The organism is Pseudomonas sp. UME65 (assembly GCF_014170225.1).
In the GTDB taxonomy this organism is placed as follows: Bacteria; Pseudomonadota; Gammaproteobacteria; order Pseudomonadales; family Pseudomonadaceae; genus Aquipseudomonas; species Aquipseudomonas protegens.
The window spans coordinates 1-228,704 of the sequence record NZ_LZZQ01000016.1; the positions used below are offsets into that span (position 1 = coordinate 1).

Annotated in this window: 191 protein-coding genes, 1 tRNA gene and 3 pseudogenes (1 of these 195 running past the window's edge); 107 read left to right on the forward strand and 88 right to left on the reverse strand. The window is 64.3% G+C overall.

All coding sequences use genetic code 11. The features are described 5' to 3' along the window. Positions 1-93: 93 nt before the first annotated feature. Genes A9971_RS25340 through dctM form a run of 3 tightly spaced genes read left to right on the forward strand, consistent with a single transcriptional unit; the run spans position 94 to position 3,065 of the window. Positions 94-1,095 (forward strand): TRAP transporter substrate-binding protein, encoded by a 1,002-nt coding sequence (locus A9971_RS25340; RefSeq protein ID WP_182999840.1) that lies wholly within the window; start codon positions 94-96, stop codon positions 1,093-1,095. Positions 1,096-1,152: 57 nt separating this feature from the next. Continuing rightward, entirely contained in the window at positions 1,153-1,785 is a 633-nt protein-coding gene (locus A9971_RS25345; RefSeq protein ID WP_053158031.1) for a TRAP transporter small permease, read from the forward strand. Continuing rightward, entirely contained in the window at positions 1,785-3,065 is a 1,281-nt protein-coding gene (gene dctM, locus A9971_RS25350) for a C4-dicarboxylate TRAP transporter large permease protein DctM (protein ID WP_182999841.1), read from the forward strand. The genes A9971_RS25345 and dctM overlap by 1 nt, the downstream gene beginning before the upstream one ends. Positions 3,066-3,297: 232 nt before the next feature. Here dctM and A9971_RS25355 read toward each other — a convergent pair whose 3' ends face one another. The 5 genes and pseudogenes from A9971_RS25355 to A9971_RS25375 form a co-directional block, all read right to left on the reverse strand. Further along, entirely contained in the window at positions 3,298-3,909 is a 612-nt protein-coding gene (locus A9971_RS25355) for a DNA-3-methyladenine glycosylase (protein ID WP_125063922.1), read from the reverse strand. A gap of 117 nt (positions 3,910-4,026) precedes the next feature. After that, on the reverse strand, positions 4,027-4,929 hold the full coding sequence (locus A9971_RS25360) for an alpha/beta hydrolase (protein ID WP_182999842.1): 903 nt from the start codon (positions 4,927-4,929) through the stop codon (positions 4,027-4,029). 44 nt (positions 4,930-4,973) lie between these two features. Beyond that, positions 4,974-7,208, reverse strand: a pseudogene (locus tag A9971_RS25365) (TonB-dependent siderophore receptor). Positions 7,209-7,355: 147 nt separating this feature from the next. Further along, the gene (locus A9971_RS25370; protein ID WP_182999843.1) at positions 7,356-8,693 is read right to left on the reverse strand and encodes a sensor histidine kinase; all 1,338 of its coding nucleotides are present in this window, start codon (positions 8,691-8,693) and stop codon (positions 7,356-7,358) included. Further along, the gene (locus A9971_RS25375; RefSeq protein WP_053158037.1) at positions 8,693-9,385 is read right to left on the reverse strand and encodes a response regulator transcription factor; all 693 of its coding nucleotides are present in this window, start codon (positions 9,383-9,385) and stop codon (positions 8,693-8,695) included. Before A9971_RS25375 ends, A9971_RS25370 begins: the two co-directional genes overlap by 1 nt. 182 nt (positions 9,386-9,567) lie before the next feature. On the opposite strand from A9971_RS25375, the gene A9971_RS25380 reads away from it, so the two are divergent. The 8 genes from A9971_RS25380 (at position 9,568) to A9971_RS25415 (ending at position 14,430) form a co-directional block, all read left to right on the forward strand. Beyond that, positions 9,568-10,263: a transcriptional regulator gene (locus A9971_RS25380; protein WP_053158040.1), complete on the forward strand. Its 696-nt coding sequence runs from the start codon at positions 9,568-9,570 to the stop codon at positions 10,261-10,263. A gap of 5 nt (positions 10,264-10,268) precedes the next feature. Continuing rightward, a complete protein-coding gene (locus A9971_RS25385) occupies positions 10,269-11,054 on the forward strand; it encodes a PhzF family phenazine biosynthesis protein (protein ID WP_077935010.1) in 786 nt (261 codons plus the stop codon). 115 nt (positions 11,055-11,169) lie between these two features. Then, the gene (locus A9971_RS25390) at positions 11,170-11,817 is read left to right on the forward strand and encodes a hypothetical protein (RefSeq protein ID WP_182999844.1); all 648 of its coding nucleotides are present in this window, start codon (positions 11,170-11,172) and stop codon (positions 11,815-11,817) included. Beyond that, complete coding sequence (locus A9971_RS25395) at positions 11,814-12,290, forward strand: surface-adhesin E family protein (RefSeq protein WP_041117818.1); 477 nt, start codon at positions 11,814-11,816, stop codon at positions 12,288-12,290. Before A9971_RS25390 ends, A9971_RS25395 begins: the two co-directional genes overlap by 4 nt. Before the next feature lie 135 nt (positions 12,291-12,425). Then, positions 12,426-12,719 carry a hypothetical protein gene (locus A9971_RS25400; protein WP_011060967.1) on the forward strand — a complete coding sequence of 98 codons (294 nt, stop codon included), beginning with the start codon at positions 12,426-12,428 and terminating at the stop codon, positions 12,717-12,719. A gap of 40 nt (positions 12,720-12,759) precedes the next feature. After that, positions 12,760-13,110: a hypothetical protein gene (locus tag A9971_RS25405; RefSeq protein ID WP_182999845.1), complete on the forward strand. Its 351-nt coding sequence runs from the start codon at positions 12,760-12,762 to the stop codon at positions 13,108-13,110. Positions 13,111-13,217: 107 nt separating this feature from the next. Further along, a complete protein-coding gene (locus tag A9971_RS25410; protein WP_041752195.1) occupies positions 13,218-13,826 on the forward strand; it encodes a hypothetical protein in 609 nt (202 codons plus the stop codon). A gap of 16 nt (positions 13,827-13,842) precedes the next feature. Further along, entirely contained in the window at positions 13,843-14,430 is a 588-nt protein-coding gene (locus A9971_RS25415) for a hypothetical protein (protein ID WP_174395533.1), read from the forward strand. Positions 14,431-14,514: 84 nt separating this feature from the next. Here A9971_RS25415 and A9971_RS25420 read toward each other — a convergent pair whose 3' ends face one another. From A9971_RS25420 to A9971_RS25435, 4 genes are all read right to left on the reverse strand, one after another. After that, on the reverse strand, positions 14,515-15,069 hold the full coding sequence (locus A9971_RS25420) for a UPF0149 family protein (RefSeq protein ID WP_015635374.1): 555 nt from the start codon (positions 15,067-15,069) through the stop codon (positions 14,515-14,517). A 95-nt stretch (positions 15,070-15,164) separates the two neighbouring features. Further along, the gene (locus tag A9971_RS25425; RefSeq protein ID WP_015635375.1) at positions 15,165-15,566 is read right to left on the reverse strand and encodes a hypothetical protein; all 402 of its coding nucleotides are present in this window, start codon (positions 15,564-15,566) and stop codon (positions 15,165-15,167) included. A gap of 578 nt (positions 15,567-16,144) precedes the next feature. After that, a complete protein-coding gene (locus A9971_RS25430) occupies positions 16,145-16,555 on the reverse strand; it encodes a MaoC family dehydratase (protein ID WP_259652271.1) in 411 nt (136 codons plus the stop codon). A 9-nt stretch (positions 16,556-16,564) separates the two neighbouring features. Next, positions 16,565-17,182: a LysE family translocator gene (locus A9971_RS25435; RefSeq protein WP_011060975.1), complete on the reverse strand. Its 618-nt coding sequence runs from the start codon at positions 17,180-17,182 to the stop codon at positions 16,565-16,567. A 242-nt stretch (positions 17,183-17,424) separates the two neighbouring features. Between A9971_RS25435 and A9971_RS25440 the strand changes: the two genes are divergently transcribed. The 4 genes from A9971_RS25440 to A9971_RS25455 all read left to right on the forward strand — a co-directional run bounded on the left by A9971_RS25440 (position 17,425) and on the right by A9971_RS25455 (position 19,583). Beyond that, positions 17,425-17,877, forward strand: coding sequence for an Lrp/AsnC family transcriptional regulator (locus A9971_RS25440; protein WP_011060976.1), 453 nt, complete (start codon positions 17,425-17,427; stop codon positions 17,875-17,877). Positions 17,878-17,948: 71 nt separating this feature from the next. After that, entirely contained in the window at positions 17,949-18,179 is a 231-nt protein-coding gene (locus tag A9971_RS25445) for a DUF3079 domain-containing protein (protein WP_072442137.1), read from the forward strand. A gap of 45 nt (positions 18,180-18,224) precedes the next feature. Then, positions 18,225-18,875 carry a DUF2239 family protein gene (locus tag A9971_RS25450; protein ID WP_182999846.1) on the forward strand — a complete coding sequence of 217 codons (651 nt, stop codon included), beginning with the start codon at positions 18,225-18,227 and terminating at the stop codon, positions 18,873-18,875. 87 nt (positions 18,876-18,962) lie between these two features. After that, entirely contained in the window at positions 18,963-19,583 is a 621-nt protein-coding gene (locus tag A9971_RS25455) for a LysE family translocator (RefSeq protein ID WP_072442132.1), read from the forward strand. 45 nt (positions 19,584-19,628) lie between these two features. Here the strand turns inward: A9971_RS25455 and A9971_RS25460 are convergent, their stop codons facing one another. Next, positions 19,629-20,216, reverse strand: coding sequence for an AidA/PixA family protein (locus A9971_RS25460; protein WP_011060980.1), 588 nt, complete (start codon positions 20,214-20,216; stop codon positions 19,629-19,631). A 459-nt stretch (positions 20,217-20,675) separates the two neighbouring features. Between A9971_RS25460 and A9971_RS25465 the strand changes: the two genes are divergently transcribed. Next, on the forward strand, positions 20,676-21,863 hold the full coding sequence (locus A9971_RS25465) for a PrpF domain-containing protein (RefSeq protein WP_182999847.1): 1,188 nt from the start codon (positions 20,676-20,678) through the stop codon (positions 21,861-21,863). 178 nt (positions 21,864-22,041) lie between these two features. Here the strand turns inward: A9971_RS25465 and A9971_RS25470 are convergent, their stop codons facing one another. Both A9971_RS25470 and A9971_RS25475 read right to left on the reverse strand, forming a co-directional pair. Next, positions 22,042-22,488 (reverse strand): hypothetical protein, encoded by a 447-nt coding sequence (locus A9971_RS25470; RefSeq protein ID WP_246881499.1) that lies wholly within the window; start codon positions 22,486-22,488, stop codon positions 22,042-22,044. Position 22,489: 1 nt separating this feature from the next. Then, on the reverse strand, positions 22,490-22,831 hold the full coding sequence (locus A9971_RS25475; protein WP_182999848.1) for a low molecular weight protein tyrosine phosphatase family protein: 342 nt from the start codon (positions 22,829-22,831) through the stop codon (positions 22,490-22,492). A 189-nt stretch (positions 22,832-23,020) separates the two neighbouring features. Here A9971_RS25475 and A9971_RS25480 point away from each other — a divergent pair, with 189 nt between their 5' ends. From A9971_RS25480 to katG, 3 genes are all read left to right on the forward strand, one after another. Beyond that, the gene (locus A9971_RS25480; protein WP_053151521.1) at positions 23,021-23,578 is read left to right on the forward strand and encodes a helix-turn-helix transcriptional regulator; all 558 of its coding nucleotides are present in this window, start codon (positions 23,021-23,023) and stop codon (positions 23,576-23,578) included. Between the two features lie 118 nt (positions 23,579-23,696). Next, positions 23,697-24,296, forward strand: coding sequence for an HD domain-containing protein (locus A9971_RS25485; protein WP_182999849.1), 600 nt, complete (start codon positions 23,697-23,699; stop codon positions 24,294-24,296). A 213-nt stretch (positions 24,297-24,509) separates the two neighbouring features. Further along, entirely contained in the window at positions 24,510-26,690 is a 2,181-nt protein-coding gene (katG, locus tag A9971_RS25490; RefSeq protein ID WP_182999850.1) for a catalase/peroxidase HPI, read from the forward strand. Positions 26,691-26,751: 61 nt separating this feature from the next. On the opposite strand, the gene A9971_RS25495 is transcribed toward katG, so the two are convergent. The 3 genes from A9971_RS25495 to A9971_RS25505 form a co-directional block, all read right to left on the reverse strand. Then, on the reverse strand, positions 26,752-27,420 hold the full coding sequence (locus A9971_RS25495) for a hypothetical protein (RefSeq protein WP_259652272.1): 669 nt from the start codon (positions 27,418-27,420) through the stop codon (positions 26,752-26,754). Next, complete coding sequence (locus A9971_RS25500) at positions 27,398-28,018, reverse strand: hypothetical protein (RefSeq protein WP_011060988.1); 621 nt, start codon at positions 28,016-28,018, stop codon at positions 27,398-27,400. The genes A9971_RS25495 and A9971_RS25500 overlap by 23 nt, the downstream gene beginning before the upstream one ends. A 66-nt stretch (positions 28,019-28,084) precedes the next feature. Continuing rightward, positions 28,085-28,513: a hypothetical protein gene (locus tag A9971_RS25505; RefSeq protein WP_041117846.1), complete on the reverse strand. Its 429-nt coding sequence runs from the start codon at positions 28,511-28,513 to the stop codon at positions 28,085-28,087. Positions 28,514-28,691: 178 nt separating this feature from the next. Here A9971_RS25505 and A9971_RS25510 point away from each other — a divergent pair, with 178 nt between their 5' ends. The 3 genes from A9971_RS25510 (at position 28,692) to A9971_RS25520 (ending at position 30,630) form a co-directional block, all read left to right on the forward strand. Next, positions 28,692-29,636, forward strand: a complete 945-nt coding sequence (locus A9971_RS25510) for an AraC family transcriptional regulator (RefSeq protein ID WP_182999852.1) — start codon at positions 28,692-28,694, stop codon at positions 29,634-29,636. Positions 29,637-29,672: 36 nt separating this feature from the next. Then, positions 29,673-29,936: a hypothetical protein gene (locus A9971_RS25515; RefSeq protein ID WP_182999853.1), complete on the forward strand. Its 264-nt coding sequence runs from the start codon at positions 29,673-29,675 to the stop codon at positions 29,934-29,936. A gap of 217 nt (positions 29,937-30,153) precedes the next feature. Further along, positions 30,154-30,630 carry a hypothetical protein gene (locus tag A9971_RS25520; protein WP_310889333.1) on the forward strand — a complete coding sequence of 159 codons (477 nt, stop codon included), beginning with the start codon at positions 30,154-30,156 and terminating at the stop codon, positions 30,628-30,630. A gap of 133 nt (positions 30,631-30,763) precedes the next feature. Here A9971_RS25520 and A9971_RS25525 read toward each other — a convergent pair whose 3' ends face one another. Further along, positions 30,764-31,192, reverse strand: a complete 429-nt coding sequence (locus A9971_RS25525; protein WP_011060992.1) for a hypothetical protein — start codon at positions 31,190-31,192, stop codon at positions 30,764-30,766. Positions 31,193-31,389: 197 nt separating this feature from the next. Between A9971_RS25525 and A9971_RS25530 the strand changes: the two genes are divergently transcribed. Both A9971_RS25530 and tnpB read left to right on the forward strand, forming a co-directional pair. Continuing rightward, the gene (locus tag A9971_RS25530) at positions 31,390-32,304 is read left to right on the forward strand and encodes an SGNH/GDSL hydrolase family protein (RefSeq protein ID WP_182999854.1); all 915 of its coding nucleotides are present in this window, start codon (positions 31,390-31,392) and stop codon (positions 32,302-32,304) included. A gap of 49 nt (positions 32,305-32,353) precedes the next feature. Continuing rightward, positions 32,354-32,608 (forward strand): annotated as a pseudogene (tnpB, locus tag A9971_RS32965) (IS66 family insertion sequence element accessory protein TnpB); the annotation flags it as partial. 41 nt (positions 32,609-32,649) lie between these two features. Here tnpB and A9971_RS32790 read toward each other — a convergent pair. Further along, positions 32,650-33,315, reverse strand: a complete 666-nt coding sequence (locus tag A9971_RS32790; RefSeq protein WP_220802788.1) for a hypothetical protein — start codon at positions 33,313-33,315, stop codon at positions 32,650-32,652. A 419-nt stretch (positions 33,316-33,734) separates the two neighbouring features. Here A9971_RS32790 and A9971_RS25540 point away from each other — a divergent pair, with 419 nt between their 5' ends. Both A9971_RS25540 and A9971_RS25545 read left to right on the forward strand, forming a co-directional pair. Further along, positions 33,735-33,998, forward strand: coding sequence for a hypothetical protein (locus tag A9971_RS25540; protein WP_182999855.1), 264 nt, complete (start codon positions 33,735-33,737; stop codon positions 33,996-33,998). A 2-nt stretch (positions 33,999-34,000) separates the two neighbouring features. Continuing rightward, positions 34,001-34,189: a DUF6360 family protein gene (locus tag A9971_RS25545; protein ID WP_259652273.1), complete on the forward strand. Its 189-nt coding sequence runs from the start codon at positions 34,001-34,003 to the stop codon at positions 34,187-34,189. Between the two features lie 46 nt (positions 34,190-34,235). Here A9971_RS25545 and A9971_RS25550 read toward each other — a convergent pair whose 3' ends face one another. Beyond that, on the reverse strand, positions 34,236-34,904 hold the full coding sequence (locus tag A9971_RS25550; RefSeq protein ID WP_182999857.1) for a phytanoyl-CoA dioxygenase family protein: 669 nt from the start codon (positions 34,902-34,904) through the stop codon (positions 34,236-34,238). Between the two features lie 290 nt (positions 34,905-35,194). Here A9971_RS25550 and A9971_RS25555 point away from each other — a divergent pair, with 290 nt between their 5' ends. After that, positions 35,195-35,488 (forward strand): DUF3077 domain-containing protein, encoded by a 294-nt coding sequence (locus A9971_RS25555; protein ID WP_182999858.1) that lies wholly within the window; start codon positions 35,195-35,197, stop codon positions 35,486-35,488. A gap of 154 nt (positions 35,489-35,642) precedes the next feature. Here the strand turns inward: A9971_RS25555 and A9971_RS25560 are convergent, their stop codons facing one another. From A9971_RS25560 to A9971_RS25570, 4 genes are all read right to left on the reverse strand, one after another. Continuing rightward, a complete protein-coding gene (locus tag A9971_RS25560; RefSeq protein ID WP_182999859.1) occupies positions 35,643-36,017 on the reverse strand; it encodes a hypothetical protein in 375 nt (124 codons plus the stop codon). 159 nt (positions 36,018-36,176) lie between these two features. Then, the gene (locus A9971_RS25565; RefSeq protein WP_182999860.1) at positions 36,177-37,796 is read right to left on the reverse strand and encodes a DUF2326 domain-containing protein; all 1,620 of its coding nucleotides are present in this window, start codon (positions 37,794-37,796) and stop codon (positions 36,177-36,179) included. Continuing rightward, positions 37,786-38,010 (reverse strand): ABC-three component system middle component 7, encoded by a 225-nt coding sequence (locus A9971_RS33345; protein ID WP_404944725.1) that lies wholly within the window; start codon positions 38,008-38,010, stop codon positions 37,786-37,788. Before A9971_RS33345 ends, A9971_RS25565 begins: the two co-directional genes overlap by 11 nt. Further along, positions 37,994-38,773, reverse strand: a complete 780-nt coding sequence (locus tag A9971_RS25570; RefSeq protein WP_182999861.1) for an ABC-three component system protein — start codon at positions 38,771-38,773, stop codon at positions 37,994-37,996. Before A9971_RS25570 ends, A9971_RS33345 begins: the two co-directional genes overlap by 17 nt. A gap of 813 nt (positions 38,774-39,586) precedes the next feature. Between A9971_RS25570 and A9971_RS25575 the strand changes: the two genes are divergently transcribed. Next, positions 39,587-40,513, forward strand: coding sequence for an FRG domain-containing protein (locus tag A9971_RS25575; protein WP_259652274.1), 927 nt, complete (start codon positions 39,587-39,589; stop codon positions 40,511-40,513). A gap of 298 nt (positions 40,514-40,811) precedes the next feature. On the opposite strand, the gene A9971_RS25580 is transcribed toward A9971_RS25575, so the two are convergent. Beyond that, positions 40,812-41,408 carry a hypothetical protein gene (locus A9971_RS25580; RefSeq protein WP_220802776.1) on the reverse strand — a complete coding sequence of 199 codons (597 nt, stop codon included), beginning with the start codon at positions 41,406-41,408 and terminating at the stop codon, positions 40,812-40,814. A gap of 351 nt (positions 41,409-41,759) precedes the next feature. Here A9971_RS25580 and A9971_RS25585 point away from each other — a divergent pair, with 351 nt between their 5' ends. Then, entirely contained in the window at positions 41,760-42,041 is a 282-nt protein-coding gene (locus tag A9971_RS25585; protein ID WP_182999907.1) for a hypothetical protein, read from the forward strand. A 50-nt stretch (positions 42,042-42,091) separates the two neighbouring features. On the opposite strand, the gene A9971_RS25590 is transcribed toward A9971_RS25585, so the two are convergent. Then, positions 42,092-42,703 carry a cupin domain-containing protein gene (locus A9971_RS25590; protein ID WP_060838987.1) on the reverse strand — a complete coding sequence of 204 codons (612 nt, stop codon included), beginning with the start codon at positions 42,701-42,703 and terminating at the stop codon, positions 42,092-42,094. A gap of 73 nt (positions 42,704-42,776) precedes the next feature. Continuing rightward, positions 42,777-44,729 (reverse strand): FAD-dependent oxidoreductase, encoded by a 1,953-nt coding sequence (locus A9971_RS25595; RefSeq protein ID WP_182999862.1) that lies wholly within the window; start codon positions 44,727-44,729, stop codon positions 42,777-42,779. Positions 44,730-44,944: 215 nt separating this feature from the next. Between A9971_RS25595 and A9971_RS25600 the strand changes: the two genes are divergently transcribed. From A9971_RS25600 to A9971_RS25660, 13 genes are all read left to right on the forward strand, one after another. Beyond that, entirely contained in the window at positions 44,945-46,018 is a 1,074-nt protein-coding gene (locus tag A9971_RS25600) for an ABC transporter substrate-binding protein (RefSeq protein WP_161466926.1), read from the forward strand. Between the two features lie 99 nt (positions 46,019-46,117). After that, positions 46,118-46,912, forward strand: a complete 795-nt coding sequence (locus tag A9971_RS25605) for a class II aldolase/adducin family protein (protein WP_182999863.1) — start codon at positions 46,118-46,120, stop codon at positions 46,910-46,912. 263 nt (positions 46,913-47,175) lie between these two features. Beyond that, complete coding sequence (locus A9971_RS25610) at positions 47,176-47,814, forward strand: TetR family transcriptional regulator C-terminal domain-containing protein (protein WP_053158118.1); 639 nt, start codon at positions 47,176-47,178, stop codon at positions 47,812-47,814. Positions 47,815-47,897: 83 nt separating this feature from the next. Further along, complete coding sequence (locus A9971_RS25615) at positions 47,898-48,614, forward strand: response regulator (RefSeq protein WP_182999864.1); 717 nt, start codon at positions 47,898-47,900, stop codon at positions 48,612-48,614. A 1-nt stretch (position 48,615) separates the two neighbouring features. Then, positions 48,616-49,413: an ABC transporter substrate-binding protein gene (locus A9971_RS25620; protein ID WP_182999865.1), complete on the forward strand. Its 798-nt coding sequence runs from the start codon at positions 48,616-48,618 to the stop codon at positions 49,411-49,413. Continuing rightward, a complete protein-coding gene (locus A9971_RS25625; RefSeq protein WP_182999866.1) occupies positions 49,410-51,665 on the forward strand; it encodes an ATP-binding protein in 2,256 nt (751 codons plus the stop codon). Before A9971_RS25620 ends, A9971_RS25625 begins: the two co-directional genes overlap by 4 nt. A gap of 208 nt (positions 51,666-51,873) precedes the next feature. Next, positions 51,874-53,277: an amino acid permease gene (locus tag A9971_RS25630; protein WP_182999867.1), complete on the forward strand. Its 1,404-nt coding sequence runs from the start codon at positions 51,874-51,876 to the stop codon at positions 53,275-53,277. 1,212 nt (positions 53,278-54,489) lie between these two features. Further along, complete coding sequence (locus tag A9971_RS25635) at positions 54,490-55,281, forward strand: enoyl-CoA hydratase/isomerase family protein (protein WP_182999868.1); 792 nt, start codon at positions 54,490-54,492, stop codon at positions 55,279-55,281. Positions 55,282-55,500: 219 nt separating this feature from the next. Next, positions 55,501-56,661, forward strand: a complete 1,161-nt coding sequence (locus A9971_RS25640; protein ID WP_011061007.1) for an acyl-CoA dehydrogenase family protein — start codon at positions 55,501-55,503, stop codon at positions 56,659-56,661. Between the two features lie 21 nt (positions 56,662-56,682). Next, on the forward strand, positions 56,683-58,782 hold the full coding sequence (locus tag A9971_RS25645) for an acetate--CoA ligase family protein (protein ID WP_182999869.1): 2,100 nt from the start codon (positions 56,683-56,685) through the stop codon (positions 58,780-58,782). A gap of 10 nt (positions 58,783-58,792) precedes the next feature. Then, positions 58,793-60,400, forward strand: a complete 1,608-nt coding sequence (locus A9971_RS25650; RefSeq protein ID WP_182999870.1) for a 5-guanidino-2-oxopentanoate decarboxylase — start codon at positions 58,793-58,795, stop codon at positions 60,398-60,400. Between the two features lie 26 nt (positions 60,401-60,426). Next, positions 60,427-61,635, forward strand: coding sequence for a pyridoxal phosphate-dependent aminotransferase (locus A9971_RS25655; protein ID WP_019093507.1), 1,209 nt, complete (start codon positions 60,427-60,429; stop codon positions 61,633-61,635). Between the two features lie 9 nt (positions 61,636-61,644). Next, positions 61,645-62,349 carry an NAD(P)H-dependent oxidoreductase gene (locus tag A9971_RS25660; protein ID WP_011061010.1) on the forward strand — a complete coding sequence of 235 codons (705 nt, stop codon included), beginning with the start codon at positions 61,645-61,647 and terminating at the stop codon, positions 62,347-62,349. A 387-nt stretch (positions 62,350-62,736) separates the two neighbouring features. Here the strand turns inward: A9971_RS25660 and A9971_RS25665 are convergent, their stop codons facing one another. The 24 genes from A9971_RS25665 to A9971_RS25780 all read right to left on the reverse strand — a co-directional run bounded on the left by A9971_RS25665 (position 62,737) and on the right by A9971_RS25780 (position 93,200). After that, positions 62,737-63,723: a D-glycerate dehydrogenase gene (locus A9971_RS25665; RefSeq protein WP_015635406.1), complete on the reverse strand. Its 987-nt coding sequence runs from the start codon at positions 63,721-63,723 to the stop codon at positions 62,737-62,739. A gap of 18 nt (positions 63,724-63,741) precedes the next feature. Further along, entirely contained in the window at positions 63,742-65,037 is a 1,296-nt protein-coding gene (locus tag A9971_RS25670; RefSeq protein WP_123430881.1) for an MFS transporter, read from the reverse strand. 137 nt (positions 65,038-65,174) lie between these two features. After that, positions 65,175-66,137, reverse strand: coding sequence for a sugar kinase (locus tag A9971_RS25675; RefSeq protein ID WP_072442076.1), 963 nt, complete (start codon positions 66,135-66,137; stop codon positions 65,175-65,177). Then, a complete protein-coding gene (locus A9971_RS25680; RefSeq protein ID WP_182999871.1) occupies positions 66,130-66,912 on the reverse strand; it encodes a sugar phosphate isomerase/epimerase in 783 nt (260 codons plus the stop codon). Before A9971_RS25680 ends, A9971_RS25675 begins: the two co-directional genes overlap by 8 nt. A gap of 66 nt (positions 66,913-66,978) precedes the next feature. Further along, entirely contained in the window at positions 66,979-67,995 is a 1,017-nt protein-coding gene (locus A9971_RS25685; RefSeq protein WP_047336608.1) for a LacI family DNA-binding transcriptional regulator, read from the reverse strand. Between the two features lie 142 nt (positions 67,996-68,137). Next, entirely contained in the window at positions 68,138-69,070 is a 933-nt protein-coding gene (locus A9971_RS25690; RefSeq protein WP_053158156.1) for an alpha/beta hydrolase, read from the reverse strand. A 19-nt stretch (positions 69,071-69,089) separates the two neighbouring features. Further along, positions 69,090-70,031: a choline ABC transporter substrate-binding protein gene (locus A9971_RS25695; protein WP_065363901.1), complete on the reverse strand. Its 942-nt coding sequence runs from the start codon at positions 70,029-70,031 to the stop codon at positions 69,090-69,092. Between the two features lie 65 nt (positions 70,032-70,096). Next, positions 70,097-70,645 carry a LysE family translocator gene (locus tag A9971_RS25700; RefSeq protein ID WP_259652275.1) on the reverse strand — a complete coding sequence of 183 codons (549 nt, stop codon included), beginning with the start codon at positions 70,643-70,645 and terminating at the stop codon, positions 70,097-70,099. Between the two features lie 50 nt (positions 70,646-70,695). Next, positions 70,696-71,535 (reverse strand): AraC family transcriptional regulator, encoded by an 840-nt coding sequence (locus A9971_RS25705; RefSeq protein ID WP_015635414.1) that lies wholly within the window; start codon positions 71,533-71,535, stop codon positions 70,696-70,698. Between the two features lie 80 nt (positions 71,536-71,615). Continuing rightward, on the reverse strand, positions 71,616-72,257 hold the full coding sequence (locus A9971_RS25710) for a DUF1345 domain-containing protein (protein ID WP_041752210.1): 642 nt from the start codon (positions 72,255-72,257) through the stop codon (positions 71,616-71,618). A gap of 128 nt (positions 72,258-72,385) precedes the next feature. After that, on the reverse strand, positions 72,386-74,344 hold the full coding sequence (locus A9971_RS25715; RefSeq protein ID WP_253278694.1) for an HAF repeat-containing protein: 1,959 nt from the start codon (positions 74,342-74,344) through the stop codon (positions 72,386-72,388). 355 nt (positions 74,345-74,699) lie between these two features. Beyond that, the gene (locus A9971_RS25720) at positions 74,700-75,320 is read right to left on the reverse strand and encodes a glutathione S-transferase (RefSeq protein ID WP_072450555.1); all 621 of its coding nucleotides are present in this window, start codon (positions 75,318-75,320) and stop codon (positions 74,700-74,702) included. Further along, on the reverse strand, positions 75,317-78,961 hold the full coding sequence (locus tag A9971_RS25725) for an AAA family ATPase (RefSeq protein ID WP_182999872.1): 3,645 nt from the start codon (positions 78,959-78,961) through the stop codon (positions 75,317-75,319). Before A9971_RS25725 ends, A9971_RS25720 begins: the two co-directional genes overlap by 4 nt. Next, positions 78,958-80,202: an exonuclease SbcCD subunit D C-terminal domain-containing protein gene (locus tag A9971_RS25730; protein WP_182999873.1), complete on the reverse strand. Its 1,245-nt coding sequence runs from the start codon at positions 80,200-80,202 to the stop codon at positions 78,958-78,960. Before A9971_RS25730 ends, A9971_RS25725 begins: the two co-directional genes overlap by 4 nt. Positions 80,203-80,336: 134 nt before the next feature. Next, positions 80,337-81,308, reverse strand: coding sequence for a helix-turn-helix domain-containing protein (locus A9971_RS25735; protein ID WP_019095707.1), 972 nt, complete (start codon positions 81,306-81,308; stop codon positions 80,337-80,339). Positions 81,309-81,399: 91 nt separating this feature from the next. Continuing rightward, the gene (locus A9971_RS25740) at positions 81,400-83,487 is read right to left on the reverse strand and encodes a hydantoinase/oxoprolinase family protein (RefSeq protein ID WP_182999874.1); all 2,088 of its coding nucleotides are present in this window, start codon (positions 83,485-83,487) and stop codon (positions 81,400-81,402) included. Positions 83,488-83,506: 19 nt separating this feature from the next. Further along, complete coding sequence (locus tag A9971_RS25745) at positions 83,507-85,252, reverse strand: hydantoinase B/oxoprolinase family protein (RefSeq protein WP_053151234.1); 1,746 nt, start codon at positions 85,250-85,252, stop codon at positions 83,507-83,509. Positions 85,253-85,547: 295 nt separating this feature from the next. Continuing rightward, positions 85,548-87,182, reverse strand: coding sequence for a BatD family protein (locus A9971_RS25750; RefSeq protein WP_053151237.1), 1,635 nt, complete (start codon positions 87,180-87,182; stop codon positions 85,548-85,550). Continuing rightward, positions 87,179-88,924, reverse strand: coding sequence for a tetratricopeptide repeat protein (locus A9971_RS25755; protein WP_053151240.1), 1,746 nt, complete (start codon positions 88,922-88,924; stop codon positions 87,179-87,181). The genes A9971_RS25750 and A9971_RS25755 overlap by 4 nt, the downstream gene beginning before the upstream one ends. Then, positions 88,921-89,997: a VWA domain-containing protein gene (locus A9971_RS25760; RefSeq protein ID WP_011061030.1), complete on the reverse strand. Its 1,077-nt coding sequence runs from the start codon at positions 89,995-89,997 to the stop codon at positions 88,921-88,923. The genes A9971_RS25755 and A9971_RS25760 overlap by 4 nt, the downstream gene beginning before the upstream one ends. Beyond that, the gene (locus tag A9971_RS25765; RefSeq protein WP_011061031.1) at positions 89,990-90,484 is read right to left on the reverse strand and encodes a DUF4381 domain-containing protein; all 495 of its coding nucleotides are present in this window, start codon (positions 90,482-90,484) and stop codon (positions 89,990-89,992) included. Before A9971_RS25765 ends, A9971_RS25760 begins: the two co-directional genes overlap by 8 nt. Beyond that, entirely contained in the window at positions 90,481-91,422 is a 942-nt protein-coding gene (locus A9971_RS25770; protein WP_011061032.1) for a DUF58 domain-containing protein, read from the reverse strand. Before A9971_RS25770 ends, A9971_RS25765 begins: the two co-directional genes overlap by 4 nt. Positions 91,423-91,427: 5 nt before the next feature. Continuing rightward, on the reverse strand, positions 91,428-92,387 hold the full coding sequence (locus A9971_RS25775; protein ID WP_003218556.1) for a MoxR family ATPase: 960 nt from the start codon (positions 92,385-92,387) through the stop codon (positions 91,428-91,430). Between the two features lie 456 nt (positions 92,388-92,843). Continuing rightward, positions 92,844-93,200, reverse strand: coding sequence for a hypothetical protein (locus A9971_RS25780; RefSeq protein ID WP_019094865.1), 357 nt, complete (start codon positions 93,198-93,200; stop codon positions 92,844-92,846). 547 nt (positions 93,201-93,747) lie between these two features. Here A9971_RS25780 and A9971_RS25785 point away from each other — a divergent pair. Continuing rightward, entirely contained in the window at positions 93,748-98,607 is a 4,860-nt protein-coding gene (locus A9971_RS25785) for an NAD-glutamate dehydrogenase (protein ID WP_011061034.1), read from the forward strand. A 97-nt stretch (positions 98,608-98,704) separates the two neighbouring features. Here A9971_RS25785 and A9971_RS25790 read toward each other — a convergent pair whose 3' ends face one another. The 3 genes from A9971_RS25790 to A9971_RS25800 form a co-directional block, all read right to left on the reverse strand. Beyond that, positions 98,705-99,427: an META and DUF4377 domain-containing protein gene (locus tag A9971_RS25790; protein ID WP_232512109.1), complete on the reverse strand. Its 723-nt coding sequence runs from the start codon at positions 99,425-99,427 to the stop codon at positions 98,705-98,707. 366 nt (positions 99,428-99,793) lie between these two features. Next, on the reverse strand, positions 99,794-101,158 hold the full coding sequence (locus tag A9971_RS25795) for a glycosyltransferase family 39 protein (protein ID WP_015635426.1): 1,365 nt from the start codon (positions 101,156-101,158) through the stop codon (positions 99,794-99,796). Positions 101,159-101,443: 285 nt separating this feature from the next. Next, positions 101,444-101,758, reverse strand: coding sequence for a hypothetical protein (locus tag A9971_RS25800; protein WP_011061037.1), 315 nt, complete (start codon positions 101,756-101,758; stop codon positions 101,444-101,446). A 244-nt stretch (positions 101,759-102,002) separates the two neighbouring features. Here A9971_RS25800 and A9971_RS25805 point away from each other — a divergent pair, with 244 nt between their 5' ends. Genes A9971_RS25805 through A9971_RS25815 form a run of 3 tightly spaced genes read left to right on the forward strand, consistent with a single transcriptional unit; the run spans position 102,003 to position 104,189 of the window. After that, positions 102,003-102,659 (forward strand): STN domain-containing protein, encoded by a 657-nt coding sequence (locus A9971_RS25805; RefSeq protein WP_077935012.1) that lies wholly within the window; start codon positions 102,003-102,005, stop codon positions 102,657-102,659. Beyond that, positions 102,656-103,201, forward strand: a complete 546-nt coding sequence (locus A9971_RS25810) for an RNA polymerase sigma factor (RefSeq protein ID WP_011061039.1) — start codon at positions 102,656-102,658, stop codon at positions 103,199-103,201. Before A9971_RS25805 ends, A9971_RS25810 begins: the two co-directional genes overlap by 4 nt. A 37-nt stretch (positions 103,202-103,238) precedes the next feature. After that, the gene (locus tag A9971_RS25815; protein WP_182999875.1) at positions 103,239-104,189 is read left to right on the forward strand and encodes a FecR domain-containing protein; all 951 of its coding nucleotides are present in this window, start codon (positions 103,239-103,241) and stop codon (positions 104,187-104,189) included. A gap of 126 nt (positions 104,190-104,315) precedes the next feature. Here A9971_RS25815 and gspJ read toward each other — a convergent pair whose 3' ends face one another. Both gspJ and A9971_RS25825 read right to left on the reverse strand, forming a co-directional pair. Next, positions 104,316-104,927, reverse strand: coding sequence for a type II secretion system minor pseudopilin GspJ (gene gspJ / locus A9971_RS25820; RefSeq protein WP_041117921.1), 612 nt, complete (start codon positions 104,925-104,927; stop codon positions 104,316-104,318). Further along, a complete protein-coding gene (locus A9971_RS25825) occupies positions 104,924-105,385 on the reverse strand; it encodes a GspH/FimT family pseudopilin (RefSeq protein ID WP_011061042.1) in 462 nt (153 codons plus the stop codon). The genes gspJ and A9971_RS25825 overlap by 4 nt, the downstream gene beginning before the upstream one ends. A gap of 130 nt (positions 105,386-105,515) precedes the next feature. Here A9971_RS25825 and A9971_RS25830 point away from each other — a divergent pair, with 130 nt between their 5' ends. After that, the gene (locus A9971_RS25830) at positions 105,516-105,944 is read left to right on the forward strand and encodes a type II secretion system protein N (RefSeq protein ID WP_011061043.1); all 429 of its coding nucleotides are present in this window, start codon (positions 105,516-105,518) and stop codon (positions 105,942-105,944) included. Between the two features lie 3 nt (positions 105,945-105,947). Here A9971_RS25830 and gspI read toward each other — a convergent pair whose 3' ends face one another. Further along, positions 105,948-106,334, reverse strand: coding sequence for a type II secretion system minor pseudopilin GspI (gspI, locus tag A9971_RS25835; protein ID WP_011061044.1), 387 nt, complete (start codon positions 106,332-106,334; stop codon positions 105,948-105,950). Between the two features lie 148 nt (positions 106,335-106,482). On the opposite strand from gspI, the gene gspG reads away from it, so the two are divergent. The 11 genes from gspG to A9971_RS25890 all read left to right on the forward strand — a co-directional run bounded on the left by gspG (position 106,483) and on the right by A9971_RS25890 (position 131,599). Beyond that, positions 106,483-106,932 carry a type II secretion system major pseudopilin GspG gene (gene gspG / locus A9971_RS25840; RefSeq protein ID WP_011061045.1) on the forward strand — a complete coding sequence of 150 codons (450 nt, stop codon included), beginning with the start codon at positions 106,483-106,485 and terminating at the stop codon, positions 106,930-106,932. Positions 106,933-106,940: 8 nt separating this feature from the next. Further along, complete coding sequence (gspK, locus tag A9971_RS25845; protein WP_182999876.1) at positions 106,941-107,921, forward strand: type II secretion system minor pseudopilin GspK; 981 nt, start codon at positions 106,941-106,943, stop codon at positions 107,919-107,921. Next, positions 107,918-109,132, forward strand: a complete 1,215-nt coding sequence (gene gspL, locus A9971_RS25850) for a type II secretion system protein GspL (RefSeq protein WP_182999877.1) — start codon at positions 107,918-107,920, stop codon at positions 109,130-109,132. Before gspK ends, gspL begins: the two co-directional genes overlap by 4 nt. Further along, positions 109,125-109,691 (forward strand): type II secretion system protein GspM, encoded by a 567-nt coding sequence (gene gspM / locus A9971_RS25855; protein ID WP_015635434.1) that lies wholly within the window; start codon positions 109,125-109,127, stop codon positions 109,689-109,691. The genes gspL and gspM overlap by 8 nt, the downstream gene beginning before the upstream one ends. Next, complete coding sequence (gene gspD / locus A9971_RS25860; protein ID WP_065363918.1) at positions 109,688-112,072, forward strand: type II secretion system secretin GspD; 2,385 nt, start codon at positions 109,688-109,690, stop codon at positions 112,070-112,072. The genes gspM and gspD overlap by 4 nt, the downstream gene beginning before the upstream one ends. 220 nt (positions 112,073-112,292) lie before the next feature. Beyond that, on the forward strand, positions 112,293-113,714 hold the full coding sequence (gene gspE, locus A9971_RS25865; protein ID WP_015635436.1) for a type II secretion system ATPase GspE: 1,422 nt from the start codon (positions 112,293-112,295) through the stop codon (positions 113,712-113,714). Further along, positions 113,714-114,925: a type II secretion system inner membrane protein GspF gene (gspF, locus tag A9971_RS25870; RefSeq protein WP_011061051.1), complete on the forward strand. Its 1,212-nt coding sequence runs from the start codon at positions 113,714-113,716 to the stop codon at positions 114,923-114,925. The genes gspE and gspF overlap by 1 nt, the downstream gene beginning before the upstream one ends. Positions 114,926-115,467: 542 nt before the next feature. Beyond that, positions 115,468-116,646, forward strand: a complete 1,179-nt coding sequence (locus A9971_RS25875) for a substrate-binding domain-containing protein (protein WP_041117934.1) — start codon at positions 115,468-115,470, stop codon at positions 116,644-116,646. Between the two features lie 125 nt (positions 116,647-116,771). Then, entirely contained in the window at positions 116,772-117,950 is a 1,179-nt protein-coding gene (locus A9971_RS25880; protein ID WP_103291126.1) for a substrate-binding domain-containing protein, read from the forward strand. A 200-nt stretch (positions 117,951-118,150) separates the two neighbouring features. After that, the gene (locus A9971_RS25885; RefSeq protein ID WP_182999878.1) at positions 118,151-130,714 is read left to right on the forward strand and encodes a filamentous haemagglutinin family protein; all 12,564 of its coding nucleotides are present in this window, start codon (positions 118,151-118,153) and stop codon (positions 130,712-130,714) included. Positions 130,715-130,882: 168 nt separating this feature from the next. Further along, entirely contained in the window at positions 130,883-131,599 is a 717-nt protein-coding gene (locus A9971_RS25890; protein ID WP_182999879.1) for a class I SAM-dependent methyltransferase, read from the forward strand. Between the two features lie 209 nt (positions 131,600-131,808). On the opposite strand, the gene A9971_RS25895 is transcribed toward A9971_RS25890, so the two are convergent. Beyond that, entirely contained in the window at positions 131,809-133,014 is a 1,206-nt protein-coding gene (locus A9971_RS25895; protein ID WP_182999880.1) for an MFS transporter, read from the reverse strand. 124 nt (positions 133,015-133,138) lie between these two features. Here A9971_RS25895 and A9971_RS25900 point away from each other — a divergent pair, with 124 nt between their 5' ends. Continuing rightward, positions 133,139-134,047, forward strand: a complete 909-nt coding sequence (locus A9971_RS25900; RefSeq protein WP_011061057.1) for a LysR family transcriptional regulator — start codon at positions 133,139-133,141, stop codon at positions 134,045-134,047. Between the two features lie 13 nt (positions 134,048-134,060). Here A9971_RS25900 and A9971_RS25905 read toward each other — a convergent pair. After that, positions 134,061-134,135 (reverse strand) — tRNA-Gln (locus tag A9971_RS25905). A 169-nt stretch (positions 134,136-134,304) separates the two neighbouring features. Further along, complete coding sequence (locus A9971_RS25910) at positions 134,305-135,009, reverse strand: hypothetical protein (protein WP_182999881.1); 705 nt, start codon at positions 135,007-135,009, stop codon at positions 134,305-134,307. Positions 135,010-135,188: 179 nt separating this feature from the next. On the opposite strand from A9971_RS25910, the gene A9971_RS25915 reads away from it, so the two are divergent. From A9971_RS25915 to A9971_RS25940, 6 genes are all read left to right on the forward strand, one after another. After that, the gene (locus A9971_RS25915; RefSeq protein WP_011061059.1) at positions 135,189-136,793 is read left to right on the forward strand and encodes an FAD-binding oxidoreductase; all 1,605 of its coding nucleotides are present in this window, start codon (positions 135,189-135,191) and stop codon (positions 136,791-136,793) included. Then, complete coding sequence (locus A9971_RS25920) at positions 136,790-138,379, forward strand: glycerol-3-phosphate dehydrogenase/oxidase (RefSeq protein WP_182999882.1); 1,590 nt, start codon at positions 136,790-136,792, stop codon at positions 138,377-138,379. Before A9971_RS25915 ends, A9971_RS25920 begins: the two co-directional genes overlap by 4 nt. A 23-nt stretch (positions 138,380-138,402) precedes the next feature. Further along, on the forward strand, positions 138,403-139,977 hold the full coding sequence (locus A9971_RS25925; RefSeq protein WP_011061061.1) for an FGGY-family carbohydrate kinase: 1,575 nt from the start codon (positions 138,403-138,405) through the stop codon (positions 139,975-139,977). Between the two features lie 130 nt (positions 139,978-140,107). Continuing rightward, positions 140,108-140,611, forward strand: coding sequence for a hypothetical protein (locus tag A9971_RS25930; RefSeq protein WP_011061062.1), 504 nt, complete (start codon positions 140,108-140,110; stop codon positions 140,609-140,611). Beyond that, positions 140,608-140,820 (forward strand): DUF4287 domain-containing protein, encoded by a 213-nt coding sequence (locus tag A9971_RS25935; protein WP_053151294.1) that lies wholly within the window; start codon positions 140,608-140,610, stop codon positions 140,818-140,820. The genes A9971_RS25930 and A9971_RS25935 overlap by 4 nt, the downstream gene beginning before the upstream one ends. 148 nt (positions 140,821-140,968) lie before the next feature. Continuing rightward, the gene (locus A9971_RS25940) at positions 140,969-143,095 is read left to right on the forward strand and encodes a TonB-dependent receptor domain-containing protein (RefSeq protein ID WP_123430863.1); all 2,127 of its coding nucleotides are present in this window, start codon (positions 140,969-140,971) and stop codon (positions 143,093-143,095) included. 98 nt (positions 143,096-143,193) lie between these two features. Here the strand turns inward: A9971_RS25940 and A9971_RS25945 are convergent, their stop codons facing one another. From A9971_RS25945 to A9971_RS25955, 3 genes are all read right to left on the reverse strand, one after another. Then, positions 143,194-143,343: a hypothetical protein gene (locus tag A9971_RS25945; protein WP_015635448.1), complete on the reverse strand. Its 150-nt coding sequence runs from the start codon at positions 143,341-143,343 to the stop codon at positions 143,194-143,196. 150 nt (positions 143,344-143,493) lie between these two features. After that, positions 143,494-143,991, reverse strand: a complete 498-nt coding sequence (locus tag A9971_RS25950; protein ID WP_182999883.1) for a hypothetical protein — start codon at positions 143,989-143,991, stop codon at positions 143,494-143,496. Positions 143,992-144,131: 140 nt separating this feature from the next. Next, positions 144,132-145,031 (reverse strand): serine hydrolase, encoded by a 900-nt coding sequence (locus A9971_RS25955; protein WP_227454073.1) that lies wholly within the window; start codon positions 145,029-145,031, stop codon positions 144,132-144,134. A 136-nt stretch (positions 145,032-145,167) separates the two neighbouring features. On the opposite strand from A9971_RS25955, the gene A9971_RS25960 reads away from it, so the two are divergent. Then, on the forward strand, positions 145,168-145,698 hold the full coding sequence (locus A9971_RS25960; RefSeq protein WP_041752216.1) for a hypothetical protein: 531 nt from the start codon (positions 145,168-145,170) through the stop codon (positions 145,696-145,698). A 235-nt stretch (positions 145,699-145,933) separates the two neighbouring features. Here A9971_RS25960 and A9971_RS25965 read toward each other — a convergent pair whose 3' ends face one another. The 4 genes from A9971_RS25965 to A9971_RS25980 all read right to left on the reverse strand — a co-directional run bounded on the left by A9971_RS25965 (position 145,934) and on the right by A9971_RS25980 (position 149,845). Continuing rightward, positions 145,934-147,646, reverse strand: a complete 1,713-nt coding sequence (locus A9971_RS25965) for an amidase (protein ID WP_182999884.1) — start codon at positions 147,644-147,646, stop codon at positions 145,934-145,936. A gap of 214 nt (positions 147,647-147,860) precedes the next feature. Further along, entirely contained in the window at positions 147,861-148,481 is a 621-nt protein-coding gene (locus A9971_RS25970) for a GIY-YIG nuclease family protein (protein WP_015635452.1), read from the reverse strand. Positions 148,482-148,535: 54 nt separating this feature from the next. Beyond that, positions 148,536-148,976, reverse strand: coding sequence for a hypothetical protein (locus A9971_RS25975; protein WP_182999885.1), 441 nt, complete (start codon positions 148,974-148,976; stop codon positions 148,536-148,538). 20 nt (positions 148,977-148,996) lie between these two features. Then, the gene (locus A9971_RS25980; protein WP_182999886.1) at positions 148,997-149,845 is read right to left on the reverse strand and encodes a suppressor of fused domain protein; all 849 of its coding nucleotides are present in this window, start codon (positions 149,843-149,845) and stop codon (positions 148,997-148,999) included. Between the two features lie 184 nt (positions 149,846-150,029). Between A9971_RS25980 and A9971_RS25985 the strand changes: the two genes are divergently transcribed. Both A9971_RS25985 and A9971_RS25990 read left to right on the forward strand, forming a co-directional pair. After that, positions 150,030-150,389, forward strand: coding sequence for a hypothetical protein (locus tag A9971_RS25985; RefSeq protein WP_015635455.1), 360 nt, complete (start codon positions 150,030-150,032; stop codon positions 150,387-150,389). 74 nt (positions 150,390-150,463) lie between these two features. Next, positions 150,464-150,901, forward strand: a complete 438-nt coding sequence (locus tag A9971_RS25990) for an HIT family protein (protein WP_011061074.1) — start codon at positions 150,464-150,466, stop codon at positions 150,899-150,901. A gap of 248 nt (positions 150,902-151,149) precedes the next feature. Here A9971_RS25990 and A9971_RS25995 read toward each other — a convergent pair whose 3' ends face one another. From A9971_RS25995 to A9971_RS26005, 3 genes are all read right to left on the reverse strand, one after another. After that, positions 151,150-153,369 (reverse strand): OsmC domain/YcaO domain-containing protein, encoded by a 2,220-nt coding sequence (locus A9971_RS25995; protein ID WP_182999887.1) that lies wholly within the window; start codon positions 153,367-153,369, stop codon positions 151,150-151,152. 150 nt (positions 153,370-153,519) lie between these two features. Further along, positions 153,520-155,028, reverse strand: coding sequence for an NAD(P)/FAD-dependent oxidoreductase (locus tag A9971_RS26000; RefSeq protein ID WP_077934029.1), 1,509 nt, complete (start codon positions 155,026-155,028; stop codon positions 153,520-153,522). After that, positions 155,025-156,056, reverse strand: a complete 1,032-nt coding sequence (locus A9971_RS26005) for a LysR family transcriptional regulator (RefSeq protein WP_011061077.1) — start codon at positions 156,054-156,056, stop codon at positions 155,025-155,027. Before A9971_RS26005 ends, A9971_RS26000 begins: the two co-directional genes overlap by 4 nt. Before the next feature lie 485 nt (positions 156,057-156,541). Here A9971_RS26005 and A9971_RS26010 point away from each other — a divergent pair, with 485 nt between their 5' ends. The 8 genes from A9971_RS26010 to A9971_RS26045 are packed head-to-tail and all read left to right on the forward strand — an operon-like array spanning position 156,542 to position 176,061. After that, a complete protein-coding gene (locus A9971_RS26010) occupies positions 156,542-156,808 on the forward strand; it encodes a phosphopantetheine-binding protein (protein WP_011061078.1) in 267 nt (88 codons plus the stop codon). A gap of 13 nt (positions 156,809-156,821) precedes the next feature. Next, positions 156,822-158,171 carry an NAD(P)/FAD-dependent oxidoreductase gene (locus tag A9971_RS26015; RefSeq protein WP_011061079.1) on the forward strand — a complete coding sequence of 450 codons (1,350 nt, stop codon included), beginning with the start codon at positions 156,822-156,824 and terminating at the stop codon, positions 158,169-158,171. A gap of 32 nt (positions 158,172-158,203) precedes the next feature. Further along, positions 158,204-165,580, forward strand: coding sequence for a type I polyketide synthase (locus A9971_RS26020; RefSeq protein WP_123473305.1), 7,377 nt, complete (start codon positions 158,204-158,206; stop codon positions 165,578-165,580). A 48-nt stretch (positions 165,581-165,628) separates the two neighbouring features. Continuing rightward, complete coding sequence (locus tag A9971_RS26025) at positions 165,629-170,953, forward strand: type I polyketide synthase (protein WP_182999888.1); 5,325 nt, start codon at positions 165,629-165,631, stop codon at positions 170,951-170,953. Positions 170,954-171,003: 50 nt separating this feature from the next. Then, positions 171,004-172,638, forward strand: coding sequence for an NAD(P)/FAD-dependent oxidoreductase (locus tag A9971_RS26030; protein WP_182999889.1), 1,635 nt, complete (start codon positions 171,004-171,006; stop codon positions 172,636-172,638). A 1-nt stretch (position 172,639) separates the two neighbouring features. Then, complete coding sequence (pltE, locus tag A9971_RS26035; RefSeq protein WP_011061083.1) at positions 172,640-173,782, forward strand: L-prolyl-[peptidyl-carrier protein] dehydrogenase; 1,143 nt, start codon at positions 172,640-172,642, stop codon at positions 173,780-173,782. After that, on the forward strand, positions 173,779-175,275 hold the full coding sequence (pltF, locus tag A9971_RS26040; protein ID WP_182999890.1) for an L-proline--[L-prolyl-carrier protein] ligase: 1,497 nt from the start codon (positions 173,779-173,781) through the stop codon (positions 175,273-175,275). The genes pltE and pltF overlap by 4 nt, the downstream gene beginning before the upstream one ends. A 3-nt stretch (positions 175,276-175,278) precedes the next feature. Beyond that, positions 175,279-176,061, forward strand: a complete 783-nt coding sequence (locus A9971_RS26045; RefSeq protein WP_011061085.1) for a thioesterase II family protein — start codon at positions 175,279-175,281, stop codon at positions 176,059-176,061. Positions 176,062-176,066: 5 nt separating this feature from the next. Here A9971_RS26045 and A9971_RS26050 read toward each other — a convergent pair whose 3' ends face one another. Continuing rightward, positions 176,067-176,702: a TetR/AcrR family transcriptional regulator gene (locus A9971_RS26050; protein ID WP_182999891.1), complete on the reverse strand. Its 636-nt coding sequence runs from the start codon at positions 176,700-176,702 to the stop codon at positions 176,067-176,069. 111 nt (positions 176,703-176,813) lie between these two features. Between A9971_RS26050 and A9971_RS26055 the strand changes: the two genes are divergently transcribed. The 6 genes from A9971_RS26055 (at position 176,814) to A9971_RS26080 (ending at position 184,047) form a co-directional block, all read left to right on the forward strand. Further along, the gene (locus A9971_RS26055; RefSeq protein ID WP_182999892.1) at positions 176,814-177,827 is read left to right on the forward strand and encodes an HlyD family efflux transporter periplasmic adaptor subunit; all 1,014 of its coding nucleotides are present in this window, start codon (positions 176,814-176,816) and stop codon (positions 177,825-177,827) included. Then, positions 177,824-179,593, forward strand: a complete 1,770-nt coding sequence (locus tag A9971_RS26060; RefSeq protein ID WP_041117996.1) for an ATP-binding cassette domain-containing protein — start codon at positions 177,824-177,826, stop codon at positions 179,591-179,593. The genes A9971_RS26055 and A9971_RS26060 overlap by 4 nt, the downstream gene beginning before the upstream one ends. Positions 179,594-179,596: 3 nt before the next feature. Continuing rightward, a complete protein-coding gene (locus A9971_RS26065) occupies positions 179,597-180,745 on the forward strand; it encodes an ABC transporter permease (RefSeq protein ID WP_019093651.1) in 1,149 nt (382 codons plus the stop codon). Positions 180,746-180,749: 4 nt separating this feature from the next. Beyond that, positions 180,750-181,868, forward strand: a complete 1,119-nt coding sequence (locus A9971_RS26070; RefSeq protein WP_015635464.1) for an ABC transporter permease — start codon at positions 180,750-180,752, stop codon at positions 181,866-181,868. 11 nt (positions 181,869-181,879) lie between these two features. Further along, positions 181,880-183,376: an efflux transporter outer membrane subunit gene (locus tag A9971_RS26075; protein WP_182999893.1), complete on the forward strand. Its 1,497-nt coding sequence runs from the start codon at positions 181,880-181,882 to the stop codon at positions 183,374-183,376. A gap of 71 nt (positions 183,377-183,447) precedes the next feature. Next, positions 183,448-184,047 (forward strand): LysE family translocator, encoded by a 600-nt coding sequence (locus A9971_RS26080; RefSeq protein ID WP_169891728.1) that lies wholly within the window; start codon positions 183,448-183,450, stop codon positions 184,045-184,047. A gap of 116 nt (positions 184,048-184,163) precedes the next feature. Here the strand turns inward: A9971_RS26080 and A9971_RS33350 are convergent. Further along, positions 184,164-184,349, reverse strand: a pseudogene (locus A9971_RS33350) (hypothetical protein); the annotation flags it as partial. 151 nt (positions 184,350-184,500) lie between these two features. Between A9971_RS33350 and A9971_RS26085 the strand changes: the two are divergent. After that, positions 184,501-184,890 (forward strand): hypothetical protein, encoded by a 390-nt coding sequence (locus A9971_RS26085; RefSeq protein ID WP_259652276.1) that lies wholly within the window; start codon positions 184,501-184,503, stop codon positions 184,888-184,890. Between the two features lie 205 nt (positions 184,891-185,095). Here A9971_RS26085 and A9971_RS26090 read toward each other — a convergent pair whose 3' ends face one another. The 4 genes from A9971_RS26090 to A9971_RS26105 form a co-directional block, all read right to left on the reverse strand. Next, entirely contained in the window at positions 185,096-186,094 is a 999-nt protein-coding gene (locus tag A9971_RS26090) for an NADP-dependent oxidoreductase (protein ID WP_161466859.1), read from the reverse strand. A 58-nt stretch (positions 186,095-186,152) separates the two neighbouring features. Then, positions 186,153-187,031: an alpha/beta fold hydrolase gene (locus tag A9971_RS26095; protein WP_182999894.1), complete on the reverse strand. Its 879-nt coding sequence runs from the start codon at positions 187,029-187,031 to the stop codon at positions 186,153-186,155. Between the two features lie 75 nt (positions 187,032-187,106). Then, entirely contained in the window at positions 187,107-187,895 is a 789-nt protein-coding gene (locus A9971_RS26100) for an SDR family oxidoreductase (RefSeq protein WP_015635469.1), read from the reverse strand. A 54-nt stretch (positions 187,896-187,949) separates the two neighbouring features. Next, positions 187,950-189,050 carry an alkene reductase gene (locus tag A9971_RS26105; RefSeq protein ID WP_182999895.1) on the reverse strand — a complete coding sequence of 367 codons (1,101 nt, stop codon included), beginning with the start codon at positions 189,048-189,050 and terminating at the stop codon, positions 187,950-187,952. A 149-nt stretch (positions 189,051-189,199) separates the two neighbouring features. On the opposite strand from A9971_RS26105, the gene A9971_RS26110 reads away from it, so the two are divergent. Next, entirely contained in the window at positions 189,200-189,787 is a 588-nt protein-coding gene (locus tag A9971_RS26110; RefSeq protein WP_182999896.1) for a TetR/AcrR family transcriptional regulator, read from the forward strand. Positions 189,788-190,089: 302 nt separating this feature from the next. Here the strand turns inward: A9971_RS26110 and A9971_RS26115 are convergent, their stop codons facing one another. Then, positions 190,090-190,872 (reverse strand): hypothetical protein, encoded by a 783-nt coding sequence (locus A9971_RS26115; RefSeq protein ID WP_053151358.1) that lies wholly within the window; start codon positions 190,870-190,872, stop codon positions 190,090-190,092. Positions 190,873-190,995: 123 nt separating this feature from the next. Next, on the reverse strand, positions 190,996-191,787 hold the full coding sequence (locus A9971_RS26120; RefSeq protein WP_011061102.1) for a response regulator transcription factor: 792 nt from the start codon (positions 191,785-191,787) through the stop codon (positions 190,996-190,998). 139 nt (positions 191,788-191,926) lie between these two features. Here A9971_RS26120 and A9971_RS26125 point away from each other — a divergent pair, with 139 nt between their 5' ends. Next, a complete protein-coding gene (locus A9971_RS26125) occupies positions 191,927-193,030 on the forward strand; it encodes an extracellular solute-binding protein (protein ID WP_015635473.1) in 1,104 nt (367 codons plus the stop codon). Positions 193,031-193,194: 164 nt separating this feature from the next. Beyond that, on the forward strand, positions 193,195-194,379 hold the full coding sequence (locus tag A9971_RS26130; RefSeq protein WP_182999906.1) for a contractile injection system protein, VgrG/Pvc8 family: 1,185 nt from the start codon (positions 193,195-193,197) through the stop codon (positions 194,377-194,379). 123 nt (positions 194,380-194,502) lie between these two features. Here A9971_RS26130 and A9971_RS26135 read toward each other — a convergent pair whose 3' ends face one another. Next, positions 194,503-194,934, reverse strand: coding sequence for a hypothetical protein (locus A9971_RS26135; RefSeq protein WP_182999897.1), 432 nt, complete (start codon positions 194,932-194,934; stop codon positions 194,503-194,505). After that, on the reverse strand, positions 194,931-195,401 hold the full coding sequence (locus tag A9971_RS26140; protein WP_015635476.1) for a DUF6896 domain-containing protein: 471 nt from the start codon (positions 195,399-195,401) through the stop codon (positions 194,931-194,933). Before A9971_RS26140 ends, A9971_RS26135 begins: the two co-directional genes overlap by 4 nt. On the opposite strand from A9971_RS26140, the gene A9971_RS26145 reads away from it, so the two are divergent. Further along, positions 195,400-195,678, forward strand: a complete 279-nt coding sequence (locus A9971_RS26145; protein ID WP_011061106.1) for a hypothetical protein — start codon at positions 195,400-195,402, stop codon at positions 195,676-195,678. The two genes, A9971_RS26140 and A9971_RS26145, sit on opposite strands and share 2 nt — an antisense overlap. Positions 195,679-195,741: 63 nt before the next feature. Next, a complete protein-coding gene (locus A9971_RS26150) occupies positions 195,742-196,338 on the forward strand; it encodes a hypothetical protein (protein WP_182999898.1) in 597 nt (198 codons plus the stop codon). A 49-nt stretch (positions 196,339-196,387) separates the two neighbouring features. Here A9971_RS26150 and A9971_RS26155 read toward each other — a convergent pair whose 3' ends face one another. Both A9971_RS26155 and A9971_RS26160 read right to left on the reverse strand, forming a co-directional pair. Next, positions 196,388-197,026 (reverse strand): type II toxin-antitoxin system HigA family antitoxin, encoded by a 639-nt coding sequence (locus A9971_RS26155; protein WP_182999899.1) that lies wholly within the window; start codon positions 197,024-197,026, stop codon positions 196,388-196,390. Further along, positions 197,023-197,355 (reverse strand): type II toxin-antitoxin system HigB family toxin, encoded by a 333-nt coding sequence (locus A9971_RS26160; RefSeq protein ID WP_019095970.1) that lies wholly within the window; start codon positions 197,353-197,355, stop codon positions 197,023-197,025. The genes A9971_RS26155 and A9971_RS26160 overlap by 4 nt, the downstream gene beginning before the upstream one ends. A gap of 345 nt (positions 197,356-197,700) precedes the next feature. Between A9971_RS26160 and A9971_RS26165 the strand changes: the two genes are divergently transcribed. Further along, entirely contained in the window at positions 197,701-197,970 is a 270-nt protein-coding gene (locus A9971_RS26165) for a hypothetical protein (protein ID WP_138641047.1), read from the forward strand. A gap of 203 nt (positions 197,971-198,173) precedes the next feature. On the opposite strand, the gene A9971_RS26170 is transcribed toward A9971_RS26165, so the two are convergent. Both A9971_RS26170 and A9971_RS26175 read right to left on the reverse strand, forming a co-directional pair. Then, on the reverse strand, positions 198,174-198,512 hold the full coding sequence (locus tag A9971_RS26170; protein ID WP_041774233.1) for a hypothetical protein: 339 nt from the start codon (positions 198,510-198,512) through the stop codon (positions 198,174-198,176). Between the two features lie 91 nt (positions 198,513-198,603). After that, positions 198,604-199,083, reverse strand: coding sequence for a hypothetical protein (locus tag A9971_RS26175; RefSeq protein ID WP_041774235.1), 480 nt, complete (start codon positions 199,081-199,083; stop codon positions 198,604-198,606). Between the two features lie 424 nt (positions 199,084-199,507). Here A9971_RS26175 and A9971_RS26180 point away from each other — a divergent pair, with 424 nt between their 5' ends. Both A9971_RS26180 and A9971_RS26185 read left to right on the forward strand, forming a co-directional pair. Then, on the forward strand, positions 199,508-203,701 hold the full coding sequence (locus A9971_RS26180) for an NACHT domain-containing NTPase (RefSeq protein ID WP_138641049.1): 4,194 nt from the start codon (positions 199,508-199,510) through the stop codon (positions 203,699-203,701). A gap of 210 nt (positions 203,702-203,911) precedes the next feature. After that, positions 203,912-205,021 (forward strand): HNH endonuclease, encoded by a 1,110-nt coding sequence (locus A9971_RS26185; protein ID WP_041774238.1) that lies wholly within the window; start codon positions 203,912-203,914, stop codon positions 205,019-205,021. A gap of 363 nt (positions 205,022-205,384) precedes the next feature. On the opposite strand, the gene A9971_RS26190 is transcribed toward A9971_RS26185, so the two are convergent. Continuing rightward, complete coding sequence (locus A9971_RS26190) at positions 205,385-205,648, reverse strand: short-chain dehydrogenase (RefSeq protein ID WP_182999900.1); 264 nt, start codon at positions 205,646-205,648, stop codon at positions 205,385-205,387. 1,015 nt (positions 205,649-206,663) lie between these two features. Here A9971_RS26190 and A9971_RS26195 point away from each other — a divergent pair. From A9971_RS26195 to A9971_RS26245, 11 genes are all read left to right on the forward strand, one after another. Beyond that, positions 206,664-207,266, forward strand: coding sequence for a transposase (locus A9971_RS26195; protein WP_011061110.1), 603 nt, complete (start codon positions 206,664-206,666; stop codon positions 207,264-207,266). A 74-nt stretch (positions 207,267-207,340) separates the two neighbouring features. Continuing rightward, positions 207,341-208,975 carry a ShlB/FhaC/HecB family hemolysin secretion/activation protein gene (locus tag A9971_RS26200; RefSeq protein ID WP_404944726.1) on the forward strand — a complete coding sequence of 545 codons (1,635 nt, stop codon included), beginning with the start codon at positions 207,341-207,343 and terminating at the stop codon, positions 208,973-208,975. A gap of 19 nt (positions 208,976-208,994) precedes the next feature. Further along, positions 208,995-210,812 (forward strand): DUF2341 domain-containing protein, encoded by a 1,818-nt coding sequence (locus A9971_RS26205; RefSeq protein WP_053151379.1) that lies wholly within the window; start codon positions 208,995-208,997, stop codon positions 210,810-210,812. Between the two features lie 11 nt (positions 210,813-210,823). Continuing rightward, on the forward strand, positions 210,824-211,249 hold the full coding sequence (locus A9971_RS26210; protein WP_011061113.1) for a biopolymer transporter ExbD: 426 nt from the start codon (positions 210,824-210,826) through the stop codon (positions 211,247-211,249). 3 nt (positions 211,250-211,252) lie between these two features. Beyond that, positions 211,253-211,969: an energy transducer TonB gene (locus A9971_RS26215; protein ID WP_183001983.1), complete on the forward strand. Its 717-nt coding sequence runs from the start codon at positions 211,253-211,255 to the stop codon at positions 211,967-211,969. 40 nt (positions 211,970-212,009) lie between these two features. Then, positions 212,010-213,704: a putative porin gene (locus A9971_RS26220; protein ID WP_183000135.1), complete on the forward strand. Its 1,695-nt coding sequence runs from the start codon at positions 212,010-212,012 to the stop codon at positions 213,702-213,704. A gap of 17 nt (positions 213,705-213,721) precedes the next feature. Further along, complete coding sequence (locus A9971_RS26225) at positions 213,722-214,369, forward strand: DNA repair protein (protein WP_065363956.1); 648 nt, start codon at positions 213,722-213,724, stop codon at positions 214,367-214,369. A 20-nt stretch (positions 214,370-214,389) separates the two neighbouring features. After that, positions 214,390-214,875 carry a YbjN domain-containing protein gene (locus A9971_RS26230; protein ID WP_011061117.1) on the forward strand — a complete coding sequence of 162 codons (486 nt, stop codon included), beginning with the start codon at positions 214,390-214,392 and terminating at the stop codon, positions 214,873-214,875. Continuing rightward, positions 214,872-215,828 carry a peptidylprolyl isomerase gene (locus tag A9971_RS26235; protein WP_011061118.1) on the forward strand — a complete coding sequence of 319 codons (957 nt, stop codon included), beginning with the start codon at positions 214,872-214,874 and terminating at the stop codon, positions 215,826-215,828. The genes A9971_RS26230 and A9971_RS26235 overlap by 4 nt, the downstream gene beginning before the upstream one ends. A gap of 174 nt (positions 215,829-216,002) precedes the next feature. After that, entirely contained in the window at positions 216,003-216,980 is a 978-nt protein-coding gene (locus A9971_RS26240) for a LysR family transcriptional regulator (protein WP_041118052.1), read from the forward strand. Positions 216,981-217,454: 474 nt separating this feature from the next. Further along, entirely contained in the window at positions 217,455-217,967 is a 513-nt protein-coding gene (locus tag A9971_RS26245; RefSeq protein ID WP_183000136.1) for a GNAT family N-acetyltransferase, read from the forward strand. Positions 217,968-218,080: 113 nt separating this feature from the next. On the opposite strand, the gene A9971_RS26250 is transcribed toward A9971_RS26245, so the two are convergent. Beyond that, positions 218,081-218,773: an aspartate/glutamate racemase family protein gene (locus A9971_RS26250; protein WP_011061121.1), complete on the reverse strand. Its 693-nt coding sequence runs from the start codon at positions 218,771-218,773 to the stop codon at positions 218,081-218,083. Between the two features lie 78 nt (positions 218,774-218,851). Here A9971_RS26250 and A9971_RS26255 point away from each other — a divergent pair, with 78 nt between their 5' ends. Both A9971_RS26255 and A9971_RS26260 read left to right on the forward strand, forming a co-directional pair. Further along, on the forward strand, positions 218,852-219,640 hold the full coding sequence (locus A9971_RS26255; protein WP_183000137.1) for a helix-turn-helix domain-containing protein: 789 nt from the start codon (positions 218,852-218,854) through the stop codon (positions 219,638-219,640). A 183-nt stretch (positions 219,641-219,823) separates the two neighbouring features. Further along, on the forward strand, positions 219,824-220,315 hold the full coding sequence (locus A9971_RS26260) for a hypothetical protein (protein ID WP_015635490.1): 492 nt from the start codon (positions 219,824-219,826) through the stop codon (positions 220,313-220,315). 126 nt (positions 220,316-220,441) lie between these two features. On the opposite strand, the gene A9971_RS26265 is transcribed toward A9971_RS26260, so the two are convergent. Continuing rightward, positions 220,442-220,660, reverse strand: a complete 219-nt coding sequence (locus A9971_RS26265; protein WP_011061124.1) for a hypothetical protein — start codon at positions 220,658-220,660, stop codon at positions 220,442-220,444. A 62-nt stretch (positions 220,661-220,722) separates the two neighbouring features. Then, complete coding sequence (ccoN, locus tag A9971_RS26270) at positions 220,723-222,150, reverse strand: cytochrome-c oxidase, cbb3-type subunit I (RefSeq protein ID WP_011061125.1); 1,428 nt, start codon at positions 222,148-222,150, stop codon at positions 220,723-220,725. A 267-nt stretch (positions 222,151-222,417) separates the two neighbouring features. On the opposite strand from ccoN, the gene A9971_RS26275 reads away from it, so the two are divergent. Together A9971_RS26275 and A9971_RS26280 are read left to right on the forward strand one after the other, a co-directional pair. Then, positions 222,418-224,091, forward strand: a complete 1,674-nt coding sequence (locus tag A9971_RS26275; protein WP_183000138.1) for a nitrite/sulfite reductase — start codon at positions 222,418-222,420, stop codon at positions 224,089-224,091. Continuing rightward, a complete protein-coding gene (locus A9971_RS26280) occupies positions 224,088-224,582 on the forward strand; it encodes a DUF934 domain-containing protein (RefSeq protein ID WP_011061127.1) in 495 nt (164 codons plus the stop codon). Before A9971_RS26275 ends, A9971_RS26280 begins: the two co-directional genes overlap by 4 nt. Positions 224,583-224,721: 139 nt before the next feature. Here the strand turns inward: A9971_RS26280 and A9971_RS26285 are convergent, their stop codons facing one another. Beyond that, positions 224,722-227,067 (reverse strand): tetratricopeptide repeat protein, encoded by a 2,346-nt coding sequence (locus tag A9971_RS26285; protein ID WP_183000139.1) that lies wholly within the window; start codon positions 227,065-227,067, stop codon positions 224,722-224,724. 212 nt (positions 227,068-227,279) lie between these two features. Between A9971_RS26285 and A9971_RS26290 the strand changes: the two genes are divergently transcribed. Beyond that, a complete protein-coding gene (locus A9971_RS26290) occupies positions 227,280-227,951 on the forward strand; it encodes a DUF3313 domain-containing protein (protein ID WP_183000140.1) in 672 nt (223 codons plus the stop codon). A gap of 53 nt (positions 227,952-228,004) precedes the next feature. On the opposite strand, the gene A9971_RS26295 is transcribed toward A9971_RS26290, so the two are convergent. Next, on the reverse strand, positions 228,005-228,704 hold the 3' portion of the coding sequence (locus A9971_RS26295) for a DUF3829 domain-containing protein (RefSeq protein WP_103291175.1). Its footprint extends 278 nt past the window's final position; only the last 700 of its 978 coding nucleotides appear in the window; the start codon falls outside the window, past its right edge; the stop codon is at positions 228,005-228,007.

The window sequence follows — 228,704 nt, forward strand, 5'->3', positions numbered from 1 at the left end:
GGGGGTGAACGCGGGTATCAAAAATTCGAAATTCTCTATACGCCATGCCTTAGGCACTCTTCCCTCAATCACAACAATAAAAAGGTGAAGTCCATGTTCAAGCTCTCAAGAGCGCTGTTCTGTGCCGCCGCATTGCTCGCTGCCGGGGTGGCCCAGGCCGCCGAATCCACCGGCAACCCGATCGTCATCAAGTTCGCCCACGTAGTGGCCGAGAACACCCCCAAGGGCCAGGGCGCGCTGCTGTTCAAGAAGCTCGCCGAGGAGCGCCTGCCGGGGCGGGTCAAGGTCGAGGTCTACCCCAACTCGTCGCTGTTCGGCGATGGCAAGGAAATGGAGGCGCTGCTGCTGGGGGATGTGCAGATGCTGGCGCCGTCGCTGGCCAAATTCGAGCAGTACACGAAAAAGATCCAGATCTACGACCTGCCGTTCCTGTTCGACGACCTGGCGGCGGTGGACCGCTTCCAGGCCGCCGAGGGCAAGCAGTTGCTGACCTCGATGCAGGGCAAGGGCATTCTCGGCCTGGCCTACTGGCACAACGGCCTGAAGCAGTTGTCGGCCAACAAGCCCCTGCACGAACCCAAGGACGCCCGTGGCCTGAAGTTTCGCGTGCAGGCCTCCAGCGTGCTCGAAGAGCAGTTCAAGGCGATGCGCGCCAACCCGCGCAAGATGAGTTTCGCCGAGGTCTACCAGGGCCTGCAGACCGGCACCGTCAACGGCACCGAGAACACCTGGTCGAACTATGAAAGCCAGAAGGTCAACGAGGTGCAGAAGTACTTCACCGAGTCCAACCACGGCCTGATCGACTACATGGTGATCACCAACGCGAGCTTCTGGAACGGCCTGCCGGCGGACGTGCGCGGCGAGCTGGAAACCATCATGGCCGAGGTCTCGGTAGAGGTGAACAAACAGGCCGAGGCCCTGAACCAGAGCGCCAGGCAGAAGATCGTCGAGGCCAGGACCAGCGAAATCATCGAACTGACCCCCGAGCAGCGCCAGGCCTGGCGCGACACCATGCGCCCGGTGTGGAGCAAGTTCGAGGACGAGATCGGCGCCGACCTGATCAAGGCCGCCGACGCCGCCAACCAGCGCCACTGATACGCCCTCCCGGCCGTCCGCGGCGGACGGCCACTGCCCGTTTCGCGAGGTATCTCTATGCAGTCCCTGAGACGTATCTGGGAGCACCTGGAGGAGGGCCTGATTGCCCTGCTGCTGGCGACCATGACCCTGGTGACCTTCGTCTACGTGATGCTCAACAACATCTACACCCTGTTCTTCGCCCTGGCCGACAAATGGGCCGCCAGCAGCGCCTTCTTCAACGCTCTGGGCGACGCCACCATGGGCCTGGCCCAGGACATGACCTGGAGCGTGGCCCTGACCAAGGCGATGTTCGGCTGGCTGATCTTCTTCGGCATCTCCTATGGCGTGCGCACCGCCGGGCACCTGGGGGTGGACGCCCTGGTGCGCCTGACCCCGCGCCCGGTGCAGCGCTACCTGGCGCTGCTCGCCTGCCTGTGCTGCCTGGTGTACGCCGGGCTGTTCATGGTCGCCAGCTTCAAGTGGCTGAGCGCGATCATGGCCGCCCATATCGGTGCCGAAGACCTGGACCGCTTCGGCGTCCGGGTCAGCCATATCGTGGTGATCGTGCCCATCGGCTTCGCCCTGGTGCTGATCCGCTACCTGGAAATCTTCTACCGCATCTTCACCCGACGGCAGTTCGGCCTGGGCCTGGCCGACGAGGCGGGCGAGGCCAGCAAGCTGGCGGGCAGCCATGAGGAGCGTCACTGATGGCCGTGCTCTGTCTGTTTCTGCTGCTGTTCGTGTTCATGTTCCTCGGCGTGCCCATCGCCATTGCCCTGGGCCTGTCGGGGGCGGCGTCGATCCTGATGTTCAGCCAGGACTCCCTGAGCTCCCTGGCGATCAAGCTGTTCGAGACCTCCGACGCCTACACCTTCCTGGCGATTCCGTTCTTCCTCTTGTCCGGGGCCTTCATGACCACCGGCGGCGTGGCCCAGCGCCTGATCGACTTCGCCAATGCCTGCGTCGGCCACATCCGTGGCGGCCTGGCAATTGCCGCGGTGCTGGCCTGCATGCTGTTCGCCGCGCTGTCCGGTTCCTCGCCGGCCACCGTGGCGGCGGTAGGCTCGATTGCCGTGGCGGGCATGGTGCGCTCCGGCTATCCCAAGGAGTTCGGCGCCGGGATCATCTGCAACGCCGGGACCCTGGGCATCCTGATTCCGCCGTCGATCGTCATGGTGGTGTACTCGGCGGCCACCGAGACTTCGGTGGGCAAGCTGTTCATGGCCGGCGTGGTGCCCGGCTTGCTGCTGGGCCTGCTGCTGATGGTGGCGATCTACATCGTGGCCCGGGTGAAAAAGCTGCCGGCCCAGCCACGGGCCACCTTTGGCCAGTGGCTGAGTGCTGCGCGTCGGGCGTTCTGGGGCCTGTTGTTGCTGGTGATCATTCTTGGCGGCATCTACAGCGGCATGTTCACGCCCACTGAGGCGGCGGCGGTGGCGGCGGTGTACTCGGCCTTCGTCGCCCTGTTCGTGTACCGCGACATGAAGCTGCGGGACTGCCCCAAGGTGCTGCTGGAGTCGGGCCGGCTGTCGATCATGCTGATGTTCATCATCGCCAACGCCATGCTCTTCGCCCATGTGCTGACCACCGAACAGATCCCCCAGGAAATCACCGCCTGGGTGATTTCCGAAGGCCTGACGCCGATCGGTTTCCTGCTGATGGTCAACGTGGTGCTGCTGGTGGCGGGCAGCTTCATGGAGCCCTCGGCGATCGTGCTGATCCTGGCGCCGATCTTCTTCCCGATTGCCATGAAGCTGGGGATCGACCCGATTCACCTGGGCATCGTCATGGTGGTCAACATGGAGATCGGCCTGGTGCACCCGCCGGTGGGCCTGAACCTGTTCGTGACCTCGGCGGTGACCGGCCTGACCCTGGGCCAGACCATCCGCGCGGCGATGCCGTGGCTGATGATCCTGCTGCTGTTCCTGATCCTGGTGACCTACGTGCCGCTGATCTCCCTGGCCTTGCCCAACTGGCTGGGCATGTAGCGCCCCCATCGCTGGCAAGCCAGCTCCTACAGGCGGGCATAACCCCGTAGGAGCCGGCCTGCCGGCGAACCGCGCAGCGGCCATTGGGCGCGGTTGATGGCGAGGGAATGGGGCGATCTTGCGGGCGCTTTCGCTGGCAAGCCAGCTCCTACAGGTGGGTATAACCCCGTAGGAGCCGGCTTGCCGGCGAACCGCGCAGCGGCCAGTCCGCACCGGGTCAAGTGCGCGGTGTTCAGGCCGTCGGCACGCGCCACAGGTACCAGGCAGCAGTGGTGCGCCAGGGGCTCCAGGCCTGGCCGATCTGGCGCAGCTGCCGGGGGCTGGGCGGTTGTTCCAGGCCCTTGAGGCGGCGATAACCTTCGCGCACGCCAAAGTCATCCACGGGCAGTATGTCCTCGCGCTCAAGGCTGTAGATCAGCAGCATCTCCACGGTCCAGCGGCCAATGCCAGGCAGCTGGATCAGGCGCTCTATCAACTGTTCGTCATCCAGGCCACGGGCGCTGGCGGCATCGGGGACGCGGCCGTCCAGGGTGGCCTGGGCGATGCCCTGCAGGGTCGCTACCTTGCGTGCGGAAAAGCCGCAGCCGCGCAGGCTCTCCAGGCTGGCATCGGCCAGTTGCCCGGGCGTAGGGAAGTCCTGCCCGGGAAACAAAGCGCGCAGGCGGCCGAGTATCGCGTCGCCCGCGCGGGCATGCAGTTGCTGGTAGGCCACCGCGCGCACCAGCGCCTGATAAGGCTCGCGCTCCGGGCGGGGCTGGTGCAGGCAGGGGCCGACGGCGGCGATCAGCGCGGCCCAGTCGGCATCCAGTGCGGCAAGAAAACGAGTGGCGGGGCAGGTGGGCATTGGCGATCCGGAACAAGTGGCGGGGCGAGCGGCAGATTAGCCCGCCGCCCCAAGGCTTGCACCCTGTCTCTTGTGCTGGAACTCGCGGCCCGGGCCTTGCACCCGGGCGCAGGGTTTTCAGTCCTTGGCCGCCGATAGGTAGAGCCGCTCCAGCACGTAGTGCAACGAGGCCGCCAGGGTTTGGCCATGGCTGAGTGTTTCAAAACTGTGGTAGTCCAGGGCCAACCCCGGCACCTGGGCCAGTTGCGCCTGCAACTGTCGGGCGCGCTGGTCGGCCTCGGGCCCTGCTGGCTGGCGCGGGTTGCCCGGCTCGGCGCCGCCACGCATCAGCAGCAATTGCGAATGATGGCCCTGCAGGCGCTCGGCCAGGCCATGGGCCTGGGGCAGGATCAGGCCGTCGCCCCACCACAGCGAAGGGCTCGCGGCAGCGTAGTGGCGAAACGCCTGGGGCTGGCTGAACAGCGCCTGCAGCACCAGCAGGCCGCCATAGGAGTGGCCCCACAGGGTCTGTTGCGCGGTATCTATCGGTGCCTGGGCCGCCACGGCCGGGCGCATGCGCTCGCGCAGCAGTTGCAGGAAGGCTTGCGCGCCGCCGCTGGGTTGCCCGGTCAGCGGGTCTTGCTGCTGCGCCTGGCCCGGTTGCTGCGGGGTGTAGTCATAGGTGCGGGCGTTGCGCTCGATACGCAGTGGGGTCTGGTAACCCACTGCCACCAGCAGCGGCGCCTGGCCCTGGTCCAGGCGCTTGAGCTGCTCGGGGTCGAGGGCGCCGATGGCGGCGTTGCCATCGAGCATCCACAGCACCGGGTAGCCCTGTGGCGGCGGCGCCTGCAACGGCTTGCCGATCCACAGTTGGTAGTGCCGCTGGCCGTCGGCGGAATCCAGTTGCAGGCTAGTGAAGCGGTAGGGCAGGTCCTGGCGTTGCAGCAGGCTGCGGTCCATGGGCTGGTCCGGGGCGGGGGCGGCCAGGGCCGCTCCCGCAAGGCCCCAGGCCAGGGCCAGGGGCAGGAAAAAAGTTCTCATCAGGCGTTCTCGGCAGACTCTTGGTGATGGCTCTTGCTAATGGCTCAGAACGAAGCGGTCAGGCTGGTGTACAGGGTGCGCCCGGGTTCGTTGTAGGTGGCGGCGCCGGCCCCGGCGATGTTGTTCACGCCCTGGGCATTGCCTTCACGGAACAGGCGTTTGTCAAACAGGTTGTCGACCCCGGCGGTCAGGCTCAGGTTGCGGGTCAGGGCGTAGGTGCCGCTGACCCCGGCAATGGCGTACGGCGCCAGTTGCTGGGTGGCGCTGCCGGTGACGCGGTCGCCGTGGTAGTCGTACTTCTTCGGCGTCTGCTGGCCGTACCAGGCCACGGTCGCCTGCAGCGACAGGTCCTGGGTGGCCTGCCAGTCGAGCATCGAGTTGAGGGTGTAGCGCGGGGTCACCGAGAGGTAGTCGCCGGTTTCCTTGTTCTTCGATTGCAGCATGTAGGTGAAGTTGTTGTTCCAGGTCAGCTGGCTGGCCAACGGAATGGTCAGGGTGCCTTCCAGGCCTTCCACCAGGGCCTTGGGCACGTTTTCCCACTGGTAGATCGCCGAGTTGCGGTAAGCGCCGCTGCCGCCGCTGGCATGGCTCACCGGGGCCAGGCCGGATTCCACCTTGTTCTTGTAGTCGTTGCGGAAATAGGTCAGCCCGGCCACCCAGCCGTCGGCCTTGTATTCCAGGCCCAGTTCCTTGTTGACGCTGGTTTGGGCCTTGAGCTTGTCGTTGCCCTGCAAGTAGCAGCTGGTGCTCTGGCCGTAGCAGCCCTGGCCGCGGCTGTAGAGCAGGTAGTCGGAGTTGAGCTGGTACAGGTTCGGCGCCTTGTAGGCCCGGGCGATGCCGGCCTTGAGGGTCAGGGTGTCGCTCAGGGCGTGGGACAGATTGAGGGACGGGCTCCAGTTGTCGCCGACGATGCTGTGGTGGTCCAGGCGCAGGCCCGGGGTGAGCATGGTGCCCGGCTGCAGTTCGATGTTGTCTTCGGCGAACAGCGAGAAGATCTGCGCGCTGGACTGGGTGCTGCGGTTGCTGCTGCTCAGGCCGCCCACGGCGCCGCCTTCGCTGGTGCTCTGGGTGTTGGCGCTGGGGTCGTCGAGCTTTTGCTGGGACCATTCGCTGCCCAGGGTCAGGGTCTGCTCGAAGCCGGCGCGCAGGGGCAGGTTGACCTCGCCATGGGCGGTCAGGTCGCGCAGCACCGCGGTGTAGAACTCGCTGTTGCTGAAGATGCCTTCGGTGCCGCCGGCCAGGCCTTCGTTGATCCGCGTGTTGCGGGTCTTTTCGTATTGCAGGTAGGCCATGGAACTGCCGAAGTCCCATTCGCCACGATGGGTCACCGAATAGGTCTCGCGGTAGCTGCGGTTGGTCTCGTGGCCCAGCAGGTTTTTCACCGTGCTGTTGCTGTTGGTGTTCTGGGTATCGCCGGTGTAGATGTTGCCCTGGCGGCTGAAGCCGGCTTCGAAGTCCAGGCTCTGGTCCGGGGTCAGGTGCCAGCTCAAGAGGCCGTTGAGGTCCTTGTTGCGTACCCCTTCGCGGCCGGCGGGCAGGGTGCCGACCTGGTTGCCGGTGCGCAGGGATTCATGGCCGGCGTTGATGTCGGCGTCGTCGGAAGACCCACGGCAATGCCACGATCTACAGCTCGTTCCCGACCCACAAGGACGAAGGCGCCACCCAACGCATGAGCTTCGGCCTCAACGGCCCGCTGACCGACAGCTTGAGCTACCGGGTCTACGGCAACGTGGCCAAGACGTCTGGCTGCCGGCCTGCTTGGTGATGATGTTGATCACCCCGCCAGCGGCACCGTTGCCGTAGCGGGCCGCCGCCGGGCCGCGGATCACTTCGATGCGTTCGACCTGGTCGGCCGGTACCCAGTTGGTGTCGCCGCGGCTGTCACGCTCGCCGCGCCAGCCGTAGCGCACCGAGTTGCGGCTGCCCACAGGCTTGCCGTCCACCAGGATCAGGGTGTTTTCCGGGCCCATGCCGCGGATGTCGATCTGCCGGTTATTGCCGCGCTGGCCGCTGGTGGAGTTACCGGTGAGATTGACCCCGGGCATGGTGCGGATGATCTGCGACAGGTCGTTGGCCGGCGGGCGCTTCTGGATGTCCTCGGAGGTGATCACAGAGACCCCCGGTGCCTGCTTGGTTTCTTCCTTGGCGGTGGCGATGACGCTCTGGGGTTCCAGCTCCAGGACCGGCTGGGTCGAGCCTTCATTGGCAGCCTGCACGGCCTGGCTGAGCAGGCAGCAGGTGGACAGCAGGAAGGGGGCGAAAGGACGCATCGAGCGCATGGACATCGGTGATCTCCGGGACAGAGGCAGAAACAGAAGATCACGAATGATAATGACTGCTATTTGCGAGTAAAGCGCATTAACTTTCTAAACACTTCCAGGTCGGTACGAGGTTCTGTCAGGGAGCCGGGCGCGCTTGTGCCGGGCCTAGGCGGCGGGCAGCAGCAGGTGCATGCACAGCCCGGGGTGGCCGTTGCTGGCCCAGATCCGCCCCTGGTGCAGCTCCACGGCGCGCCGGGCGATGGCCAGGCCCAGGCCGAAGCCGTCGCCCTGGGCCGAGTCCAGGCGCTGGTAGGGCTGGAAGATGCGTTGCAGGTCCTGTTCGGCGACCCCTGGTCCCTGGTCTTCCAGGCACAGGTGCCAATAGGCGCCTTCGCGCCAGCCGCGCAGGCTCACCCGGCCGCCGGCGGGGGAGTAGCGGATCGCGTTGCGCAGCAGGTTCTCCAGGGCCTGGGCGATGCTGTCCAGGTGCACCTGGACCCGGCACTCGGCGTCCAGCAGGCAGGGCAGGCGCTCGGCGTCCCAGGCGCTTTCGAAGCAGGCGTCCTGGCGCAGGGCTTCCCAGATCGACAGCACCTGCACCGCTTCGGTAGGCAGTTGCGGGCGCTCGGTGTCGAGCCAGGCCAGGTCCAGGGTGTCTTCCAGCAGGCGCTGCATGTCGGCGATTTCCCGGTCCAGGCGCTGGCGCAACTGCTCCGGCGGCAACCGGCTGTCATGGGCGATGCGCAACCGCGCCAGGGGCGTGCGCAGCTCATGGGACAGCGTGCGCAGCAGCAGGCGCTGCTGGGCCAGGCTCTGGCGCAGGCGCTCGGCCATGTGCTCGAAGGCCAGGGCCAGTTCCCCCAGTTCGTCGTGGCGGTTCACCAGGGGCGTGCCCAGGCCCTGGCTTTCCAGGTCGTCGGCGCGCAAGGCATCGGCGCGGTCGCGCAGGCGGTTCAACGGCAGCACCAGGTGGCGGTAGAGCAACAGGCCGAGCAGGGCGGCCAGCAGGGTCGGCACCACGCCATGGCTGAGCAGGTGGGTCCAGGGCGTCAGGCCGCTGGGCAGCAGGCGTTCGGGTAGTTGCAGCACCAGCCGGCCTTGCTCCGGGTGCTCGGGGAATTCGATGCTGACGTAGGGCAACTCGTCCTGCAGGCGCCGGCTCATGGGCCAGTCGAGCTTGCGCATGAAGGTCAGGTGGCTGGCTTCCTCGGCGGTCAGCGGCGTGCTGCCCAGGCTCTGCAGGCGATCGCCGATCACCGCGACCCAGGTGTCTTCCCGGGTTGCCAGTTGTCGCTGGAACTCATCGACCCCGGCCACGCCGCCCTGGCGCCAGGCGTGCTCGGCCTGCTGGGCGTAGCTGGCCAGGTACTGGCGGTCGGCGGGGTCGAGAAAATAGGTGCTGCGCTCGGCCGACAGGCCCCAGGTCCAGATGATCCAGGTCAGCAGCAGGCAGAAGCCGATCTGCAACAGCGCCAGTTTCCACAGCAGGGGGTGACGGCGCATCAGTGGCGTTCCGCTTCCACCAGGATGTAGCCCGCGCCGCGCACCGCCTGGATCTGCAGGTGCTGCACCCCAAGGTCGGCGAGTTTGCGCCGCAGGTTGCACACGTGCACATCCAGGCCGCGATCGAGCCTCGTGTAGATGCGGTGCAGTACGTGCTGATAGAGAAACGGCTTGCTCAGGGTTTCCCCGGGGTGCTCGCGCAGGGTCACCAGCAACCGGTATTCGGAACCGGTCAGGCCCGCTGCGCGGCCCTGGTGCAGTACGTCCTGGGCCTGTTCGTCGAAGCTGAGGATCGGGTCCTGGCGCGTGGCCTGCAGCTGTTGCACCCGGGCCATGCGCCGCAGCAGGGCGTCGGCGCGGGCGTCCAGTTCGGCCAGGCTGAAGGGCTTGGGCAGGTAGTCGTCGGCGCCTCGGGTAAAGCCGGTGATGCGGTCCTGCTCGGCGCCCAGGGCCGACATCAGCATCACTGGCGTGCCCTGTTCCTGGCGCAGGGTTTCCAGCAGGGCCAGGCCGTCCATGCCCGGCAGCATGATGTCCAGCAGCACCAGGTCGAAGTGACCGGCGCGCACCGCGGCCAGCCCCTGGCGGCCGTCGGTGCAGGTGGTGACGGTAAAGCCGCGCTGGCGGAAATGCAGGTCCAGGTCGTCGCGCAGTCGGGCGTCGTCTTCCACGAGGAGCAGGTTGGGGGTCATGGGGCAGAGCACTTGAATGGGGATATTTAATGAGAATGTTTTACATTTGCGAATATTGCAGCAATGCCCTTGGCTATGCAATTGCCATGATGGGCGGGCATGACCGGGATCAACTGAACAAGAAGTTGAATATTCAACAAAGTGTTGATATTTTTCCTGGCCGTTCACCTTGGTAGTCACCCATGAACCGATCTTGCGCTTCCCTGCTTGCCGAACGTCAGCTGGTGCTGCAGGTGCTGCACAGCACTTTGCAGATGCTGGGCAGCGTGGTCGGCCGGCACGTGGAGATTGTCCTGCATGACCTTGACCGTCCCGAGTGCTCGATCGTCGCCATCGCCAATGGTCATGTCACCGGGCGCCGGGTAGGCGACTCGGTGCTGGTCGGGCCGCGCCAGGACCTGGGTTTTGCCGCGGTGCGACGTGCCCTGCAAGACCGCTCCGCGGCGACCCCGCTGGTGCTGGAGAACTACCCGACCCTGGCCCCCGACGGCCGCGAGCTGCGCAGTTCCACGGTGATCTTTCGCGACAGCAGCGGGCAGCCCTTCGCCAGCCTGTGCAGCAACAGCGACCTGAGTGGTATCGCCGCCGCTCATGCCTGCCTGGGGCAATTGCTGGGCCTGGGCAGCGCGCCTGCGCCGCGCCGCGACGAAGCCCCCGACATGGAACAGTTGCTGGCCCAGATCATCCAGGGCGCCTGCCCGGGAAACGGGGCGCGCATGAGCAAGCAACACAAGCTCGACGCCGTGCGCCAGATGCAGGAGCGCGGGGTGTTCATCGTCAAGGGCGGGATCGAAAAGGCCGCCGCGGCCCTGGGGGTGACCCGCTACACCATCTACAACTACCTGGAACAGATCCGCGCCCAAGGCGCCGAGGAATGACCGCGATGCAGCTCGATATCTTTCAAGTGGATGCCTTTACCTCCCACGTCTTCGGTGGCAACCCGGCGGCGGTGTGCCCCCTGGATGCCTGGTTGCCGGACGAGGTCCTGCAGCGCATCGCCCTGGAGAACAACCTGTCGGAAACCGCCTATTTCGTGCCCCGGGGCGAAGTCTTCGAACTGCGCTGGTTCACCCCCACGGTGGAGGTCGACCTGTGCGGGCACGCCACCCTGGCGGCGGCCTGGGTGCTGTTCGAGCAGTTGGGCGAGCGCCGCGACGTGCTGCGCTTTGCCACCCGCAGCGGCGAGTTGCGGGTGAGCCGCGAGGGCGGCCTGCTGTCCATGGACTTTCCCGCCAAGCAGCCCGAGGCCGTGGCGATTCCCCCGGCCCTGCTGCAAGCCCTGGGGTTGCCGGCGGCCGAGGCCCTGTACCGCACCGACGATTACCTGCTGGTGGTGGACGACGAATCTCTGGTGGAGGCGCTCAAGCCCGATTTCGCCGCACTGGCCGCCTTCGATGTGCGCGGCATCGCCGTGACGGCGCCGTCCCGGGCATTCGATTTCGTCTCGCGCTGGTTCGGCCCGCGGGTCGGGGTCAATGAAGACCCGGTCACCGGTTCTGCCCATACCTCCCTGGCGCCTTACTGGGCCGCGCGCCTGGGCAAGCGTCAGCTGCGGGCGCAGCAGGGCGGGGCGCGCAAGGGCCAGCTGGAGTGTCAGGTGCTGGACAACGGGCGGGTGATCATCAGCGGCTACGGCGCCTTGTACCTCAAGGGCCGTATTTTCCTCTGAACCGGCTGCGGCGCCGCTCTGCCATGCAGGCCTGGTGCCTGCAGGCGGATTTGTCTCGGCGGTGCCGGCGGGAGTAGAGTCGCGTTTTTTTCGCCTGCTCAGGATGCTCCAGACCATGCAACGGACGCGCACCTTGCCCCGCCTTTCCACCTCACCGCTGTTGGCCTTGCTCCTGGGCTTGAGCGCCGGCGCTGCCCAGGCAGCGAGCCTCAGCCAGAGCCTGCTGGAGTGCCAGCCGAGCTTTTTCAAGGCCCTGTATCAGCAGCGCGCCGAGCTCGGGCAGGTGGTGAAACTGGCGGAGAATCAGCGCCAGGGCATCGCCTGGATTCCGGTGGCGGAGCGCCGCGACAGCGCCTCCGCGCTAATGGCGTTTTCCCGGCCGCTGCTGGATCAGGGCCTGCCCCTGACCGCCTACTACGACCGTCAGTTCGACCTGGGCGAGCAGGGCACCTTTCACTTCTGGGGCTTTGAAATCGATGCCAGCCGCGAGGCCGTCATGGCCGCGCTGCCCCAGGCCGGTTGGCAGGAGACTGGCGAATACTTCGTCTCCCGGCCGCAGATCAAACTCAACGCCGCGACCCCCTGGCAGGACAACCCGGCCGCCGCTTCGGGCATCGCCCCGGCGCCGGGCTCCGCGGAAAAGATCCTCATGCTCAGCCAGGAAGACGGCAAGACCCGTTTGCTCTGCTCGCTGCAGGGCACTGTCGATCAGCCATTGCTGGAGCAGGAGCGGCCGGACCTGGCCCAGGGAGCGGGCCGATGAACAAGCTGTTGAGCTTGAGCGCGGCGCTTTTGCTCGCCGGTTGCGCGCATTCGGGTACCCCCGGGGAGGCCCCGGCGCCGCAGCGTCCGGACGGCATGTTCAAGGTGCTGGAAAGCCCGGAACTGGCCACCTACTTTGCCGCCAACTCGCTGGCCCTCTACCAGAACAACCCGAACCTGCGGCAGTTCTATCTGGTCAACAACTACGCCAAGCCTGCTGCGCTGGGCGGTGGCAAGCCGCCGATCTACAGCTCCCGCGCGACCCGGGTGATCAACTGCGAGAAGGATGAGTCGGCGCAGTTCGGCCGGGTGTACTTCTCCGAGCCCTTCGCCCAGGGCGTGGAGGTCATGCGCAAGGAAGATCTTGCGCAATGGGCCGCCTTTCCCCGTCAATCGTTGATCGGGGAGCTGCGCAACATGGCCTGCGCGGTCGATCCGACCCGGCTCAAGCTGGCTCCGGCACCGAGTCGGTGAGCGGTGTCAGCCGGGCCTGTTGTTCAGCCCGGCCAGGCCATGATCAGCATGGGCGGTGGCCTGCCTGATTGAAGCGCGCGCCGCACGCCGCCCAGGCGGCGTTCTGTCCAACTGTTGAGCACCAAGGAAGTTTCGATGCTGGAAAGCAACCGCACCATCACCCTCTCTGGCGAGCAGGCGCTGCAGGCCCTGGCGGAGCTGGAGTTCGTCTTGATCTCGTTGCACAAGATGGGCGCCTACTACATGGATAAACCCGTGGCCGACTACCAGCGCGCCACCACCGATTTCATCGATAACCAGCAGGTCACCCAGCGCCTGGCCCAGGTGCGCAGGATTCTCAGCGAACCCTTCGACCGTACCCTGGGGGAGGACGACATGGACGACATCGAGCGCCATGTGGAGGGGCTCGAACTGTGGCGCCCCGAGTAGCAGGGCGAGGGCTGCCCGCCGATTTATCAAGGAACCTGCCATGTCCAGAATAAGCATCGCCGCCGCGACTCCCACCACTGACCTGGCGCTGGTCAAGTTTCTCCATCAACGCCTGGGCCTGTCCCTGCGCATTGCCCAGGGCTATCTGCGCCGTGGCGCCGAGGGTTTCTTCTACAGCGCCAAGCTGTTTCACAACGACCATGTAGAGCGCGAGCAGGAACTGCGCGACATCCTCGCCTTCTGCAACAACGCCCAGGTGCCGCTACTGATTGTCGAAAGCGACCCCGATGAGCAATGGAACGGTGTTGCGCCCGAAGCGTTGGAGGACTGCGCGATGCCCCAGGAGCACTTGTTCAATCTGCTCCAGGCCTATGAAGAGGACTATCAATAAGGCCCGGGAGCGGGCCTGTAGCGCCCAACCGAATGCGAGGTTTTCCTAAAGTTCTGGGCGCCGGGGTCGAGACGTTGGTGCTGTCCGTCCCTCAATAAGGATATTTCGTGTTCAGAACCCTCCTCAGGGCCACCGCCCTTGTCGCCACCCTTGCGCTGACCGGCTGTGTGTCCTACAACGTCACCGGCCCCCTGGGCGCACCGCTGCATCCCGCGCCTGCCAGCAGCCCGCGCACCGCGCAAATCGCCGATGTGCAGGTTTCCGCCGCCGGTATCGACGAAGCCACCCGTACCGCCATCAGCCGCTCCCTGACCGCCCAGCTGACGCCCTACGTCAAGAGCGCCGGCTACTTCCAGCAACTCAGCGAATTTCCTACCCGCCTGGGGGAAAACGACGTGGTGCTGAAGTTCAACATGACCTCCCTCAAGGGCCATCGCGGGCCGCACCCGGGCTATGTACCGGGGGCTCTGCTGACCCTGACGCTGTGGATCTGGGTCAATGGCCCGATCTACGTCGACAGCTTCGACCTGGCCGGTGATCTGTCGATCGTCGATCGCGACGGCAAGGAACTGGCCAGCGCCAGGGAGCAGCTCAAGTTCGAGCGCAATGTCGGTCTCTATGGGCGCGAATACTGGGCCCCGACCCAGGGCGCCAAGCAGCTCAACGAGCTGGTTGCCAAATTGCTCGACAACGCCACCGCCCGGTTGGCGCACTAGGATCAAGGAGCGTCACATGTTCGGTTCCATCAAGCACGTACTGGTGCTGGCCGCGGTACTGCTGAGCGGCTGCGTGTCCTATTCGCAACACGAACTGGCACCGGTCACGGCCTGGCCACCCACCGCCCAGGCGGAGCAACACAAACCCACGGCCTTCGTGCGCACCACCGCGATGAACCAGGTCAATGGCGGCCCGGCCAATGCTGCCGCCGGCGCCCCGGCCGCCGCCTGGGAAGCGGCGGTGGCCGATACCTACCGCCAGTCCGGGCGCTTTGCCCGGGTCAGCACCGACAAGGTCGAGTCGGACCTGTACGCCGAAGCCACCCTGTACAACAACGAGCAGTTCAGCATGGCCTCGGCCATCATCACCGGCGCCACCTTCTTCATCATCCCGTCCACGGCGAAGAACACCTTCACCCTGGAGACGGTGTTCAAGGACAAGGACGGCAAGGAACTGGGGCGGATTCGCAAGAGCGAGTCGGTGCGCACCTGGATGCAACTGCTGCTGATCGTGGCGATTCCTTTCCAGGCGGATACCCGCGACGTGGTCCAGCAACTGGCCCGCAGCACCCTGGATGAAGCGGTGCAACGCAAACTGCTGTAAGCCTCGCGCTGCTGGCAGGACGCAGACAAAAACGCCGCGGGCCCTGATTGGAGCCCGCGGCGTTTTTTTTGGATGCGGTTTACTTCAGCGCTGCGCCGCCCAGTAGGCATGCAGCGCCCGAGCGGCCGGTTCGATGGCCGCTACCTGCTGGCGATGCTGGTCCAGGTCGAGGTCGGCCGGCAGTTCGAAGTTGTCCTGTTCGGCACAGTCGATGATCGTCTGCAACAGGCCGGTCTGTAGTGTCGGCATCTGCGGCCAGTTGCCCACGGCCACGCCACGCAGGTAGCCAAAGCACCATTCTTCGGCCAGCAACAGGTCCTGGCCCTGGTGTTCGGTGGTTTCGAAACGTGCATGGAAACCCTGGGCATCACTGGCCAGTTGTTCGGCCAGGGTGTTGATGTGGCGCACGCACAGGTCGATGAACTGCCGGCACTCTTGCGGGGTTTCCCAATTGGGGTTCTCGCCGCCCCAGATCGCCGGGAACCATTCGGCGATATCCACCTGGGTCGGGCCCGACACCAGCGCGGTGAAATAACCGTCCAGCTCGCAGGGGTTGAGTACCGAGTGGTCGTCGCCGTACTTGAGCAGGGTGTCTTCGAGGGTTTCGAAGTCGGCGGCGTTCAATGGGGTGTTTTGCATGAGAGAAGTCCTGGAAAAAGCAGCGGCAAGTTTCCGGGTTCAGGCCCCGGGCTGCAAGCCTTGAACGGTATGGGCGGCGCTTGAGTGCGCGGCCCTCAGGTGCCGCGCAACAGGTCCTGGGAGTCCAGCAGGCGGTAGGCGATTTCCGGGCGCTGCTCCATGGCCCGGCGGATGGCGGCCGGGATCGATTGCCGGGTCTTGCGGCACAGGCCGGGCAACTCGCCCAGGGAAATGGCGATGCCGCGCATGCTGCGGACCACGTTGTCACTGGGGCTGATCTGGACGCGGATGCCCAGTTGTTCGTACATCCGCCGCTGCATGTGTTCCAGGTCCGCCAGGTCCTTGAGGTTTTCCAGGCGTTCGAGCAGGCGCTTTTCCTCCTGGCGCGTGAGATTGAGGATGCGCAGGTCGGCTCCGGGGGTGTCCAGCAACTGCTCGCGCTCGCAGATGCAGGCGCCGGGCGGACAGGGTTGGCGGATCGCGGGGCTGGGGTTCATGGTGATCCATCATAGCGATCCCGTAGCCGCTGTCAGAGAAAATTCTGTGCCCGGCCAGCCCCAACGAGATGGCGTGGTGGCGGGGCTTTGCGTAGGCGCTGGCTTGCCAGCGAAGGCGTCTTCGGGTTCGCCGCAGGGCTTGAGGGCCTCTTCGCCGGCAAGCCGGCTCCTACGAGATGGCGTGGTGGTGGGGCTTTGCGTAGGCGCTGGCTTGCCAGCGAAGGCGTCTTCGGGGGCGCGGCAGGTCTTGAGGGCCTCTTCGCCGGCAAGCCGGCTCCTACGAGATGGCTTGGTGGCGGGGCTTTGCGTAGGAGCTGGCTTGCCAGCGAAGGCGTCTTTGGGTGCGCCGCAGGGCCTGAGGGCCTCTTCGCCGGCAAGCCGGCTCCTACGAGATGGCGTGGTGGCGGGGCTTTGTGTAGGCGCTGGCTTGCCAGCGAAGGCGTCTTCGGGTGCGCCGCATGGCCTGAGGGCCTCTTCGCCGGCAAGCCGGCTCCTACGAGATGGCGTGGTGGCGGGGCTTTGTGTAGGCGCTGGCTTGCCAGCGAAGGCGTCTTCGGGTGCGCCGCAGGGCGTGAGGCCTACCGAGCCACGGGGTTGCCCGGGTCGCCTTCGAGCACGATCACGCCATCTTCGTTGCTCAGGGTGATGATCGCCGTGGCCCGGCCCCGGGCATCCACCTCGGTGATCAGCCAGCGGCAGGTCACGGTATCCCCCGCATAGACCGGGCGGCGGAACTGGAAGCGCATCGCCGAGGCCAGCCAGCCGATCTGCCCGCCGATCTCGGTCACCAGGCTGGCGGTCAGCAGGCCATGGGCCACCGGTTCGCGAAACCCTCGGGCCTCGGCGAAGGGCGGGTGGTAGTGCACCGGGTTGTAGTCCCGGGAAATCTCGGCAAAGCGCTGGATGTCCTGGGGAGTGAAGCATCGCGACAGGCTGAAGCTGTCACCGCTTTGCAGCCCGTGAGCCGCCCGTTGTCTGAAGCTGTGCATGGGTCTTCCTCAAGCCAGGAGTTGTTCCGCCAGCAACACTAGCGCAATCAGGACCATCAACCCGCCCGACAGGCGACTGACCCACAGCGCCGCCACCGGCCGCGCCTGCAGAACAGTGCGCGAGCCGAAGCCCACCAACAGGTAGATCACCGCGCAACTGAAGGCATGCAGCAGCCCCAGGGCGAGGATCTGCAGCGACACCGGCCAGGCGGCCGCGGGGCTGGTGAACTGTGGCAGCAGGGCCAGGAACAGCAGGAATACCTTGGGATTGAGGCCGCTGACACACAGGCCCTTGAACGACCAGCGCGCCCAGGAAGCATCGGCCTGGCCTGCGCCGGCCTGGGGCGTGGACGGGTGGCGCAGCAGGCCGACGCCCAGCCACAGCAGGTAGCCGGCACCGGCCACGGTCAGGCCCGCAAGGGCCAGGGGGTAACGCGCCACCAGCCCGCCGACCCCGGCGGCCACCACCAGGGTCGCCAGCAGGTGCCCGCTCAGCAGCCCGGATACCGCGGGAATCACCACCCGGCCGTTGAGCCCGGCAGAGATGGCATAGGCCCAGTCGGCGCCGGGGGTGATCACGAACAGCAGCGACACTGCCCAGAACGCGGCCAACATGCTCGGTTCCATGTTGGCTTACCTCGGCTGGCTGCAGGTAGCGTGGGCGGGGCAGGCAGTCGCGTTAGGCAGCGCAGGGTGCGGCTTGGCAAGGGGGTAGGGCATGGGGCTTTCTCACGGGCATCAGGGGCTCGACCGCCGCACAGCTGCGGTGAGCAGGGGCTTCAAGGTGTGAAGAAAGAATAGTGAAGATCGAGGGGGATTTTTTCTCTAATATTCCAAGTACAAACCTTCGAATGGGGAGAATTATTCAAATGGATCGGATTGATCAGAAGATTCTTGCCGAGCTGCAAGCCGACGGCCGCCTGTCGGTCACCGACCTGGCCGAGCGGGTCGGTCTCAGCCTGTCCCCTTGCCATCGCCGGGTACGGGCGCTGGAGCAGTCCGGGGTGATCCTGGGCTATCGCGCACAATTGGCGCCCAGCGCCCTGGGGCTGAATTTCTCGGCCATGGTGTTCGTCACCCTGCGCGAGGGCGATCACCAGGCCGTGGCGGCCTTCGAAACTGCCTTGCAGGGCATTGTCCAGATCGTCGAGGCGCAGCGGCTGTTTGGCGAACCCGATTACCTGCTGCAGGTGATCACCCGCGACCTGCCGGCGTTCCAGCGGTTGTATGACGAACGCCTGTCGACCTTGCCCAACGTCCAGCGCCTGACCTCGACCCTGGTGATGAAGCAGGTGATCCAGGACCGCACTCTGCCATTGTGATCGGGATCAAGGCTCGAAGGCCCCGCAGGTTCTAAGGTGCAGGCTCCTTCATCCAGGTTCCGGGAGCCGCCATGGCCAAGCCCTTTCCCCTGCGCCCCAAACACCCCGAGCGGATCTGCTGGGGCTGCGACCGCTACTGCGCGGCCAATGCCCTGGCCTGCGGCAATGGTTCCGATCGCACCATGCACCCGGCGGAAATGCTCGGGGAGGACTGGTACCTGGACGGCGACTGGGGCATCGAGATGCCCGCCGACAGCGAGCCGGCCCCACAGCGGCAGTCACGAGGGCCGACCGCCGTTTAAATATTACCCGGGTATTATTGATTGTCTTATTAATACCCGGGTAATATGCAGCCTCGTTTCCTTGAGGCCATAACCATGTCCGACTCACTTGCCCAACCCGTCACTGCGTTTCAGGCCCAGCAGGTGCTGGCGGCCGGCCCGTTGCTGGAGGTCGCGCTGGCGGTCAAGCGTGCCAGCGAAGAGGCGGCGCCGCAGCCGTTGCTGGTGTTCGACGATGCCAGCGGCCGGGTCATCGACCTCGACCTGCGGGGCACCCCGGACGAAGTGCGCCAGCGCCTGGCCGCCACGCCGGCGCCGGGCAACGGGCGCTATCGCCCGCGCCAGCCTGCTGCTGCGCCGGTCGAGGGCGAAGAGGCTGCGCCCCGGGGGCGGGGGCGACCCAAGCTGGGGGTCATCGCCCGGGAAGTGACCCTGTTGCCGCGCCAGTGGGACTGGCTGGCCGAGCAGCCCGGTGGCGCCTCGGCGGTGCTGCGCCGGCTGGTGGACGAAGCCCGGCGACATGGCGCCGAACCGCAGCGCCAGCGGGCCGCGCAAGAGGCGGCCTACCAGTTCATGCTGGCCATGGGCGGCGATCTTCCCGGTTATGAAGAAGCCACCCGGGCGCTGTTCGTCGCGGACCTGGCGCGCCTGCAGCAGTGCATCGAGGACTGGCCGCAGGACATCCGTGCCTATGCCTTGCGCCTGGCCGGGGCGTAATCGCCGGGGCTGGCTTGTGTCCCGGGGCCCAGGCGTTTTATGTTCCCTGCCGGTCAACAACGACGCCTTGCCGATTCTGGAGTGCCTATGAACCTCGCCACCCTGGCGCTATTTCTCCCGGCCTGTTTCGCCCTGAACATGGCCCCCGGGCCGAACAACCTGCTGTCGGTGCGCAATGCCAGCACCTACGGTTTTCGCACCTCGTGCCTGGCGGGCATCGGCCGCCTGGCAGCGTTCGCCCTGATGATCGCCCTGGCCGCCGCCGGCCTGGCGGTGGTGCTGCAAGCCTCGGAGCTGTTGTTCTACGGGATCAAGATTCTCGGCGCGGGCTACCTGCTGTACCTGGCCTATCAGCTGTGGACCGCGGCCCCCCAGGTGCAGAGTGCGGAGCGCAGCCGGGTGTCCGGGCTGCTGGCCCTCAGCCGGCAGGAATTTCTGGTGGCCATCGGCAATCCCAAGGCGATCCTGATCTTCACCGCGTTTCTGCCGCAGTTCGTCGAGCCCGGGGCGCCAGTGGGTTCGCAGTTCCTGGTGCTGGGGCTGTTGTTCCTGCTGCTGGAGTGGATCGCCATCAGCGCTTATGCGCTGATGGGCCTGCACATGCGCCGCTGGTTCAGCGAGCCTGCGGGCAAGCGCCTGTTCAATCGCTGCTGCGCGGCGTTGCTGTCGGCGGCGGCCTCGGTGCTGTTGCTGGCCCGGCGCGCCTGAAGCCTGGAGCAAGCCTCTCCCCGCAACGGGGAGAGGCCATGGCCATCAGTGGATGGAGAAGTACGGGTCCCAGGAGCAGTAGGCGATCACCTTGTTGTTGCTGTCCAGGATCATGAAGGCCCAGGTGTAGGTAATGCGCGAGCCGACCCGGGTGGCGTTGGCCTGCCAGTAGTAGTTCTGCACGCTTTGCGCGATGGGCTGCCCGGCCGGGTTGTCCTTGTCGATGATGGGCAGCGGCGTGCTGTCCAGGACGATTGGTGTGACGTCGGTCAGATAGGGCGGATTGCCGGCACTCGGTACCGGGTTGGTCTGGGTGTACTGGTACAGCAGCACCGCGTTGTACATGCCCTTGGACAGGCTGGTGGCGCGCCAGCGGACAATGTCCCCCTGACGCAGGTTGACCGCCAGTTCGGAGCCGCCGTCCGGCCCGTCGGTGTTGTCGCGGCGGGCCACCATGTAGACCACCTGGTCGGACAGGCGCTGGCCGTTGCTGTAGTAGTTGTAGAGCTGGGTGGGGGTGGCGCTGTGCTGGCTCAAGGTCAGCGTGTTGCCGCCGTCGAAGGTCTTGCCGTTGCTTTCCAGAATGGTGTCCACGTCAATGGTGACAAGGATATCCACGATGTTTTCGTTCATGTCCGGCTCCCTGTTGTCGCGCTATGGGCCTGGCGATCCAGGCCCGGGTGTCATCGGCTGTGCAGCGTGCGGCCACCGAGCATCCGGGCGCGGCGCAACAGCTGTCGGGCACCGGGCGAAATGCACTTCCATGAGGTCGCCAGTGGAATCTAGAAGCTCAAGACTGTTAGTCAAATGGGCCGGTCAAAAAAGCGCCGCGAGGGCGTCCCGGCCGCTTCGGGCTACAGGCCTGTAGCACCCGTGCCAAGGCCCAGGTGCTGATCGGCCCATAGCGCCGCCTGGGCGGCATGGCTCAGGCCCAGGTCGTGATCGGCCCCGGGCACGATGCGCAATCGGGCGACCCCGGATCGCCAAGCGGCAGGCCCCGGGATCGGCCGCGACGGTTTATCATGCTGCGCTGCCGCCCGTTGCCCGTGCGACAAGGGGCTGCTCCATTCGCCCACCCTGGAGGCGCCCGCCATGCCTGATCTGCCCAAGCCTGCTGCCATCCCTGAATTCCCCGTGTGCCACGCCCGTGGCGGCACCTCCACCGGGCTGATCCTGGCCCGCGAAGCGCTGCCCCGGGACGAAGCCCTGGTGGAAGAGTTGCTGCGCCACCTGATGGGCGTGCCGCTGCATGGCGAGTGGCCGGGCAACAGCCAGATCACCGGCCTGGGGCGCGGCGGGCCCACCAGCAACAAGGTGTTCATCGTCGAGCGCCGCCCCGGCGAGACGCGCATGGTCAGCACCCTGGCGCAACTGGCGGCGGGCAAGAGCGCCATCGACTGGAGCGTCAACTGCGGCAACATGTCCGCGGCGTTGCCGCTGTATGCCCTGCAGCGCGGCTGGCTGGAGCCCGGGGAGGGCGGTGGGCAGATCGAGATCTACAACAGCAACACCCAGACCACGATGTATGCGCGCCTGGGCTTCGCCAATGGCCGGCTGCTGAGCGACACGCGGATTCCCGGGGTCAACGGGGTGTTTCCCGGGGTCGACCTGTTTCTCGACAAGCCGGTGGGGGCCAAGACCGGCGCGCTGTTCCCCACCGGCAAACGGGTGGACCTGCTGGACGGCATCGCCGCCACCTGCATCGACGTGGCGGTGCCCATGGTCATCCTGCGTGCGGCGGACCTGGGCAAGACCGGCGAGGAAACCCCGGCCCAGCTGGACGCCGACCCGCAATTCAAGGCGCGCCTGCTGGAACTGATGGTGCTGGGCGGGTTGCGCATGGGCCTGCGCAAGCGCGACGGCAGCCTGATGAGCGCCGACGAGCTGCGGCGCAGCGAAACCATCCCGAAGATCTGCATCGTCAGCCCGGCGCGGGAGGGTGGGGATATTGCCACCCGCTACTTCACCCCGCAGAACGCCCACCCGTCCCTGGCGGTGTCCGGCGGTTGCTGCCTGGCGGCGGCCTGCCTGGCCGAGGGCACCGTGGCCCATGCCTTGTTGGCGCGGGCGCCGGTGCTAGGCGAGGAGCCGGGCGAGTACCCGCTGGCAATTGAAAACCCCGCCGGGGTGCTGGAGACCCTGATCAACGCCCGGCTGGCCGGTGGAGAGCTGCTGATCGATGGCGCTGCCTACCGGCGCAGCGCGCAGATCCTGCTGCAGGGCAGTACACCGCTGTACAACGCCTCCCCAGCGTTGATCGCCGCCCTCGGCTCCGTCTAACCACCACCGAGGCTCCTTCGCGGCCACACAGAGTCCAACCCTGCGCGTGCCCCGCTTCTTGTAGCCGCTGCCGAAGGCTGCGCACGAGCCGCAGGCTCGCTGGCGATCCCCCTGGCGCCTAGGCCCCTTCGGTGCCTATCGCAGCCTGCGGCAGCGGCTACAGACGGGCGGCTGAGGTTCAGCGCTGGGGGAAATCCCGGCGCAGGGCATCCACCCCTGCCAGCAGCCGAGGCACGGCATTGCAGGCCAGGGGCAGCGTCACTTGGCAGCCGTCCAGCCGTTGCTCCGGGTTCAGCCAGGGCGGTGCGGCTTCAAGGCAAAAGTGGATCTGGATCTGCGGCTCGGGGCCGCCCAGGTAGTGAAACGCCAGGCAAGGCTCGGTGAACCAGCAGGGCCGGGGAGGGCCTTCGGGCTGATCCAGGGCCTGTAGCCATTGGGCCAACTGATCGAGCTCATGAGTCCTCAGGCAGGCATCCTTGAAACGCCAGTCGCCCTGGGGATGCTCGATGCGGCCCTGCACCATCAGCCAGTTGGCGTCCAGGTGATCGTGGCTGCCGGGGAACTGGTAGCCAAGGATGTCCAGCTCCACCCGCAGCTCAGGTGGGGCCCTGAATATCAGGGGCATATCAGCGAGCCTCGCCGCCATCGGGAAGAAACTGCGGCACCTTCTGCCGCAGCAACTGGATCAGTTCCGGGTCCATGAACTCGTAATCATCGGGAATGTTCAGGCAGACAATCTGCTGCTCGCGCAGCTGCGCCTTGAAGCGCTTGCGCAGTTTTTCCCGGTGCCGGGCTTCCATCACCACAATCAGCTCGGCCCATTGCACCAGCTCCGGGCCCAGGGGCACTTCGGCATCGTGGTTGAGGCCCGCCGAAGCGGTTTCGATCCCCGGCCAGTCGGCGAACAGCTGCTCGGCGGTGGGGCTGCGCAGCTTGTTCTGGCTGCAGACAAACAGGACATTGAGCATTGGGCCGAACTCCTTGGCACAGACGCCCGGCCCGTAGAGGGCAGGGCAAAGACGCTGATTTTTCGGGGCTTTTACTGCACTGTCCAGCAACTTGTGGCGGGCCGGACCAATTGCATTGGTCGGCGCCAGTTGCCCGCCAAGCGCCGAGGCTGCGAAACTGCCGGCCCCTTTACTCGCATCGCCCAGGCCATGTCCGTAGCTCTGTTCACCTCACCCCATCTGGGCCTGGCCCTCAGGCGCTGGCGCTTGTTGCACCGGGTCAAGCAGCAGCACGCCGCCGAGCTGTTCGGTGTGGCGCAGTCGAGCATTTCCCGTTGGGAAAACGGCCGGCAGACCATGGAGCCGGCCGAGCGTGTGCGCCTGGAACAACTGCTGGCGGCCAACCTCAGCGCCGCCGCCGATCAGGCCCTGGCGCGGCTGGTGAACGACAGCCCGCGCGCCGTGCACCTGGTGTGCGACCTGACCCACCGCCTGCTGGCCTGTTCAGCGACCCGCGCCGGGCAGTTCGGCGTGCCCTTGAGCGAGCTGCTGGGGCAATCCCTGTGGGGCTTCTGCACCGAGGAAATCGTGCGCAAGGAAGCCGCCCTGGATGACCTGGGCTGGCGCGAAGTACTGGCGCCGCCGTCCCTGGAATTCTTCAGCGGCCACAACGATTCGGCCATCGTGCCCATCGCCCCCAGCCAGTGCCGCTGGACCCGCCTCAACCTCTCTGACGGCAACGCCGTGCGGCTGGTGGAAACCCTCTGAAACGGCGCCACGGATATTTTATCCGTGGCCCCGGCAGCACCCCTTGGCTAGTCTGGTTAGCCATCGCTCGCCGCCTTTCAGTGCCGGCTGTGTTTTGCCCACCCGCGCAGGTCTTTCCATGAACAGTGAACTTCTCAGTGGCCGCCTCGACTTTCTCCGTGAAGCGGAAAAACTCAAGGACGTGCTGCGCAGCGCCCACACCTCCAGCGGCCGCCAGGAAAGCACGGCCGAGCACAGCTGGCGCCTGTGCCTGATGGCGCTGCTGTTCGAAGACCAACTGGGGGACCTGGACCTGCTGCGGGTGCTGAAGCTGTGCATCGTCCACGACCTGGGGGAGGCCATTCACGGCGACATCCCGGCGGTGGTCCAGGCCGCCCACCCGGACAAGAGCCAGCAGGAGCGCGCGGACCTGCAACTGCTGGCCCGAGCCCTGGACGCCCCGGCCCGCGAGCACCTGCTGGAGCTGTGGGACGAATACGAAGGCGCCGCCAGCAACGAGGCGCGCGCGGTCAAGGCCCTGGACAAGCTGGAAACCCTGCTGCAACACACCCAGGGCCAGAACCCGGCGGGTTTCGACTACCGCTTCAACCTCGGCTACGGCCGCCGCTACACCGACGCCAGCCCACTGTTCCAGGCCCTGCGCCAGCAGATCGACGTCGATACCCAGCGCCGCCTGGACGCCCAGGCTCAGGCCGCGGTTCAGCATCGGCTGCGCTAAACAAGCCCGGGCGCCGCTCACCAGATCCAGGGAGGTTCCCAGGGGGCAGGGCGCCCCGCGCAGAAACCTTGCAGGCGTCATGGTTTTTTTCTGCCAGGGTCATCAAGCGGGTCTATTTTTACCTTCGCTTGCCGTTCACTACGCTTTTCATACGCACGTCCAGCCTCGGGCCCATATCGAGCAGCCGGGTAGGGATGACCGAAGGAGAGTCCCATGTCCAACGAATCCAAGTGTCCGTTCAAACACACCGCCGGCGAAGGCACCAGCAACCGTGACTGGTGGCCCGGCCAACTGAACCTGAAGATCCTCCACCAGCACTCGCACCTGTCCGACCCGATGGCCGAGGGCTTCGACTACGCCGCCGAATTCAACAGCCTGGACCTGGCCGCGGTGAAGCGCGACCTGCTGGCCTTGATGACCGACTCCCAACCCTGGTGGCCGGCGGATTTTGGCCACTACGGCCCGCTGTTCATCCGCATGGCCTGGCACAGCGCCGGCACCTACCGCATCGCCGATGGCCGTGGCGGCGCCGGGGGCGGACAGCAGCGCTTCGCCCCACTCAACAGCTGGCCGGACAACGTCAGCCTGGACAAGGCGCGGCGGCTGATCTGGCCGATCAAGCAGAAATACGGGCGCAAGATTTCCTGGGCCGACCTGATCATCCTCACCGGCAACGTCGCCCTGGAATCCATGGGTTTTAAAACCTTCGGCTTTGCCGGTGGCCGCCAGGACGTCTGGGAGCCGGAAGACAACGTCTACTGGGGCAGCGAAACCACCTGGCTCGACGACCAGCGCTACAGCGGCGACCGCGAGCTGGAGAACCCCCTGGGGGCGGTGCAGATGGGCCTGATCTACGTCAACCCGGAAGGCCCCAACGGCAACCCCGACCCGCTGGCGGCGGCCCGGGACATCCGCGAAACCTTCGCCCGCATGGCCATGGACGACGAAGAAACCGTGGCCCTGATCGCCGGCGGCCACACCTTCGGCAAGACCCACGGCGCCGGCCCCGCAACCCACGTCGGCCCGGAACCGGAAGCCGCCGGTTTGGAAGAACAGGGCCTGGGCTGGAAAAGCAGCTTCGGCACAGGCGTTGGTGGCGACGCCATCACCAGCGGCCTGGAAGTGATCTGGACCACCACCCCGACTCGCTGGAGCAACGACTTCTTCGACCATCTGTTCGGCTTCGAATGGGAGCTGACCACCAGCCCCGCCGGCGCCCACCAATGGCAACCCAAGGGCGGTGCCGGCGCCGGTAGCGTGCCCGACCCCCACGACCCGAACAAACGCCGCACGCCGTCGATGCTCACCACCGACCTGTCGCTGCGCTTCGACCCGGCCTACGAGGCCATCTCCCGGCGCTTCCATGAGCACCCCGAGCAACTGGCCGAAGCCTTCTCCCGCGCCTGGTTCAAACTCACCCATCGTGACATGGGCCCGCGCGCCCGCTACCTGGGCCCGGAAGTGCCGGCCGAGGAACTGATCTGGCAAGACCCGATTCCGGCCGTGAACCACCCGCTGATCGACGCCCAGGACATCCAGCAGCTCAAGGGCCAGCTCCTCAATTCCGGCCTGTCCGTGGCGCAACTGGTGTCCACCACCTGGGCTTCGGCCTCGACCTTCCGCGGCTCGGACAAGCGCGGCGGCGCCAACGGCGCGCGGATTCGCCTGGCCCCGCAGAAGGACTGGGAGGTCAACCAACCGCAGCAACTGGCCCAGGTGCTGCGCGCCCTGGAAGGGGTACAGAGCGCCTTCAACAGCTCGCAGACGGGTGGCAAGCGCGTATCCCTGGCGGACCTGATCGTCCTCGGCGGTTGCGCGGCGGTGGAACTGGCGGCGAAAAATGCCGGCTACAGCATCAGCGTGCCCTTCGCCCCGGGGCGCATGGACGCCAGCCAGGAACAGACCGACGTCGAATCCTTCGCCGTCCTTGAACCCGTGGCCGACGGCTTCCGTAACTACCTCAAGCCGGTTTCCGGCGTCACCGCCGAAGCCCTGCTGGTGGACAGAGCACAACTGCTGACCCTGACCGCCCCGCAACTGACCGTGCTGCTGGGCGGCCTGCGAGTGCTGGGGGCCAACGTCGGGCAATCGCCCCACGGCGTATTCACCGCGCGCCCGGGCACCCTGAGCAACGACTTCTTCGTCAACCTGCTGGACATGGGCACCCAATGGAAACCCCAGTCCGAGGCCCGCGACCTGTACGAAGGCAGCGACCGCGCCACGGGCCAGTACAAATGGAGCGGTACTCGGGTCGACCTGCTGCTGGGCTCCAACTCGCAACTGCGGGCCCTGGCCGAGGTGTATGCAGCGGCGGATGCGGGTGAGAAGTTCGTGCGCGACTTTGTCGCGGCCTGGGACAAGGTGATGAACCTGGATCGGTTCGATCTGCGCTAAAAGAGGAGCAAACCGGGTAATACGACAACGCCTCCCTAGGGAGGCGTTTTTCATGGCCCGGCTACTGCCCGGCACCCACCCGTTGCACCTCCGGGAACAGCTGGCCCAGGGTGCTGCGGGCCTGGGCCGCATTCAGGTAGGCGTAGAGCAGGTCGGTCAGGGCTTGGAAATCCAGGCGCTGGCCATCGAGCATCGGGTTGAACAGCCACAAGCGCACGCGCATGCCGGCGGCCACCGGCCAGGCGTGGGGCGCGGCCAGGGATTTGAAGCAGGCCGGCGCCAGGGTCGGTGCACGGCTGCCGGCCATCACCGAGAACACCAGCCCCAGGCTCAGGTGGCGCTGCTCCAGTTCGAAACCATCGAAACATACCCAGGGAGTGGGTTCGGGCGCATTGGCGAACTGCAGGGTGTCGGGGGTCAGCGCCAGCACCTGCTGGCCATGCCGCCGACGCAGGGCTTCGGCCGCCGCCAGGCCCACAAGCCCGGCGCCCAGCATCAGCGCCCCGGGCAGCCAGAACCACAGCTGGGCAGAGCGCAACTGCCAGGCCGAAGGCAGGCTGGCCAGCCAGCCGCCCAACAGCACCAGTAGCAGCGAGAGCAGGGCCAGCATGACCGCTTGCCCAAGGGCGCGCTCACGAATCTCGCAGCGGTGCCGGGGGCCGTCGGCATCGGCCTGCAGTTGCAGCAACAAGGCTTCTTTTTCGGCGTTATCCACGGCCTTGCAACTCATCCAGCTGTTGCTGTGCATTGGCCGCCTGGCAGTAGGCGTCCAACAGCGCGGCGATGTCATCGATGGCCAGTTTGCGCCCCCCGCTCATCAACCCGGCGGAATGAATGCGAATGTGAGGTTCGGGGCTCTTGAGCGCCATGGCCTGGTTGCCGAACACCTGGCGCACGGGCCTGTGGGTCGGCAGCGGGCTGCCCGGGCGCAGGGTTAGCTGCTGCAGGGTCAGCAGCCCCTCATCCTTGACATGGACATCCACCACGTCCGTCAGGTTGACCGGGGCACTCAGGGAATCCACGAACAGCTGGCGCCGGGTCAAACGCATGAAGGCATGCTGGCCGGCGTGGCGATGCTGCCAGGTCACCAGGGCGAACAACGCGGACAGAAACAGCCCGCAGAGCAACATGCCGGTCTTGCCCTGCTGGATACCCCAGGCCAGCATGCCCAGCGAAATCAGTGTGAACAGCGGCCCCAGCAGTTGATAGCGGCGCGTGTTGGTGAATTCGCTCTGCTCGGGCACACGCTGGATCACCTGCTGGAGCTGGGCGATCACCTGTTCGCGCTGAGCGTCGCGGGATGCATCGGGTTGCAGCGATGAAGTCATAAACAAGTCCTTGATTCACAGAAAACAAAGCGGTCGAGCGCCTGGGTGCCGGCGCTCCCCCAGGGCTTACCGGGCCTTGAGGTAGTCGGTAAGGAACGCCTGGGCATCGCCCTGGCTCGACAGGTTCTCGTCATAGCGCACCCGCACTGGCGCGGCTTCACCCGGCAGGTACAGCTCGCCCCAACCCTCCTGGAGCACCAGCACCACGAATTTCTGCCCGTCGACGGTCGTGGCGTAGCGGGTATCCTTTGCGGTCTTTTCCACGGCCATTTTCTGGATGCGCAGGTTCCAGTCGTGATCCACGTCCGCCACCTGCACCAGGGCCTGATGCTCACTGCGCTCACCGATGCGCAAGGTCCAGACCTTCACCCCCTGCTGGCCGACATAGGCCGCCAGTTTATCCGCCACCGGGGGCCGTTCATCGGCTTGGGCCAGGCCGGTTCCCAAGGCCAGCGCCATGGCCCACACGGCCGCCCATCTGCAATAAAGCTGCATTGTTCACACTCCTGACATCTGAAAAAGCCGTTCATTGAAGTCGGCACCTGCGGCCCTGCCAAGCGCGTTGGCCGTCATTCACAAGAAAAATTCCGACGCTCACAACCACCGCTGCGCAAAGTGTGAGTGAGTTACCATTGGCCGCCGTAGCAACCCCACCCATGGACCCGCTTTGCCGATGGAATGCTGGAACCCCTACCTCGATACACAATTCTGCTTCGACCGGCCGGTTGGCCTGGCCCGCGCCGGGGTGTTCGACCCCAGTGCCCGGCGGGTGATGGGCAGCGCCGTCGGCCACTACCGCGCCCGTACCGTGCGCCCGCACTTGCAGTACTTCGACTGCAACCTGCAATTCCCCGATCCGCTGCACATCCACAAGGTGTTGCCCGACAGCCTGTGCATCGTCCAGGTGCTGGCCGGGAAATGGCAGCACCGGATCGACGGCCAGCTCCACCACTACACCCCCGGCGCGCCTCAGGCCCTGGGCCTGAGCGAGACCATGGAAGCGCTGGACCAGATGCCCGCCGGCAGCCACGCCCGCATGGCCGGCCTGCGCATCGCCGGCAGCTATTTGCGGGAACTGGCCGAGGAAGACCCGACGCTGCAACCCTTGTTTGGCCTGCTGGACGACGGCATCCGCTTTCGCCAGTTTCAACGCTGCCGGGCGCTGGGCAGCTTGCTGGAGCGGCTCTACCAAGCGCCGTACCAGGGCGCCCTGCAACGCCTGCACCAGGAAAGCCTGAGCCTGGCGGTGCTGGTGGAACTGGCGGTGCACCTCCAGGGCCAGCGCCCTGCGGCGCCCACGGTGCGCGGGCAACTGGACCTGGCGCACGAAGCCCGCCGCCAGCTCGATGCCCACCTGCTGGACCCGCCCGGCAGCCAGGCGTTGGCCCAGCAACTGGGGGTAGGGGAGACCACCCTGCGCCGCGCCTTTGCCCAGGTATTCGGCCAGTCGATGCTGCAGTATGTGCGGCGCCAACGCATGGAGCTGGCGCGCACCCTGTTGCGCCAGCGCAAATGGCAGGTGGCGCAGATCGCCTACCGCCTGGGCTACGCCAACCCGGCCAATTTCAACCACGCCTACAAGGCCCACTTTGGCCATCCGCCCGGCGCGGAAGGCTAGCGCAGGCGCACCCCAGCCCTTTGAGGAACAACCCCCATGAGCCAATTGACAGCACTGATTGCCCAAGCCAAAGCCGGGCTATCGGTCCAGCAAGACATTCCCCAGGAACGCTGGGAGGCCATTGCCACCCAGTGCGGCGCCGAGGAAATCGCCGAGATCAAAACCCGCATCGCCTCACTCAAGGCCGCCCGCGAAGCGGTGGAAGACTGGGACGACGACACCCGGGATGACCTGTACTTCTCCATCGCTAATTTTACCCGCCTGCTGGAACTGGCCACCGCCCACGCACAAGGTGAATGAACCTGCTGGCTGAGCGCACAACGGATTATGTCGAGAGCAGCGAGGGCGCCGTGCGCCCACGCAACCATCTGGGCAACGGCACACCTGAGAGGAACAGCCCCTGTTTAACGAACTAGTGTTTTTGCCCGAAGGCCCCGACCAGGGCTCCGCCTACCTCGGCGGCAACCCCTACCTGCCTGAGTCCATCCCGTGGCCCACCGACTCGATGGGCGCCCCCTTGCTGCACCTTGCCAGCCTGCCGGCCAGCTTTATCAATCGATACCTTGCCGGCATGCAATTGAATGAAGAGCTGGTGGTTTCGCTGTTTACGCCTTACTCAAGCGTCAGCGATGCCTACATAGAGCAGGCCATGCAAGAGGGCGGCAAGGTGCTGGCCTACAGGCCCGCGGCGCGACAGGTGGATGGTTACGGACAGCCCATCACCCCGGCGCGGCGAATCGAAGTGGTTGAGAATCCGCGGCAGGACAGCGACGAAAACGGCCTGGCCAAGATCGCCGGAATACCCGCCTGGATTCAGGGTCAAGAGACACGCCCAGGCTTGAACTATGTGCTGCAGATCAACAACTCCCGGCTGAACAGGGCCGCTCCAGGGCACAAGGGCATTCTGGTCGGCGGAGCCGGCTATCTGCTATTGAAGCAAGGCATTGATGACGAAGACCTGATGGCCGGGGCCCTGATCATCCAGAGTTCATAAGAAAGGGGGGCGGGTCCTCAGCGTCATGAGCCTGGACCAGTTTGATCTGCGTTGAGAGGGGGGCACACCGAGTAAAACGACAACGCCTCCCTAGGGAGGCGTTGTTGCAGAGCGGTCGCGGCCGCCAGACGCTTTACTTGGCCTTGAGGTACTCATTAAGAAACGCCTGGGCATCGCCATAGCTGGACAGGTTGCTGTCATAACCCACCTTCAGCGGCTTGGCCTCACCCGGCAGATGCAACTCGCCATAGCCTTCCTGAAGCAGCAGCACCACGAACTTCTGCCCGTCCACCTGAGTGAAGTAACGGGTGTCGCGATCGGTTTGCTCCACGTTCATTTTCTGAATGCGCATGTTCCAGTCGTGGTCGGCGTCTTCCACCTGCACCAGCGCCTGGTTGGCGCTGCGCTCACCGATGCGCAGGGTCCAGACCTTCACCCCGTGCGGCCCGGTGTAGGCCAGGATCTTGTCCGCCACCTGTGGCCGTTCCTCGGCCTGGGCCAGCCCGGTTCCCAGTACCCACGCCATGACCCATGCGGCCGCCCAACGGTAATAAAGCTGCATCCTTCTAGCTCCTGAACATAAAAAGGGGCGCTCATTGAAGCCGACCCGTGCGGCGCTGCCAAGCACCCAAGGCAACAGGCGGGATAAAAAAAGCCTGCGTGCACACTCTTTGCGCCCCCGGCTAAGTACAGGTCGCAACCGTGGCAAGGCAAAACCTCGCCAGCGGTAGTCTAGGACCACTACCTGGGAGACTTTCGATGATTCGACGCGCGTGCTTGGTCGCTTTAATGACAATGACGGCATCAACCGCCTTTGGCGGCCCTGGCTACGATCATCTCTATGCTTTCGGTGACAGCTACTCCGACAACGGTGCGGGTGAAACCTTCACCCGAACCATGGCCGCGCAGAAGGTCAAAGATGCACAGGCGCTACCCGGTTCGTTGTATTGGCAGGGACGCTGGAGCAATGGCCCCACCGCCGTCGAGCACTTGGCGCAGGCCTTGAAAATCCCCTTGACCGACTACGCCATTGGCGGCGCCAAAAGCGGCAACGGCAACTACTACGCCTGGATGCAGCCCTCTCGCGACACTGGGGTTTTCGGGCAAATTGCCGATCACCTGAAAGCCGCTAAAACACACAAGGCGGATCCGGATGCGCTGTATTTCATTTTCATCTCAGCCAACGACTTTTTTGAATGGGCCGACTTCTCGCACCCAGAAACGATCGACGTGCTTGGCCAGAACAGCGTGGCGAACATACAGAAGAGCACCGAGACGCTGATCGCCGCAGGGGCGAAGCACCTGATGGTGGTGGGAACCACGGATTTGAGCCATGTGCCGGCTGTGGTGCAGGGCAATCAAGTCAAGAACGCAACGCACTACCAGCAGATACTCGAACAAAAACTGCCCGCCGTGCTGGCAACACTGGCTAACGCCCATCACGTGAGCATTGGCTACTTCGACCACCTGGCCTTCAGCAACAAGCTTCGTGCGGCACCCGAGGTGGCGGGCCTGAAGGATCTGGATACCCCGTGCCAAGCCACCTACCCGGACGTCAAACCCGTGTGTGCGGATCCGGATAGCCATTACTACTGGGATGAATGGCACCCGACCCGCAAAGTCCACAGCCTGGCCGCCGAGGCGATGCTTGAAACGCTGAAAGCGAGCCGTTGAGGTTTTCTATCCGCCCATAGCCGTTCAGCACTGCCCGGCTATCGAGCCCATGGACATGCGCGCCGGAACTGAAACTGCGCTGGCCCGGGTAGTTGCCGTGTTCGGTGCGGCGCAACCGCACTGTGCTTATCTGTTTGCTAACCGCCGCGCCAATCGCATGAAAGTGCTGGTGCATGATGGGTTTGGCATCTGGCTGGCTGCTCGCCGATTGAACCAAGGCAAGTTCCACTGGCCAGGCATTCGCCAAGGCCCTGAACTCGAGTTGAATACCGAGCAACTTCAGGCCGTGGTGTTGGGTTTACCCTGGCAACGCATGGGCAGTGGCGGTGCGCGTTCATCGACTTCTTACGGATCAACTCCGGGAAGCCAGGCAAGCGGCCAGTGTGTCGTTATTTGCAGCGGCAACGAAAGAGCGATGAATTGTGTCTCAATCCGCACGCGCCCCTGTGAGTCGGTGCGTTCCCCTAGAATCACCGGCAGCCTCCTGCAACGCGCGAGAGCATCAGCCACACTTATGTGCAGCAATTGAGCGATGACGCGCGCAGCATCTCGGATGCGATCAGCCGGACACGTACCCAGCTGAAGATCGTATTCGGGAAAAAAGTCGCGTGAAATGCCTGGCAACGGCTGTTGATCCACGCACCGACCACTGTAGAACTCGCCCCGATCTAGAAAGGCGTCTCGCTCGACGTAGTGTTCAAGCGCAGCGGCATAGTCCTCAAGTTGTGAGAGCGGCTGCTGACGCTTCTGTACGCTCAGTACATCTACAAAGTCGGCAGCTTCAAGGCAATACGAAAGGCCGTGCGCTACGGCAAAGGCCGGCATTTCCTCACCGTTCTCGCCGGGTACGCTATTCGATTCTTCCTCGGGCGAAGAAAGGTAAAAGCGAGCTTCGATCAGCGGTGCTCCGTCCTTGACATAGACCCATGAATAGCGGCTCCAGACATCGTTATTGCTATCACAGGTCGCCAGGGCTTCGATAACGTCACGAAGACTTAAAAGTAAAAGCATGTTAAAAATTCCCCCCACCCAATGCACCATATTCTACAGAGCCAATTGAGGTGTCCCACAGCTCTCTGAAGGTTGTTCATGCCTTGACAATGCCATCAGGATGGGACGGCCAGACGCATACTGTGCTTCTGCGCGACGCTGGCAATCGAAGCGCCGGGCTGGGCGCATTTGAAGGATTTGGAATAGGAACGGCGTTGTGGCTGCATGGAAAGACCCGCTTAAAAGGCTAGAGAGGGTGTCCACTTAAATTGAGGTGTACACCATCGCCTTTGGCGTCGGGGTCAGGAAGGTGTGTTGCCCAGACGCTTACCGATAAAGTGACCCGCCTCAAAGCGCCTGACGCACAAGCTGCGCCTCTGCACATTCCAGCCCGCGATCGCGCCCCGATTCAAAGGCTGCATTTTCAGGACGAATACCCCATGAGCCAACTCACCACGCTGATCGCCCAAGCCAAAGCCGGGCTTTCGGTCCAGCAAAACATTCCCCAGGAACGCTGGGAGGCCATCGCCACCCAGTGCGGCGCGGCGGAAATCGCCGAGATCAAAACCCGCATCGCCTCACTCAAGGCCGCCAGGGAAGCCGTCGAAGACTGGGACGGCGACACCCGCGATGACCTGTATTTCGCCATCGCCCACTTCACTCGGCTGCTGGAACTGGCCACCGCCCACGCACAAGGTCAATGAACATGTCGGTTGACAGCACAACGGATTATTTCGAGAGCAGCGAGGGCGCCGTGCGCCTATGGATAGAGCAGGGCAGTGCCATTCATCTCAAGGCCATCAGCCCGCACAACGACCCCGTGGAACTGACGGCAGAACAGGCCCTGGAACTGGCCCAGGCACTGCAACGTTTGGCCCGCCGCCTGGCCGACTGAATGAGCGCCACGCTGCGGCTGACGCACCCCTGGCGCCCGAGCCCACTCAGACAAAATCCGCGGGTTCGAAGCGCTCGCTGGTGTCCATGCGGATAGCACGCAGGCCCAGCGTCTGCAGATGGGACTCATACAGCCCCAGGGCGCAGTAACTGATCAGCAAGCTGCGACGGCGTGCACCGCTGGGGTTCAGACTGGCCCCATGCACCAGATCGGCATCGAACAGCAGCACGTCCCCAGCCTTACCCGCCAACTGCACCACCCGGGATTCATCACTGAAATCAAAGGGCGCCAACCGCTCCCCGGGGCGATGACTGCCGGGCACGATGCGCGTCGCGCCATTGGCCGGCCCATAGTCATCGAGATAGACCAGCGCCGTGACCCGGTCACCGAGGCGCTGATCCGACAGATCCCGGTGCAACACCTGATGACCGCCCCCCGCCAACGGCTCGCGGCTCTCCACCTGCGCCAGAAAAAAGCCTTCCCCGATCAACTCCCCGGCCACCGCCAACACCGCCGGCAAGCGACACACCGCCTGCACCCGTGCATCCAGATCCACCAGCGCATGCCGCCAGTCCGGCCCCCGAGGCACCGGCCATTGCTCGGGCCCAATCACCCCCGCCTCGAACGTGGCCCGCAGCTCATCCAGCCAGTCGGCGGGCACCGCCTGACGCAGCAACTGGTAACCGTTTTGATGGAGTTGTTCGCGGTCGATCATGAGGGGGCAGATGTCCTTATCCGGGGTGGGGGAGAGCATAACGGCTCGCTAATCCGAGCGACATAACCGGCTACGGTTTAGCGGTTGCCCCAGCGTGAGAAGACCGCCTAGTCTGCTGCGGTCGCTGCAAAATCAGCGACCGGGCCTGAGAACCCGATCAGATGCAGGCACATTGTTGATCAGGGAGTTTCAATCATGTCTGCCGGTAATCTGTCTGAAGTTTGCTGCTGTTCCTTTCCGCTTTCTTCGCTCAATAGCCTCTGCTGCCAGACCCTGGCGGGAGGTGCACGATGAGCCATTCAAACTCAATCAAAACCCAAGGTTTTGTCACCTTTGGCCAATGTGCCGATCCTGAACTAACGTTGTTTCGCGTCAATGCGGATGTGCCTTTGCAGCAGGCGTTGGAGCAGGCTTCGACGTTGTTGTACTACGCCAAGAAGTTAGCGTTGGATGCGGCTATGGAAGAGCAGGGGGAGCGGTATGCGTGGGCTGCGTACTTTTTGGCTGAGATGGGGAAGGCGGTGATAGATGATGTGTGTTTGGGGTTGTGGGATATAGAGAGTGCGGGAGTAATTCTGAGTTAGTGCCGCATTGTAGAGAGTAGATAGATACGCCGCTTGGTGGTGGCTGATAAGCGGCATAGGATTTGAAGGGGTTGCTATCGACTTTAAAGTTACCGGCCGCGACAGGGGGAAATAAACCCTTTACTGACGATCAACCCCGTTTACAAAACTTAGTCTATTGCTCTGACCATTGGCGATTTTTAACATATGTCCAACCCTCGCCCCCGCGTGCGAGGGTGAAGCCTCGAGCCCCAATCTCGATTAATAGACGCCTACATTTTTCAGGCTCAGCACCTGAGACTCTAGAGAGAGTCTCAAGTGAGCGCCCTTCGGGGAACTTGGAGTTGTCAAGCATTTGTCGTAATAAGGTTTTTCTTAGGTTATCCAAGGAGTTGGCTCTGCGATTCTGGTACCAATGGAATATAAGATTTCCTATTATTGACAGGGCAGAACCAAATAATACGCCAAAAAATCCAATTACTGCCGCCCAAAACTGCGCGTCACTTGCTATTTTTAGTGCAACTTCTTGTGTGATTTGTTGGTCTGGCATGCGCACTGATCCTTATGTTTTTGGCATAGATATGACTGAGGTTGGCGAAAGACACATCGTGTCATCGATGTATTGGGTGCCCAAGCATAATCTTCGCATCTTTAAGTATTTGGTGGTGGAGGATATGGCCATTCGACGTAGACATCTTACCGCTATTCACTATTGCTGTTCCCTCCAGTCTTTGTTGTATAGAAGGTCGTTATGGCTTAGCTTGAGAACAGTATGACTGCGCAGCAATTGCTCTGCTGTGGTGCCGAATTTAGCTGCTTCGTCAAAGGCAAGAAAAATTTGTTTGCGTTTAACGGCAGCCAGGATTCTAAGGATATTTCTCGTCGCAGGCACCTCAATGTTTTTGTAGATCACCGAGTCATGAATAATGAATGGAAGGTGCGTCAGGGAGAGTAAGGCAAGATCAAAACCAACCAAGCCAGCATAGGATTTTCCGGTTCCAGTATCTTTAGGGGAAATGAAATTATACGAGTTTGCGCTCTCGATTCTAAGTTGCGAAGCGTTTCGATTCGGGCCATATACAACTTTGTTGAAGCGTTTCAGTTTTAAGTTTAGCGCAGTTTCAATGTCTAAGAAGACTCCAGTGTAAATAGTCTCCAAGCGTTTTTTTGATAGCGAAGCTTCTGTTTCAATAGCCGCTTTTTGATCATAGAACCGATTCTCTTCAGCGGCTTTGTCAGTGATCTCTTTGAGTTCAAAAACTCGTGCAAATAAATCGTCAGGTGTTCCCTTGGCTGCTAAGCTTGCGTGTATTTTGCTATCCAGATCATTTAACTCAATACCGAGTTTTTTTTCGAGTTCTGAATATATTTCGAGGTCTTTCTTAAGCTCTTTGTTAACAACTTTTCCTATTTTCTGATGAAAGGCTTCGACCTGCTCAAGCCGTTCAATGTTGACATCAGGGAAAAACTCCGTAATGAGAGCGATATTAGCTGTCAGCCTTGGTGTCACTCCTGAGAGGTCGTGTTTAATTCGATCTATTTTTGTCAGTAGTTCGTTCTTTGTGGCAATCAAATCGTTTTTCTGGTGATGCAGTGCTCGCAAGCCTTCATCAAAGAGGGCTTCGTAAGCACTGAGAGCACCAGTAAAACCCTGTTTCAAGCCCTCAATTACAATCGAGTTATCAGAAATTGTCTTCTGGTTCGTTTTGTATTGTGTTTTGTTAATCTTGGGAATGATTTCTGCACTCATTGATTTTGTTATGAGCTTTCTTCTGTCGTTGTGAGCGTCTAGAACAGCTTTCTCTTCCGCAATGTCGTCAGTACGCTCGAAAAGGTCAATAAGTCGTCCAATTGCGATTCCTGCAGACTCTCTGGTGTCGCCTGTAAAAGGCTGATCCGGATCAAGGCCACCCTTGTTCCAGATTCGACTAAATGGACTGACAATAGAGCGGAAACTATTGTTCAAGTGAGCTAGGCCATAGAGGGTCTTGAGCTTGGCTCGGTACTCTTCAATACTGATTTCGTTTGTTGTTACATAGTCATTATTGCAAACTTGAACAACATCAGATATGGCCGTGGAACGTTTGAAAAAGTAGGGAAGATTATCAAATACGAACTCGATATTATAAGTGTGGTGTCCAAGGGATTTGATGGCGCCAGCCTTATCTTCCAGTAGAGACTTTCCGCCCATGACGAAGTCGATCACCATTAGGGCCGATGATTTTCCGATGGAGTTCTTGGCGTCGTCATCCCCAAGAATTATGTTCAAGCCTAGATGAAATGAAATTTCACCATGGTTAAACAGTGGGCAGGCGATTTTACTTAGCATATTCGATCACTCCAGTCGATGTTTCGACATTAAGTACCCCTAGGACATAGAGTATGTCTATCGCGTGCAGAAATTCTGATACATCTTGAAAGCTATCTTTGGTTCTGGCTAGCAAGTCCAAGATAGTCTCACTGTCTTGCTTATCTTCCAAGATTGCGCGCATTTTGAAGATAGTGGACTCTTCGAGTGTCGTGAATTTAGTTGGAACCAGCATCGAAGACCTCACAGTTTTGAACAAAAAATGAGGTAAGAATTTTAGAAGCCATGATGGATTTTCCGGTTCTTAAGCTTATCCATTTTGCGATATGATTAAAAACTATGTCTTTATTTTCAGGATTCTGCTTATCCATGAGCAGGTAGTAGCTATTGATCTGGTTTTGCAGAATTCTTATCGCTGCTTGGTCCCGCTGCTCGATTAGGCGGATCTGGTTCCTGATTGGCACAAAAAAGTCTATGGCATCCGAGCGGATTTCCCTCTTCTGTAGCGGGCTTATACCAGTCTTGAGTTTCTTGTCCAGCGAACTAACATCTAGTTTTGTCGACGTCAGTTCACCATTGTCACCATTGTTATTAACGATAAAGTCTAAAATTTCGTGAACCTCTTCCTGAAGCGTATGCTGAGACGCAGTAAGTTTTGCACTTGTTTCGCTGAGATAGGCCTTCTTAATCGCTAGTAGGTTCAGATATTCTTTAATTTTAAAATCTTTGTCGTATTTGGTGTGACAAGAGGGGCATAGGAGAATTACATTTTCAAGAGCGTTTAAATCACATGGGGTTGCATGCCCTTTCAGAGCTTCTTCTTGCGAAGTATTTGGATTTAGCGGGTAGATATGAGCAATTTCATAACCTATGGTTGGATGTTTCGAACTCGCTTTCTGGAACATCATGGGGAGCGCGCAGAGAGGGCAAGCGCCTCCGGTTTCGGCGTAGAGAATGCTGTGCTGATTAGCATGGTACTTGTTTCGTTTATTTGCCATTTAGCTAAACTCGTCCGATTCTTTTTGATACGCAGCGCTAAATTTTCTGAGACAAGAAGGCGTATCGTGATTGTTAAAACGATTGGGAGATCAGCAGCGTCACCACGGGACTTCTGGGAGAACACTAGGCACTGCGCCAACCAAGTGACTTGGGGAACAAGCTAAGAGCCTTTCAATGCCTATACGAGATTTTTGGGGCGGGCCGGGGATGTTGGTCCATCCGAAGCGATAGTGTGTGGCGACGACTCGTCTTTCGGAAAATGGCTTCACGAGCACTCCTATCCTCCCTAATCATCCAGCCGCCTCGCCAGGCTGCTCCAGAAAAGTCCTAGCCATTAGTTCTTATGGCCTTGCGTACGCTACGAGGGGCGTAGCAGAGTTGGCTAACCATTTAGTACGAATTTATTAATTTGTTACTGGCCGAATAATAGCTCAGCGGCCGGTTTTTGGAACGATTGCTTTCGAGTCTTTTAGGGTGAACCAGAAGCTCTTCAGAGAAGGCCGTGAATGATCAAGCCAGACTTCACGATCGGCAGCTTCCGACCCATTGCGGCCACTCGGCATCGGCAAACATCGGCCAATAGCGGACCGTTCAGCAATGGCCTAGCAGCAGTTCTTCGTCGAGGCTTGTAGGTTTATTCTGTCCGTAGCGCATAAAAGGGCTGCAATCGACTTTGAGCGGATAGGCATACGTGCTTTACCGCTGTTAAGGTCCGTTCTAGGGCGGCCTTAGGCCTGAGTGAGCTACAAAAGCCTGCTCGTCAAAAGGTCATTAGACTGCAAATCGTCAAACGGAAGCGGAGTCAAGGAACGATGGCAAATCCAACGGAGATAACTTTCCACACTGCACGCCAACTGATAGACCACTTGTCCCCTCTAAATCCTATTTGGGATGTTGGAAGATTTATCTTTAGAGGTCAGCCAAGTGATGAGTACAAGCTGACGCCATCTGTGTGCAGGCGTGGAGCAGGTTCATTCGCCTATGGCTCGCCAAGGAGGATATTTGATGCCTCAACGGCTGGGCAAGTGGCCTTCGAGCTGGAAATATTGAGGAGATTTCTGACTGGCTGTGATCGCTCAGGGCTAAATGTTCCGGGTTACACCGAGCAGTTGAGCGGAACACTTGCCGATGGCTGGGGTTTACTCCAAAGTCCGCATATCCCCTGGCCGGCCACTGAACTATACGAAATCATGGCGGTAGCTCAACACTACGATGTACCCACTCGCCTCCTAGACTGGACTGAGAGAAGCTTTGTCGCCTGTTACTTCGCTGCATCATCAGCAAACTTTGAGATTGATAGCAGGAGGATGCCGAGGCTAGCTATCTGGGCTTTGGACACCACTTATGCGATGCATTGGAAGACAGTGAAGGTGATTAGGACGCCAGGGGGAACGAGTAAGAATCAGGCGGCTCAGTCTGGTTTATTCACCACGCATGAGGTTAAAGGATATAATCCCGATGACTTGTATCAGGTAGAGGCGCTAGAGGATGTTGAAGAGATTTACAGCGTGACAGGGAGCCAGACGCCACTTGTCAAAATGACCTTGCCGATCGAGGAGGCCCCCGCTTTACTAGAACTTTGCTCAAGACTTGGTGTTGATGGTTCTACACTTTTTCCCGGCTTTCATGGTGTGGCGAAAAGCGTAAAAGATTGGGCTAACGTTGAGGTTGGTGTGAGGCCCTCTCAGTCACTCATTCAGGAATACAATGAAGACAGCTACGACCCAGACTTCGATTAAATAGCAGTCGCCTGCGGGGCATTCGAAGTAAAAAACTGGATCGCCCCTGATTCCTTGGACGTCTTCGACTGGATCCTTTTGGCCGTTAACTCCTCTTTACTAAAGGCAGCTTTGGGTTGATTGCAGTCGGGACACAGAATAGACCTTCATTACGGCCTGCTAGCTGCCACTAGCAGTCTTTCGCGTTAGATCGCAGCTTGTAGGAGTCGAGCAGATCCGGTTGGCCCCGTGTATTTGCAGGACTTTAAAGTTAAAAAACCGTCCAGCCAACAGCTCTGCCGCTGCGCTATGGCTTGATTCAAAGTTCATCGTCTCGGTGCATAGTCATACCACTCGCTGCATCGATATAATAGCCATCACCGAGATCAATCTCATAAACTTCTTGATTTCCTGTAAAGTAACTTCCCTTTCCCAGTGACAGAGGTTGCAGTGTCAGTGGTTGTGACTTTGGATCATTTAAAGTCTGGAAGTGCTGATAAATTATATCATCACAACGATAGCGACTCATCTCTCCATGAAGACTATTCTCATAAGTGACACACGACCAGAAGTTCTTGTTAATAAACTGCTCGACAAGCCAAGTCATATTGTCTGGATTCAGCCTAAAACACTCACTATCGTTACTGGTGCTCATGTGAGGCAGTCTCTGAAGGCTACACTCACTCTCAAGATGCTTTAGTAGTTTTTTCTCAATGTCATGAACATCGCCACGAATGATTTCAAAGGCAGTGTAAATGCAATAGTCTGGATTCTGAGAAGATCTATGTCGAGTATGCAGTCCTTCGGTAGTTTTGCCAACTTTCGACCAGTTTAACTTGTTTACATCACAACCAATGTATATCCAACTCTTGCCGGAAACAATCTCTAAATCGTCGTCTTCATCATAGTATCTCAACTTTAAATACCTCAACGGGATAGAGTAAAATCGTCAACCTTCCCAGCTCGACTGCCTGGACCTAATAAACGACGCACCGCTCAAGGGCAGAGCATCCTCAATGCCAGATGATTTTATAAGCAGATCGAGTAGTGCGCCAGAAGCAAAAAAAGCTTGAGAGAGAATACAAACGGCATCGACGAGGTTTGGGCAGCCCTTATCAAGGTGCCCAGCGTCCGTTCTTGGCCGTAAGCAGACGCTGGTACTGCATACGACTAGGCTAGTCCTAGGTGAAGTGACAACATAAGAACAGATATTCTCTGAATCAATCCAAAGGCTGCTTATCCAAACGCTCTGTTTAAGGGCCCAGACATGACCGTCGAAATCACCGAATTCAAAAAATTGCTAGAAGCCGGGCGGCGCTATCTGGACGGTGCTGCCACGCTCGCTGAACTGAACGGTCGAGTCAGCGCAACATTGGAGGCCGGACATTTCTGGGGAGCTTCAGCGCCACTAATGGAAGTAACTCAAGACTGGGAACACATGATTAACCGCGCCTGGAATGAAATGGGCGAGCAACCCGCTCCGCTGACCGAGGCCCAGTTCAGTGAATGGTTGCGGCAACAGTTCTACTTCCCAACCCGTGACTGCTAGTTTTCAGTAAACGAAAGAGCGGTGCATTGCGCTTCCGCTCAGTAGCTCGCTCAAAACGTCGGCGGCGTAATCACCCACAACACCACCGCATCCTCCTCCCCAGGATTCCCATACTTATGCGGCTCCTGGCTGGAAAAACTAAAGCTATCCCCCTCACTCAACTGGAAATACCGTTCCCCCACCCACAGCTCAAAGCTCCCCGACAGCACATACCCGGCTTCCTCGCCCTCATGGCTGTAACTCTCCTTGCTGTACGTCCCCGGCGGAAACCGCGAGTGCAAAAACTCCAGCTGCCGGGTCGGTTGTGGGGTCAACAGCTGATCGATAATCCCGTTCTCGTAATTCACTTGCAGCCGCTGTTTCTTGCGCACTACATAGCCCTGATCTTCGGGCGCGGTCTGGGTTTCGCTGGCGAAGAACCATTGGATGGTCACGCCCAGGCTGCGGGCGATGTTGAACAGGGCGGGGATGGAGGGGTAGGCGAGGTTGCGTTCCAGTTGGCTGATGTAGCCGGCGGTGAGTTCGCTCTGTTGCGCCAGTTCGCTCAGGGTCAGGCCGCGACGTTTGCGCAGGCCGCGGATGCGGGTGCCAAGAAACTGTGGGCCGCCGGGGGCTTGGTTGTCGCTGCCGGGCTCGGGCGGCGTCTTGCTGCTTTGATTCATGGCGGGCTCCAGGCCTGGAAGGCGGGCGCGTCCGGGCACCCGTCCTGCAAAAGCCCTGGAGTATAAAGCAGCCTCAAAGCGCCCAGGCGACTTTCAAGCCTTCATGGATGGCTTCTTCCACGGTGCGCGGTGCCAGGCAGTCGCCGATGCGTTGGAAGGGCACCAGGCCTTTGAGTTGTTGGCCGAGGTCGTCCACGGATTGGTGGCCTTGGCACAGCACCAGGCTGTCGACGTTTTCCAGGAGCATGGGTTCGCCGCTGGCGGTGTGTTGCAGGTACACGGTGCTGTCGTCGCAGCCGTAGAGGCGGGCGTAGGGGATGATCGGGATCGCCAGTTTGTGCAGTTCGCCGGCCATCTGGTCGCGCACGTACAGCGGCAGGCTTTCGCCGCAGTGGGTGCCGTTGACCGCCAGTTGCACTTGGTGCCCGGCGCGTACCAGGCGCTCGGCGATGCCGGGGCCGATCCAGTCGCAGCGCCAGTCGGCCACCACGACGCTGCGGCCCAGTTGCACTTCGTCCCGCAGTACTTGCCAGGCGTCCACCACTTGCAGGTCGCCGCCGCGTTCGAAGTTCGGCCAGTAGGGTTGGGCGCCGGTGGCGATGATTACGTGGTCGGGGTTTTCGCGCTCGATCAGGGCGCGGTCGACTCGGGTGTTGCGCACCACTTCGACGCCGGCCAGTTGCATTTCCCGTTGCAGGTTGGTGCTGGCGCCGCCGAATTCGCTGCGCCGGGGCAGCAGTTGCGCCAGTTGGATCTGGCCACCCAGTTGCGCGCTGGCTTCGTAGAGGGTGACGTGGTGGCCGCGTTGCGCGGCGACGGCGGCGGCTTTCATCCCGGCCGGGCCGCCGCCCACCACCAGGATGCGTTTGCCGCGGGCGCTGGGCTTGGGCTGGCCGTAGAGTAGTTCGCGGCCGGTTTCCGGGTGCTGGATGCAGGAGATCGGCAGGCCCTTGTGGAAGTGGCCGATGCACGCCTGGTTGCAGGCGATGCAGGCGCGCACGTCTTCGGCATGGCCGCTGTCGCTCTTGTTGGGCATCTGCGGGTCGCAGATCAGCGCGCGGGTCATGCCGCACACGTCGGCCTGGCCCTTGGCGATGATCGCCTCGGCTTCCTGGGGCTGGTTGATGCGCCCGGTGACGAACAGCGGGATCGACAGCCGGGCCTTGAAGGTACCGGCTTCCCGGGCCAGATAAGCCGCTTCCACCGCCATGGGCGGGACTATGTGCACGGCGCCGCCGAGGGAGGCGGAGGTGCCGGCGACGATGTGCACGTAGTCCAGTTGCCCTTGCAGCAATTGCACGGCGGCCAGGGATTCGTCTTCGGTGAGGCCTTCGGGGTCGCGTTCGTCGGCGGAAATCCGCAGGCCGATGATGAACTCGGCATCGGTGCTGGCGCGCATGGCACCGAGGATTTCCCGGATAAAGCGCAGGCGTTGTTCCAGCTCGCCGTTGTAGCCGTCGCTGCGGCGGTTGACCCGCGGGTTGATGAACTGCGCCGGCAGGTAGCCGTGGCTGGCCACCAGTTCCACGCCGTCCAGCCCGGCCTGATGCAGGCGTCGGGCGGCGTCGGCGTAGCCCTGGATGATCTCGTCGATCATGTCCTGATCCAGGGCCCGGGGCATGACCCGGAAGCGTTCGTTGGGCACCGCCGAAGGGGCGTAGGCCACGGCCAGCAGGCCGTCGGCGGACTCCATGATTTCCCGCCCCGGGTGGAAGATCTGCGACAGCACCACCGTGCCGTGGGCGTGGCAGGTTTCCGCCAGACGCCGGTAGCCGTCGATGCAGGCGTCGTCGGTGGCCATCAGCACGTGGCTGGTGTAGCGCGCGCTGTCGTGGACCCCGGCCACCTGCAGCACGATCAGGCCGACGCCGCCTTCGGCCCGGGCGCGGTGGTAGGCGATCAGCTGTTCGTTGACCAGGTTGTCGGTGGGCATCGAGGTGTCGTGGCCGCTGGACATGATGCGGTTCTTCAGGCGTTTGCCACGGATCTGCAAGGGTGCGAACAGGTGCGGGAAGGCGCTGGTCATTGCGGTGACTCCAGGCGGGCCAAGGGCAGGGGAGCGCAGCCTTGGCGTTGTTATTGTGGGCCTATCAAAATTTACCGCCAGTAAAAAATCAACTTGTTTTTTTACTAAGGCTTGCCGTAGCTTTGGCCTGCGCCCGCTTTTGGCGCGAACCTCACAACAATAAAAAAGGGCCGTGCCGGCGCCTGCCGGTGTGGCACCGCGACGAGGATTCACAGATGAAAGCGCTCACCCGCAAGCACGGTTGTTCTTTCCTGGCCCTGAGCCTCGCCCTGGGTCTGACCCTGGGCCAGCCGCTGATTCAGAACAAGGCCCAGGCAGCCCCCGACATGGTGGTCGTGGCGTACGGCGGAGCCGGACAAAAAGCCCAGGATGTGGCGTTGTTCCAACCCTTCAGCAAGGCCGATGGCAGCAAGCTGATCCAGAGCGAATACAACGGCGAAATGGCCCGCATCAAGGTCATGGTCGACACCGGCAACGTCGACTGGGACGTGGTGCAGATCGAAGGCCCGGACCTGATGCGCGGCTGCGACGAAGGCATGTACGAGCCCCTGGACTGGAAGGCCCTGGGCCGTGCCGAGCAGCTGATTCCCGATGCCGCCCAGCCCTGCGGCTCGGCGGTGCTGGTGTGGAGCGTGGCCATTGCCTACGACCGCAACAAGCTGGCCAAGGCCCCGACATCCTGGGCGGATTTCTGGGACGTCAAGCAGTTCCCCGGCAAGCGCGGCCTGCGCAAGCGCGCGGTGTACAACCTGGAATTCGCCCTGATGGCCGACGGGGTCAAGGTCGAGGACGTGTACAAGGTCCTGGCCACGCCCGAGGGAGTGGACCGGGCCTTTGCCAAGCTCAGCGAACTCAAGCCCTACATCCAGTGGTGGGAGGCCGGGGCCCAGCCGGGGCAGTGGCTGGCCGCCGGTGATGTGGTAATGACTTCCACCTACAGCGGCCGCATCGCCGTGGCCGCCCAGGCCGGCGCGCCGCTGGCGGTGGTGTGGCCCGGCAGCCTGTACGGCATGGACTACTGGGCGATCATCAAGGGCTCGAAACACGTGGATCAGGCCAAGCGTTTCATCGCGTTTGCCAACACCCCTGAAGCCCAGGTCAACTACGTCAAGCAGATCCCCTATGGCCCCACCAACACCCTGGCCGCAGCCAAGCTCGACCCGGCGCTGGCGCAGTGGGTGCCGACCTCGGAACAGAACCTCAAGGGTGCACTGGCGATGGACGTCGGGTTCTGGGTTGATCATGGCGAAGAGCTGGAAGAGCGCTTCAACGCCTGGGCCAGCAAGTAAGCGCAACGGGCTGGACGCCTGCGGGCGTCCGGTCCTATTGTTTGCGGGCTCTTTTTACCGGCCCCGTTTGCCCGCCCACCTGCCTGGAGGACTCCAACAATGAACAATATCGCTCCCAGCCCCCACTCCCTGACCGAGCGCAGCGCCACCGAACAGCGCCTGCGCGAAGAGCTGGCGGCCTGCTACCGCCTGATCGCGCACTTTCGCATGACCGACCTGATCTTCACCCATATCTCGGTGCGCCTGCCCGGGCCCGAGCATCATTTTCTGATCAACCCCTACGGCCTGATGTTCGATGAAATCACCGCCTCCAACCTGGTAAAGATCGACCTCAATGGCGAAGCCGTGGAGCCGTCGCCGTACCCGGTGAACCCGGCGGGGTTCGTGATCCACAGCGCCATTCACGGCGCCCGGGAAGACGCCCAGTGCGTGCTGCACACCCACACCAAGGCCGGTTGCGCGGTGGCGGCGCTCAAATGCGGCTTGCTGCCGGTGAACCAGATTTCCATGGAGTTCTATGGCCGCGTGGCCTACCACGACTACGAAGGCGTGGCCCTGGACCTGAGCGAGCAGCAACGTCTGGTGGCCGACCTGGGCGACAAGAGCGTGCTGATGCTGCGCAACCATGGCCTGCTCACCGTGGGCGAAACCGTGAGCCAGGCGTTTCTGCGCATGTACTACCTGGAGAAGGCCTGCGAGATCCAGCTGGCGGCCCAGGCAGCAGGGGAGATCGTGCTACCGCCGGACGCGGTCTGCGCCCACACCGAACGCCAGTTCAACGACCCGGGGCGGCCGCTGCAGGAAGGTGAGCTCAACGACCCGGACGCCATGCAGCTGGCTTGGGCGGCGCTGTTGCGCTTGCTGGAGCGCATCGCCCCCGACTACCGCGCCTGACCACATGTAGCCGCTGCCGAGCCATGGCGAGGCTGCGAAAAGGCCCGCAGGGCCTTGCTTGACGATCTGCCGCCGAACCTGTGTCGCCTTGAAGATCGTTGCGTCCCTGCGACGGAATGCCGCCCAGACCGTTCGCAGCCTGCGGCAGCGGCTACAGGACTCGGTGCGGCTTGGGCGGCCACACAAACGCTGGATAGCCACGGAAGGCCTGTTGTACAGTCGTTCAGTTTCAATTTCCCGCCACCGCCCAAGGAACCCGCCCCATGAGCCAGGAAGCGCGCTTTTCCCGCCTGGAACCCGACCTGCGCAAGGCCGAGCTGATCGAGGCGACGCTGACCTGCCTCAAGCTCCACGGTTTCCAGGGCGCGTCGATCCGCAAGATCTCCGCCGAGGCCGGGGTTTCGGTGGGGCTGATCAGCCATCACTACTCCGGCAAGGACGAGCTGGTGGCCGAGGCCTATCGCGCCATCACCGGGCGGGTCATGACCCTGCTGCGCGAGGCCATGGAGCAGGCCGCGCCCGACCCCCGGCAGCGGCTGTCGGCGTTCTTTCGCGCCTCGTTCTGCGCCGAACTGCTGGACCCGCGGCTGCTGGATGCCTGGCTGGCCTTCTGGGGCGCGGTGAAGACCGCCGACGCGATCAACCTGGCCCACGAACATTCCTATGGTGAATACCGTAACGAGCTGGCCGGCCTGCTGGGCCAGTTGGCCGGCCTTCAGGGCTGGAAAGGCTTCGACGCCGATCTGGCGGCCATCAGCCTCAGCGCCTTGCTCGACGGCCTGTGGCTGGAATCCGGGCTCAACCCGGGGACCTTCAGCCCGCAGCAGGGCGTGCAGATCTGCGAGGCCTGGGTCGAGGGGCTGCTGGCCAGCGGCGGGCGAGGTTTCGCTGTGCCGACATAGGGCTGTTGATCGGTTGTTCAGTAATGGCTAGGCTGCTGCGCTGTAGGTGGTTTCTCTAATAAAAATAATCAGGAACACAGGCGATGACTCCTCGGGTATTGATCGTCGACGACGATCCGCTGATTCGCGAGCTGCTTCAGGCTTATCTCTCTCAGGAAGGCTACGACGTGCATTGCGCCGCCACCGCGGAGCAGGCGGAGAGCTTTCTCGGCCAGCACACGGTGGACCTGCTGATGCTGGATATCCGCCTGCCGGGCAAGGACGGCCTGACCCTGACCCGGGAGCTGCGGGTGCGCTCGGAAGTGGGGATCATCCTGATCACCGGGCGCAACGATGACATCGACCGCATCGTCGGCCTGGAATGCGGCGCCGACGACTACGTGATCAAACCCCTCAACCCCCGCGAGCTGGTGTCCCGGGCCAAGAACCTGATCCGTCGGGTGCGCCAGGCCTGCCCGCCCCAGGTCCCGGCCAACAGCCCGAGCCCGGTCAAGCAGTTCGCCGACTGGGCCCTGGACACCGACCGCCGCCGGCTGATCGACCCGCGGGGCGCTGAAACCTTGCTGACCCACGGCGAATACCAATTACTCAGCGTGTTCCTGCGCAACAGCGGCCATACCCTGAGCCGCGACCAGTTGATGGACCAGATCCGCAACCGCGAATGGGTGCCCAGCGACCGTTCCATCGACGTGCTGGTGGGCCGCCTGCGGCGTAAGCTGCACGACGATCCGGCCGAGCCGGAGCTGATCATCACCATCCACGGTGCCGGTTACCTGTTCACCGCCAGCGTGGCCGCCTGAATTGCTGCGCCGCGCACTGGGCCTGTGCCTGAGCCTGTGCTTGATCCTGCTGGCCGGCCCGACGTTCGCTGAACCCCGGCCCGTGCTGCGTTATTGCGACTACCCGGTGTACCCGCCGATTTCCTGGAGCGACGGCCAGCAAGTGCGCGGGCTGGCGCCGACCCTGGTGCGTCAGGTGCTGGGGGACCTGGGTTATCAGGTGCAGGTGGTGGTGCTGGGCAACTGGAAGCGCTGCCTGCTGGACGCCGCTGCGGGCCGGGTGGATGTGGTGCTGGCCTACAGCACCAGCCAGCGCCAGCAGGACCTGCTGTTTTCCCAGGTGCCGGTGCTGCGCGAAGAAGTCGCGCTGTTCGTCAACCGCCGCAGCCTGCCGCGCTTTGCGCACTTGCAGGACTTGCGGGCCTATCGCGGCGGCCTGCTGTTCGGCGAGAGCTACGGCCAGGATTTCGACCGCGAAGTGGTGCAGCACGGCAACATCGAATGGGTCTCCAGCAGCCAGCAGAACTTCGGCAAGCTGATCCGCCAGCGCATCGATTTCATCCCCCATGAACGCCGCACCGGGCAGCTGTTTATCGAGCAGCTACCGGGGGCCGAGGACATCATCGCCTTGCCCCAGGCGGTGAGCGTCGACTACCTGCGCCTGGCGGTGTCGCGCCACTCGCCCGTGGCGCCGCGCATGGCCGAGATCGACGCGCAGTTGCAGCGCCAGGTGGACAGCGGCGCGGTGCAGCGCTGGCTTTGGCAAAGCCAGGACGACTACCGCGCCATGCTCAAGGCGCAACGGGAGACGGCGCCATGATCCCCCTGCGTTCCGGCGGCCTGTTGCGCCGCCTGCTGCTGTTTATCCTGCTGTTCAGCCTGTGCTTCACCGTGCTCGCCAGCAGCGTGCAGCTGTACTTCGAATACCGCCGGGAAATGCGCGAGATCGACAGCCGCATGGAGCTGATTCGCGCCGGTTACCTGGGCAGCCTGGAACGCAACCTGTGGGACCTCAACCAGGAGCAACTGACCGTGCAGTTGCAGGGGCTGGTGGACTTTTCCGATGTGGCCCGGGTGCACTTGATCAGCAACGATTTCGACTTGCAGCAGGGCAGCGCCGAGCTGATCGGGCCGCTGCGGGTGGAGCGTTTTCCCTTGAGCTATCAACCGCCGTCCGGGCCCTTGCGCCAGTTGGGCGAGTTGCAGGTCAGCACCGATCTGGGGGCGGTGTATCGGCGCCTGTACGCCACCGGGCTGGCCAGCCTGTTGTGGATGAGCGTGTTTCTCTGCGGGTTGGCGGTGGCCTTGTCCGGGCTGTTCTACCGCCTGGTGACCCGGCACCTGCAAGTGATGGCCGATTTTGCCCGGCGCGTGGCGGCCGGCGAGCTGCACGAGCCCCTGCACCTGGACAAGCGCCAGCGCCCGGATGGCGACGAGATCGACACCGTAGCCCGGGCCCTGGACGACATGCGCCGGGCGGTGCTCGATGATGTGCAGCGCCGCGAAGCCGACCGCCTGGCCCTGCAGGACAAGCGCGATGAATTGCAGAAAATGGTCCAGCGCCGCACCGCCAGCCTGATGCACGCCAAGGACGAGGCCGAAGCCGCGAACCTCGCCAAGTCGCGCTTTCTGGCGACCATGAGCCATGAACTGCGCACCCCCTTGAACGGCATCCTCGGCATGGCCGAACTGCTGCGTTCGGCGCCCCTGGGCAGCCAGGATCGCCAGCGCTTGCAGGCCTTGCATCAAGCCGGGGAGGGCCTACTGAGCATCCTCAACGAAGTGCTGTCCTTTGCCCGGTTGGAGGAGGGCGAAAGCCGCCCGGAAGTGCGGGACTTCTCCCTGCGTCAGTTGCTGGAAGAAGTCACCACCTTGTTGCAGCCCCGGGCCGAGGCCAACCGCACCCGCCTGGAATTGCACATCGACGAACAACTGGCACCGCGCCAGCAGGGCGCCGAGCAGTACCTGCGCCAGGTGCTGAGCAACCTGCTGGCCAACGCCATTCGTTTTACCGAAGACGGCTGGGTGCGGGTCGAGGTGCAGGTGCTGCACAGCGCCGCCGAGGGCCAGCGCCTGCGCTGCTGCGTGCGCGACAACGGCATCGGCATTGCTGCGTCGATGCGCGAAAAGATCTTCGAGCGTTTCGTCCAGGCCAGTGATGAAGTCAGCCGCCGCTATGGCGGCACTGGCCTGGGATTGGCCATCTGCAAGCACCTGCTGCAGCAACTGGACGGACGCATCGGCGTCGACAGTGAGCTGGGGCAGGGCAGTTGTTTCTGGTTCGAGCTGGCGTTGGGCATCGGCCAGGAGCCCTTGTCGGTGCCCGCGCTTGAGTTGCCGACGCAGGCTTTGAAGATCCTGGTGGTCGAAGACGTGGCCCTGAACCGCGAAGTGGCCAGCGGCCTGCTGCAGCGTGACGGCCATCAAGTGTGGCTGGCTGAAGACGGCGAGTCGGCTCTGGCCTTGTGTCAGCAGCAAGCCTTCGACCTGTTGCTGCTGGATGTGCACTTGCCGGGCATCAGCGGGGTCGAACTGTGCCGCGAGATCCGCCAGCGTCCCGGGCCCAACCGTCAGGTGCGCATTGTCGCTCTCACCGCCAGCGTCCAGCCGTCCGTGGTGCGTGGTTATCTGCAGGCCGGGATGCAGGGCATTCTTGGCAAGCCGTTGCAGCTGGAGAGCCTGCGTCAGGTGCTGGCCAGGCAGGTGCAGATGCCGCAGGCCGACACTGAGGAGGGTTTGCTCGACCAGGGCTTGCTGGACACTCATCGCAGTCTGTTGGGCGAGCAGAAGTTGCAGGACCTGCTCCGGATCCTGGCCGATGCCCTGGATCAGCAACAACCACTGTTGGCCGACGCCCTGGCCGCCGAAGACTGCACCGAGGTCCTGCACCTGGCCCATCGGCTGGCGGGCAGTGCCGACTCCCTGGGGTTTTGCGCGCTGGCCCGGGTGCTGCGGGAGTTGGAGGAGGCGGCGCAGCAGGCGGATCGCCCGGCTCTGGCGTCCCTGGCGGCGAGGCTGCAGAGGCCCTGGCAAGAGTCTCGGGCCTTGCTGCAGCGCTTGCTGGCGGCCTGACGTACAAAATCCTTACGACTTTTTACATCTTCGATCTTTTGCTTCAACCCGAACTTACATGGCTTTCCAATAATCGCTTGAGCCGCGCCCGCCGCGGCCTTCGAAGCTTATTGGAGATAATAATAATGAACTGCCTGCAAGCTGCTTGTACCCCACGCCCCGTCCCATCGCCCCGCGCCCTGCGCCTCACCGACTGCTGAGGTGCACCATGACGACCAGTACTGAACGCAAAGGCATCCAACTGACGCGCTCGCTGAAGAGCCGGCACATTTTCATGCTGTCCCTGGGCGGCGTGATCGGCACCGGGCTGTTCATGGGCTCCGGGGTCACCATCAACCAGGGCGGGCCCTGGGGGGCGATCCTCTCCTACCTGGTGGCCGGCTTCCTGATGTACCTGGTAATGGTCTGCCTGGGCGAGCTGTCGGTGCAGATGCCGGTGTCCGGCTCGTTCCAGGCCCACGCCACCAAGTACATCGGCCCGGCCACCGGCTTCATGATCGGCTGGGTCTACTGGATGAGCTGGGCCACCACCGTGGGCCTGGAGTTCACCGCCGCCGGCATGTTGATGCAGCGCTGGTTTCCCGGGGTGCCGATCTGGTACTGGTCGGCGCTGTTCGTGGCCTTGCTGTTCGGCATCAACGCCCTGGCCACCCGGGCCTTTGGCGAGGCCGAATACTGGTTCGCCGGGATCAAGGTGCTGGCGATCCTGAGCTTTATCGTGGTGGGCGCGCTGGTGATCTTCGGCGTCATCGACCTGCCCAGCGGCGCCCCGGCGCCGATGTTCGACAACCTCAAGGGTGACTCCCTGTTCCCCAACGGCCTGCCGGCGGTGTTCGCGGTGATGATGACCGTGGTCTACGCCTTCCAGGGCTGCGAGATCATGGGCGTGGCCGCCGGTGAAACCGACCAGCCGGAAAAAAGCATCCCCCGCGCCGTGCGCAACGTGGTGTTTCGCGTGCTGATCTTCTACGTGCTGGCGGTGATGGTGCTGGCGGCGATCATTCCCTGGCAGCAGGCCGGGCTGGTGGAAAGCCCCTTCGTCCAGGTGTTCGACATGGTGGGCATTCCCTACGCCGCCGACCTGATGAACTTCGTGATCCTCACGGCGATTCTTTCGGTGGGCAACTCCGGGCTGTATGCCTCCACGCGCATCCTCTGGGCCATGTCCAAATCCGGCATGGCGCCCAAGGCCCTGTCGCCCCTGAGCAAACAGGGCGTGCCCCTGCGGGCTTTGGCCATCACCCTGTGCTTTGCCCTGATCTCGCTGATGACCAGCTTCATCGCTGCCGACACCCTGTTCATGGTGCTGATGGCCGTGAGCGGCATGGCCGGCACCGTGACCTGGATCGTCATTGCCCTGGCCCAGTACCGCTTCCGCCGCCAGTTCCTGCGCGAAGGCGGGCAACTGGAGCAGCTCAAGTACCGCGCGCCCTGGTTCCCTCTGGTGCCGCTGATGTGCATCGTCCTGTGCAGTTCGCTGTTCGTGTTCCTGGCCCTGGATGAAACCCAGCGTCCGTCGCTGTACTGGGGCTCGGGCTTTATCGCCCTGTGCTACGGCGCCTACTACCTGATGCAGCGCAAACGCCAACTGCAACCTGCAGCCGCTGTGTAGGAGCCGGCTTGCCGGCGAAGGGGCCCGGGAGAGATGCAGCGCCTGGGCGGATGTCTTCGCTGACTTTGCTGCCTTTGCGGCTAGAGGGGGTACATATCCATTTCTGCGGGGGCGGCTACTTATGGTTTCGCCCTTACGGCGAGTCCCTTTTTACAAACGCCTAAAAAGGAACCAAAAACGCTTGCCCCTCCATGGGCCCCTCGCTAAGGCTCGGGGTTCCCTCACTCCGGCATTGCTCCGGGGGCCGCCGCCAACCGGCCATCCATGGCCGGGTGGCGGCTAGCTCGGCATCCCTGCCGAGCTGCCCCCTACGCAACGCCTACGCTCGGCCGGCTGGGAAGGGGCTTGAAGATCAAGATCAAGAGCAAGATCAAAAGCCAAAGCCAAGGTGCGCAGGCTGGCTCTTTGTAGCCGCTGCCGAAGGCTGCGAAACCAGGCGACGCAATATGTCAGGAATATCGGGGAGGCAGGTTTAGCGTCTCCTGCGACGGAGTGCCGCCCAGAGCGTTCGCAGCCTTCGGCAGCGGCTACATGTAACGCGAACGGCAATGAAACAGGCCGGCCGGCAGGCCGCCGTCAGATTTTGATCTTGCTCTGGCTTTTGATCTTGATCTGAACGCCCCGTTAACCACGATGGCCGAACGCAGGCATTGATCCGTGGGTAACCCGGCAGGGATGCCGGGTTAGCCGCCACCCGGCCATGGATGGCCGGTGGCGGCGGCCCACGGATCAATGCCGGAGTGAGGGCATGCCGAGCCTAGGCGAGGCACCGAGTGGAGGGGCAGAAGCGTTTTGCTTACTTTTGCGCTTTTCAAAAGTGAGCCGCTGTAAGAGCGGAACCGTAAGCGGCCGCACCTGCAGGAACGGATATGTACCCAACCCCCGCTGTAAAAGCGGAACCATAAGCCGCCGCACCCGCAGCAACGGATATGCCCACCAATCAGACCGCCCCCTCATGTTTTACGACCGCCGCGCGCCCTGGCCACAAAAAACTCCCCCACCCGCACTTTTGTCGAGGCTTGTTCGAAGTTGTAACAACCCCCACGCAACAACTCCCAATGCCCAGATTTTTACCCAATAAAAACAAAGGGATATCTCAAAAAGTCGACCAAAACTCCCCCCAATCCCCCCAATTGCCGCCTTGTTGAACACTCGTTTAGTATCACCCTCAAGCCACCCCCTCACGCCAACCACAATAATTCGAGGACGCCCATGACCCTTTCATCGTCGCTGCTCAGCCGGATCGAAGCCGGCGTAGCCTGGATCACCCTCAACCGCCCGGCGCAACGCAACGCCCTGGACATCCCGACCCTCAAAGCGCTGCACAGCCTGCTGGACACCTGCAACAGCGACCCCAGCGTCCGAGCCGTGGTACTCACTGGTAGCGGCCGCAGTTTCTGCGCCGGTGCCGACCTGGCGGAGTGGGCCGAAGCCGAAGCCCGGGGCGCTCTGGAAAGCTACGGCTGGACCGAAACCGCCCACGCCTTGATGACCCGGCTGCAGAGCCTGGACAAACCCACCATCGCCGCCATCAACGGCACCGCCGTGGGCGCGGGCATGGACCTGACTCTGTGCTGCGACCTGCGGGTGGCGGCGCAGTCGGCGCGGTTCAAGGCCGGCTACACCAGCATGGCTTACTCGCCGGATGCCGGCGCCAGCTGGCACCTGCCGCGCTTGATTGGCAGCGAACAGGCCAAGCGCCTGCTGTTTCTCGACGAATTGTGGAGCGCCGAACGGGCCCTGGCCGCCGGCTTGGTGGGCGAGGTGTGCGCCGACGATCAGTTGATCGCCAGCGTCAGTGAGCTGGCCGCGCGCTTGGCAGCGGGCCCGACCTTCGCCTTTGCCCAGACCAAGAAGCTGATCCGCCAGGGTGCCGAGCGCAGTTTGCCGCAGCAGTTGGCGGCCGAGCTGGCCGCCGGCCTGCTGTGCGGGCGCAGCGCCGACGGCGCCGAAGCCCTGCGCGCCGCCACGGAAAAACGCCCCCCACGTTTCCAAGGGTTGTAGGAGCGGTCGGGCAGCGCTCGGTTTGCCGGCGAAAGAGCCCCTGGGCCATGCGCCCATTTTGTAGGAGCCGGCTTGCCGGCGAAGGCGCCCGCAAGAACAGCGCCTTATTCAAGGGCCTCTTCGCCAGCAAGCTGGCTCCTACGGGACGGTGTTTTTCGCCAGATCGTCCTGCCAGATCACTCGTTTTTTTTGCACCGTCAATCACTCACAGGTAGCGCCATGAATTTCCAACTCAGCCAAGAACAAGAAATGTTGGTGGACGCGGTTCGCAGTTTTGTCAGCAAGGAGTTGCTGCCCCACGAAGAGGCGGTGGACCGCGCCGATGAGGTCAGCGCCGACCTCGCCGGGGAGATCCGCAGCAAGGCCATCGCCGCTGGCTTCTATGCCTTCAACATGCCGGAAGAAGTGGGTGGTGGCGGCCTGGACTACCTGTCCCAGGCGCTGATCGAGCGCGAGCTGGCCAAGTGTTCCTGGGCCCTGCATGTGTTCGTTGCCCGGCCGTCGAAAATCCTCATGGCCTGCACCGGCTCGCAGATCGGCGACTACCTGCTGCCCTGCGTGCAGGGGCGCAAGGTCGACTGCTTCGCCCTGACCGAACCCGGGGCCGGCTCCGACGCCAATGCGATCAAGACCCGCGCCGTGCGCGACGGCGGCGACTTCGTGCTCAACGGCAGCAAGCACTTCATCAGCCACGCCGGGCATGCGGATTTCGCCATTGTCTTTGCGGTCACCGGCACCTATGAGCACAACGGCCGCCAGCGCAACGCGGTGACTTCGTTCCTGGTGGATCGCGACACCCCGGGCCTGACCATCCGCCGTGGCCCCAAGTGCGTGAGCAACCGCGGCTACCACACCTTCGAGATGTTCTTCGATGACTGCCGGGTACCGGCTTCCAAGGTGCTGGGGGAGGTGGGCAAGGGCTGGGAAGTGGCCAACGCCTGGCTCACCGCCGGGCGGGTGATGGTCGCCGCCAACTGCGTGGGGCAGGCCCAGCGCGCCCTGGATGCCTCCTTGCAATGGGCCGCGGACCGCAAGCAGTTCGGCCAGGCCATCGGCAGTTACCAGGGGGTGTCGTTCAAGCTGGCGGACATGGCCACGCAGATCCGCGCCGCCGAGCTGTTGACCCTGCATACCGCCTGGAAGATGGACCAGGGCAGCATGACCGATGGCGAGGCCGGCATGGCCAAGCTGTTCGCCAGTGAAGTGCTGGGCCGGGTGGCCGACGAGGCGGTGCAGATCTACGGCGGCATGGGCCTGATGGACGAAGGCCCGGTGGAGCGCATCTGGCGCAACGCGCGGATCGAGCGGATCTGGGAAGGCACTTCGGAGATCCAGCGCCACATTATTTCCCGTGAACTGCTGCGGCCGCTGATGCGCTGAGCGCCCTGGAGAATTGCCGTCATGTCCCAGACTTTGCGTGACAATCTCAAGCGCCTGCTGGCCCCGCGGCACCTGGCTTTCGTGGGCGGGCGTAGCATGGCCCGGGCCCTCAGGCGCTGCGCCGAAGGCGGGTTTGCCGGGCCCATGTGGTTGGTCAACCCGCAGCATGCCGAGCTCGATGGCGTGCCGTGCGTGGCCAGCATCGAACAGCTGCCCTGCGGCCCGGATGCGGTGTTCGTCGCCACCAACCGCGAGCTGACCCTGACCTGCGTCGCGGCGCTGGCGGCCAAGGGCGCCGGCGGGGCGATCTGTTACGCCTCGGGCTTTGCCGAAACCGGCGCCGAGGGCCAGGCCCTGCAACAGCAACTGCTGCAGGCCGCCGGCGACATGGCGCTGTTGGGCCCCAACTGCTACGGCCTGCTGGACTACCTGCACAGCGCCGCGCTGTGGCCGGTGGCCCATGGCGGCCAGCCCGTGGAACGCGGGGTGGCAGTGCTGACCCAGAGCGGCAACTTTGCCTACAACCTGTCCATGAGCGATCGCTCGCTGCCGGTGGCCTACATGGCGTCGGTGGGCAATCAGGCGCAGCTGGGCATTGCCGAGCTGATGGACGTGCTGCTGGACGAACCACGGGTGACCGCCATCGGCCTGCACCTGGAAGGCCTGAAGAACGTGCCGGGTTTTGCCCGGGCGGCGCACAAGGCCCTGGAGAAGGGCATACCCATCATCGCCCTGAAGACCGGGGTGTCGCAGATCGGCGCCGAGCTGGCCTTGAGTCACACCAGTTCGCTGTCGGGATCGGACGCGCTGTACGACGCGCTGTTCCAGCGCCTGGGGGTGATCCGGGTCAGCGGCCCGGTGAGTTTTGTCGAAACTTTGAAAGCCGCCTCCTGCGGGCAGTTGCCAGCTGGCCCGCAGCTGATGGCCCTGGCCTGTTCCGGGGGCGATGCCGGGCTGATCGCCGACTACGCCGAGCGCAACGGCCTGCAGCTGCCCAAGCTGGATGCCGGGCAATGCGCCGAGCTGGCCCAGGTGCTGCCGGGCTACGCCAACCTGGTGAACCCGCTGGATTTCACCACCGCCATCTGGGGCGACGCTACGGCCCTGCAAGCCATGCTCGACACGGCCCTGCGTACCGAGGCCGACAGCGCCATGCTGGTGCTGGATTACCCGGCCGAATTTACCGGCGAGCGCAAGGAATGCGACCTGCTGCTGGAGCTGTTCTGCGCCGCGTTGCAGCGCCATGGCAAGCGCGGTTTTGTCACTTCGGCCTTTCCCGAGCTGCTGCCGGCCAGTGCCCGCGAGCGTTTGCACGGCCACGGCATTCCCGCCTTGCAAGGGGTGGAGGACGGCCTGGCGGCCTGGGGCCGGATCGTCGCCTATCAACAGCGGCGCCAGGTGTTGCTGGCCCTGGGGGAGTCGGCCCTGGTGCCGCTGTGCCCGCAGGCTCTGGACGGTAGCGCTGTGCTGCTGGACGAGTGGCAGTCCAAGCAGGCCTTGCGCGCCTTTGGCCTTTGTACCCCCGATGGTGTGTTGACCACCCCCGGGCAGGCCCTGAGCGCGGCGGCGGGCATTGGCTACCCGCTGGTGCTCAAGGCGGTGAGCGCCGAGCTGCCGCACAAGACCGAGGCCGGGGCGGTGGCCCTCAATCTCAAGGACCCTGAAGCCCTGAGCGCCGCATTGCGGCTGATGCGCACGCGGATTGCCGAGCATGCGCCGGGGCTGGCCTTTGAACAGATCCTGCTGGAGCCCATGGCCGCGGCGCCCCTGGCGGAGCTGATTGTCGGCATCAAGCGTGAGAACGACTTCGCTCTGGCCCTGGTGATCGGTGCCGGCGGGGTGCTGGTGGAACTGCTCAAGGACAGCCGCAGCCTGCTGCTGCCGACCACCGAAGGGGCGATCCGCCAGGCCTTGCTCAGCCTGCGCAGCGCTACCTTGCTGCAAGGCTTTCGCGGGCGCCCCGAGGCCGATCTTGAGGCCCTGGTGGCGGCCATCGGCGCGGTGGCGGACTACGCCTGCGAACATGCCGGGCAACTGCTGGAACTGGATGTGAACCCATTGTTGGTCGGTGCCCAAGGCACCGTCGCGGTCGATGCGTTGATTCGCCTTGGCCAGGCTTGAGGAGAGAGACATGCACGATCAGACCTTGACCGGTGGCCAGGCCCTGGTGCGCCTGCTGGCCGGCTACGGCGTCGACACGGTGTTCGGCATTCCCGGGGTGCACACCCTGGAGCTGTACCGCGGGCTGCCCGGCAGCGGCATCCGCCATGTGCTGACCCGCCACGAGCAGGGCGCGGGCTTCATGGCCGACGGTTACGCCCGGGTCAGCGGCAAGCCCGGGGTGTGTTTTGTCATCAGCGGCCCGGGGGTGACCAACGTCGCCACGCCGATTGGCCAGGCTTATGCCGACTCGATCCCGCTGCTGGTGATTTCCAGCGTCAACCACAGCGCCAGCCTGGGCAAGGGCTGCGGCTCGCTGCACGAAACCCAGGACCAGCGGGCGATTACCGCGCCCATCACTGCTTTCTCGGCCCTGGCCCTGAGCCCGGAAGACCTGCCGGAACTGGTGGCCCGGGCCTTTGCCGTGTTCGACAGCGAGCGCCCGCGCCCGGTGCACATCAGCGTGCCCCTGGATGTGCTGGCGGCCAAGGTCGCCCGGGACTGGACCGGTGAAGTGCGGCGGCGCCCGGCTCGCGGCCCGGCTGCGGCGGCGGATATCCAGCTAGCGGCGGACACACTGCGCAACGCCAAGCGGCCGATGATCATTGCCGGTGGTGGCGCGCTGCACGCCGCCGAGCAGTTGCGGGCCTTGAGCACCCGGTTGGGCGCGGTGTTTTTCAGCAGCGTGGCGGGCAAGGGCCTGCTGCCGGACGAGGCGCCACTGAACGCCGGGGCGACCTTGTGTGTCGAGCCCGGCTGGCAGTTGATCAGTCAGGCCGACGTGGTGCTGGCGGTGGGCACCGAGATGGCCGACACCGACTATTGGCGCGAGCGCCTGCCGCTGAACGGCGAGCTGCTGCGCCTGGATATCGACCCACGCAAGTTCAATGACTTTTACCCGTGTGCGGTGGCTTTGCACGGCGATGCCCGCGCCACCCTGGACGCCTTGCTCCAGGCCTTGCCACCCACACCGGCCGAAGCGGGGGCGGCGATTCACGCGGTGGCCGATCTGCGCCAGGCGGTGCAGAACGGGCAGGGGCCCTTGCAGCAGATTCACCGCTCGATCCTGCAACGTATTGCCGCCGAGTTGCCAGAGCAGGGCTTTATCGCCAGCGACATGACCCAGCTGGCTTACAGCGGCAACTACCTGTACCCGAGCCGGGCGACCCGCAGTTGGCTGCATCCCACCGGCTACGGCACCCTGGGCTACGGCTTGCCGGCGGGCATCGGCGCCAAGCTCGGTGCCCCCGAGCGCCCGGGGCTGGTGCTGGTGGGCGACGGCGGTTTTCTCTACACGGTGCAGGAGCTGGCCACGGCGGTGGAGGAACTGCGCAGCCCGCTGGTGGTGCTGCTGTGGAACAACGATGCCCTGGGGCAGATCCGCGATGACATGCTGGACCTGAACATCGAACCCATTGGCGTGCTGCCGCGCAATCCGGATTTTGCCGCCCTGGCCCGGGCCTTTGGTTGCAGCGTCAGCCAGCCCGCCAGCCTCGATGAGTTGCAACAGGCACTGCGCGAGGGCTTTGCCCGCAACGGCGTGACCCTGATCGAACTCAAGCACGCCTGCGCGCGCTGACCATCCCTTTTCCCTGGAGCTTGTGCATGCGCTTTTCTCGACTGACCCAACGTATTGCCGGAGACGGCGCCGCCGCCTGGGACATTCATTACCGGGCCCTGGCCAAGCGCGAACGTGGCGAGGAAGTCTGGTTGCTGTCGGTGGGCGACCCGGATTTCGACACCCCGCAACCCATCGTCCAGGCGGCCATCGACAGCCTGCAGGCCGGCCACACCCATTACGCCGATGTGCGCGGCAAGCGCGCCTTGCGCGAGGCCATCGCCCGCCGCCATCAGCAGCGCAGCGGGCAAGTGGTGGATGCCGAGCAGGTGGTGGTGCTGGCCGGTGCCCAGTGCGCCCTGTACAGCGTGGCCCAGTGCCTGCTGGACCCGGGGGACGAAGTGATAGTGGCCGAGCCGATGTACGTCACCTATGAAGCAGTGTTCGGTGCCTGCAACGCCCGGGTGGTGCCGCTGCCGGTGCGGGCCGAAGACGGCTTTCGGGTGCAGCCCGAGGCGGTGGCCGCGCGCATCACCGGCAAGACCCGGGCCCTGGTGCTCAACAGCCCGCACAACCCCACCGGCGCGAGCATTCCCCGAGCCACCTGGGAGGCCCTGGCGGCGCTGTGCATCGAACATGACCTGTGGCTGATCTGCGACGAGGTCTACAGCGAACTGCTGTACGAGGGCGAGCATGTCAGCCCGGCCAGCCTGCCGGGCATGGCCGAGCGCACCGCGACCCTCAACAGCCTGTCCAAGTCCCATGCCATGACCGGCTGGCGCCTGGGCTGGGTGGTGGCACCGACGGCCCTGGCCGCGCACCTGGAAAATCTAGCCCTGTGCATGCTCTACGGCTCACCGGAATTCATTCAGGACGCCGCCGTGGTGGCCCTGGAACAGCCCTTGCCGCAACTGCAAGAGATGGCCCAGGCCTATCGCCAGCGGCGGGACCTGGTGTGCGACTGCCTGGCCGATTGCCCCGGTGCCCGGCCGTTGAAACCCGATGGCGGCATGTTCGTCATGGTCGATATCCGCGCCACCGGGCTCAGCGCCCAGGCCTTCAGCGAGCGCCTGCTGGATGAGCAGGGCGTCTCGGTGCTGGCTGGCGAAGCCTTCGGCCCCAGCGCCGCCGGGCATATCCGCCTGGGGCTGGTGCTGCAAGCGGATGACCTGCGCGAAGCCTGCCGGCGCATCGCCTTGTGCGCCCGGCAGTGCCTGGCCGAACGCGATGCCCCTGTTACTGTGCAACCTGTCTGAGGAAGCTTCATGAATGTGTTGATCGTCCACGCCCACCCCGAACCGCAGTCCTTCACCGCCGCCTTGCGTGACCAGGCCCGCAGCACCCTGGAGGCCCAGGGGCACCAGGTACAGGTCAGCGACCTGTACGCGATGAACTGGAACCCGGTGGCCAGCGCCGCGGATTTTGCCTCCCGGGACAACCCGGACTACCTGGTGTATGCCCTGGAACAGCGCCTGGGGGTGAAGAACCAGAGCATTGCCGCGGATATCCAGGCCGAACTGGACAAGCTGCTGTGGGCCGACCTGTTGATCCTCAACTTCCCGGTGTTCTGGTTCTCGGTGCCGGCCATGCTCAAGGGCTGGATCGACCGGGTGCTGGTGTCGGGGGTGTGTTATGGCGGCAAGCGTTTCTATGACCAGGGCGGGCTGGCGGGCAAGAAAGCCCTGGTGACCCTGACCCTGGGCGGGCGCGAGCACATGTTCGGCGAAGGCGCGATTCACGGCCCGCTGCAGGACATGCTGCGCCCGCTGCTGCGCGGCACTTTGGCCTATGTCGGCTATGACGTGCTGGAACCCTTCGTGGCCTGGCACGTGCCCTACATCAGCCAGGAGGCTCGTGAAGCCTTCCTGCACAGCTACCGCCAGCGCCTGCAGCACCTGGCGGACGACCAGCCCCTGGTCTTCCCGCGCCTGGACCAGTTCGATGAAGCCCTGTACCCCTTGCCGGTCTGAAATCCCCACCGCCGATACGCCTTCCTCCGTAGGAGCCGGCTTGCCGGCGAAGAGGCCCTTGAGCCTTGTGCTGCTCTTGCGGCCGCCTTCGCTGGCAAGCCAGCTCCTACACGAGCACCCGCGGCGATACGCCTTCCTCCGTAGGAGCCGGCTTGCCGGCGAAGAGGCCCTTGAGCCTTGTGCTGCTCTTGCGGCCGCCTTCGCTGGCAAGCCAGCTCCTACACGAGCGTCCGCGGCGATACGTCTTCCTCCGTAGGAGCCGGCTTGCCGGCGAACAGGCCCTTGAGCCTTGCGCTGCTCTTGCGGCCGCCTTCGCTGGCAAGCCAGCTCCTACATGAGCATTCCCGGCGATAGGGAGTTCTTCGGGGGCGCTGCGCGGGCTGGCCGTTAGGGGCGCGGGCCGGTCCACGCCGCGGGGTTGACCAGGTTCGGTGGGCGCTGGCCGGCCAGGGCCGCCAGCAGGTTGTCCACCGCGCAGCGGGCCATGGCTTCGCGGGTTTCGTGGGTGGCCGAGCCGATGTGCGGGGTGGCCACGACGTTGGGCAGTTGCAGCAGCGGGGAGTCGTGGTCCAGCGGCTCGCGTTCGAAGACGTCCAGCCCGGCGCCGCGAATCCGCCGTTGTTGCAGGGCTTCTATCAGCGCCGCTTCATCCACCACCTTGCCCCGGGAAATATTGATGAAGATGCTTTCGGGGCGCATCAGGGCGAACTCCCGGGCGCCGATCAGGCCCTGGGTGCGTTCGGTCAGGGGCAGGGTCAGGCAGATGAAGTCGGCTTCCTCAAGCAGTTGCTCCAGGCTCCGGTACTGGGCATTGAAGCGTTGCTCCACCGCGGGCTTGGGCCGGGTGCTGTGGTAGATCAGCGGCATGCCGAAGCCGAAATGCCCGCGCTGGGCCAAGGCTTCGCCGATGCGCCCCATGCCGATGATGCCCAGGGTCTTGCCGTGGACATCCGTGCCAAAGTGCGCCGGCCCGATGTTGCGCTGCCATTGCCCGGCGCGCACCAGGTTGGCCAGTTCCACCACCCGCCGGGCGGTCGCCAGGATCAGCGCGAAGCCGGTGTCGGCGGTGGTCTCGGTGAGCACGTCGGGGGTGTTGCTGAGCAGGATGCGGCGCTGGGTCAGGTAGTCGATGTCATAGTTGTCGACCCCCACCGAAACGCTGGCCACCGCCCGCAACCGGGGCGCCAGGTCCAGCAGTTCGGCGTCCAGGCGCAGGCTGGCACCCAGCAGCCCATCGGCGCTCGGCAGCGCCTGGCGCAGGGCATTCAGCCCCGCCGCGTCGAGGGTTTCGATCAGGGTCACCTGCGCCTGCTCCTGCAGGCGGGCCATCAGCGTTGGGGAGAGTTTCTTGTACAGCACCAGGTGTTTTTTCATGGGGTTCTCTAGACCGTTTCAAGGGTGGGCCAGGCGCCGGCGCAGGGGCAGGGCCTTGGCCTGCGGCTGGTCGGCACCGGGTTTGAGCAACAGGGTCAGCAGTACCGAGAGCAGCAGCGCGCCGCTCATCAGCAGGTAGGAGGCGCCGGGGGAGCCGGTGGCGCTGTTCAGGTAGCCCACCAGGTAGGAGCCGCCGAAGGAGCCCAGGGCGCCCATGCTGTTGATCAGGGCCATGGCGCCACCGGCGACGTTGGCCGGAAGGATCTCCGGGACGATGGCGAAGAATGGCCCGTAGGGCGCGTACATGCAGGCGCCAGCGATCACCAGCAGGCTGTAGGACCACCAGAAGTGCTCGGCCCCCAGCAGGTAGGAACCGTAGAAAGCGATGGCCGCCACCAGCAGCGGCGGCCAGACGAAGCGCTTGCGCTTCTGGGTGCGGTCCGAGCCCCAGGACACCACCAGCATGGCGATCACCGCCGCCAGGTAAGGCAGGGCCGAGAGCCAGCCGGCTTCCACCATGTCCATCTGCGCGCCGTGCTTGAGGATCGACGGCAGCCACAGGACAAAGCCGTAGACCCCGATGCTCCAGCAGAAGAATTGCAGGGCGAGGATGATCACCTTGGGCGAGCGGAACGCCTCGGCGTAGTTCTTCACCGCCTTGATCCCTTGCTGTTCGGCGGCCAGGGCACTTTCCAGGTCACGTTTTTCGTCCTGGCTCAGCCACTGCGCCTGGCTGGGCCGGTCATCGGCCAGGCGCCACCAGATAAAGGCCCAGATCACCGCCGGCAGGCCTTCGATGATGAACATCCAGCGCCAGCTGAAGTGCTGCACCAGGTAGCCGGAGACCACCGACATCCAGAGCATGGTCACCGGGTTGCCGAGGATCAGGAAGGTGTTGGCCCGGGAGCGTTCGGCGCGGGTGAACCAGTGGCACAGGTACACCAGCATCGCCGGCATCACCGCGGCCTCTACCACCCCCAGCAGGAAGCGGATGCCGATCAGCATGTAGGCGTTGGCGACTATCCCGGTGAGGGTGGCCAGGCCGCCCCAGAGGATCAGGCTAACGAAGATCAGCTTCTTCACGCTGCGCTTTTGCGCGTAGATCGCCCCGGGCACCTGGAAGAAGAAATAGCCGAGGAAGAACAGCGCCCCCAGCAGCGAGGACAGGCCGGGGGTGATCTGCAGGTCGTCGGCCATGCCCGAGGCCGCGGCGAAACCGTAGTTGGCGCGGTCCAGGTAGGCCAGGCTGTAGGTGATGAAGACGATGGGCATGATGTACCACCAGCGGCGGGTGGCGAGTTTGAGCGTGTCCATGAAAGTTCTCCTGAGCTTGTTGTTTTTGTCGCAGCAGGTGGTTCGTGGTGTTCGGTCACTGCAGGAGCCGGCTGGCCGGCGAAGGGGCCCTCGGGGCATGTGTCGCCGGGCGGGCGTCTTCGCTGGCAAGCCAGCGCCTACAGGGCGCTGGCGGTTTTCAGGCTGGGTGTGTGCTCCGGTAGTTCGTGGCGCAGGGGCAGGCCTTCCATGTCGCCACGGCTCTGCACCGCGCGGCTGCCGATCCAGTTGGCCCGCTGCACCGCTTCGAGGATGCCGCGGCTTTCCAGCAGGGCGCTGATCAGGCCCACGGCAAAGCCGTCGCCGGCGCCTACGGTGTCCACCACCTGGGCCACCGGCACGCCCTCGACGAAGCCGGCATCCAGCTGGGTGCGGTAGTAGGCGCCGTGGGCGCCGAGCTTGATCACCACGGCTTCGGCGCCCTGGTCCAGGTAGAAGGCGGCGATGTCCGCCGGGTCGTCACGGCCGGTGAGCAGGCGGCCTTCGGCGAGCCCCGGCAGTACCCAATGGGCCAGCGCCGCCAGGCGGTTGATCTCGCGGATCATCAGCGCTTCGCTGGGCCACAGGGCGGGGCGCAGGTTGGGGTCGAACGACACGCTGTGCCCGGCGCTGCGCTGGGTGTGCATCAGGTGGCCGGACAGCTCTCGGGCCGAGTCCGAGAGCGCCGGGGGAATGCCGGTGGCGTGCAAGTGGCGGGCCCGCAGCAGGGCCGGGTCGAGGTCGCCGATGGCCAGGTGGCTGGCCGCCGAACCGCGGCGGAAATACTCGACCCGCGGGTCGTCGCCGCCGTCTTCCCGGGACTTGAGCTGAAAGCCGGTGGGATGGATTGGGTCGCAGCGCACGAAACGGCAGTCCAGGCCTTCGGCGCGCAGGGTGTCGAGCACGAAGCGCCCCAGGGAGTCGTTGCCTACCCGGCTCAGCCAGGCCACCTTGAAGCCCAGGCGTGCCAGGCCGATGGCCACGTTGCTGTCGGCCCCGGCGATGCGCTTGTGGAAGTGCTGGACCTGGGCCAGGTCGCCGCCGTGTTCGGCAACGAACATCGCCATGGTTTCGCCGAACGAGAGGATATCGATATCAGGCATCTGCATTCTCCAGGCGCGATTGGCCAAGGTGGGCCAGCAGGCTGACCTGCTCGGTGGTCACTTGCAGCAGGTCGGTGCCTTGCAAGGGGTATTCCACGGCCCGGGTAATACCTTGAGTCATGTGCCGCAGCAGTTGTTCCCATTGATGCAGCTCCGGGGCGCCGGGCGGTATGGCCACCCGCTTGCCGTCGACCCGCAGGCGCACCGCCTTGCAGTGCACGTAGGCCACGTGCCGGCCCAGCAGGCGCGCGGCGTTGAGCGCCGATTGCTCCTGCCATTGCCAGTTGCCGATGTCGAAGGTCATGCGCAGCGGCAGGTTCAGCGCCTCTACCGCGCTGAAAAAGCGCTGGAACGGCTCGATGCGCCCGCCGTGGACGGTCTGGTCGTTCTCCACCAGCAGGGCCAGGGGCTGGCGAAACAGCAGGCTGGCCAGGCTGCGCAGGTCGTGGTGTTCGCGAAAGTGCCCGAGGGACACCTTGAGCCGCTTGGCGCCGAACTCTCGGGCCCGTTGCAAGGTGGCGCTCAGTTGCGGGTTGGGCTCGCTGCGCTCGGCCTGCCACAGCTCCAGGGGCGAGGAAAACACGCTTTCCAGGCCGTGCTCCGCAGCGCTGCGGGCCAGCTCGGCGGGCTGCTCATGGGTCAGCAGTTCTTCGCGCCATTCGATGCAGGACGCGCCGGCGGCGGCCACCAGGGGAATGAAATGCGCCTGACCTTGTGCGCGCACAAGGTCTGCGCCGTAGCTGGACAAACTGATGGAGACGGGGGATTGCTGCATGTTCCTGACCTCTGAAACCGGTTTCATTTTTGTTCGAGAAAAAAGTGGTGGGTCTTGCCCCCACTGTTACAACCGGGTGGAGCCGCGCACGATCAACTGCGCCGGAAAATCCACCACCCGCGCCGGGGCATCGTCGCCCCGCAGGCGCTTGAGCAGGCATTCGAAGGCACTGGTGCCTATGGCTTCGGTGGGCTGGGCCAGGGCCGTGATGCCATTGCCCACCAGGGGGTACCAGTCCAGGTCGTCGAGGGCGATCAGGCCCACGCCTTCGAACAGCGGGCACTCCAGCTCACGCAGGGCGCGGGTGGCTGCCAGGGTCGCCACGCCGTTGGCGCAGAACAGCGCCTTGGGCCCGGGGCCGGGGGCGGCGAGAAAGGCTTGCAGCTGGCTGGTCAGGTGGCTGCCGGTTTCCAGCAGTTGGCCGCGCAAGGCCGGACGGCGCTCGATCTCGGCCTGGAAACTGGCGCTGCGCTCCAGCCGCGAGCTGGTGCCGTCATGGGGTTCGCTGACCAGCAGCAGGTCGCGATAGCCCTGCTGCTGCAGGTGGTCGAGGGCGCTGCGCACCGCCGCCGGGTTGTCCAGGCCCACCAGGTCGGCCTGCAACTGCGAGAGCTTGCGGTCCACCAGGACCATGGGCATCTCTTCCTGCAATTGCTGCAACTGTTCCAGGTGGTGGCCCAGGGTGTTCACGATCAGGCCTTCGATGTTGTAGGCCCGCAGGTTGGCCAGGTGCCTGGCTTCCTGTTCGTCGTCGCGGTCGGTGTTGCACACCACCAGACTGTAGCCGTGCTGGCGGCAGGCGGTTTCCACGCCATGCATCACGGCAATCGAATAGGGGTTGCGGATATCGGCCACCAGCATGCCGATCAGGCGGGTGCGCCCGCGCTTGAGGCCGCGGGCCATCTGGTTCGGGCGGTAGCCCAGTTCGCTGATGGCCTGATCGATGCGCAGGGCAATGGCATCGGAGAGCAGGGCCCGGTCCTCGCCGATAAAGCGCGACACGCTGGCCTTGGAGACCCCGGCGCGGCGGGCGACATCGAGCATGGTGACGCGGCTGCGCTGGGCGGCGGAAAACTGATTCACGGGCGACGACCTTGTTTTTGGAATTATGGGTTCCAGTTGCGCTGAAACCGGTTTCAGGAAACCGCAAAAGCGCTTCGGCCGTCAATAGTGCAGAGGCAGGAAATAGCATCCACGCAGGTCGGTGGCTGACCAACGGTCGCGTTCAGGGGCGGCCCAGGTGCTGTTCCAGGTAGGCCAGCAGGGCGTTGTACAGGGCATCCACTTCAGGGGCCAGGCCTCTGGCACGCAGGCAGCCGTGCACCAGCCCCAGGCCCGGGTACAGCTGGCTTTGCCCACCGGCTGCGAGCAAGTGCTGGTGATAACGCTCGCCGTCATCGCGCAGCGGGTCGAACTGTGCCAGGGCGATAAAGGCCGCGGGCAAGCCGGCGAACTGTTGCGCCAGTAGCGGCCGGGCATAGGCCGAGCGCTGCTGCGGGCCGGGCAGGTACAGGGCCTGGAAACAGTCCAGGTCGCTGCTGCTGAGCAAGGGCGCGTCGGCGCACTGGCTGCGCGAGGGCAGGTTGGCGGCGCCACCCAGGCCGGGGTAGACCAGCACCTGGGCCGCCGGCCCGGGTTCGCCGGCATCGCGCAGGGCCAGGCACAGCGCCGCCGCCAGGTTGCCGCCGGCGCTGTCGCCCATCAGCACCCGGCGCTGCGGGTCCAGTGGCAGGGGCAGCAGCCCTTGTTCCAGGGCCCGCCAGACCCCCAGGCAATCGTCGAAGGCGGCGGGGAACGGGTGCTCCGGGGCCAGCCGGTAGTCCACGGCGATCACCAGTATTCCCAGCTCGCTGGCCAAGCGGGCGGTGATGAACTCGTGGGAGTCCAGGCCCCCCAGCACCCAGCCGCCGCCGTGCAGGTACAACAGCCAGGGCCAGCCCGAAGGCGCAGCGGGGCGCTCGGGGTGATACAGGCGCAGTGGCACCCCGGAAAGTTGCAGCTCCTGTACCGCCAGCCCGGCCGGGCGAGGCGGGGTGAAGGCCCGGCACATGCGCTCGTAGCTGTCGCGCAGGCCCTGGAAGCTGCTGTCGGCGCTGGTGTAGCTCAGGGTTCGCTGGACAAAGGCCGCCAGCTCGGCAGAAAGCGGGTAATGGTTCATGGACAGTCCTGGAGGGTGGCTACAGGCTCGCTTTGACCGCTGCCACGCCATCGCGGCCGTCGAAGGTGGTCACCCCCGCCAGCCAGCGCTGCAGGTCCTCGGGATGCTCGCGCAACCATTGCCGGGCCACCTCCTGGGGCGATTGGCGCTGCATGATGGGCACCATCAGCTGGCTTTCCTGGGCTGCGGTGAAGCTCAGGTTCTTCAGCAGCCGGTCGACGTTGGGGCAGCGCTCGGCATAGTCCGGGGCGGTCACCGTGGACACCGTGGCCGCGCCTTCGTTGGGCCCGTACACGTCCTCGCTGCCGGTGAGGTAGGTGATGGCCAGGTTGATGTTCATCGGGTGCGGGGTCCAGCCGACGAACACCACGAACTCCTTGCGGTTGATCGCCCGCTGCACCGCCGCCAGCATCCCGGCCTCGCCGGACTCGATCAGCTTGAAGCCCTTGAGGCCGAAATGGTCGGTGTCGATCATGGTCTTGATCGTGGTATTGGCGCCGCTGCCGGGTTCGATGCCATAGATCTTGCCCCCCAGCTGCTCCTTGAAGCGGGCGATGTCGGCGAAGGTCTTCAGGCCCGCTTGCGCCACGTAGTCCGGCACTGCCAGGGTCGCCTGGGCATCGGCCAGGCTGGGCTGGGCCATGACCCTGACCTGCCCGGCGGCCAGGAAGGGCGCGATGTTCTGGTCCATGGCCGGTTTCCAGTAGCCGAGGAAGATGTCCAGGCGCCGGTCGCGAATGCCGGCGAAGATGATCTGCTGCACCGCGCTGGTCTGCTTGCTGTCGTAGCCCAGGCCGCCGAGCAGCACGTCGGCCATGGCGCTGGTGGCAATCACGTCGGTCCAGTTGACCACGCCCATGCGCACGGTCTTGCAGGCGGCGGGCTCGGCGGCCCAGGTCGGGGCACTCAGCAGGGCGCTGGCGCAACAGGCCAGGAAACAACGCTTGAACGGTGTTTTCATCGGAGGCTCTCGTGGGGCAGTGGTTTTTGTTCGGGGCGGCGTCTTGTTGCGCCGTGTGCGCCACCCTACAGCGCCCGCGGCGAGCGCAGCCAGTGCGCCGAACCGGCCCCCAGCAGTGCCCAGGCGCCCAGGCACGGCAGGGCGATGAGGAAAAACACCAGGGACAGCCACAGCGCCCGCCACTGTCGGTCGGCCTCGGTACCGGCGAACACGCTGACCACCGCCAGGGCCATCATCCAGGTCTTGGGGTTCACCAGTTGCAACGCGGCGGCGCCGGCCAGCCCGAGGCGGCGCGGCTGCCCGGCACTGGCATCCAGGGCGCTGGCCGGGGCCTGCCAGATCTGCCAGGCCAGGTAGCTGAGCCACAGCAGCCCGAGCCACTGCATGGCCTGCTGCACCTTGGGCCTGCCGGCGAGCCAGTCGCCCAGGCCGGCGCCCACCAGCAGCACGATCCCGGCCGCAGCCAGCGCCGCGCCGAGGATGATCGGCGGCGCCGCCCGCAGGCCATGGCGGGCGCTGTTGTTCAGCACCAGGATATTGGTCGGCCCCGGGGTGATGGAGGCGACGAAGGCAAACAGCACAAAGGGCAACAGGGTCGAGAGAGACAGGGGCATGGCGGGCAACTTTGGGAAGTGATCGGCAGTTGATCCTGGCCCAGGTGCTTTCAGGCGTCTGGAAGCTTTGTGCAGCGCTTGCGATACAGGGCCGGGCTCAGCCCGTAGGCACGCATGAACCAGCGCCCCAGGTGGCTCTGGTCGGCAAAGCCCAGGGCCGTGGCGACCTCGGCCGGCGCCGCGCCGCCGGCCAGCAGGCGGCGTGCCCGGCTCAGGCGCAGTTGCACCAGGTAGGCATGGGGTGGCAGGCCGAAGGCGGCCTTGAAGGCGCGGCTGAGGCGAAAGCGGTCGACCCCGCAGGCCTGGCTCAGGGCTTCCAGGCTCAGGTCCTGGGCCAGGTGTGCATGCAGGTAGTCCCGGGCCCGTTGCGCCACCAGCGGCAGGCGCGGGTCCTGGGCGTAGCGCCGGCGCCAGTGCAAGTGCCCGGTCAGTTGTTCCAGCAACTGGTCCAGGGCGCTCTGGCGGACGATGCGCAACTCGCCATGGTGCAGGCTGTGAAAGGCCGCGCTGGTGGCCCGGGCCAGGCGCGGATCGCTGGCCAGGGTACTGCCGAATGCCAGTTGGGCATTGGCCGGCGCCTCGGCGAACAGCGCCCCCAGTTCGCGCTCCAGCCACTGCGGGTCGAGGTACAGCATGCGGTAGGTAAAGCCGCCCTCGGTGGGGGCCTCGCCGTCGTGGATCTCCCCCGGTTCCAGCAGGAACACCTTGCCCGGTGTGCTCTGGTGCCGGGCCCGGCGGCAGTTGAACTGCTGCACCCCTTGCTCGGTGACGCCCACCAGGTAGCTGTCGTGCCAGTGCGGGTCATAGGCGTGGCCGGTGAAGTGGGCCCGCAGGGTCTCAATGCCGGTGTCGGCATCCTGGGCCAGGTCGATCCAGTTGGGCGTGGTCATGGGGCGGTCCGTGGGGCGTGGCGGCAACCCTGGCAGTTAACGCCGGTGCCAGGGCTGGGGTCTAGAAGTTTTGTGCAGCCTCAACTGAACAGCCCGGCGGCGATATTGATCGAGAAACCGAGGATTGCGGTGTTGAACAGAAAACCGATCAGCGACTGGGCGAGGACGATCTTGCGCAGCTCGCGGGTGGCCACGCCGACGTCCGAGGTTTGCACCGCCACGCCGATGGTGAAGGAGAAATACAGGAAGTCCCAGTAGTCCGGGTTGGTCGGGCCTTCGGCAAAGCGCAGCGCCGGTTCCTTGCCGTCCCAGGTGTAGTACAGGCGCGCGTAGTGCAGGCTGAAGATCACCCCCACCAGCAGCCACGAGCCGATCACCGTCAGCCCGGTGAAGCCGTAGTGGACCAGGCGCTGGGTGCTGTCCAGGTCCTTGCTGCCCACCAGCTCCAGGGTGATCGCCACCAGGCTGGCAATGGCCGCCACACAGACGATCAACAGCACCAGGCCGGCGTTTTCATCCTCGGCTTCGGCGATACGCCTGACCTCATCGGCGCGAGCCCGAACGGTGAGCCAGAACATCAGTGCCAGGTAGCTCCAGACAGCGGCGTTCCAGCCAATGAGGATCTTGCCGGTCAGGGTCTGGGCAGGAGCGAGCAGACCAATGGCGCAGCCGATCAGGACGCCGATGGTCAAGCGGGGGTGGGTGCGGATGACGACGGACATGGGCATTTTCGCGAGAGTGGAAGTGGCCAAACCTTAGCATGGCGCCTGGCTCCCGGGGCCGCCCAATGGCGAACGTGCACCCGCATCCCCGGCCGGCCTCGAACTCAGGCCGGCGGGGCAGGCTGCTATCAGAACTGGTAAGTGAAGGCTGTCTGAATACCGGTCACATCACTGCCACCTGGCTGCTGCGCCCAGAACACGCCCGTATGCACGGCGCTGTGTTCGTTCAGGGCATAGCTCACTCCCGTGCCGGCCCCCAGGCGAGCGTCGTGCTGTTTTCCGGCCTGGTAGGTGTAGCGCCCCAGGTACTCCATTTGGGCTTGAAAGGCATCGCGCTTGTTGCGCAGGTCCTGGGTCAGCTCCAGGTTGGCACTGAGTTCCAGCTGCCGGGTGAGCTTTTTGGCGCCCCGTACACCGAGGTTCAGGCTGGTGGTCGTGCGGCCCATTTTCGCGTAGCTGGCCGCAAACACCGCGCCGCTGTTTTCACGATAGCCCTGGCGGCTGACCTGAGTCTGGCTGAGGCCCAGATACGGCGTCAGGGTCATTGCATTGAGCATCACGCCGTAGGCGCCTTCGATGCTCAAGGACTTGCCGCGCAGGCTCGAACGTCCTTGGCCGGCCTCGGTGTAAGCCAGTTGTTCGCGTGTAATGTCGACCTTGGAAGACACATAGGCTGCGGCCACACGGCCCTGCCAACCCAGCCCGTGGCCTGTTTCATCAACGGCGGCGAAGAGGGCGACCGCCGGTGCTGCCGACCCTGCCTTGGCGTAGTTGTCCGGCAGTTGCCGATCGAGGTCCTGATCCAGGGTGACGCCAAGGCGCAGATGCTCGGTGGGACGAACCCCCAGGGTCAGGCTCATGCTGGTCTGCCTGGCCACGCCGTTGCGGCTGTAGCTTGGGCCCACACCGATACAGAACGAGCCACTGTCGATTTGGCATTCCTGGCTCATCAATCGAGCCAGTTGTTCGCTGCGCAAATCGAGCATCCCCCAGACCCGATTGGCGTTCTTGGCCATGGCGGTGCGGGTGTTGTCCAGGTCGACAAGGTGGGAACCTGTTTCGGTGATTTTCCATAGCGCGGCGTGCATGGCTCCTTCACCCGTAAGGCTGAGGCCCACGACAACATTGCCGTCAGCGGAGACGCCGGTCGCCGCTGACGTTTCACCGCCCAGGGTGCCCAGGTCGACCATGCCGCTGGCATCGGTGTGCCGGAATGCATGGACATAGCCAGTGGCCGTCGCGGCTACACCTACGATGACGCTACCGTCGGAGGAAGTGCCATAAGCGAAGGAATCGCCACCCCAGGAGTCCAGGCCGACCATGCCGGCAGTGTCAGTGTGCTTGAACGCTTGAGTGCCGCCTGTAGCTGTCTGGGCCATTCCCACGACAACATGGCCGTCAGCGGAGATGCCGAATGCCTGTGAGGTCTGCCCTCCCAGGGTGCCCAGATCGATCATGCCGTTCGCGTCGGTGTGCTTGAAGGCGTGTTGCGTGTCTGTGCTGGCATCGATATCAGCGTATCCCACGACGATGCTGCCGTCCGCGGACACGGCGGTGGCAAAGGAGTAGCCGCTGTTGCCCGCATCCAGGGTGCCCAGATCGATCATGCCCATCGCATCGGTGTGCTTGAACGCACGATAGTCGCCATTGGTGGTAGTCGAATCGCCTACGACAACGGAGCCGTCAGCGGACACGCCCGTGGCCTGTGAGGTAAGTCCTCCCAAGGTGCCCAGGTCGATCATGCCGGTGGCGTCGGTGTGCTTGAAGGCGTGAGCGTTGTTACTGGAGACGCCGGCGAACCCCACGACCACCTTGCCATCAGCGGATGCGGCCTTGGCATAGGATTGAACGCCACCCAGTGTGCCCAGATTGACCATGCCGGTCGCATCGCTGTACTTGAACGCATATTGATTGCCGTTCGCGAACGCAGTGCCGACGATGAAATGGCCGTCAGCCGATACGCCATAGGCTACCGAGCCATCAGCGCCCAAAGAACTCAGGTCGATAGTAGTGTCGGCACAGGACTGTGCTGAATAAATCATTCCATAGATCAGTGTTAGTGCGGCTGTTGCAAAAGGCGATTTCAATGTAATGAACCTGGCGAAAAAGGAAATGATTACAGCGGCCTGAGTAATGGAAGTTTTTTATGGGCGAGCAGGCTACTGCCGAGGTAAAGGCTTGGTTTACGCAGTGATGAGGGCGTGAAGCCCGGATGGCTTGGGGTTTGGGGCCGGGCGGGGCGCGATGGCGTGAGTCGAAGTTGTCTTGCTTACATGCGGGTAGTAACTGGGTGTTTAACTAATCGTTGTGTTGGATATGAACTTTGTGTGTCGAATTAGTTTAGTTATTAGTTGCGGATGAAGTCTTTAGGAAAATTCTGAAAGCCGGTTATTTCGGCAGCTCAATCTATTTGAGGCTGCCGATGCGCGCATCTTGTGAAAGTTATTGTTTGGCCATGACTGCCAGGAACAACTCTGATTCGAGTTGCTCCTGCAACCACTCCTGCAAGGAGCGATAAGGCGTCTGGGCAAACCACTCCCGGTCCACATGGGCAAACTGGCGAACAAACGGCAGCAGCGCCATGTCCGCCAGGCTCGGATGCGCCGCCAGCAGATAGCGGCGCTGCTGCAACAGGCTATCGAGGCGCGCCAGAAACGCCTCGCCCTGGGCCCGGTAGTGCTCCATGGGCGCCTCGGGGTAGCGCTCGGCGTACTTGTAGCGATTGAGGTGCACCTTGAACACCTGGTCATTCTCGGCAATCAGTGCCGCCATCTGCGCCTGGGCCGTCGGGTCCGCCGTGAGCCGCCAATCCTCGGGGTCATGCTGGGCCAGGGCCCAGTGCATGATCTCCAGGCTTTCATCGATCACCCGATCCTCCAGTGCCAGCACCGGCACCGTGCCCTTGGCCGACAGCGCGAGCATCTCGGCCGGCTTGGCCTTGAGGCTGACTTCGACAATCCGCATTGGCACCCCGGCATAGCGCAGGGCCAGCCGCGCACGCATGGCGTAGGGGCAGCGGCGGAAGGAGTAGAGGGTCGCCCCCGGCGTTTGCAGCGTGCTCATTTCACCTCCAGGGTGCTCAGGCCATTGCCCTGGCGGCTGACCTTGATCTGTACCGGAATCCGTTCGTGCATTTCCTGTACGTGGGAGATCACCGCCACCTTGCGGCCCTGGGCCTGCAGGCCGTCGAGGGCATCCATGGCCAGTTGCAGGGACTCGGGGTCGAGGCTGCCGAAGCCTTCGTCGATGAACAGCGATTCGATCTTCAGGGTGCTGGAAGCCATGGAGGCCAGCCCCAGGGCCAGGGCCAGGGACACCAGGAAGGTTTCGCCGCCGGACAGCGAGTGCACCGAGCGCAGTTCGTCGCCCATTTCGGTGTCCAGCACCAGCAGGCCGAGCATGCTGCCACCGCGCTTGAGGCGGTAGCGGCGCACCAGTTGGCGCAGTTGGGCATTGGCGTGGTGCACCAGCAGGTCGAGGTTGTAAGCCTGGGCGATCTTGCGGAACTTGTCGCCTTCGGCCGAGCCGATCAGGGCGCTGAGCCGGGCCCAGCGCTGCCACTGGGCGTAGGCCTGTTCAAGGCGTTGGTTGAGGGCCTGGTTGGCGGCCTGGCGGCGCTGGTCCTCGCTTTGCCGTGCACGCAGGTCCGCCACCTGTTGTTCGCTGGCCTGGGCCTGTTGCTGCAGCTGTTCCAGGGCCTGGGCCAGTTGCTCGGTCTCCAGGTTGCCGTTGTGCTGGGCCTGATGCTGTTCCAGGCGCTGCTGGCGTTCCTGCAGCAGGACCTTGGCCTGCTCGATGGCCTTGTCGTTGTCTTGCAGGCGCTGGCGCAGTTGCTGCACCTGTTCTTCGTCCAGCTCCAGCAGCTGTTGCAGGCCGGCGTCATCCAGTTCCGGGTGCCCGGCGCGCCACTGCTCGATGCTGGCGGCCAGCTGCTGCTGCTCGTTTTCCAGGGCTTGCAGGCGTTCTTCCCGGGCCTTGAGCTCGGCGCCCAACTCGATCGCTTGCTGGTGCAGTGCCTGCTGCTGTTGCTGGGCCAGGGCCTGGGCGCTGCGGGCCTGGTCCACGGCTTGCTCCAGGTGCTGCTGCCAGTGCTCGGCGCTGGGCTGCTGGCCCAGCAGTTCGGCGAGCCTGTGCTGGCAGGCCTGTTGCTGCTGGTGCAGGGTGTCGAACTGCTGTTGGGCCTCGGCCAGTTGTTGCTGGCGGGTCAGTTGGCGGTCCTGTTCCTTTTCCAGGGTCAGCTGGCGTTGTTGCTGTTCTTCGGCCTCTTCCTGCTGCTCGCGCAGTTGCTCGATGCGTTGCAGCACCTGCTGGTCGAGCTGCATGAAGGTGCTGGCCGGGTCGCGACGCAGGCCGTCGAGGACCTCTGCCGGCAGCAGGTGGCTGAAGCTGGCCAGTTCCTCGTCCAGGCGCTGGCGGTCGGCGCTCAGTTGCTGCTGTTGCTTGTCCAGGTGCTGGGCGGCCTGCTGGCTGGCGTCGATTGCTGCCTGCAGCTGGTTTTGCAGGCGCGCGGCATCTTTTTGCAGGGTCAGCAGGGCGCCCTGGCGGTTTTCGTCCTGGGTGATGCTCTGCTGCAGCTGGTCGAGTTGCTGTTGCAGCCAGGCATCGCGCTTGGGCGGGTCCTGGTCCAGGAGGCTGGCGCTCAAGGGGTGGGCTTGCAGGCTCGGGGCCAGGGCCTGCTGCTGGCTCGCCAGCTGTTCCTGCTGCTGGAGGAATTCCTTCTGCTGGGCGATCAGCCCCTGGACCTGGGCCCGCAGTTCGTTGAGCTGTTCCTTGAGGCTGTCCACCGTCTTGCGGGCGCTGGCTTCCTCGTTCTCGTCGTGGCGCCCGAGGCTCTGCAGCAAGGCTTCAGGCTGGTGGTAGGGGTGCTCGACGCTGCCGCACACCGGGCACGGCTGGTCGCTCTGCAATTGCCCGCGCAATTCCTCGACGCTGGCGCTGCGGGCCAGCCGCTGGCGCTCCAGCAGGGCCTGGGTGACGCTCAGGGTCTGCTCGGCCACCACCAGCTCGGCCTTGGCCTGCAGGCCGACCTTGTTCAGTTCCTCGCGCTGGGCGGCCACCGCCTGCTGCCTGTCCTGCAGGGCCTGGCCGCGCTGGTCCAGTTCGCGTTGCTGGGCCCAGAGCCGGGCCAGCTCTTCGACGGCGCGCTGCTGCTTGCGGTTGTCCTGGAGCAGGGTGCCGAGCAACTGGATCTGCTCGGCCACCGCCTGGGGCTCGGCCCCGGCTTCGCTGTAGAGCAGTTCGAGCTGCGTGCGTTGCTCGCTCAGTTGCTGGGCGGCGCTGCTGGCGCGCTGTTCCAGGGCCGGCAGTTCGGCCTGGCCCTGGTGCAGGCGATTGCCGATCAGCATCAGCTGTTGCAGGCGTTCGCGGTAGGCGTTCCAGGCGTCGCTCAAGGGGGCGAGGGCGACGCTGTGGGCCAGTTGCCCGGCGATCCGCTCCAGGCGTTCGCCCACCAGGCGCTGTTTTTCCAGCAGTTGCTGGATGCCTTGCTGGCCCTCGGTGCTGGCCTGCTCGGCGCGGCTGCGTTGGGCCTCGGCCTGGGCCAGGCTCTGCCCCAGGCGCTCCAGGTTGGCCTGTTCGGCAAAGGCTTCGCGCAGCAACGGGGCGCTGGTGCTGTGCTGTTCCTGGGCCTGGGACAGGGCCGTGCCGGCGTCCTGCAGTTGCTGTTGCAGGCGTTCCTGCTGTTGTTGCAGGGCGCCTTGCTGTTCGACCTGCTGTTGGATCTGCTGGCGCAACGGCAGCAGGCTGGCGCCCAGCTCTGCCTGGCGCAGGAACTGGTGCCGCTGCGGCGCCAGTTGCTCCAGGCGTTGCAGGCGCAGGCGCTCCGGGGCCAGGGCCTGGGCGTCCTGTTCGGCCGCTTGCAGTTGTTCGGCGGCGCTCTGCCGGGCTTCCTGCCATTGGCGCAGTTCCTTGAGCCAGACGTGCTGGGCTTCCAACTGCCTGAGCTGGGCCTGTTGCTCCTTGAGCTGTTGCTGGGCCTGGCTCAACTGCTGTTCAAGCTCGGCCCGGGCCTCGGGCTCCAGCGGGCTGATGCCGCTGGCCTGGGCCTTGAGCTCCTTGTGGGCGTCTTCGGCCTCCTTGCTCTTGCTGTAGGCGCGGCGCCCCAACTGGCTGTAGACCGCAGTGTTGGTGAGCTTTTCCAGCAGCTCGCTGCGTTCCTTGTCGTCGGCCTTGAGAAAGGCGCTGAACTCGCTCTGGGCCAGCATCACCGCCCGGGTGAACTGTTCGAAGTTGAGCCCCAGGCGGGCCTCGATCAGTTGCTTGTATTCGCTCTTGCTCTGGTTGCTCAGCAGCTGTTCGCTGTCAAGGTCAGTGAGGTTCTGCCGGCTGCCTTGCAGCTTGCCGGTGGCTTTGTCGCGGGCGCGGTTGGTTTCCCAGCGGGCGCGGTAGCGACGGCCGTCGATGCCGACAAAATCCACCTCGGCATAGCCGCTGCCGGTACCGCGGCGCAGCAGGGTGCGCGGGTCGCTGGTGAGGATCTCGCTGTCGACCTCGGGGACCTTGGTCTCGCGGCCGATGTTGTTCAGCCGCGGCACCGCGCCGAACAGCGCCAGGCACAGGGCATCCAGCAGGGTGCTCTTGCCGGCGCCGGTGGGCCCGGTAATGGCGAACAGCCCGGCGCTGGCCAGGGGCTCGGCGGTGAAGTCGATCTCGAAGGGGCCGGCCAGGGAGGCCAGGTTCTTCAGGCGGATGGCCAGGATCTTCATGGCTGTTCACCTTCTTGCTGGACGTCCTGCAACAGCAGGGCGAAATCCTTGAGGGTGGCTTCGTCCACCTCGTTGGCGTAAGCGTCGCGCCAGGCGCGGCGGAACAGCTCTTCGGGGGTCAGCTGGTCCAGCTCGATCAGCTCGGCACTGGCCTCTTCACCGTCACCTGCGCCCTTGCCGGCGTATTCGGCGGCGATCCGCACCAGGCGCACGGCCTTGCCTTGCAGGGCGCTTTCCACTTGCTGGCGCAGGTCCGGCTGGGGCTCGTCCAGGCGCACCCGCACTTCCAGCCAGGGCTGGCGCTGCTCCTCGGCCAATAGGTCGATGTCCGGCAGCTCGCCGAGCTGGGTCAGGAGTTCCCCCAGGGGCGCCGGGCCCAGGCGTTGCAGGTTCACCGCGCGGGGAATCAGCCGCGGTTCGACGCTGACCAGGGTCTCGCCGTCCAGGCGCACGTCGAGGACCTGGTGCTGATAGCCGATCTCGGAAAACGACAGCGGGATCGGCGAGCCGCTGTAGCGGATGCGCTCCTCGCCGTTGACCTTCTGCGGCTTGTGCAGGTGGCCCAGGGCCACGTAGCTGATGTCCGGGCCGAACAGGCTGGCGGGCAGGGCCTCGGCGTTGCCGATGATCAGGCTGCGTTCGGAATCTTCCGAGACCGAACCGCCGGCCATGTGCGCATGGCTGACGGCGACCAGGGCCTGGCCCGGCTGGCGCTTGGCGTTGGCCGCGGCGATCAGCCATTCGTGGACCTGGGCAATGCCCTTGAGGTAGTCGTCGCCCAGCTGGCGGCCGGTGACTTCCGCCGGCCGCAGGAACGGCAGGGCCAGGCACCAGGCGGCGACCTGGCCGCTGGCGTCGGGCAGCGGCAGCAGCAGGCGCTCGGCGTCCAGCTGGCCGTCGTCCAGCCACAGCACCCGGCCCAGGGCGTGGGTGCGCAGGCGGCGCATCAAGGGCGCCGGCAGCTCGATGCGCGAGCCGGAGTCGTGGTTGCCGGCGATCATCACGACGGTCAGGGCCGGCTGCTGCTCGTGGGCGCTGACGATGAAGTCGTAGAGCCGCTCCTGGGCGCTGACCGGCGGGTTGACGGTGTCGAAGATATCGCCGGCGATCAGCAGCACATCGGGCTGTTCGTGCTTGAGCTGGCGCAGCAGCCACTCCAGGAAACAGGCGTGTTCGAAGTCGCGTTCCTGGCCGTGGAGGTTCTGGCCCAGGTGCCAGTCGGAGGTGTGAAACAGACGCAAGGCAGGCTCCGCATGCAAAAGGCTTGGCCGCACATAAGGGTGACCGCGGCGAAAGGGCAGAGAGTTTACTGGCAAATGCGTGTTCATGCCCGAGCCGTGGCAAATGCCCCGGCGCCGCCAAGTGGGGCCGGCGTTCAGTGACGCGGTACGGCAGTGCCCTGGCCGGCGCGCACTTCGCTGGCGGTGCAGCCGAACCGCTGGCGAAAGTGCCGGGCGAACTGGGCCTGGTCGGCAAACCCCCAGCGCGCGGCCAGCTCGCCGATCGACAGGCGGCAGTGGGCGTCGCGCAGTTGGCGGTGCACGGCGCAAAGGCGCTGCTGACGAATCCATTCGCCCAGGCTGAAGGGGCTGTCGGCAAAGAGCTTGTGCAGGTAGCGCAGGGAAATGCCACAGGCGCTGGCGATCTGCCTGGGGTTGAGCTCCGCCGAGCCCAGGTGCTGCTCCACGTAGCTTTCGATGCGTTGCAGGTGCAGGGCGGCGAGGCTGGAGCTTTCACTGCTGAGCACCCGTTCGTCCTGGCGCAGGGTCAGCAGCAGGGTCGCCAGGGCCTGTTCCAGCAGCATATGCCGCGCCGCCGGGGCGCATTCGTCGAAGCGCGCGGCGCACATGGCCAACTGGTCGGCGAAGATCCGCCCCAGGCCGCGCCGGGCATCGAAACAGAAACGGGTGTAGCGCTCGGCGCCGCGCAACTGGCCGTGCAGGGCCTGCTCCGGCAGCTTGAACACCCAGAGGTCGTTGTCGCTGGCGTAGCGGAAGCGGTAGGGCGCATCGCCCCGTTCGAAGATGAAGCTGCCGGGGCGGCAATGCAGCTCGCGGCCGTCCTGTTCGAACAGCACCTCGTGGCGCCGGGGGATGGTCACCAGGTAGCAGGCCTGGGTGTCGTTGCTGACCTGGGCCTTGCTCCGGGAATAGCCCAGGCGGCTGGAACGCAGGCGCGACAGGGCCAGGGCACTGCTGGGGGTTTCCCAGATCCGCAGGTTGCCCTGGAAGGGGCGGTCGCTGCTGAATTCAAGGGACAGGGGAAAGTAGGCGTTGCCAATGGCTTCGGCCCAGCGGGGCTGGCATTGGTGCTCGGGCCAGTAACGGGTGGAAAGCTGCTGAACCATCATCACTCCTGCTTTCTTGTGTTTTTTAGTCAGGACAGCACCGGGTGGTCAGCCACGGTGCCGGTGATCTTTGGGCAAAAGCGCGGGTCGGTCAATCGGCAGGCGTCAGTCGGTAGCAGGCCGAGGGCGCGAGCGTCGCCTGCCAGCCCGGCGGCACCACGATGTTGGTGGTGGCTTCCTCGATCACGCAGGGGCCGGTGAGGGTCTGCCCGGCCTGCAGCTGTTCGCCCTGGTAGACCGGCGTCGGTTGCCAGCCGCCGGCTTCGTCGAACAGCATCGAGCGCTGTTTCCGAGGCGTTGCCGGCACCTGCTGCTCGGGGATCGGCAACTCCGGCATCGGTGGGTGCTGCAGCCTGGCGATCACCGAGCATTCAAGGTTCACCAGCTCGATCGGGCTCTGCGGCTCGCTGTAGGAGAACAGCGCCTTGTGCCGGCTGTGGAAGGCCTCGCGCAGGGCGCCGAGGCCGGCCGGGTCCAGCTCGTTGCTGGCCAGCTCGACGCTGAATTCGTGGATCTGCCCCAGGTAGCGGATTTCCAGGTGGTACTGGGTATCGACCCGGTTGCCGTTGCTGAAGCCGTCCTGGCGCAGGTTCTCCAGGCCCTGTTCGCGCAGCCGGGCCAGGGTCCGGTTGAGCAGCGCCAGGTCCACGTGCTGGTCGTCCAGGCGCATAGGTAGGGTGGTCAGCTGGTCGTAGCGGATGTCCGAGAGGATCTGCCCGAAGGCGCACAGCCCCGAGGCCACCTTGGGAATCAGCACCACCTGGCTGCCGATTTCCTCGGCCAGGCGGATCACGTGCATGCCCGCCGCGCCGCCGGCGCCGATCAGGGCGAACTGGCGCGGATCGTAGCCGCGCTCCACCGATACCCGGCGGATGCCGCTGACCATGTTCAGGTTGACCAGGGTGATGATTCCCAGCGCCGCGCGCTCGATGCTGATGCCCAGGGGCTCGGCGATCCGGCTGGCGATGGCCTGCAGCGCCGCCTGGCGTGACAGGCGGATGCTGCCGCCGAGCAAGGCGCCGTCCGCCAGGTAGCCCAGTGCCAGGTTGGCGTCGGTCACCGTTGGCTCGCTGCCGCCCTTGCCGTAGCACACCGGCCCGGGGTTGGCTCCGGCGCTGCGCGGGCCGACCTGGAGCATGCCGAAGGGGTCCAGGTGGGCGATGGAGCCACCACCGGCGCCGAGGGTTTCCACCTGGATCATCGGCACGCCGATGCGGTAGCGCAGAAAGTCGCTGTCCTTGCTGAAGTTGGTGCGCCCACCCTGGCTCAGGGTGATGTCGAAGGAGGTGCCGCCCATGTCCACGGTGATCACGTTGTCGATACCGAATGGCCGGGCCACGCACAGCCCGGCCTGGGGCGCCGAGGCCGGGCCGGAATTGATCGCATTGACAGCCCGGGTGCTCATGATCGCGCCGGGGGCCAGGCCGCCGTTGGACTGGAAGTAGCGGGTCGGCTGCTGTGCGCCCAGTTCTTCGAACAGGCTGTCGATGCGCTCCACGTAGCGTTGCATCACCGGGCTCAGGTAGGCGTTGACCACGGTGCTGGAGGTACGGGTGTATTCGCGGATCTGCGGGAACACTTCATTGCCGGTGCAGACGAAGACCCCGGGCAGGGCCGCGCGCACCAGCTGTGCGGCGCGCTGCTCGTGGGCCGGGTTGCGCACCGACCAGACAAAGGAGATGGCCACCGCCTGCACCTCCTGCTCGCGAAAGTACTCGATGGCCCGCAGGATCGCCGTTTCGTCCAGGGGCGCGTGCTCCTGGCCGTCGCTGCGCATGCGCCCGCCGATGGGCCGGCGCAGGTGGCGCGGCACCAGCATGTGGGCCTGGGGGTAGCTGGCGTCGTAGCGGTGGCCGTCTTCCTTGTGCCCCAGGCGGATTTCCAGGCTGTCTTCGTGGCCGTCGGTACACAGCAGGCCGACCTTGGCCCCGGTCTTCTCGATCAGGGCGTTGAGGGCCACGGTGGTGCCGTTGATGCACAGGTCGCAGTCGCCGATGATCTGCGCCGGGCTGCGCCCCAGGGCGTCGGCCATCTGTGCCAGGCCGTTGCGGATGGCCAGGGTGCCGTCCTGCGGTGTCGAGGGGGCCTTGAACAGCTGCACGTTGCCGAGCTGGTCGGCGAGGATGAAATCGGTGAAGGTGCCGCCGGCGTCGATGCCCAGGCGATAGTGTTTGCTCATGGGGGGATGCTCCGTGGGTTCAGGGGCGGGCGCGCAGGGCGCGGGTGGCGTCGTGGTCCAGGCGCTGCTCGGCGTCGAACACCACGCCGTAGTCCAGGCGCGCGCCTTCGAGGGAGACCAGGCCATTGCGCAGGTCTTCGGCCACTCGCTCCAGGGGCCGCAGGAAGGGGTCGCCATAGCCGCCACCGCCGGGGTTGAGGTTGATCACCCGCTCTCCGGGTTGTGCGGTCAACTGGGCGTTGTGCTGGTAGGTGTGTTCCTGGCCGTCGGCACGGCGATGGGTCAGGCGCCCGAGCTTGGGCGCCAGCAGGCCGTTGTGCGCCCCAGCGGCGCCGGCGGTGGGCAGTTGCCGGCCCTCGCCGAAACCCACCACGGTCATCGGGTGCTGCAAGGGTTCGATCTCGATGCAGGTGCCCGAGCCGCCGCGAAACTGCCCGGCGCCGCCGCTGTCGGTGATCAGGCTGTAGCGGTGGATGAGGATCGGGTAGGCGTATTCCAGCAGTTCGATGTCGCCGGACATCAGCGCGCCGAAGCAGCACAACGGGCCGCAGGCCGGCCAGCCGTCCATGGCCTGGTTGGCCCCGGCCCCGGAGATGATCGAGGCCAGGACCATGGTCACGTATTCGGCGTTGTCGTTGCGCGGGTCGTGGCCGGCGATGTTGATCCCGCTGGCATGGCCCCAGGACGCGGTGACCCGTTCCGGCGCGGCCTGCTCCAGGGCCTGGCGCACCGCGTCGGCGAGGGTTTCCATGGGGGTGGTGGTGCTGTTGACGTGGGGCGCGGGTTCGCTGGCGTTGCACAGGGTTCCGGGCTCCCCCAGGTCGACGCTGATGCAGCGGTACAGGCCCTCGTTATAGGGCGGCGGCACCTGGGCGAACATCATCAGCCCCAGGTACACCCCGGACACCGAGTTGCCGGCGTAGGAATTGATGAAGTAGGGCACCTGGGGCGGGCTGTCGATGCGCACCCGGGCCTGATCGCCGCTGATCTGCACCTGGGCGGTGATGGTCAGCTGGCCCAGGCCGTGGCCCGAATCCTCCAGCACCGCGCTGCCGTGGTAGAGGCCATCCGGCACCTCGCGCAGCAGGGCGCGCATGTGCCGGTCAGCCATGTCCTTGAGCTCGCCGATGCAGGCGCGCACCTGTTCCACGCCGTAGCGCTCCAGGAGTTGCAGCAGGTGCCGCTCGCCGACGCTGCAGGCGCCGTACTGGGCATTCAGGTCGCCTTCCTGGTAGACCCGGGCGCGCATGTTGGTCAGCAGCAGGTTGATCACATCCTCGCGGCGCTGGCCCCGGGACCAGAGCTTGACCGGCGGAATCCGCAGGCCCTCGGCATAGATCTCCCTGGCGTCCGGGTTGTAGCCGGCGGGCACCGGGCCGCCGATGTCGGTGAGGTGGCCCTTGCACACCGCCCAGAACACCAGCTCGCCCCGGTAGAACACCGGTTTGTACATGCAGCAGTCGAGGATATGGCTGCCCTGGTAGGCCGGGTCGTTGTGGTAGATCACGTCCCCTTCATGGATGTCGTCGCCGAAGAATCCGGCCACGCATTTCATCGCCGGGATCAGCGAGCCGAGGTGGATCGGGATGTCCTGGCCCTGGAGGACCATTTCCGGGAGGTGGTCGAACAAGGCATTGGAGTAGTCGTGGGCCAGGTTGAAGACGCTGGAGCGGCCGGTTTTCTCCAGGGTCAGGGTCATTTCACGCTGGGCGGTTTCCAGCGCCCCTCGCACCACGGCGAGGGTGATCGGATCTACTGTGCTCATGGCTCACCTGAGTTCTTGTTGTTCTCGGGGTGGGGCGCGACGGCTGTTGCGCCCACGGCCTTAAGCTACGCGCAGCCAGGCGCACCTGGCTTGTCGTCGGGTGCAGGGCTTTTTGCGTTCTGGTGCACTGTTGCCACTGCTGAATGTGGGGGGCACGCGCTGCAGGAGCTGGCTCCCCAGCGAACAGGCCCGCCCAGGCGCGGCATGGCTTACGGGGCTTTTCGCCGGCAAGCCGGCTCCTGCGCGGGAGGTCGCCGGCAAGCCGGCTCCTACGGGGGGCTGCGCGAAGCGCCGGCTACTTGGGGTACAGCGGCGGCAGGCTGGTGGTGTCCGCCACCGGGTCCTGGACCCGTTCGTCGATCGGGATGGCGCGTATCGCTCGCCACAATTCCTCGCCCTGCCAGTACTGGCCGGTCTCGCTGTAGAGCGCGCCGTTGAGGCCGTCCAGGGCGTCGGACAGCGGCACGAAGCGCGCGGCCATTTCGGCCAGGGTTTCGGGCTGTTGCCGGGCCCAGGCGTCCAGGGCCTGGCGGGTGGCCTGGGGGTCGTTGGCCTGGCAGGCACGCTTGAGGTCGTCCAGCAGCGAGCGCGGGCTGGGGCCGGTCTGGGTGGCGCGCAGCACCGCCGGCTGCCAGCGGGCGCGCCACCACAGGCCGAAGCCCAGCAGGGTGGTGCAAGCCAGCAGCAGGGTGCTCAGTTGCCACAGCCACAGGTTGCCGCTGTCGGGCCCGGCCGGGGCGTTGCCTGCCGGGGTGTCCACCACCAGGCTCGGGTTGTTCGCCACCTGCAGGGCCCGCGCCGGCAGGCTGGTGCTTTCCAGGCGGTCTTCGACGGTGTTCCACCAGGTCACTTCAATGGCGGGCAGTTCGACGTTGCCGGGGCGGGTGGGCACCAGCGCCTGGCGGTCTTCGCGAATGCCCAGAAGGCCCTGTTCAACGTGCTGGTTGCTCAACTGCGGCTGGTCCGGGTAGCTGCGCAGGCCATTGACGTCGGCCAGGGGCAGCGGCGGCAACTGGGCGCTGGACAGGCCTTCGGCGCGCAGGGTCAGGCTGCGGGTCAGGGAGTCTCCGACCTGAGGGTGCTCGGGCTCCGGGTTCCAGCTTTCGCTCAGGCTCAGGCTGCGGGCCGGCAGCCAGGGCGCGTCGGCCGGGTAGGTGGCGGGCTTGGCCTTGACCTGCAGGCTGATGTCACTGGAGCTGACGTGGATCAGCTTGCCGGCCCGGGGCGTCTGCGAGCTGGTTTCCTGACCCGGGTCCGGGTTGGCCAGGGTGGCGCTGAAGGTCAGCGCGGGAATCTGCAACGGCCCGCTGCGCTGGGGATAGAGCGCGTAGCGCATCTCGATCACCCCGTGGCGAACGCCATTGATGAGCTTTTCGTAGGTGCGCGGCTCGCCCAGCTGTTCCACCCGGGTGTCGCTCAGCAGCAGCGGGCTCAGGCTGCTGTCGTCGAACAGCGGCACCGAGTGGTAGATGTGCAGGGTCAGCAGGGCCTGGGCCTGGACATAGACGCTGGGCTGGTCGAGCTCGGCTTCGATGAACACCGGTTCCAGGCGGGCGTTCTGGTCCTGGGCCGGGCTGGTGTTGACCTGCAGGCTCAGGGGCTGGCTCTGCAGGCTGCCCAGTTGCAGCGGGGCGATTTCCAGGGTGCCGGTATGGCGCGGCAGCAGGGTGACGATCCAGCGGGTACTGGCGTGGTTGTCCCCCAGGCCGTTGAGCTGGTTGACCTGGCGTGTGCCGCGCACCTCGAACTGGGCCTCCAGGGGCGCCAGGTCCGGCTTGCCGAACTGGGTGACATCGGTGGACTCCAGGGTCAGCTCGACGGTTTCCCCGGAATTGACCTGGCTGCGGTCCAGGCTGGCGAGCAGGCCGGCAGCCTGGGACTGGCCAGTGCAGAACGCGAGGGCAAGCAGTAGGGCGGTGCAGCGGGTCATCGAGTTTTTCCCTGATCCTGATGTTGTTGCTGTTCGTACCAGAATTTGCGCCTGAGCAATTCACCCGGGTCGTCGGGGATCTTGCGCAGCCATTGTTCCAGCGCCTGCTGGTGTTCAGCGTCCAGGCTGTCCTCCACCGGGCGCAGCGGGGTGGTGGTGTGCTGGTCGTCCAGCTCGCTGCCGGGCACTTCACTGTGGCCGGCGGTTTGTGGATCCGGCGGCGGCGTGTCGCCTTCGTTGGCCGGCGCCTGTGCCGGGTCCTGCGGGCCATCGCTGCCCGGTGGTGGCTGGGTGGCCGCGCCGCTGGGGCCCGGGCGGGTGTCGTCGCCTTCGGGGGTGTCCGGCTTCTTCGCCGGTGGCGGTGTTTGCGCCTGGGCCTGTTGCTGTTGCAGCAGGCTTTCCACCAGGGCCTTGTTCTGCAACGCCGGTTGCAGGTCCGGCTGGCGTTCCAGGGCCTGCTCGTAGGCGTCGATGGCGGCTTCCAGCTCGCCGCTGCGGGCCAGGGCGTTACCGCGATTGTAGTGGGCGCGGGCGTCGTTGCCCTCGGCGAAACGCTCGGCGGCGGCAGTGTAGTTGCCGGCTTCGTACAAGGCCACGCCTTGCCATTGCGGGTCCTGGAAATGCCGCGCGGCCTCCGCCGGGCGCTGCTGTTGCAGAAGCCGCTGGCCCTGCTGGTCGGGGCGCAGCCACAGGTCATTGAAGTCGAAGGCGTAGCTCGGTTGCGGCACGGCGAACAGCAGCAGGGGCAGGCAGAACAGCCAGCCCCGGCGCCCGGCGCAGGCGGCCAGCAGCAACAGCGGCAGCAGCAGCCAGTAGCCCTGGTCGGCCCAGGTATCCAGGCGCAGGGTCTGGCCGTCGCTGCGCAGGCCTTGCGGGCCGCCGAGCAGGCCCAGGCCGCGCAGGTCGCTGTCGTCCAGGCGCGCCTGGCGGTAGCGCCCGCCCACGTCGCCGATGAAGTGCTTGAGGTCCGGGCTGTCCAGGCGCGATACCAGGATCGCGCCCTGGTCGTCCTTGAGGTAGCTGCCGTCTTCCAGGGCCACCGGGGCGCCGTCGCGGCTGCCGAAGCCGAGCATCAGCAACTGCGGGGCGTCGCCCTTGAGCGCCTGGCGGATGCCCTGGCGTTCCTCTTCGTTGAGGGAGGAGGCCATCAGTAGCACCCGGCCCTGGCCCAGGGCCCCCTGGTCCAGCAGCTTCAGGGCCTTGAGCAGGGCCAGGTCGGCGCGCTGGCCGGCCTGGGGCATGATCGACGGCTTGAGGGCGTCCAGCAGGTTGCGGCTGGTGGCCAGGTCATCGGACAGCGGCACCAGGGTGTGGGCGCTGCCGGCGTAGACCACGATGGCGGTCTGCGCGTCGCTGCGCAGTTGCAACAGGTCCAGCAGCTTGTGCCGGGCCTGCTCCAGGCGATCGGGCGGCACGTCGTTGGCGAGCATCTGCGGGGTCAGCTCCAGCAGCACCACCAGCGGGTCGGCGGGTTTCTGGCTGGTCTGTTCCACCCGCTGCCAGCTGGGGCCCAGCAGGGCCAGCACCGCCAGCAGCCAGGCCAGGCCCAGGGCCACCCAGGGCAGCTTGCTTTCGCGGCCATTGCCGCCGCTGAGCAGGGCGGCGTGAAAGGCCGGGGGCAGGATCATCTGCCAGCGCCCGGCGCGTTTCTGCCGGTGCCAGAGCTTCCACAGCAGCAGCGCCAGCAGGGGCAGTACCAGCAACCAGCCGGGGCGGAACCAATGGGGCCAGAGGCTGATCATCGACGCCTCCGCAAGCGCAGGCGCTTGAGCCGCTGGCGCCAGTCATGGGCAGGCAGCAGGAAGTTCGACTGGGTGAAGAAGCGTTGCAGCGGGTTCTGCGGCCAGCGCTCGCGCAGCACCAGCAGCACGCTGAGCAGCAACGCCGTGGCCAGGGGCCAGTGGTACAGGGCCTGGGCCGGGCGTGCCTGGGTCGGTTGCTGGGCCACCGGTTCCAGTTGGTCGAGGGTTTGCTTGATCGCTTGCAGCTCCTGGCCGTCCCGGGCGCGGAAATAGCGCCCGCCAGTGACTTGCGCCAGCTCCTTGAGGGCCGGTTCGTCCAGGTCCAGGCTCGGGTTGATGCCCAGCACGCCGAGGGTGGCGCTCTGTTCCGGGTCGGCGCCGATGCCGATGGGGTAGATCTTCACCCCTTCCTCGGCGGCCAGCCGGGCGGCGGTGATGGGGGCGATCTCGCCGCCGTTGTTGGCGCCGTCGGTGACCAGGATCAGCACCCGGCTCTGGGCCGGGCGCTGGCGCAGGCGCTTGAGGGCCAGGCCGATGGCATCGCCGATGGCGGTGTTCTTGCCGGCGATGCCGATCTTCGCTTCATCCAGCCAGACCCGCACCGTGTGCCGGTCGAAGGTCAGGGGCGCCTGCAGGTAGGCCTTGCTGCCGAACAGGATCAGGCCCACCCGATCGCCTTCGCGGTGTTCGAGAAAGTCCCCCAGCAGGTGCTTGACCAGGTTCAGGCGGCTGACGTCCTCGTCCTGCCATTGCATGTCGGGGAAATCCATGGAGCCGGAAACGTCCACCGCCACCAGCAGGTCGCGGCCGCTGGCGGCCACCGGCAAGGGGTCGCCCAGCCATTGCGGGCGCGCGGCGGCCAACAGCAGCAGGAGCCAGAGCAGGATGAAACGCACCTGCTGGCGCCAGGCCGGGAGGTGGGCGCGGGCCCGGCGCTTGGACAGGCCTTCCAGGTCACTGAGAAAACTCACTTTCAGCGCCGGCTCGCCGCTGTCGGCCACCGGCAGCACCAGGCGCAGCAGCCAGGGCAGCGGCAGCAGGACGAAGACCCAGGGCCAGGCGAACTCAAACATGCTTGCGAATCCAGGTGTCCACCGCCTGGGTCAGGCCGGCGATGGCTTTGTCGTCGAGCTTGCATTCGGGCTTGTAGGCGCCTTCCACCAGCACCATCCAGCGGGTCAGGCCGGCGGCCGGGCAACGGTTGTCGAGGAACGCCAGCCATTTGCGCCCGTTCAGGGTGTGGCTCTGGCTGTAGGGGTAATGGTTGCGGCACAGGCGCTTGAGCAGGGCATTCAAGGCCTGCAGCCAGGCGCCGGCGGGGGCACCGTCATAGGGCTTGGGCAGCAGCGCCAGTTCTGCCAGGGCGGCCAGGCGCACCGGGTCCAGGGGCTGCTCGCTGCGGGCGCGCACGGCCTTGCGCGGCCACAGGTGGCGCCAGTGCCAGAGGGCCAGGCCCAGCAGCGGCAGCAGGATCGCCAGCAGCCACCAGCCCGGGGCCGGCGGCCACAGGCTGACCGCGGGCGGCGGCAGCAGCGGTTGCAGTTGTTCCAGGCTGCTCATCGGCCGGCTCCGGGGCGCTGCGGGTTGAGGTACTCGCGCAGCTGCTCGACCATCTCGCTCTGGGTGCTCAGGGGCATCAGCAGCACCCGCAGCTTTTGCGCCAGGCGTTCCCAGCGGGCGATGCGCGCTTCGCTCATGGCGCGGTAGGCCTGGCGCAGGTCGTAGTTCAGGGTGTCCAGCTCCAGCTGGGCGCCGCGTTCGGCAAAGCGCAGCAGGCCGGCGGCGGGCAGGGCGTGGTCCAGAGGGTCGGAAAGGGGCATCAACAGCAGGTCGCAATGGCGCGACAGCAGGCTCAGTTGCTGCTCGGCGGCGTCGCTCAGGGCGCGTTCGTCGCAGATCACGATCACCAGGCTGCCGGGGCGCAGGACTTCGCGCCCGCGCAGCAGCGCGGTGCCCAGGGCGTCGCGCTGGGGCCGGGCTTCGCTGTGCAGCGACTGGTTGACCCGCACCAGGCGGTTGAGCAACTGCAACAGGCTCTGCTTGCTGCGCCGCGGCTTGATCTCGTAGTGCTCGTCGTCGCCGTAGACCAGCCCGCCGACCCGGTCGTTATGGCCCAGGGCGGCCCAGCCGATCAGGCTCGCGGCCTGGGCGGCGAGCACCGACTTGAACATCAGCCCCGAGCCGAAGAACAGCTGGCGGCTCTGTTCCACCATGATGAAGATCGGCCGCTCGCGCTCTTCGTGGAACAGCTTGGTGTGCGGTTCCTGGGTGCGCGCGGTAACCCGCCAGTCGATGGTGCGCACGTCGTCGCCGGCCTGGTAGACCCGCACCTGGTCGAAGTCCACGCCGCGCCCGCGCAGCTTGGAGTGGTGCAGGCCGATCAGCGGGCTGCGCTGGCTGGGGGTGGAGAACAGCTGCACCTCGCGCACGCGATGGCGCATCTCGATCAGCTCGCCGAGGGTGATGCGAATGCCGGGTTCGGCAACGGGCTGGGTCATGGGCTTCAGGCGACGGCAACGACGTCGAGGATGCGCTGTACCACACGGTCCTGGTCGATACCGGCCGCTTCAGCCTCGAAGGACAGGATGATGCGGTGGCGCAGTACGTCGAACAGCACGGCCTGGATGTCTTCGGGGCTGACGAAGTCGCGGCCGGCGAGCCAGGCGTGGGCCCGGGCGCAGCGGTCCAGGGCGATGGAGCCGCGGGGGCTGGCGCCGTAGGCGATCCACTCGGCCATCTCCGGGTCGAACTTGGCCGGGGTGCGGGTGGCCATCACCAGTTGCACCAGGTATTCCTCCACCGCATCGGCCATGTACAGGCCGAGGATTTCCTTGCGTGCGGCGAAGATCGCCTGCTGGCTGACCCGGCGCTCGGGCTTGGTCTCGCCGTTCAGGGCTTCGCCGCGGGCCTGCTGGAGGATCCGCCGCTCCACGGCGGCGTCCGGGAAGCCGATCTTGACGTGCATCAGGAAGCGGTCGAGCTGGGCTTCGGGCAGCGGGTAGGTGCCTTCCTGCTCGATGGGGTTCTGGGTCGCCATCACCAGGAACAGCGGCGATAGTTCATAGGTGCTGCGCCCGACGCTGACCTGGCGCTCGGCCATGGCTTCGAGCAGGGCCGACTGGACCTTGGCCGGAGCGCGGTTGATTTCGTCCGCAAGCACCAGGTTGTGGAAGATCGGGCCTTGCTGGAACACGAAGCTGCCGGTTTCCGGGCGATAAATCTCGGTGCCGGTGATGTCGGCGGGCAGCAGGTCGGGGGTGAACTGGATCCGATGGAATTGCGCTTCAATGCCTTCGGCCAACTCCTTGATGGCCTTGGTCTTGGCCAGCCCCGGAGCGCCCTCGACCAGCATGTGGCCGTCGGCGAGCAGGGCGATGAGCAAGCGCTCGATGAGTTTTTCCTGGCCGAGAATCTGCGTTGAAAGAAAGGTTCGCAGCGCCAAAAGCGCTTCACGATGTTCCATCGGTGACTGTTCCTGGAGAGGGTGCGCCCCGGGCGTTGAGGGAACGTCGGGGCTGGGGGCGATACTTTAATCCATAGCGGGGGTCGGCGACTAACGGGGAAAACCTGATTTGGCGAATTAGTCGAAAAAAATCCGTGTTTTATTCAGCACCACGCGCACCCCCGGTAGAGGCCGGCAAGGTTTGCGGTGGCGCCGAAGACGCCTTCGCTGGCAAGCCAGCTCCTACGCTCGGGCGCGGTGTTGGGGCTCTGGTAGGAGCCGGCTTGCCGGCGAAGAGGCCGGCAAGGTTTGCGGAGGGGCCGAAGACGCCTTCGCTGGCAAGCCAGCTCCTACGCTCGGGCGCGGTGCTGGGGTTCTGGTAGGAGCCGGCTTGCCGGCGAAGAGGCCGGCAAGGTTTGCGGCGGAGCCGAAGACGCCTTCGCTGGCAAGCCAGCTCCTACCGGGAAGGGCGGCGGGTCAGGACAACTGGCTGATGTAGGTGCCGGTGCCCTTGAGGATGTTCTGCAGGGTTTCCTCCACTTCGGCCAGGTCCGAGGCAGCGGTGCTGTGGCGGATCTCCAGGTGGTCGGCGCCGTTCAGGGCGTCGGCGTCGGCCGCGGCGATTTCGATCAGCAGGGTGGTGGGGCTCAGGGTCACCTTGACGCCATCGAGGGTCGAGGGCTCGCCGTCGAGGGTGATCTCCAGTTCGTCTTCGTCCGGGTAGCGGCTCATCAGGAACATCTCGCCCTGGGTGCTGTGGCAGCAGAGCATGGCCATGTTGTCTTCTTCGTCGTCGCAGGGGTTGGCGATCAGGTGGGCGGTGGTCATGTGCATGGGGGCATTCCTGAGAGAGTGGCCGGGCGGGCAGAAAGGAAACAATTCTGCCAGCCCGATGGAATTTCTGCTGGCTTGTCTGTCAGAGAACAGGTCGTGAACACAATCGCTGCGGCAGTCACTTTTGGTACGCAAGTACCGTGAATCCGGGGAAAAAAACCGGTTTTTCCACCGCGGCTGCTAGTGTTGCTCAAAGCGTGAGCGTTCTGCTGCGTGCCGTTGACCGAATATGTCGCAGCATCGCAAGCAGCTGTCACATCGCACTCGTTAAGCTGCGCAGCGGACAATTTGTTCTTAGTGCAATAGGTTGCGTCTGATTTGTGATGGTCACCTGTAAAGGCATTGCGCTCGGTTTCCCGGCTAGCGTCAGTCGTTTTTGCAGATGCCCATCCCCGGAAGGTGAATGTGACCTGTGCGTCTCGTCCAGCTTCACCCACCTGTCATCCTGCTACCTCTGCCCGAGACCAGGAGCAGGATGCAGCACCGCCCCGCGAGGGGTTTGCACGCGACGCTTCCATCAATAACAAGCCCAAGCGGAGTACCACAGATGGCGTTCTTCACCGCAGCCAGCAAAGCCGACTTCCAGCACCAACTGCAAGCGGCACTGGCGCAGCACATCAGTGAACAGGCACTGCCACAAGTGGCGCTGTTCGCTGAACAATTCTTCGGCATCATTTCCCTGGACGAACTCACCCAGCGTCGCATGTCCGACCTGGCGGGCTGCACCCTTTCTGCCTGGCGCCTGCTTGAGCGCTTCGACCACGGGCAACCGCAGGTCCGCGTCTACAACCCCGATTACGAACGCCATGGCTGGCAGTCGACCCACACCGCTGTGGAAGTCCTGCACCACGACCTGCCGTTTTTGGTGGACTCGGTACGCACCGAGCTCAACCGTCGCGGCTACAGCATCCACACCCTGCAGACCACCGTGCTCAGCGTACGTCGTGGCAGCAAGGGCGAGCTGCTGGAAATCCTGCCCAAGGGCACCCAGGGCGAAGGCATCCAGCAAGAGTCGCTGATGTACCTGGAGATCGACCGTTGCGCCAACGCCGCCGAACTCAGCGTGCTGGGCAAGGAACTGGAACAGGTACTGGGCGAAGTGCGGGTCGCCGTGGCCGACTTCGAGCCGATGAAGGCCAAGGTCCAGGAACTGATCCAGAGCATCGACAACAGCCAGTTCCCGATCGCCGCCGAAGAAAAGACCGAGATCAAGAGCTTCCTCGAATGGCTGGTGGGCAACCACTTCACCTTCCTCGGCTATGAAGAATTCGTGGTCGGCGCCGACCAGGACGGCGGGCATATCGAATATGACCCGAACTCCTTCCTCGGCCTGGCCAAGCTGCTGCGCGCCGGCCTGACCAGCGATGACCTGCGCATCGAAGACTACGCCGTCAACTACCTGCGCGAACCGACGCCGCTGTCCTTCGCCAAGGCTGCGCACCCGAGCCGCGTGCACCGTCCGGCCTACCCGGATTTCGTCTCGATCCGCCAGATCGATGCCGACGGCAAGGTCATCAAGGAATGCCGCTTCATGGGCCTGTACACCTCTTCGGTGTACGGCGAAAGCGTGCGGGTGATCCCTTACATCCGCCGCAAGGTCGAAGCCATCGAGCAGCGCTCGGGCTTCCAGGCCAAGGCGCACCTGGGCAAGGAACTGGCCCAGGTCCTGGAAGTGCTGCCCCGCGATGATCTGTTCCAGACCCCGGTGGACGAGCTGTTCAGCACCGTGATGTCCATCGTGCAGATCCAGGAACGCAACAAGATCCGCGTGTTCCTGCGCAAAGACCCCTACGGTCGTTTCTGCTACTGCCTGGCCTACGTGCCGCGCGACATCTATTCCACCGAAGTGCGGCAGAAGATCCAGCAAGTGCTGATGGATCGCCTGCAAGCCACCGACTGCGAGTTCTGGACCTTCTTCTCCGAGTCGGTGCTGGCCCGTGTGCAGTTGATCCTGCGGGTGGACCCGAAACAGCGCATCGACATCGACCCGCTGCTGCTGGAAAAAGAAGTGGTGCAGGCCTGCCGCAGCTGGCAGGACGACTACGCCAGCCTGGTGGTGGAAAGCTTCGGCGAAGCCCACGGCACCAATGTGCTGGCGGACTTCCCCAAAGGCTTCCCGGCCGGCTACCGCGAGCGTTTCGCTGCCCATTCGGCGGTGGTGGACATGCAGCACCTGCTGAGCCTCACCGAAGCCAACCCGCTGGTAATGAGCTTCTACCAGCCCCTGGGCCAGGTCTCCGGCCAGCGTGAGCTGCACTGCAAGCTGTACCACGCCGACACCCCGCTGGCGCTGTCCGACGTGCTGCCGATCCTGGAAAACCTCGGCCTGCGCGTGCTGGGCGAATTCCCGTACCGCCTGCGTCACAACAATGGCCGTGAGTTCTGGATCCACGACTTCGCCTTCACCGCCGCCGAAGGCCTGGACCTGGACATCCAGCAGCTCAACGACACGCTGCAGGACGCCTTCGTCCACATCGTCCGTGGCGATGCCGAGAACGATGCCTTCAACCGCCTGGTGCTGACCGCCGGCCTGCCATGGCGCGACGTGGCGCTGCTGCGTGCCTACGCCCGCTACCTGAAGCAGATCCGCCTGGGCTTCGACCTGGGCTACATCGCCAGCACCCTGAACAACCACACCGACATCGCCCGCGAGTTGACCCGGTTGTTCAAGACCCGCTTCTACCTGGCGCGCAAGCTCACCAGCGACGACCTGGAAGACAAGCAGCAGCGTCTGGAGCAGGCGATCCTCACCGCCCTGGACGACGTCCAGGTGCTCAACGAAGACCGCATCCTGCGGCGCTACCTGGACCTGATCAAGGCCACCCTGCGCACCAACTTCTACCAGACCGACGCCAACGGCCAGAACAAGTCCTACTTCAGCTTCAAGTTCAACCCGCACCTGATCCCCGAGCTGCCCAAGCCGGTGCCCAAGTTCGAAATCTTCGTCTACTCGCCGCGTGTCGAAGGCGTGCACCTGCGCTTCGGCAACGTTGCCCGTGGCGGCCTGCGCTGGTCCGACCGTGAAGAAGACTTCCGCACCGAAGTCCTGGGCCTGGTCAAAGCCCAGCAAGTGAAGAACTCGGTGATCGTGCCAGTCGGTGCGAAGGGCGGCTTCCTGCCGCGTCGCCTGCCACTGGGCGGCAGCCGGGACGAGATCGCGGCCGAGGGCATCGCCTGCTACCGCATCTTCATCTCCGGCCTGCTGGACATCACCGACAACCTGAAGGACGGCGCCCTGGTGCCGCCGGCCAACGTCGTGCGCCATGACGACGATGACCCCTACCTGGTGGTCGCGGCGGACAAGGGCACTGCGACCTTCTCCGACATCGCCAACGGCATTGCCATCGACTACGGCTTCTGGCTGGGTGATGCATTCGCCTCCGGTGGTTCGGCCGGTTACGACCATAAGAAGATGGGCATCACCGCCAAGGGCGCGTGGGTTGGCGTACAGCGCCACTTCCGCGAGCGCGGCATCAATGTCCAGGAAGACAGCATCACCGTGGTCGGTGTCGGCGACATGGCCGGCGACGTGTTCGGCAACGGCTTGCTGATGTCCGACAAGCTGCAACTGGTGGCGGCGTTCAACCACCTGCACATCTTCATCGACCCGAACCCGGATCCGGCCACCAGCTTCGTCGAGCGCCAGCGCATGTTCGCGCTGCCGCGTTCGGCCTGGAGCGACTACGACACCAGCATCATGTCCGAAGGCGGCGGTATCTTCTCGCGTAGCGCCAAGAGCATCGCCATCTCGCCGCAGATGAAAGAGCGCTTCGACATCCAGGCCGACAAGCTGACCCCGACCGAGCTGCTCAACGCCTTGCTCAAGGCGCCGGTGGACCTGTTGTGGAACGGCGGTATCGGCACCTACGTCAAGGCCAGCACCGAGAGCCACGCCGACGTCGGCGACAAGGCCAACGACGCTCTGCGGGTCAACGGCAACGAGCTGCGCTGCAAAGTGGTGGGCGAGGGCGGCAACCTGGGCATGACCCAGCTGGGTCGTGTGGAGTTCGGCCTCAATGGCGGCGGTTCCAACACCGACTTCATCGACAACGCCGGTGGCGTGGACTGCTCCGACCACGAAGTGAACATCAAGATCCTGCTCAACGAAGTGGTGCAGGCCGGTGACATGACCGACAAGCAGCGCAACCAGCTGCTGGCGAGCATGACCGACGAAGTCGGTGGCCTGGTGTTGGGCAACAACTACAAGCAGACCCAGGCCCTGTCCTTGGCTGCGCGCCGTGCCTACGAGCGTGCCGCCGAGTACAAGCGCCTGATGAGCGACCTGGAAGGCCGTGGCAAGCTGGACCGCGCCATCGAGTACCTGCCGACCGAGGAGCAGCTCACCGAGCGCGCCGCCACCGGCAAGGGCCTGACCCGTCCGGAACTGTCGGTGCTGATTTCCTACAGCAAGATCGACCTCAAGGAAGCCCTGCTCAAGTCCCTGGTACCGGATGACGACTACCTGACCCGCGACATGGAGACCGCGTTCCCGCCAAGCCTGGTGGCCAAGTTCTCCGAGGCCATGCGTCGCCATCGTCTCAAGCGCGAGATCGTCAGCACCCAGATCGCCAACGACCTGGTCAACCACATGGGCATCACCTTCGTGCAGCGCCTGAAGGAGTCCACCGGCATGAGCCCGGCGAACGTCGCCGGTGCCTATGTGATCGTGCGGGACATCTTCCACCTCCCGCACTGGTTCCGTCAGATCGAAGCCCTGGACCACCAGGTTTCGGCTGAAGTGCAACTGGCGTTGATGGACGAGCTGATGCGCCTGGGCCGTCGTGCCACCCGCTGGTTCCTGCGCAGCCGGCGCAACGAGCAGGATGCGGCGCGTGACGTTGCGCACTTTGGTCCGCACCTGGCGGCGCTGGGCCTTAAGCTCGACGAGCTGCTCGAAGGCCCGACCCGCGAGGGCTGGCAAGCCCGTTACACCGCCTATGTCGAAGCCGGTGTGCCGGAGTTGCTGGCGCGCATGGTTGCAGGCACTACCCACCTGTACACCCTGCTGCCGATCATCGAGGCCGCTGATGTGACCGGCCACGATGCGGCGGAAGTGGCCAAGGCCTACTTCGCCGTGGGCAGTGCCCTCGACCTGCCGTGGTACCTGCAGCAGATCAGCGATCTGCCGGTGGCCAACAACTGGCAGGCGGCGGCGCGCGAAGCCTTCCGCGATGACGTGGACTGGCAGCAGCGGGCGATCACCATCAAGGTCCTGCAGATGGCCGATGCGCCGGATGACATGGAGGCCCGCGTGGCTCTGTGGCTGGAGCAGAACGCGAGCATGGCCGATCGCTGGCGCGCCATGATGGTGGAAATCCGTGCCGCCAGCGGCACCGACTACGCCATGTATGCGGTGGCCAACCGCGAGTTGCTGGACCTGGCCATGAGCGGTCAGTCGGTGCTGTAACGGCCTGACCCCGCCCAGAACCAAAAAAGCCCCGTATCTTGCGATACGGGGCTTTTTTATTGCCTGCCGGTTTGTGTCGGCTGGCGGGTGGCTCGGCTCAGTGGGCCGCCGAGGCGTCCTGCTCGACCACCATGTCCAGCACATAGACGCTGGACGGGGCATCGGCGGGTGCATTCTTCCACTCGTACTGCTTGACCCGCAGCACATTGCGCACGCCGTCCTGGTGCTCGTAGCCCTCGATGGACTGGTACAGCGGGTGCCAGGTGTCCTGGGTCGGCAGTTGCAGGCCGGCGTCGTCGTAGCGGCGCTCACGCACTTGCAGGCACTGGAAGTCGGGGATCAGCGGGTGGCTGCACTTGACGGTCTTGGCCGCCACTTCCAGGAAGCGGGTCTGGCCCTGGCTGCCGTAGCGGGTTTGCGGGGTGGGCTGGCCTTCGAACGTGAGCAGGGTGCCGTCCTGGGTGGCCAGTTGCAGGGTCGGGGTCGACTGGTCGCCGCCGAAGGTGGTGCGCAGGTCGCCCTTGAGCAGGTTGGCGATTTGTGCGTCCAGGGCCATCAGTTTCGGCTCGCAGGCCATCAGGGTGGCGGCCAGTGGCTGTACCTTGAGCACGCCATTTTCATGCTGGAAGCCGCCGAACTGGCGGTTGCAGCCGCCGCTGATGCTCAGGTTCTGCCCGGCGAAGGTCAGGCGCAGCTGGCGCTCGATGCCCTTGTCCAGGGCGGCGACGGGCTTGCCCGCCGCATCGCGGGCCGCAACCAGCTGCCAGTAGTAGGCGGACAGCGCAGGCTGGGCGCTGACGGAGGCAGTGCTGGCGGGCATGGAAGAAGATCCTTCAGGGGTGGTGGAAGCCGGGGTGCAGGCCTGGAGCAGGGCGGCACAGACGGATACGAGGAGGATGTTTTGCTTCATGGTTCGCTCTTTCAGCCTTGATGGAGTATGGCCTGCCGCATGGGGGGCAGGCCCAGGCCGGTAACCTGTGGCAGTGAGGTCGTCGGGCCAGTGCTGCGTGGGCCGCAAGCCGCCGCAGGGCGACCTCCGCCGTTACCGATTGCGATGTGACAGCACTGTGCCAGTTCGGTTTCATCGCCGGGGGTGCCCGGGAGTGTTACCAAATCTTGCACACTGCCGGTGAGCGCCGTTGCCTGCTTCCGGCCGGGCGCTGCGGGCCAGGTGTGGACGCCCGCCTTACCAGAACCAGTAAGGCAGGAATTTGGGAGTGGGTTCTTTGGCCAGTTCCAGATGATAGGTGATGGCGTTGAAGAAGAACCCATCCAGCAAGAGAAAGGCCGCCACGCCGAATGCCAGGACGATGACCTCGTAATGCCGGTGCCCGGTGTACTGCCGGCCGATCCAGTAGCGCACGCCGCTGAGCAGGGCAAAGCTTGAAAACACCCCGGCGAAGTCGGGCTGCAGGGGGCGGGCGGCAAAGCTGTTGTAGCCCAGCACCAGCAGCGCCAGGAACGCGCCGATGGCCGGCAGGTTCAGGCACAGGCGCAGCAGGCGTCTGCGGGTGGCGCTGAACAGGCCGTTGGGGTCGATGAAGATGTAGGCCGCCAGCAGGGAAATGGCCGGGGTGATGGACAGCACGTAACGCGCCTTCTTCGAGTTGGGGATGGTGAAGAACACAATCAGCACCACGAACCAGGCGCCCAGGTGCAGCAGCAGGCGCGGCGCCGACAGCGATGGGGCGCCGAGCCACTGGCGGCCGCTCCTGGCCATCACGCAGAGGGCGTAGAACGCCGTGAAGCTGTAGGTGATCAGCCCGGCGCTGAAGTAGAAGTAGTAGCGCGGCGAGTGATCGCTGGCGATCCGGCCCAGGCCCTGCATCTCCAGCACTTGCTGCATGAAGGCATCGCCGCCCTGCACGTGGGCGGCCCAGGCCAGTAGCGCGACCCCGGCGGCGAACAGCAGGCCGCTCACCAGCGAGAACCCGACCAGGGTTCGCCACTGCCGGCTCAGCAGGTAATAGCTGCCGACCACCAGTGCCGGGCCGATCATGCCGATCGGCCCGCGCAGGGCAAAGCCCAGGATCAGGCCGAGGAACACCAGCGCCAGGCGTCCGCGCTGCTGCTTGAGGTCGGCGGAGTAGGCCAGGTAGAAGCAGCCCGCGGTGATCAGGGCGGGGTAGATGTCCAGGGCCAGGGAGTTGACGCTATCCACGAAGGCCCAGGTGAACAGCGCAAAGAGCACGCCGCACAGGCCCCATTTGCGCTCATGCAGGGCCCCCAGCTTGTAGATGAACACCAGCATCAGCGACGCAGCGATGCAGAAGGGCAGGCCCATCGACAGCACGGACAGCTGGCCGAAGGGCAGCGACGCCAGATAGACCAGCACCGTGTTGGCAATGGTGTAGTCGGGGTAGGGCTGCAGATCGTCGGCAATGGGGAACAGCGTCATGCCGTGCTGCAGCATGTAGTCGGCAAAGTCGACGAAGCGCGTGGTGTAGTTGAGGACTGCCGGTTTGTACTGCAGCGCCATGAACAGCGCGAGGGCAATCAGGAAAATGCTTTGGCAGGGGCGCTGCAGGATCAGCTTTTTATAGTCTTCCATGCGTCCAACACGCAAAAAAACACCAATGATAGGGTGGCCGGCAGGCGAACGCCATCCACGCGCCGTGTTCGGGGCCGTTGCCGGCACCGGGGTTCAAGGCTCGGCAATCTAGCGCGCCCGGGGTTAACGCCCGGTATACGGGCAGGGCTGATCAAGGGGGCGCGGCGCAGTGCGCGATTGGCCACGGGGCGACCGTCGCCCGCTGCCTTCGCCGCTGTCCAGGCGGGCCCTGGGACGGGCCCGGTGGCGGGTAGCGGCCCGGCAATCGGCCGCCCGCGGCGCCGTTCAGGGCCGTTGCGGCTTGACCGAGGTGCCGAAGGTGTTGCCCATGCGCACGCCGGTGGCCGCCGGCGTCGAGAGCCCGACCTGATTCGGTGGGCGCTTGTTCACCGGGTCCTCCAGGGCCTGCTGGTTGGCCTGGGCCGCCTTCACTGCGTCCGGGTTGTTGCCCATCTGTTTGCTCAGGCAGTTGTAGTCGGGGGCCTTGTAGCCGCCGACGCTGACTTCCACGCAGCCCTCGCTGGCTTCTTCGGCATGCAGCGTCCAGGGCAGGGCGCTGAGCAGCCACAGGGCTGCGCTGTATCGGCTTAATCGTTTCATCCTGGCCTCCTGGCTGGCCCGGGGAATCGGGCTTCGATGCCGGCCGAGTGTAGTGCAAAGCCCGGCCTGAAAAAGTGATGGTTTTTTTGCCGTGGCCGTAACACCAGATTCATAAACTGGCCTCAGGATGACGCTTTTCAGGGATTGGACCGCAGTGCAGCGACGCAGAGCGCAGGTCGGGCGATGGACTTCATTGCACGGGGGCTTGGCGACCTGTGTGGTGGCGCTCGGGCTGCTGCTGTGGATGCCGGCGGGCTGGGCCCAGGGCCCTCCCGGCGGGCCGCCGCGGGTGGATTCACAGGCCCTGCTGGCACTGGATATACCGGCGCAGAACCTGGCGGATGCCCTGGAGCTGTTCAGCCGCGCCACCGGGATGGCGGTGCTGGTGGACCGGGAGCTGACCCGGGGCCGGCGCTCGGTGGGGATCAACGGTCACTACAGCGCCCGGGAAGGCCTGAGCCGGTTGTTGGCCGGCAGTGGCCTGATGGCCCGCTACGCCCGCAGCGATGCTTTCACCCTGCAGGTGCCGCAGGCCACACAGCCGGCCGTGCAGCCCGGCGCGGCGGGCAGTCGTGCGGCGCGGCTCAACAGCAGCTACGCCAGCGCCCTGCAACGGGCGGTGGAACGCAGCCTGTGCGGCTCGGCGCTGACTCGGCCGGGGAGCTTTCGCGCCTTGCTGCAACTGTGGATCGGCGGCGACGGAGCGGTGCAACACAGCCGCCTGGTGAGTTCCACCGGCGACCTGCAACGGGATGAGGCGCTGGTGCAGCGCCTGGCCCAGACCCGGGTCGAGCGCCAGGCACCGAGCTCGTTGCGCCAGCCGCTGACCTTACTCTTGATACCGGACACGACAGGGAAACGCATGGACTGCAAGGAATGGGAAGGAGCTTCCGGGGTATGAAAAATACCGGACACAGTGCGATGGTCAGGCTGTTCCTGACGTCCTACGAGGATTTTCGGGTGCGCTTGCGCAGGCGCCTGGGGTCCGAGGACCTGGCCAACGACGTCCTGCACGAAACCTACCTGCGGGTCGACCGCATGGAAGAGCCGCCGAACCTGGCGCAACCCAATGCCTACCTGTACCGCATGGCGCTGAACATTGCCGCCGACCGGCGCCAGTCCGATGCCCGCCTGCTCACCGGCGATGAGGTCGAGGAGCTGTTGCAGATCGCCGACGAAGCCCAGGACCCCTCGCGGGTGGTGGGTGGCCAGAAGGAAATCCAGACCCTGCTCAAGGCCCTCTACGAACTCCCGGCGCGGCGCCGCAAGATCTTCATTGCCGCGCGCCTGGAAGAGGCGCCGCACCTGGAAATTTCCCAGCGCTTCGGCATTTCCACACGGATGGTGGAGAAGGAACTCAAGGCGGCCCTCGGCCATTGCGCCCTGCGCCTGGAAAGAAAAGTCATTCAGCGGTTCGGTCCCGGGGCCGGAAAACCGTCCTAGACAAAGAGCCCTGATCAATCCGTGAGTACCTGCGCGCTTGAACATTTTTAGCATCTCCACACCCCAGGCCTCGGCGGACCAGCAGTTGCTGAGCGAAGCCCGGGACTGGCTGGTCCTTCTGACGTCGGGGCGGGCCACCGCCGCCGATGCCTGGGCGCTGCGCCAATGGTGCGGGCAAAGCCCGCAGCACGCGGCCGCCTTCGAGCAGACCAAGGCCCTGTGGCATTGCCTGCAACCGGCCGCGGCGCTGCTGGAACAGCAAGCGCGGCCGCGGCACTTTGGCCGTCGGGCCTTTCTTGGCGGCGCGCTGGCGGCCTCGGCGGCGCTGTTCATGGTGCGGCTCACGGTGCCGGGCGGCTTTGCCGGATTGACCGCCGACTTTGCCACCGAAGTCGGCGAACAGCGCCGGGTGGATCTGGCCGAGGGCGTGAGCCTGGAGCTCAACACCCAGACCCGCATCAGCCGGCGTGACCTGGGCGCGGGCGAGCAGGGCATCGAACTGCTGGAAGGCGAAGTGGAAGTCTTCAGCCAGCGCCTGCAGCCGCTCAAGGTCCAGGCCGGCGAGGGCTGGCTCAGCGCGCGCCAGGCGCGCTTCAACCTGCGCAACACCGACCACCAGGTGTGCGTCACCTGCATCGAAGGCAGCCTGCAAGTGGACGTGGCCGGGCGCAGCATTGGCCTGGACAGCGGCCGCCAGCTGACCTACGACCCGCGCAGCATCGGCGAACCCCAGGTGGTGGACATCCACAGCGTGATCGCCTGGCGCGAGCAGGTCCTGGTGTTCGACAACGCCAGCCTCAACACGGTGATCAGCGAGATCAACCGCTACCGCCCGGGAATGCTGGTGCTGCTCAATGCCGAACTGGGCAAGCGCAAGGTCCAGGCGCGTTTCAACCTCAACCAGCTGGCTGGCGTGGCCTTGCTGATCCGCGACGCCTACGGCGCCAAGTGCACCGAACTGCCTGGCGGCGTGGTGCTCCTGAGCTGATCCGCGAAACACCAACAGCCCCCTGTAGGAGCTGGCTTGCCAGCGAAGGGGCCGGCGCTATTTGCCGAATTCTCAGGGCCTGGCCGCTACGCGGTTCGCCGGCAAGCCGGCTCCTACGGGAGAGGGTTATTGCAACGGCCCCAGCACTTGCCGGTAGCGCTCTTCGCCCTGGGGCGTCTGGCGCACCAGGCGGATCTCCAGGCCCAGGGGGCTGTCCTGGCGGTTGCCGCTGAGCTGGCGCCAGCCTTTGTCGGCATCCCAGACCCGTACTTGCAGGTCGCTGACCCGGTTCAGCACCGCCACGCCGTCGCGCGGCGCGGGCAAAGGGTAGCGGTCGCGGGGCTCGGCCACGGCGCGGTACAGGGTGTCGCCCTTGAGCCACCAGCGCACCCGTTGCAAGCCTTCCCCCGGGGTGGCGGCGCTGCGTATCACCTCCAGGCGAAAGCCCTTGCTGTCGGAGCTGCGCACGCTCAGTGGGGCCGGGCTGTCGGGCTCGGCTTCTTCGCTGTCGCCCAGGGCCGGCTCGCGCAGCTGGGTGCCGGCACGCAGGGCCACGTCACGTTCCAGCTGGTTGAGGGTGCGCAGCAGTTCTTCGGTCTGTTCGGTGCTGGCCTTGAGATGGCTGTCGGCCCGGGTGACGCTGTCCAGGCCGCGCCAGGCAATCAGGCTGACCACCGCCATCAGCATGATCGCCACCATCACTTCGATCAGGGTGAACCCCTGCTGCCGACGCTTCATGGCTGGGTCACCACCCGCAGTTGGCCGGCGGCGCTGCGTTCCAGGCTCAGGCTGTGCTGGCCGTCGGACAACACCAGGCGCAGCGGCGGGTTGATCCATTCGGCGTTCAATACCAGGCGCTGCCTGGGTTCGATGCGCACTTGCAGCGCCGGGGTTTCCCAGGCCCGGGGGCGCAGTTGGGGGTCGCCACGCAAGTCATCGATGCCGCCTCCGGATTCGCTGTGGCGGCTGAAGGCAAAGCCCTTGGCCGTGGCTCGCCAGGTGATCGGCCGACCATCGGCGCGGGCTTCGGCCTGGGCCACTTGCAGCAGTTGCGCCAGGCGCTCGGCGTCCTTGCGCAGCAGTTGCAGCGGGTCGGGCTTGATGCTCAGGCCCACGGCCGCGCTGGCAATGCCGATGATCACCAGCACCACCATCAGCTCGATCAGGGTGAAGCCTTGTTGCTTGCCTGCCTGCATCGGATTGCACTCCTTGGCCCTCGGACCAGCCTGCCAGACGCAGATGATCGTCCGGTGAAATAAAACCGTGAGAATTGAGCGGTAGGCTGGGGGCACGGACAAACAGGAGGTCCCCCCGATGCTACGTGCCATGTCATTCGCCCCGCGCCTTGATGCCCCTCGACTGCTGCAGTACGCGGCCTTGCTGGCGGCCCTGGGTGGGGTCGCCACCTGGTCGTCGCTGCTGCTGACCCCGGCCGAATCCCAGACCCCGGCGGTGGCGCCCCAGGTGCTGGCCGCGCGTTCCGACAACCCGGCCCTGCAGTGGTTTGCCAACCAGCCGGCCCAGGTGCAGATCAAGGTGTCCGGGGTCATGGCCGGGGCCCGTGGCGCAGTGGCGATCCTGCATCTGAACGATGGCCCGCCGCGCAGCTTCCTGGCCGGGGAAACCCTGACCCAGGGTGTGCGCCTGGCTGCGATCGAGGCCGACGGCGTGCTGATCGAGCGCGGCGCCGAGCAGTCGCGGATCAAGGTCAGCAAGCTGCCGGACTCGCCGGAGCTGCCGCGGTTGACCCGCTAGGCCTCACTGGCGTTGTACCTGCGGCCGGCTGACCAGGGTTTCCAGGCGCGCAAGTGGCGGCGCCTCGCGGCTGCGGTCGCTGACTTGCACCTGCACCCGCACCAGCCCCGGCGCACTGCCCGGGGCGATGCGGGTTTCGCAGCGCAGCTTGAGCCGTCCCTGGTCGCAGTCGAGGTTCTTCACGCCGCTGTTCAGGCGGCCTTCCAGGCGCACTTCGGCGACCCGGCTCTGGGCCGCCAGCAAGGCCAGGGATTTGTCCCGCAGCAGGCCATTGCTCTGGGTCATCAGGCCCGCCACGCGTACCGCCGCAGCCATCGCCACGGCAATGATGGCCAGGGCCACCAGCACTTCGATCAGGGTGAAACCAGCTTGTTTGCGCAGGGCTTGCATGGGCCGCTCGAGACCGGGAAACAGCCTCGCAGACTAGCCTGCGGGCTTGACCGAATGGCGACCGAAACTCCCGAGGTTTTTCAATACCACTGACATATCTTCTTGCAACACTGCGCGACGAATCGAACTTACGCCAAGGAATGTCGAGATGGATATCGCGCCTGTAACATCCCCGCCCCGAGGCCTGCGCGGCCAGCGTGGCTTCACCCTGATCGAGATCATGGTCGTGGTGGTGATCCTCGGGATCCTGGCAGCCATGGTGGTGCCCAAGGTCCTGGATCGCCCGGACCAGGCACGGGCCACGGCGGCCAGGCAGGACATCGCCGGGCTCATGCAGGCCCTCAAGCTCTATCGCCTGGACCACGGCAGCTACCCGAACATGAACCAGGGCCTGAAGGTGCTGGTGGAGCGCCCGGCCAATGCCAAGGACAGCAACTGGCGCTCCTACCTGGAACGTCTGCCCAATGACCCCTGGGGCCGCCCGTATCACTACCTCAACCCCGGTGCCAACGGCGAAGTGGATGTGTTTTCCCTCGGCGCCGATGGCCAGCCCGACGGCGACGGCGTGAATGCCGATATCGGCTCCTGGCAACTATAGGGCCGGTCGTGAAAGCCCATTCGCCCAGTGCGGCGAAGCAGCGTGGCATGGCCATCATCAGCGCCTTGCTGATCGCCGCGGTGGTGGCGGTGATCGCCGGGGGCATGCTTACCCGGCAAACCTCTTTCACCCGTGCGGTGGAAGCCGAACAGGCGCGGATCGTCGCTGCCGGGGTGCTTCAGGGCGGCCTGGAATACAGCCGGCAACTGCTCTGGGACACGCGCCAGCGTGATGTGTTGACACGCCTCGACCAGGCCTGGGCGCGGCCCATCGGCGACCAGGCCCTGGGTGGATTCAACGCCGGGTTCCAGGGCCACCTGCAAGACCTGCAGGGCAAGTTCAACCTGCGCAACCTGGTGTTCAACCAGCAGGTGGATGCGGGGCAACTGCAGAGCTTCCAGCAGTTGTGCCAACTGATCGGCATCGACGGCGCCCTGGGCCGGCGCATCAGCCAGCGGGTGATCGCTTCCTACCCCCAGCGCCTGCAGGCGCCAGCCGCCACCAGCAGCCATGGCAGTTTCAACAGCGGTCGCCAGACCTCGGCAGGCGCTGCGGCGCAGACCCTGGCGCCCAGGCAGCCGATGCTGCGCAGCCTGGACGACTTGCTGGGCCTTGAGGGCGTGACCCCGGAACTGCTGGCGCGCCTGGAGCCGTACGTGAGCATCCTGCCGGGCAATACCTGGATCAACGGCAACACCGCCAGCGCCGAGGTGCTGGTGGCGGCGGTGCCGGGCCTGGATCTGTCCCGGGCCCGGGCCCTGGTGGCCGAGCGTGACGCCGGGCACTGGTTCATCAACCGTGGCGACTTCGTCAATCGCCTGCGCCTGCCGCAGTTGCAGGTGGACCAGATCAAGGTCGGCATCACCAGCGAGTGGTTCCTGCTTCAGGGCCAGGCCCGCCGTGATCGGCGCCGGGTCAGCCTGCAAGCGCTGCTGCACCGTCCCGAGGACCGCATGCCCCAGGTGATCTGGTCGCGGGTGGGCGCATGAGCCGCCTGCGCATCGGCCTGCCGCCCCTGGACTTGTTGCTCGGCACCGAGCAGCCGCAGCAGTGCCGGGTGGATTTTGCAAGGTTCGATCGCGGCGGGCGGGTCACGGATACCGGTTGCTGTGCCCTGGGCCAACTGGGGTTGCCGGGCAAGGGGGACAAGCCGCCCGCAGTGGAGTGTTTCCTGCATCCACTGGACAGCCTGCTGACCCAGATCCCATTGCCGCAATTGCCCGCTGCGCGGATCAAGGCCGCGGTGGCTTGCGCTGCCCAGGCGCTGATCCTCGGCCCCAGTGAACAGATGCATGTGGCCCACGGCCCCCGGGATGCAGAGGGCCAGGTGGCGCTGAGCTGGCTGCCCCGGGAACGCCTGCAGGCCCTGGGGCGGCTGCTGGAGCAGGCCGGGTTGAAGCTCGCCGGCCTGTACCCGGCGCCCTACGCCTTGCCGGTGCCGCCCCCTGGGCAGATCAACCTGTGCCTGCTGGACGAGCAGTTGCTGGTGCGCCAGAGCGCCACTCAGGGCAGCGTGCAGCCCCTGGTGGCCGAGACCCTGGAGCAGTTGCGCGCCAGCGCCAGCGAGCTGTGCTGGATCGGTGAAGTGCCAGCGCTGCCGGGGCAACCATTGCCAGCGCCAGAACCCCTGCCAGCGCAATTGTGCTGGAGCGGCACGCCGCCTTCCTGGGGCCTGCACAGCGGCGCGCTGGCCGGCACCCGCGCCCCCCAGGGCTGGGGCCGGGCCCTGGGCTGCTGCGCCCTGGCGGTGGCGGTCTGGGTGCTGGGCCTGAACCTGTACGCCGCCCGCGAGGCAGAGCAGGGGCAGCGGCTCAAGGCGCAGATGAGCCAGCGGGTGAAGCAGGTATTCCCCGAATTGCCGGTGGTGCTCAATCCGTTGCAACAGGCTCGCCAGCAACTGGCGGCGCGCCAGAGCGGCGCTGCGGCGGACCCGAGCCAGGGCTTCGCCCACCTGCTGGCCCAGGCGGGGCTGGCCATGCCGTTCATGGTGGGCAGCGTGCAAAGCCTGGAGTTTTCCGGGCAGCGCTTGCAGCTCCAATTGTTGCCAGACACCCCGAAAACCGCCGACAGCGCCTGGCAGGGGGCCCTGATCCAGGCCGGCTACAGCGTCCAGGCCCAGGGCAATGGCTGGAGCCTGGCCCCGGGGCAGGCTCCAGCCGAAGAGAGCACAGCCGAGGCAACGGGAGAAGACAATGAATAAGGCCATGCTGGCGCCGTATCGGGCGCGCTGGTCGCGCCTGCGGGCCCAGGCCCTGGGCCACTGGAACGGCCTGGCCCTGCGGGAAAAGCGCTTGCTGGGGGCCACTGCCCTGGGGTTGCTGGGGCTGTTGCTGTGGTTGCTGCTGATCCAGCCGCCGCTGAAGAAGATCGACTACTGGCAAGCCGAGACACCCAAGCTGCGCTCCCAGGCCGAGGCCCTGGAAGTGCTGCTGCACGAGGTCGCGGCAGGCCCTCGCAATGCCCCGGGCGAAAGCCTGGAACAGGCCCTGCGCCAGGCCCTGGATGCGGCCGGGCTCCAGGGCCGCTACCAGTTGCAACACGCGGATCAAGCCGGCCCCGAGAGCTGGCGGTTGACCTTTGAGCAGGCCCCGGCGGATGCCGTGGTCGGCTGGCTGCTGGGGGCTCCCCGGCAGTTTTCACTGCAGGTGGTGGAGGCTCGTCTGCAACGCGCAGACGCGGCCGCCGCCCAAGACTCGGCAGGCACACTGTCCGGGACCGTTCGCATGGATCAGGCGCAGGGCGCTAAGGAAGCTTCATGAAGTGGTCAGGTTCCAACTACGTGCGCCAGTGTCGCAAGGCCGCACCTTTTCTGCTGCTGGCGCTGGGGGCTTGCAGCAACACCACCTCCACCACGCCGCCGCCCTTGCTGGTGGACAGCGAGCTGGGCCAGCCCCTGGCCGACACCCGGCGCAGCGGCGATCTGCTGGCGGACCGCGAGCGCTTGCAGGCGCAACAGGCGCAACGGCCGAAAGTCCTGCACCCGGTGACCAGCAGCAGCCGCGCCCAGGGCACGTCGCGCAGCACCAGCGTGCCGCGCAATCCTCTGGGGGATCAGCCGGTGCAGTTGAACTTCGTCGACGCCGATATCCAGGCGGTGGTGCGCGCGCTGTCCCGTTCCACCGGCCAGCAGTTCCTGGTGGACCCACGGGTCAAGGGCAACCTGACCCTGGTCAGCGAAGGCCAGGTGCCGGCGCACCAGGCCTACGACATGCTGCTGGCGGCCCTGCGCATGCAGGGTTTCTCCGTGGTGGACGTGGGCGGGGTGGCCCAGGTGGTGCCCGAAGCCGACGCCAAGCTGCTGGGCGGGCCGATCTACAGCGCCGACAAGCCGGCGGGCAACGGCATGCTGACCCGCACCTTCCGCCTGCAATATGAAAATGCGGTGAACCTGATTCCGGTGCTGCGGCCCATCGTCTCGCCGAACAACCCGATCAATGCCTACCCGGGCAACAACACCATCGTGGTCACCGACTACGCGGAGAACCTGCAGCGGGTGGCGCAGATCATCAACGGCATCGACACCCCGAGCGCCATCGACACCGATGTGGTGGCGGTGCAGAACGGCATCGCCGTGGACATCGCCACCATGGTCGCCGAACTGCTGGAAACCCAGGGCGCCGACCAGACCCAGAAGATCAGCGTGATCGGCGACCCGCGCTCCAACTCCATCATCATCCGCGCCGGCAGCCCGGAGCGCACCGAACTGGCGCGCAACCTGATCTACAAACTGGACAACGCCCAGAGCAACCCCAGCAACCTGCACGTGGTGTACCTGCGCAACGCCCAGGCCGGCAAGCTGGCCCAGGCCCTACGCGGGCTGCTCACCGGGGAAAGCGACAGCGCCGGCAGCGACGGCGCCCGGGCCATGCTCAGCGGCATGGGCGGCAACAGCCAGGGCGCCCAGGGAGCGAGCCAGAACAGCAGCGGCACGCCCACCGCCAGTGGCAACCTCAACAACAGCAGCAGCGGCAGTGGTGCCTACGGCCAGGGCAGCAGCGCCGGCCAGGGCGGCACGGGCCAGCAGAATGACCAGAACACCGCCTTCAGTGCCGGTGGCGTGACCATCCAGGCCGATGCCACCACCAACACCTTGCTGATCTCGGCGCCGGACCCGCTGTACCGCAACCTGCGGGAGGTCATCGACCAGCTCGACCAGCGTCGCGCCCAGGTGGTGATCGAGAGCCTGATCGTCGAAGTCAGCGAAGACGATGCCAGCGAGTTCGGCGTGCAGTGGCAGGCCGGCAATCTCGCCGGGCGCGGCGGCTTTGGCGGGGTCAACCTCGGCGGCAGCGGGCTGGTGGGCACGCCGGCGAGCAAGACCAGCATCGACGTGTTGCCCAAGGGCCTGAACGTCGGCGTGGTCAACGGCACGGTGGACATCCCGGGGATCGGCAAGGTGCTGGACCTCAAGGTCCTGGCCCGGGCATTGAAGAGCAAGGGCGGCACCAACGTGTTGTCGACGCCCAACCTGTTGACCCTGGACAACGAGGCGGCGAGCATCTTCGTCGGCCAGACCATTCCCTTTGTCACCGGCAGCTATGTGACCGGCGGTGGCGGCACCAGCAACAACCCGTTCCAGACCGTGCAGCGTGAAGAAGTGGGCCTGAAGCTCAATGTGCGGCCGCAGATCTCCGAAGGCGGCACGGTGAAGCTGGATATCTACCAGGAGGTCAGCAGCGTCGACCAGCGGGCTTCGGTGGACGCCGGCACCGTGACCAACAAGCGGGCGATCGACACCAGCATCCTGCTGGATGACGGGCAGATCATGGTGCTCGGCGGCCTGCTGCAGGACGGCTACAGCCAGAGCAACGACGCAGTGCCGTGGCTGTCGAACATCCCCGGGCTCGGGGTGCTGTTTCGCAACGACAAGCGCAGCGTGACCAAGACCAACCTGATGGTGTTCCTGCGGCCCTACATCATTCGCGACAGTGGCGCGGGGCGCAGCATTACCCTCAATCGCTATGACTTCATGCGCCGGGTACAGGGCCAGTTGCAGCCGGAGCGCAGTTGGGTGATGCCGGATATCCAGGCGCCGCAACTGCCGGCGGCGAGCAAGGCGATCCCCGGGGCAGTGCCGGTGTCCCTGCAGGGCGTACCGCAGACGCCGCGGGCGCCGATTCGCGCGGTGCCGGTGCAATGAACGGGGCAAAGGGGCCCCAAATCCGGGCTGCCAAGCCCCTCGTAGGCGCCGGCTTGCCGGCGAAGCGGCCCGTGGATCGGGCGCTGATCTTGCTGGCGCCTGCGCTGGCAAGCCGGCGCCTTATGGGGGATGCCCCCATTCATTTCCAGGCCGGCGGGCATCGCGGGTTTCACCGTGGCAGCCCACGCAATGGCGCCGCACCCCACAAGGAGCCACAGCCATGACCACCCAGTTGCCCTACGCCTGGGCCAAGTCCCAGCGCATCCTCCTGCGCCACACCGAGCAGGGCGCGGTGCTGCTGGTGTGCCCCTCGACGCCTGGCTGGTCCATCAGCGAAGCCCGCCGCCAGTTCGGCCCGGCGCGCCTGGAGCGGATTCGCGACGAGGAACTCGACGGCCTGCTGGCCACCGCCTACGCCGACACCGGCAGCGCAGCAGCGGTGGTCGGGGCAGCGGAGAACGAGGTGGACCTGGACCGCCTGATGCAGGACATGCCGGAAATCACCGACCTGCTGGACACCCAGGACGGCGCTCCGGTAATCCGCATGATCAACGCCTTGCTCACCCAGGCCGCGCGGGACGAGGCCAGCGATATCCATATCGAACCCTTCGAGACCCATTCGGTGGTGCGCTACCGGGTCGACGGCACCCTGCGCGACGTGGTGTCGCCACGCAAGGCGCTGCACGGCGCGCTGGTGTCGCGGATCAAGATCATGGCCCAGCTGGACATCGCCGAAAAACGCCTGCCCCAGGACGGGCGCATCGCCCTGCGGGTGGCCGGGCGGCCCATCGATATCCGTGTGTCCACGGTGCCCACCGGGCATGGCGAGCGGGTGGTGATGCGCCTGCTGGACAAGCAGGCCGGGCGCCTGCAACTGGAGACCCTGGGCATGGACCCGGACCTGCTGGCGCGCCTGGATACCCTGATCCGCCAGCCCCACGGCATCGTCCTGGTCACCGGGCCCACCGGCAGCGGCAAGACCACCAGCCTCTACGCGGCCCTGGCCCGGCTGGATGCCAGCACCAGCAATATCCTCACCGTCGAGGACCCGGTGGAATACGACCTGCCGGGCATCAGCCAGATCCAGGTCAACGCCAAGATCGACATGACCTTCGCTCTGGCCCTGCGGGCGATCCTGCGCCAGGACCCGGACATCATCATGATCGGCGAGATCCGCGACCTGGAGACCGCGCAGATCGCGGTCCAGGCCTCGCTCACCGGGCACCTGGTGCTGGCGACCCTGCACACCAACGACGCGGTATCGGCGGTCAACCGCCTGATCGACATGGGGGTGGAGCCGTTTCTCCTGGCCTCGTCGATGCTCGGGGTGCTGGCCCAGCGCCTGGTGCGGCGCCTGTGCAGCCAGTGCAAGGAGCAGGACCCGGCCAACCCCGGCACCTGGCGCCCGGTGGGCTGCCCGGCCTGCAACCACATCGGCTACAGCGGGCGAACCGGGATCCATGAGCTGTTCTGCATCGATGACGATGTGCGCAGCCTGATCCACCAGGGCGCGGAGGAGCAGGCCCTGCGTGCCGCCGCGCGCCGGGCCGGGATGTTCAGCATGCGCGAGGACGGCGAACGCTGGGTGCGCAGCGGCGCCACCGCGCCGGAAGAAATCCTGCGTGTGACACGGGACGCCTGATGAATCGCTATCGCTATGAAGCCGCCGACGCCCTCGGCAAGATCGAATCCGGGCACCTGGAAGCCGACAGCCAGGGTGCGGCCTTCGCCAGCCTGCGCAGCCGCGGCCTGACCGCCTTGCTGGTACAGCTCGATGGCAACGGCGGCGACGGCGGAGCAGGGGGGCTGCTGCGCCCCAGGCTCTCGGACAACGACCTGGCCTGGGCCACCCGCCAGCTGGCCAGCCTGCTGGGGGCCAGCCTGCCGCTGGAGGCCGCGCTGAGCGCCACGGTGGAGCAGGCCGAGCGCAAGCACATCGCCCAGACCCTGAGCGCGGTGCGCGCGGATGTGCGCAGCGGCATGCGCCTGGCCGAGGCCCTGGCGGCGCGGCCCAGGGATTTTCCGGAGATCTACCGGGCGCTGATTGCCGCCGGCGAAGAGTCCGGCGACCTGGCCCAGGTCATGGAGCGGCTGGCGGACTACATCGAAGAGCGCAACGGCCTGCGGGGCAAGATCCTCACCGCCTTTATCTACCCGGGGGTGGTGGGGCTGGTGTCCATAGGCATCGTGATCTTCCTGCTCAGCTATGTGGTGCCTCAGGTGGTCAGTGCCTTCTCCCAGGCGCGCCAGGACCTGCCGGGGCTGACCCTGGCCATGCTCAATGCCAGTGATTTCATCCGTGCCTGGGGCGGCCTGTGCTTTGCCGCCATGGTCGCCGGGTTCTGGGGCTGGCGGGTGTACCTGCGCAACCCCCGGGCGCGCTTGAACTGGCACAGCCGGATCCTGCGCCTGCCGCTGATCGGGCGCTTTGTCCTGGGGCTGAACACCGCGCGTTTTGCCTCGACCCTGGCGATCCTCGGCAGCGCCGGGGTGCCTTTGTTGCGGGCCCTGGAAGCGGCGCGCCAGACCCTGTCCAACGACCGCCTGAGCCAGAGCGTGAGCGAGGCCACGGCCAAGGTGCGCGAAGGCGCCAACCTGGCGGCGGCGCTGCGGGTGGAAAAAGTCTTTCCGCCGGTGCTGATCCACCTGATCGCCAGCGGCGAGAAGACCGGCGCCTTGCCGCCGATGCTGGAACGGGCGGCGCAGACCCTGTCGCGGGATATCGAGCGCCGGGCCATGGGCATGACCGCCTTGCTCGAACCCTTGATGATCGTGGTGATGGGCGGTGTGGTGCTGGTGATCGTGATGGCGGTACTGCTGCCGATCATCGAGATCAACCAGCTGGTCACCTGAACCGCACAACCCCGCCCGACCTGACCCCGTCCGGCCCGGCCCGGTCCGTAGGCGCTGGCTTGCCAGCGAAGGCGTCGGCAGCGGCGATGCAGGGCTGGCGGGCCTCTTCGCTGGCAAGCCGGCTCCTACGAGAGCGAAGCGGTGGTGCGAAGCACAGGGCAGGGCAGCCATAAAATTTCGCGCCGCGTGCCTCACTCCCGACCGGGCAACGGGCCAACCTCGGGTTCCTCGTTCTGTCATGTTCAGACCCGGTGGCCAGCCCCCTCGGCGCTTGCAGGGCAATGCCGCTTCCAGCCCCGGCAACCTGGCGGTCATTTTCCCGGAAAAGGCGCGAAAACCTCGGACAAACACCCGAGAATCTTTTGCAAAAACAGCCGCTTTCTCCCGAGGTTTTTTCCTTTATCTGTCACCGGAAACTGCGAACTTCTCTCCCCATGGCCTCACCCATCAAGCCGTCTGGATCAAGGCTTCTGGCCCGAGTGCCATGGCGTCATGCAAGAGCTATTCACCCAACGTACGAACACGACGAAAGGAGATTCTTCATGTTTAAGCGCAACGTTCTCGCGGCATCCCTGACCCTGGCTGCCCTGTGCTCGGCACAGGCTGCAATGGCTGATATCAACGGCGGTGGCGCAACCCTGCCACAACCGCTGTACCAGACCGCTGGCGTACTGACCGCCGGCTTCGCTCCCTACATCGGCGTAGGCAGCGGCAACGGCAAGGCTGCCTTCCTGAACAACGACTACACCAAGTTCGTGGCCGGCACCACCGGCAAGAACGTGCACTGGGCCGGTAGCGATTCCAAGCTCAGCGCAGCAGAGCTCAAAGGTTATGAAGACAATCACCAAGCGGCCTGGGGCAAGCTGATCCAGGTGCCTTCGGTGGCCACTTCGGTTGCCGTTCCATTCAACAAGGCCGGCACTGCTGCCGTTGACCTGAGCGTCAATGACCTGTGCGGCGTGTTCTCGGGGCGCGTTTCCAAGTGGGAGCAGCTTCCGACTTCGGGCCGTACCGGCGCCATCACCGTGGTTTACCGCAATGAAAGCAGCGGCACCACCGAGCTGTTCACCCGCTTCCTGAACGCCAAGTGCGCCGAGACCGGCACCTTCGCCGTGACCACCAACTTCGCTTCCAGCTACTCGGGCGGCCTGCCTGCCGGTGCGGTTGCCGCTGTTACCAGCCAAGGCGTCATGGACGCGCTGAACGCTGGCGACGGTCGCATCACCTACATGAGCCCGGACTACGCCGCGCCGACCCTGGCCGGCCTGGACGACGCTACCAAGGTGGCCAAGGTGGCTGGCGTTTCCCCGGCGCCTGCCAACGTTTCCTCGGCTATCGCCGCGGTTGCCGTGCCTGATACCACTGTTCGTGGCGACCAGAACCTGTGGGTTCCTGTCTTCACTTCCCAGGCCAACATCGACGCCAACCCAAGCGACAAGAGCCTGCGCCTGTACCCAACCAGCGGTTACCCAATCCTGGGCTTCACCAACCTGATCTTCAGCCAGTGCTACGCCGACGCTAACCAGACTTCGCAAGTACGGGCTTTCTTCAGCCGTCACTACGGTGCCCTGGTGAACAACGACACCGCCATCAACAACAACCGCTTCGTGCCTCTGCCAGCTGCCTGGAAAACCGCAGTACGTGACTCGTTCGTCACTGCCTCCAGCGGCCTGAGCATCGGTAACGCCAGCGTCTGCAACGCCATCGGCCGTCCGCTGTAACTCTCGCGTCCGATACCTGCAGCACCCGGATCAGCAACGGTTTCGACCGTTGCTGATTTTTTTCATGCTCGGCACAACGGTCCGGCACGAGTGCTCGCCCGTCCTGATACGACAGGAGTCATGTCATGTTCAAAATGCATTGGTTAGCCACGTCACTGGTGGGCAGCGCCCTATGTGCCCAGTTGGCCCTGGCGGATATCAACGGTGGCGGGTCGACGCTGCCGCAGTCGTACTACCTGGCGCCCGGCGTACTGACGGCGGGTTTTGCGCCCTACATCGGCTCTGATCTCGGGGACAAGGAAGCCTTTCTGAACAACGACTACAACCGCCTGATTCCGGGCGCCCCTACCCGGAACGTGCACTGGGTGGCCACTGAATCGAAGTTGAGAGGCAGCGAGCTCGACGGCTACTCCATGGCCCATGGCGCGAGCTGGGGGCCGTTGATCCAGGTGCCCGTCGCCGCCACGGCGGTGGCGATCCGCTTCAACAAGGCCGGCATTGGCAACCTGGACCTGAGCGTCAATGACGTGTGCGGGATCTTCTCGGGCCGGCTGGACCGTTGGGAGTACCTGTCGAGCGGTGCAGGCACTTACGGACCACTGACGGTGGTCTACCCGCAAGGGCCCAGTGGCACCACCGAGCTGTTTACCCGTTTTCTCAATGCCAAGTGCTCTGAACCGGCCGGGCCTTTCGCGGTGACCCGGTTCTTCGCCAACGCTTATCCAGCCTCGGTGCCACAGACCGCCAAGAGCGCGCAGGGCAGCCCCCAGATCATGGAAGTGCTCAATGCAACCCCGGGGAGTGTGACCTTCATCGGTTCGAGCCACGCATCCAGCACCCTTGCCGGGCTGGAAGATGGCAGCAAGGTAGCGCGGGTAGGGGGGATAGCCCCGACACCGGCGAACATCGTCAACGCCATCAGCCTGATCAGCCCGCCGACGGCGAACCTATCGACCGGCCCGTTCAGCGACCCCATCAGGTGGGTACCGGTGTTCGCCGCTTCGTTCGATGGCAATGACCCCTCGGTGGTGCCATTTCCCAGCGTCGGTTATCCGATCCTGGGCTTTAGCACCGCGATTTTCAGCCAGTGCTACGCCGATGCGGCGCAAACCGCCCAGGTGCGGGCGTTCTTTGCCCGCCAGTACGGTTCGCTGGTCACTAACGATGCGGCACTGCTCAACAACAACCTGCAACCCTTGCCGGCGATCTGGAAGGCCGCGATACGGAACGCCTTCGTGACGCCCGCCAGCCTGCGTAGTATCGGCAACCCCAATATCTGCAACGCCATTGGCCGACCTTTCTAGCCGGCCAGCGCCGCTTGCCCCTGCCTGCCGCCGTGGCACGCAGGGGCAGGGGCGACACCCTGCACCCCAAAGATGAATTTTCCGTGACATCCGTTCGGTCGCGCCTCGCGCCAACGGCCTATCCCCTAAAGCAGTGACGCGCGCCCTGGGCCCTACAAGCGTCGCGCTCCCGTGGGCGTCATAACAAAGGATGAGTAGTAATGGTTCGCTGCAAACCACCGGTCAAATCCCCCGCGCTGCGCCCTGATGGCGAGTTGCCGATCCTGCGGCTCAAGCCCCTGGCCCAGGCCATCGCCCTGCTGATGGTGGCGGGCAGTGCCCATGGCGCCACGGCCTTCAGTTCCGGCTGGTTCGCCGACAAGGGCGCGTCCCAGGCCGCCACCGCCGCGCGCACCAACGGCCAGGTTCCGGGGATCCCGCCGCTGTCCCAGCAGACCCGCGCCAACCAGCAGTTGCAGCGCTCCCTGAGCAACCTCAATTCCAGCGTTGCCGCCATCGCCGCCCAGCAAGCGGCCCAGGCTGCCGCACGCCAGGCCGCATTCGGCACGGTGAGCACCATTCCCGATGGCCTCGGCGAAGGCGGGCTGAAGGTCGACAACAGCCTGACCCAGGGTTGGCTCAATGCCAAAGGGCCGGTGCAGAGCCAGTCCGGCGGCAAGACCACGGTGACCATCGAGCAGACCGCCGACAAGGCCATTCTCAACTGGGAGACCTTCAACGTCGGGCGCAACACCACCGTCGACTTCCAGCAGCAGTCCAACTGGGCGCTGTTGAACAAGGTCAACGACCCCAATGGACGGCCCAGTGAAATCCAGGGCCAGATCAAGGGCGCCGGTACGGTGATGATCATGAACCGCAACGGGGTGATCTTTACCGGCACCAGCCAGGTCAATGTGCGCAACCTGGTGGCGGCCGCAGCCACCATCAGCGACGAGCAGTTCACCCAGCGCGGGCTCTATGTGGACGCCAACGGCACCCAGCCGACCTTCAGCGATGCCCTGGGCAAGGTCCAGGTGCAGCGTGGCGCGCTGATCCAGACCCACCCGGCGGCCACCTCCACCGAATCCGGCGGCTATGCCTTGCTGCTGGGCTCGGAAGTGGAGAACGCCGGCACCATCGTCACTGCCAAGGGCCAGACCACCCTGGCGGCCGGCGACAGCTTCTACATCCGCCGCGGGGTCGGCACCAGCGGCAACCAGCACTCCACCACCCGGGGCAATGAAGTTGCCACTTCGCTGAAGGCCGGCAGCAGCGCCGGCAAGGTCAGCAACAGCGGCCTGATCATGGCCTCCACGGGCGACATCACCCTCACCGGGCACCAGGTGGCGCAGAACGGCGTGGCCCTGGCCAGCACTTCGGTGGACACCCGCGGCACCATCCATTTGCTCAACTCCGCCAGCGACAGCACCGGCAGCGTGACCCTGGGGCAGGGCAGCACCACCGCAATCCTTCTGGACAGCAGTGGCAGCAGCGCTCTGGACAGCCAGCGCAACAACGGCCTGATCAACCTCGACGGCACCCCGACCAACCTGATCACCGGCCAGTTCAACAACCTCAGCAGCGTGGCCGACCGCAGCGACCAGTCCCGGGTGGAGATCGTCAGCGGCGGCACCGTGGATTTCCAGGACGGCTCCATCACCCTGGCCACCGGTGGCCAGGTGGCGGTCAGTGCCGGGCAGCGCAGCCTGGTGCGCGATGGCGCGGTGATCGATGTGGCCGGCGCCGTCGGGGTCAAGGTGGCGATGGAGTCCAACAACATCAAGATCAACGTCCAGGGCAACGAGCAGCGCGATTCGGCGGGCAACCGCGACAGCGGCCAGTTGATCAACAACGACGTCTGGGTCGACCTGCGCGAGCTGGTGTTCGTCCCGGCGGGCACCAACGGCTACGCCACCGATCGCTGGTACACCGCCGGCGGCCTGCTGGAAGTGGGCGGCTACCTGGGCACCCAGGGCCACAACATCGGCGAGTGGATGGCCCAGGGCGGTACCCTGACCTTCACCGGCAAGGACGTGGTGACCCAGTCCGGCGCCCAGTTGAACCTCTCCGGCGGCACCGTCGATGTGCAGGGCGGCTACATCCAGCAGACCTGGCTCAAGGGCGCCGACGGGCGCTTGTACGAGCTCTCCAGGGCGCCGGGGGACCTGCTCTACACCGGCATCTACAAGGGCTATGTGGACAGCAGCCCGCGCTGGGGCCGCACCGATTACTACTACAACCCGCTGATCGCCCAGCAGCGCCGCTACGAGGCCGGCTACAGCGTCGGCCGCGACGCCGGCAAGCTGGTGATCGGCACCAGCAACGCCGTGCTCGAAGGCCAGCTGGTGAGCGAAGTGTTCAAGGGCGACCGCCAGACCCAGGCGCCGAACATCAACCTCGACGGCTACCAGCAATCGCACAAGGCCGCGGCCCAGCGCGCGCAACTGATCATTGGCAACTACACGCCGATCTACAACAAGGCCAGCGGCACCCTGCGCTACGCCCTGAGCCCCAGCGTGGACAAGGTGCTGATCGAGGCCAACCAGCAGAAGATCGCCGACGGCCTGGACCTCGCCACAGCCCTGCCGGCCAACCGCCAGGGCCAGCTGGTGCTGGACAGCGACCAGCTCAACGGCTTCCAGCTGGGGGCGATCAAGGTCGGCGCCAGGCAGCAGGTCCAGGTCAACGGCGCGCTGAAGGTGGCCGATGGCGGCGACATCACCCTGTTCGGGCCAGAGGTCAAGATCAACGCCAACCTCACCGCCCACGGTGGCAGCATCAACGCCGGCAACGTGCTGAACCAGGTGGATGTGAACCGCAACTTCGTGGTCGGCGATGTGATCCTCGCGCCCACCGGCGGCGCCCAGGCCCGAGTCGATGTGGCCAGCGGGGTCAAGCTGGATGCCAGCGGGCGCTGGAACAACCTGGCCCTGGACCCCTCGGACAGCAGCGGCCTGGCCTTTATCAACGGGGGCAAGGTGTCGCTGCGCAGCAGCGGCGACCTCAACCTGGCCAACGGCACCCTGGTGGATGCCAGCTCCGGCGCCAGCATTGCCTATGACGGCAAGACCAGCGGTGGCAAGGGCGGCGACGTGACACTGGCCGCCGACGGCAAGCTCGACCTCGATGGCGAGCTGCGCGGGTATGGGGTCAACGGCGGCGGCACCCTGGCCCTGCAGGCGCACAAGGTGCTGATTGGCGCCCATGATCCGGCCCCCGAGGCCGGCACCCTGCAACTGGCCGGGGATTTCTTCAACAAGGGCTTCGGTGCCTATGACATCACCGGCAACGAAGGGCTGACCGTGGCCGAGGGCGCCCAGGTCGAGGTCAACATGCCGGTCTACCGCTTCGGGGCCCAGGCCAGCAGCAGTGCCACTGGCAGCGACCCGGCCACGGTGCTGGAGCGCTGGTTGCCGCAGCTGTACCAGCAGGATGCAACCAGGGGCGTGCTGACCCAGCGCCGTGGCGCCGGCCTGACCCTGAGCGCCGGCAATCAGTACTCCACGGCCGCCCAGTTGGCCACCACGGCGCTGAGCGTGGGGCAGGGCGCGGTGATCAGTGTCGACCCGGGGCAGGCCATCAACCTGCGCAGCGTCGGCCAGTTGACCCTGAACGGCACGCTCAATGCCTGGGGCGGCAGCGTCAGTCTGGGCGGCCTGACGGTGGCCAGTTCCGAGGCCGCCAATGCCGCCGGTCACGGGCGCTCGATCTGGGTCGGCGAGCAGGCGGTGATTGATGTGGCGGCGCGGGCGGTGAGCGCCGTGGACAACCGTGGCCGCCGTTACGGCCAGGTGCGCAATGGCGGCAAGATCGCCATCGGCGGCGAGATCGACCTGGCCACCGGTATCGCCAAGGCCAGCGACCTGTTTGTGGTGGTGCGCGAGGGGGCGCGTCTCGACGCTTCCGGCGCCCAGGCGGCCCTGGACATTCCCGGCCAGGGCCGGGTGCAGGTGGCCAGCAACGGTGGCAGCATCAGCTTCGCGTCCAACAACGGCCTGTACCTGGACGGCAGCTTCGTCGCCCGGGCCGGAGGCGCTGGCGCTGCAGGGGGTACTTTGTCCCTGGCCCTGGAAAGCCCGTACTACATCAAGAACGCGGTCAGTGACCGGGTGCTCAAGGCCCGGGAACTGGTGCTCAGCCAGACCCACCAGGGCAGTGCGCTGCCCGCGAGCGCCGACGCCGCAGCCGCCAGCCTGGAGTATGGCCACGGCCGCCTCGGGGTGGATCAAGTCACCGCCGGCGGCTTCGACAACCTGGCACTGCTGAGCAACGGCCTGTTGAGCTTCGATGGCGATGTGTCGCTGAACATGGGCCAGAGCCTGCGCCTGTACAGCGGCGCCCTGAACCTCAGCGACAGCGCCGCGGCCAATAGCCGGGTCGACCTGTCGGCACCCTACCTGCTGCTGGCGGGCATCCTCGCGCCGCTGGAAGCCAAGGACCAGTACGTGCGTCCGGTCTCCACCGGCACGCCGTCGCAACAGGCCACCCAGGCGCAGTTCAATGCCAGCGGCAACCTGATCGATGTGCGTGGCAACGTGGTGTTCGGCAGCAAGGGCACGTTGCGCCAGGCCGACAACAGCCTGCTGAGCGTCGAGCGCCGCGGGTTCGACCATGTGCAACTGACCAGCCAGGGCGACCTGCGCTTTCTCGCCGGGGCCGGGGCCGATGTGATCGCCAAGGGCATCAGCACCCAGTTGCTGACCCAGGGCGACATGACCCTGCGGGCCGCGCAGTTGTACCCGGGCACCGAGGTCGGGGCCCGGGTGATTGCCGGCTACCTCAACGATATTTCCGGCACCAGCATCAACTTCGACCCCACGCGCACCCTGACCATCGGCCGCACCGGCCATGGCGAGGCGCCTGTGCCGTACTCGGCCTTCGGCCGCTTGCAGCTGGGCGCGGCCAACATCCAGCAGGGCGGGGTGGTCCGTGCACCCCTGGGGCTGATCGAGATCGGCAACCTGGGCGCGAGCAAGGTCGAGCTGCTGCCCGGCAGCCTGACTTCGGTCAGCGGCAAGGGCCTGGTACTGCCTTACGGCGGCACCGTCGATGGCCAGGTCTACAAGTACAACGGCAAGACCGTGACCTTCCTCGGCCAGGGCGCCCTGGTGAATGAGAACAGCGACCTGAGCGTCGGGGTGATCCTGGGCGGCAAGTCGGTGCAGGTACAGCCCGATGCCACTGTGGACCTGTCCGGCGGTGGCGAACTGCTGGGCGCCGGGTTCATTTCCGGGCGCGGCGGCTCCACCGATGCGCGCTACAGCCCGCTGGTGCAGATCGGCGCCAACGGCAGCTTCATCCTCCCGGGCCTGGGCAGCAACCCGATCTACGCCATCGTGCCCGGGGTGCAGCCGGGCTATGCGCCGGTGGCACCGGAGGGCGGCGCGGTGGACCCGCTGATCGGCCAGCAGATCACCATCGGCGCCGGGGTTCCGGGGCTGGCGGCGGGCACCTACACCCTGATGCCGTCCACCTATGCGCTGATGCCGGGGGCCTTTCGCGTCGAGATCAACGGCCTGGCCGGGCTCGGCACCGAAGGCGCGACCCAGCCGTTGCGCAATGGCTCCTGGTCCACCGCCGGGCGCCTGTCGATCGCCCATACCGGGATCAGCAACAGCGTCGCCAGCCAGTTGATCCTGACCTCGGCCGACACCCTGCGCCGCTATTCCCAGTACAACGAAACCGGCTATGCCCAGTTCGCCCTGGCCGATGCCGCCAAGCTCGGGGTGCCACGGCCGATGCTGCCGGTGGACGCCAAGACCCTGAAGCTGGCCCTGGAGCCGGGGGCCGGTGCGGATGCCTTCTCGTTCAAGGGCATTGGCCGTTTCGATGCCGCTGCGGGGGGCTATGGCGGCACCGTCGCGGTGTTGAACATGGGCAGTGGCAACATCGAAGTGGTGGCGGCCGGCAAGTCGGCCACCCAGGGTTTCAACGGCGTTACCCTGGATGCCGACAGCCTCAACGCCATGGGCGCAGCGCGCCTGATGCTGGGCGGCCTGACGCTGGTCAAGTACGGCCAGGGCGGCAACTACATCACCGTGGCCGAAGGCGTGAACACGCCCAAGGGCTCGATCACCTTGCGCGAGGGCGCCACCCTGGCCGCGCCGGAAGTGTTCCTGGTGAGCAACACCGGCGAGATCGTCCTGGAGCAGGGCGCCTCGATCAATACCCTGGGCCGAGGCAAGGCCAGCTATGACGCCCGTGACGGTTTCACCTACCAGGTGGCCAATATGCTGGCGGTGTCCAACGGCCTGCTCAACGTGATCAGCAAGGCCCAGGCCGGCGGACAGACCAGCGGTGGCATCCGGCTTGGGGTGTGCGCCAGCGCGCCGTGCAGCGGGCAGACCGCACTGTATTCCGATGGCAGCCTCGTTGCCTTGACCGACAACGCCTTCGAGCTGGGTGACCAGGTGCGCTACGGCACCCGCCACCTGAACCTGGGCCTGAACAACATCAACGTCGGCAGCCCGGAGGCGCTGGCGGCAGCGGCGGCGGGCAATCGCCTGCCCAGCGGCATGACCCTGACCCAGCAACTGCTCGACCGCCTGCTGCGCGGCGATACCCAGTTCGGCGCCCCGGCCCTGGAGACCTTGCAGCTCTCGGCCCGGGACGGCTTCAACTTCTACGGCAGCGCCAGCCTGGACACCTACGACCCGGCGACCGGCAAGTCGCTGCTGAGCAACCTGATGCTCTCCACCCCGGCGATCTACGGTGCCGGGGGCGCCAATGATGTGGCCAGCATCCACACCGCCAACCTGATCTGGCAGGGTTCCGAGACCCCGGCAGGCGCGGTGGTGGCCGGCGGTGCCGGAACCGGCAGCGGCCGCCTGCAAATCAATGCCGAACGCATCGAGTTCGGCTACGGGGCCTTTGCCCAGCCCAGCACCACCAAGAGTTTCGACCGCCTGGCCCTGGGTTTTGCCAACGTCGACCTCAATGCCAGCCAGCGCATTACCGCCAACCACAAGGGCAGCCTGTCGGTCTACCAGAGCCAGGGCGCCTTCGATCCGCTCAAGGGGTTTGCCTACAGCGGCGGCAACCTGAATATCCTCACCCCACTGATGACCGGCGAGGCCGGCTCGGTGAACCGCATCACCGCTGGCGGCGCCATGGATATCGGCGCCTCGGCCGGCCCTCGTGGCCAGGCCAATGGCCAGGGCGCGGAACTGTCTCTGCAGGGCGACAGCATCCGCCTGGCCAGTGCCGTGGTGCTGCCCAGCGGCAAGGTAACCCTGGGGGCCCGGGGTGATGTCAGCCTGACCGATGCGGCGCTGATCGATGTGGCCGGCCGCACCATCGCCTTCAATGACCTGAGCAAATACGGCGCCGGCGGCGAAGTGCTGCTGCAGAGCGCTACCGGCAATGTGCTGCAGGCCATGGGCTCGACCATCGACCTTTCGGCCACCCATAACCAGGCCGGCAAGCTGCGGGCGGTGGCGCTGGACAGTGCGGCCGGACGGGTAGACCTGGCGGGCAAGGTCCTTGGCGGCAGCAGCGGCTACTACGATGCCGGCGGCACCCTGGTGCCGTTCCTCGGCGCCACGGTGGAAATCCAGGCCCAGCACCTGGGCAGCAGCGGCACCCTGGACGAGCAGTTCGCCGCCCTCAACCAGCGCCTGAACCAGGGCCAGGTCTTTGGCGCACGCAGCTTCCAGCTCAAGCAGGGCGACCTGACCATCGGCGACGGGGTCAGGGCCAGCACCGTCAACGTCTCGGTGGACAACGGCAGCCTGCGGGTTACCGGGCGAGTGGACGCCAGCGGCGAACGGGTCGGCAGTATCAACCTGGCGGCCGGCAAGGGCCTGACCCTGGACGGCAGCGCGGTGCTCGATGCCCACGGCAGCAAGCTGCGGGTGGACAGCTACGGCAAGATCATCGACTCACCGAACCGCGCCAGCGTGGTGCTCAGCTCGGGCCAGGGCCGCCTGACCCTGGCCGACGGTGCGCGTATCGACCTGCGCCACGGCACCGACGTAGCTGTGGGCAGCGCGGCGGGGCAGAACGACGGTCGCAGCCGCGGCACCCTGGAGCTGAACGCGCCGCGCCTCGTCCAGGCGGACCAGAGCAGCAACGACATCGACATCGATGCCCGCGGCCCGCTGGATATCCAGGGCGCGCGCTCGATTGCGGTCAACGGCATGCTGCGCTACGACGATGCTCCGGAAAAAACCGACGCCACCGCCAGCGGCCGCCCTTACCAGGAAATCACCCAGGCCTACCTGGATGCCAAGCATGCCCAGAGCACGGCCTTTATCAACGCGGCCCTGCAAAACAGCGACCTGCTGCAGAACAAGCTGGCCGGCCTGAACAACGCCGGCTATGCCGACGCCTTCCATCTGCGGCCCGGGGTCGAGATCGTCAGCAAGAGCGCAGACGGCGACCTGGTGGTGCAGGGCGACCTGGACCTGTCGGGCTATCGCTATGCCAGCCTCAACCCCCACAGCCAGAAGACCTCGGTCTACGGTTCCGGCGAGGTCGGCAGCCTGACCCTGCGCGCCGGGGGCGACCTGAATGTCTATGGCAGCATCAACGACGGCTTCGCGCCGCCGCCTGCCACCGTGGACGACAAGGGCTGGGTGCTGCTGCCGGGCGTGGACTTCACCGGCGGCACTATCATCGTGCCGGGCAACGGCGTGACCCTGGCCGACGGCACCGCCTTCCCGGCGGGCAGCACCCTCAACTACGACCTGCCGATCAAGGGGCTGACCGTGGCCGCGGGCACGCGCCTGCCGGTCACGGCGACCCTGGACCAGACCCTGGTACTGCCGGCGGGTACGGTACTGGCGGCGGCGATTCGCGATGCCTCGGGCAACCTGCTGTTCGCCGCCGGCACCCTGCTCGCCGAGCCCCGGACCCTGGTCGCCGGCACCCGTCTGGAGGCCGGGACGCTGTTGACCCAGGGCACCCAGCTGCGGTCCATGACCTGGCCCAAGGGCGTGCCGCTGCCGCAAGTACACCTGGCCAATGTGAACAACAACATCGTCATGCTCGACGGCAGCAAGACCCTGCCCAAGGGCGGGCTGATCCCGGCCGGCACCAACGTCAAGCTGCCGAGCGGCGTCGACTCGGTGCAGTTGCGGCCCGAAGACGTCGGGCGCCAGGGCAAGCTCTGGGCCATTGCGCCGATGCTTGCCGAAGGCTCGCAATCCTGGTCCCTGCGCCTGGTGGCCGGGGCCGATACCAGCGCAGCTGACAGCCGCATCGTGCAGGCCAACCCACGCAGCGGTGACTTGCATCTGGCGGACAGCCATTACGGGATGTTCGCCAAGGAACTGCCCAGCCAGGTGGTGCGGACCTGGACCCAGGTGGCGGTGGATGACCTGGCCGGCGTAGGGATAGTGGTCAAGGCCGGTGATCCGATCGACGAACAACTGCTGGTGGATCTGGGGCAGACCTCGATCGAGCAGTTCTGTGCCGACAGCCCGGCCTATTGCGCGATCAAGGCCAGCTACGCCTGGACCCAGCTGGCGGTGGACGAGCTGGCGGGCGCCGGGGTGGTGGTCAAGGCCGGCGATCCGATCGATGAGCAACTCCTGCTGGACCTGGGGCAGTCGTCCGTCGCGGCCTTCTGTGAAGAGTCGCCCGCCTTCTGCATGGCCCTGGACAGCAAGACCTATGGCGCAACGCCGTCCAGCAGTCGCTTCAGCGTGATCCGCACCGGCACCGGCGACCTTGAACTGCTCAGCGCCGGCAACCTGAGCATGGACTCGCTGTACGGGGTCTACACCGCCGGTACTTCCTCCACGGCGACGACGGCCGGCGATCCCTACAACCAGCCACGGGCCCTGGGAACGGGAGCCACGGTGCTCAATGACCCGGGCAGTTACTTCGAACAGTTCGTCAATGGCAGCGGCACCAGCCTGTACCGCGCCTGGTACCCGGAGGCGGGGGGCAACCTGCGGGTCAGTGCCGGTGGCGACCTGACCGGCAATATCAGCAGTACCGCCAACGACAGCCGTGCCTGGCCCAACCCCAAGGACAACGGCCAGGACTCGGCCGAAGTGGGCAACTGGCTGTGGCGTCAGGGCAGCGGCGATGTCGCCACCGGCGGTTCGGCGCAACCCGTTGCCTGGTGGATCAACTTCGGCACCTATGCGGCCAACGGCAGCGCCGACCGGATGCTGGGCTTTACCGGGTTCGGCACCCTGGGCGGCGGCAACCTGGAGCTGAATGTCGGCGGTGACGCGGGCATCCTCCAGCGCCTGACGGACAGCGCCGGCGCCTCCACCGTGGCGCCCCGCAGCCAGGGGCTGGTGCTGGCCGTGGGCAGTACCGGCCGGGTCGCCAGCGATGGCAGCCTGCAACTGACCGGCGGTGGCGACCTGCGGGTGAACATTGCGGGCGCCTTGAACCCGGCCAGCAACCTGGTCATCGAGCATCGCAACGGGGTGGTGGTCAACCTGCGTGGCAGCAGCCATTTGCAGAGTGCCTCCCTGGGCAGCATCGACCTGCACTATGGCGGCACCGCCGTTGACCACAACCCCAGCGAAGCCCGGGCCTTCGACCCGTTGCGCGCCACCCGTGGCCTGGCCCAGGGCGGCCTGACCCTGGTGCCCGGCGATGCCACCTTCAACCTGCAGAGCCGCGGCGACCTGGTGGTGCAGAACGTCGAGGACCCGGGCCGGGTCCGCCAGTTCAACACCGCGCTCTTCAGCCGTGGCAGCCAGCAAGGCAGCGGCCGGAGCTGGTTCACCCTGTGGACCGAGCGTACCGCCATCGACCTGATGTCCCTGGGCGGCAACCTGACCCCGCTCACCAGCCCTGGCAGCACCGATCTGGCGGTGGTCTATCCGTCGATCCTCAGGGCCGTGGCAGCCAGCGGCAGCCTTTACTATGGCAAGGCCGCCAGCGCGCAAGTCGGCGACCTCAACTACCGGGTGCCGCTGTTCCTGGCGCCGGGCGCCGCAGGGCAGTTGCAGTTCCTGGCCCAGGACTCGATCTACGCGGGCGGTTTCACCGTCAGCCAGTCGGGCGCCGCGGCCGCTTCGGTGGCCACGCCCTGGCGTCCGGCATTTGTCGGCAGCATCGAGGGTGAGGTGGTGGCCAGCAACCTGTCGGTCAACGGCAACCCGGTCATCGGCTCGATCCTGCCGTTGTTCGCCTTCGGTTCCGGCAGCGTCTCCGGGCTGGTTGCCGGCCCGGCCGATCCGGCGCGTTTCTATGCGGTGAACGGCGACCTGATGGGGGTAAACAGCGGCCGGATCATCACCTTCGGCCAGGCGGCCTCACAGTTGCACTCGGGGCAGACCTGGTACGAGGGCAGCCGCCCGGTGTGGATGATGGCCGGGCGCGATATCGTCAGCAGTGGCCGGACCTTCGGCGTCGAGGACCCGGTCAATGGCTCGACCTCCCAGGGCAACCTGTTCGTGCACAACAACCCCAGCGACATCTCCGTCGTCAGCGCCGGGCGCGACATCCTCTACAGCAACTTCAACGTCGCCGGCCCCGGCACCCTGGAACTGACCGCGGGGCGCAACATCCTCATGGAGGACAAGGTCAGCGTCACCAGCATCGGTGCCGTGGCGCCGGGGGACCGCCGGCCCGGGGCGAGCATCGTGATGCAGGCCGGGTTCGGCCCCAACGGCCCGGACTACCGGCGCTTCGTCGAGGCTTACCTGGACCCGGCCAACCTCGCCCAGCCGGGCGAAAGCCTGTCGGGCGCCCGGGTGGCCAAGACCTACGAGGGCGAACTGCTGGACTGGCTGGCCGAGCGCTTCGGCTTTGTCGGCGACAGCGCCCAGGCCCGGGCCTATTACGCGGCCCTGCCCGCGGAACAACAGCGGGTGTTTGCCCGGAATGTGTATTTTGCCGAGCTCAAGGCCGCCGGCCGCGAGTACACCGAGGAAGGCGGCATGCGCCAGGGCAGCTATGCCCGTGGCCGTGCGGCGATTGCCGGGCTGTTCCCGAGCACCGACGTGGCGGGCAACCCGATCACCTACCAGGGCGATATCACCCTGTTCGGCGGTGCCGGGGTGCACACCGACTTTGGCGGCAACATCCAGATGCTGACCCCGGGCGGCAACCAGACCTTCGGCATCGAAGGCACGGCGCCACCGGCCTCGGCGGGGATCATCACCCAGGGCGCGGGGGACATCCAACTGTACTCCCTGGGCAGCATCCTGCTGGGCCAGAGCCGGATCATGACCACCTTCGGCGGCTCGATCATGGGCTGGTCGGCGGCGGGCGACATCAACGCCGGCCGCGGTTCCAAGACCACCGTGGTCTATACACCGCCCAAGCGGGTCTACGACAACTGGGGCAACGTCAGCCTGTCGCCGTCGGTGCCCAGCACCGGGGCGGGGATCGCCACTCTCAACCCGATACCGGAAGTGGCGGCCGGCGACATCGACCTGATCGCGCCCCTGGGCACCATCGATGCCGGCGAGGCGGGGATCCGGGTCTCGGGCAACGTCAACATCGCCGCTTTGCGGGTGGTCAACGCGGCGAACATCCAGACCCAGGGCAAGTCCAGCGGGGTGCCGGTCACGGCGGCGGTCAACACCGGCGCCATGACCTCGGCCAGCGCCGCCGGCTCCGCCGCGTCCCAGGCCGCGGAAGATGCCGCCCGCAACCAGCAGGCGGCGGCCAAGCAGGGCCGGGCGTCCATCGTCACCGTGGAAGTGCTGGGCTTTGGTAGCGAACCGGTGCAACGCCCCCGTGAAGACGCCAGCCGCGCCCCGGGCTACAACCCCGACAGCCCGGTGCAGGTGCTGGGCGCCGGGCCCTTGAGCGACCAGGCCCGGGCGCGCCTGACCGATGAGGAGCGCGGGCAACTGACGCTGTAGGTTCTCTCGTGGTAGCAAGGCTTGGGGGGCGATCGTCGATCGCCCCCTTTTTTTTTGGGAGCAGGGGAGGTGCTATTCCAGGAAGGAATGCAATGAATAAAAACAATGAATTTTAATTATCAAACCGCAGGGCCTAGCCTGTCCCGATCCTTTGAATGGAGCCCTGCCATGACCTCATCTTCGGTAAACCCGGCTGAAAAATTCGACCGCTCGCGAGCCGACGAATACGCCCGCCAGAGCCGTATCGCCCTGGCGGGATACGACGCCTGCCATGACCTTGCCGCCTGCATATTGGCGGCCAGCCTGGGCGAGGGGCGTGCGGCTCACATCCTGGCCGTGGGGGCCGGTGGCACGGCCCAGGAGATTATCGCCATGGCTTCCCTGGAACCGGGCTGGCGCTTTACCGCTGTAGACCCCTCGGCACCGATGCTGGAGACAGCGCGCCAGCAGTTGCAGGCGCAGGGTTTGCTGGAGAGGACCGAAGTGCGTCTGGCCACGGTGGACGAACTGGCGGCGGACGAACCCTTCGACGGGGCCACGCTGATCGGCGTGCTGCACCATCTGCCCGGTGATGAAGCCAAGCGGCAACTGCTGCGGGCCATCGCCCGGCGCCTCAAGCCCGGCGCACCGCTGATCGTCGCCGGCAATCACTACGCCTACGCCAGCCAGCCCCTGCTGCTGGCGGCCTGGGGGCAACGCTGGCGCCAGCAGGGCGCGACGGCGGATGAGGTACACGCCAAACTGGGGAAAATCCTTCAGGGCGCCGACCCGCCCCATTCCGAGGCGGCGGTGCAACGGTTGCTCGAAGAGGGCGGTTTCAGCGCGGGAACACGTTTCTTCAGCAGCCTGTTCTGGGGCGCCTGGCTGAGCCGCAAGAGTCGCTGAGGGGCCGCTCGAACATGCCTGGCACGCCTTCAGGCCGGCAAGTTCCACAAGGTCATCACTCATGGAGTGTCGCCGCATGCCGGGCCAGCCCGCGAGGCCGGTATCGCCTTTGAGCATCTGCTGTGCATGAGCAATGTGCCGCCACTGGCGGCCTCGCCCCCCTGTCGGGCAGCCCAGGCGCAGATTGCCGCGCGCCTGGGCATCAATGATCACGCGCCGGTCCTGCTCCTGGCCTGTTCCAGGTTGGCCGCGCCCAGCCAGTAGAACAGCCCGCCGGCGACTATGAACGCTCCCAGCATGTAGAAGATCCAGTGCGCCGGGTGGCTGGCCAGGAGCATGCCGCAGAGTATCGGGCCCAGTGCGCCGCCGAGGTTGGAGAGGTTCTGCGCGCCGTAATACAGGCCTCGCAGGTGTTCGGGGGCGATCAGGTCGATGAACATGTACTCGGCGGGAAATACGATGATTTCCCCCAGGGTGAACACCACCATCGACAGCACCCACAGCGCCAGGCTGGTGGCCAGGCCGAAGCCGCTGACCCCCAGCAGGAACAGGCCCAGCCCCAGCGCCAGCCAGCGGCTCAGGTGGCGCTGGGTAATCCTGCGGCCGATGGCGTATTGCAGGGCGATCACCAGCAGCGCATTGGTCGCCACCAGGGTGCTGATGATGCGATAGGTGGCCTGGGCCGAGGTGGTGACCACCAGGTACTGCGACAGGTACGCCGAGAACTGGCCAAAGACCACGGCGCTGAGCAGGCCGCCCAGGGTGAAGCACACCAGGCGGTAATCCCTTAGCAGCTGTTTGCCCAGGGCCGCGAAGGATAGCGGCGCTGGCGTCGGGCCGGCGGCGTTCAGCTGTCTGTCGCCCCAGCGCATATGGATCGCCAGGAACCCGGCGCCCAGGGCGGCGGAGATCAGGAACGGCAGGCTGATGTCCAGGCGCGCCAGCCCGGCGCCGAGGAACGGGCCCACGGCGTAGCCGATATTGGTCAGGGTGTATTTGATCGAGAAGGCTTCGCTGCGCTGTTCCACCGACAGGCGCTGGGCAAAGCCGGCCTTGATCGCGATGTCGATCACCGCATAGGCCAGGTTGACCAGCACCAGGCACAGGTAGAACAGCCACAGCTGGTGTGCACCGAAGGCGCCGATGAAGCCCAGGGTGAACAGCGCGCAGCAGGCCAGGATCAGCCGGTAGCTGGGCGTGCGGTCCACCAGGAAACCACCGTAGAGGCTCAGCAGCGAGCCGAGGATCATGCTGCTGCCGATCACCAGGCCGATGTCGCTCACTTGCAGGCCGAAAGCACTGCTCAGGTAGATCACCAGGTAGGGCAGGGTGATTGCCCGGGCCAGGGTCAGCACCAGGGTGCCGGCCAGCAGCAGGTTGATTGCTTTCGGGTAGCTTTTCAGGGTGCGCAGCATCCGTGCCTCATCGGTCTGTAACGGCGTTTTTGAGAATGGCAGCCAGCTTACTGGGGAATCTGGTTCTGTTTTATGATGTTTTTTACCCAGTGAATGGAATCAGATTCATGAATAAGAGGCGCCGATGTTTTCTTCCGAACGCTTGAAGGGGATCGATGTATTTGTCTGCGTGGCCGACTGCGGCAGCTTCAAGGCCGCCGCCGAACGGCTCAACCTTACGGCTTCCGCCGTCAGCAAGGCCATCGCCCGGCTGGAAGGGCGCCTGCAGGCGCGGCTGTTCCAGCGCACCACCCGCAGCCTGGCGCTGACCGACGCGGGCACGGCCTTCTACCGCACCTGCAGCGGGGTGCTGGCAGACCTGGAAGAGGCCGAGCTGGCGCTGAACGCGGAAAATTCCGAGCTGCGGGGGCGGGTGCGCATCGACCTGCCCGGGACCTTCGGCCGCTCCCAGGTGCTGGGCGCCGTCCTGCGCTTTGCCCGGGAGCATCCGGGCTTGCAGCCGCACATCACCTTTTCCGATCCCGGTGTCGAGCCGCTTGAAGCCGGTGCGGACATCGCCGTGCGCCTTGGCGGCTCGGGGCAGTGGCCGGCGGCGCTGGGGCACCGCTGCCTGGGCCGCGAATGGCACCTGTTCTGCGCCTCGCCCGACTACCTGCGCAGCCATGGCGTGCCGCTGACCGACCAGGACCTTGAGCGCCATCAGTGCATTGCCTATGGCTGGGTGGATGGCCGGGTCAGCCCCTGGAACTTCGCCAGCGGCCGCCCGGGCGAGAGTGAGCGCCGGGTGATGTCCGCCAGTTGCGTGGTGGGCGATGGCGAGGGGCTGTTGATGGCGGTGCAGCAAGGCTATGGCATTGCGCAACTGCCTTCCTGGCTGGTCAAGCGCCAGTTGGAGGACGGAAGTCTGGTGGAGGTGCTGCCGCAATGGGCCAGCGAAGGGCAGGCGATCCATCTGCTGTGGCTGAAAAGCCGGCAGGGGTTGCCCAAGGTCAGTGCATTGCTGGAGATGCTGGAACGGAATCTGCGGGGATAACGATGAGAAAAAATGGCAGGGGCGGCTGGATTCGAACCAACGCATGGCAGGATCAAAACCTGCTGCCTTACCGCTTGGCGACGCCCCTGTAGCTGTTGCGACGTTACTTGCCTGAACTGCCGGCCCGGGGAGGGCCGCTGCAAGAACGGGCGCAAATTTATCAACTTATGTGCCGGCTGTGAAGCCCCCCATGCAAAAAAATGAGTTTGAAAACAGCTGCTTAGTCTTTTTCAGGGCGATTTTATCCGTCCCGGGGTTCAAGGGACCAGGTAGCCGGGCTGTGAATCCTTCAGCGGCCGGGCCATGTCCAGTGCGCGGCGGATGGCCCGCAACTCCGCCCCTTCAAGGGCGCGCCGGCCAAATTGATAGTCGTCGCCCCCCGGGCCCAGGTGCACCGAAAGCAGCCCGAACAGCTGCTCGCCCACTGCTTCGATGAACATTTCCATATAGCTTTCGTAACGGCCGTAGGCGCACAGGTAGATCAGCCCCTGGACCTCGGCGCGCTCGCACTCGTGAATGTCATCCCAGGTCAGGCAACTGCCCTGTTCGCCACTGATCAGCGGCAGGTGCCAGGCGTTCGGTGCGAGCAGTTGGGCGCGCAGGGCCTCCGGTAGCGGCTGGCAGGACAGCACCTGGAAGCGGTACCTGAGCCTGCCGTGGTGGTTGGCATGCCGTGGCGCGGGCGGCTCGGCGGCCGGGCCGGTGATCCGCACGTGCAGCAGGTGGCTCAGGGCGATTTCCGAAGGTTGCTCGTTCCAGCCATTGAGGTCCGCCAGCGGCGGGCACCAGATCAGTTGCAGGGTTTCACCGAGCACGATGCCGTCCTGGCGTTGGAAGAAGGCTGAGCTTTGCTCGCCCACCACTGGCAGCAGATCGCGCAGCTGCAAGGTCGGCGCGCCGTAGTCGATGCCAAGGTCGGTGGACCAGAACAGGGGGGGGCAGGTTCTCAGGGTTGCCGGCATGGACGGGAGCCTGTGATGGGGAGGGGGAGGATTCTTCGGTAACTGGCGCCGGATGTCACCTCTGTCTGACTCAATCGGCTACATCCGCTGGCTCAATGTGACCGTGACAGCCCGCTGCCGCGCACTAGTATAGGGAGCCTTGGGCAAGACCTATAAGAACAGCAGAAGGACACACACGCATGCGACGCTGGAACGGCTGGGGGGATGCATCCACGGTGGTCGAATTGCCGGCCCAGGGCGCGGGGTTTCTCGCCGAGCGCCTGGGGCCGGGACGCAGGTTGCCGGAGGCGACCCTGGAGCAGGCCCTGGCCCGGGTGCCGGCATCGCGCCTGCAAGCCCATGACTTGTACAGCATCAGCGCCGAGGACCGGCTGCTGCACGCCCGCGGCCAGAGCCTGGCGGACTGGCTGGCGCTGCGCGAGGGCGAGCTGGGGGCCTACCCGGACGCCGTGGCGTTCCCGGAAACCGCCGAACAGATCCGCCAGTTGCTGGCCCTGGCCGAGGACCGCGACCTGTGCCTGATTCCCTACGGCGGGGGCACTTCGGTGGCCGGGCACATCAACCCCGGCTGGTCCGAGCGGCCGGTGCTGACGGTGTCCCTGGCGCGCATGAGCCGCCTGCTGGACCTGGACGAAGACAGCCTGCTGGCGACCTTCGGTCCCGGGGCCAGCGGCCCTCAGGTGGAAAGCCAGCTGCGGGCCCGGGGCTACACCCTGGGGCACTTTCCCCAGTCCTGGGAGCTGTCGACACTGGGCGGCTGGGTCGCCAGCCGTTCCAGCGGCCAGCAGTCGTTGCGCTACGGGCGCATCGAGCAGCTGTTCGCCGGCGGCACCCTGGAAACCTTTGCCGGGCCAATGCCCATCGCCACCTTTCCGGCGTCCGCCGCCGGGCCGGACCTGCGCGAGGTGGTGCTGGGCAGCGAAGGGCGCTTCGGGATCATTTCCGAGGTCAAGGTGCGGGTCAGCCGCCTGCCCGATGACGAACGTTTCTACGGGGTGTTCCTACCCGACTGGCAGCAGGCCCTGCAAGCGGTGCGCGCCCTGGCCCAGGCCCGGGTGCCGCTGTCGATGCTACGCCTGTCCAATGCCCTGGAGACCGAAACCCAGCTGGCCCTGGCCGGCCACCCGACGCAGATCGCCTGGCTGGAAAAGTACCTGGCCTTGCGCGGCGCCGGGGCGGGCAAGTGCCTGTTGACCTTCGGCGTGACCGGCAACCGCCGGCAGAATGCCCTGTCCCTGCGCCAGGCGCGCCAGCACCTGAAGGCTTTCGGCGGGGTGTTCACCGGCACCCTGCTGGGCAAGAAATGGGCGCAGAACCGCTTTCGCTTTCCCTACCTGCGCGAAAGCCTGTGGAACGCCGGCTACCTGGTGGACACCCTGGAGACCGCCACTGACTGGAGCAATGTCGACCGCCTGCTGCAACGCATCGAGCAGAGCCTGCGTGACGGCCTGGCCGCCGAGGGCGAGCAGGTGCATGTGTTCACCCACCTGTCCCATGTCTATGGCGAAGGGTCGAGCATCTACACCACCTACGTGTTCCGCCCGGATGCCCAGTACCCGGCGACCCTGGCCCGTTGGCAGGCGCTCAAGCACGCTGCCAGCCAGACCATCGTCAACCACCGCGGCACCATCAGCCACCAGCACGGCGTGGGCAAGGACCATGCGCCGTACCTGCTGCGGGAGAAGGGCCCGCTGGCCATCGATGCGCTGCAGGCCCTGAGCCGCCACTTCGACCCGGCCGGGCGCCTCAACCCCGGCACCCTTTTGGAGCCCCGTGAACCATGAGCCAGGACTGGAATGCCCAATGGCGCCAACAGGCGCTGCCCGGGCTGGCGGCGCAAGCCTGGGACCTGATCGTGATCGGCGGCGGCATCAGCGGCGCCGGCATCCTGCGCGAAGCGGCGCGGCGCGGCTGGCGCTGCCTGCTGCTGGAACAGCGAGACTTTGCCTGGGGCACCTCCAGCCGCTCCTCGAAGATGGTCCATGGCGGCTTGCGCTATATCGCCAAGGGCCAGTGGCGCCTGACCCGGGATTCGGTGCGCGAGCGCCAGCGCCTGTTGCAGGAGGCCCCGGGGCTGGTGGAGCCCATGAGCTTCCTGATGCCCCATTACCGCGGCAAGTTTCCCGGGCCCAGGGTGTTCGGCGGCCTGCTGAGTGTGTATGACGCCCTGGCCGGGCGGCGCAACCATCGCTTCCACGATGCCCGGCAGCTGGCTTTCCTGGCCCCCGGGGTCAAGGAGCCGGGGCTGTTGGGGGGGACCAGTTTTCTCGACGCCCTGACCGACGATGCGCGGCTGGTGATGCGCGTGCTGGCCGAGGCCCGGGCCGATGGCGCCCAAGTGTTCAACGGCGTTCGGGTCACCCGCCTTTTGCGCGAGAAAGGGCGGGTCTGCGGGGTGCAGATCGAGGACAGCGAAGGCGGGCAGCCGCAGCAGGTGCGCTGCGCGGCCCTGGCGGTCGCTACCGGCGCCTGGGCCGAGCGCTTGCGCCCGGCTGACCGCGTGCGCCAGCTGCGGCCCTTGCGCGGCAGCCATCTGCTGCTGCCGGGCTGGCGCTTGCCGGTGGCCCAGGCCTTCAGCTTCATGCATGCCGAGGATGGCCGGCCGGTGTTCGTCTTCCCCTGGGAGGGCGCCACCGTGGTCGGCACCACCGACCTGGATCACCGCGATGACCTGGACCAGAGCGCCAGCATCAGCCAGGAAGAGCTTGAGTACCTGCTGGCCGCCTGTGCCCAGCAGTTTCCCCAGGCCCTGATCACTGCCGGCGACGTGCTGTCGACCTGGGCCGGGGTGCGCCCGGTGGTGGCCAGCAGCGACGGCCAGCAGGGCAAGCCTTCCAATGAAACCCGCGAGCATGTGCTGTGGCAGGAACCCGGCTGCGTGACCCTGGCCGGCGGCAAGCTCACCACCTTCCGGCCCCAGGCCATCGAAGTGCTGCAGGCCTGCGGAGCGATGCTCGGGCGTGAAGTGGTGGACGACGGCGCCCCGGTCTTCACGCCTGTGGCGCCCCTGGAGATCCCCGGCCTGAGCGGCGCCCAGGTGCGGCGCCTGGCTGGCCGCCACGGCCGCCATCTGCCGCGGCTGGCGCAGTGGGTGGCGACCCTGGGCGGCGATTGCGTCGGCGCCAGCGACACCCTGTGGGCCGAGCTGGCGTTTGCCGCCGAGGCGGAAATGGTCCTGCACCTGGACGACCTGCTGCTGCGCCGTACCCGCATCGGCCTGCTGCTGGCCGAGGGCGCCGCCCAGTACCTGCCGGCCATCCGCCGCCTGTGCCAGCCGCAGCTGGGCTGGGACGACGAGCGCTGGCAGGCCGAGGAACAGCGCTACCGGGCCCTGTGGCAACGCCATCACAGCCTGCCGCCACTCGCCTAACGATGCTCAACCAAGAGAGCCCCATGGATAACCACAACAACAATAAGCAGGACTACCTGCTGGCCATCGATAACGGCACCCAGAGCGTTCGTGCGCTGCTGTTCGACCTCAAAGGCAACCTGCTGGGCAAGGGCAAGGTGGAGCTTGAAGCCTATTTTTCCAGCCGGCCCGGCTGGGCCGAACAGCACCCGGACTACTACTGGGCCAAGCTCGGCGAAGCCTGCCAACTGCTCTGGCAGCAGACCGGCATCGACCGTTCGCAGATCCGCGGCGTGTCCCTGACCACCCAGCGCGGCACCCTGATCAACGTCGATGCCCAGGGCCGCGCGCTGCGCCCGGCGATCCTCTGGCTCGACCAGCGCCAGGCCGAGGTCGAAGGCAAGATCAAGGGGCCCTGGGGCTGGTTGTTCAAGTTGATCGGCGCCGAGGCCACGGTGGATTATTTTCGCGCCCAGGCCGAGGCCAACTGGGTGGCTCAGGAACAGCCCGAGGTGTGGGCCGCCACCGACAAGTTCCTGTTGCTCTCGGGCTTTCTCACCCATCGCCTGACCGGCAATTTCGTCGACTCGGTGGGCTGCTGCGTGGCCTACCTGCCGTTCGACTACAAACGCCTGCGCTGGGCCGCCCCCAGTGACTGGAAGTGGCAGGCCCTGGCGGTGCGCCAGGAGCAGTTGCCGACCCTGCTCAAGCCCGGGGAAACCCTGGGCCGGATCACCGCCGAGGCCAGCCGCCATACCGGCATACCCGAAGGCTTGCCGCTGATTGCCGCGGGTGCCGACAAGGCCTGCGAAGTGCTGGGCTCGGGCGTCCAGGACTCCACCACCGCCTGCCTGTCCTACGGCACCACGGCCACCATCACCACCACCCGTTCGCGCTACCTGGAGGTAGTGCCTTTGATACCGCCGTACCCGGCGGCGGTGCCGGACCACTACAACTGCGAGGTGATGATCTTTCGCGGCTACTGGATGGTCAGCTGGTTCAAGCAGCAGTTCGGCCTGCGCGAAGTGCAGCAGGCGGCGGAGCAGGGGCTGGAGCCGGAGCAGCTGTTCGACGCCCTGGTCCAGGCGGTGCCGCCGGGGTCCATGGGCCTGACCCTGCAACCCTACTGGTCGCCGGGCATCCGCGAGCCGGGCATGGAAGCCAAGGGGGCGATGATCGGCTTTGGCGACGTGCACACCCGGGCGCACATCTACCGGGCCATTCTCGAAGGCCTGGCCTATGCCCTGCGCCAGGGCATGGAGCGCATCGAAAAGCGCTCCAGGCTGAAGATCAGCCGCCTGCGGGTGGCCGGCGGCGGCTCCCAGAGCGACGCGGCCATGCAACTGACGGCGGACATCTTCGGCCTGCCGGTGGAGCGGCCCCATGTCTATGAAGCCTCGGGGCTGGGTGCGGTGATCGCCTGCGCAGTGGGCCTGGGGCTATACCCGGACTTCGCCACGGCCATCAGCGCCATGACCCGGGTTGGCGCAGTGTTCGAGCCCCAGCCCCAGGCGCAGCAGATGTACCAGCGGCTGTACAGCGAGGTCTACCTGCGCATGTACCGCCAGCTCAAGCCGCTGTACCAGAGCATTCGCGAGATTACCGGTTACCCGGCTTAGCGAAAGCGCCGGCCAGCGGCCGGCAGGGGGGGCGAACCTCTGCGGGGTAAAAAGTTCTTCCAGGCGCCAGGGCTGATCTATCGTGATCAAGGGGCAGGGCCCCTTCGACCCCCACGCCTGCGAGACGAGCATGAACCGCCAGGAAGCGCTGAACATCCTGTGGAAGCGACTGTTCCTCATCTTTGTGTTGCTATTGGCGGCATCCCTGGTATCGGTGGCCATGGCCGATGGCTACACCATTCCCTCGGTGGTGTTCATTGCCGGCAACATCGGCGGCTATGTTGGTTTTCACCGCCAGCTTTCCAGCCTCAGCGAGGAGGAAATCATCGGCCTGTGCAGTTCCTGGTTCAGCCTGGTGCTGCCGTCGTTCATCGGCGGCATCCTCGCGGGGCTGCTGTATATCCTGTTCATTTCCGGGGTGGTGCAAGGGGAGCTGTTTCCAAAGATCGTCGCCGATGAAACCTGTCGCTACAGCGAGAACAGCTTCTATGTGATCTTCTGCCAGCACGCCGGTGGCTATGCCGCCTACGCCAAGCTATTGTTCTGGTCCTTTGTCGCGGGGTTCAACCAGAACTACGTGGTGGACCTGATCGACAACATCAAGGGCAGCCAGAAGACGGAGAATCAGCCATGAGTGAACAGAGCAAAGGGCCGGCGTCGTACTTCCCCTCCATTGAAAGGCACTACGGCCAGCCCATCGGGCACTGGCTGGAGCTGCTGGCAACGGTCGACGGCAAAAAGCATATGGAGCTGGTGGCCTGGCTCAAGACCGAACACGGCATGGGCCATGGCCACGCCAATGCCCTGGTGGCGCACTTCCTGGCGGCCAGCAAGGGCCGCTAGTCCCCCGGTGCGCCATTCTTCGCCAGTGAAAGCCTGACTGCCGACATCCGCTTTCCTGGCGAAAAAAGCCAAATTCCCCTGTGTTCTCTTCGTTCTTTCCTACGTCGCACCTTGCATTGCCCTCTTTCTGCCTGTCGGAGTTTTCTCGATGTCTTCGCCAAAATCCTTGCCCACGGCCCTGTTGGGCCTGGCCCTGGCCTGCCCGGCATTTGCCGAAACCCGTGCCGTGGAGCTGGCTCCGGCGCAGGTCCTAGGCCAGGAACAGGGCGGTGAGGGGCAGCCGGCGCAGGAGGCCGCGGCGCGGCTGGCCCAGGTGCCCGGCGGCACCAATGTGGTGGACATGCGCCGCCCGCTGCAGGGCCGGGTGGCCAGCAACCAGGATGTGCTGGCCTACCAGCCCGGGGTCTATGCCCAGTCGGCGGGCAACGAAGGGGTGAAGATCTCGATCCGCGGCTCGGGCATCAACCGCGCGCCGGGTGCCCATGCCTCGGGGCTGTATACGATGCTCGACGGCCTGCCCCTGACCGGCCCTGGCGGCACCCCCTATGAGTTGCTGGAGCCCCTGTGGGTCGACCACGTGGAAGTGCTGCGCGGCGCCAACGGGTTCGACCGTGGCGCCCTGGCCCTGGGCGGGGCCATCGACTACGTCAGCCATACCGGCTATGACGCACCGCTGTTGCAGGTGCGCTACGCCACTGGCAGCCACGGTTATCAGCAGCGTCAGGTCAGTTCCGGGCAAGTGTTGGGGGATTTCGATTATTACGTGTCATTGACCGACTCCAATGCCGACGGCTACCAGGATCACACCCGCAGCCAGAGCAAGGGGCTGATCGGCAACTTCGGCTACCGCTTCAACCCGAACCTGGAAACCCGCTTCTACCTGCGCTACCGCGAGACCGACAACGATCTGGCCGGGCGCGTGACCAAGCGCTCCATCGAACACGACCCGCGGGCGGCCAACCCGGCCTACGTCAGCCGCGACGACCGGCGCAAGCAGCCGGGCAGTACCTTTGTCGGCAACAAGACCACCTATTACCTGGACGACGATTCGAGTATCCAGGCCGGGCTGGTGTACCACGACTACCCCATGGACCTGCGCGAAGGCCCCAACCGTCTGAAGGTGGCCTACAGCGACGTCAGCGGCACCCTGGACTACAAGCGCCGCGACAGCCTCTGGGGCCTGGAAAGCCGCAGCACCCTGGGCCTGCGGGTGACCAAGCACCTGCCCAATGACGGTGCCAGCGAGTTCGTGCGGATTCCCACCGGCAATACCGCGAACTACGCGCCGGGCACGCGGATCCGCAACTTCACTTACCAGGGCTCGGACACCGTCCTGCACGTTGGCAATGACCTGGAGATCGCCGACGACCTGTGGCTGACCACCGGGCTGGCGGCCATCTACACCCGCCGCGAAAGCGCGGTGACCTACCCCGAGGGCGGCGGCAAGACCAGCCTTGGCGACTGGGACTACGCGCCGCGCCTGGGCCTGCGCTACCAACTGAACCCGGATCTGCAACTGTTCGCCAACCTCAGCCGCTCGGTGGAAGCGCCACACCCCTGGTCGCTGATCTACAGCGCCAATCAGCGTTTTCCGGCCGGCAGCGGCGTCGCCACCGGCGCCCAGCGCGACCCGGTCAAGCTGCGCAATCAGACCGCTACCACCCTGGAACTGGGCGGGCGCGGCGACAGCAGCCTGGGCCAGTGGAGCCTGGCCTGGTACTACGCCCAGGTGCGCCACGAACTGCTTTCGGTGCTGCCGGATGCCAACGCCACCACGCCTTACGAACTCAACGCCAGCCCCACCGTGCACCAGGGCGTGGAAGCCAGCCTGCAGAGCGAGCTGTGGTCGCGCCCGGGCGTCGGCCGCCTGAGCCTGCGCCAGGCCTATACCTTCAGTGATTTCCACTACCGCGACGATCAGCGTTTCGCCGACAACCGCCTGCCGGGCCTGCCCATGCACTACTACCAGGGCGAGCTGCGCTACGACTGGCCCCTGGGCTTCTTCGCCGCGGTCAATACCCAGCTGGTGTCCAAGGTGGCGGTGGATTACGCCAACAGCTACTACGCCGATCCCTATGCGCTGTTCGGCGCCACCCTGGGCTACAACGCGCCGAAGAACGACTGGCAGACCTGGGTCGATGTGCGCAACCTGACCGACAAGCGCTACGCCGCCACCGTGACCCCGGGTTATGACGACAAGGGGCTGGACGCGGCGCGTTCAACGCCGGGGGAAGGGTTGGGGGTGTACCTGGGGGTGTCCTGGAGCCTGCGCTGAAAGCAGGGCCGCTAGCGAGCCGACACCCGCCAATGAAAGTGCCCGCAGCAGCGGGCACCTGGTTCATGCCGGGCGGTGTCAGCCCGGGCGGCAGTGATTTACCACTGGCCCGAGAACACGCAGGTCAGCGCTTCGATGGCGCTGAACTTCCACAGCGAGTCGCCGCAGTCGCTGGCAAAGGCGTGGGCGTTGGAGGCGGTGAGGGCCAGGGCGATGGCCGAGGCATAGACGATTTTCTTGAGCGACATGGGAAAACTCCTTGTTATGAATCCGCACGTTCTTGTAGGCGCCGTCCTGAAGGGGGGGCTGCTGCGGACTATAGGCCCGTGCTGCCCCCGGCACTATTAGCCCGAATGTGCTAATGGCCCATGCGCATCACTGTGCCGCCCGGCCCAGGCTCAGTTGCGAAAATACAGCTCGTCCAGCTGCCGCCGGCGTATCACCAGGTACTCCTCCCAGACCTTGGGGAAATCCTCGTCCCGGGTCAGGGGGAAGGTCAGGTAGTAAGTCCGACCTCTGACACTGATGTACTCCCGCACCCGCTTGTACGCCGGCTGTTCCAGCAGCGAGATGTATTCGTCATAGGCGTAGTGGTAGTGGGAAATCGTCACCCGATGGGGCGCGATCATGCAGCGGGAGAAGTCGATCACCCAGCCATGGCTCATGTCGCTGCCCAGGTAGCCGTAGACCCCATCCTCGGAGAGGCTGATGGCTTTTCGTGCCTGTACCCCATCCTCATCGTTGACCAGCACGATCTGGCTTTCGAAGTAGCGGATGGCCTGTTGCTCGGGGCCGCGCAACTGCAGGTTCCAGCCGACGGCGCCCATGCGGAACTCGCCCTGCTCGGTGAATTCGGCAGTCCAGCCGTTGGCAAGGCTAATGCGGTGTGTGGTCATTGTCGTCCTGGTGATGGCTGTCCCTGAAGGCTGGGGATTGTACGTCAGCCGCTGTGCGAAACGGCAGGGCCCGTGGCGCCCGGTCAGTCATGCCAGCATGCGAGCTGTCCTGTGACTGTGACTGTGGCCGTGCCCTGTGGCTAGTTCGCCAGTGCGTGGCGCAGATGCGCCAGGGCCCGGGTTTCGACCTGGCCCTGGTCGCTCCCCGGATTGAAGACCGCGCAGCAGGCGCTGGTGCCGGCGACGTTGGCGCGATAGACCGCCAGCGTGCTGCCGGGGCCGCTGCCGGTGTGGCCGTAGAGCGTCAGGCCAGACTCGACAGTGCCCACCATCAGGCCCATGGCATAGCCGGGAGCGACCCAGGGCCGGCCGGCCATCGGCCCGCCCAGAACCTGGGCCTGCTGCATGCCTGCCAGCAGTGCCGGGGGCAATAGCGCGCCGCTCAACAGCCGATCCAGCAGCAGCACCGCCTCCGCCAGGGGCCCCACCAGCAGGCCGTGGTAGACCCAGCCGGGGTGGTAGTCGCCCAACTGGCCCAGGTCCACATCCCGCAGGTCTTCGCGGGTCACGGCGAGGCGCGTGCGAGACAAGCCCAGGGGCGCCAGTACCCGTTGTTGCAGGGCAAGGTGCAGGGGCAGGTCCGTCGCCTGCTGGATCAGCTGCGCCACGAACAGGTAGCCCACATTGGAGTAGCGCCACTGGCTGCCGGGGGCGTAGCGCAGGCGGCTGGCGTCCAGGCGCTGCAGCATCTGTGCACCGGGCCATGCATCCTCGTTGCGCAAAACCGCGTCGTGGTAGTCGCTCAGCTCGCTGTAGTCCGCCAGCCCGGCCTGATGCCGCAGCAACTGGCGCAGGGTGAAGGGGCCCTGGGGCAGCGGCTCATCCAGCCCCAGCAGGCCGTCGCGCACCAGGGTCAGGGCCGCTGCGCTAAGCACAGTCTTGGTGAAGCTCCACCAGGGCACCAGTGGCTGGGGTTGCTGTGGGGCCAGTGGTTGGCCGTTGTGGATCAGGGCATGAAGCACGGAGGGGATGTCCTTGATGGGCTGTGTTGCCGCGGGCTGTTGGGTCAATCAGGCCGTGAGCGGCCCTGCAGGGTACGGCATAATGCGCGGCCGTTTTGGCTAAACCTAGGAATTGATCAGGAGGATCAGGCTGGCTATGTACAGACTTGGGCACATGATAGACAACCAGTGGGTCGAGCACAGTTATCCGCCGGTATTCGTGGTGGCCCCCATTGGCGAGGGGCAGCGCGTGGTGGCGGGCGTTCCAGGCTCGGACCCGCAGGTCCTGCTCAGCCTGCTGGGCTGCCTGGCCGAACCGCTGGTGCTGTTGTTCGTGTTGCACACGCCCCGGGACGAATCGCAAGCCGGACGCTACTGGAGCCCGCAGCTGTCGCGTGAAGACGTTCAGGATTTCATCTACGACTTCAAGCCACTGCTCTGTGGCGACAGCCGTTTCGACCTGTGGGTCCACTCGCCCGAGCAACAGGCCACCGTGGTCTGGGACCGGCACAACCTGATCTATGGCTACGGGCCGCTGGAAGATTACGCCACGGCCCTGCGCGCACTGGGCTTCGGCCATGGCGAGCCGCAGTTGCCCGTGCCCCATACCCACCACTACCACCCGCAGCTGGATGACCTGTGCCGGCAGTTGCTCACCCACTTCGATTGGCAGCACTCGCCATTGCGGTCAGAGGATGAGCAGTGAGGGAGTGAGGTTAAGTCCAGGGCTTGAAGACCCAGGGCCGGAGCCGGCATGAGGGGGGAAACGCCCGGATCAGGCTTGAATCGGCTGGCCGATGCAGCGCTGGAAGAGCTGTTCCATAGGCTCCAGGTGGCCGTTGAGAGCCAGGTGGTTGTCTGAGCCAGGTGCAGGCAAGTCAAATGGCAAGTGGATTACCCGCGGCGTGAATCGGGGCCGTTGCGGCCCCGGTCCCGGTTTGTCACTGGCCGCAGTGCAAGGCCGGCGTGCGCGGTGGTATCAGGCGCTTGCTGCCGGTGGCCTCAAAGGCCGAAGCCAGGCGCAGCAGGCTCGAGTCGTCATAGGCGCGCCCGGCGAAGGTCAGCCCCACCGGCATGCCGATGTCCGCCATCACCCCCATGGGCACGGTAACGGTGGGCACCCCCAGGTGGCGGATGGCGAGGTTGCCGTTGGCCACCCACACGCCATTGCTCCAGGCGATGTCTGCCGACTCGGGATTGATATCGGCATCGGCCGGGCCAACGTCGGCCACGGTGGGGAACAGCACGGCGTCCAGACCCAGGCGGTCCATCCAGTCTTCCAGGTCGATGCGCCGGGTCTGCTCCAGGCCACGCAGGCCGTCGGCCAGGGTGGCGATCTGGTCCCAGGTCTTGAGCCCGCGCTTGGCCATGTTCACGTATTCGTCCATGCCGGCGGCCAGGTCGTCTTCGCGGTTGGGCAGGGTGCCGGGGTCGTGGGGGAAGATCTGCGGCCCGTCGACATCCGCCAGGCGGTTGAGCTTGGGGTCGTCGTTGGCCCGCAGGAAGTCGTCGAAGGCCCAGCCCGAGAGCTCCCACAGCTCGTCGTGGAGGAACTCCTTGCTGACCAGGCCGCGGTTGTACACGGTCGGCGCGCCGGGGCGGTCGCCCTCGCAGTTGGACACCAGGGGGAAGTCCACTTCCAGCACTTGCGCGCCAGCGGCCTCCAGGGCCTGGCGCGCCTGTTCCCAGAGGCTGATCACCGAGGGCCGGGTATGGATGCGCTGGCCGGTGGGGCCGCCGATGCCCGGTTTCTCGCTGGTGCCGGCCTCAGGGTCGGCATTGATGTACATGCGCGGCACGCCAAGGCGCTTGCCCTTGAGCGCCGCGGCGCCGGCCGCCAGTTGCGGGTAGGAGGCCGGGCGCACCGAAGCGACGCTGGGGATTGGCACCCAGGGCTGCAGGCGCCACAGGTCGCCGCGGGTGTCCGGGTCTTCGGCCACCACCACGTCCAGCACTTCCAGGAGGTCGGCCATGGTCCGGGCAAAAGGCACCACCACGTCCATGGTCGGGGTCAGCGGCCAGTTGCCGCGCACCGAGATCACCCCGCGCGACGGGGTGTAGGCGCACAGCCCGTTGTTGGAGGCTGGGCCACGGCCGCTGGACCAGGTTTCCTCGGCCAGGCCGAAGGCGGCGAAGCTGGCGGCGGTGGCGGTGCCGGCGCCATTGGACGAGCCCGAGGCGAAGGGCGCGGTCAGGTAAGCGGCGTTATAGGGGCTTTCGGCGCGGCCATACACGCCACGCTGCATGCCGCCGTTGGCCATGGGCGGCATGTTGGTCTTGCCCAGGCAGATGGCCCCGGCAGCCCGCAGGCGCTCGATGGTGAAGGCGTCGCGGTAGGCCACCAGCTCGGCGAAGGCCGGGCTGCCGGAAGCAGCCGTCAGGCCCTTGACCAGGTAGCTGTCCTTGGCGGTGTAGGGAATGCCGTCCAGCGGGCCCAGGGTCTGGCCCTTGGCGCGGCGCTCATCGGCGGCCCGCGCCTCGTTCAGCGCCTCGGGGTTGCGCACCACCACGGCGTTGAGGGCGGTGGCGGTGTTCGGGCCGTCATAGGCCTCGATCCGCGCCAGATAGGCCTGGACCAGTTCCACCGAGGTGGTCTGCCCGGATTCCAGGGCAGCGCGCAGGTGGGCAATGGAGACTTCGGTGACTTCGATCATGCTGCTACCGCCGTTGGCTGGTGGGTGATGAGGTGCAGAGGGCGCAACGGGGCGCGTGTGTTGGGGTATTGGCTGTGCATGGTGATTCTCGTGGTACGGCTGGCACGACAAGGGTGGCATGGGAACGCTGGGGGCCTTTTTAGCATCTAGTGCCGGGCAGAGGAATCGGCTTGATGGATTATTGCTTCAGGCCAGCTGCGCCAGGGCCTGCGGGCTAGAGGTAGATCTTTCCCTCGGCGTCCCTTGCGTGAAACTGCTGCAGGAAAGCGTGGTAGTCACGATAGTCATGGAAGTCCATGCCGGCCTTGTCAGCCCGATCGTGGAGATCCCGTGGATTGGGACGAAAGATTTTCTTGATCTGGCGCATTCGCTGCACATCGATGCCGTTGAATTTTTGATCTCGCTCATAGTGGCTGTAGAGATTCTTTCCACCGACCGAGAACCCGCGGCGAGCCAGAATCCAGTCGACTTGAGCCTCTGCCTCCTCGGGATGTATGGGGAACCATTCAGAGTCACGGCCGGTGTCCAAGTGCTTGATCGGCTCTCCAAAGACCGATCTTGAATGGATGTAACGCTCGATGTCGGACAGCTCCCGGCGCGAAGTCCCGTTGGAGCACTTGGACAGTTCATAGACCGTGAACAGGGTAAGGAAAGGATTGTAGGTCTTGCCTTCGGCAATCCGTTGCTGCGGAGTTCGCTTGGTGGTCAGCCCGATCTTTGTCAGGCCCATGTCGCGGATGTCGATGGCGATATAGAGCCAGGCATACAGGGCAGGGGTGCAGTCAGCGTAGTACTCGTTGAACTGCGCTTCTTCATCGTCAAAATCGAGGTCCATCTAGCCACCTTCCTTACGGGCTGCTGAATGCAATCGCTGATTGCAAGAGCTCGCTCATGCGGGCTCCACGTTGAACTCGCCAAGGTAGTCCAGGGTTGCCGTGCTTGCGGGCTGGCGTTGATTGGCGCCGCCGGAGATCGATTTGTGGTCACCGTAAATCGACTCGCAGCCAACGATGATGAAATGGCTGTAGCCGGAGTCGACGCGCGTGCGCAGCTGCTGTTTTCCGGCGTCGCTGCGGATCAGCGATTCCAGGTATTGCGGGCCGTCTTCACTGCCGATCAGCTCGACGAAATCGGAGTCCATGTAGTACCCCAGCTCCTGTTTGAGGCGCCAGCTGGGGTTGCGTGCTTCCCAAGCGCTGAACTCGGCGTCGCTGACATCAGCCGCGGGTTCGGGCTCCCACTGTTCGAAGGCAAACCGTTCGGCCTCTGCCTGGTCCGGGAACCGGGCAGCGAACAGGTAGAAAGGAAAGTAGGCATCGGCTTCTGACATGGACGGCTAGGCTCCTTGGTTCAGATCAGGCTGGCGCGCTGCAAATGGCTGACATGACCATGGCCGGCGGCGCTCAAGCGCACGGCCAGGTCTTCCCGGGCCTGGGCCCCGCCGCTGCGCACGTACTCCAGCTCCGCGGCGGTGATCAGCACCACCGGCACCAGGGTCACGGGGGACAGCGGCATGTCTTCCAGGCGTGTCGGGAAGTCCGGGGCCGGGCCGCCCACCAGTACCCCGGCGCAGTCGTCGGCGCTGATGAAATGCGCTGGCAGTTGCTCACTCATGGCGCGGGACTGGCTGACGCCGGGCAGTTCCAGGGACAGCACCCCGTAGCGCTGCAGGCGTGCAGTGAGGCCACCGGCATCGGCCGTGGTGTTGGCCACGCAGCGCAGCAGTTCAAAAGCCCAGCTATCGGCGAACGGATAGACATCACCCACCGCACCCTGGGCATGGGGTGGGATGTCCGGGGTTTCGACGAACAGTTCCATCTCGAAACCATTGCCCAGATCATCACCTGTGACCCCATCGAACGGGTCGGACAGGCCCTCGGTGGCGAGAATGATGCCGTTGTTGCGACGCACGATGCGATAGGCCTGGCGCGTGGAGGGCCAGTGCGAGCCGCCCATGAAACTGGGGCTGATGGCGAAGCCCAGGACGTCTTGCTCACAGTGGCCGACCGCTTGCCAGTGGCGATCGAGGCAGGCGGCACCGGCCTCCATCAGGGCAATGCCGGCCAGCTCTGCTTGGGTTGGCTGGTACTGGGCGTAGGGCTCTTCTGCGGCGGCTGGTTCGCCGGCGGGCAGGGAGGGCTCGGCCTTTTGTGGCGCCGGCTTTTTGAAGACGCTGAGCAGTTTTTCCAGGAAATTCATCGGGCGATCCTTGCGGGGCAGGTGCGTTGCACAAGGCGCACAGCACAGGGGTAGAGAGAGGGCACATTGTGACGGGTTTGCCGTGCCCATGGAAACCGACGGATGCAAGTTGCACGAAGCCTTGCCTTGCCGGTGTGGCTGCCCGAGAATCCGCCCCGGTCCGCTATCAAGGAAAGTGATCAGCATGTCTTACCCGAAGAAGCTAAGTCCGGAGTTTTCCGGGGCACTGAGAACCTTCAGTTTCTGGGTCGCCAATGGCACCTTGGGCTATCCGTTGCTGGAAGGCGTCGACTACCGCAGTTGCCTCGGGGACGAGCCGAGCATGCTGGAGATGGCCTATGCCATTTTTGCCAATGTGCTGGAGCTGGACGAGCAGGGCGTACCGGTGAATGCCAAGTACGCCGAGCACCGGGCGGCGCAGTACATCCGCCAGTATTGCGATCCGGGCTACCAGGCACGGCCGGCGTTCGAGGACTGGGAGCAGGAGCTGTACGGCCCGCCCGACCGGGACGACAGCAAGCCCTGGCCAGCCGGCGTGGCCTAGGTTTTTCGACGGCTGGATACAAGCCTCGGGCACTATGGCTTCGACACGACGAACCCCCTCATCAAGGATTATGAATGTCGCTGATTTCGCAACGTGTAGAACTGGCCCGCCAGGGTGCCAACGACAAGGTGATTTGCCGCATGGCTTCGGGCTGGGCGGTGATGGGCGATGTGCAGTTTCTTGAGGGCTATTGCCTGTTGTTGCCGGACCCGGTGGTGGCCAGCTTGAACGACCTGGATGCCCAGGCCCGGGCCACCTACCTGCTGGACATGGCCCGCATCGGCGATGCGCTGCTCGAGGCCACCGGAGCGCTGCGCATCAACTATGAAATCCTCGGCAACTCGGAGCCTGAGTTGCATTGCCATATCTTTCCCCGCTACGCCTCGGAGCCGGAAGGCAAGCGCCGGATGCCGGTGTGGTTCTACGACTGGAAGACCGCGCCGCCCTATGTCGAGGCCGAGCACGGCCCATTGCGCCAGCAGCTTGCCCGGATACTGGCTGGCCAATTGTAGGAGCGAGCTTGCTCGCGATGGTCTCTAACGAAAACGCCGCACTCACTGGCGGAACGCGGCGTTCTTGAGGGCTTCGCGAGCAAGCTCGCTCCTACGGTGTCTGGTGGTGCGATCAATCCGGGCGTCTGGTTAATTGTAGGAGCGAGCTTGCTCGCGATGCTCGTGAACGAAAAACGCCGCGTTCACTGGGGGAGCGCGGCGTGCTTGAGTGCTTCGCGAGCAGGCTCGCTCCTACAAGGGGCTGTTGATCAGCGGTTTGCTGCGCTCCACTTGGCTCGCGCTGCGTGCAGCTTCTTGTAGCTGTCGATCAGCCGCAGGTGGCGGTCCAGGCCTTCGAGCTGCAGGTTGGTCGGGGTCAGGCCGTAGAAGCGCACGCTGCCTTGCACTGAGCCGATCACCGCGTCCGTCCGTTCGTTGCCGAACATGCGCCGCAAGTTGGCCTCGTAGTCGCCCAGCTCCAGCTCGTCGTCCAGCTCCACTTCCAGCACCGCGTTCAGGGCCTGGTAGAACAGCCCGCGCTCGACGGTGTTGTCGTTGTATTGCAGGAACATCTCCACCAGCTCCTTGGCCGGGTCGAACTGCCCCAGGGCCACGTGGATCAGTAGCTTCAGCTCCAGGATGGTCAACTGGCCCCAGGCGGTGTTGTCGTCGAACTCGATGCCGATCAGGGTGGTGATGTCGGTGTAGTCGTCCAGTTCGCTTTCTTCCAGGCGCTCCACCAGCGAGCGCAGGCCGTCTTCGTCCAGGCTGTGCAGGTTGAGGATGTCTTCACGGAAGAACAGCGCCTTGTTGGTGTTGTCCCAGATCAGGTCGTCCACCGGGTAGATTTCCGAGTAGTCCGGCACCAGGATGCGGCAGGCCGTGGCCCCCAGGTGTTCGTACACCGCCATGTAGACTTCCTTGCCCAGGCCCTCGAGGATGCCGAACAGGGTCGCGGCCTCCTCGGCGTTGGCCGCCGCTCTTTCACCGCTGCTGCCCTGGCTGGTGAAGTCCCACTCGACGAATTCGAAATCCGCCTTGGCACTGAAGAAACGCCACGACACCACGCCGCTGGAGTCGATGAAGTGCTCGACGAAGTTGTTCGGCTCCATCAGCGCCTGGCTTTCGAAGGTCGGCTGCGGCAGGTCGTTCAAGCCTTCGAAACTGCGGCCCTGGAGCAGTTCGGTGAGGCTGCGCTCCAGCGCCACCTCGAAGCTCGGGTGGGCGCCGAACGAGGCGAACACGCCGCCGGTGCGCGGGTTCATCAGGGTCACGCACATCACCGGGAACTCACCGCCCAGGGACGCATCCTTGACCAGCACCGGAAAGCCTTGTTCTTCCAGGCCCTGGATGCCGGCCAGAATGCTCGGGTACTTGGCCAGCACTTCCTGAGGCACATCCGGCAGGGCCATCTCGCCTTCGAGAATCTGGCGCTTGACCGCCCGCTCGAAGATCTCCGACAGGCACTGCACCTGGGCTTCGGCCAGGGTGTTGCCGGCGCTCATGCCGTTGCTCAGGTACAGGTTCTCGATCAGGTTGGAGGGGAAATACACCACCTCGCCGTCGGACTGGCGCACATAGGGCAGGCAGCAGATACCGCGCTCGATATTGCCCGAGTTGGTGTCGTACAGATGCGAGCCGCGCAGCTCGCCATCCGGGTTGTAGATGGCCAGGCAGTGCTCGTCGAGGATCTCCTTGGGCAGCTCATCCTTGCGCCCCGGCTGGAACCAGCGCTCGTCCGGGTAATGCACGAACTCGGCGTTGGCGATCTCTTCGCCCCAGAACTGATCGTTGTAGAAGAAGTTGCAGTTCAGGCGCTCGATGAACTCGCCCAGGGCCGAGGCCAGGGCGCTTTCCTTGGTGGCGCCCTTGCCGTTGGTGAAGCACATCGGCGACTGCGCATCACGGATATGCAGCGACCAGACGTTGGGCACGATATTGCGCCACGAAGCGATTTCGATCTTCATCCCCAGGCCCGCGAGGATCCCGGACATGTTGGCGATGGTCTGCTCCAGGGGCAGGTCCTTGCCGGCAATGTAGGTGCCTTCGCTGGAGCCCGATTGCGGCATCAACAGCGCCTGGGCATCGGCGTCGAGGTTTTCCACTTCCTCGATGATGAATTCGGGGCCGGTCTGCACCACCTTCTTCACCGTGCAACGGTCGATGGAACGCAGGATGCCCTGGCGGTCCTTGTCGCTGATGTCCGCCGGCAGCTCGACCTGGATCTTGAAGATCTGGTTGTAGCGGTTTTCCGGATCGACAATGTTGTTCTGCGACAGGCGGATATTGTCGGTGGGGATATTGCGGGTCTGGCAATACAGCTTCACGAAGTACGCCGCGCACAGCGCCGAAGAAGCCAGGAAATAATCGAACGGCCCCGGCGCCGAACCATCGCCCTTGTAGCGGATAGGTTGGTCGGCCACCACCGTGAAGTCGTCGAACTTGGCTTCAAGTCGAAGGTTGTCGAGAAAGTTGACCTTGATTTCCATGGGGGGCACCGGCATCACAAAGCAAAAAATGGCGGGCATTATCCGGGTTTTTGCGTGGGAAGTGTTGTGGTTTTCGGCGGACGGGTGGATCGCCAGGGCTGGCTGCCGGTCACAGACACCGGCACCCGGCCCCGGGCATCACTCAGGCATTCAGACTTTGAGGATGAAACGATTGGATATCCGCGAATAGCCCAGGGGCAACAACTGGGCTTCGTGCTCCTTGATCAGCTCATGCAGCGCGTTGGCGGTTTCGGCCACCGGCCTGGCTTGCTCCCTGGCCTGTTGCATGACCTGGCACGACTGCCTGAACAGGCTTTCGTAGGCGGGCGAGTCCAGGGACAGGCAGCCAGGGAAGCGCACCGCCTCAAGCGCTGCATCGAACTGGCGGGCGTCGCCACTGTGTTCCAGGTCGTGCAGCAGCTTTTGCAGAAAGGCACTGCCCAGGTTGGAGCCGCTGAGCCAGACCCGATGCCACACGTTCCACAGGTGAAAGTCGCTGAAGGCTTCATAGGAGCAGGAGACCAACTGGTCATTGGTCGCCACCGCGTTCAGGCAATGGCGCTCGACTTCGATGAACTGTTCCCGTTGCCAGCGGTTGCTGCGGGCGGCGTCCAGCACCTTGGGGGCCAGCCTGAGGATGGACTCGAAGGTGGTGATCAACCCCCTGGAGAACAGCGGGTCGATAAACCCTGTGGCTTGCGGCAGCAGGCAGAAGCGATCCCCGACATTTTGCACGCTGCGGTAGTTGATGCGCGGCGCGTAGATCCACTCCCGGGCATTGACCGCATCCTTGAAGTGTTCGCCGATGGCCGGGTACTTTTTCAGCAGTTTGCGAAACTCGATCTCCGGCGCCTCGGTGGGACGGTACTTGGCGTTGTTGAACTGGAAGCCGATGCTGCACAACTGATTGGTGCCCTGCGGGTGGTTGTTGAAGGGGATGACCCACAACCAGCCCTCTTCGAAGATGTGGTGCAAGGTGCTCTTGAACAGTTCGATGGGGGAACGAGTGCGGGACAACGGAGCCAGGGCATCTTCGTAGCTCTTCACATTGAGCATGTGGGTGAAGAATGAGCAGGTGTCGGTCGCCAGCCCTTCGGTGGTGCGCAAGCCCAGTTGGCGAGAAAGCGGAGAGCCCTGGGCAGCAGCGTCAATGATGAACGCGGCCTTGACGGGGGCGGCGTTGGACAATGCCACCTCGACCCCGTCGTCGTTGAGGCTGATCGACTCGATCTTGATGTTCTGTCTGGATTCGGCGCCGTGTTTCAGGGCAATCATCAGGGCGAAATAGTCGATGTCCTGCCGGAAAAGATGGGCTTCCGGCACCTTTAGCGGCGGGGCCACAAGGTGGTCGGGGGACGACGGCGCGTTCTCTTGATGCCAGGCAAAACTGAAGCCCAACTTGATCCCGCAGGCGCTCGAACCGACGTGCTGGATGATCTTGTCGGGGTGCGAGAGGTAGGCGATTTCAGGGATGTCGAAGCGCTTTGAGAGCAAACGCAGCAGAAAACCGCTTTCCGGTGTCGCCGCTTCGCCGACGGAGAATCGTGGGTGCTGGGCCGAGTCGAGGATCAGAACGTTCAGCCCGGACTTCGCGAGGACGGCGCCGGTCAGCGCGCCGGCGATACCACTACCGATGATAATGACGTCGTACTGATTCATGATGTCTGGCTCTTGTCTTGCAAGGTGGTCGCTCTGGAAAGCGCTGAATGCATTGCGGTATCGAAATGCAGGGTGGCCAGGGTCTGCGGTATTTCCTTTTCAAACGGCAAGTCCCAGTAAGGCGTGCTGCCGATCGAGCGTTTCAACTCATTGATGAACAGGCGGGTCTTGGCCGGGACAACGCTGCTGCGTGCCCTCAGTGCGTAGATCGCTCCCTGTTGCGGATCGGCCTCGCAATATTCGTCGAGCAGCGACACCAGTTGGCCGCTGGCGATCTGTTCATGCACCAGCCAGGTGGGCGCGTGGATGATTCCTATGCCCTGAAGGGCGCCGTCCACCAGCAACTCGGAACTGTTGACCGATAGCCGGCTGCTGGGCATGAGCTTCTTGAGCAGGCCATCGACCTTGAATTGCCAGGTCAGTGAGAAGTTGCTGCAGGTGCTGTGGATCAGGCAGGCATGTTGGTACAGGTCTTCAAGAGTTTGCGGACAGCCATGTTGCCGGATGTATTCCGGGCTTGCGCAGAGCACGCGCCGCATATCCGCAAGTTTCGTTGGAATCAGATTACTGTCCGGCAATATGCCCAGCTTGATACAGATATCGACGTTATCGATGCTGGGGTCGAGAGCTTTGTCGTTAAGCGAGAATTCAATTTTCAAACCGGGATGATGGTTCAGTATTCTGCTCAATAAAGGCGCTACATGGCGCCGTCCAAAGGCCACGGGTGCTGAAACCTTGAGAACGCCTAGGGTCGATGCAGTGTGTTCTTTTACTTCTGATCTAGCATGCCCAATGCATCTCGAGATGTTCTTTGCATGTTCGAGAAAGAGCAGGCCTGTTTCGGTAAGTATCAAGCATTTTGTCGATCGATTGAATAGACAGGTTTCAAGTTCTTTTTCGAGGCTATTGATTCTGCGCATCACCGAAGAAGGTGGGATGCCAAGTAGTCTTCCTGTTTCGGAGAAACTACCCGTTTTAGTTACGGATATATAAAGGTCTATGTCATTGACAACGCCTAGCGCCTTCATTCCTAAATCCTTTTAGAATTTTTAGTGTCTTATTTTTGTAAAGGCAAATTACAAATAGATCATGACAGCCTCCTTAGTACGGCTAGGCTTTTTGTTTGTCAAGCAGTGCTGGGGCCATGATTAGTTGGCTTTGGGAAAATTGATTCATAACATTTCAGACGCCACAGCTCTACCCGGCGCAGAGCGGAACACCGTCCAAGTGCAAGGCTTGGTTTGCACTATCTGGATACAAAAATAGTTCTAGTGGCTAATTGCGCAGATCGCCAAAACTATGCTTGGGCGCTCGAAGATGACTTTCTGAAGGCTGTCATATAGGCCTGTGGAACATCGTTAAGTTGTGTTGGCTTCGATGTTGTCGGGGCTGTTTTGCCTTTGCGGATATGCAAAGGCCTTTTGCAAAAACGGCTATTCACAAGTGCATTCTTATTGAGGATTGTAGACGGGTTTTCCCAACCCACGATTGTCGAATGCAGGAGCGTACGTCTATGGACGGAGAGGAAGTTAAAGAAAAGATTCGTCGCTACATCATGGAAGATTTGATCGGGCCAAGTGCAAAGGAAGATGAGCTTGATGACCAGACTCCACTACTGGAGTGGGGCATTCTCAACTCGATGAATATCGTCAAGCTCATGGTCTACATCAGGGATGAAATGGGTGTCTCGATTCCAAGTACCCATATCACCGGCAAATATTTTAAAGACCTGAATGCAATATCCAGGACTGTCGAGCAACTAAAGGCCGAGTGCGCCTAACAGGGAGTGGGCAATGAGCGATCATGATTATGATGTAGTGATTATCGGTGGCGGGCCGGCGGGTTCGACCATGGCCTCCTACCTGGCAAAAGCCGGTGTCAAATGCGCGGTGTTCGAAAAAGAACTGTTCGAGCGCGAGCATGTTGGCGAGTCGCTGGTACCGGCCACCACTCCGGTGCTGCTGGAAATCGGGGTGATGGAAAAGATCGAGAAAGCCAACTTCCCGAAGAAGTTCGGCGCTGCCTGGACCTCGGCAGATTCCGGCCCCGAAGACAAGATGGGCTTCCAGGGCCTGGACCACGATTTCCGTTCGGCGGAAATCCTCTTCAACGAGCGCAAGCAGGAAGGGGTCGATCGCGACTTCACGTTCCACGTCGACCGCGGCAAGTTCGACCGCATTCTTCTGGAGCACGCAGGTTCGCTGGGGGCCAAGGTCTTCCAGGGCGTGGAGATCGCTGACGTCGAGTTTCTCAGCCCGGGCAATGTCATTGTCAATGCCAAGCTGGGCAAGCGCAGCGTGGAGATCAAGGCCAAGATGGTGGTGGATGCCAGCGGTCGCAACGTGCTGCTGGGCCGCCGGCTGGGCTTGCGAGAAAAGGACCCGGTCTTCAACCAGTTCGCGATTCACTCCTGGTTCGACAACTTCGACCGCAAGTCGGCGACGCAAAGCCCGGACAAGGTCGACTACATCTTCATTCACTTCCTGCCGATGACCAATACCTGGGTCTGGCAGATCCCGATCACCGAAACCATAACCAGCGTGGGCGTGGTTACGCAGAAGCAGAACTACACCAACTCCGACCTCACCTATGAAGAGTTCTTCTGGGAAGCGGTGAAGACCCGGGAAAACCTGCATGACGCGCTGAAGGCATCGGAGCAGGTCCGCCCGTTCAAGAAAGAGGCGGACTACAGCTACGGCATGAAAGAAGTCTGTGGCGACAGCTTCGTGCTGATCGGCGATGCCGCACGGTTCGTCGACCCGATCTTCTCCAGCGGCGTCAGCGTTGCACTCAACAGTGCGCGCATCGCCAGCGGCGACATCATCGAGGCGGTGAAGAACAACGACTTTAGCAAGTCCAGTTTCACTCACTACGAAGGCATGATCAGGAATGGCATCAAGAACTGGTATGAGTTCATCACGCTCTATTACCGCCTGAACATCCTCTTCACCGCGTTCGTTCAAGACCCACGCTACCGCCTGGACATCCTGCAATTGCTGCAAGGGGACGTCTACAGCGGCAAGCGCCTGGAAGTGCTGGACAAGATGCGCGAAATCATCGCTGCGGTTGAAAGCGACCCGGAACACCTCTGGCACAAGTACCTGGGCGACATGCAGGTTCCTACCGCCAAACCCGCGTTCTAAACACTAAACACCCAGTCGAAGGAGATGACTGAATGGATGCTCGTGCGCCCATGGATTTTGAACCCATTGCAATCATCGGGAGTGGATGCCGCTTTGCCAAAGGTGCATCGACCCCCGAGGCATTCTGGGAGCTCCTTCGTGCTGGGACCGATTTTGTCGGACCGGTTCCCGCAGAGCGCTGGGACACAGCGGCGATCTACGATGAGAGCGCTGCTGAAACCGGTACGACCTACAGCAAGGTGGGGGCGTTCCTCGAGCACATCGACCGCTTCGATGCGCATTACTTTGGCATCTCGGCCTCTGAAGCCAAGGAAATGGACCCCCAGCAGCGCCTGCTGCTGGAGGTCGCCTGTGAAAGCGTGGCCCGTGCCGGCCTGACCCGCGAGCAGCTCAAAGGCAGCAGGACCGCGGTCTATGTCGGCATGCTGGGCATGGATTACCTGGCACTGCACTCCCGCGAGGCCGGCATCGAACAGATCAACCCCTACTATGCCGCCGGCAAGGAATTCAGCTTCGCCGCCGGGCGTATTGCCTACCACCTGGGTGTTCATGGGCCGGCAATGACCGTGACCACTGCATGCTCTTCTTCCCTGGTGGCCATGCACCTGGCCTGTCGCGCCTTGCAGGCAGGGGAGGCGGACATGGCCCTGGCCGGAGGGGTGAACCTGATGCTGGCGCCGGACCTGACGATCTACATGAGCCAGATCAGGGCGATCTCGCCCAGTGGCCGCTGCCGGGTATTCGATGCGGCGGCCGACGGGATCGTCCGGGGCGAGGGCTGCGGGGTCACGGTGCTCAAGCGCTTGGCAGATGCCCTGCGCGATGGCGACCCGATCCAGGCGGTGATCAGGGGCTCGGCGATCAACCAGGATGGCGCCAGTGCCGGCCAGACCGTGCCCAACGCCAATGCCCAGGCTGCGGTGATCAGCCAGGCCCTGAAAGTGGCCGGCTTGAGCGTGGACGACATCGACTATGTCGAGGCCCACGGCACCGGTACGCCCCTGGGCGATCCGATCGAACTCTCTTCGCTGGACAGTGCCTTCCAGGGGCGTGAGCGGCCGCTGTGGGTGGGCTCGGTCAAGGCCAACATGGGCCATCTGGATGCGGCCGCCGGAATGGCCAGCGTGATCAAGACCATGATGGTTCTCAAGCACGCCGAGGTGCCTGCGCAACTGCATCTCGCACAGTTGAACCCACTGGTGGACTGGAAGCGTTCCCGGCTGGCGGTGCCCACGGCGATCGAGTCGTTGCCCGACCGGCCGCGCCTGGCTGGAATCAGTGGTTTCGGGCTCAGTGGCACCAACGTCCACATGATTCTCGAAGATGCCAGCGCCTATCGGCAGGCACAGCCGCAGCAGGAACGATCGGCACAGGGCCGGCCCTGGGTCCTGCCGGTATCGGCCAGGTCCGCGCAGGCCGTGGTGGAGCAGGCCAGGGCCTATGCCGTTCATCTGCCGCAGCAGGACGATGGGCAATTGCAAGCCTTTGTCGCCAGCGCCATTCATCGTCGTGATCACTTTCCCTACCGGTCGGCCGTGGTGGGTGCGAACGCCGCGCAATTGAAGAGCCAGCTGGAGCAGTTGCCGGCCCCGACCTTGGCCTGCACGACGGACGAAGAGGATCGGCGCGGGCCCGTGCTGGTGTTTACCGGGCAGGGCGCCCAGTGGGTGGGAATGGGTCGCGACCTGCTTGAACGGGAGCCGGCCTTCCTGGCGATGATCCGGCGTTGCGACCAGGCGCTGGCCCAGTGGGCAAGCTGGTCGGTGGAGGCCGAGCTGCGCAGCGACGCCAGTGGGTCCCGCCTGCACCTGACCGAATTTGCCCAGCCCTGCATCTTTGCCATCCAGGTGGCGATCAGTGAATGCCTGCGCCAGTGGGGTGTGATCCCGGCGGCGGTGGTCGGCCACTCCATGGGGGAAGTGGCCGCGGCCTATTGCGCCGGAGCACTGGACCTGGAGTCGGCGGTGCGGGTCATCCACCATCGGGCCCAGGCCATGAAGGACACCCTGGGGCAGGGGCGGATGCTGGTGGTGGGCTTGCCCGCGCCGACGCTCCAGTCGCGTCTGGCGAACAACCCGCAACTGGAACTGTCGGTGGTCAACAGTCGAAACAGCTGTGTGGTGTCCGGCAGCCCGCAGGCTGTACAGGCTCTGGATCAGCAACTGCGTGACGAAGGCATCTTCACTTACCTGATGCCGGCGGAATATGCCTTCCACTCCCGCCAGATGGATGAGTGCCTGACGCAGATCCGCGCGGGGCTGGAGGATTTGCCGGTGTTTGCCGCGCACACGCCCTGGATTTCCACCAGTGCGATGCCCGAGGAGCCGATCCTGGCAGATGCCGACTACTGGGCGAGGAATGCCCGTGGCATCGTGCGCTTCGATCGCGCCATCGAACAGTTGATCGAGCAGGGGCACCGGCTGTTCGTCGAGATCGGCCCGCACACCGTGCTGGCGGCGTCGATCAACCAGGCCCTGGCCGACAAGGGAACCCAGGGACTGGTGTGCGGCGCCTTGCACAAGCAGGGCGACGCCGCCCTGGAGCTGGCCAGTATTGTTGCCCGCCTGTATGAGTGGGGCGCAGGTCCCGACTGGCAAGCCTTCCAACCCAGGGAGGCGGCGCTGGAGCTGCCGGCCTATCCCTGGCAGCAGGAGCGTTTCTGGTTTGCCCCGGCGCCGCGGCCGCAGCCGGCAGGGCTCGTGTCCCAGCTGCGGGCGCAGGTACTGGTGTATGACGCCCAGGGCAATCTCTGCGCCCAGGCCAACGATGTGGCGCTGAGCGTGCCGCAGCTGGCACAGGCCGCTGTGCCGGCACCGGCCAAGGTGCCCGCAGCGGCGCAGCCGGTGGGGGATGTGCGGGCGCAGATTGGTGCACTGCTGACGCAGATCATCGGCGTGGCCTGTGCCGACCCGGACCCGGATCGAGGCTTCTTCGAACTGGGCCTGAGCTCGATTTCCCTGGTTGAATTCAAGCGCATGCTGGAGCGCCAGTTCGCCCTCAAGCTGTCGGCGACCGTGGGCTTCGACTATCCCACCATCAACCGGCTGGGCCAGTACCTGGAAGGGCTGCTGTCCCGGGAGCCGGCCAGCACCCCGATAACGGTCGATGCCGGGGCGACCGACGCCGCGGGGAGCGTCGCCGTGGTGGCCATGGCGTGCCGGTTTCCCCAGGCCGACAGCCCCGAGGCACTCTGGAAGCTGATGCTGGAACAGACGGACACCGTGGGGCCGGTACCGCCGTCCCGGCTCGCCGGCGCCAAGCCGGAGGAAACCTTCCCGCGGTTTGCCAGCCTTATCCAGCGCCCCGAAGGGTTCGACGAAGCGTTCTTCCGCATTTCCCCCAAGGAAGCCCGGAGCATGGACCCCCAGCAACGGCTGTTGCTGATGGTGGCCTGGGAGGCTCTGGAACGGGCCGGTATCCCTCAGGAGAAGCTGCTGGAACAGAGGGTCGGGGTGTTTGTCGGGGCCAACTCCCACGACTACGAAACCCGGGTCCTGGGTAGCGCGCAAGGCGTGGATGCCCACTACGGCACTGGCAGTTCGTTTTCGGCGATCTGCGGGCGCCTCTCGCATTTTCTCGGCGTGCGTGGGCCGAGCCTGACGGTGGACACCGCATGCTCGTCATCGCTCACGGCCATCCATCTGGCGTGCAACAGCTTGCGTGCCGCGGAGTGCGACATCGCGATTGTGGGTGGGGTGAATGTCATCGCCTCGGCGTCGATCTTTCAATCCATGGGGCAGGCCGGCGCATTGGCCCCGGACGGCATCAGCAAGGCCTTCGACGACAGTGCCGACGGTTACGGTCGAGGGGAGGGCTGCGGCGTGGTCATTCTCAAGCGCCAGGCCCAGGCCGAGCGGGAGCGTGACCCGATTGTCGCGACGATTCTCGGTTCGGCGGTCAATCACGACGGTGCCTGTGCCGGGCTGACAGTGCCCAATGGTCCGGCGCAAGAGGCGCTGATCAGCGAAGCACTGGCCAACGCCGGCGTGCATCCGGGGCAAGTCAGCTACGTCGAGGCCCATGGCACCGGCACGGTGCTGGGTGACCCCATCGAGCTCAACGCCCTGCACAACGCCTATCGCCAGGCCAGCCCCGACAGTCCGCCGCTGACGGTGGCCTCGGTCAAGGCCAATATCGGGCACCTCGAGGCGGCAGCGGGCATCGCTTCGCTGATCAAGGCCTGCCTGGTGGTGGAGCACGGCCGGATTGCCCCGCAAGCCCATCTGCAGCGGGCCAACACCCGTGTCGACTGGGCGGCCATGAACCTCAAGCTGGCGCATCAGGCCATGGACTGGCCGGGCCGGCCGGAGTCGCGGGTGGCCGGGGTCAGTGCCTTTGGTTTCACCGGGACCAACGTGCATGTGCTGCTCAAGGGCTATACGGCGCCCGCGACAGCGCCTTTGCCACCTGCCACAGCACCAGTAGCCTTGTGCCTGTCCGCGGCCACCCCGGCGGCATTGGCGGAGCTGGCCCAGCGCTATGTGTCCTTCCTGGGCGCTACCGAGCACTGCCCACAGACCATCTGCTACAACGCGCTGATGCGGCGCACGGCGTTCAAGGAACGCCTGGTCGTCCACGGCCAGGATTGCCGCGAGCTGGCTCAGGCACTACAGGCCTGGCTGGCCGGCAGCCCCATCGCCAATGACCGCAAACCCGCGGCCGGCGAACCCTGGGCGACCCTGGCCGAGGCCTTTGGCCGCGGCGCCCAGCCGCCGGGCCCCGAGCGCTTGCCGGACGGCTGTCAGGCCATCGGGTTGCCCACCTATCCCTGGCAGCTCAACGACTACTGGATCGATGCTGGCCAGCCGGCTACGGCGGTGCAGCCCGCCCGGGCAGCCTCGGGCCATCCTTGCCTGCAGGGGCTGGTACGGCCGGCCGGGCAGCTCTGGTACTGGTCGGGGGCTCTCGCTCCCCAGGCCGGGCATTACGACCCGCTGGGCGAACAGGGGTACAGGGTCAAGACTCACCTGTTGCTGGATGCCGTGCTCCAGGCGGTGCGGGAAACACCACGGGGCGTGCAGCAGATCCGCGACTTGCAGATTGCCCAGCTGCGTCTGCGCGGCGAACAGCACCTCACTTCGCACCTGAGCATCCACCTCACCCAGGCGCCTGACGCCTGCTTCGAACTGGCCTTGCAAGGGGCCGGCGACGAGCGCCGCCAGGTCTGCATGAGCGGAACCCTGGTTGACTGTGCAGCGCAGTTGCAGGAGGAAACCCTGTGCGGGGTGTCGATGCTCGATGAGCCTTCACCGCCGGCGCCGGACGTTGGCCTGTGCCCATGGTCCGGGTGTGCGGCCACGGGCGGGCAGCGGGCCTTGTACCGCTTTGCCCACTCCCTGACGGCGGCCGAGCGCCAGACCCAGTTGCTGGCCAGTGTGGTCGAGCTGTTTGAAGGCGCCCACGCCGCCGCGCTGGTCGGGTTCTCCGGGCTCCAGGTATGGGCAGACCTGCCGGCGCAGGTATGGATTGTGCTGGCCGGCCATGACGCCGACAAACCCGACAGCCTGCAGGTAGTGGATGCCCGGGGTTGCCAGCTGGCGCTGTTCGAAGGTCCGCAGTTTGGCCATCCTGGTTCGTGGTACTTGCCCGACCTCCAGACCGCACCCCTCGACCTGCCGATGATCGCTCGCCAATGGCAGGACTATCCGATGCCGGGCGAGGGCGCTCGGCAACGCGAGGGCTACTGGATGGTGCTGGCCTGGAGCACTGCCGAGGTCCAGCCACTGGCTGCGGCGTTTGCGGCTGAACAGCGTCCGGTCGAAGTCATCGAGCTGCACGCCGGGCAACAACCTCTGGCCCGCAAGCTGTCCTCGGCGTTGCGCGGGGCAGTGGCCGATCCGTCCTGCCTGGGGGTGATCGTTGCCGGCGTTGAGGCTCAGGAGGCCGACGGCCTCGGTATATCCCTGGTGGCCTCTGCGGCGCTGGTACAGGCCTTCGCCGGTGCGATTGCCAGCGTCGGAACACCGGCAAAGCCGGTCTGGTTCGCCCTTCATGCCAGTGATGCTGCGTCGCCGGCCATGGCCGCTGTCCAGGCCACCTGGCAGGGCGCCGCACATATCTTCGCCCTGGAGCAGCCTGCCTGGTGGGGCGGTCTGGTGACTTTGCAGGGCAGCGACAGAAGAAGCTACGCCAGCCTCTGCCGGCTGTTGCACGGCCAACCTGGCCATGATCACTTTGCGATCAGCGGCGCCCGGGTCGAGGTGCAATACCTGGTGGAGGATCAAGCCGACCCGCTACAGCGCCTGGAGCCGCCGGCGCTGAACGGAACCGTTGTGCTGCATGCCGTCCCGGGATCTGACCTGGAGCCTGTGCTGACGGCGCTCGGGCAGCGGGGTGTGCAGCGTGTGCTGCTGCTCTGCGAGGCCCCCGGGCAACTGCACATGCCTGAGCGGATGCCCGAAGCGATGGCGATCAGCAGCCTCTCGGACCTGAGCCGGGAAAACCTGGCTGACACCTTCGCGACGCTGCGAGCGCAAGACCGCATCGCCGGCTTTATCCACCTCGATCTTGACTGGCGCACGGTTGCGCTCAAGGAGCCGGAATTTGTCGTGCGAATGCAGGAAGGCGTTCGGCCGCTTGAGGTCTTGCAGCAGGTTCACCAGCTGATCGATGACCCTGAAGCGTTCTTCCTGATCCTGGGCAGCGTGTCTTCCCTGCTTGGCGGGGCCGGCTTCGCCCGCTCGGCGATTGCCGATGCATATGCCTTGTGGGTGCATGCACAGCGCCGGCGCCAGGGGTTGAACTGCCAGCTGCTGCACCTGACGCAGAGCGAACAGGAGCTTGAGCAGGACGCCGCAGCCCGCACGGCCATGCAAGGCAGCGGCCTGCAGCCTTTGCAGCGCTCGCAGATAGTGCAGGCCATAGCCCGCGTGCTGGGTGGCCAGGGCCAGTGCGGGCTGCTCAATGTCGACTGGCAACAACTCAAAGGGCTGTACCTGAGCGTGCTGCCCTGGCCCTTGCTCGAACACCTGGGTGCAGCGGATAGCGCAGCGGATCAGCGTCTGGCCGAGCTGATTGGCCTGCCACCGCTGCAGCAGCGCCGGGCCATGCAGGCGCTGGTCTGCGAGGTAGTGGGGCAGGTGTTCGGCGTTGCCGATGGCCTGGAGCTCGATGTCAGGAAGGGCTTCTTCGACATGGGCATGTCCTCGGTCATGTCGCTGGACCTGCGCTCACGGCTGGGCCGGGCGTTGAGCATCGACCTGCCTTCGACCTTCGGCTTCGAATACACCTCCATCGAACAGGTCACGGACTACCTCATGGGCCAGCTCCTGGCGCCTGAAACCCGGGAGCCGGTGGCGGCGCCCGAACCTGTGTCGCCAGCGTCGCGGCATCAGGACCTGCATGAACTGTCACGGGCCGAGCTGATTGGTGCTCTCGAAGACGAGCTGCGCGATATCGCCAATTACTAGCCCTGGGGCTGGATGACAACTGCCAGAGAATCACTGATCGAGGCCTTTATGGATAACGATGTCCGCGATGTAAGCAAGGAACAGCTGCAAGAGAGTCTTGCTCAGGCAATCACCACCATCCGTGCGCTCAAGGAAAAGGTGGCCGGCAAGAGCTCGGCGCCTGTCGAACCGATCGCCGTAGTGGGCCTGGGGTGCCGGCTGCCGGGCAGTGCCGACACACCGAAGCGGCTGTGGAGCCTGCTGAAAAATGCCACCGATGCGGTGGGCGACATGCCCAGCGATCGTCTGTACGGCACCGACTATTACCATCCTGATCCCCAGGCACCCGGCAAGGCCTACGTCATGCGCGGTGGCTTCATCGAGGGGGTGGATCAGTTCGACCCGGGCTTCTTCGGCATTTCGCCCAAGGAAGCCGAAGGCATGGACCCCCAGCAGCGCCTGGCCCTGGAGGTTGCCTGGGAGGCCCTGGAGAGCGCCGCGATCGCCCCCGACAGCCTGCATGGCAAGAAGCTCGGCGTGTTCATGGGGGTCAGTACCAATGATTACGTGCGCCTGCGCCAGCAGTTGGGCGCGGTCGAGGACGTCAACGCCTACCAGTTCTATGGCGAAACCAGCTTCGTGGCCGGGCGCATTGCCTACACCCTGGGCTCCAGGGGCCCGGCGGTGGTGCTCGACACCTCCTGCTCCTCATCCCTGGTGGCCCTGCACCAGGCCTGCAACAGCCTGCGCAGCCGCGAGAGCGAGCTGGCGCTGGCCGGTGGGGTCAACCTGATCCTGTCGCCCTACGGTTTCATCCTGGTCAGCAAGCTGCGGGCCGTGGCCCCCGATGGCCGCTGCAAGACCTTCGACGCGGCGGCCGATGGCTACGGGCGCGCCGAAGGCTGCGTGATCCTTGCGCTCAAGCGGCTGAGCGATGCGGTACGCGACCAGGACCCGGTGCTGGCCGTGATCGAGGGTAGTGCGGTCAACAACGACGGCGCCAGCAGCGGCATCACCGTGCCCAACATCCACGCCCAGGAAGAGGTGATCAGGCTGGCGCTCGGCCAGGCCGGGCTCCAGGGCAGCGAGGTCGACTATGTCGAGGCCCATGGCACCGGCACCGCGCTGGGCGACCCGATCGAACTGCACGCCCTGCATGCGGTACTGGGCAAGCAGCGGCCCGTGGATGCACCGCTGCTGGTGGGCTCGATCAAGGCCAACATGGGGCATCTCGAACCGGTCGCCGGGGTGACCGGGCTGGCCAAGGTCCTGCTGTGCCTGCAACAAGAGGCCCTGGTGCCCCAGGTGCACTTCAACACGCCCAACCCGCGGATCGAATGGGATCGCCTGGCCCTGAAGGTGGTCACCGAATCCACGCCCTGGCCACGCCAGGGCAAGGCGCGGCACGCCGGTGTCAGTTCGTTTGGTGTCACCGGCACCAACGCCCATGTGCTAGTGGGCGACGCGCCGCTGCGCGAACGTGCCCAGGGGCGCGACAACCCCTGGCAGCTGATCACTCTGTCGGCCAAGGGCGAGACGCCCCGGCGCCAGATTGCCGGACGCTATGAACGTTTTATCGCCGACAACAGCCAGCTCGAACTCAAGGACCTGTGCTACACGGCGAACGTCGGGCGGGCGCACTTTGGCCATCGTTTCGCGGCCGTGGCCGATAGCCGTGAGGGGCTGCGCGAGCAACTGGCAGCCTATGCGTCACGCAAGGTGGTGGGGCATGTATTCGAAGGGCGCTGCCAGGGAGCGGCGGCGCCGCTGGTGATGCTCTTTCCGGGGCAGGGCTGCCAGTACCGGGCAATGGCCCAGGCACTGTATGACAGCGAACCATTCTTCAAGGCGCAGATCGATGAATGCCGCGCCCTGTTGCAGCCGCTGATGGACGTGGACCTGCTGACCCTGGTGCTGGACGCGGGTGCGGCCAGTGACAGCTACCTGCAACAGACCCGCTATGCCCAGCCGGCGATATTCGCGGTCGAATATGCCCTGGCGCGGTTGTGGATGCATTGGGGGGTCGCTGCCGATGCGCTGTTCGGACACAGTTTCGGCGAGATCGGTGCAATCTGTGTGGCCGGGGCGGTATCCCTGGCTGACGCGCTGCGTATGGTGGAGGCGCGTGGGCGCCTCGCCCAGCAACTGATGACGGCCGGCGGCGCGATGTACGCACTGGGCATGAGCGAGGCGCAACTGCTGGAGCTGCTCAAGGACCGGCCCGGCAGCGCGATCGAACTGGCGGCAGTCAACAGCCCGCAGGACGTGGTGGTGGCCGGGCCCCAAGCCGAGGTCCAGGCGCTGGCCGAAGCGGCGCTCGCCAGCGGTTGCAAGGTCAAGAAGCTTGCGGTTTCCCATGCCTTCCATACCGCAGCCACCGAGCCGATGCTTGAAGCGTTCCGCCAGACGGTGGCGCAGATCACCTTCAGCGAGCCGCGCTTGCCGGTCATCAGCAGTGTCACTGGCCGGGTGCATACGCTCTCCAGCCTGAGCTCGCCCGATTACTGGTGTACGCACACCCGCCAGGCCGTGAGGTTCAGCGAAGGGGTCAACACCCTGATCGCAGAGCTGGGGGTGAAAACCTTCCTTGAAGTGGCCTCCGATGCTGTGTTGACGCCGCTGATCGGCCATCACCCCCTGGCGGACGACAGCCTGGTCCTGGCCAGCCTGCGCCGGGCCGGCGATCCGTCCAGGGACCTGCGCCTGGCCGCCGCGCAGCTCTACGTGGGCGGCCATAACCTCGACTGGGCCCGGCTGCACGAGCATGACGGGGCCTTGCGCCAGGCCTTGCCCGGGTATGCGTTTCAGCGCCAGCGCTACTGGTTCGACAACGCCAGCGGCTCGCCCCTGCAACAGGTCACTGCGGGAGCGGTCGGCCGGCTGCTGGGGCATTCGGTCAATGCACCCACTCCGGCATTCGAGTCGACGCTCGATAGCGGGCTCCTGCAGGCCGTGGGCGGCGAGATCCGCGATGACCTGGCGCTGCTGCGTCCTGACCGGTTGCTGGCAGCCCTGAGCGATGAGCTGGCCGGCCACTTGCAGCTGGACACCTATGGGGTGAGCCTCGCCAGCATCACCCCGGCCCTGGCGTTCCATGTCGATGACCAGTTGCATCTGTTCACCGAACTCAAGCCGCTGTCCGGGGCGGCCTGGGAGGTCAACTGTTCGGCCCTGAGCGCAGCGGCCAAGGTTGCCGGTGCCGATTGGCAGCCGGTCCTGTCGCTGACCCTGGAAGGCCTGCCGGCGGCTGTCCGGGGCGGCCTGCCGGACCCGGGCCATGCCGCCACCCAGGACGCAGGCTTTGTCTACCACATGCAGTTGCCGGCAGAACCCGATCCGCACGGCAATCACCTTGGGCAGGTCCTCGAGTACCTGGGGCAGGCGGTGCCGGGCGATGCGCCGGGCTCGATAAGCGGCATCCGCCGCTGGGTCGCCAGCCGGTCCGCTTCGCCCCGGGCACAAAGCCTGGTGATTGCCACGAGCCAGGCACATCCGCAGCAGTTCGACTGCGCCTTGTACGATGCGCACGGCCAGTGTGTAGGCAGCCTGGAAGGGCTGACCCTGGCTGCCGCCCCGAGTGAGGAGGCGCTGCGTGGCATGCTTTACCAGCCCGACGTGCTCTACAGCCTGGATTGGCTCGAACGCCCTCGCCAGCGCGCCGAAGTGCCGCAGCAGGGCCGCTTGTTCACCCTGGTCAGCCGCTCGCCGGAGACCGCCGCTCCCCTGGTCGAACACCTGCAGCGTGGCGGGCATCGTGCCCGGGTCCTGTGCCCGCAGCAGTTGCTCGATAGCGCGCGGAGGGTGCTGGCCCAGGACCCGAGCCAGGCATTGACCGATGAAGGCGAGGCCTTGGCCGCCGATATCATCGTGCTCGATGGCAAAGACATCGAGGATGCCGGCTCGACCACGCTGCAGAGCCTGTCGAGCCTGCAGGCGACACTGTTCCACCCGTTGCTGGAGATGGTCCAGGCGCTCATCGAACTGGGCCCGCGCGGTGGCCGGTTGTGGCTGGTGACCCAAGGGGCAAACCCTGTTGGCCTGGATCGCGACCAGCCCCTGCAAGTGGCGACCGGGCCGTTGTGGGGGCTGGGCAAGACGCTCGCCCTGGAGCACCCCGAACACTGGCGCGGGCTGATCGACCTGGCCCCCGACGATCCTCACTGGGCAAGGGCGCTGGCCGAAGAAGTCAGCGACCCCGATGGCGAGGACAAGATCTGCCTGCGCCCGGGCAAGCGTTATGTCCAGCGCCTGAACCATTTCAGCGCTACGCAGTTGCCAGCACAGGCCTATGCACCTTGCCCGCAGGGCAGTTACCTGATTACCGGCGGCATGGGTGGAATTGGCCTGGCCATGGCCCAGTGGCTTCTGGATAAAGGCGCGGGCGCTGTGCTGATCACCGGCCGGCGGCCACTGGAGGATGTCGCCACGGGCCTGGAGCGCTTCGGCGCTGCGGCATCGCGGGTGAGTTACGTCCAGGCCGACATCACCTCGCCCCAGGACATGCAGCGGCTGTTCTGCGGTCTGGAGGCGTCGGGCGCGAGCCTGAAGGGCATCTTCCATGCCGCCGGAATTTCAATTCCGCAGGATCTCAAGGACGTCGACCGTGACAGTTTCGACCAGGTGATGCGGCCCAAGGTCGAGGGCACCTGGTTGTTGCACGAACTGTCCCTGGGGCTGGACCTGGACTTCTTTGTCCTGTGTTCGAGCATCGCCAGTGTCTGGGGTTCGCAGCATGTCGCCAGCTACGCAGCCGCCAATCAGTTCCTCGACAGCCTGGCGTGGCAGCGTCGGGCCATGGGCCTGAGTGCCCTGGTGATCGACTGGGGGCTGTGGGCCGGCGGCAGTCACCTGTTCGACGAGCAGGTGCTGAATTTCCTCACCAGCGTTGGCTTGAAACAGATCGCCCCGGTACAGAACGTCGGCCTGCTGTCGCGGATTCTGGCCAGCGAGCTGCCCCAGATGGTGGTGTCAGGGGTGGACTGGAATCGCTTCAAGCCACTGCTCGAATCCCGCGGCCCGCAACCGCTGCTGCAGTACATCCGCAGCCAGGCTCCGACCGCCAGGGCCGGCGACAGCAGCAACGTGGAGATCCTGCAGCAACTGGCGGGCGCCGACGAAGCCGCTGCCCTGGCATTGCTGGATGACTACGTGTGGGAGCAGTACGCGCAGTTGCTCGGGGTCAAGACCGAACAGGTGCGGGCCAAGCTCGAGGATGGCGGCAGCCTGATGGACTACGGCCTGGACTCGCTGCTGGTGATGGACATGGTCGCCCGCTGCCGGCGCGATCTGAAGCTGGAGATCAAGGCCCGCGAGTTTCTTGAGTGTCCGGGCCTGATGTGGCCGGACTTCCTGGCCCGTTCGATAAAGGAACAGGGCTGCGTGGCCGAGGCCTGACGGGCCGCGGGCAGTGCAACCCAGACCCATGATCTGTGATTGAGGTGGTTATGAACGATGTGCAGTCTGGCAAGGCGCCAGAGCATTACGACATTCTCTTGGCGGGCAACAGCATCAGCGTGATCATGCTCGCCGCCTGCCTGGCCCGGAACAAGGTCCGGGTCGGTTTGTTGCGCAACCGGCAGATGCCCCCCGACCTTACCGGTGAGGCGACGATTCCCTATACCTCGATGATTTTCGAGCTGATTGCCGACCGCTATGGCGTGCCGGAAATAAAGAATATCGCCCGCACCCGGGATATCCAGCAGAAGGTGATGCCGTCTTCCGGGGTCAAGAAGAACCTCGGGTTCATCTATCACCAGCGCAGCCGGGCGGTGGACCTGGGCCAGGCGCTGCAATTCAACGTGCCCTCCGAGCATGGCGAGAACCATCTGTTCAGGCCCGATATCGATGCCTATCTGCTGGCGGCGGCCATCGGTTATGGCGCGCAGCTGGTGGAGATCGATAACAGCCCAGAGGTGCTGGTCGAGGACAGCGGGGTCAAGGTAGCTACGGCACTGGGGCGCTGGGTCACTGCCGATTTCATGGTTGATGGCAGCCAGGGCGGCCAGGTGCTGGCGCGGCAGGCTGGCCTGGTCAGCCAGGCTTCGACGCAGAAGACCCGGACCCTGGAATTCTCCACTCATATGCTCGGGGTGGTGCCGTTCGATGAGTGCGTGCAGGGCGATTTTCCCGGCCAGTGGCATGGCGGCACTCTGCATCACGTGTTCGATGGGGGCTGGGTGGGGGTCATCCCGTTCAACAACCATCAGCACTCGCGCAACCCTTTGGTCAGCGTGCTGGTTTCACTGCGTGAGGACCTCTGCCCGAGCATGGACGGCGACCAGGTCCTGGCCGGCCTGATCGAGCTGTACCCCGGCCTGGGGCGGCACCTGTCCGGCGCCCGGCGGGTGCGCGAGTGGGTGCTGCGCCAGCCGCCCCGGCAGGTCTATCGCACGGCGCTCGAACGCCGCTGCCTGATGTTCGACGAGGGCGCCGCGAGCAACGATCTGTTGTTCTCGCGCAAGCTGTCCAATGCTGCGGAACTGGTTCTGGCCCTGGCGCACCGGCTGATCAAGGCGGCGCACAGCGGTGACTATCGCAGCCCGGCCCTGAATGATTTTGTCCTGACCCAGGACAGCATCATCAGCTTGAGTGACCGGATCGCCTCGGCGGCCTATGTGTCGTTTCGCGACCCCGAGTTGTGGAATGCCTTCGCCCGTGTCTGGCTGCTGCAGTCGATTGCCGCCACCATCACCGCGCGCAAGATCAACGATGCCTTTGCCAAGGACCTGGACCCGCAAGTGTTCGATGAAATCGACCAGCTCGCAGAGGACGGTTTCTGGATGCCTCTGTATCAGGGGTACAAGGATATTCTCAACACTACGCTGGGCCTTTGTGATGACGTCAAAAGCGCCAAGGTCTCTGCTGCGCACGCGGCGAGCAGCATCTTTGCGGAGCTTGCCAACGCCAGTTTTGTTCCGCCTATTTTTGATTTTGCTAATCCTCACGCTCGTGTCTATCAACTGACCACCTTGAGAAAGCTCAAGGCGCTCTGGTGGGGCCTGATGCAAGTGCCCTCAGAGGTCGGACGGCTGATTTTCTATCGATCCTTCAGAAAACCTTCCCTGCGCAAGGAGAGTTGAAATGGACTTCAACTACGACGATACCCAGAAAAAACATGCGGCCATGATCGCCCAGGTGTGTGCCGAGCAACTGGCGGCCTGTGGCAATGAACACTCGCGGTATTTCACTGCCCGGCAATGGGCGATCTGCGGCGAGGCCGGATTGCTGGGGCTGTCGATTCCCCGGGAATACGGTGGCCAGGGCCTGGGTGCACTGTCGACGGCCATTGCCATGCACGCCTTTGGCCTGGGTTGCACAGACATGGGCCTGGTGTTCGCGGCGGCGGCCCACCAGTTTGCCTGTGCGATGCCGATCGTCGAGTTCGCAACAGCGGAAACCAAACGCGATGTGTTGCCCAAACTTGCCAGCGGTGAATTCATCGGCTCCAACGCGATCACCGAACCCGAGGCCGGCTCCGACTCCAGCAATTTGAAGAGCCGTGCCTGGCCCCAGGCCGATGGCAGTTATCGCCTTGACGGCCACAAGAGCTTTGCCGGCAATGCGCCGATTGCCGACATCTTCGTGACTTATGCCACCACCCAGCCCGAGTACGGTGCCCTGGGGGTCAGCGGTTTTATCGTCCACCGCAGCAGTGCGGGGCTCAGGGTCAGTGAGCCCCTGGACAAGGTATGCCTGAGAAGCTGCCCCGCGGGTGAAGTGTTCTTTGACGATTGCAGGGTTCCTGAGGTCAACCGCCTGGGTGAGGAGGGGCAGGGCCGGCAGGTGTTCCAGAGCTCCATGGGCTGGGAGCGTGCCTGCCTGTTCGCAGCGTTCCTGGGGATGATGGAGCGGCAACTGGAACAGACCATCGAGCATGCGCGCACCCGGCGCCAGTTTGGCAAGCCGATTGGCGACAACCAGGCGGTTTCGCACCGTATCGCGCAAATGAAGCTGCGCCTGGAGTCGGCGCGGTTGCTGCTGTTCCGGGCGTGCTGGGGCATGGACCAGGGCGATCCGGGGCAGCTCAACATTGCCCTGTCGAAACTGGCCATCAGTGAAGGGGCGCTGGCATCGAGCATCGATGCGGTGAGGATTTTCGGCGGCCGGGGCTGCCTGGAGTCTTTCGGGATCGAGGCGATGCTGCGCGACTCCATCGGCACTACGATCTTTTCCGGCACCAGCGACATGCAGCACGAGATCATTGCCCGGGAGCTGAAGCTATGAAGCTGCTCCATGAACGGATGATGCACAGCCTTGCCCGCTACCCGCGGCAGACGGCGGTGGTGGTTGAGCAGGATGCCTTGAGCTACGAGGCGCTGGAGCTCAGGACCCGGGAATTCGTGGCGATGCTCTGTGCCCTGGGGGTCGGCCAGGGGCAGCGGATACTGCTCTGGGCGCACAAGTCGGTGGACCTGGTGGCGGTCATGCAGGCGGCCCTGCGGCTGGGGGTGGTGTATGTGCCGGTGGACCCTCTGAGCCCGGTGTCGCGCCTGGAAAAGATCGCCGGGGATTCCCAGGCCGTGCTGGTCCTCTGCACCGCGGCACGCCAGGAAGAACTTGCCGGCTCCGCGCTTGCCCAGGTGCGCAGCGTGGTCCTGGACGACCCGGCCAGCGCCGGCTACTGGCGCAACATCGATACCGGCTCCAGCGTAGTGCCGACGCTGGACATCCAGCCGGACGATCTGGCCTACATCCTCTACACCTCCGGGTCCACCGGCGTGCCCAAAGGGGTTGCGCTCAGCCACGGCAATGCCCTGGCTTTCGTCGACTGGGCGTGCGAGCGCTATTGCTTCCAGCCTGGCGAGCGTTTCGCCAACCATGCCCCACTGCATTTCGACCTGTCGGTCCTGGACATCTACTGCGCGCTCAATGTGGGCGCGACGGTGTGCCTGGTTCCCGAGTCGATCGCGTTCTCGCCGCGGCTGCTGACCGACTTCATCCGCCAGCACGAAATCAGCATTTGGTACTCGGTGCCCTCGGTACTCATGATGATGATGCAAGACGGCGACTTGCTCAGCGATATCCAGGACACCCTGCGGGTACTGTTGTTCGCCGGCGAGCCTTTTCCGATCAAGCACCTGCGTGACCTGCGCGCGGCCTATGCCGATGTGCGTCTGGCCAATCTCTTCGGCCCCACGGAAACCAATGTGTGCACCGCATTCGAGGTCGGCGCCATCGATCCCGAGCGCGTGCTCCCGGTGCCCATCGGCACGGCCGCCTCCGGCAACCAGGTGTGGGCGCAAAAGCCTGATGGCAGCCGCTGCGCAGTGGGTGAAGAAGGTGAGCTGGTGGTGCAGGGGCCTACGGTCATGCTGGGCTATTTCGCCAAGCCGGCTCAGGAGGGGCCCTACAAGACCGGCGATATGGTCAGGCAGCGGCCTGACGGCAACTACGAATACCTGGGGCGTCGTGACGACATGCTCAAGGTGCGTGGCAACCGGATCGAGCGCGGGGAAGTCGAAGCCGCGCTGCTGGCCCATCCCCAGGTCAGCGAGGCCGCCGTGCTGGTGGTCGGGGAGGGGATGAACGCGCAGTTGTGGGGCGTGCTGGTCGCTCACACCCGGGGCGCTCTTTCGCTGATCGACCTCAAGCGCCACTGCGCCCAGCGCCTGCCTCGCTACATGATCATCGACAAGGTGCTGTGCCTGGACGCACTGCCACGCAACGCCAATGGCAAGGTCGATCGCTTCGCCCTGGCCAGGCAGGTGGAGGGCTGACCCATGGGAACTCCATCACGCGTGGCCAAGGACGCCTGGTTTCCCTATGCCAGCCGGCCTCGGGGCAAGATGCGCCTGTTCACCTTTCCCTATGCCGGGAGCGGGGCCTCGGTCTTTCATCGCTGGTTCCTGCCCCTGTACGACCAGGTCGACCTGTATGCCTTGCAGTTGCCGGGCCGCGAGGGTCGCAGCCAGGAGGCCTGCTACAGCGACATGCAGGCGGCGGCCAATGACGTGGCCGACTGCCTGGAGCAGTTTGGCGATGATATCCCCTGCTGTTTCTTCGGCCACAGCATGGGCGCCTTGCTGGCCTTTGCTGTCGCCGGCGTGCTGCAGGAGCGGCGGTTGCCGATGCCGCAGCAACTGATGCTCTCGGGCATGGTTGCGCCCCATGTGCGGCAACGGGTAGCACCGCTGCACCAGCTGCCGGCAGAGCAGGCCATCGCCGCGCTGCAGGCCATGGGGGGCGTGCCGGCGGTGGTGCTGGCCGAGGAGGACCTGATGCAGATGTACCTGCCCATCATTCAGGCCGACATACAGATGGTCTACTCCTACGCCGGTGCCCAGCCGCAGCCGCTGGACACCCGCATGATCTGCCTGAGCGGCGCCCAGGACCTGATTGCGCCGCCTGCGCAGATGCAGCAGTGGCGGCGCTACACCCTGGGCGGCTTCGAGCAGTTCGTGTTTGCCGGTGGCCATTTCTTTCTCGACGCCCAGGTCATGTCGCGGGTCAAAACAGTGCTGGGCAGCGCCCTGCACAATCAGCCTGGCAGTCTGGCGGTGTGAGCCGACTATTGGGCAATGGCCGCGAGGCCGGACCTGGCGAACAGCTTGAAGTGGGCTTTCAGGGCGTTGGCGTCGTGTTGCAGGACGGCTTGCAGCGGGCTGGGCTGCTGGCGATCTATCACCGCCAGCATCAGGCAGGGCGCGATGATGCTGATGGTGCAACGCGCCAGCGCCGGGTCACCGATCGGAAAGCTGGTGATCTCGCTGATGAGCGCTTCCAGCAGACGGAATTTGGGCATCACTTCTTCTTGCACAAGGCTGGTGAAATGGACAGTGGGCGCCAGTATTTCCCGTGCACAGACTTTGCTTTGCCAGCTCTGCTCATCGAGCACCCGGGTGACGATGGCATCGATGAAGCTATCGAGCTTGATCAGCGCCGGCTCTTCGCTTTGCGCCAACTGCGACAGGGCTTCGAAGCTCACCAGCTGCTTGTGTCCCTCGATCAGCACCGCCTTGTACAGGGCTTCCCGACTACCGAAGTGGTAGTTGATGGCGGCGAGGTCGGCGCCGGCTTCTTCACAGATGAGCTTGCTCGCGGTGTTGGCATAGCCATGCTGGGCAAACAGGCGGGCAGCCACTTCGAGAATGCGGATTTTAGTGTGTTCGCCGTCGCTTCTGCTGGTTCTGCGTCGCGTGTTCATGATGTTCCTCGTGGTCTGAGCGGGGGGTTGCTTCATGGCCAGTATCTGTTATTTTCTAATTTAAATTCAAATTGAATTTTAATTAGGCCTTGGCAAACAAAGGACTCATGGATGAAGAAGCAGTTGATTGTAGGGGTTGCCGTACTGCTGGTGGCCACAGCGAGTGTTTCCTGGTTTCTCCTTCGCCCCGAGAAGCAGAACGACCACCTCAAGCTCCATGGCAACGTCGACATTCGCCAGGTGTCCCTGGCGTTCGACGGCAGTGAGCGAATCGCCGCGCTGTATGCCGAAGAGGGCGACCTGGTGCAGCCAGGCCAGGTCCTGGCGGAACTCGACACACGCACACTGCGCCTGGAAATAAATCGCTCCAAGGCCAGGATCGGCGCCCAGGAACAGGCGCTGCTGCGCTTGAAAAATGGCACACGGCCTCAAGAGGTCGAGCAGTCCAAGGCACGTTTTGATGCCGCCCAGGCGCAAATGCAACTGGCTCAACTGCACATGCAGCGCCTGCGCAGGATCGCCGACGACACCCAGGGCAAGGGCGTCAGCCAGCAACGCCTGGACCAGGCAGCCGCCCGCTTGCAAGTGGCCAAGGCCCAGTCGCAGGAGCAGCGCGAATCCTGGACCCTGGCCAAGATCGGCCCACGCAATGAAGACATCGCCCAGGCCACGGCCGACCTGCAAGCCTCCAGGGCCGACCTGGACCTGCTGGAACATTACCTGGCGCGCGCTCAGCTCAAGGCACCGACCCAGGCCAGGATCCGCACGCGCCTGCTGGAGCCGGGGGATATGGCCTCGCCCCAGCGCCCGGTGTTTGCCCTGGCCCTGACCGACCCCAAGTGGGTACGGGCCTATGTCAACGAACGCCAGTTGGGCCACATACGTGCGGACCAGATGGCGCGGGTCTACACCGACAGCTTTCCCGACCAGGCCATCGACGGCAAAGTCGGCTACATCTCCTCGGTTGCCGAATTCACCCCCAAGTCGGTGGAAACGGAAGACCTGCGCACCAGCCTGGTCTACGAGATCCGGGTGCTGGTCAAGGACCCTGACGATCGCCTGCGGCTTGGTATGCCGGCGACTGTCTACCTTGACCAGGCACCGGTGGCCGGGGCCACGCCATGAGCGCGCCAGCGGTAACGGTTCAGGCTGTTGAACTGGTCAAGCGCTTTCGCAGTGGAACGCGAGAACAGTTGGCTCTGGAGCAGGTTTCTCTGGAGGTGCCCAGTGGCAAGTTGAGTGCCCTGGTGGGGCCGGACGGGGCCGGAAAAACCACCCTGTTGCGGATGATTGCCGGCTTGCTCAAGGCCGACGAAGGGCTGTTGAAGGTGTTGGGGCTGGACGTCGCCGCAGATCCGCAGCAGGTGCAGGACCTCATCAGCTACATGCCCCAGAAGTTCGGCCTGTACGAAGACCTGACGATCCAGGAAAACCTCGAACTCTACGCCGACCTGCATGGCGTGCGCGCCCAGCAGCGCGAGGAGCGCTTTTCCCGGTTGCTGCAGATGATGGACCTGACGCGTTTTCGCGACCGGCTGGCCGGACAGCTTTCCGGCGGCATGAAACAGAAACTGGGGCTGGCCTGTACCCTGGTCCGTTCACCGCAACTGTTGCTGCTGGACGAGCCCACCGTGGGGGTGGATCCGCTGTCGCGGCGGGAACTGTGGAGCATCATCGAACAACTGATCGAGCAGGAAAACCTCACGGTGCTGATCAGCACTGCCTACATGGACGAGGCCCAGCGTTGCGCCCAGGTCTTTGTGCTGTACCAGGGGCGGCTGATCGCCCAGGGGCCACCGGCGCAGTTGTGCCATCTGGCGCAGGGCCTGTGCTATGGCGTCGGCCCCGAGGCCGGCACCCCGGCCAGGCTGTTGCAGGCGCGCTTGCTTGACGACAATGAACACATCATCGATGCCGTGCCCGAAGGCGGCATGGTTCGCTTTATCCGCAGCGCCCAGGTGCCTCTGCAGGCCATTCCATCCCTGGCTGGCCAGGCCTCTCCCCAGGCGCTGGAGGCCCGCCTCGAAGATGGCTTCATGGTGTTGCTCCGGCAACAGGTTGGCAGCGTTGCAAGCCTGGACGAGCCGGCGCAGGCGCCCGCCAGCGACGGCCAGGGCGACGCTGCCTCTGGGCGTGCGGTGGTCATCGAGGTCCGCGACCTGGTGCGCAAGTTCGGGGACTTCACCGCGGTTGCCAGCACCTCGTTCGAGGTGTTGAAGGGCGAGATATTCGGCTTGCTGGGCCCCAACGGAGCCGGCAAGACCACCACGTTTCGCATGCTTTGCGGTTTGCTTCCCGCCTCCAGCGGGCACCTTGAGGTGGCTGGCGTCAACCTGCGCACCGCACGGGCGGCGGCGCGGCGCAAGATCGGCTACGTCTCGCAGAAGTTCGCCCTGTACGCGAACCTGTCGGCCCTGGAGAACCTGCGCTTCTTCGGCGGCGCCTATGGCCTGCACGGCGCGAAGCTGAAAGCGCGGGTGGCGTTGATGCTCGAACAGTTCGACCTCGACGAACACAAGCACCTGCGCAGCGGCGAGCTGCCCGGTGGCTACAAGCAGCGCCTGGCCATGGCGGTCGCGCTGCTGCACGAGCCGCAGATCCTGTTTCTCGACGAACCCACCAGCGGTATCGACCCCTTGGCCCGCCGGGCATTCTGGCGCCGTATCACCGCCCTGGCGCAAAGCGGCACGACGATCGTGATCACCACCCACTTCATGGAAGAGGCCGAGTACTGCGACCGTATCGTCATCCAGGATGCCGGACGGCTGCTGGCCCTGGGCACTCCGGAACAGGTACGCCACCAGGGCAGCGAGTCGCTTGCCGACATGAACAGCGCCTTCATTGCCGTGGTCGAGCGTGCTCGGGCCCAGGCCAGCGCCCCGGTGCAGTGAGGAATGACCATGACTGACTCCAATCGATCCGCCTCAGGGTTCAGGCGCAGGCTCATTGCGCTCACCCGAAAGGAGTTGCGCCAATTGATGCGTGACAAGAGCAACCTGGCGATAGGCATTGTCCTGCCCATCGTACTGATCCTGATATTTGGCTACGGCCTGTCCCTGGACATTCGCAACACGCCGCTGGCCGTGGTCCTGGAAGACAGCTCCCCCAGCGCCCGCAGCGTGGTGGCGAAGCTTGCGAGTTCGGACTACTTCTCGGTGGTCCAGGTGACCAGCATGGCCGAGGCCCAAGCGCTGATGGACAAGCGTCGGGTCGACGGCATCGTGCGCGTGCCGGCGGATTTTTCCAGGCGCCTCGAACAGCAGGATGCGCGCTTGCAATTGCTCCTGCATGGCGCCGATGCCAACAGCGCGGCGACCCTTGGACGCTATGTCAGGGGCGCGCTGAATGTCTGGCAACAGCAGCAGTTCGACCGCTCCCGGCAGCCCCAGTCGGCCGGTCGGGTGCTGGTCGTCGAACGCATGTGGTTCAACGCCGCCAACAGCAGTACCTGGTACCTGGTGCCCGGGCTCATCGCCCTGATCATGACCCTGGTGGGTGCCTTCCTGACCTCTCTGGTACTGGCCCGGGAGTGGGAGCGGGGCACGCTCGAATCACTGTTCGTCACCCCGGTCAGGTCGATCGAAATACTCCTGGCCAAGATCATTCCCTATTTCCTGGTGGGCCTGCTGGGCCTGGTGATGTGCCTGGTTTCGGCGCGGTTGCTGTTCGAGGTACCGATCCAGGGTTCGCTGGTGCTCCTGCTGTTGAGCTCCATGCTCTACCTGCTGGTCACCCTGGGCATTGGCCTGCTGATTTCGGCGAAGACACGCAACCAGTTCCTGGCCAGCCAGATCGCGATCATCTTCAGCTTCCTGCCGGCGCTGATGCTCTCGGGGTTCCTCTTCGATCTGCGCAATGTGCCGACGTTCATCCGCGTGGTGGGCTCGATCCTGCCGGCGACTTACTTCATGGAACTGGTCAAGACCCTGTTCCTGGCTGGCAACAACTGGCCATTGATCGCCAAGAACCTCGCAATCCTCGCGGCCTACGCCGTGTTCCTGTTGAACGCTGCACGCCTGTGCACCCGCAAGAAGCTGGATTGAAGCCATGGACAAGCTGATGAATTTCCTACGCGAGTTGCTGTTCCTGTTTCAGAAGGAGTTCCTGGCCATCGTCAAGGACCCGGCCAACCGGGTGATCCTGATTGCCCCGGCGATCGTCCAGTCATTGCTGTTCGGCTACGGCGCCACCTACGACCTGAACTACGTGCCCTATGCCGTGCTGGATCAGAGCCAGGGGCGCGCTTCGACAGAGCTTTTGGCACGCTTCGATGCCTCCGGGGTATTTGCCCGAGTGTCGACCCTGACCAGCGTCGATGAGATCGCCCCGGTGATCGACCGGGGCAGTGCCTTGCTGGTGCTGCATATCGCCGCAGACTTCGACGAGCGCCTGAGCCGGCATGAAAACGCCGGCTTGCAGTTGATCCTGGATGGGCGCAACTCGACGACCGCGGGAATGGCGGCCGGGCATATCGCCAACCTGGTGGCTGACTTCAACCAGCAGTTCCTGGCGGTGGACAACGCGCCGGTACGCCTGGAGACCCGTGCCTGGTTCAACCCCAACCTGCAAACCCGCTGGAACATAGTGCCGGGCCTGATCGCCGCGCTGAGCATGATCCAGACCCTGATGCTGGCGGCGTTGTCGGTAGCCAGGGAGCGCGAGCAGGGCACCTTCGACCAACTGCTGGTGACTCCGCTGACGCCTTTCGTGATCCTGCTGGGCAAGGCCCTGCCGTCGGTACTGATCGGTCTTTTGCAGTCCAGCCTGATCCTCCTCATCGGCCTGTTCTGGTTCAAGATCCCCATGATCGGCTCCGTGCTGGACCTGTACCTGGGGCTGTTCGTCTTCACCAGCGCCTGCGTGGGCATCGGGCTGTCGATCTCGGCGCTGTCGGCCAACATGCAGCAGGCCATGGTGTACACCTTCGTGCTGATGATGCCGCTGATCCTGCTCTCCGGCCTGATCACCCCGGTGCACAGCATGCCCGAGGCCCTGCAACTGCTGACCTATCTCGATCCGCTGCGCTTTGCCATCGACCTGGTCAGGAGGATCTACCTGGAGGGGGCAACGCTGGCGGATGTGTCCTGGAACCTGGTGCCCATGTTTGCCGTTGCGCTGGTGACCCTGCCGCTGGCTGCGTGGCTGTTTCGCAATCGATTGGTGTGATAAGGAACGTCATGAAAACTACTCACTCTGGATACCTGCGTAATGGGCTGACGCTGGCCATGCTGCTGGCCATCACCGCCTGCACCGTCGGGCCCGATTTCAAGGCCCCGGCAGTTCCCAGCCCGGAACGCTGGACGGATTGGCACAGTGGCCCGCCAGCGTCTTCGGTGCCGGGCAAAGCCCCGGCGACCACCTCGCAAACCGCAGACGGCAACTGGTGGCAGGTGTTTGGCGACCCGGTGCTGGACCAGCTGCAGGCCCAGGTGCGCGAAGGCAGCCCGGACCTGCACACGGCCTTGCTGCGGTTTGCCCAGGTGCGGTTGCAACGCCAGATAGTCGCTTCCCTGGAAACGCCCGAAGTGTCCTTTTCCGCGGCGGCTTCGCGAAACCGGCAAAGCCGGTATGCGCCGAACAATCGAATGCTTGAAGCCTTGGGCAGCGACAGTGATGCCCTGGAAAAGGTGCTTACCGACCCTTATAGCCTGTACCAGGCCGGGTTCGACGTTTCATGGGAGCTGGATCTCTGGGGGCGGGTGTCACGCCTGGGTGAAGCCGCCCAGGCCGAGGTCGATGGTGCGGCCGCGACCCTGGACGACGTGTTGCTCAGTGTCTCCAGCGAGCTGGCGCGAAACTACTTCGAAGTGCGTACCGCACAGCGCCAGATCCGTCTTCTGGAGCAGGAGGCACAGATCCTGGCCGCGCACCTGCAAGTGGTTGCCGTCCAGGCCCGGGAGGGCGAGGAAGATGGGTTCGCGGTGGAACGCCAAGAGGCACGGCTGGCCTCGCTGCATGCACAGATACCGGGTTGGAAGGCGCTGCACACCCAGGCGGGCAACCGTATTGCGCTGTTGCTGGGGGAGCATCCCGGAGCCCTGGAAACCTTGCTCGCGGAGCGGCCTGATAATGCCTTGAGCCGCCCGCTGCCCAACCTGCAGTTGGGCCTGCCTGGCGACCTGGCCCGGGAGCGTCCGGACATCCGCGCGGCCCAGGCCCGCTTGCACCGGGCGACGGCGGGCATCGGAGTGGCCGAGGCCGAACTGTACCCGAGCGTGATGCTGGGGGCCGACTTCGGCTTCGAATCCTACAAGAGCGGCCAGTTTGCCGACTGGAGCAGCCGCACCTGGTCGGTAGGGCCGCGCCTGGACCTGCCGCTGTTCGACCGTGGGCGGCGCAGCAAGACCGTGGTCCTGCGCACACTCGAACAGCAAGAGGCGGCCGTGGCATTTCACCAGACCGTACTGGCAGCCTGGCAGGAAGTGGACGATGCGATGAGCCGCTACCACAACGAATACCAGCGTGCCGCGCACCTCAAGGACAGCTATGACAGCAAGGTCCGCACCTATGAGTGGACCCGCGTCCGGTACGCGGCCGGGGAGGCCAGCTACCTGGAGGAACTGGAAGCGCAGCGCACCGTGCTGGAGGCGCAGCGCGACCTGGTCAATAGCGACAGTCAACTGCGTACTCACCTGATCAGCATTTACAAATCCATGGGTGGGCATTCCACCTGAGCCCCTGAAACGCTGCCTCTGGCAGCACTCCCCCCAGACCCACTTTCCTAACGGAATAGGAAGCCATGCAAATGGATGACCTCTACAAGATCGCGCTTTTTTCGTCCCTGATACTGGTAGTGCCGGGGCCCTCAAACACCTTGCTGCTGGCCTCGGGCTTCAAGTTCGGCGTGTTGCGCTCGCTGCCACTGGTGTTGATCGAAATGCTCGGCTACACCGTTTCGATCTGCACCTGGGGCTGGGGGCTTGTGCTGCTGTCCCACGACTACCCGTGGCTGATCCACCTGATCAAGCTGCTGTGCGCCTTGTACATAGCGGCGCTGGCCTTGAAGACCTGGAAGACCTCTACCACCGGAGCCCAGCACACCGAGCGCTTTGAGAGCTGGCCACGGCACCTGTTGATTGCGACCTTGCTCAACCCCAAGGGGCTGATCTTCGCCAGTGTGATCTTCCCGGCCAGCTCATTCGCCAGCCTGGGGGATTTCCTGCCGTCATTGAGCGCTTTCTTCCTGGCACTGGCGCCAATAGCCTTGCTCTGGGTCTCGCTGGGGGCGGGCATTCGAGCCCAATACCTGGGGCGGGTTTCTGGACCGCTGTTTTCCCGGGGCACCGCCGTCGTTCTGGCGCTGTTTTCCGCCACCCTCACTTACACCGTGGTTCGTGCGGTGTAGGTGTTTTTGCCGCGGCTTTCAGCGCCCAAGTGAGGCTAGGGCAATGGCGCTGTTGAGAGAGGCCCTTGTACCCCCCGTGTTCCAGCACCGCTCTGTTGTCGCCAGCACCCGGGGGCTCATTCCACGTAGCGCAGCCACACATGGGTGCGACCGCTAACAGCCTCGACAACCGTTGAAACCACGGCTTGCCGGTCTTCCTCGGGGGTGTTGTAGAGCGCACAAAAATCGCTCGCCACCGCGCTGGCTACGCAAAGGTCGGCAGGCCCTGCACGCAGGAAGCCAAGGTAAGACGCGCCAACCCCCTTCATCCGGGATTTTGCTCGCCAGTGGGGCGGTTTTTGGGACGGCGCGCACCCACGGGCGCTGAGCGGTGGCGTTGATCCGATGAACAGGGCGTTTGGCGGATGCTAATCTGCGCCTTCCGGACAAACGGTGGGCCAGTGGATGCAGAGGATGTTGAGTGAAGCCGAGCTTCACAAGGTGCTGGAAGCGATTCAAAGCGACTCCTGCCATGACCTGAATCGTCTGTATGACGGGATGCAGATAGACCGGTGTGCTCTTTTCAATCAAGTCGCCATGGCGGTGGCCCGGCTCTTTATCGAGGGGCAGCGCGACTTTCATTACGGCGATGCGGTCATGAATACCTTGTTCAGTGACATTGTTGATGTGTCCTTGAACGCTGACATGCCCGAGCCGGCCTTTTCCATCTACCTCGCGTTTGATGCGGGAGAGTATCGTCACCCGGGGGATGGGCAGGATGAGTTGCCTTGGGAAAAGTGGACGCGGCCGGCGCTTGAACGGATTCTGCGCGAAGCCGATGAGGGGGCGTCGGCCGAGGTTTAGCCGGCCTGGGTCGCGGCCAGAACCGCCGGCGAACTCACGCGGTTTCGCTACGGCTCCAGCATCAAGCGGCGCCAAAGGATCTGTGGCAGCGCGACAGCATCGGCTGGCGCTTGCGGCTCCGGCCTCTCCGGCGCCTGGGCTGACGTTGCCTCGCGGGGCCCAGGCGCTCTTGTCGACTCGGTCGGGTCATCGGTCGGCGATGGGGTCATTTGATCCTGACCACCACCTTGCCCTTGGTTCGTCCCTGCTCGACGTACTGCAAGGCCTCTGCCGTCGATTCGAAACTGAAGCTGCGATCAACCACAGGCTTGATGATTCCGGCCTCGATCAGCGCGGTGATCTGTTGCAGCTGGGCGCCGTCGGCCCGCATGAACACAAAGGCGTAGCGGACGTCCCGCTGGCGCGCCTTGCGCCGGATACCGAAGCTCAAGAGGCGCATGACCTGCTGCAACGGCCAGGCCAGCCCTTGCTCCTGGGCGAATTGCACCGTGGGTGGCCCGGAGATGGAAATCAGCTGTCCGCCGGGCTTGAGGACCTTGAGGGACTTTTCCAGTACGTCGCTGCCCAGGCTGTTCAACACCAGGTCGTAGTCATGCAGGACGCTTTCGAAGTTCTGCTGCTTGTAGTCGATCACCTGATCGGCGCCCAGGGCTTTGACCCATTCGACATTCGCCGTGCTGGTGGTGGTCGCGACGAAAGCGCCGAGGTGTTTGGCCAGCTGGATGGCAAGGGTGCCGACACCGCCTGCGCCTGCGTGGATCAGCACTTTCTGGCCCTTTTTCAGTTGGGCGGTTTCCACCAGCACTTGCCAGGCGGTGAGTGCGACCAAGGGGATCGACGCGGCCTCGGTCATGCTGGTGTTGGCAGGTTTCAGGGCGATTGCGTTTTCGTTCACGGCGATCCACTGGGCGAACGTCCCGATCCGTGTTTCAGGCGGGCGCGCGTAGACTTCGTCTCCCGGCTTGAAGCGTTGCACTTGGGGGCCAACCTCAACCACGACGCCCGCCAGGTCGTTGCCCAGTACGAGCGGCAATGCATAGGGCAGGATCAGCTTGAATTCGCCGTTGCGGATCTTCGAGTCCAGCACGTTGACGCTGCTGGCGTGGACCTCGATCAACACGTCGTGGGCACCCAGCGTGGGCGTGGGCGCTTCGCCCATGCGCCCACTGTTCTTGCCATAGCGATCAATTAGAAAGGCTTTCATCGTGGTGCGGCTCTTGTCGGTTGGAATAGGTGTGGGCGGTGCTTGGGTGGGGTTGCTGTCATGGGGCTCTGTCCTCAAGGAACGCCCGGACCTTGGCCACGAAGTCCGCGTGGTACTGGAAAATGCCGCCGTGCCCGGCGTCCTCATACATCACTAGCTGTGCGTTGGGGACACGCTTGGCCAGGGCATGAGAGTTGATGCTGGGCACCATGATGTCGTTGTCGCCATTGACGATCAGCGTCGGCGCCCGCAAGCGCCCAAGATTCTGCGGTGCCTGTCTGCCCCACGCGGTGATGGCTTGCAACTGGCGCAGGAAGGCGCCGGGCGTTGGGCCCTTGTCGCGATGCTTGCTGCGGGCTTTCAGGCGTTGCAGATATTCCGAGGCGGCTCGACGACCATTGGGCGTCGAGGTAAAGAACAGGTAGTACTTGGGATCGCGCAAGGTCAGCAAGCCTTTGAGCATCAAGGGCCAGGTCACCGAGCCGACCTTGTCGATACCGGTGCCGCCGGCCGGTCCGGTGCCGGTGAGAATCAAGCGGCGCACCAACTGGGGGGCTTGCAGGGCGATGTCCTGAGCGACGAAACCGCCGAGTGAGAAGCCCAGGATATCGACGCTCTTGAACCCCAGGGCCTGTATCAGCTCAATGGCGTCTTGCGCCATGTCGCCGACCGTCAGGGGAGCGGTTCCACCCGAGCCGCCGATGCCGCGATAGTCGGTGGTGATGACTCGCCGGGTCTGTGCCAGCCCATCGATTATTGCCGGGTCGAAGTGGTCCAGCACCGCGCCCCAGTGGTTAAACAGCACCAGGGGCACGCCGCCCGCGGGACCGGTATCGCGATAGGCGAAGGGAATGCCCCTGACCATGATCGACTGGTTCGCCGCGTTGATGAACGACGTCTGCAAAGCCGGGGGGAAGGTTGTCTGCGTTGGATTCATTGCTACTCCGAACAGCGGACCGGATTCGTCGCAGTGCCTGCCGCGAATCCGCCGCCAATGCTCGCTACCTGAAGATCACTCTTGGGTCTGGTAACGCTGGGCAACCTCGGATTGACGGATGTGCCCCAGCAGGCCCTGACGTGCGCTCTGCAGGTCATCCCAGGGTTCAGCCTGTTGCAGTGGCGGGATGGTCACCGGTTCGCGCCGATCGAAACCGACCAGTGCGGCATCCACCAGATCGCCCACTTCCATGATTTCGTCCAGGGTATTGATGTCGACGCCGGAGCGGTCCCAGATTTCCGTGCGGGTGGCGGCCGGCAGCACGGCCTGCACGTACACGCCCCGGGGCGACAGTTCCAGGCTCAGGCCCTGGGACAGGAACAGCACGAAAGCCTTGGTTGCACCATAGACCGTCATGCCGAACTCCGGCGCCAGGCCCACCACCGAACCGATGTTGATGATCGCGCCGTCACCGGCTTTGGCCAGGCGCGGGGCAATGGCACTGGCCAGCCGCACCAGTGCCGTGGTGTTGAGGGCAACCAGTTGCGCAACGCTGTCGGTGCTTTGCTCGATGAAGTTGCCGGACAGCGCCGCGCCGGCGTTATTGACCAGGATGCCGATACGGGCGTCGTCGCGCAGGCGGCTTTCAACGGTTGTCAGATCGCTGAGTTGGGTCAAATCCGCTTTCATCACCTCGACGGCGACCCCGTGTTCGCCGCGCAGTCGGGCTGCAAGTGCGTCCAGGCGTGCCCGGTCGCGGGCGACCAGGACCAGATCATGGCCACGTTGCGCGAAGCGCTCGGCGTAGATGGCGCCGATGCCAGTGGAGGCGCCAGTGATGAGAACGGTAGGGCGAGTGTTCATGGGGTCATCTCTCTTTCAGAATGGGTGAAAACGGACAGCTCGGTTTCTGCTTGCTCAGCTTGCGCTGGCGCTCGAATCAACCAGCGTCGGGTAGTCGATGTAGCCTGCCGCGCCGCCGCCGTAGAGGGTGGCGGGATTGAATGCGGACAAGGCGGCGCCGGTCTTGAGACGCTCCACCAGATCCGGGTTGCCGATGAACGGGCGACCGAACGCGATCAGATCGGCCTGGTCTTCGGCGAGCCGTGAGGTCGCCAGCTCCAGGTCATAGCCGTTGTTGGCGATGTAGGTGTTTTTGAAGCGCTGGCGCAGGGCGGTGAAATCCAATGGCGCCACGTCACGCGGGCCACCGGTCGCGCCTTCGACCATGTGCAGGTAAACGACGTCGAGGGCGTCGAGTTGATCGACGACGTAATTGAATTGCGCCTGCGGATTGCTGCTGGAGACACCGTTGGCCGGCGACACCGGCGACAAGCGCACCCCGGTGCGATCCGCGCCGATTTCATTGACCACGGCAGCGGTGACTTCGAGCAACAGACGCGCACGATTTTCAATCGAGCCGCCGTAAGCATCGGTGCGCACGTTGGCGCTGTCCTTGAGGAACTGATCCAGCAAATAGCCGTTCGCGCCGTGAATTTCCACACCGTCGAACCCGGCAGCGATAGCGTTTGCCGCGGCCTGACGGAAATCGGCGACGATCCCCGGCAGCTCGCTGATGTCCAGTGCGCGGGGCTCGCTGGCGTCTTCAAAGCGGTTGTTGACGAACACCTTGGTGGCCGCACGCAGCGCGGAAGGGGCCACGGGGGCGGCGCCGTTTTCTTGCAGATCAACGTGGGACACGCGGCCGACATGCCACAGTTGCACAAAGATCTTTGCGCCCTTGGCGTGGACGGCGTCGGTCACCGTGCGCCAGCCATCAATCTGCGCCTGGGTGTAGATCCCGGGGGTGTCCTGATAGCCCTGGCCCTGTTGGGAAATCTGCGTGGCTTCGCTGATCAGCAAGCCCGCGCTAGCGCGTTGGCTGTAATAGGTGGCCGCGAATTCACTGGGAACAAAGCCTGCGCCCGCGCGGTTGCGGGTCAGTGGCGCGAGGACGATGCGGTTCGCCAGCGCGAGGGCGCCAAGGGTGTAAGGGGTGAACAGATTCTGATCGGTCATCTGGTGTCTCTTCCGTGCCCGTGGGTGGAGGTCGGTGGTGTGTGCAATTAGGATGATGATCGAAATCTAAACTGTCAACGGTTTTGATTATGATCGACATCTATGTATGATTGGGCCCATGATTTCCCAATGAACATGAGGTATTGCACGTGAGAGTGAGCAAGGCCCAGGCGCAGGCCAATCGAGAGCACATCGTTGAAACGGCCTCAGAGTTGTTCCGTGAGCGCGGCTTCGACGGTGTGGGTGTGTCGGATCTCATGGCGGCGGCCGGTTTCACCCACGGCGGCTTCTACAAGCATTTCGGCTCGAAGGCCGACCTCATGGCCGAGGCCTCGGCCTGCAGCCTTGCCAAGTCGCTGGCAGGCGTGCAGGCGCTGGATGTGCCTGGCTTCATCGACGTCTATGTGACCAGGGAACATCGCGACGGACGTGGCAGCGGTTGCACCATGGCCGCGTTGTGTGGCGATGCGGCGCGTCAATCGGATGATGTGAAAGCGACGTTTGCCGAAGGGGTCGAGCACACCCTGCAAACCCTGGGGGACAAATACCCGACCCGGCCTGACGCGCTGGCGGGCGAGGGTAGAAAGAAAATGATCGACCTGCTGTCCCGTGCGGTGGGTGCGATCATGTTGTCGCGTGCCTGCCCGGATGATTCCGCCCTGGCGAATGAGATTCTTGAGGTGTGCCGCGCTGAGATGTTTGCGTCGTTGCCGGTTGATAAAGGCAAGCCGGCATAAAGGGGGGCATGCCAGGGTTGTGCGCTTGCGGTCGTTGAGCGCACGTCGGCGTCAATTATGATTTGAAACGTGTCTCGGATCTGCCTGGGCGCACACCCGTGTCAAATTCTTCCTTCACCTTGACTGACGATTCGGCATTTCCAAGATCAGCCTCAATGGGGCCAATGCAACCCCAACAGTCACCGCCACAATCGACCGAAAGCGGATCGTCTTTGAGGCCCAGTTTTCGACCACATATACCGCACATGTCTGACATGCCTAGATCCTTGCTCAGCCAACCTCAATCGTCTTTTCTCCGAGCGTCATTCCACGTAGCGCAGCCACAAATGGGTGCGACCGCGAACAGCCTCGACAACCGTTGAAACCACGGCTTGTCGGTCCTCCTCGGGGGTGTTGTAGAGCGCACAAAAATCGCTCGCCACCGCGCTGGCTACGCAAAGGTCGGCAGGCTCTGCCCGCAGGAAGCCGAGGTAGGACGCGCCCACCCCGATCAACTCATAGCCATGGGCCTGGGCGAAGTGGCGGGCCACCGCAAAGTTTTGCGCGGGGCCCAGGTCGCAACTGAAGTAGCCGTTGGGAAAAGCGGCGAGCGCCTGATAGGACTGCTCGACGGGCACCAGGAGTGCCGAGAGGGGCTGGTCGAGCAGTGATACAGGGTTTTGCTGATAGTCCACCCATTCGCGCAGGGCTGGCGCATCAAGGGTCAGGCCGTGGGCGCAAGCGTCTTCGAACGAGCTGCCTGCCACCAGGTCAGTGAAGTTGCGCAAGCAGATCGCGAACTCGGCCTTGGTGGTGGGGTAGCCCAGGTATTCACCCTGTTCGAAGCACTCTGCAGGTAGCAGGGCGATCTCCTGCTCCGAGGCATCGTCCAGCCCCAGGTTGTTGCGGGCATGCCCGGAGGTGTAGCGGGCCTGGGGCAGATCATCCAGCGAGAGAAGGGGCTGGAAACCCGGGTGGTCGCCCGCGATCTTGCGGTAGGCGTCGATCAGCTCATCCAGGCTGGAAATGGCGCTCAGGCTGTATTCATCGCAGGTGCCAGCGGCGGGGTTGCCAGGCATTGCGTTACCGCGAAATTGGATATCCATCGAATGGCTACCGGCTCCATGTGGGTGTTCAGGCGAATGAGCAACGCTTGGTCGAACGTACGTGAGCCTGCTGGTGCTCTCGCTGTTCGTGCCAGGCCTGTGAGTTCATTCCAGGCCCGGGGCCTAGCTTAAAGAGAGCACATCCTGCCTGGGCATGAAGAAGCGTGCAAAGAGTTCGGACTGTGACTTGATGTTCAACTTGGCGTAGATGTTGCGGCGGTGCACTTTGATCGTCTCTGTGGAGAGGGAGAGCTTTCCTGCGATTTCCTTGTTGGAAAAGCCACTGAGCAGCAGCCTGAGCACATCACTTTCCCGCGTGGTTATCTGGGTACCAAACTGGGTGATCGTCTCCGGCCATTGCGGCGGTTCGCTGAGGCTTTTTTCCACATCGACTTCGAAGCACATGCGTTGATGCATGAGTGCCGTGACCCACGGCTTGATGATGTCCAGCATGGTGATGTGTTCCTGGCTGAAATGGGCGTTGCTGCCAATGGAAATGCACAGTGTTCTGTCAGCATCGAGCTGGATGTTGTATTGCACTTCATCTACGCAAATATATTGTGCAAAGTACTTGTGGTAGTACTCGGTTTCAACAAAGTACTCCGGCGCTATATCCAGTAGATGAAAGAAGCCGCTCTGCGGGTTTTCTCGATTGGCGATATAGAAGGGGTCCAGCAAATACAGGCCTTTTACATAGAGGTGAATGAACGCATCCACTTCTTCTGCATCTGCCACCTCGGGCAGGCTGACAACTTGCACTTGTTGATTGCTGAAGATCAAAACCACCCAGTTATCAATCTGCACATATTCATTGAGTGTGCGGATAAGTGAGCTCCAGAACTCTGGGCGATTCAACTGCAGAATCAGTTTTCCAATCGAACGGTGCCAGGCCAGGCTATGAAGATCGAGTGGCATTTTCTACCCCTTTAGGGTTAGGGAATGGTCGGCCGGAGCTAAGTAATCGTAGGTATTTACTATTGGCTGATGCCCGGTATATTCGCTGGCACAGGTTTACGACCGCCATGAGGGCACGTCGTCTGGACAAGGATGTTGCATGAGAAAGTCACGTTTGCGAACCATTTTTTCGGCTGCGTTTCTCTATGCCGGAATAAGCACAACGGCGGGTGCCGCAGAGCCTGCCATGTACCTCTACAACTGGTTCGGGCTGCTCGCACCAGAGACTCCAAAGGAGTTCGAACAGGCCACCGGCACCCGTATCCACATGGATGCCTTCGACAGCGCCGATATCATGCAGAGCAAGGTCATGGCCGGGCGCACGGGGTATGACGTGGTGGTGGCGACCTCCAATGTACTGCCCAGCCTGATCCAGGCCGGAGTCCTGCAGCCACTTGATTCAGGTCAACTAAGTAACCTGTCCCATGTCGATCCCGCCATCCTGGCGCAACTGGCGGTCAATGACCCGGGCAATCGCTACGCCGTGCCCTACTTGTGGGGTACCACCGGCATTGGTTATGACGTCGATAAAGTCAAGGCAGCCCTGGGCGACAATGCCCCGGTCAACAGTTGGGACCTGATCTTCAAGGAAGAGAACATCAGCAAGCTGCAGTCTTGTGGTGTGGCCATGCTCGACTCTCCCAGCGAGATCATCTCGATTGCCTTGAATTACCTCGGGCTGCCCAGCAATAGCAAGAACCCGGATGATTACCAGAAAGCTCAAGCGCTGCTGTTGAAGATTCGCCCCTATATCCTTTATTTCGACTCCTCCAGAATCGACACCGACTTGGCGGGCGGCAACATCTGTGTCGTTGTGGGCTGGGCCAATGGCGCCCTGGCTGCGCAGGCCGCCAATGAAAGTGCCAATACCGGGCGCAGGATCAACTACAGCCTTCCTCGTGAAGGTGCGCTGGTCTGGTCGGAAAACCTGGTGCTGTTGAAAGATGCTCCTCACCCCAAGGAAGGGCTGGCCTTCATCAACTATATGTTGCGCCCGGAAGTGATTGCCAAGACCTCGAATCACACGCTTTATCCTAATGGCAATAAAGATGCCACCGAGTTCGTCGAGCAGAAGTTGCGCGATAACCCCTGGATTTATCCGGACAAGCAAACCATCGCCACATTGGTTCCGCTTGAGCCGCTGCCTTTGAAACTGGAAAGAATCCGTACTCGGGTCTGGACCAAGGTGAAGAGCAGTATCTGATCTGAGTTGACTCTTCGCTTGCTGCTTCATGCACATCTTCATTGTGTGTGAGCGCATTGTTCAAACACTCGGAGACATGTACGCGTCTTGTGCAAGATGAACTTTTGCGCAAGGCGCTGCACGACCGTGCCCATTCAACAGGTTATGCAATAAGAGAACAGTGGATGTTAAGCCCAGCCAATGCACCCCGGTTCAGCCTGACAATCGACGGTTTTGCGCACGACTTCAAGGTGCGCGCGTTCACCGGAGAAGAGGCGATCAGCAAGCCCTATTTCTTCAATGTGGAGTGTGTGAGCGAGCGACCGGATCTGGATCTGCAATGCCTCTTCGATGTGTCGGCTTTTCTGGCATTCGACACTTGGGGCAATGGCATTCATGGGCGCATCTATCACATTGCGCGAGGCCCGGACGCTCAAGGCTTGACGCACTACAACCTGGCCCTGGTGCCGCACCTGTCCTACTTGCGTCACCGTATCAACAAGAGGATCTATCAGCAGTTCTCGGTGCCTGCTATCGTCGCCCTGGTCCTGGAGGAGCATGGGATTCTGGGGGATGCCTACCGCTTTGAGCTCGGGGCGAGCTACCCCGAGCGTGACTGCTGCACCCAGTACGATGAAACCGATCTGCATTTTATTCAGCGCCTGTGCGAGGAAGAGGGAATTCACTTCCACTTCCAGCACAGCGCTCAAGGCCACGTGCTGGTCTTTGGCGATCAGCAGGCAGTATTCCCCGCGATCGGGCCGACCACGGCTTTTGCCCCCGGGCACGATGGGCTCACCACCCTGTTACCGATCGGTCACGGCACGCCGACAAGCCTGCGTGCCAGGGAGTCGCGCCAGGTTGAAGGGCAAGGTACGCAGAGCGGGCTGCTCAGTGGTCATGTCCTGGAAACCTCGGGCCAGGGCAGCGACCTCTGGCTACTGACTCAGGTCATTCATGAGGGCAAGCAACCACAGGTTGCGGGTGAGAGCGTCGCCAATGGCCACACTGACAACCAGGATCAACTGCGCCAGGGTTATCGCAACCGTTTCACCGCGCTTGCGTTGGACCTTTGCTATCGCCCGCCTTTGGCTCATGAGAAGCCTCTGGCGCCAGGCAACCAGACGGCGCTGGTCATCGCCCTGGAAGACCAGGCGAACTCGCGTGGTCAGCGCTTCGAAAGGGTCAAGGTCAAGTTTCCCTGGGACCGCGAAGGCCGGTTCGACGACAAGAGCAGTTGTTGGCTGGCCGGTACTGCCAATTGGCGTTGTGAAGTGACGCCGCTGCGACCCGGTGTGGAGGTCAAAGTCGCATTTCTTGAAAACGACCCCGATCAACCGCTGATCAGCGGTTGCCTGTGTTGCGGCTGATACGCCATTGCCCTGAACGCGCATCAAGCCGCCAGGGAGAAGGCCCGGACCACACTCGATAGTGAATCGTCGGTTGCCATCAGTGGCCTGATCCCAGGCCTCGGTCCTGACGCCAGGGCTTTCTCATGAGTGTCTGGCCGCGTAGGTCTGGCCCGTCAGCAGGATGACACCTTCTTTTGAGCAGACGCGGGTGATGCTGTTGATCACGACTTTAAGGCCGCTTGAATGCGGGAACAGCGAAAACAGCAACTCGAAATACAGGTAGTCCTGGACCAGGCGCGCGGCCTGATCGGGATGGTCCTTCAACAGCGTCCTGAAGCTTGGGTAGCCCAGCTCTGCAAGTTCCGGGATGTCGACAAAACCCTGGTCGATATCGTCGGTTTTGCATTCGGCGGCAAAGGTGTCCGCGCAGTCAAGAAAGTGTTGCGGCAGATCGCCGTGGTGGATGCGCAGTTCATAGGGCGTTACCGGGATCGTCAGTGCCTCGCCGAAGCCCAGGCTGCGATAGCCGACGGTTCGTGGGTCGATGATTTGGCCGGCTGAGGTGAACTTCATGATGGGCTTCCGGGGTGCTCGGGGGGTGAAGGACTGTCGCTATCTTCGAGCGTGCGCGCTTGGGATCTAACGGTTGCGACGTAATAAAGGATATAGCCCGAATACACCAGCGAGCCTGCTGCCACTTCTTGGTCGAAGCACTGCTTTAGTTCATCCTCATCCGTAAAGCCGTATTCCACGAGTCTATTCTCGGCAAAGCCGGCCAGCCTCGATAGGGTTATTCCGTCGATTTCGCCCTGCTCGCCAAAGTCAAAGCTCACCGTTGCCGTTGGCAGGTGAACGGCGCAGCCATAGCCGTGCTTGAAGTAGCGAATACCGCCAGCCAGTTCTCCTTGATCCGGGATATCGGTTCCCACCCAATCGGCGTTGCTGGCAGGGAGGGGAATGGCGGATTGTTGCATCAGTTCGACAGCCGTGCGGATGCTGGCTTGGTAGTCGGAAACAAGATGGGCGAGGTGCGGGTTCATGGGCATTGGCATCGTGGGCAAGGGGGCAGAAGATTTCAGAGATTGCGGCGCGATACAAGCGGCGAGTGTGCTGGATGCGCGCCAGTACGTTGATATCGGTATATTCGCCCGGACAAATTTCGGAGCCGAAAACATGGGGTTTTCCACCACTGTCTGGGAATGGTACGGGCAGGATGAGTACAAGCGGGTGCTGGCGGTGGGCGAGGCGCAGTTGCGCCCCTTTCTGGAGGAACTGATGGTGGATTGTGGACGTGCGGTGCGTGGCGTGAAGTCTTGACCCAAGTATTGGCCAGAGGCTGTTAACGAATGCGGCAACCTGTGATGGAGTGGAGAGAAACGGATGTTTGACGAGCTGATATTTACCGGTGAAACGCCTGCAAAAGAGGATGCCTATGTCGGTGGTGGGGCCTGCCTGCCCACAGAGCTGGCTTGGCCCTGTTCGCCTGATGGAGTACCGCTGACACACCTGATGGCCTTTCCTGGACATTGGTTTTCAGAGGCCCTGATCGACAGGAGTTATTGGGTTTCGGTTTTTGTACCGTACTTGCCGGGCGAGGTCGGCCACTATCGAAAGTTGCGTGCCGTCCAGGGACGCTCGCAAGCGGTTGTCATGGGCTATGTTCGAGCCGGTTCCGAGCGGAATGAGGCTGTTCAGCCGATTTCAGATCGCGGGGCGGTACGGCTGGGGGTGAACCGCGACGTGGACGATGACGAGAACCTGGCCTCGAAGTTGGATGGCGTGGACGCTTGGCTGCAGGCGCCTGTTTCAGCGGAGGCAGGGCGCAGAAGGGTATCCATTTATGGGGGCGATCTGGATAGAGCGCTGCCTGAGTACAAAGGCGTGCTTTCGGATGGCATGGGGTATCTGTTTCTGGATGAGGATTTTTCAGAGCGGATAGGCGCGGGGATTGGTCGGTTCTTTTTGCAGTTGGGGTAGGGGTGATGGCGTTAGCGTACGGAACTCAGAACGGCAGGATGGAAACGCGCTATCCCTTGGTCGGAGCTTTACCCAAGTGTCTGCGGCTCTTGGACGCTACCCGTTTGGATTCACCTGCGTCGGCACCTTTCACTGGGAGTAAGTTCCGGGAGATGTTGCTAGTGCGGTAATAAGCTGAAGTCTGTTTAGCCTTCGTCCGAACGGTTTCGAGTGGCGCCGCCTTTCCCGAGGCTGCCGATACGAACGCCCTAGGCTCCATCGAAAATCGCTCTGCCAGCGCGTATGCCATCTTGTGACTGATGGGGCGATCTCCACTGAGTACCTTGGATACCGCTGTTTTATCGCCAATTTCAGGGAGGTCAGAGCCCGTGAGCCCGAGCGTTTCCATCAGATCCTTGATCAACTGCACGGGGGGGCAGGTCGCCTCAAATGCAGCGTTCGATTCGCGAAACTGCTCGGAGTGGCGCTGGTAGGCCAGGATTTCATCCTCGAGTTCGACAAGAACTTTCTCTTCGACCTTGCTCAGCTCGCGCCCGTCAGTGAGTTCATCGAGCAGGTTGGTCGCACGCTCATAGTCGGCGGGGGTCTTGATGCCGTGCACAAACTCACCACGCAGGCGCTCCAGTACCGCGTGTAGTTCGCCAAGCGTTGCGATCACGGTTTGAAGTTCGTTTCGGGCTTCGCTCATCGTTTTACCCCTTGGTTGCTTGCATACCAGGCGTTGGCAAGGTCGTAGTCAGCATGTGTGTAGATGTGTTTGACGTAAAACTTCTGTCGGGTGTAGTTGACGCCGCCGATCACCCTGAGATTGTTTCCGCCTACGTCGATCACGACCCAGTTCGCTGCGGCTCTCGGTTTGAACAAGTCGATCCCTTGCGTACCGAAAAGCTTTTGCAGGTCTGCGAATCCTTTTGGGCGTGCCATCCTCAAAATCCGCAGGCAACGATCGAGCCCGGCCTTGTCGTTCGGATACAAAATCGCAGCATCGGTAAAACGTGATGGCGTGAGAATGTCCATAGGCTTCCCTGTCTTCGAGCCAATGCTACTCTGGTTGTGTTTTTTCACAACTGCGGTTTGTCGACAGCTTGAGACTTAATGGTTCCTCCTTGCGAGGGGGCCATTCGGGCTATTCCTCCAGCAAGTTGCGACCGTCGCGCAGAGTCATTTCAGCGACCTTGGTGATGTGCTGCCGGTTGGTGTTGTCAGCATTTTTTCGGTGCGCGAGATGCGCTCGAAACGCGGGTTGGCGAACCGAGAGAGACTATGGGCGTTGGGTCCCGGAGGGGACAAGTCAGACGCGTCTGTAAGTTTTGTAGGATTGCAATATGGGGCTTGGCGGTTTGAGAACGGGTCAGTAAATAAATGAAATTCAATGACGGTGACAGGGTAAAAGTTAAGCCCCACGTGTGGTGGCCGAATGGCGGGGTTGGAGTGGTTGCGTTACCTCCAGAATATGTAAAGGAAGCCTTGGGGGGTGAAGTGGAGTTATCTAGCACTCAACGAACTATGGCCGGAAAAGACAGGATTATGACCAGTGTATGGATTGATTTTGACGAGCCGGCAATGGATTGCAGTGATGACGGCCCTTACCTCGGTGGCGAGGTTTTCTTGGAATATTTGGAACATATATAGGGTGGAGTTTAAAAAGTAAGACGGTCTGGCAGATTGCACTTCGCTTGTTTTTGTCCGCGAAAATGCACGTGCTCATCGACTCGGTTTTGATCCGTAATGAGGTCGCAAAAAACTGAAATACGAAGCGCCGCAGGGCCATTTAGCCAATCTGTTGCGTCGACCGGTTGAATCCTCAACCCAAAGCGAACTTTGGTTGAGGACAGCTATCGGCCAAAAGTAGCCCTTCGTAGGCGGCAGCTTTCGTCCCCTGTAAACGGCATCTCCAGAGTCTTTGCGATTTGGGCCAAGATCTTTGTGCATTCTTCAGAAATAATGAGCGGTGGCTCATTAATCATATAAAGCAGGTGTTCGAACGCTATTCCAGCCTCGTTGTGATCGACATAGTCCAGAACGATTTCACCACCATTCTCTAAACCTGCCTGAGCTAACGGATGGTCATCCGGTACTGGGCCGGTTTGTTCGTATGCAATGGACATCAGCGCGCTGATTTCCTTGAGCACCTCTATGAAATCGGCCCTCAAGTCGTTGTTAGGGTGATTCATTACAAATATTCCTTCGATTACGGTGAGCTGCGGACCACGCGCTCTTGGCCGATTGTTGCTCAAGGCCAGGGCCATGCATAAGCGCTTCGGATCACGCTCTGCTCATTTCCTCATACGAAGCATCGACGACCGAGCTGTGCTCACCCCAAACAGTTTCAGCAACGTCCTGGATGATTTCCGCTAGCGTCTCAACATCCACACCCTCGGCCTCGATGCAGGCCAAGCGTCCCGCCGACCAATCGATAACCGTGCATTCTGGGTACTTTTCTAGCAGGTCAGACAACGCTTTCTGAGGTGGCTTTTCGTCGGCGTACATGAAATCAAAGCACGAAGCCCTGGCATCCCGAAGCGAGTACACCAGAACCCAGGCATTCGATGGGCCGGGAAACCACAGGGTGACGTTACGGTGGGCCCATTCAGGTTCACCGTGTTTGATGCGTCGAAGTACTTCAATGATCGAATGGCAATCGGATATTCGGGTCATGCGATCAGGGTCGAACGTCCAGCCAGGCTCAGACAGGGTCCTGGTTTTGCTAGCCAAAAGTGCAGCCATTCTTGCTTTTCTCTTCATCGTATTCCTTTGGGGCCGAGCGTCCGTTTCTGGCCGAAAGCTGACCGGTCTTGAGCGTCCGCTTATGGCCGATTGCTGCCCATTGGGAGCGACTCCCAATTGGCCAGTTTTCGCCTTTCAGTTTGCTCGTTGAAACTGAAAGCAACTCGGAACACACTCAGGCTCTACGATCTCATGATCATTAGCTACACCTCATTTAATAGAGGTGTGAATTATTAATTCTGGGTTTTGAATGTCTATACGTGACGATTTTCGGGCCAAAACGATTCGCGGTCTTGCCGCTCGTGTGGGCTACCACTGCTCGAATCCATCCTGTATGCGCTCGACTTCCGGCCCAGCATTAGCTGAGGAGGGGACGGTCAACATCGGTGTCGGCGCGCACATAGCAGCAGCGGCGCCAGGAGGGAAACGCTACGATCCCAATATGAGTTCGGCCGAGCGCAGCAGCCCCTTGAACGGCATCTGGATGTGCCAGAGTTGTTCAAAACTCATCGATTCCGACGATTCGCGCTTTACGGTCGCACTGCTGCACGAATGGAAAAACAAGGCGATACAACGGGCCCTCGACGCGATCGCGGGTGGCGAACCGTTAGGTTCTATTAGACCTAATGATTTACTCGATGATGCAGACCAGGATTTTCTCCGCGGGCTCAATCTTCCAACTGTTGAAGCGATCGGTGCGGTTGGAGGAAGACTTCGTACGGCGACATTGAGAGACATTCAAGGATTTCGAGCTGCATCTGGTCAACTTGCGCGAACCATCGCGCTAACACTGAGACTTGAAGGTAGTTCCACACCTCAAGTGACATTTGAAAGCTTTGCACGACTTGTATCGCTTGCTGAGCCGGTTGGCGTTGTCTCGGTAGGCGGCGCGGGGAAATCGACCACGCTTTTACAGCTAGCAGAATGCATGGGCAATCAGGAAGGTTTGATTCCTTTGCTTGTCCCCCTCGGTGAGTGGTCTGACCGACAGGAAGACTTTTACGATTTCGTCCTGCGTCGTAACGCTTTCTATGGCATTAGGCGAGAACACCTGATGCAACTGGCCTACCACGGGAATCTTGCTCTGCTTTTAGATGGCTGGAATGAACTGCCAGCTGATGCTCGGTTGCGTGCAACTCGTGACCTGAAGGCGTTACAGCGTGACTACCCGCAACTCGGTATTGTCATCAGCTCAAGACGTCAGGCTCTACCGGATGTTCGGCCGATTATCGTGATCGATCCCCTTTCCGATGAGCAACAGCTAGAGATCGCCCAAGCGGTTAGGGGGGATGAAGGAGTTGGTTTTGTGGATAGGGCATGGCGAACGCGTGGTGTGCGCGAGCTAGTGAGTAATCCTCTTTATCTAAATGCTTTGCTGACGTTGCCGATAGGTGCGGAGTTCCCGGTGACAAAGGAAGCGGTGTTGCGCATGTTTGTGCAGCAGAATGAGAGCGCACCTGAGAAAGTCGAGCGTTTGCAGCGAGATACTCTTGGTGAACATAACGCTTTTTTGATTGGGCTCGCAGTCGAAGCATCCCGTGGCGCGAATACTATAGTCTCCAGCACCAGCGCTAATCGCATCATTTCAGAAGTCACGAAGTATCTTATCGCGTCAGGGCAAATTGGCTCAGCGCCGCAACCCCGTGCAATTGTTGACGGGTTAGTTGCCGCGCACTTATTGGTTCGCTCGGCTGGCACCGACGGAGCAGTGAGTTTCCAACATCAGTTGTTCCAAGACTGGTACGCGTCTTTGGAAGTAGAGCGTGTGATGCTTGAGGCGTCAGCAGGGGATGCCGATGCGCTTAGCAGGCTGCGCGAACAGATGCTCAATTGGTCTAGCTGGGAGGATTCGATCCTCTTCGCATGCGACAGAGTTTCACGTGAAGGCGAGGAGGGAGTGCAGACGGTCGCAGTTGCGATTAATGATGCACTGAGTATTGACCCGATTTTGGCTGCCGTCATGCTCGAACGGGCCGATGATTTGGTATGGCAGAAAGTGCGCGATCGAGTGCTTATTTTTATCGAGCGCTGGCACAGTCCCGGTGAAATCGATAGAGCGGTGCGATTCATGGTCGCCACGGGTAAACCCGATTTCGCGCAGACAATTTGGCCGTTTGTGTCAAATACAAACGATCAAATTCAGTTCGCACTATTTAGAGTAAGTGATCGTTTTAACCCTGGTGTCCTCGGCGTCGATAGCGCGATCCGTTTGCGTACGTTACCTGCGGCCCAGCGACTAATAGCCTTCCCTGAGATCGCAAGCAATAGTGGATTCGATGGTTTGGAGTTAGCGGCTGAACTGGCTGCTTCCGAACCTGATCCCGAGGTCGTTGTTGCTGTGGTAACGGCTCTTGCATTCCGCCGCGCTGACCGACATGTGAAACTAATTTTGGAGACAGCTTCGGATGCTGTTTGGAGAGCAATAGCGGAGGAGGGTTTCCCAGACCACCTCACTGACGAGCAACTCAACGCTCGCCTTTTGAATGAGCGAGAAACGGTACGAATTGCGGATGCTGGGCCAGGGCGACTGCTTGAATGGATGTTGCAGGAGAGTCCTGAAGATACGGAATACCAAATTACGCAGCTGATTGGCACGGCCGAGTTCGAACCTAATGGTAGGGGGATCGAGAATGCAGTGATGACTTCATTCTCAAAGTATCCTCTCGCCGTTGCTGCTGGACTTGTTGCCAGAATCGCCGCTGATCTATCACTTCCTGATCACGTCGAGGACTATCTCAATCAGACTCCACTGATCGATTCAGGACCAGTAGCTGAGGCTGCTATTGACCCTCTCACCCCGGATCAACGTTTAAATGCAGCTGCGGCCGTCATTGGCCCGGTCACCATCGCTGCGCTCTTCGACCAGTTATTTGTAGTAGATAGTCAACTGGAGGCGCTGGGGCGATACGATGAGCAATTGTCGAAAGCCCATTATCGATTGGTAGGTGCGTTATCTGGTACACGGCAAAACGTCTTTGCACAGGTGCTTATTTCCATATCTGAAGAGCCTGGCTATCGTCGTATCGGTTTGTTAGCTGATGTGCTCGCCCGCCATGGTCGGGATGGAGGTGATACGAAGCCTCCGTTTGATGAAGCACATCGCTCAAGTTTGTCTCGTGTCGTCGAAACTTGGATGGACACACTACAAGCTGCTCCAGTATTAGCTCGTAACGTTGCTTCTGAATTAGCTCGCGCCGCTGAAAGAGTTGCGGATGCAACGCTGGCCGAGCCTTTGTTCAACCTCCTCGAACGAGACTTGGTTGAGTATGAGTCTGCACGCTCTAGTTGGCTTCAGGCAGCGGGACGTGGAGGGGTGGTCCCAATGGGGTATACGTTGATGTACACCCGGGCCTTAGCAGCTATGCATGACGCACCTGCCGTCGCGGTTCTCATTCGTGGATTGGGTGATTTACGTTGGGGCAAGGAGGCAGCCGGGGCGTTGCTGGAGATCTGGCAGGCCGGTCATTCCCCTTCACATAAACCGAATTTCAATCGGTCGACCGACTATTCGAATCATCTGATTCGGAGAGCAGAACGTGCTACGCAACGCCCTGCAACGTCGCATTTTGCTGAGTCGATTTTTGCTGTGGTGATGGGTTTCGGAGTCGCTTCAAAGCCCGATGCTGAACAGAAGCATGCTCTCGCGCTTGCTGGGACATGTCTTGCTTTACCGCACGGAGCAAAGCGCCAAGAAATAGATTTGCTTCTGTCGCTTCCTCAACCGACACCGTGCAAGCATCGCTTACTGGTAAATGCCGCTCGCGCAGGCGAAGTTATTCCCTCTGCGATACTGATGGAAGGTGTCCAGGCGCTACTCTCCGAAGCCCAGGAGCAAAGATGGCGACTTGACGAGAATCGCGGGGAGTTGATGGGCTGGATTGATCTATTCCCTTTTTCCGACAGTCCAGAACGGGTACACGATGCCATTTTCATGTTGTCGGATCAGCACCGTAGCCCGAACGCGTTGCGGCGTCTGTTGGAGACCATTCCCCAAAGCCCCGCCGATACTGCGTTTGTCATGCTAGAACGTCTGGCCGCTGACATCCCCGAGTTTTTGCGTGATTCCCAATGGACAAGCGCGATGTTGAGTTTGAACACTCAAGAGGCGGCTGTTGCTGTGCTCGAGCATCTTGGCGAGGGCAGAATCCCAGCAGGGAATGGTTTTCACTTGTCGTCTGAGTTAACCAGGCTTGCCAATTTGCTCCCTGACTTTCATAGGAGTCTGATCAAGCGCTACCTTGCACTACCCCCTGGAAGTACTCGCCGAGTTCTCGAAATGGCAATGGATGACTTACCTGGTGAGGACAACTTCATGGCGCTTTTTGACGGTAATGTCGAAGCTACTCATCCTTTTCAAAACCTGGGTGGGGCGCTAAGAAGCCTAGCTATTTCCCGGCGACCCTCGGAGCAGTGGCGGGGCGCTTTTGAGGAGTTTGGATTGCCACTGACAGGGATGCGTGCGCGACTATTCGCAATGTTACCTGCCAATGATGCACGCTCATGGCTGGCCAAACAGTGCTTGCTGGCAATTGAAGAGTACCGAGACGAAAAGGGTCGGATTAATGACGAGCCGCGGCATCCGGATATAGCGACGGGTCGAGCATGGCCGCCGGAGGCCGAAACTCAATTCGCGTGACGCGATTATTGAGCTGGAATACCCAGCGAGTTGCAGGCTCTATTTTAGTCGACACGTCCGAAGGTTTGCTTCTGGCCGTTTCGTAACCTAGACCGTTTATGCGTGCTTTATGCCACGACGAACGAGATTGCAGATAGCATGAGTATAACGTTCAACTGAAGAAGGCTTCGAAGGCTTGGAAAGTCCGGTGAGCCGTTAGGAGTAGGAAGTATGGATTGCTACCTGTGCAGTGAGACTCTGACGCCTCAAAACGATTCTGGTGAACACATCATCCCTAACTCAATTGGCGGCATACGTGAGGTTAAAGGCTTCATCTGTCGTGCGTGCAATGGTAAGGCCGGAGAGACTTGGGACACAGATCTAGCCACGCAACTAAACCAACTGGCCTTGTTCTTCCGTGTCGTGCGTGACAGAGGCGAGAACCGCGCTGAGGTCATTGAGACGACAGCTGGCGAAAAGCTGATCTACGATAAGAATTCGTTGAAATTCTTCGCTCCAGAGATCAAGAAGGAAGTGAAGGAGGATGGCGTTCATTTTCAAATCAGTGCCAATGACATGAAGCAGGCCCGTCAGATCGTGACTGGCTTGAAACGCACCTATCCCACGCTGGATGTCGAGAAGACTTTAGCCAGCGCGATAGCACAGTCCAAATACCCTGATGGATATTTCCACTTCGAATTCAGCTTTGGCGGCCTGAGCGTTGGCAAGTCGTTAGTGAAAACGGCTCTAGCTCTGTTGTCTGCGAACGGTATCAACCCCAAGATCTGCGAGCGGGCGAACGCTTATATCTTCAATGATGGTGAACCGTGCTTCGGCTACTACTACCACCATGACCTGCTCATCAACCGGCCAGTCGGTGTGCCCCTCCACTGCGTCTGCGTGAAGGGCAACAAGGCCGCGCGGACGGTTCAAGCGTATCTGGAGTATTTTGGCATCGTCCGAATCGTTATCTCGCTGAGCGCAGATTACGAGGGTGATGATTTTAAGCATTCGTATGCTATAGACCCAACAAAAGGTAAGGAATTTTCTGTCGATTTCGACTTGGATTTTGACGAGTCAAAGGTTAGAAAAATCTATGAATATGAGTTCTACGATTCGCAGGTAGCTTTGGACTGCCTGCACGCTGTCCTTCCTCATGAGATCCAGCGGCAGCAGGAGCAGCATCTAGAAGAGGTTTTTGCCAACTCGAGGAAAGCGATGGAGCGCCGTTTCGCGGGTAGCGACCACGTAGACCCTCAGGAGTTTATTGAAGCTTATGTAGAGAGTCTTACGCCCTACATCCATCATCTGGCTAATGCCGGACGCATCAGACACAAATAGCCAAGAAGCCAGGCGAGCGCTGGGCGGTAGGTGAACAACCGTTGCAGTTTCTGTTTGTAGGTATTGGCTGCGAGGTGTTCGCGGATTGCAACTCCGATAACTGAGTAGCCGCGACTGATGGGAGGGGGTATGGGAAGCGGGAGAAGGGAGAGGTTGCCGGCTCTGCGGGGGTGCTTGCCTGATCCGAAGGAGTTGTGGAAGTGTGCATCAACTCCGAGCAAGAGATGAGGTAGTTCTAAAGCTAGTGCGTCGACCGACCACTTCTGGCCGATTGCAGCCACTTTTAAAAGACTTCCCCCCTAAAAAATCCAAGACCCCATTTGAAACGCTCCGCGCTACCAAGCAGCGCGGAGCGCTCAGGCGTCAGGCTTGAAGGCGCCAGCCCATCACTCCCAACAGGTCGCAGCTGTCACGCAGCAGAATCGCAGCAACGTTAGAGATATGTTGCAGATCGGTATCGTCAGTATTCCTCAGCTCTGCGCGGGAGAGGCTTTCCAGCAGTTGAGTCACTGCCAGTAAACGTGCGGCGCCGTTGGCATGCAGCACGTCCAATGGGGCGGTCTTGTCGATAAACAGGCAGGGAATCAGGCAGTCGATGCCGGTGATGGGAATAAATCGTTGGTTCATGAGGATCACTCCGCTGTTGGTTAAGGGAGCTGCTCAGATCGTCGCCAAACGAAAGGGTGGCAGCTGTACGCAGGTTGGCGAACCGGATTAACCAACAGAAAACCGGCAGACCCTGAAGGTCTCCCGCGCACAGCCACCATAGAAAGGCAGCCGTGACCATAAATGTTCGACGGCTAGCGCTGCAAGCGTGACTGCCTGTTGGTTGATTTCCAGGTCGCCAAACCCGGTCGCCATTGGGGCGAGTGGGGACTATGGACGGTGGGTCTTGGGGGGACAAGTCAGACGCGTCTGCAAGTTTTGTAGGATTGCTGAGGGGGACTTGGCGGCCTGCGAGCCGGCCAGTCTTTCTGGGTTGTTGGGGGTACATATCCATTCCTGCGGGTGCGGCCGCTGGCGGTTTCGCTCTTACAGCGAGTCACTTTTACCAAACGCCGTAAAAGTAACCAAAAGGGCTTGCCCCTCCATGGGCCCCTCGCTAGGGCTCGGGGTGCCCTCTCTCCGGCATTGCTCCGGGGGCCGCCGCCAACCGGCCATCCATGGCCGGGTGGCGGCTAGCTCGGCATCCTTGCCGAGCTGCCCCCTACGCAACGCCTACGCTCGGCCGGCTGGGAAGGGGCTTGAAGATCAAGATCAAAAGCCAAAGCCAAAGCCAGAGCCAAAGCCAGAGCCACGGCAAACGGCGCGCCCGTCCGGGCGGCGCATTTTTCAGCCTTCTTCAGCTCAACAATTCCTTCCCGAAGGAGCCGGCTTGCCGGCGAAGAGGGCGGTCTGGTCGTGCGCGGAATAAAGACAGGTCAGCGCTGTCCTGGCGGCGGTTTTCGCCGGCAAGCCGGCTCCTACGAGGTTCCTGTATGTCGTTGTTCCGTCTTCCACTGGCCTTTGTGAATGAAGCTTTTATGACAAAAGTTCGGTAGCACATGGCCACGCGCGTCTTGGGTATGTAACGCGCTTGAGGGGGCCGCCAGGCCACTTTTTTAAGCCGAGGCGGGACGCCGGGAGTGAGGCTATGGGGACTATGGAACGCTACTCGAAAGTGGGCATGCAGGAGCTGGATCAACGGCTGTCGAAGATCGTCGAGGCGGCGCGCAAGAAGCCGGTGTCGGTCTATCGCTACGGCGCGCCGTGGGTCTGGATCGTCTCCCAGGATGACTGGCAGGGCGCCTTGAAGGAGGTGGCCAGCTATATCCCGCCGGGGCATTCGCTGGTGCTGCTGCGCCCGCAGATCGATGAGTTGCTGGATCAGCACCGCGACCTGCTCCAGGGCCTCAACGCCGAGCCGGGGATGCTGATTGCGCCGCGCACGGTGATGCACATTCTGTTGTTGCAGTTGCTGTATTCGGTGCCCAGCGAGCAGCAGCTCTATGAACAGCTCAGTTACAACCTGTTGTTCCGTTGGTTCGTCGGTCTCGATCTGAACCAGAAGGTCTGGAGCTTCAGTGTCCTCAGTCGCGATATCGCCACGCTGTTGAACAACCCGCGGGCGGTGCAGTTGATCCAGAAAATCATCGGTGAAGTGTTCTGCGGTGCCTTGCTGCAAATGCCTGAGTTCTCGTTGAACTTCGCGCTGTTGCACACCTGGCTGGCTCGCCACGAAAACACCTCGATCACCAGCAATTGAATCGGCCAAACGCTGTGCAGACGGCGACGGCAATGCGCGCGTGCGCGCCAATTTTCAGACTTCTAGGGGGCGGTGTGGAGCATCTGGGCAAATCAGGGCGACCGGGCAGTGGCGGGCGCTGGTGGCCGTTGTGCGGTTGGTTGGCACTGGCGGCGCTGGTGCCGGCGGTGCAGGCCGAGGAGGGCGAGCCGGCCCCGGTCGAAGCCTCGGCCGCGGCGCGGTTGGTGGACGTCAATGAGTACTTCGTGCGTGGCAATACGGTGCTCGATGCCCGGGCCATCGAGGAGGCGGTGTACCCGTTCCTCGGGCCGCAGAAAGCTCTGGCCGATATCGAAGGCGCCCGGGATGCGCTGCAGAAGGTCTATCAGGAGCGCGGCTACCAGTCGGTGTTCGTCGAGCTGCCGGAGCAGAAGGTCGAGGACGGAATCGTCTACCTGCAGGTCAGTGAAACCAAGGTCGGTCGGGTGCGGGTGGTGGGGGCCAAGCATTACTCGCCGGTGGAGATCCGCGACCAGGTGCCGGCGCTCAAAGAAGGCGAGGTACCGGACTTTGCCACGGTGCAAAGCCAGCTGGCCGGGCTCAATCGCGGCGCCGGGCGCCAGGTCATGCCGCTGGTGCGTGAAGGCCAGCGCCCGGGGACCATGGACGTGGACCTGCAAGTGGAAGACCAGAACCCCTGGCACGCCAGCGTCGGCCTGAACAACGACTACAGCGCCGACACCGAGAAGCTGCGCACGGTGGTCAACGTCGGCTACGACAACCTCTGGCAGTTGGGCCACAGCATTTCCCTGACCTATTTCACCGCGCCCCAGGACACCGACAACGCCAAGGTCTGGTCTGGTTCCTACACCGCGCCGCTGAGCGATCGCTGGGCCCTGCAGTTCTCCGGCTACCAGTCCGACAGCAACATCGCCACCATCGGCGGCAGCAACGTGCTGGGCAAGGGCCATTCCTACGGGGTTTCGGCGATCTACACCTTGCCCGCCGCGGGCAACTGGGCCAACTCGCTGTCGGTGGGGGTGGACTTCAAGGACTTCGACGAAGAGATGCGCTTTGGCCGCAGCAGCGACCAGATTCCGCTGAAGTACGCCCCCATGACCTTTGGCTACAACGGCTATCGCTACAGCGAGAAAGCCCAGCTGGGCCTGGGCCTGAACCTGATCGTCGGCACCCGGCGCTTCTTCGGCTACGGCAGCGACGCCGAGGAGTTCCACTACAAGCGCGACGAAGCCAGCGCCAGTTTCTCGGTGCTCAAGGGCGACCTGAATTTCACCTACACCTTCGCCAACGATTGGCAGTCGGCGTCCAAGGCGGCGTTCCAGCTGGCCTCGGGGCCGCTGGTGTCCAACGAGCAGTATTCCGCTGGTGGCGCTACTTCGGTGCGCGGCTATCTGGCCGCCGAGCGCACCGGGGATGAGGGCTACCTGTTCTCCCAGGAGCTGCGCACGCCGTCTTTGGCCAAGTTCCTCGGCAGCTACGTGCAGGAGTGGCGTTTCTATGCCTTTGCTGAAGGCGCGCACCTGTCGCTGCACGACCCGCTGCCCGAGCAGGAGGACGAATACAGCCTGGCCAGCGTCGGCCTGGGCACCCGCGCCAGTTTGAGCAAGTGGCTGTCCGGCAGCCTCGACTGGGGCTACCCGCTCAAAGACGGCCCCAACACCCAGAAATACGACCCGCGCCTGCACTTCAGTGTGCAAGCGACGTTCTGACTTTACGGAGACCCTTCACATGCAACGCTTATTCCTGAGCCTGTTGATCTGCCTGGGCTTCGTGCTCCCGGCCACGGCCCATGCCTGGTGGCAGGACGACTGGCATTACCGCAAGCAGATCAGCGTGGACACCACCCCGCAAGGCGCGGCCATCAACGAGGCCCTGGGCCGCACCGCGCTGCTGGTGCGCCTGCACACTGGCAACTTCACCTTCGACGGGGTCAAGGAAGACGGCGCCGACCTGCGCTTTGTCGCCGCCGATGACAAGACCGTGCTCAACCACCAGATCGAAAGCTTCGACCCGCTGATGGGCATGGCGCTGATCTGGGTCGATGTGCCCAAGGTCGAGGGCGGCCAGCGCCAGGACATCTGGATGTACTACGGCAACCAGAAGGCCCCGAGCACGGCCAATGGCCAACTGACCTTCGACCCCAGCTACACCGCGATCTACCACTTCGACGGCAGCAACGGCACGCCGGCCAAAGACACCACCGCCTACGGCAACACCGCGCAGAACGCCACCGGTGCGGCGATCGACGGGGTGATCGGCCGGGCCCTGCAGTTCAGCGGCCAGCCGCTGCTGCTGCCGGCCAGCCCGTCGCTGCAGCACAACGCCGGCGGCGCCTTCACCTTCAGTGCCTGGGTGCGCCTGGACCAGGCCAGCGGCGAACAATTGCTGCTGGCCCGCCGCGAAGGCGCCGGCAGCCTGCTGATCGGCATCAACCAGGGCATGCCCTTCGTCGAAGTGGACGGCCAGCGCGCCGCCTCCACCCAGCCGCTGAACCCGGGGCAGTGGCAGCACCTGGCCCTGAGCGGCGAGGGCAGCCGGCTGGCGCTGTACGTCAACGGCCGCGAAACCGCGAGCCTGGCCCAGGCCATTCCCACCTTCAATTCGCCGTTGGCCATCGGTGCCGACTTGCCGCCGGCCGCCGGGGCCGAGGCCAGCCACTTCCAGCCCTTCACCGGGGCCCTGGACGAGCTGCGCCTGTCCAAGGTGGCGCGTCCGGCGGCGCTGATCCTGGCCGATGCCAGCGCCCAGGGCGCGGAGTCGAAGCTGGTGGCCTATGGCGTCGATGAAGAACAGTCGGGTTTTGGTTTCGGCAGCCTGGGCTTCCTGCTCAAGGCGGTGCCGGTGGATGCCTGGGTGATCATCCTGGTGCTGGTGGGGATGATGATCCAGTCCTGGGTGATCATGCTGCGCAAGAACCGCATGGTCAGCCGGGTCAGCGCTGCCAATGCGCTGTTCCGCGAGCAGTTCGCCAAGGTCGGCACCCGCCTGGAGATGTTCGCCGACGATCAGGTCCTGGCCAGCCGCCTGGAGCATTCCTCGCTGTGGCGCCTGTACCTGGTGGCGGTGAAAGAGATCCGCACCCGCCGCGAGCAGGGCGCCGATACCTCCTCGGTGTCGGCGGCCACCATCGAGGCCATCCGCTGCTCCATGGATGGCGTGCGCACCCGGGAAAACCAGCAACTGAGTTCCAAGCTCTCGACCCTGTCCAACGCCATCGCCGGCGGCCCCTACATCGGCCTGTTGGGCACGGTGCTGGGGATCATGGTGGTGTTCCTCGGCACCGCCATGGCCGGTGACGTCAACATCAACGCCATCGCCCCGGGCATGGCCGCGGCCTTGCTGGCCACCGCCATGGGCCTGTTCGTCGCGATTCCGGCGCTGTTTGGCTACAACCGCCTGATCACCCGCAACAAGGAAGTCGGCGCCGACATGCGGGTGTTCGTCGACGAGTTCATCACCCGGCTGGCGGAGCTGCATGGCGAAAGCCAGCACAGCGAAAACGCCCACTGGCGGGTCAGTCACAGCAACGCGTCGGTTCCGGCCTGAGGAGAACTGCCATGGCTTCCGTGAACGCCTCCCATGACGACGAAGACGATGCCGCCGTCGACAGCATCAACATCACGCCCCTGGTGGACGTGCTGATGGTGGTGCTGGTGATGTTCATCCTCACCGCCACCGCCCAGGTCTCGGGCATCCAGATCCACTTGCCCAAGGCCAGCGCCTCGGTGTCGCTCTCCGAGGCCAAGACCAAGGCCATTTCGGTGAACGATGGCGGCCAGGTGTTCCTCGACGCCTACCCGGTGACCCTGGGCGAGCTGGAAGAGCGCCTGCGCATCGAGAAGGCGCAGAACCCGGACTTCCCGATCATCGTCCGCGGCGATGCCACGGTGCAGTACCAGAAGGTCATCGAAGTCCTCGACCTGCTGCGCCGCCTGGAGTTGTCCCAGGTCGGCCTGGTCACCGGCAAACCGAGCCAGGGCTGAGCCATGAGCGCACATCAACCGTTCGAGCTGCCGCCGGTACAGAACAAGCCGCGCGCCCTGCGCCTGCTCAAGTGGGGCGCGGGGCTGCTGCTGGGTGCCGTGGCGGCCTGGCTGCTGTGGCAGTGGGCCAATGACATGGCCGGGGTGCGCCGGGAAGCGCCGAAGGTGCCGACCATCATCCCGCGGCCGCCTCCGCCGCCGCCACCCCCACCGCCGCCGGAGAAACCCAAGGAGCCGGAGCCGGTGGAAGAAAAGATCCCGGAGCCCGAGCCCACGCCCACCCCCGAGGAGGTCAAGCCGGAGGAGGAAGCACCGCCATCGCCGGCGGACGATCTGGCCAACCCAATGCAGATCGATGGCGACGCCCAGTCCGGCAACGACGGCTTCAACGTCGGTGCCGGCAAGGGCGGCGGCATGGCCGGCGCCGGTGGCGGCGGGCTGGGCACCGGCACATACAAGCAGTACCTGGCGGCGACCTTCCAGCGCGCGCTGCGCGAAGACCCGGAGTTGCGCAAGAAAGCCTATGCCTTGCAGGTGGACCTGTGGCTGGGCGCCGACGGGCAGGTGACCCGCGCCGAGCTGGCCGGCTCCAGTGGCAACCCCGAGACCGACCAGCAAGTGCTGGCGGCGCTGCGGGCCACGCCGCGCCTGAAAGAGCGCATGCCGGCCTCCCTGACTTTGCCGGTACGCCTGTCCCTTAAGGGCCGGCGACCGGAATGAGCGAACCCCTATTTGCAGTTTCTACAGGAGTTGTGTGCAGATGATTTCCACCGTGAATCGATTGACTCTGGCGCTCGGCATGGTCGCCCTGACCTTGGCCGGCCAGGCCACGGCCGCCGCGGCCGCGCCCTCGGAGAACGCCACGATCAACCTGATCCGTCTGTTGGTGCAGCAGGGGGTATTGAAGCAGGAGCAGGCCGACGGGCTGATCGCCCAGGCCGAGAAAGAAGCCCAGCAGGCCCGCGCGGCCACCGCTGTGGCGGCAACCGGCCCGGCTGCGGCGCCCGGTGATGTGCGGGTGCAATACGTGCCGGCCATCGTCCGCGACCAGATCCGCGATCAGGTCAAGGCCGAGGTCATGGCCACCGCCAAGCAGGAAAACTGGGCCCAGCCCAACACCTTCCCGGACTGGATCTCGCGCATCAGCTTCGACGGCGACATCCGCCTGCGCGACGAGTCGCGGTTCTTCGCCGACAACAACAGCAACGAGATCGTCGACTACGCCAAGCTCAACGACAGTGGGCCCTACGACGTCAACAAGGACACCAACAGCAAGCTGCCGCCGCTGCTCAACACCCGCGAGGACCGTGACAACCTGTTCCGCCTGCGGGCACGCCTGGGGATGAAGGCGGTGATCTCGCCGGAATGGACCGCCGGCATCCGCATCGGCACCGGCTCGGACAACAATCCGGTGTCCACCACCCAGACCCTGGGCGGCGGCTTCGGCAAGAAGGACATCTGGCTCGACCAGGGCTACCTGACCTGGAAGGCCACCCAGGACCTGACCCTGACCGGCGGGCGGATCGCCAACCCGTTCTATTCCACCGACATGCTGTACTCCAACGACCTCAATTTCGACGGCGTGGCGGCGATCTTCAACCACAAGCTGAGCAGCGACTGGGGCCTGTTCGGCACCCTCGGCGCCTTCCCGGTGGAGTACACCAACGACACCGCCACCAGCAACGGCTTCGACAAGAACGAGAGCGACACCAAGTGGCTGTTCGGCGGGCAGGTCGGCGCCAACTGGAAGATCAACCGCAGCAACAGCCTCAAGGGCGCCCTGGCCTACTACCGCTTCGATGACATCGAGGGCCAGCGCTCCAGCCCCTGCGCGCCCTGGGCCGGGGCCCCGGGCTGCGACACCGATGGCTCGCGGGTCGCCTTCATGCAGAAGGGCAACAGCGTGTTCCTGCTGCGCGACATCACCCCCAACCCGGCCACGCCGGGCCTGACCCCGCAGCCGCAGTTCGTCGGCCTGGCCTCCAAGTTCGACGTGCTCGACCTGAACCTGGCCTGGGACACCGAATTGCCGGACGACCTGCGCCTGCGCAGCCAGACCAACTTCATTCGCAACCTGGCCTACGACAAGGGCGAGATGCTCAAGCGCAGCGAAGGCGAGATCGTCAACAACATCAACAGCCAGGGCCAGTTCGAAAGCGGCGGCAACGCGCTGATGGTGCAGTTCACCCTAGGCAATGCCCTGGAAATGAAGAAGGCCGGGGACTGGAACCTGCTGGCCGGCTACAAGTACATCCAGCCCGACGCCTTGCCCGACGGCTTCAACGACTCCTCGTTCCACCTGGGGGGCACCAACGCCAAGGGCTATTTCCTGGGCGGCAACTACGGTATCGACAAGAACATCTACGCCACGGCCCGCTACATGAGCGCCTCGGAAGTCTACGGGCCGCGCTACGAGGTGGACGTGATGCAGCTTGAACTCAACACGCGCTTCTAAGCGTCAGGAGGAAGGTTATGAACAGCCGAGCGAGGGCAGGGGCGGCGAGCCTGTTGCTGGTCTGGGGCGTGCTGGCCAGTGTCGGCGCCAGTGCCGAAGGCATGGAGGAGCGCCTGCGCACCCAGTTGCGCAGCACCACCCAGCAGCTGCAGGCCCTGCAAAGCGAACAGGCCCAGGCCGCGGCGGCGCGGGTTGCCGCCGAGAACGCGGCCAGGGAGGCCCAGGCCCAGGTCAAGCAACTGACGGCCGAGCTGGCCAAGACCCGCGGTGTGGCAGAGCAGTTGGCCGGCCAGCAGCAGAACCTGCACAACCAGGCCCAGGCCCAGGCGGCCGCCAGCAGCGAGCAACTGGGCAAGTTCAAGAAGGCCTATGAGGACCTGCTGGTGCTGGCCCGGGGCAAGGAAGCCGAACGGGCCAGGTTGCAGGCGCAATTGAGCGAGCGTGACACACAAGTGCAGCAATGTGCGGTCAAGAATCAGCAGATGTACGGCATCGCCAAGCAGATCCTGGCGGCCTACGAAAACATCGACGTGGCCGAGGTGGTGAAAATCCGCCAGCCCTTCGCCGGCAGCGCCCGGGTCAAGTTCGAGGAACTGGCCCAGGGCTTTGGCGACGAGCTTTACCAGACCCAGTTCGACGCCCCGCGGGCGGCGAGCACCCACTGATCACCAGGGAAGAGATGACCATGACCTTGATTAACAGCGTCACCACCGAAAGCCTCACCGACCTGCTGCAAGGCGCCGGCTACCGGGTCAACCAGACCGAACAGAACGGCATCGTGCAACTGCTCAGCGCCAGCCAGGGCATCGGCTACGCCGTGCGCTTCGGTAACCCGGGCAGCGAAGCCGGGCACTACGTGGACTTCACCTACAGCTGCGCGCTGCGGGTGCAGGGCGAATTGCCGGCCGGGCTGGCGGAACTGTGGAACGCCTCACGGCGCTTTGCCCGGCTGTCGCTGCAGGGCGAATTCCTGGTGATGGAGATGGACGTGGTGGTGGCCGGCGTCGGCGAGACCCACCTGCGCAGCCAGCTGGAGCTGTGGGATCGGTTGCTGCAGGAGTTCATCGTCTACCTGCGCGAATACAGCCAGCAGGCGGCCCAGTTGCAGGCCCAGGCCGAAGCGCCCCAGGCGGCGCAAAGCCAACCCCGGGAAGAGGCGGCCACCCTGTGAAAAAGCCCACCCTGGTGGTCGGTGCCGGGGCACTGACCTTGCTCGGCCTGGCGTTGGGCCTGGCCCTGCGCCCGGGCAACGACCCGGTGGCGGCGCAGCAGCCGGCCCCGACCCTGCTGCAACAACAAGTGGCGTCTACGCCCGCTGTGGCGCGCCTGGGCAATCAGCAGGTGGCGGCCGAGGAGCTCAAGCGCCTGTTCGCCAGCCTGCCCGAGGAATCCCGGGGGCAATTGCGCGGCAATCGCCCGGCGCTGGAAGCCTGGATTCGTTCACGGCTGGCGGAAAAGGCCGTGCTGGAGCAGGCCGATGCCCAGGGCTGGCGCCAGCGGCCGGAGGTGGAGCAGCAGACCCGCGCCGCCACCGAACAGATCGTGTTTCGCGACTATCTGCAGTCGGTCAGCCAGGTGCCGGCGGACTACCCCAGCCCGGCGGAGTTGCAGCAGGCCTATGACAGCGGCAAGTCGGCGTGGATGACACCGCCGTTGTACCGGGTCAGCCAGATCTTCCTCGGGGTCGCCGAGCCCCAGGCGGCCGAGCAGGTACGCCGCCAGGCGCAGGAGCTGAGCCGCAAGGCCCAGGCCGCGCCGGGGGAGTTTGCCGCCTTGGCGGCGCAGTACTCCCAGGACCGGGACAGCGCCCAGCGCGGTGGCGACTCCGGCCTGCAGCCCTTGCAGCAACTGCTGCCGGAGGTGCGCAGCGCGGTGGCCCGGCTCAAGGTGGGCGGGGTGTCCGAGGTGGTGCAGAGCGCGGCGGGTTTCCACGTGCTCAAGCTCACCGAACAGCAGCCGGCACGGACCGCCAGCCTGGACGAACTGCGTGATCGCCTGACCCAGGCCCTGCGCGCCCAGCGCCAGGAGCAGATCGCCAAGGCCTACCTGGAAGGCATGCTCAACACTGCGACCCTGAGCATCGATGGCGCGGTGTTGAACCAGGTACTGGAGGACAAGCTGTAGGAGCTGGCTTGCCAGCGAAGGCGATCTCACAGGCCCCTTCGCCGGCAAGCTGGCTCCTACGAGGCAATACATAGCACCGGCAACTGTAGGAGCTGGCTTGCCCGCGAAGGCGATCCCACGGCCCCGCCGTCCGCCCGCCAAGGAAGCAACATTCAACAAGACAGGGAGTCACCGATGTCATTTCTCGAACCCGCTCCACTCCAGGGCTTTGCGCCATACACCGCGCCCCAGGAACCCCGGGAAGCCTGGCTGGCCCTGGCCGCCGGCATCGAACCTGCGGTGGCCCAGTATTTTCTGGTCAGCGCCCGTTGCGGCTGCTTCATGCAGGCGGCCCGCAGCCTGAACATCAAGGCCACGCTGCTGCGCAAGCAACTGGCGCAGTTGGAGGAGCACCTGCGTCGTTCGCTGTTCTGCTACCAGGGCAATGCCTTGAGCCTGAGCCGCGAAGGCCTGCAACTGCAGGCCCAGCTGATTGCCCTGGCCCACCAGCGGCGGCTGCCGGTGATCGAGCAACCCCTGATCCGCGTGGCCGTGGCGGAAACCATCCTCCACGACATCCTTGGCCGTGACCTGATCGCCTTGCTGCGGCGCAACGCCAGCGCCCGGCTGGAAATCATCTCCATCGACAGCGACCTGTCCCTGCAGGCCCTGAGCGCCGACCTGGTGCTGTGGCTGGCGGCCGAGGATTCACCCCTGCCGGGCCCCAGCTTCGCCACGCGCGAACCCATGCCCCTGGCGCGCATCGACTACCTGCCGCACATCGCCAAGCGCTACTCCCGGGTCGCGGCCCGCCCCGACAGCCTGGACGACCTGGCGGACTACATGCTGGTGCAGTGGCAGCACGACCGTCATATCGAGCCGTTCCGGCCCTGGAACAACCTGGTGGAACAGCGCCTGGCCGGGGTGGTGCAGGTGCATTCCTATGAACTGATGCTGGAGATGATCCGCTGCAGCGCCTGCATTGGCCTGCTGCCGCAGTACATGAGCCGCTTCGACCGCGGCCTCACCGCCTTGCCGGGCCTGTTCGAGGAAAGCATGCAACGCCGCGCCTGGCTGGCGGTCAATGCCCAGGTGGAGCATGAAGAGCAGGTACAGCAACTGGTGGAACTGATCCTCAACACCTTCAGCGAACGCCAGGACTGGTTCGTCTGAACGGACCCGCCCGCTCTTGCAGAGATTCACCCCCGCGCCCACGAGCGGGCACCCACCGCGACTCCATGCAGGAGCCGGCTTGCCGGCGAAAGGGCCCGCAAGCCCTGCGCCGGTTCCGGAAACGCCTTCGCTGGCAAGCCAGCTCCTACCAGGGGCACCCACCGCTATTCCATGTAGGAGCCGGCTTGCCGGCGAAAGGGCCCGCAAGCCCTGCGCCGGTTCCGGAAACGCCTTCGCTGGCAAGCCAGCTCCTACCAGGGGCACCCACCGCTATTTCATGTAGGAGCCGGCTTGCCGGCGAAGGGGCCCGCAAACCCTGCGCCGGTTTCAGATACGCCTTCGCTGGCAAGCCAGCTCCTACGGGTGTGCCTGCGCGACGGTTCCTTGGCGGCGAACGAGCACCATTGCCCTCGTCATCCAGAGGCGCATGCCCGTACACTCGATGGCCACTTCGACTTCAAGGATGACCTCGCCATGCCCAACGCCCATCCCACCATCGTCATCGAGCGGTGCAACGAAGCTCATATCGACGGCCTGACGGCGCTGTACAGCGAACCCAGTGTGGCGGCCCAGACCCTGCAACTGCCTTACCAGTCCCGCGAGTTGTGGCGCAAGCGCGTCGGGCTGGGGCAGGAAAACGAGGGGCTGGTGCCCCTGGTTGCCCTGCACCAGGGTGCGGTGATCGGCAGTTGCAGCCTGCTGCAGGTGGCGCGGGTGCGCCGGGCCCATTGCGCCGATATCGGCATGGGCGTATCCCCGGCCTGGCAACGCCAGGGCATCGGCAGCCGCCTGCTGGCGGCCGTGCTGGAGGTGGCCGACAACTGGATGAACCTGCGCCGGGTGGAGTTGACGGTGTATGCCGACAACCAGGCCGCCATCGGCCTGTACCTCAAGTTCGGCTTCGAAACCGAAGGCCAGTTGCGCGACTACGCCGTACGCGACGGCGGTTATGTCGATGTGCTGAGCATGGCGCGCTTGCGTCGTTGAGACCGGGTTCGTGTAGCCGCTGCCGCAGGCTCGGGCCGCGTTCGGACGATCGGCTCCGCAGCAGAGGCAGGGATCCAGGCGATCGCCATGCAAGGCCCTGCGGGCCTTGACGTTCACTCCAGCAAAGCGAAATCCACCGCCGCCCGGGCATGCAATTCGGTGGTGTCCAACAGGGGCAGGGCGCTGTGCTCGGGCTTGAGCAGCAGGCCGATTTCCGTGCAGCCGAGGATGATCGCCTCGGCACCACGGGCCTGGAGCCCGTCGATCACGTGTTGGTACAGCCGCCGCGAGCTCTCGCTGACAACGCCCACGCACAGCTCCTCATAGATGATGCGGTGCACCGCCTGGCGCTGCGCTGCATCGGGCACCAGCACCTTCAGGCCCTGGTCTTCCAGGCGGCCTTTGAGGAACGCCTGCTCCATGGTGAAGGCTGTGCCCAGCAGCCCCACGCTCAGGGTGCCGGCTGCCTGGGCGGCCTGCACCACGGGGTCGGCAATATGCACAAAGGGCACTCCAATGGCGGCCTCTATCTGCCCGGCGACCTTGTGCATGGTGTTGGTGCAGAGCACCACGCATTCGGCGCCGCCGGCTTCCAGGCGCCGGGCTGCCTCCACCAGGATCGCCGCCGCGTCGTCCCAGCGCCCGGCATGCTGGGCCTGTTCGACAGGCCCGAAGTCGACGCTGTACATTAACAGCCGCGCTGAACGTAGCGGCCCCAGTCGATCGCGAACCTGCTGATTGATCAGGCGATAGTATTCGGCGCTGGACTCCCAGCTCATGCCGCCGATCAGGCCGATGGTGCGCATGGGCAACTCCTCTGTGGTGCGGTTGGGTAAGCCTCAGTTTCACGCCGCCACGGGTGGCGATCTATCAGGAAATTTCACATGCCCCAGGTGCTCGAACATCGCCTGCTGGACGGCCGCCTGCTGCTGCAACTGCTGCCGGCCGCGGCCTACAGCGCCCGCGATCCGGCCCAGTGGCAGACCTTGGGGGTGACCCTGGAACGCCAGCGCGGGGTGCATGCCATCGACTCCGACCGCCGCGAGGATTTCGATACCTGGCCCGGCACCCTGGCCCTGACGCCCGCAGGCATTGAGGTGTTTTCCGAATCCGCCATGGGCGGCGAATACCTGCTGCTGCGCTGGCAGGGCGCGACGCCGCTGGTTCCTGGCCAGCGCCGGATGCAGAGCCCGGGGCATGCCCGCGCCCTGGCCCTGGGGCGCGAAGCCAGGCGCCTGCTGCTGGCGCCCGAGGCCGATGAGCTGGCCCTGGAGCAATGCGCGCTGGCGTTTCTGGGGCTGGCCCAGCCCGGTCGTGCGGCGCCAGCCCCGGCCCCGGATTTGGGGCAGGTGCTGCAACAGATGGCCGATGAATACGCCCGGGCCCTGTCACTGGCGCAACTGGCCCTGACCTACGGCCACAACGAACTGCGCCTGCTGCGCGACTTTCGTCGTGCTGTAGGCATCACGCCCCATGCCTGGATCACCGAGGTGCGGCTGCAAGCGGCCCGGCGGCTGCTGGAGCACACGGACCTGCCCCTGGCGGCGGTTGCCCAGGACTGTGGTTTTGCCCATCAGTCCCACCTGGGCAGCGCCTTGCGCCAAGCCACCGGCCTGACGCCGCGTCAGTACCGGCTGCAGTTTCAGTGCCGAGCGGCGGATACTGCGCTGTAGATTTTGCCTGGTAATGCCTTGCCAGTGATCGTCGCCAGCGGCCCGCAGGATCATCATCGGTGGGCGCAGCTACAGGGCTCGGCGAGCCGGCGGGCAAACAACTCAACGCCCGACACCGGCATCTGCCATGCTCAGGGCCGGCGACCTGCTGTTCTCAAAGGTCGAAGCCAGGGACACAGCACAATGGACGATATCCAGCAACTGGGCGAGATGCTGCGCCACTACGCGGCCAGTGAAGCCCACAAGAAGCAGCTGTTCGACAGCCAGTCGGTGGTCTGGGCGCGTCGCATTCATCAATTGTTCGGGCAGATCGAAGACTGGCTGGCGCCGGTATTGCTGCCGGACCTGCTGGCGTTGCAACGCGAGCCCTATGTGGCCTTCAGCCCGGCGGTGCCGCTGGAGGTCTCGACCTTCAAGAGCGAGAAGCTGACCATCCATATCGCCGGCAAACCGGTGGAGTTCGTGCCGGATGTGATGGGCCCCCAAGGGCAGATTTCCCTGGCGGTGATCGGCCTGACTGCGGCGCGGCTGGGCAGCGTGTCCCTGGTCGGCGAGGCTTCGGGCGGCTGGCAATGGCGCAAGACCAATGGCTTGAAGGACCCTGACGTCTTTGCCTTTGATGGCAATTTCCTCGCCGCTCAGTTGCAGAGCCTGATCCCCCGCGAGCGCGCCTGACCCGGCATGGCTCCGGGGCCGGCGCTGGCTGGCCAGCGTCGGCGTTGGTTGAGGGGGGGCAAAGCGTGCGGGCTTCTTCGCCGGCAAGCCGGTTCCTACCGGTGGCAGCCTGCAGGAGAAAGCGGGTTACATGTCCAGGTTGATCCAACCCGGCTTGGCTTCCTCCGGCGCCACGGCGTTGATTTTCTTGCCCGTGGCCAGCTCCACCCGCCGGGCTACGTCGGGGTCGTCGGCGAAGGGGATCAGGCTGGCGTCGTCCAGGCTCTTGGCACTCTGGTGACGCAGGCAGTACTCGATGCAGAGGTAGAGAAACGCCACCCCCAGCAGGTTGAGCAGTATATCCATGGGTTTTCAGGCTCCCTGAAACGCCCCACGCCGGCCACGGGGGCCGGCGTGGGGCAGGTGGGTCAGGCGATCCGGGCGTCGCTCAGCGCCAGGCGCTCATCGGCAACGCGCACGGTGCGCCAGGTGTTGTAGGCCATCAGCAGCATGCCGCTGAGGAAGAACACGCCGCCGGCGAAACGCACCACGAACCCCGGATGGCTGGCCACCAGGGCCTCGACGAAGGAGTAGGTGAGGGTGCCGTCTTCGTTCACCGCGCGCCACATCAGGCCCTGGGTGATGCCATTGACCCACATCGAGGCGATGTACAGTACGGTGCCGATGGTGGCGAGCCAGAAGTGCAGGTTGATCAGCGGCACGCTGTACATCTGCTCGCGGCCGAAGACCTTGGGCACCATGTGGTAGATGGCCCCGAAGGTGATCATCGCCACCCAGCCCAGGGCACCGGCGTGTACGTGGCCGATGGTCCAGTCGGTGTAGTGGGACAGGGCGTTGACGGTCTTGATCGCCATCATCGGGCCCTCGAAGGTGGACATGCCGTAGAACGCCAGGGACAGCACCAGGAAGCGCAGGATCGGGTCGGTGCGCAGCTTATGCCAGGCCCCGGAGAGGGTCATCATGCCGTTGATCATGCCGCCCCAGCTGGGGGCCAGGAGGATCAGCGACATGGCCATGCCCAGGGACTGGGCCCAGTCCGGCAGCGCGGTGTAGTGCAGGTGGTGCGGGCCGGCCCAGATGTACAGGGTGATCAGCGCCCAGAAGTGCACGATGGACAGGCGATAGGAGTACACCGGGCGCCCGACTTGCTTGGGCACGAAGTAGTACATCATCCCGAGAAAGCCCGTGGTCAGGAAAAAGCCTACGGCGTTGTGCCCGTACCACCACTGGACCATGGCGTCGGTGGCCCCGGAATACACCGGGTAGGACTTGAACCAGTCCACCGGAATCGACAGGTGGTTGACCACGTGGAGCATGGCGATCACCAGGATGAAGGCGCCGAAGAACCAGTTGCCGACGTAGATGTGCTGGCTCTTGCGCCGCACCACGGTGGTGAAGAACACAATCGCGTAGGCGACCCAGACCACCGCCATCCACACCGCGCCGGCGAATTCGATCTCGGCGTATTCCTTGGTGGTGGTGTAGCCCAGGGGCAGGGTGATCAGCATGATCACGATCACCGACTGCCAGCCCCAGAAGGTGAAGGCGGCCAGGGTGTCGGAGTACAGCCGCACCTGGCAGGTGCGCTGGACCGCGTAGTAGCTGGCGGCGAACTGCGCGCTGCCGGCGAAACCGAAGATCACCAGGCTGGTGTGCAGCGGCCGCAGCCGGCCGAAGGTGCTCCAGGGCAGGTCGAGGTTCATCTCCGGCCACACCAGCTGCGAGGCAATCCACACCCCCATGGCCATGCCGATCACGCCCCATACCACTGTTGCGACGACGAATTGGCGAACCACCTTGTAGTTGTAGGCCTGTCCGATTGTTGCTGAGTTCATGGTCAATGCTTCCACGGTTGCAAAGTCTTGCCAGGCCACCCGGTCTGGCACGGGGTGCACTGTAGGAATCAGCGGGGAAACAAAACAGGCTCAGAAAAACCACATTAATACGGATCAGATTTTCCTCATGCCTACGGTGGTGCAGCCTTGGCTGATATGGTTTTTTAGTTTTTACCTGAATCTGTAACGCTCTGCGCCGTACGCGCATAGTCGCCCCCTCACAACACGCGCCGTTTAGAGCACGATCAGCTTCGATGAGGTAGGGACATGTATCAGTACGACGACTATGACCGGGCCCTGGTGCTTGAGCGGGTGGCGCAGTTTCGCGACCAGGTCGAGCGCTTCATGGGCGGCCAACTGAGCGAGGAGGAGTTCCTGCCCCTGCGCCTGCAGAACGGCCTGTATATGCAGAAGCACGCCTACATGCTGCGGGTGGCGATTCCCTACGGCACCCTCAGCGCCCGGCAGATGCGTACCCTGGCCAGCATCGCCCGGGACTTCGACCGCGGCTACGGCCACTTCACCACCCGGCAGAACCTGCAGTTCAACTGGATCGAGCTGGCCCAGGTGCCGGACATCCTGCAGCGCCTGGCCGAAGTGGAGATGCACGCCATCCAGACTTCCGGCAACTGTGTGCGCAACATCACCACCGAAGCCTTTGCCGGGGTGGCCGGCGACGAATACCTGGACCCGCGCCCCCTGGCGGAGATCCTGCGCCAGTGGTCCACCATCAACCCGGAATTCCTGTTCCTGCCGCGCAAGTTCAAGATCGCCATCTGCTCGGCCAAGCAGGACCGCGCGGCGATCATGATGCATGACATCGGCCTCTATCTTTACCGTGCCCGCAACGGCGAGATGCTCCTGCGGGTGATAGTCGGCGGCGGCCTGGGGCGCACGCCGATCCTCGGCCTGCAGATCCGCGACGGGCTGCCCTGGCAGCACTTGCTGTCCTATGTCGAAGCGGTGCTGCGGGTCTACAACCGCTACGGCCGGCGGGACAACAAGTACAAGGCGCGGATCAAGATCCTGGTCAAGGCCCTGGGCATCGAGGCCTTCGCCAGGGAAGTGGAGGAGGAGTGGCAGCACCTCAAGGATGGCCCGGCGCAGCTCACCGAGGACGAATTCCAGCGGGTGGCCAGCGCCTTTGTGCCGCCGATCTACGAGCGCCTGGCGGACACCGACCTGGAGTACGGCAGCCACCTGGCCGAGTCCCCGGCCTTCGCCCGCTGGGTGGCGCGCAATGTGCACCCGCACAAGGTGCCGGGTTATACCTGCGTGGTGCTGTCCACCAAACCGGGGCCAAGCTCGCCGCCGGGGGACGTCACCGGTCAGCAGATGGACGCGGTGGCCGACTGGTCCGAGCGCTTCGGCTTTGGCGAAATCCGTATTGCCCATGAACAGAACATCGTCCTGCCGGATGTGCCCAAGTCGCAGCTGTTCGAGCTTTGGCAGTGTGCCAGCGAACACGGTCTGGGCACCGCCAACGCGGGCTTGCTGACCGACATCATCGCCTGCCCGGGCGGTGACTTCTGCGCCCTGGCCAACGCCCGGTCGCTGCCGATTACCCTGGCCATCCAGCAGCGCTTCGACGACCTGGACTACCTCCACGACCTGGGGGACATCAGCCTGAACATTTCCGGCTGCATGAACGCCTGCGGCCATCACCACATCGGCAATATCGGCATCCTCGGCGTCGACAAGAACGGCAGCGAGTGGTTCCAGGTCACCCTGGGCGGGGCCAAGGGCCGTGACAGCGCCCTGGGCAAGGTGATAGGCCCGTCCTTCAGCGCCGAGGAAATCCCCGAGGTGATCGAACGCATCATCGCCACCTTCGTACGCTACCGGGAAAGCGACGAGCCCTTCGTGGAGACCCTGCAGCGCATCGGCCTGGAGCCGTTCAAGGAGCGGGTCTATCCCAAGGCCGTGGAGGCGCTGGCATGAACAACCTGCTGCGTTTGCACGAAGGCGAAGCCCAACGGGTGGAAGACGATGCCTGGAGCCTGGTGCGCGGGGTCGACGACGCATTGCCGGACGGGCCGCTGATTCTGCCCCTGGCCCTGTGGCTGATGCGCCGCATCGAGCATCACCCGGCCCGGGACGGCGTATGGATAGGCCCGGATGACGAAGTGGAAAGCCTCAAGCCCTGGCTCAAGCTGATCCCGCTGATCGCCGTGGACTTCCCCAGCTTTCGTGATGGCCGGGGTTACAGCCAGGCCTACCTGCTGCGCACTCGCCTGGGCTGGATGGGCGAATTGCGAGCGATTGGCGATGTGCTGCGCGACCAGTTGAGCCATATGCGCCAATGCGGTTTCGACAGCTTTGCCGTGCGTGAAGACAAGTGCGCGCTGGACGCACTCAAAGGGTTGGCGGGGATGAGCGTGCTGTATGGCCGCTCGGTGATCGAGCCGCGGCCGCTGTTTCGTCGGCGCTGAAGGTGGCGCGCGGTTGCGCTGGTTAATGTAATTTCTAGAATAAATAGTCGTTTAAAATCAATATATTAAAGTTGATAGTTAATCCTGTTTGATTGGTTTTAGTGGGGCTCGGGTAACCGAGCCCTCCTTGCCACCCTGCCTATTGCAACGCCGGGTCCCCGGGGTTGAGCTGCTTCCATTGCTGCATCAGTGCCTGGGCCTTGGGTTCCTGGCCGCTCTCCAGGTAGTACTGGATCAGGCTCAGGCGCGCATTGCGCTGGGTCGGCTGGCGCTGCAGCAGGGCTTGCAACTGACGGTTGGCAGCGTCCTGCTGGCCACTGTCGTGCAGGGCCACTGCCAGCACATAGGCGTACTGAGCATTCTGCGGTTCCAGCTCGGCGGCCTTTTTCAAGGCGGCCATGGCCCGGGCAGTGTCGCCCCCACGAATCAGGCTCAGGCCCCGGGTGTGCTGCAGCAGCGCCGACTCCGGGTGCTGTTGCAGGGCCTGGGCCAGCAGTTGCTGCGCCTCCTGGCTGCGGCCATTGGCTTCCAGCCACTGCCCCAGGGTCACCAGGGCCGGGAAGAAGTCGCTGTCGCGGCGCAAGGCTGCGCGCAGGTAGGGTTCGACCTCGGCACCGCGCCCGCTGGCCTGGTAGAGCATGGCCAGGTTGAGGTTGGCTTCGGCCCGCTCCACGAGGCTCAACTGCACCGCTTCATATTCGCCAAGGGCTTTGTCCCAGGTCCCTTGAGCCGGGCCCAGGCCACTGCGCGCGGCGCCCAGCAGATCGCGAGCCGCGGTGATCCGCACGGCCTTGACCGGGTCTTGCAGCAGGGGCACCAGCAGCGGGCCACGTTCGGCCGGCGGCACCAGGGCGCTGGTGGCTCGCACCGCGCTTTCTCGCACCTGGGGCTCCGCATGCCCGAGGGCCTGGGTAGCCAGTTGCAGTGCCTGGGCGCTGGGGTAGTTGGCCAGCTCGGCCAGCAGGGTGGCACGCCGGATCGGTGGCAGATCGCTGCGCTGCAGTTGTTCCTGCAACGCCTGGGCTGCCCCTGGGTGGCCGCCGCGGATCAACCACAGGCTGTCGTCGTAGCGCGGTGGCTGGGGTGGGCTGTTGGCGGTCCATAACCGGAACTGCCGGCTGATGCGTTCGCCGGCCTGTTGCCCCTGGTGGCAGCTCAGGCAGGCATCGGCCGTGCCAAGCTTCTGCGCCCGCAGCGGGTTGGGCAGGCTGAAGCTGTGGTCATGGCGATAGTCATTGCCCATGTAGACCTTGCCCGGCATATGGCAGTCCACGCATTGCGCACCGGGCTGGCCGGGGGTGTGCCGGTGATGCTCGGGGGAATCGTAATCCTTGGCCTGCAACCCGCGTCCGTCGATGCCGGCTGCCGCGCTCTTGCCGGCGGGGTTGTGGCATTGCAGGCATACGGCGTTGCCCGGGGCCTTGAGCTGGGTGCTGTGGGGGTTGTGGCAATTGCTGCAGCGCACCCCCTTGTCGAACATCTTGCTCTGGGCGAAGGAGCCGTATTCGAACACCTCGTCCTTGATCTTGCCGTCCAGGGCGTACAGCTCCCGGGTCAGGGCGCTGGGCAGGTAGTCATCCATCAGGCGCTGGCCGACGTGGTAGCCGTCGCCCAGGGGCGCACGCCGCGCGTGGCAGCGGGCGCAGGTCTCGATCTCCTGGGTGGCGCTTGCGGCCTTGAGGTCCACGGCGAAGCCGGCGTTGGCCAGGGTGGTCTTGCTGGCCGTGGCCTGCAGATGGTTGGAGGCCGGGCCGTGACAGGCCTGGCAGCCAACGCCGAGGCTGTTCCAGCGGCTGTCGAAGCGCTCCTGGCTGGCGCTGAAATTACGCTGGTAGCCGGTGGTGTGGCATTCCACACACATGAAGTTGGCGTTCTGGCTGGGCTTGCTCCAGTGCAGCGGGTTCTTGAAGTTAACGCCCTGGCCCGGATACAGGTGGAACCACTGCTGCTTGCGGGTATCCCAGGCCACGCCCAGGGCTTGCAGGCGTCCCTGGCCGACCTCGATCAGGTATTGCTGCAAGGGCTCGATGCCGAAGGTGTAGGCCACCTTGAAGTCCGCGGGCCTGCCGTCGGCGCCGGGGGTGTTGACCCAGAACTCGGCCCCGCGGCGAAACAACCGGGTGCTTTCGCCTTCGGCCTTGAAACGCTGTTCATTGAAATTGCCCAGCACCGTCTGCGGGTTGGCCTCCTGCATCGCCAGTTGATGGTGCGAGCCTTGCCAGTCCCTGGCCTGGGCCTGGTGGCAGCCCTGGCAGGCCTGTTCATCGACGTACTGGGCGGCCGGTAGCGCCGGCACGGCCTTGGGCTGGGCCGCAGCCACCTGCGGCGCCGCCAGCCGGGGCGGTTCGGCCAGCAGGAACCAGACGAGCCCGCCGAGCACCAGCAGCAACAGCAGGGCGCCGAAGGGGAACAGGTAGCGGTGGGGCGAAGGTGCAGTTGAAGCAGGGGGTGTCGAGCGTGGGTTATTCTTCTTCGGCTTGGGCATTGCGACGTCCGTATCCAGAATGCGGTGCCTTGATCGGCACTCTCAGGCTCGATGGAGCTTTGACGGCAGCTGCCGGTCTGTCAAATCCGGGCTGTGAATCAGCCCGCAAGCCGTGACAAACAACCCGCGCCGGCGGGGCAAAGCGCCGGCTTTTGGCTATACCTTAATTTCCCCTAGCCAGTCCCTGGCTGCTGCACCTACAGGAGTTACACATGAAGCTTGCTCTGACCCTCAGCACGCTGTGCCTTGCCACCCTCGGGATGGTGGGCTGTTCCAGCAAAGTGCCCCAGCCTGACGAGTACTCCGGGTTTCTCAGCGACTACAGCCAGCTCAAGGAAGCCAAGTCGCCCTCCGGCGTGGAGGTGATGCGCTGGATCGATCCCAAGCTCAAGCTGAGCAACTACAGCAGCGTGTACATCGAACCGACCCAGTTCTACCCGCAGCCGCAGCCGACGGCGAAGATCCCCCAGAGCACCCTGACCGCCATCACCCGTTACTACGACCAGGCACTGCAGCGCGAGGTGAGCAAATCCCTGCCACTGGCCACCGGCCCGGGCCCGGGGGTGATCGTGGTGCGCGCGGCGATTACCGCAGTCACCAGCAAGACCGAGGGCCTGAAGCCCTATGAAATCATTCCCGTGGCCCTGGTGGCGGCGGCGGTGAGCACCGCCAGTGGCATCCGCGACCAGGAAACCACCCTGGCCACCGAGGCGGCGTTCCTGGATGGCAGCACCCACGCGGTGATTGCCGAAGTGGTTCGCAAAGGCACCGGCAAGCCCCTGGAAAACGACACCCAGGTGATGCAGGCCAGCGACGTGAAGAACGTCATCGACGGCTGGGCCTATGACATGCACCAGTCCTACCTGCAACTGAAGAACAAGTGACCGACCGTTGATGGCCGCGGCATCTTGAAAGGTGCCGCGGCCATCGTTCGGTTTCAGTACTGGCTGCGCGCCAGTTTGTTGTAGTGGTAGAGCATCTGGTCGTAACCCTGGGTCACTGCGTGGTAGTCGTCGCTCAGGCGTTGCGGCTCGGCATGTTGCTGCCAGTCGCGGTGCAGGGTGTCCAGCGCCTTGAGGTACTGTTCGCCGGGCTGGGCGATCAGTTGCCAGAGGTACAGCACCTGCTCGGTGTTCTTGTCCGGCTGGCCTGTTTTCAGGTACTGCTGCCGAGCGTCCCAGGTCTGGCGCAACTGCCGGGTGACCTGCGCCAGTTGGTCCGGGGTCAGGCTTTGCTGGCGTACGCCTGCCTCGACAAATTCCACGGTGCTGCGGGCCTGGATCATGTAATCGAGCAATGCCCAGTGGGCATTGCGCCCCAGGCGTTGCTCCAGGCGCAGCAGTTGCTGGCTGCGCGGTTCGATATCCAGGGCCGGGAGCAACTGGCGCACGGCATTGGAAGCTTCCAGGTAAGCCTCGCTCTGTTGCGCCAGTTGGCGGGCAAACTCATCCAGTTGCGCCTCGGTCAGGGGCCGCCCGATGCCCATTTTGCGCATGAAGGAATCCTTGGTCAGGGCCGCGAAGGGCCCGAGCACTTGCAGATAGCGCACGGTGGCGGGGAGCAAAGGGCTGTCCGGGGCCAGGACCTGCAATTTATCGGTGATCCTGCCGGGGCAGTTGAGGCGGTACAGCGCGTCG

Excerpts from the sequence above, each read along its gene's own strand:
- A9971_RS25690 (WP_053158156.1), bottom strand. The coding sequence starts at position 69,070 with ATGAACCATTACCCGCTTTCTGCCGAGCTGGCGGCCTTTGTCCAGCGA.
- A9971_RS25635 (WP_182999868.1), top strand. The coding sequence starts at position 54,490 with ATGACCCTTTCATCGTCGCTGCTCAGCCGGATCGAAGCCGGCGTAGCC.
- A9971_RS26020 (WP_123473305.1), top strand. The coding sequence starts at position 158,204 with ATGGATGCTCGTGCGCCCATGGATTTTGAACCCATTGCAATCATCGGG.
- gspL (WP_182999877.1), top strand. The coding sequence starts at position 107,918 with ATGAGCCGCCTGCGCATCGGCCTGCCGCCCCTGGACTTGTTGCTCGGC.
- A9971_RS25485 (WP_182999849.1), top strand. The coding sequence starts at position 23,697 with ATGAACAGTGAACTTCTCAGTGGCCGCCTCGACTTTCTCCGTGAAGCG.
- A9971_RS25480 (WP_053151521.1), top strand. The coding sequence starts at position 23,021 with ATGTCCGTAGCTCTGTTCACCTCACCCCATCTGGGCCTGGCCCTCAGG.
- A9971_RS25590 (WP_060838987.1), bottom strand. The coding sequence starts at position 42,703 with ATGAATCAAAGCAGCAAGACGCCGCCCGAGCCCGGCAGCGACAACCAA.
- A9971_RS25995 (WP_182999887.1), bottom strand. The coding sequence starts at position 153,369 with ATGGAAATCAAGGTCAACTTTCTCGACAACCTTCGACTTGAAGCCAAG.
- A9971_RS25470 (WP_246881499.1), bottom strand. The coding sequence starts at position 22,488 with ATGCCCCTGATATTCAGGGCCCCACCTGAGCTGCGGGTGGAGCTGGAC.
- A9971_RS26140 (WP_015635476.1), bottom strand. The coding sequence starts at position 195,401 with ATGAACCCGCACCTCGCCCATCTTGTTTCCGACTACCAAGCCAGCATC.
- A9971_RS26080 (WP_169891728.1), top strand. The coding sequence starts at position 183,448 with ATGGATGACCTCTACAAGATCGCGCTTTTTTCGTCCCTGATACTGGTA.
- A9971_RS25925 (WP_011061061.1), top strand. The coding sequence starts at position 138,403 with ATGGATAACCACAACAACAATAAGCAGGACTACCTGCTGGCCATCGAT.
- A9971_RS25495 (WP_259652272.1), bottom strand. The coding sequence starts at position 27,420 with ATGAGTTGCAAGGCCGTGGATAACGCCGAAAAAGAAGCCTTGTTGCTG.
- A9971_RS25575 (WP_259652274.1), top strand. The coding sequence starts at position 39,587 with ATGGCAAATCCAACGGAGATAACTTTCCACACTGCACGCCAACTGATA.
- A9971_RS25830 (WP_011061043.1), top strand. The coding sequence starts at position 105,516 with ATGTCATTCGCCCCGCGCCTTGATGCCCCTCGACTGCTGCAGTACGCG.
- A9971_RS25975 (WP_182999885.1), bottom strand. The coding sequence starts at position 148,976 with ATGTCAGAAGCCGATGCCTACTTTCCTTTCTACCTGTTCGCTGCCCGG.
- A9971_RS26070 (WP_015635464.1), top strand. The coding sequence starts at position 180,750 with ATGGACAAGCTGATGAATTTCCTACGCGAGTTGCTGTTCCTGTTTCAG.
- A9971_RS25340 (WP_182999840.1), top strand. The coding sequence starts at position 94 with ATGTTCAAGCTCTCAAGAGCGCTGTTCTGTGCCGCCGCATTGCTCGCT.
- A9971_RS25560 (WP_182999859.1), bottom strand. The coding sequence starts at position 36,017 with ATGCCAGACCAACAAATCACACAAGAAGTTGCACTAAAAATAGCAAGT.
- A9971_RS25930 (WP_011061062.1), top strand. The coding sequence starts at position 140,108 with ATGAACCGCCAGGAAGCGCTGAACATCCTGTGGAAGCGACTGTTCCTC.
- A9971_RS26150 (WP_182999898.1), top strand. The coding sequence starts at position 195,742 with ATGTTTGACGAGCTGATATTTACCGGTGAAACGCCTGCAAAAGAGGAT.
- A9971_RS25950 (WP_182999883.1), bottom strand. The coding sequence starts at position 143,991 with ATGACCACACACCGCATTAGCCTTGCCAACGGCTGGACTGCCGAATTC.
- A9971_RS26075 (WP_182999893.1), top strand. The coding sequence starts at position 181,880 with ATGAAAACTACTCACTCTGGATACCTGCGTAATGGGCTGACGCTGGCC.
- A9971_RS26125 (WP_015635473.1), top strand. The coding sequence starts at position 191,927 with ATGAGAAAGTCACGTTTGCGAACCATTTTTTCGGCTGCGTTTCTCTAT.
- A9971_RS26255 (WP_183000137.1), top strand. The coding sequence starts at position 218,852 with ATGCCCCAGGTGCTCGAACATCGCCTGCTGGACGGCCGCCTGCTGCTG.
- A9971_RS25885 (WP_182999878.1), top strand. The coding sequence starts at position 118,151 with ATGGTTCGCTGCAAACCACCGGTCAAATCCCCCGCGCTGCGCCCTGAT.
- A9971_RS25915 (WP_011061059.1), top strand. The coding sequence starts at position 135,189 with ATGCGACGCTGGAACGGCTGGGGGGATGCATCCACGGTGGTCGAATTG.
- A9971_RS26225 (WP_065363956.1), top strand. The coding sequence starts at position 213,722 with ATGAACAGCCGAGCGAGGGCAGGGGCGGCGAGCCTGTTGCTGGTCTGG.
- A9971_RS26185 (WP_041774238.1), top strand. The coding sequence starts at position 203,912 with ATGGATTGCTACCTGTGCAGTGAGACTCTGACGCCTCAAAACGATTCT.
- A9971_RS26120 (WP_011061102.1), bottom strand. The coding sequence starts at position 191,787 with ATGCCACTCGATCTTCATAGCCTGGCCTGGCACCGTTCGATTGGAAAA.
- A9971_RS26155 (WP_182999899.1), bottom strand. The coding sequence starts at position 197,026 with ATGAGCGAAGCCCGAAACGAACTTCAAACCGTGATCGCAACGCTTGGC.
- A9971_RS26010 (WP_011061078.1), top strand. The coding sequence starts at position 156,542 with ATGGACGGAGAGGAAGTTAAAGAAAAGATTCGTCGCTACATCATGGAA.
- A9971_RS25525 (WP_011060992.1), bottom strand. The coding sequence starts at position 31,192 with ATGCAGCTTTATTACCGTTGGGCGGCCGCATGGGTCATGGCGTGGGTA.
- A9971_RS25655 (WP_019093507.1), top strand. The coding sequence starts at position 60,427 with ATGCGCTTTTCTCGACTGACCCAACGTATTGCCGGAGACGGCGCCGCC.
- A9971_RS25430 (WP_259652271.1), bottom strand. The coding sequence starts at position 16,555 with ATGCACAGCTTCAGACAACGGGCGGCTCACGGGCTGCAAAGCGGTGAC.
- A9971_RS25385 (WP_077935010.1), top strand. The coding sequence starts at position 10,269 with ATGCAGCTCGATATCTTTCAAGTGGATGCCTTTACCTCCCACGTCTTC.
- gspF (WP_011061051.1), top strand. The coding sequence starts at position 113,714 with ATGAATCGCTATCGCTATGAAGCCGCCGACGCCCTCGGCAAGATCGAA.
- A9971_RS26135 (WP_182999897.1), bottom strand. The coding sequence starts at position 194,934 with ATGAAGTTCACCTCAGCCGGCCAAATCATCGACCCACGAACCGTCGGC.
- A9971_RS26290 (WP_183000140.1), top strand. The coding sequence starts at position 227,280 with ATGAAGCTTGCTCTGACCCTCAGCACGCTGTGCCTTGCCACCCTCGGG.
- gspJ (WP_041117921.1), bottom strand. The coding sequence starts at position 104,927 with ATGAAGCGTCGGCAGCAGGGGTTCACCCTGATCGAAGTGATGGTGGCG.
- gspD (WP_065363918.1), top strand. The coding sequence starts at position 109,688 with ATGAAGTGGTCAGGTTCCAACTACGTGCGCCAGTGTCGCAAGGCCGCA.
- A9971_RS26170 (WP_041774233.1), bottom strand. The coding sequence starts at position 198,512 with ATGAATCACCCTAACAACGACTTGAGGGCCGATTTCATAGAGGTGCTC.
- A9971_RS26190 (WP_182999900.1), bottom strand. The coding sequence starts at position 205,648 with ATGAACCAACGATTTATTCCCATCACCGGCATCGACTGCCTGATTCCC.
- A9971_RS25660 (WP_011061010.1), top strand. The coding sequence starts at position 61,645 with ATGAATGTGTTGATCGTCCACGCCCACCCCGAACCGCAGTCCTTCACC.
- A9971_RS25650 (WP_182999870.1), top strand. The coding sequence starts at position 58,793 with ATGCACGATCAGACCTTGACCGGTGGCCAGGCCCTGGTGCGCCTGCTG.
- dctM (WP_182999841.1), top strand. The coding sequence starts at position 1,785 with ATGGCCGTGCTCTGTCTGTTTCTGCTGCTGTTCGTGTTCATGTTCCTC.
- A9971_RS25370 (WP_182999843.1), bottom strand. The coding sequence starts at position 8,693 with ATGCGCCGTCACCCCCTGCTGTGGAAACTGGCGCTGTTGCAGATCGGC.
- A9971_RS25435 (WP_011060975.1), bottom strand. The coding sequence starts at position 17,182 with ATGGAACCGAGCATGTTGGCCGCGTTCTGGGCAGTGTCGCTGCTGTTC.
- gspE (WP_015635436.1), top strand. The coding sequence starts at position 112,293 with ATGACCACCCAGTTGCCCTACGCCTGGGCCAAGTCCCAGCGCATCCTC.
- A9971_RS26115 (WP_053151358.1), bottom strand. The coding sequence starts at position 190,872 with ATGGATATCCAATTTCGCGGTAACGCAATGCCTGGCAACCCCGCCGCT.
- A9971_RS26130 (WP_182999906.1), top strand. The coding sequence starts at position 193,195 with ATGTTAAGCCCAGCCAATGCACCCCGGTTCAGCCTGACAATCGACGGT.
- A9971_RS26280 (WP_011061127.1), top strand. The coding sequence starts at position 224,088 with ATGAACAACCTGCTGCGTTTGCACGAAGGCGAAGCCCAACGGGTGGAA.
- A9971_RS26165 (WP_138641047.1), top strand. The coding sequence starts at position 197,701 with ATGAAATTCAATGACGGTGACAGGGTAAAAGTTAAGCCCCACGTGTGG.
- A9971_RS26160 (WP_019095970.1), bottom strand. The coding sequence starts at position 197,355 with ATGGACATTCTCACGCCATCACGTTTTACCGATGCTGCGATTTTGTAT.
- A9971_RS25530 (WP_182999854.1), top strand. The coding sequence starts at position 31,390 with ATGATTCGACGCGCGTGCTTGGTCGCTTTAATGACAATGACGGCATCA.
- A9971_RS26000 (WP_077934029.1), bottom strand. The coding sequence starts at position 155,028 with ATGAATCAGTACGACGTCATTATCATCGGTAGTGGTATCGCCGGCGCG.
- A9971_RS25770 (WP_011061032.1), bottom strand. The coding sequence starts at position 91,422 with ATGACCCAGCCCGTTGCCGAACCCGGCATTCGCATCACCCTCGGCGAG.
- A9971_RS25570 (WP_182999861.1), bottom strand. The coding sequence starts at position 38,773 with ATGGCAAATAAACGAAACAAGTACCATGCTAATCAGCACAGCATTCTC.
- A9971_RS25965 (WP_182999884.1), bottom strand. The coding sequence starts at position 147,646 with ATGATCGAAGTCACCGAAGTCTCCATTGCCCACCTGCGCGCTGCCCTG.
- A9971_RS25415 (WP_174395533.1), top strand. The coding sequence starts at position 13,843 with ATGTTCGGTTCCATCAAGCACGTACTGGTGCTGGCCGCGGTACTGCTG.
- gspM (WP_015635434.1), top strand. The coding sequence starts at position 109,125 with ATGAATAAGGCCATGCTGGCGCCGTATCGGGCGCGCTGGTCGCGCCTG.
- A9971_RS25795 (WP_015635426.1), bottom strand. The coding sequence starts at position 101,158 with ATGGAAGACTATAAAAAGCTGATCCTGCAGCGCCCCTGCCAAAGCATT.
- A9971_RS25825 (WP_011061042.1), bottom strand. The coding sequence starts at position 105,385 with ATGCAGGCAGGCAAGCAACAAGGCTTCACCCTGATCGAGCTGATGGTG.
- A9971_RS25615 (WP_182999864.1), top strand. The coding sequence starts at position 47,898 with ATGACTCCTCGGGTATTGATCGTCGACGACGATCCGCTGATTCGCGAG.
- A9971_RS25630 (WP_182999867.1), top strand. The coding sequence starts at position 51,874 with ATGACGACCAGTACTGAACGCAAAGGCATCCAACTGACGCGCTCGCTG.
- A9971_RS25900 (WP_011061057.1), top strand. The coding sequence starts at position 133,139 with ATGTTTTCTTCCGAACGCTTGAAGGGGATCGATGTATTTGTCTGCGTG.
- A9971_RS25545 (WP_259652273.1), top strand. The coding sequence starts at position 34,001 with ATGTCGGTTGACAGCACAACGGATTATTTCGAGAGCAGCGAGGGCGCC.
- gspG (WP_011061045.1), top strand. The coding sequence starts at position 106,483 with ATGGATATCGCGCCTGTAACATCCCCGCCCCGAGGCCTGCGCGGCCAG.
- A9971_RS25405 (WP_182999845.1), top strand. The coding sequence starts at position 12,760 with ATGTCCAGAATAAGCATCGCCGCCGCGACTCCCACCACTGACCTGGCG.
- A9971_RS26275 (WP_183000138.1), top strand. The coding sequence starts at position 222,418 with ATGTATCAGTACGACGACTATGACCGGGCCCTGGTGCTTGAGCGGGTG.
- A9971_RS25540 (WP_182999855.1), top strand. The coding sequence starts at position 33,735 with ATGAGCCAACTCACCACGCTGATCGCCCAAGCCAAAGCCGGGCTTTCG.
- A9971_RS26055 (WP_182999892.1), top strand. The coding sequence starts at position 176,814 with ATGAAGAAGCAGTTGATTGTAGGGGTTGCCGTACTGCTGGTGGCCACA.
- A9971_RS26145 (WP_011061106.1), top strand. The coding sequence starts at position 195,400 with ATGGGCATTGGCATCGTGGGCAAGGGGGCAGAAGATTTCAGAGATTGC.
- A9971_RS25720 (WP_072450555.1), bottom strand. The coding sequence starts at position 75,320 with ATGAGCACGCTGCAAACGCCGGGGGCGACCCTCTACTCCTTCCGCCGC.
- A9971_RS25945 (WP_015635448.1), bottom strand. The coding sequence starts at position 143,343 with ATGTCGCTCAAGAAAATCGTCTATGCCTCGGCCATCGCCCTGGCCCTC.
- pltF (WP_182999890.1), top strand. The coding sequence starts at position 173,779 with ATGAAGCTGCTCCATGAACGGATGATGCACAGCCTTGCCCGCTACCCG.
- A9971_RS26250 (WP_011061121.1), bottom strand. The coding sequence starts at position 218,773 with ATGCGCACCATCGGCCTGATCGGCGGCATGAGCTGGGAGTCCAGCGCC.
- A9971_RS25785 (WP_011061034.1), top strand. The coding sequence starts at position 93,748 with ATGGCGTTCTTCACCGCAGCCAGCAAAGCCGACTTCCAGCACCAACTG.
- A9971_RS25425 (WP_015635375.1), bottom strand. The coding sequence starts at position 15,566 with ATGAACCCCAGCCCCGCGATCCGCCAACCCTGTCCGCCCGGCGCCTGC.
- A9971_RS25515 (WP_182999853.1), top strand. The coding sequence starts at position 29,673 with ATGAGCCAATTGACAGCACTGATTGCCCAAGCCAAAGCCGGGCTATCG.
- A9971_RS26260 (WP_015635490.1), top strand. The coding sequence starts at position 219,824 with ATGGACGATATCCAGCAACTGGGCGAGATGCTGCGCCACTACGCGGCC.
- A9971_RS25505 (WP_041117846.1), bottom strand. The coding sequence starts at position 28,513 with ATGCAGCTTTATTGCAGATGGGCGGCCGTGTGGGCCATGGCGCTGGCC.
- A9971_RS25980 (WP_182999886.1), bottom strand. The coding sequence starts at position 149,845 with ATGAATTTCCTGGAAAAACTGCTCAGCGTCTTCAAAAAGCCGGCGCCA.
- ccoN (WP_011061125.1), bottom strand. The coding sequence starts at position 222,150 with ATGAACTCAGCAACAATCGGACAGGCCTACAACTACAAGGTGGTTCGC.
- A9971_RS25555 (WP_182999858.1), top strand. The coding sequence starts at position 35,195 with ATGAGCCATTCAAACTCAATCAAAACCCAAGGTTTTGTCACCTTTGGC.
- A9971_RS25450 (WP_182999846.1), top strand. The coding sequence starts at position 18,225 with ATGCAGCCTCGTTTCCTTGAGGCCATAACCATGTCCGACTCACTTGCC.
- A9971_RS26030 (WP_182999889.1), top strand. The coding sequence starts at position 171,004 with ATGAACGATGTGCAGTCTGGCAAGGCGCCAGAGCATTACGACATTCTC.
- A9971_RS25675 (WP_072442076.1), bottom strand. The coding sequence starts at position 66,137 with ATGCCTGATATCGATATCCTCTCGTTCGGCGAAACCATGGCGATGTTC.
- A9971_RS26195 (WP_011061110.1), top strand. The coding sequence starts at position 206,664 with ATGGAACGCTACTCGAAAGTGGGCATGCAGGAGCTGGATCAACGGCTG.
- A9971_RS25920 (WP_182999882.1), top strand. The coding sequence starts at position 136,790 with ATGAGCCAGGACTGGAATGCCCAATGGCGCCAACAGGCGCTGCCCGGG.
- A9971_RS25445 (WP_072442137.1), top strand. The coding sequence starts at position 17,949 with ATGGCCAAGCCCTTTCCCCTGCGCCCCAAACACCCCGAGCGGATCTGC.
- A9971_RS26060 (WP_041117996.1), top strand. The coding sequence starts at position 177,824 with ATGAGCGCGCCAGCGGTAACGGTTCAGGCTGTTGAACTGGTCAAGCGC.
- A9971_RS25760 (WP_011061030.1), bottom strand. The coding sequence starts at position 89,997 with ATGTTTGAGTTCGCCTGGCCCTGGGTCTTCGTCCTGCTGCCGCTGCCC.
- A9971_RS25935 (WP_053151294.1), top strand. The coding sequence starts at position 140,608 with ATGAGTGAACAGAGCAAAGGGCCGGCGTCGTACTTCCCCTCCATTGAA.
- A9971_RS25725 (WP_182999872.1), bottom strand. The coding sequence starts at position 78,961 with ATGAAGATCCTGGCCATCCGCCTGAAGAACCTGGCCTCCCTGGCCGGC.
- A9971_RS25875 (WP_041117934.1), top strand. The coding sequence starts at position 115,468 with ATGTTTAAGCGCAACGTTCTCGCGGCATCCCTGACCCTGGCTGCCCTG.
- A9971_RS25465 (WP_182999847.1), top strand. The coding sequence starts at position 20,676 with ATGCCTGATCTGCCCAAGCCTGCTGCCATCCCTGAATTCCCCGTGTGC.
- A9971_RS26210 (WP_011061113.1), top strand. The coding sequence starts at position 210,824 with ATGGCTTCCGTGAACGCCTCCCATGACGACGAAGACGATGCCGCCGTC.
- A9971_RS25390 (WP_182999844.1), top strand. The coding sequence starts at position 11,170 with ATGCAACGGACGCGCACCTTGCCCCGCCTTTCCACCTCACCGCTGTTG.
- A9971_RS25960 (WP_041752216.1), top strand. The coding sequence starts at position 145,168 with ATGATAGACAACCAGTGGGTCGAGCACAGTTATCCGCCGGTATTCGTG.
- A9971_RS25780 (WP_019094865.1), bottom strand. The coding sequence starts at position 93,200 with ATGCACATGACCACCGCCCACCTGATCGCCAACCCCTGCGACGACGAA.
- A9971_RS25805 (WP_077935012.1), top strand. The coding sequence starts at position 102,003 with ATGCCGGCGGGCTGGGCCCAGGGCCCTCCCGGCGGGCCGCCGCGGGTG.
- A9971_RS25985 (WP_015635455.1), top strand. The coding sequence starts at position 150,030 with ATGTCTTACCCGAAGAAGCTAAGTCCGGAGTTTTCCGGGGCACTGAGA.
- A9971_RS25695 (WP_065363901.1), bottom strand. The coding sequence starts at position 70,031 with ATGAAAACACCGTTCAAGCGTTGTTTCCTGGCCTGTTGCGCCAGCGCC.
- A9971_RS33345 (WP_404944725.1), bottom strand. The coding sequence starts at position 38,010 with ATGCTGGTTCCAACTAAATTCACGACACTCGAAGAGTCCACTATCTTC.
- A9971_RS26205 (WP_053151379.1), top strand. The coding sequence starts at position 208,995 with ATGCAACGCTTATTCCTGAGCCTGTTGATCTGCCTGGGCTTCGTGCTC.
- A9971_RS26215 (WP_183001983.1), top strand. The coding sequence starts at position 211,253 with ATGAGCGCACATCAACCGTTCGAGCTGCCGCCGGTACAGAACAAGCCG.
- A9971_RS25475 (WP_182999848.1), bottom strand. The coding sequence starts at position 22,831 with ATGCTCAATGTCCTGTTTGTCTGCAGCCAGAACAAGCTGCGCAGCCCC.
- A9971_RS25585 (WP_182999907.1), top strand. The coding sequence starts at position 41,760 with ATGACCGTCGAAATCACCGAATTCAAAAAATTGCTAGAAGCCGGGCGG.
- A9971_RS25610 (WP_053158118.1), top strand. The coding sequence starts at position 47,176 with ATGAGCCAGGAAGCGCGCTTTTCCCGCCTGGAACCCGACCTGCGCAAG.
- A9971_RS26220 (WP_183000135.1), top strand. The coding sequence starts at position 212,010 with ATGATTTCCACCGTGAATCGATTGACTCTGGCGCTCGGCATGGTCGCC.
- A9971_RS25680 (WP_182999871.1), bottom strand. The coding sequence starts at position 66,912 with ATGCAGCAATCCCCCGTCTCCATCAGTTTGTCCAGCTACGGCGCAGAC.
- A9971_RS25880 (WP_103291126.1), top strand. The coding sequence starts at position 116,772 with ATGTTCAAAATGCATTGGTTAGCCACGTCACTGGTGGGCAGCGCCCTA.
- A9971_RS26085 (WP_259652276.1), top strand. The coding sequence starts at position 184,501 with ATGTTGAGTGAAGCCGAGCTTCACAAGGTGCTGGAAGCGATTCAAAGC.
- A9971_RS26245 (WP_183000136.1), top strand. The coding sequence starts at position 217,455 with ATGCCCAACGCCCATCCCACCATCGTCATCGAGCGGTGCAACGAAGCT.
- A9971_RS25705 (WP_015635414.1), bottom strand. The coding sequence starts at position 71,535 with ATGACCACGCCCAACTGGATCGACCTGGCCCAGGATGCCGACACCGGC.
- A9971_RS25990 (WP_011061074.1), top strand. The coding sequence starts at position 150,464 with ATGTCGCTGATTTCGCAACGTGTAGAACTGGCCCGCCAGGGTGCCAAC.
- A9971_RS25755 (WP_053151240.1), bottom strand. The coding sequence starts at position 88,924 with ATGATCAGCCTCTGGCCCCATTGGTTCCGCCCCGGCTGGTTGCTGGTA.
- A9971_RS25890 (WP_182999879.1), top strand. The coding sequence starts at position 130,883 with ATGACCTCATCTTCGGTAAACCCGGCTGAAAAATTCGACCGCTCGCGA.
- A9971_RS25790 (WP_232512109.1), bottom strand. The coding sequence starts at position 99,427 with ATGCCCGCCAGCACTGCCTCCGTCAGCGCCCAGCCTGCGCTGTCCGCC.
- A9971_RS25765 (WP_011061031.1), bottom strand. The coding sequence starts at position 90,484 with ATGAGCAGCCTGGAACAACTGCAACCGCTGCTGCCGCCGCCCGCGGTC.
- A9971_RS25750 (WP_053151237.1), bottom strand. The coding sequence starts at position 87,182 with ATGACCCGCTGCACCGCCCTACTGCTTGCCCTCGCGTTCTGCACTGGC.
- A9971_RS25640 (WP_011061007.1), top strand. The coding sequence starts at position 55,501 with ATGAATTTCCAACTCAGCCAAGAACAAGAAATGTTGGTGGACGCGGTT.
- A9971_RS25500 (WP_011060988.1), bottom strand. The coding sequence starts at position 28,018 with ATGACTTCATCGCTGCAACCCGATGCATCCCGCGACGCTCAGCGCGAA.
- A9971_RS26105 (WP_182999895.1), bottom strand. The coding sequence starts at position 189,050 with ATGACCGATCAGAATCTGTTCACCCCTTACACCCTTGGCGCCCTCGCG.
- A9971_RS25670 (WP_123430881.1), bottom strand. The coding sequence starts at position 65,037 with ATGGACACGCTCAAACTCGCCACCCGCCGCTGGTGGTACATCATGCCC.
- A9971_RS26050 (WP_182999891.1), bottom strand. The coding sequence starts at position 176,702 with ATGAACACGCGACGCAGAACCAGCAGAAGCGACGGCGAACACACTAAA.
- A9971_RS25645 (WP_182999869.1), top strand. The coding sequence starts at position 56,683 with ATGTCCCAGACTTTGCGTGACAATCTCAAGCGCCTGCTGGCCCCGCGG.
- pltE (WP_011061083.1), top strand. The coding sequence starts at position 172,640 with ATGGACTTCAACTACGACGATACCCAGAAAAAACATGCGGCCATGATC.
- A9971_RS25510 (WP_182999852.1), top strand. The coding sequence starts at position 28,692 with ATGGAATGCTGGAACCCCTACCTCGATACACAATTCTGCTTCGACCGG.
- A9971_RS26285 (WP_183000139.1), bottom strand. The coding sequence starts at position 227,067 with ATGCCCAAGCCGAAGAAGAATAACCCACGCTCGACACCCCCTGCTTCA.
- A9971_RS25940 (WP_123430863.1), top strand. The coding sequence starts at position 140,969 with ATGTCTTCGCCAAAATCCTTGCCCACGGCCCTGTTGGGCCTGGCCCTG.
- A9971_RS25375 (WP_053158037.1), bottom strand. The coding sequence starts at position 9,385 with ATGACCCCCAACCTGCTCCTCGTGGAAGACGACGCCCGACTGCGCGAC.
- A9971_RS26045 (WP_011061085.1), top strand. The coding sequence starts at position 175,279 with ATGGGAACTCCATCACGCGTGGCCAAGGACGCCTGGTTTCCCTATGCC.
- A9971_RS25355 (WP_125063922.1), bottom strand. The coding sequence starts at position 3,909 with ATGCCCACCTGCCCCGCCACTCGTTTTCTTGCCGCACTGGATGCCGAC.
- A9971_RS26095 (WP_182999894.1), bottom strand. The coding sequence starts at position 187,031 with ATGAATCCAACGCAGACAACCTTCCCCCCGGCTTTGCAGACGTCGTTC.
- A9971_RS25420 (WP_015635374.1), bottom strand. The coding sequence starts at position 15,069 with ATGCAAAACACCCCATTGAACGCCGCCGACTTCGAAACCCTCGAAGAC.
- gspI (WP_011061044.1), bottom strand. The coding sequence starts at position 106,334 with ATGCAAGCCCTGCGCAAACAAGCTGGTTTCACCCTGATCGAAGTGCTG.
- A9971_RS25360 (WP_182999842.1), bottom strand. The coding sequence starts at position 4,929 with ATGAGAACTTTTTTCCTGCCCCTGGCCCTGGCCTGGGGCCTTGCGGGA.
- A9971_RS25625 (WP_182999866.1), top strand. The coding sequence starts at position 49,410 with ATGATCCCCCTGCGTTCCGGCGGCCTGTTGCGCCGCCTGCTGCTGTTT.
- A9971_RS25665 (WP_015635406.1), bottom strand. The coding sequence starts at position 63,723 with ATGAAAAAACACCTGGTGCTGTACAAGAAACTCTCCCCAACGCTGATG.
- A9971_RS25455 (WP_072442132.1), top strand. The coding sequence starts at position 18,963 with ATGAACCTCGCCACCCTGGCGCTATTTCTCCCGGCCTGTTTCGCCCTG.
- A9971_RS26265 (WP_011061124.1), bottom strand. The coding sequence starts at position 220,660 with ATGGATATACTGCTCAACCTGCTGGGGGTGGCGTTTCTCTACCTCTGC.
- A9971_RS25600 (WP_161466926.1), top strand. The coding sequence starts at position 44,945 with ATGAAAGCGCTCACCCGCAAGCACGGTTGTTCTTTCCTGGCCCTGAGC.
- katG (WP_182999850.1), top strand. The coding sequence starts at position 24,510 with ATGTCCAACGAATCCAAGTGTCCGTTCAAACACACCGCCGGCGAAGGC.
- A9971_RS25605 (WP_182999863.1), top strand. The coding sequence starts at position 46,118 with ATGAACAATATCGCTCCCAGCCCCCACTCCCTGACCGAGCGCAGCGCC.
- A9971_RS25345 (WP_053158031.1), top strand. The coding sequence starts at position 1,153 with ATGCAGTCCCTGAGACGTATCTGGGAGCACCTGGAGGAGGGCCTGATT.
- A9971_RS26015 (WP_011061079.1), top strand. The coding sequence starts at position 156,822 with ATGAGCGATCATGATTATGATGTAGTGATTATCGGTGGCGGGCCGGCG.
- A9971_RS25565 (WP_182999860.1), bottom strand. The coding sequence starts at position 37,796 with ATGCTAAGTAAAATCGCCTGCCCACTGTTTAACCATGGTGAAATTTCA.
- A9971_RS26090 (WP_161466859.1), bottom strand. The coding sequence starts at position 186,094 with ATGAAAGCCTTTCTAATTGATCGCTATGGCAAGAACAGTGGGCGCATG.
- A9971_RS26240 (WP_041118052.1), top strand. The coding sequence starts at position 216,003 with ATGTCATTTCTCGAACCCGCTCCACTCCAGGGCTTTGCGCCATACACC.
- A9971_RS25550 (WP_182999857.1), bottom strand. The coding sequence starts at position 34,904 with ATGATCGACCGCGAACAACTCCATCAAAACGGTTACCAGTTGCTGCGT.
- A9971_RS26005 (WP_011061077.1), bottom strand. The coding sequence starts at position 156,056 with ATGAAGGCGCTAGGCGTTGTCAATGACATAGACCTTTATATATCCGTA.
- A9971_RS25735 (WP_019095707.1), bottom strand. The coding sequence starts at position 81,308 with ATGGTTCAGCAGCTTTCCACCCGTTACTGGCCCGAGCACCAATGCCAG.
- A9971_RS26180 (WP_138641049.1), top strand. The coding sequence starts at position 199,508 with ATGAGTTCGGCCGAGCGCAGCAGCCCCTTGAACGGCATCTGGATGTGC.
- A9971_RS32790 (WP_220802788.1), bottom strand. The coding sequence starts at position 33,315 with ATGCTTTTACTTTTAAGTCTTCGTGACGTTATCGAAGCCCTGGCGACC.
- A9971_RS26100 (WP_015635469.1), bottom strand. The coding sequence starts at position 187,895 with ATGAACACTCGCCCTACCGTTCTCATCACTGGCGCCTCCACTGGCATC.
- A9971_RS25800 (WP_011061037.1), bottom strand. The coding sequence starts at position 101,758 with ATGAAACGATTAAGCCGATACAGCGCAGCCCTGTGGCTGCTCAGCGCC.
- A9971_RS25740 (WP_182999874.1), bottom strand. The coding sequence starts at position 83,487 with ATGAGCAAACACTATCGCCTGGGCATCGACGCCGGCGGCACCTTCACC.
- A9971_RS25775 (WP_003218556.1), bottom strand. The coding sequence starts at position 92,387 with ATGGAACATCGTGAAGCGCTTTTGGCGCTGCGAACCTTTCTTTCAACG.
- A9971_RS25700 (WP_259652275.1), bottom strand. The coding sequence starts at position 70,645 with ATGCCCCTGTCTCTCTCGACCCTGTTGCCCTTTGTGCTGTTTGCCTTC.
- A9971_RS25400 (WP_011060967.1), top strand. The coding sequence starts at position 12,426 with ATGCTGGAAAGCAACCGCACCATCACCCTCTCTGGCGAGCAGGCGCTG.
- A9971_RS26175 (WP_041774235.1), bottom strand. The coding sequence starts at position 199,083 with ATGAAGAGAAAAGCAAGAATGGCTGCACTTTTGGCTAGCAAAACCAGG.
- A9971_RS25910 (WP_182999881.1), bottom strand. The coding sequence starts at position 135,009 with ATGCCGGCAACCCTGAGAACCTGCCCCCCCCTGTTCTGGTCCACCGAC.
- A9971_RS26230 (WP_011061117.1), top strand. The coding sequence starts at position 214,390 with ATGACCTTGATTAACAGCGTCACCACCGAAAGCCTCACCGACCTGCTG.
- A9971_RS25970 (WP_015635452.1), bottom strand. The coding sequence starts at position 148,481 with ATGGACCTCGATTTTGACGATGAAGAAGCGCAGTTCAACGAGTACTAC.
- A9971_RS25895 (WP_182999880.1), bottom strand. The coding sequence starts at position 133,014 with ATGCTGCGCACCCTGAAAAGCTACCCGAAAGCAATCAACCTGCTGCTG.
- A9971_RS25595 (WP_182999862.1), bottom strand. The coding sequence starts at position 44,729 with ATGACCAGCGCCTTCCCGCACCTGTTCGCACCCTTGCAGATCCGTGGC.
- A9971_RS25710 (WP_041752210.1), bottom strand. The coding sequence starts at position 72,257 with ATGTCCGTCGTCATCCGCACCCACCCCCGCTTGACCATCGGCGTCCTG.
- A9971_RS25395 (WP_041117818.1), top strand. The coding sequence starts at position 11,814 with ATGAACAAGCTGTTGAGCTTGAGCGCGGCGCTTTTGCTCGCCGGTTGC.
- A9971_RS26065 (WP_019093651.1), top strand. The coding sequence starts at position 179,597 with ATGACCATGACTGACTCCAATCGATCCGCCTCAGGGTTCAGGCGCAGG.
- A9971_RS25745 (WP_053151234.1), bottom strand. The coding sequence starts at position 85,252 with ATGAGCACAGTAGATCCGATCACCCTCGCCGTGGTGCGAGGGGCGCTG.
- A9971_RS26025 (WP_182999888.1), top strand. The coding sequence starts at position 165,629 with ATGGATAACGATGTCCGCGATGTAAGCAAGGAACAGCTGCAAGAGAGT.
- A9971_RS25380 (WP_053158040.1), top strand. The coding sequence starts at position 9,568 with ATGAACCGATCTTGCGCTTCCCTGCTTGCCGAACGTCAGCTGGTGCTG.
- A9971_RS25810 (WP_011061039.1), top strand. The coding sequence starts at position 102,656 with ATGAAAAATACCGGACACAGTGCGATGGTCAGGCTGTTCCTGACGTCC.
- A9971_RS25460 (WP_011060980.1), bottom strand. The coding sequence starts at position 20,216 with ATGAACGAAAACATCGTGGATATCCTTGTCACCATTGACGTGGACACC.
- A9971_RS25440 (WP_011060976.1), top strand. The coding sequence starts at position 17,425 with ATGGATCGGATTGATCAGAAGATTCTTGCCGAGCTGCAAGCCGACGGC.